At 51.5% G+C, this 230,686-nt stretch carries 214 protein-coding genes, 1 tRNA gene, 1 other RNA gene and 1 riboswitch (2 of these 217 only partly in view); of the genes, 91 read left to right on the top strand and 125 right to left on the bottom strand.

Going from position 1 to position 230,686, the window contains the following annotated elements:
• The 4 genes from BM231_RS03025 to BM231_RS03010 all read right to left on the bottom strand — a co-directional run.
• Positions 1-114: the 5' portion of a F0F1 ATP synthase subunit gamma gene (locus BM231_RS03025; RefSeq protein WP_057462967.1), read on the bottom strand. Its footprint begins 774 nt before the window's first position; 114 of the gene's 888 nt are visible here — the first part of the coding sequence; it begins with the start codon at positions 112-114; its stop codon lies off the left edge, out of view.
• Between the two features lie 33 nt (positions 115-147).
• Positions 148-1,677 (bottom strand): F0F1 ATP synthase subunit alpha, encoded by a 1,530-nt coding sequence (gene atpA / locus BM231_RS03020; protein WP_093516605.1) that lies wholly within the window; start codon positions 1,675-1,677, stop codon positions 148-150.
• The gene (locus BM231_RS03015) at positions 1,677-2,237 is read right to left on the bottom strand and encodes a F0F1 ATP synthase subunit delta (RefSeq protein WP_093516603.1); all 561 of its coding nucleotides are present in this window, start codon (positions 2,235-2,237) and stop codon (positions 1,677-1,679) included. The genes atpA and BM231_RS03015 overlap by 1 nt, the downstream gene beginning before the upstream one ends.
• A 214-nt stretch (positions 2,238-2,451) precedes the next feature.
• Positions 2,452-4,629, bottom strand: a complete 2,178-nt coding sequence (locus BM231_RS03010; RefSeq protein WP_093517066.1) for a primosomal protein N' — start codon at positions 4,627-4,629, stop codon at positions 2,452-2,454.
• A gap of 237 nt (positions 4,630-4,866) precedes the next feature.
• Between BM231_RS03010 and fsa the strand changes: the two genes are divergently transcribed.
• Both fsa and BM231_RS03000 read left to right on the top strand, forming a co-directional pair.
• Positions 4,867-5,520, top strand: a complete 654-nt coding sequence (gene fsa, locus BM231_RS03005) for a fructose-6-phosphate aldolase (protein WP_057462970.1) — start codon at positions 4,867-4,869, stop codon at positions 5,518-5,520.
• 119 nt (positions 5,521-5,639) lie between these two features.
• The gene (locus BM231_RS03000) at positions 5,640-6,128 is read left to right on the top strand and encodes a 2-thiouracil desulfurase family protein (protein ID WP_093516601.1); all 489 of its coding nucleotides are present in this window, start codon (positions 5,640-5,642) and stop codon (positions 6,126-6,128) included.
• Positions 6,129-6,179: 51 nt separating this feature from the next.
• Here the strand turns inward: BM231_RS03000 and BM231_RS02995 are convergent, their stop codons facing one another.
• Entirely contained in the window at positions 6,180-6,734 is a 555-nt protein-coding gene (locus BM231_RS02995; protein WP_093516599.1) for a transglutaminase domain-containing protein, read from the bottom strand.
• A gap of 288 nt (positions 6,735-7,022) precedes the next feature.
• On the opposite strand from BM231_RS02995, the gene BM231_RS02990 reads away from it, so the two are divergent.
• The 6 genes from BM231_RS02990 to BM231_RS02965 all read left to right on the top strand — a co-directional run bounded on the left by BM231_RS02990 (position 7,023) and on the right by BM231_RS02965 (position 12,158).
• Positions 7,023-7,757: an endonuclease gene (locus BM231_RS02990; protein WP_093517064.1), complete on the top strand. Its 735-nt coding sequence runs from the start codon at positions 7,023-7,025 to the stop codon at positions 7,755-7,757.
• A 90-nt stretch (positions 7,758-7,847) separates the two neighbouring features.
• On the top strand, positions 7,848-8,933 hold the full coding sequence (locus BM231_RS02985; protein ID WP_093516597.1) for a phospholipase D-like domain-containing protein: 1,086 nt from the start codon (positions 7,848-7,850) through the stop codon (positions 8,931-8,933).
• 81 nt (positions 8,934-9,014) lie between these two features.
• A complete protein-coding gene (locus BM231_RS02980; RefSeq protein ID WP_093516595.1) occupies positions 9,015-9,974 on the top strand; it encodes a tyrosine recombinase XerC in 960 nt (319 codons plus the stop codon).
• A 73-nt stretch (positions 9,975-10,047) separates the two neighbouring features.
• Positions 10,048-11,022 carry a hydroxyethylthiazole kinase gene (thiM, locus tag BM231_RS02975; protein WP_425287808.1) on the top strand — a complete coding sequence of 325 codons (975 nt, stop codon included), beginning with the start codon at positions 10,048-10,050 and terminating at the stop codon, positions 11,020-11,022.
• Positions 11,006-11,647, top strand: coding sequence for a thiamine phosphate synthase (thiE, locus tag BM231_RS02970; protein WP_093516591.1), 642 nt, complete (start codon positions 11,006-11,008; stop codon positions 11,645-11,647). Before thiM ends, thiE begins: the two co-directional genes overlap by 17 nt.
• Positions 11,648-11,726: 79 nt before the next feature.
• Entirely contained in the window at positions 11,727-12,158 is a 432-nt protein-coding gene (locus BM231_RS02965) for a hypothetical protein (protein WP_093516589.1), read from the top strand.
• 56 nt (positions 12,159-12,214) lie between these two features.
• Here the strand turns inward: BM231_RS02965 and lpdA are convergent, their stop codons facing one another.
• From lpdA to BM231_RS02915, 9 genes are all read right to left on the bottom strand, one after another.
• Complete coding sequence (gene lpdA / locus BM231_RS02960) at positions 12,215-13,618, bottom strand: dihydrolipoyl dehydrogenase (protein ID WP_093516587.1); 1,404 nt, start codon at positions 13,616-13,618, stop codon at positions 12,215-12,217.
• Positions 13,619-13,719: 101 nt separating this feature from the next.
• A complete protein-coding gene (gene odhB, locus BM231_RS02955; protein WP_093516585.1) occupies positions 13,720-15,228 on the bottom strand; it encodes a 2-oxoglutarate dehydrogenase complex dihydrolipoyllysine-residue succinyltransferase in 1,509 nt (502 codons plus the stop codon).
• 66 nt (positions 15,229-15,294) lie between these two features.
• Positions 15,295-18,264: a 2-oxoglutarate dehydrogenase E1 component gene (locus BM231_RS02950; protein ID WP_093516583.1), complete on the bottom strand. Its 2,970-nt coding sequence runs from the start codon at positions 18,262-18,264 to the stop codon at positions 15,295-15,297.
• A 183-nt stretch (positions 18,265-18,447) separates the two neighbouring features.
• On the bottom strand, positions 18,448-19,371 hold the full coding sequence (sucD, locus tag BM231_RS02945) for a succinate--CoA ligase subunit alpha (RefSeq protein ID WP_057462981.1): 924 nt from the start codon (positions 19,369-19,371) through the stop codon (positions 18,448-18,450).
• Entirely contained in the window at positions 19,371-20,570 is a 1,200-nt protein-coding gene (gene sucC / locus BM231_RS02940; protein ID WP_093516581.1) for an ADP-forming succinate--CoA ligase subunit beta, read from the bottom strand. Before sucC ends, sucD begins: the two co-directional genes overlap by 1 nt.
• A 93-nt stretch (positions 20,571-20,663) precedes the next feature.
• On the bottom strand, positions 20,664-21,626 hold the full coding sequence (gene mdh, locus BM231_RS02935; protein WP_057462983.1) for a malate dehydrogenase: 963 nt from the start codon (positions 21,624-21,626) through the stop codon (positions 20,664-20,666).
• A 188-nt stretch (positions 21,627-21,814) separates the two neighbouring features.
• Complete coding sequence (gene zapE, locus BM231_RS02930) at positions 21,815-22,972, bottom strand: cell division protein ZapE (protein ID WP_093516579.1); 1,158 nt, start codon at positions 22,970-22,972, stop codon at positions 21,815-21,817.
• Positions 22,973-23,206: 234 nt separating this feature from the next.
• On the bottom strand, positions 23,207-23,746 hold the full coding sequence (locus BM231_RS02920; RefSeq protein WP_057462985.1) for an AprI/Inh family metalloprotease inhibitor: 540 nt from the start codon (positions 23,744-23,746) through the stop codon (positions 23,207-23,209).
• A gap of 188 nt (positions 23,747-23,934) precedes the next feature.
• Positions 23,935-24,393 (bottom strand): arsenate-mycothiol transferase ArsC, encoded by a 459-nt coding sequence (locus tag BM231_RS02915; protein ID WP_063294247.1) that lies wholly within the window; start codon positions 24,391-24,393, stop codon positions 23,935-23,937.
• Between the two features lie 261 nt (positions 24,394-24,654).
• Between BM231_RS02915 and BM231_RS02910 the strand changes: the two genes are divergently transcribed.
• The gene (locus BM231_RS02910) at positions 24,655-25,032 is read left to right on the top strand and encodes an MAPEG family protein (RefSeq protein WP_093516575.1); all 378 of its coding nucleotides are present in this window, start codon (positions 24,655-24,657) and stop codon (positions 25,030-25,032) included.
• Positions 25,033-25,174: 142 nt separating this feature from the next.
• Here the strand turns inward: BM231_RS02910 and BM231_RS02905 are convergent, their stop codons facing one another.
• Positions 25,175-25,999, bottom strand: a complete 825-nt coding sequence (locus BM231_RS02905) for a DNA polymerase beta superfamily protein (RefSeq protein ID WP_208860013.1) — start codon at positions 25,997-25,999, stop codon at positions 25,175-25,177.
• Between the two features lie 138 nt (positions 26,000-26,137).
• Positions 26,138-26,491, bottom strand: coding sequence for a carboxymuconolactone decarboxylase family protein (locus BM231_RS02900; RefSeq protein WP_063286408.1), 354 nt, complete (start codon positions 26,489-26,491; stop codon positions 26,138-26,140).
• Between the two features lie 209 nt (positions 26,492-26,700).
• On the opposite strand from BM231_RS02900, the gene BM231_RS02895 reads away from it, so the two are divergent.
• Positions 26,701-27,300, top strand: coding sequence for a TetR/AcrR family transcriptional regulator (locus BM231_RS02895; RefSeq protein WP_093516571.1), 600 nt, complete (start codon positions 26,701-26,703; stop codon positions 27,298-27,300).
• Between the two features lie 249 nt (positions 27,301-27,549).
• A complete protein-coding gene (locus tag BM231_RS02890; protein ID WP_093516569.1) occupies positions 27,550-28,236 on the top strand; it encodes an outer membrane protein in 687 nt (228 codons plus the stop codon).
• Positions 28,237-28,316: 80 nt separating this feature from the next.
• On the opposite strand, the gene BM231_RS02885 is transcribed toward BM231_RS02890, so the two are convergent.
• The 9 genes from BM231_RS02885 to nudC form a co-directional block, all read right to left on the bottom strand.
• Positions 28,317-29,099, bottom strand: coding sequence for a succinate dehydrogenase iron-sulfur subunit (locus BM231_RS02885; protein ID WP_057462991.1), 783 nt, complete (start codon positions 29,097-29,099; stop codon positions 28,317-28,319).
• 25 nt (positions 29,100-29,124) lie between these two features.
• Positions 29,125-30,990: a succinate dehydrogenase flavoprotein subunit gene (gene sdhA / locus BM231_RS02880; RefSeq protein ID WP_093516567.1), complete on the bottom strand. Its 1,866-nt coding sequence runs from the start codon at positions 30,988-30,990 to the stop codon at positions 29,125-29,127.
• A 5-nt stretch (positions 30,991-30,995) separates the two neighbouring features.
• A complete protein-coding gene (gene sdhD / locus BM231_RS02875) occupies positions 30,996-31,379 on the bottom strand; it encodes a succinate dehydrogenase, hydrophobic membrane anchor protein (RefSeq protein ID WP_093516565.1) in 384 nt (127 codons plus the stop codon).
• A gap of 10 nt (positions 31,380-31,389) precedes the next feature.
• Complete coding sequence (gene sdhC / locus BM231_RS02870) at positions 31,390-31,788, bottom strand: succinate dehydrogenase, cytochrome b556 subunit (RefSeq protein ID WP_057462994.1); 399 nt, start codon at positions 31,786-31,788, stop codon at positions 31,390-31,392.
• Between the two features lie 511 nt (positions 31,789-32,299).
• Entirely contained in the window at positions 32,300-32,830 is a 531-nt protein-coding gene (locus BM231_RS02865) for a dihydrofolate reductase family protein (RefSeq protein WP_093516563.1), read from the bottom strand.
• A 262-nt stretch (positions 32,831-33,092) separates the two neighbouring features.
• Entirely contained in the window at positions 33,093-33,569 is a 477-nt protein-coding gene (locus BM231_RS02860; protein ID WP_244527134.1) for a GNAT family N-acetyltransferase, read from the bottom strand.
• 46 nt (positions 33,570-33,615) lie between these two features.
• Positions 33,616-34,290, bottom strand: coding sequence for a sulfate transporter family protein (locus BM231_RS02855; RefSeq protein WP_063309377.1), 675 nt, complete (start codon positions 34,288-34,290; stop codon positions 33,616-33,618).
• Positions 34,291-34,434: 144 nt separating this feature from the next.
• Positions 34,435-35,049, bottom strand: coding sequence for a histidine phosphatase family protein (locus BM231_RS02850; RefSeq protein ID WP_093516561.1), 615 nt, complete (start codon positions 35,047-35,049; stop codon positions 34,435-34,437).
• Positions 35,050-35,110: 61 nt separating this feature from the next.
• A complete protein-coding gene (gene nudC / locus BM231_RS02845; protein WP_093516559.1) occupies positions 35,111-36,076 on the bottom strand; it encodes an NAD(+) diphosphatase in 966 nt (321 codons plus the stop codon).
• Positions 36,077-36,268: 192 nt separating this feature from the next.
• Here nudC and ffs point away from each other — a divergent pair.
• The 5 genes from ffs to BM231_RS02820 all read left to right on the top strand — a co-directional run bounded on the left by ffs (position 36,269) and on the right by BM231_RS02820 (position 40,169).
• Positions 36,269-36,367, top strand: an RNA gene (gene ffs / locus BM231_RS02840) — signal recognition particle sRNA small type.
• 49 nt (positions 36,368-36,416) lie between these two features.
• Entirely contained in the window at positions 36,417-38,339 is a 1,923-nt protein-coding gene (locus tag BM231_RS02835) for a DNA polymerase III subunit gamma/tau (RefSeq protein ID WP_093516557.1), read from the top strand.
• An 80-nt stretch (positions 38,340-38,419) separates the two neighbouring features.
• A complete protein-coding gene (locus tag BM231_RS02830; protein WP_057463002.1) occupies positions 38,420-38,746 on the top strand; it encodes a YbaB/EbfC family nucleoid-associated protein in 327 nt (108 codons plus the stop codon).
• A gap of 177 nt (positions 38,747-38,923) precedes the next feature.
• Complete coding sequence (gene recR / locus BM231_RS02825) at positions 38,924-39,535, top strand: recombination mediator RecR (RefSeq protein ID WP_063302662.1); 612 nt, start codon at positions 38,924-38,926, stop codon at positions 39,533-39,535.
• A gap of 115 nt (positions 39,536-39,650) precedes the next feature.
• On the top strand, positions 39,651-40,169 hold the full coding sequence (locus BM231_RS02820) for a GNAT family N-acetyltransferase (RefSeq protein ID WP_093516555.1): 519 nt from the start codon (positions 39,651-39,653) through the stop codon (positions 40,167-40,169).
• 7 nt (positions 40,170-40,176) lie between these two features.
• Here BM231_RS02820 and BM231_RS02815 read toward each other — a convergent pair whose 3' ends face one another.
• The 3 genes from BM231_RS02815 to BM231_RS02800 all read right to left on the bottom strand — a co-directional run bounded on the left by BM231_RS02815 (position 40,177) and on the right by BM231_RS02800 (position 42,671).
• Positions 40,177-40,725, bottom strand: a complete 549-nt coding sequence (locus BM231_RS02815; RefSeq protein ID WP_093516553.1) for a hypothetical protein — start codon at positions 40,723-40,725, stop codon at positions 40,177-40,179.
• Positions 40,726-41,181: 456 nt separating this feature from the next.
• Positions 41,182-41,454 (bottom strand): hypothetical protein, encoded by a 273-nt coding sequence (locus BM231_RS02810; protein ID WP_093516551.1) that lies wholly within the window; start codon positions 41,452-41,454, stop codon positions 41,182-41,184.
• A 701-nt stretch (positions 41,455-42,155) separates the two neighbouring features.
• Positions 42,156-42,671 (bottom strand): hypothetical protein, encoded by a 516-nt coding sequence (locus tag BM231_RS02800; protein WP_093516547.1) that lies wholly within the window; start codon positions 42,669-42,671, stop codon positions 42,156-42,158.
• Positions 42,672-42,896: 225 nt separating this feature from the next.
• Positions 42,897-43,106, top strand: a riboswitch (cobalamin riboswitch).
• A gap of 359 nt (positions 43,107-43,465) precedes the next feature.
• On the opposite strand from BM231_RS02800, the gene BM231_RS02795 reads away from it, so the two are divergent.
• The 4 genes from BM231_RS02795 (at position 43,466) to BM231_RS02780 (ending at position 47,221) form a co-directional block, all read left to right on the top strand.
• Complete coding sequence (locus BM231_RS02795; protein WP_093517060.1) at positions 43,466-44,248, top strand: ABC transporter ATP-binding protein; 783 nt, start codon at positions 43,466-43,468, stop codon at positions 44,246-44,248.
• 11 nt (positions 44,249-44,259) lie between these two features.
• Positions 44,260-45,198, top strand: coding sequence for an ABC transporter substrate-binding protein (locus BM231_RS02790; RefSeq protein ID WP_063309151.1), 939 nt, complete (start codon positions 44,260-44,262; stop codon positions 45,196-45,198).
• 2 nt (positions 45,199-45,200) lie between these two features.
• A complete protein-coding gene (locus tag BM231_RS02785) occupies positions 45,201-46,256 on the top strand; it encodes a FecCD family ABC transporter permease (RefSeq protein ID WP_208860012.1) in 1,056 nt (351 codons plus the stop codon).
• A gap of 257 nt (positions 46,257-46,513) precedes the next feature.
• On the top strand, positions 46,514-47,221 hold the full coding sequence (locus tag BM231_RS02780) for a class I SAM-dependent DNA methyltransferase (protein WP_093516545.1): 708 nt from the start codon (positions 46,514-46,516) through the stop codon (positions 47,219-47,221).
• A 177-nt stretch (positions 47,222-47,398) separates the two neighbouring features.
• Here BM231_RS02780 and BM231_RS02775 read toward each other — a convergent pair whose 3' ends face one another.
• A complete protein-coding gene (locus tag BM231_RS02775; protein ID WP_208860011.1) occupies positions 47,399-47,887 on the bottom strand; it encodes a DUF1499 domain-containing protein in 489 nt (162 codons plus the stop codon).
• Between the two features lie 283 nt (positions 47,888-48,170).
• Positions 48,171-48,506, bottom strand: coding sequence for a hypothetical protein (locus tag BM231_RS02770; protein WP_093516543.1), 336 nt, complete (start codon positions 48,504-48,506; stop codon positions 48,171-48,173).
• A 452-nt stretch (positions 48,507-48,958) separates the two neighbouring features.
• Between BM231_RS02770 and BM231_RS02765 the strand changes: the two genes are divergently transcribed.
• On the top strand, positions 48,959-49,597 hold the full coding sequence (locus tag BM231_RS02765; protein ID WP_063309173.1) for a septation protein A: 639 nt from the start codon (positions 48,959-48,961) through the stop codon (positions 49,595-49,597).
• 83 nt (positions 49,598-49,680) lie between these two features.
• Here the strand turns inward: BM231_RS02765 and BM231_RS02760 are convergent, their stop codons facing one another.
• Both BM231_RS02760 and BM231_RS02755 read right to left on the bottom strand, forming a co-directional pair.
• Positions 49,681-50,226, bottom strand: a complete 546-nt coding sequence (locus BM231_RS02760) for an ActR/PrrA/RegA family redox response regulator transcription factor (protein WP_057463014.1) — start codon at positions 50,224-50,226, stop codon at positions 49,681-49,683.
• Between the two features lie 131 nt (positions 50,227-50,357).
• Positions 50,358-51,713, bottom strand: coding sequence for an ActS/PrrB/RegB family redox-sensitive histidine kinase (locus BM231_RS02755; protein WP_093516541.1), 1,356 nt, complete (start codon positions 51,711-51,713; stop codon positions 50,358-50,360).
• Positions 51,714-51,944: 231 nt separating this feature from the next.
• Between BM231_RS02755 and secB the strand changes: the two genes are divergently transcribed.
• The 6 genes from secB (at position 51,945) to rsgA (ending at position 56,694) form a co-directional block, all read left to right on the top strand.
• Positions 51,945-52,454: a protein-export chaperone SecB gene (gene secB / locus BM231_RS02750; protein ID WP_063294263.1), complete on the top strand. Its 510-nt coding sequence runs from the start codon at positions 51,945-51,947 to the stop codon at positions 52,452-52,454.
• Between the two features lie 164 nt (positions 52,455-52,618).
• Complete coding sequence (locus tag BM231_RS02745) at positions 52,619-53,068, top strand: hypothetical protein (protein ID WP_063309146.1); 450 nt, start codon at positions 52,619-52,621, stop codon at positions 53,066-53,068.
• A gap of 41 nt (positions 53,069-53,109) precedes the next feature.
• A complete protein-coding gene (locus BM231_RS02740) occupies positions 53,110-53,535 on the top strand; it encodes a hypothetical protein (protein WP_093516539.1) in 426 nt (141 codons plus the stop codon).
• Positions 53,536-53,839: 304 nt separating this feature from the next.
• Positions 53,840-54,352 carry a hypothetical protein gene (locus tag BM231_RS02735; protein WP_063309144.1) on the top strand — a complete coding sequence of 171 codons (513 nt, stop codon included), beginning with the start codon at positions 53,840-53,842 and terminating at the stop codon, positions 54,350-54,352.
• A 182-nt stretch (positions 54,353-54,534) separates the two neighbouring features.
• Positions 54,535-55,335 (top strand): protein-L-isoaspartate O-methyltransferase, encoded by an 801-nt coding sequence (locus BM231_RS02730; RefSeq protein WP_093516537.1) that lies wholly within the window; start codon positions 54,535-54,537, stop codon positions 55,333-55,335.
• Positions 55,336-55,653: 318 nt separating this feature from the next.
• Entirely contained in the window at positions 55,654-56,694 is a 1,041-nt protein-coding gene (rsgA, locus tag BM231_RS02725; RefSeq protein WP_093516535.1) for a ribosome small subunit-dependent GTPase A, read from the top strand.
• A 503-nt stretch (positions 56,695-57,197) separates the two neighbouring features.
• On the opposite strand, the gene BM231_RS02720 is transcribed toward rsgA, so the two are convergent.
• The 5 genes from BM231_RS02720 to BM231_RS02700 form a co-directional block, all read right to left on the bottom strand.
• Positions 57,198-58,784: a sensor histidine kinase gene (locus BM231_RS02720; RefSeq protein ID WP_093516533.1), complete on the bottom strand. Its 1,587-nt coding sequence runs from the start codon at positions 58,782-58,784 to the stop codon at positions 57,198-57,200.
• Complete coding sequence (locus BM231_RS02715) at positions 58,781-59,482, bottom strand: response regulator transcription factor (protein WP_093516531.1); 702 nt, start codon at positions 59,480-59,482, stop codon at positions 58,781-58,783. The genes BM231_RS02720 and BM231_RS02715 overlap by 4 nt, the downstream gene beginning before the upstream one ends.
• 2 nt (positions 59,483-59,484) lie before the next feature.
• Positions 59,485-61,122 carry a DUF4153 domain-containing protein gene (locus BM231_RS02710; protein ID WP_208860010.1) on the bottom strand — a complete coding sequence of 546 codons (1,638 nt, stop codon included), beginning with the start codon at positions 61,120-61,122 and terminating at the stop codon, positions 59,485-59,487.
• A 168-nt stretch (positions 61,123-61,290) separates the two neighbouring features.
• Positions 61,291-63,348: a methyl-accepting chemotaxis protein gene (locus BM231_RS02705; protein ID WP_093516529.1), complete on the bottom strand. Its 2,058-nt coding sequence runs from the start codon at positions 63,346-63,348 to the stop codon at positions 61,291-61,293.
• Positions 63,349-63,692: 344 nt separating this feature from the next.
• Positions 63,693-64,193, bottom strand: coding sequence for a DUF2867 domain-containing protein (locus BM231_RS02700; protein ID WP_093516526.1), 501 nt, complete (start codon positions 64,191-64,193; stop codon positions 63,693-63,695).
• Positions 64,194-64,502: 309 nt separating this feature from the next.
• On the opposite strand from BM231_RS02700, the gene BM231_RS02695 reads away from it, so the two are divergent.
• Positions 64,503-65,432, top strand: coding sequence for an alpha/beta hydrolase family protein (locus BM231_RS02695; protein ID WP_093516524.1), 930 nt, complete (start codon positions 64,503-64,505; stop codon positions 65,430-65,432).
• A 72-nt stretch (positions 65,433-65,504) separates the two neighbouring features.
• Here the strand turns inward: BM231_RS02695 and BM231_RS02690 are convergent, their stop codons facing one another.
• The 3 genes from BM231_RS02690 to pyrF all read right to left on the bottom strand — a co-directional run bounded on the left by BM231_RS02690 (position 65,505) and on the right by pyrF (position 67,859).
• The gene (locus BM231_RS02690; RefSeq protein ID WP_139226331.1) at positions 65,505-65,942 is read right to left on the bottom strand and encodes a type III secretion system chaperone; all 438 of its coding nucleotides are present in this window, start codon (positions 65,940-65,942) and stop codon (positions 65,505-65,507) included.
• Between the two features lie 396 nt (positions 65,943-66,338).
• On the bottom strand, positions 66,339-67,007 hold the full coding sequence (pcp, locus tag BM231_RS02685) for a pyroglutamyl-peptidase I (RefSeq protein ID WP_093516520.1): 669 nt from the start codon (positions 67,005-67,007) through the stop codon (positions 66,339-66,341).
• A 135-nt stretch (positions 67,008-67,142) separates the two neighbouring features.
• Positions 67,143-67,859 carry an orotidine-5'-phosphate decarboxylase gene (gene pyrF, locus BM231_RS02680; protein ID WP_093516518.1) on the bottom strand — a complete coding sequence of 239 codons (717 nt, stop codon included), beginning with the start codon at positions 67,857-67,859 and terminating at the stop codon, positions 67,143-67,145.
• A 204-nt stretch (positions 67,860-68,063) separates the two neighbouring features.
• On the opposite strand from pyrF, the gene hisB reads away from it, so the two are divergent.
• The 11 genes from hisB (at position 68,064) to BM231_RS02625 (ending at position 75,838) form a co-directional block, all read left to right on the top strand.
• Entirely contained in the window at positions 68,064-68,657 is a 594-nt protein-coding gene (hisB, locus tag BM231_RS02675; RefSeq protein ID WP_008548769.1) for an imidazoleglycerol-phosphate dehydratase HisB, read from the top strand.
• A 35-nt stretch (positions 68,658-68,692) separates the two neighbouring features.
• Positions 68,693-69,166, top strand: a complete 474-nt coding sequence (locus BM231_RS02670) for a DUF2628 domain-containing protein (protein ID WP_093516516.1) — start codon at positions 68,693-68,695, stop codon at positions 69,164-69,166.
• Between the two features lie 13 nt (positions 69,167-69,179).
• A complete protein-coding gene (hisH, locus tag BM231_RS02665) occupies positions 69,180-69,833 on the top strand; it encodes an imidazole glycerol phosphate synthase subunit HisH (protein WP_093516514.1) in 654 nt (217 codons plus the stop codon).
• Positions 69,834-69,878: 45 nt separating this feature from the next.
• On the top strand, positions 69,879-70,622 hold the full coding sequence (gene hisA, locus BM231_RS02660) for a 1-(5-phosphoribosyl)-5-[(5-phosphoribosylamino)methylideneamino]imidazole-4-carboxamide isomerase (RefSeq protein WP_093516512.1): 744 nt from the start codon (positions 69,879-69,881) through the stop codon (positions 70,620-70,622).
• Positions 70,619-71,398: an imidazole glycerol phosphate synthase subunit HisF gene (hisF, locus tag BM231_RS02655; RefSeq protein ID WP_057463033.1), complete on the top strand. Its 780-nt coding sequence runs from the start codon at positions 70,619-70,621 to the stop codon at positions 71,396-71,398. The genes hisA and hisF overlap by 4 nt, the downstream gene beginning before the upstream one ends.
• A gap of 54 nt (positions 71,399-71,452) precedes the next feature.
• Complete coding sequence (locus BM231_RS02650) at positions 71,453-71,776, top strand: phosphoribosyl-ATP diphosphatase (protein ID WP_057463034.1); 324 nt, start codon at positions 71,453-71,455, stop codon at positions 71,774-71,776.
• 54 nt (positions 71,777-71,830) lie between these two features.
• Positions 71,831-72,796 carry a type I pantothenate kinase gene (coaA, locus tag BM231_RS02645; RefSeq protein WP_093516510.1) on the top strand — a complete coding sequence of 322 codons (966 nt, stop codon included), beginning with the start codon at positions 71,831-71,833 and terminating at the stop codon, positions 72,794-72,796.
• Positions 72,797-73,122: 326 nt separating this feature from the next.
• Positions 73,123-74,085, top strand: a complete 963-nt coding sequence (locus BM231_RS02640; protein WP_093516508.1) for a hypothetical protein — start codon at positions 73,123-73,125, stop codon at positions 74,083-74,085.
• A 92-nt stretch (positions 74,086-74,177) separates the two neighbouring features.
• Positions 74,178-74,957 carry a GNAT family N-acetyltransferase gene (locus BM231_RS02635; RefSeq protein WP_093516506.1) on the top strand — a complete coding sequence of 260 codons (780 nt, stop codon included), beginning with the start codon at positions 74,178-74,180 and terminating at the stop codon, positions 74,955-74,957.
• A 165-nt stretch (positions 74,958-75,122) separates the two neighbouring features.
• Complete coding sequence (locus BM231_RS02630) at positions 75,123-75,380, top strand: SemiSWEET family sugar transporter (protein WP_057463038.1); 258 nt, start codon at positions 75,123-75,125, stop codon at positions 75,378-75,380.
• 152 nt (positions 75,381-75,532) lie between these two features.
• Positions 75,533-75,838 (top strand): hypothetical protein, encoded by a 306-nt coding sequence (locus BM231_RS02625; RefSeq protein WP_063309127.1) that lies wholly within the window; start codon positions 75,533-75,535, stop codon positions 75,836-75,838.
• A 177-nt stretch (positions 75,839-76,015) separates the two neighbouring features.
• Here the strand turns inward: BM231_RS02625 and BM231_RS02620 are convergent, their stop codons facing one another.
• Entirely contained in the window at positions 76,016-80,824 is a 4,809-nt protein-coding gene (locus BM231_RS02620; RefSeq protein ID WP_093516504.1) for an NAD-glutamate dehydrogenase, read from the bottom strand.
• Between the two features lie 357 nt (positions 80,825-81,181).
• Between BM231_RS02620 and argC the strand changes: the two genes are divergently transcribed.
• The 3 genes from argC to BM231_RS02605 all read left to right on the top strand — a co-directional run bounded on the left by argC (position 81,182) and on the right by BM231_RS02605 (position 83,401).
• Positions 81,182-82,129, top strand: coding sequence for an N-acetyl-gamma-glutamyl-phosphate reductase (argC, locus tag BM231_RS02615; RefSeq protein ID WP_167550256.1), 948 nt, complete (start codon positions 81,182-81,184; stop codon positions 82,127-82,129).
• Positions 82,130-82,169: 40 nt separating this feature from the next.
• Positions 82,170-82,775, top strand: coding sequence for a 3-isopropylmalate dehydratase small subunit (gene leuD / locus BM231_RS02610; RefSeq protein WP_093516502.1), 606 nt, complete (start codon positions 82,170-82,172; stop codon positions 82,773-82,775).
• A gap of 89 nt (positions 82,776-82,864) precedes the next feature.
• Positions 82,865-83,401 carry a tetratricopeptide repeat protein gene (locus tag BM231_RS02605; protein ID WP_093516500.1) on the top strand — a complete coding sequence of 179 codons (537 nt, stop codon included), beginning with the start codon at positions 82,865-82,867 and terminating at the stop codon, positions 83,399-83,401.
• Between the two features lie 48 nt (positions 83,402-83,449).
• Here the strand turns inward: BM231_RS02605 and BM231_RS02600 are convergent, their stop codons facing one another.
• Both BM231_RS02600 and BM231_RS02595 read right to left on the bottom strand, forming a co-directional pair.
• Positions 83,450-84,127, bottom strand: coding sequence for an ankyrin repeat domain-containing protein (locus tag BM231_RS02600; protein ID WP_093516498.1), 678 nt, complete (start codon positions 84,125-84,127; stop codon positions 83,450-83,452).
• 142 nt (positions 84,128-84,269) lie between these two features.
• Positions 84,270-84,893 carry a LysE family translocator gene (locus tag BM231_RS02595; protein WP_057463043.1) on the bottom strand — a complete coding sequence of 208 codons (624 nt, stop codon included), beginning with the start codon at positions 84,891-84,893 and terminating at the stop codon, positions 84,270-84,272.
• A 91-nt stretch (positions 84,894-84,984) separates the two neighbouring features.
• Between BM231_RS02595 and BM231_RS02590 the strand changes: the two genes are divergently transcribed.
• Entirely contained in the window at positions 84,985-85,455 is a 471-nt protein-coding gene (locus BM231_RS02590) for an Lrp/AsnC family transcriptional regulator (RefSeq protein WP_084403543.1), read from the top strand.
• Positions 85,456-85,467: 12 nt separating this feature from the next.
• Here the strand turns inward: BM231_RS02590 and BM231_RS02585 are convergent, their stop codons facing one another.
• A complete protein-coding gene (locus tag BM231_RS02585) occupies positions 85,468-85,974 on the bottom strand; it encodes a cyclic nucleotide-binding domain-containing protein (protein WP_093516496.1) in 507 nt (168 codons plus the stop codon).
• A 25-nt stretch (positions 85,975-85,999) separates the two neighbouring features.
• Positions 86,000-86,683, bottom strand: a complete 684-nt coding sequence (locus tag BM231_RS02580; protein ID WP_063309120.1) for a response regulator transcription factor — start codon at positions 86,681-86,683, stop codon at positions 86,000-86,002.
• A 265-nt stretch (positions 86,684-86,948) separates the two neighbouring features.
• Between BM231_RS02580 and BM231_RS02575 the strand changes: the two genes are divergently transcribed.
• The 7 genes from BM231_RS02575 (at position 86,949) to BM231_RS02545 (ending at position 93,099) form a co-directional block, all read left to right on the top strand.
• Positions 86,949-87,455 carry a L,D-transpeptidase family protein gene (locus tag BM231_RS02575; protein WP_244310581.1) on the top strand — a complete coding sequence of 169 codons (507 nt, stop codon included), beginning with the start codon at positions 86,949-86,951 and terminating at the stop codon, positions 87,453-87,455.
• Positions 87,456-87,589: 134 nt separating this feature from the next.
• Positions 87,590-88,513, top strand: coding sequence for a diaminopimelate epimerase (gene dapF, locus BM231_RS02570; RefSeq protein WP_244527133.1), 924 nt, complete (start codon positions 87,590-87,592; stop codon positions 88,511-88,513).
• Entirely contained in the window at positions 88,510-89,778 is a 1,269-nt protein-coding gene (mtaB, locus tag BM231_RS02565) for a tRNA (N(6)-L-threonylcarbamoyladenosine(37)-C(2))-methylthiotransferase MtaB (RefSeq protein ID WP_093516494.1), read from the top strand. Before dapF ends, mtaB begins: the two co-directional genes overlap by 4 nt.
• Positions 89,779-89,808: 30 nt before the next feature.
• Positions 89,809-91,362 (top strand): signal recognition particle-docking protein FtsY, encoded by a 1,554-nt coding sequence (gene ftsY, locus BM231_RS02560; RefSeq protein WP_093516492.1) that lies wholly within the window; start codon positions 89,809-89,811, stop codon positions 91,360-91,362.
• A 145-nt stretch (positions 91,363-91,507) separates the two neighbouring features.
• A complete protein-coding gene (locus tag BM231_RS02555; RefSeq protein ID WP_093516490.1) occupies positions 91,508-92,119 on the top strand; it encodes a LysE family translocator in 612 nt (203 codons plus the stop codon).
• Positions 92,120-92,236: 117 nt separating this feature from the next.
• Positions 92,237-92,623: a methyltransferase family protein gene (locus BM231_RS02550; RefSeq protein ID WP_208860007.1), complete on the top strand. Its 387-nt coding sequence runs from the start codon at positions 92,237-92,239 to the stop codon at positions 92,621-92,623.
• A 143-nt stretch (positions 92,624-92,766) separates the two neighbouring features.
• Positions 92,767-93,099: a hypothetical protein gene (locus BM231_RS02545; RefSeq protein ID WP_093516486.1), complete on the top strand. Its 333-nt coding sequence runs from the start codon at positions 92,767-92,769 to the stop codon at positions 93,097-93,099.
• Positions 93,100-93,192: 93 nt separating this feature from the next.
• On the opposite strand, the gene BM231_RS02540 is transcribed toward BM231_RS02545, so the two are convergent.
• The 6 genes from BM231_RS02540 to BM231_RS02515 form a co-directional block, all read right to left on the bottom strand.
• A complete protein-coding gene (locus BM231_RS02540) occupies positions 93,193-94,824 on the bottom strand; it encodes an ABC transporter ATP-binding protein (RefSeq protein WP_093516484.1) in 1,632 nt (543 codons plus the stop codon).
• A 17-nt stretch (positions 94,825-94,841) separates the two neighbouring features.
• Positions 94,842-96,026, bottom strand: a complete 1,185-nt coding sequence (locus BM231_RS02535; RefSeq protein ID WP_093516482.1) for an ABC transporter permease — start codon at positions 96,024-96,026, stop codon at positions 94,842-94,844.
• Between the two features lie 6 nt (positions 96,027-96,032).
• Entirely contained in the window at positions 96,033-97,142 is a 1,110-nt protein-coding gene (locus BM231_RS02530) for a microcin C ABC transporter permease YejB (protein ID WP_093516480.1), read from the bottom strand.
• Positions 97,143-97,156: 14 nt separating this feature from the next.
• Positions 97,157-99,028, bottom strand: coding sequence for an ABC transporter substrate-binding protein (locus tag BM231_RS02525; RefSeq protein WP_093516478.1), 1,872 nt, complete (start codon positions 99,026-99,028; stop codon positions 97,157-97,159).
• The gene (locus tag BM231_RS02520) at positions 99,028-100,893 is read right to left on the bottom strand and encodes an extracellular solute-binding protein (RefSeq protein ID WP_208860006.1); all 1,866 of its coding nucleotides are present in this window, start codon (positions 100,891-100,893) and stop codon (positions 99,028-99,030) included. The genes BM231_RS02525 and BM231_RS02520 overlap by 1 nt, the downstream gene beginning before the upstream one ends.
• Before the next feature lie 279 nt (positions 100,894-101,172).
• Positions 101,173-101,721 carry a c-type cytochrome gene (locus BM231_RS02515; protein ID WP_093516476.1) on the bottom strand — a complete coding sequence of 183 codons (549 nt, stop codon included), beginning with the start codon at positions 101,719-101,721 and terminating at the stop codon, positions 101,173-101,175.
• A 557-nt stretch (positions 101,722-102,278) separates the two neighbouring features.
• Between BM231_RS02515 and BM231_RS02510 the strand changes: the two genes are divergently transcribed.
• Complete coding sequence (locus tag BM231_RS02510) at positions 102,279-103,169, top strand: prephenate dehydratase (protein WP_057463058.1); 891 nt, start codon at positions 102,279-102,281, stop codon at positions 103,167-103,169.
• A gap of 83 nt (positions 103,170-103,252) precedes the next feature.
• A complete protein-coding gene (locus BM231_RS02505) occupies positions 103,253-104,263 on the top strand; it encodes an adenosine kinase (RefSeq protein ID WP_093516474.1) in 1,011 nt (336 codons plus the stop codon).
• A gap of 50 nt (positions 104,264-104,313) precedes the next feature.
• Here the strand turns inward: BM231_RS02505 and BM231_RS02500 are convergent, their stop codons facing one another.
• From BM231_RS02500 to dapB, 5 genes are all read right to left on the bottom strand, one after another.
• Positions 104,314-104,922 (bottom strand): 2,3-bisphosphoglycerate-dependent phosphoglycerate mutase, encoded by a 609-nt coding sequence (locus BM231_RS02500; RefSeq protein ID WP_093516472.1) that lies wholly within the window; start codon positions 104,920-104,922, stop codon positions 104,314-104,316.
• 95 nt (positions 104,923-105,017) lie between these two features.
• Positions 105,018-105,569, bottom strand: coding sequence for a pyridoxamine 5'-phosphate oxidase family protein (locus BM231_RS02495; RefSeq protein WP_093516470.1), 552 nt, complete (start codon positions 105,567-105,569; stop codon positions 105,018-105,020).
• Between the two features lie 29 nt (positions 105,570-105,598).
• Positions 105,599-106,312 (bottom strand): DUF6065 family protein, encoded by a 714-nt coding sequence (locus tag BM231_RS02490; protein ID WP_093516468.1) that lies wholly within the window; start codon positions 106,310-106,312, stop codon positions 105,599-105,601.
• 489 nt (positions 106,313-106,801) lie between these two features.
• On the bottom strand, positions 106,802-107,425 hold the full coding sequence (locus BM231_RS02485) for a 2,3-bisphosphoglycerate-dependent phosphoglycerate mutase (RefSeq protein WP_057463063.1): 624 nt from the start codon (positions 107,423-107,425) through the stop codon (positions 106,802-106,804).
• 214 nt (positions 107,426-107,639) lie between these two features.
• A complete protein-coding gene (dapB, locus tag BM231_RS02480; protein WP_093516466.1) occupies positions 107,640-108,455 on the bottom strand; it encodes a 4-hydroxy-tetrahydrodipicolinate reductase in 816 nt (271 codons plus the stop codon).
• An 81-nt stretch (positions 108,456-108,536) separates the two neighbouring features.
• On the opposite strand from dapB, the gene BM231_RS02475 reads away from it, so the two are divergent.
• Together BM231_RS02475 and BM231_RS02470 are read left to right on the top strand one after the other, a co-directional pair.
• Positions 108,537-108,854, top strand: coding sequence for a hypothetical protein (locus tag BM231_RS02475; protein WP_093516464.1), 318 nt, complete (start codon positions 108,537-108,539; stop codon positions 108,852-108,854).
• 434 nt (positions 108,855-109,288) lie between these two features.
• On the top strand, positions 109,289-110,179 hold the full coding sequence (locus tag BM231_RS02470; protein ID WP_093516462.1) for a DMT family transporter: 891 nt from the start codon (positions 109,289-109,291) through the stop codon (positions 110,177-110,179).
• Between the two features lie 57 nt (positions 110,180-110,236).
• Here the strand turns inward: BM231_RS02470 and pnp are convergent, their stop codons facing one another.
• The 30 genes from pnp to BM231_RS02320 all read right to left on the bottom strand — a co-directional run bounded on the left by pnp (position 110,237) and on the right by BM231_RS02320 (position 143,994).
• A complete protein-coding gene (gene pnp / locus BM231_RS02465; protein WP_093516460.1) occupies positions 110,237-112,375 on the bottom strand; it encodes a polyribonucleotide nucleotidyltransferase in 2,139 nt (712 codons plus the stop codon).
• A gap of 373 nt (positions 112,376-112,748) precedes the next feature.
• On the bottom strand, positions 112,749-113,018 hold the full coding sequence (gene rpsO / locus BM231_RS02460) for a 30S ribosomal protein S15 (protein ID WP_057463067.1): 270 nt from the start codon (positions 113,016-113,018) through the stop codon (positions 112,749-112,751).
• A 297-nt stretch (positions 113,019-113,315) separates the two neighbouring features.
• A complete protein-coding gene (gene truB, locus BM231_RS02455) occupies positions 113,316-114,293 on the bottom strand; it encodes a tRNA pseudouridine(55) synthase TruB (RefSeq protein WP_093516458.1) in 978 nt (325 codons plus the stop codon).
• 98 nt (positions 114,294-114,391) lie between these two features.
• Positions 114,392-114,829 carry a 30S ribosome-binding factor RbfA gene (gene rbfA, locus BM231_RS02450; protein WP_093516456.1) on the bottom strand — a complete coding sequence of 146 codons (438 nt, stop codon included), beginning with the start codon at positions 114,827-114,829 and terminating at the stop codon, positions 114,392-114,394.
• Positions 114,830-114,936: 107 nt separating this feature from the next.
• On the bottom strand, positions 114,937-117,975 hold the full coding sequence (gene infB, locus BM231_RS02445; RefSeq protein ID WP_093516454.1) for a translation initiation factor IF-2: 3,039 nt from the start codon (positions 117,973-117,975) through the stop codon (positions 114,937-114,939).
• Between the two features lie 7 nt (positions 117,976-117,982).
• Positions 117,983-118,630, bottom strand: coding sequence for an RNA-binding protein (locus tag BM231_RS02440; RefSeq protein ID WP_093516452.1), 648 nt, complete (start codon positions 118,628-118,630; stop codon positions 117,983-117,985).
• Positions 118,631-118,760: 130 nt separating this feature from the next.
• Positions 118,761-120,458: a transcription termination factor NusA gene (gene nusA, locus BM231_RS02435; RefSeq protein WP_063309103.1), complete on the bottom strand. Its 1,698-nt coding sequence runs from the start codon at positions 120,456-120,458 to the stop codon at positions 118,761-118,763.
• 118 nt (positions 120,459-120,576) lie between these two features.
• Positions 120,577-121,167 carry a ribosome maturation factor RimP gene (rimP, locus tag BM231_RS02430; RefSeq protein ID WP_093516450.1) on the bottom strand — a complete coding sequence of 197 codons (591 nt, stop codon included), beginning with the start codon at positions 121,165-121,167 and terminating at the stop codon, positions 120,577-120,579.
• A gap of 243 nt (positions 121,168-121,410) precedes the next feature.
• The gene (trmB, locus tag BM231_RS02425) at positions 121,411-122,112 is read right to left on the bottom strand and encodes a tRNA (guanine(46)-N(7))-methyltransferase TrmB (protein ID WP_093516448.1); all 702 of its coding nucleotides are present in this window, start codon (positions 122,110-122,112) and stop codon (positions 121,411-121,413) included.
• A 66-nt stretch (positions 122,113-122,178) separates the two neighbouring features.
• Positions 122,179-123,363, bottom strand: coding sequence for a methionine adenosyltransferase (gene metK / locus BM231_RS02420; RefSeq protein WP_093516446.1), 1,185 nt, complete (start codon positions 123,361-123,363; stop codon positions 122,179-122,181).
• A 148-nt stretch (positions 123,364-123,511) separates the two neighbouring features.
• The gene (locus BM231_RS02415) at positions 123,512-123,919 is read right to left on the bottom strand and encodes a helix-turn-helix domain-containing protein (RefSeq protein ID WP_082596806.1); all 408 of its coding nucleotides are present in this window, start codon (positions 123,917-123,919) and stop codon (positions 123,512-123,514) included.
• 240 nt (positions 123,920-124,159) lie between these two features.
• Entirely contained in the window at positions 124,160-125,770 is a 1,611-nt protein-coding gene (lnt, locus tag BM231_RS02410; protein ID WP_093516444.1) for an apolipoprotein N-acyltransferase, read from the bottom strand.
• Between the two features lie 45 nt (positions 125,771-125,815).
• Positions 125,816-126,967 (bottom strand): hemolysin family protein, encoded by a 1,152-nt coding sequence (locus tag BM231_RS02405; protein ID WP_208860005.1) that lies wholly within the window; start codon positions 126,965-126,967, stop codon positions 125,816-125,818.
• A 42-nt stretch (positions 126,968-127,009) separates the two neighbouring features.
• Entirely contained in the window at positions 127,010-127,516 is a 507-nt protein-coding gene (ybeY, locus tag BM231_RS02400; RefSeq protein WP_093516440.1) for an rRNA maturation RNase YbeY, read from the bottom strand.
• A complete protein-coding gene (locus BM231_RS02395; protein ID WP_425287807.1) occupies positions 127,513-128,619 on the bottom strand; it encodes a PhoH family protein in 1,107 nt (368 codons plus the stop codon). Before BM231_RS02395 ends, ybeY begins: the two co-directional genes overlap by 4 nt.
• A gap of 48 nt (positions 128,620-128,667) precedes the next feature.
• On the bottom strand, positions 128,668-130,080 hold the full coding sequence (gene miaB, locus BM231_RS02390; RefSeq protein WP_093517042.1) for a tRNA (N6-isopentenyl adenosine(37)-C2)-methylthiotransferase MiaB: 1,413 nt from the start codon (positions 130,078-130,080) through the stop codon (positions 128,668-128,670).
• A gap of 156 nt (positions 130,081-130,236) precedes the next feature.
• The gene (gene olsA / locus BM231_RS02385) at positions 130,237-131,052 is read right to left on the bottom strand and encodes a lyso-ornithine lipid O-acyltransferase (RefSeq protein ID WP_208860004.1); all 816 of its coding nucleotides are present in this window, start codon (positions 131,050-131,052) and stop codon (positions 130,237-130,239) included.
• Between the two features lie 9 nt (positions 131,053-131,061).
• Positions 131,062-131,487 carry a Fur family transcriptional regulator gene (locus BM231_RS02380; RefSeq protein ID WP_057463079.1) on the bottom strand — a complete coding sequence of 142 codons (426 nt, stop codon included), beginning with the start codon at positions 131,485-131,487 and terminating at the stop codon, positions 131,062-131,064.
• A 149-nt stretch (positions 131,488-131,636) separates the two neighbouring features.
• On the bottom strand, positions 131,637-132,122 hold the full coding sequence (gene rimI / locus BM231_RS02375) for a ribosomal protein S18-alanine N-acetyltransferase (RefSeq protein WP_093516436.1): 486 nt from the start codon (positions 132,120-132,122) through the stop codon (positions 131,637-131,639).
• Positions 132,119-132,799 (bottom strand): tRNA (adenosine(37)-N6)-threonylcarbamoyltransferase complex dimerization subunit type 1 TsaB, encoded by a 681-nt coding sequence (gene tsaB, locus BM231_RS02370; RefSeq protein ID WP_093516434.1) that lies wholly within the window; start codon positions 132,797-132,799, stop codon positions 132,119-132,121. The genes rimI and tsaB overlap by 4 nt, the downstream gene beginning before the upstream one ends.
• Positions 132,800-132,930: 131 nt before the next feature.
• Positions 132,931-133,491 carry a NifU family protein gene (locus BM231_RS02365; protein WP_063294769.1) on the bottom strand — a complete coding sequence of 187 codons (561 nt, stop codon included), beginning with the start codon at positions 133,489-133,491 and terminating at the stop codon, positions 132,931-132,933.
• A 116-nt stretch (positions 133,492-133,607) separates the two neighbouring features.
• A complete protein-coding gene (locus tag BM231_RS02360; RefSeq protein ID WP_063294958.1) occupies positions 133,608-134,102 on the bottom strand; it encodes a universal stress protein in 495 nt (164 codons plus the stop codon).
• 93 nt (positions 134,103-134,195) lie between these two features.
• Complete coding sequence (gene hslU / locus BM231_RS02355) at positions 134,196-135,500, bottom strand: ATP-dependent protease ATPase subunit HslU (RefSeq protein WP_063309094.1); 1,305 nt, start codon at positions 135,498-135,500, stop codon at positions 134,196-134,198.
• Between the two features lie 11 nt (positions 135,501-135,511).
• On the bottom strand, positions 135,512-136,573 hold the full coding sequence (locus tag BM231_RS02350; RefSeq protein WP_093516432.1) for a hypothetical protein: 1,062 nt from the start codon (positions 136,571-136,573) through the stop codon (positions 135,512-135,514).
• A 140-nt stretch (positions 136,574-136,713) separates the two neighbouring features.
• On the bottom strand, positions 136,714-137,262 hold the full coding sequence (gene hslV / locus BM231_RS02345) for an ATP-dependent protease subunit HslV (protein WP_057463084.1): 549 nt from the start codon (positions 137,260-137,262) through the stop codon (positions 136,714-136,716).
• A 124-nt stretch (positions 137,263-137,386) separates the two neighbouring features.
• A complete protein-coding gene (locus BM231_RS02340) occupies positions 137,387-137,977 on the bottom strand; it encodes an NADPH-dependent FMN reductase (protein ID WP_093516430.1) in 591 nt (196 codons plus the stop codon).
• 160 nt (positions 137,978-138,137) lie between these two features.
• Positions 138,138-138,743, bottom strand: a complete 606-nt coding sequence (locus BM231_RS02335; protein WP_208860003.1) for a class I SAM-dependent methyltransferase — start codon at positions 138,741-138,743, stop codon at positions 138,138-138,140.
• Positions 138,744-138,809: 66 nt separating this feature from the next.
• Positions 138,810-139,937: a molecular chaperone DnaJ gene (gene dnaJ, locus BM231_RS02330; RefSeq protein WP_093516428.1), complete on the bottom strand. Its 1,128-nt coding sequence runs from the start codon at positions 139,935-139,937 to the stop codon at positions 138,810-138,812.
• A gap of 354 nt (positions 139,938-140,291) precedes the next feature.
• Complete coding sequence (dnaK, locus tag BM231_RS02325) at positions 140,292-142,208, bottom strand: molecular chaperone DnaK (RefSeq protein WP_093517040.1); 1,917 nt, start codon at positions 142,206-142,208, stop codon at positions 140,292-140,294.
• A gap of 292 nt (positions 142,209-142,500) precedes the next feature.
• A complete protein-coding gene (locus BM231_RS02320; protein WP_093516426.1) occupies positions 142,501-143,994 on the bottom strand; it encodes an FMN-binding glutamate synthase family protein in 1,494 nt (497 codons plus the stop codon).
• Positions 143,995-144,130: 136 nt separating this feature from the next.
• On the opposite strand from BM231_RS02320, the gene BM231_RS02315 reads away from it, so the two are divergent.
• Positions 144,131-144,751, top strand: coding sequence for an alpha-ketoglutarate-dependent dioxygenase AlkB family protein (locus tag BM231_RS02315; RefSeq protein WP_093516424.1), 621 nt, complete (start codon positions 144,131-144,133; stop codon positions 144,749-144,751).
• Positions 144,752-144,759: 8 nt separating this feature from the next.
• Here BM231_RS02315 and BM231_RS02310 read toward each other — a convergent pair whose 3' ends face one another.
• The 3 genes from BM231_RS02310 to ubiE form a co-directional block, all read right to left on the bottom strand.
• Positions 144,760-145,422, bottom strand: coding sequence for a TetR/AcrR family transcriptional regulator (locus BM231_RS02310; protein ID WP_057463089.1), 663 nt, complete (start codon positions 145,420-145,422; stop codon positions 144,760-144,762).
• Positions 145,423-145,722: 300 nt separating this feature from the next.
• Positions 145,723-147,306: a 2-polyprenylphenol 6-hydroxylase gene (ubiB, locus tag BM231_RS02305; RefSeq protein WP_093516422.1), complete on the bottom strand. Its 1,584-nt coding sequence runs from the start codon at positions 147,304-147,306 to the stop codon at positions 145,723-145,725.
• A gap of 6 nt (positions 147,307-147,312) precedes the next feature.
• Positions 147,313-148,116 carry a bifunctional demethylmenaquinone methyltransferase/2-methoxy-6-polyprenyl-1,4-benzoquinol methylase UbiE gene (gene ubiE, locus BM231_RS02300; RefSeq protein ID WP_063309091.1) on the bottom strand — a complete coding sequence of 268 codons (804 nt, stop codon included), beginning with the start codon at positions 148,114-148,116 and terminating at the stop codon, positions 147,313-147,315.
• A 108-nt stretch (positions 148,117-148,224) separates the two neighbouring features.
• On the opposite strand from ubiE, the gene mutM reads away from it, so the two are divergent.
• From mutM to BM231_RS27445, 10 genes are all read left to right on the top strand, one after another.
• Positions 148,225-149,127 carry a bifunctional DNA-formamidopyrimidine glycosylase/DNA-(apurinic or apyrimidinic site) lyase gene (gene mutM / locus BM231_RS02295; RefSeq protein ID WP_093516420.1) on the top strand — a complete coding sequence of 301 codons (903 nt, stop codon included), beginning with the start codon at positions 148,225-148,227 and terminating at the stop codon, positions 149,125-149,127.
• 122 nt (positions 149,128-149,249) lie between these two features.
• Positions 149,250-150,194 (top strand): L-lactate dehydrogenase, encoded by a 945-nt coding sequence (locus BM231_RS02290; protein WP_057463093.1) that lies wholly within the window; start codon positions 149,250-149,252, stop codon positions 150,192-150,194.
• Between the two features lie 201 nt (positions 150,195-150,395).
• Complete coding sequence (gene gndA / locus BM231_RS02285; protein WP_063309088.1) at positions 150,396-151,823, top strand: NADP-dependent phosphogluconate dehydrogenase; 1,428 nt, start codon at positions 150,396-150,398, stop codon at positions 151,821-151,823.
• Positions 151,824-151,986: 163 nt separating this feature from the next.
• Positions 151,987-152,631 carry a GntR family transcriptional regulator gene (locus BM231_RS02280; RefSeq protein ID WP_057463095.1) on the top strand — a complete coding sequence of 215 codons (645 nt, stop codon included), beginning with the start codon at positions 151,987-151,989 and terminating at the stop codon, positions 152,629-152,631.
• A 201-nt stretch (positions 152,632-152,832) separates the two neighbouring features.
• Positions 152,833-153,615, top strand: a complete 783-nt coding sequence (locus BM231_RS02275) for a DeoR/GlpR family DNA-binding transcription regulator (RefSeq protein WP_063309087.1) — start codon at positions 152,833-152,835, stop codon at positions 153,613-153,615.
• Positions 153,612-154,703, top strand: a complete 1,092-nt coding sequence (locus tag BM231_RS02270; protein ID WP_093516418.1) for an ABC transporter ATP-binding protein — start codon at positions 153,612-153,614, stop codon at positions 154,701-154,703. The genes BM231_RS02275 and BM231_RS02270 overlap by 4 nt, the downstream gene beginning before the upstream one ends.
• 61 nt (positions 154,704-154,764) lie before the next feature.
• Positions 154,765-156,054 carry an ABC transporter substrate-binding protein gene (locus tag BM231_RS02265; RefSeq protein ID WP_063309085.1) on the top strand — a complete coding sequence of 430 codons (1,290 nt, stop codon included), beginning with the start codon at positions 154,765-154,767 and terminating at the stop codon, positions 156,052-156,054.
• A 77-nt stretch (positions 156,055-156,131) separates the two neighbouring features.
• Complete coding sequence (locus BM231_RS02260) at positions 156,132-157,010, top strand: carbohydrate ABC transporter permease (RefSeq protein ID WP_093516416.1); 879 nt, start codon at positions 156,132-156,134, stop codon at positions 157,008-157,010.
• Entirely contained in the window at positions 157,007-157,864 is an 858-nt protein-coding gene (locus BM231_RS02255) for a carbohydrate ABC transporter permease (RefSeq protein WP_093516414.1), read from the top strand. The genes BM231_RS02260 and BM231_RS02255 overlap by 4 nt, the downstream gene beginning before the upstream one ends.
• Before the next feature lie 146 nt (positions 157,865-158,010).
• A complete protein-coding gene (locus tag BM231_RS27445; RefSeq protein WP_280142317.1) occupies positions 158,011-158,142 on the top strand; it encodes a hypothetical protein in 132 nt (43 codons plus the stop codon).
• 39 nt (positions 158,143-158,181) lie between these two features.
• Here BM231_RS27445 and BM231_RS02245 read toward each other — a convergent pair whose 3' ends face one another.
• The gene (locus tag BM231_RS02245; RefSeq protein WP_093516412.1) at positions 158,182-158,580 is read right to left on the bottom strand and encodes a hypothetical protein; all 399 of its coding nucleotides are present in this window, start codon (positions 158,578-158,580) and stop codon (positions 158,182-158,184) included.
• 25 nt (positions 158,581-158,605) lie between these two features.
• On the bottom strand, positions 158,606-160,456 hold the full coding sequence (locus BM231_RS02240) for a glycerophosphodiester phosphodiesterase (protein WP_093516410.1): 1,851 nt from the start codon (positions 160,454-160,456) through the stop codon (positions 158,606-158,608).
• Positions 160,457-160,890: 434 nt separating this feature from the next.
• Between BM231_RS02240 and BM231_RS02235 the strand changes: the two genes are divergently transcribed.
• The 5 genes from BM231_RS02235 (at position 160,891) to BM231_RS02215 (ending at position 166,273) form a co-directional block, all read left to right on the top strand.
• Positions 160,891-162,159, top strand: coding sequence for an imelysin family protein (locus BM231_RS02235; RefSeq protein ID WP_093516408.1), 1,269 nt, complete (start codon positions 160,891-160,893; stop codon positions 162,157-162,159).
• 129 nt (positions 162,160-162,288) lie between these two features.
• Positions 162,289-163,833 (top strand): di-heme oxidoreductase family protein, encoded by a 1,545-nt coding sequence (locus BM231_RS02230; protein ID WP_093516406.1) that lies wholly within the window; start codon positions 162,289-162,291, stop codon positions 163,831-163,833.
• Entirely contained in the window at positions 163,833-164,930 is a 1,098-nt protein-coding gene (locus tag BM231_RS02225) for an imelysin family protein (protein WP_093516404.1), read from the top strand. Before BM231_RS02230 ends, BM231_RS02225 begins: the two co-directional genes overlap by 1 nt.
• Positions 164,911-166,083 (top strand): DUF1513 domain-containing protein, encoded by a 1,173-nt coding sequence (locus BM231_RS02220; RefSeq protein ID WP_208860001.1) that lies wholly within the window; start codon positions 164,911-164,913, stop codon positions 166,081-166,083. The genes BM231_RS02225 and BM231_RS02220 overlap by 20 nt, the downstream gene beginning before the upstream one ends.
• A gap of 113 nt (positions 166,084-166,196) precedes the next feature.
• Positions 166,197-166,273: transfer RNA gene (locus BM231_RS02215), tRNA-Arg, on the top strand.
• Positions 166,274-166,390: 117 nt separating this feature from the next.
• Here the strand turns inward: BM231_RS02215 and BM231_RS02210 are convergent.
• From BM231_RS02210 to BM231_RS02185, 6 genes are all read right to left on the bottom strand, one after another.
• Entirely contained in the window at positions 166,391-167,260 is an 870-nt protein-coding gene (locus BM231_RS02210) for an N-formylglutamate amidohydrolase (RefSeq protein ID WP_208860000.1), read from the bottom strand.
• 29 nt (positions 167,261-167,289) lie between these two features.
• The gene (locus BM231_RS02205) at positions 167,290-168,294 is read right to left on the bottom strand and encodes an ABC transporter ATP-binding protein (RefSeq protein WP_093516402.1); all 1,005 of its coding nucleotides are present in this window, start codon (positions 168,292-168,294) and stop codon (positions 167,290-167,292) included.
• Positions 168,291-169,277 (bottom strand): ABC transporter ATP-binding protein, encoded by a 987-nt coding sequence (locus BM231_RS02200; RefSeq protein WP_093516400.1) that lies wholly within the window; start codon positions 169,275-169,277, stop codon positions 168,291-168,293. Before BM231_RS02200 ends, BM231_RS02205 begins: the two co-directional genes overlap by 4 nt.
• A gap of 8 nt (positions 169,278-169,285) precedes the next feature.
• Positions 169,286-170,206 carry an ABC transporter permease gene (locus BM231_RS02195; protein ID WP_063300345.1) on the bottom strand — a complete coding sequence of 307 codons (921 nt, stop codon included), beginning with the start codon at positions 170,204-170,206 and terminating at the stop codon, positions 169,286-169,288.
• A gap of 10 nt (positions 170,207-170,216) precedes the next feature.
• A complete protein-coding gene (locus BM231_RS02190) occupies positions 170,217-171,194 on the bottom strand; it encodes an ABC transporter permease (RefSeq protein ID WP_093516398.1) in 978 nt (325 codons plus the stop codon).
• 115 nt (positions 171,195-171,309) lie between these two features.
• Positions 171,310-172,893, bottom strand: a complete 1,584-nt coding sequence (locus BM231_RS02185) for an ABC transporter substrate-binding protein (RefSeq protein WP_093516396.1) — start codon at positions 172,891-172,893, stop codon at positions 171,310-171,312.
• Positions 172,894-173,090: 197 nt separating this feature from the next.
• On the opposite strand from BM231_RS02185, the gene BM231_RS02180 reads away from it, so the two are divergent.
• Together BM231_RS02180 and BM231_RS02175 are read left to right on the top strand one after the other, a co-directional pair.
• Positions 173,091-174,017: a LysR family transcriptional regulator gene (locus BM231_RS02180; RefSeq protein WP_063300348.1), complete on the top strand. Its 927-nt coding sequence runs from the start codon at positions 173,091-173,093 to the stop codon at positions 174,015-174,017.
• A gap of 47 nt (positions 174,018-174,064) precedes the next feature.
• Positions 174,065-175,027 (top strand): M14 family metallopeptidase, encoded by a 963-nt coding sequence (locus BM231_RS02175; RefSeq protein WP_093516394.1) that lies wholly within the window; start codon positions 174,065-174,067, stop codon positions 175,025-175,027.
• A gap of 42 nt (positions 175,028-175,069) precedes the next feature.
• On the opposite strand, the gene BM231_RS02170 is transcribed toward BM231_RS02175, so the two are convergent.
• From BM231_RS02170 to BM231_RS02150, 5 genes are all read right to left on the bottom strand, one after another.
• Entirely contained in the window at positions 175,070-176,188 is a 1,119-nt protein-coding gene (locus tag BM231_RS02170; protein ID WP_093516392.1) for a M48 family metallopeptidase, read from the bottom strand.
• Positions 176,189-176,190: 2 nt separating this feature from the next.
• Positions 176,191-177,351 carry a DUF898 family protein gene (locus BM231_RS02165; RefSeq protein ID WP_093516390.1) on the bottom strand — a complete coding sequence of 387 codons (1,161 nt, stop codon included), beginning with the start codon at positions 177,349-177,351 and terminating at the stop codon, positions 176,191-176,193.
• Between the two features lie 200 nt (positions 177,352-177,551).
• Complete coding sequence (gene choV / locus BM231_RS02160; RefSeq protein WP_093516388.1) at positions 177,552-178,595, bottom strand: choline ABC transporter ATP-binding protein; 1,044 nt, start codon at positions 178,593-178,595, stop codon at positions 177,552-177,554.
• Complete coding sequence (gene choW, locus BM231_RS02155) at positions 178,592-179,440, bottom strand: choline ABC transporter permease subunit (protein WP_063300353.1); 849 nt, start codon at positions 179,438-179,440, stop codon at positions 178,592-178,594. The genes choV and choW overlap by 4 nt, the downstream gene beginning before the upstream one ends.
• Positions 179,441-179,646: 206 nt before the next feature.
• Entirely contained in the window at positions 179,647-180,603 is a 957-nt protein-coding gene (locus BM231_RS02150) for a choline ABC transporter substrate-binding protein (protein ID WP_093516386.1), read from the bottom strand.
• A 272-nt stretch (positions 180,604-180,875) separates the two neighbouring features.
• Between BM231_RS02150 and betI the strand changes: the two genes are divergently transcribed.
• Genes betI through betB form a run of 3 tightly spaced genes read left to right on the top strand, consistent with a single transcriptional unit; the run spans position 180,876 to position 184,675 of the window.
• On the top strand, positions 180,876-181,478 hold the full coding sequence (gene betI / locus BM231_RS02145) for a transcriptional regulator BetI (RefSeq protein WP_208859999.1): 603 nt from the start codon (positions 180,876-180,878) through the stop codon (positions 181,476-181,478).
• A 35-nt stretch (positions 181,479-181,513) separates the two neighbouring features.
• Positions 181,514-183,163 carry a choline dehydrogenase gene (gene betA, locus BM231_RS02140; RefSeq protein WP_093516382.1) on the top strand — a complete coding sequence of 550 codons (1,650 nt, stop codon included), beginning with the start codon at positions 181,514-181,516 and terminating at the stop codon, positions 183,161-183,163.
• 48 nt (positions 183,164-183,211) lie between these two features.
• Positions 183,212-184,675: a betaine-aldehyde dehydrogenase gene (betB, locus tag BM231_RS02135; protein WP_208860068.1), complete on the top strand. Its 1,464-nt coding sequence runs from the start codon at positions 183,212-183,214 to the stop codon at positions 184,673-184,675.
• Positions 184,676-184,774: 99 nt separating this feature from the next.
• On the opposite strand, the gene BM231_RS02130 is transcribed toward betB, so the two are convergent.
• The 3 genes from BM231_RS02130 to BM231_RS02120 all read right to left on the bottom strand — a co-directional run bounded on the left by BM231_RS02130 (position 184,775) and on the right by BM231_RS02120 (position 191,533).
• The gene (locus BM231_RS02130) at positions 184,775-186,088 is read right to left on the bottom strand and encodes an HlyD family type I secretion periplasmic adaptor subunit (protein WP_093516378.1); all 1,314 of its coding nucleotides are present in this window, start codon (positions 186,086-186,088) and stop codon (positions 184,775-184,777) included.
• Positions 186,088-187,842, bottom strand: a complete 1,755-nt coding sequence (locus BM231_RS02125) for a type I secretion system permease/ATPase (protein ID WP_093516376.1) — start codon at positions 187,840-187,842, stop codon at positions 186,088-186,090. The genes BM231_RS02130 and BM231_RS02125 overlap by 1 nt, the downstream gene beginning before the upstream one ends.
• 91 nt (positions 187,843-187,933) lie before the next feature.
• Positions 187,934-191,533: a 1,4-beta-glucanase gene (locus BM231_RS02120; protein WP_093516374.1), complete on the bottom strand. Its 3,600-nt coding sequence runs from the start codon at positions 191,531-191,533 to the stop codon at positions 187,934-187,936.
• A 625-nt stretch (positions 191,534-192,158) separates the two neighbouring features.
• On the opposite strand from BM231_RS02120, the gene BM231_RS02115 reads away from it, so the two are divergent.
• Positions 192,159-192,374, top strand: coding sequence for a hypothetical protein (locus tag BM231_RS02115; RefSeq protein WP_093516372.1), 216 nt, complete (start codon positions 192,159-192,161; stop codon positions 192,372-192,374).
• 91 nt (positions 192,375-192,465) lie between these two features.
• Here the strand turns inward: BM231_RS02115 and BM231_RS02110 are convergent, their stop codons facing one another.
• Genes BM231_RS02110 through BM231_RS02100 form a run of 3 tightly spaced genes read right to left on the bottom strand, consistent with a single transcriptional unit; the run spans position 192,466 to position 195,318 of the window.
• The gene (locus BM231_RS02110) at positions 192,466-193,278 is read right to left on the bottom strand and encodes a heme ABC transporter ATP-binding protein (protein ID WP_093516370.1); all 813 of its coding nucleotides are present in this window, start codon (positions 193,276-193,278) and stop codon (positions 192,466-192,468) included.
• Positions 193,279-193,287: 9 nt separating this feature from the next.
• The gene (locus tag BM231_RS02105) at positions 193,288-194,391 is read right to left on the bottom strand and encodes a FecCD family ABC transporter permease (protein WP_093516368.1); all 1,104 of its coding nucleotides are present in this window, start codon (positions 194,389-194,391) and stop codon (positions 193,288-193,290) included.
• Between the two features lie 12 nt (positions 194,392-194,403).
• The gene (locus BM231_RS02100) at positions 194,404-195,318 is read right to left on the bottom strand and encodes a heme/hemin ABC transporter substrate-binding protein (RefSeq protein WP_208859998.1); all 915 of its coding nucleotides are present in this window, start codon (positions 195,316-195,318) and stop codon (positions 194,404-194,406) included.
• A 410-nt stretch (positions 195,319-195,728) separates the two neighbouring features.
• Here BM231_RS02100 and hmuQ point away from each other — a divergent pair, with 410 nt between their 5' ends.
• From hmuQ to BM231_RS02080, 4 genes are all read left to right on the top strand, one after another.
• Complete coding sequence (gene hmuQ, locus BM231_RS02095) at positions 195,729-196,052, top strand: heme-degrading protein HmuQ (RefSeq protein WP_057463125.1); 324 nt, start codon at positions 195,729-195,731, stop codon at positions 196,050-196,052.
• Between the two features lie 121 nt (positions 196,053-196,173).
• Positions 196,174-196,578 (top strand): MarR family winged helix-turn-helix transcriptional regulator, encoded by a 405-nt coding sequence (locus BM231_RS02090; RefSeq protein WP_093516366.1) that lies wholly within the window; start codon positions 196,174-196,176, stop codon positions 196,576-196,578.
• Positions 196,579-196,696: 118 nt separating this feature from the next.
• Positions 196,697-197,134 (top strand): PaaI family thioesterase, encoded by a 438-nt coding sequence (locus tag BM231_RS02085; RefSeq protein WP_057463127.1) that lies wholly within the window; start codon positions 196,697-196,699, stop codon positions 197,132-197,134.
• A gap of 366 nt (positions 197,135-197,500) precedes the next feature.
• Positions 197,501-198,217 carry a GntR family transcriptional regulator gene (locus BM231_RS02080; RefSeq protein WP_093516364.1) on the top strand — a complete coding sequence of 239 codons (717 nt, stop codon included), beginning with the start codon at positions 197,501-197,503 and terminating at the stop codon, positions 198,215-198,217.
• Between the two features lie 91 nt (positions 198,218-198,308).
• On the opposite strand, the gene gyrB is transcribed toward BM231_RS02080, so the two are convergent.
• The 11 genes from gyrB to mtnA form a co-directional block, all read right to left on the bottom strand.
• A complete protein-coding gene (gene gyrB, locus BM231_RS02075; RefSeq protein WP_093516362.1) occupies positions 198,309-200,762 on the bottom strand; it encodes a DNA topoisomerase (ATP-hydrolyzing) subunit B in 2,454 nt (817 codons plus the stop codon).
• A gap of 244 nt (positions 200,763-201,006) precedes the next feature.
• Positions 201,007-201,630, bottom strand: coding sequence for a LysE family translocator (locus BM231_RS02070; protein WP_093516360.1), 624 nt, complete (start codon positions 201,628-201,630; stop codon positions 201,007-201,009).
• Between the two features lie 89 nt (positions 201,631-201,719).
• Complete coding sequence (locus BM231_RS02065; RefSeq protein ID WP_063309060.1) at positions 201,720-202,340, bottom strand: LysE family translocator; 621 nt, start codon at positions 202,338-202,340, stop codon at positions 201,720-201,722.
• 13 nt (positions 202,341-202,353) lie between these two features.
• The gene (locus BM231_RS02060) at positions 202,354-202,986 is read right to left on the bottom strand and encodes a LysE family translocator (RefSeq protein ID WP_093516358.1); all 633 of its coding nucleotides are present in this window, start codon (positions 202,984-202,986) and stop codon (positions 202,354-202,356) included.
• A 167-nt stretch (positions 202,987-203,153) separates the two neighbouring features.
• Positions 203,154-204,284, bottom strand: a complete 1,131-nt coding sequence (recF, locus tag BM231_RS02055) for a DNA replication/repair protein RecF (protein WP_063309058.1) — start codon at positions 204,282-204,284, stop codon at positions 203,154-203,156.
• A gap of 118 nt (positions 204,285-204,402) precedes the next feature.
• Positions 204,403-205,521 carry a DNA polymerase III subunit beta gene (gene dnaN / locus BM231_RS02050; RefSeq protein WP_093517032.1) on the bottom strand — a complete coding sequence of 373 codons (1,119 nt, stop codon included), beginning with the start codon at positions 205,519-205,521 and terminating at the stop codon, positions 204,403-204,405.
• 347 nt (positions 205,522-205,868) lie between these two features.
• The gene (gene dnaA / locus BM231_RS02045) at positions 205,869-207,335 is read right to left on the bottom strand and encodes a chromosomal replication initiator protein DnaA (RefSeq protein WP_093516356.1); all 1,467 of its coding nucleotides are present in this window, start codon (positions 207,333-207,335) and stop codon (positions 205,869-205,871) included.
• Between the two features lie 176 nt (positions 207,336-207,511).
• A complete protein-coding gene (locus BM231_RS02040) occupies positions 207,512-207,946 on the bottom strand; it encodes a rhodanese-like domain-containing protein (RefSeq protein ID WP_093516354.1) in 435 nt (144 codons plus the stop codon).
• Positions 207,947-208,625: 679 nt separating this feature from the next.
• Entirely contained in the window at positions 208,626-208,892 is a 267-nt protein-coding gene (gene rpsT / locus BM231_RS02035) for a 30S ribosomal protein S20 (RefSeq protein WP_063294711.1), read from the bottom strand.
• Positions 208,893-209,070: 178 nt separating this feature from the next.
• Entirely contained in the window at positions 209,071-209,844 is a 774-nt protein-coding gene (locus BM231_RS02030; RefSeq protein WP_063309056.1) for an enoyl-CoA hydratase, read from the bottom strand.
• An 89-nt stretch (positions 209,845-209,933) separates the two neighbouring features.
• On the bottom strand, positions 209,934-211,040 hold the full coding sequence (mtnA, locus tag BM231_RS02025; RefSeq protein ID WP_093516352.1) for an S-methyl-5-thioribose-1-phosphate isomerase: 1,107 nt from the start codon (positions 211,038-211,040) through the stop codon (positions 209,934-209,936).
• Positions 211,041-211,278: 238 nt separating this feature from the next.
• Between mtnA and BM231_RS02020 the strand changes: the two genes are divergently transcribed.
• On the top strand, positions 211,279-212,133 hold the full coding sequence (locus BM231_RS02020) for a GNAT family N-acetyltransferase (protein WP_093516350.1): 855 nt from the start codon (positions 211,279-211,281) through the stop codon (positions 212,131-212,133).
• Between the two features lie 8 nt (positions 212,134-212,141).
• Here the strand turns inward: BM231_RS02020 and BM231_RS02015 are convergent, their stop codons facing one another.
• Complete coding sequence (locus BM231_RS02015; protein WP_093516348.1) at positions 212,142-212,477, bottom strand: hypothetical protein; 336 nt, start codon at positions 212,475-212,477, stop codon at positions 212,142-212,144.
• A 125-nt stretch (positions 212,478-212,602) separates the two neighbouring features.
• Complete coding sequence (locus BM231_RS02010; protein WP_093516346.1) at positions 212,603-213,241, bottom strand: HAD family hydrolase; 639 nt, start codon at positions 213,239-213,241, stop codon at positions 212,603-212,605.
• Positions 213,242-213,425: 184 nt separating this feature from the next.
• Between BM231_RS02010 and BM231_RS02005 the strand changes: the two genes are divergently transcribed.
• On the top strand, positions 213,426-214,274 hold the full coding sequence (locus tag BM231_RS02005; RefSeq protein ID WP_208859996.1) for a GNAT family N-acetyltransferase: 849 nt from the start codon (positions 213,426-213,428) through the stop codon (positions 214,272-214,274).
• Positions 214,275-214,283: 9 nt separating this feature from the next.
• Here the strand turns inward: BM231_RS02005 and BM231_RS02000 are convergent, their stop codons facing one another.
• On the bottom strand, positions 214,284-215,207 hold the full coding sequence (locus BM231_RS02000; protein WP_093516344.1) for a LysR substrate-binding domain-containing protein: 924 nt from the start codon (positions 215,205-215,207) through the stop codon (positions 214,284-214,286).
• 310 nt (positions 215,208-215,517) lie between these two features.
• Here BM231_RS02000 and amaB point away from each other — a divergent pair, with 310 nt between their 5' ends.
• From amaB to BM231_RS01985, 3 genes are all read left to right on the top strand, one after another.
• Complete coding sequence (amaB, locus tag BM231_RS01995; RefSeq protein WP_063300371.1) at positions 215,518-217,056, top strand: L-piperidine-6-carboxylate dehydrogenase; 1,539 nt, start codon at positions 215,518-215,520, stop codon at positions 217,054-217,056.
• Between the two features lie 12 nt (positions 217,057-217,068).
• Positions 217,069-218,268 (top strand): acyl-CoA dehydrogenase, encoded by a 1,200-nt coding sequence (locus tag BM231_RS01990; protein WP_093516342.1) that lies wholly within the window; start codon positions 217,069-217,071, stop codon positions 218,266-218,268.
• Between the two features lie 174 nt (positions 218,269-218,442).
• The gene (locus BM231_RS01985) at positions 218,443-219,627 is read left to right on the top strand and encodes an NAD(P)/FAD-dependent oxidoreductase (protein WP_093516340.1); all 1,185 of its coding nucleotides are present in this window, start codon (positions 218,443-218,445) and stop codon (positions 219,625-219,627) included.
• Between the two features lie 10 nt (positions 219,628-219,637).
• On the opposite strand, the gene BM231_RS01980 is transcribed toward BM231_RS01985, so the two are convergent.
• Positions 219,638-220,588, bottom strand: a complete 951-nt coding sequence (locus BM231_RS01980; RefSeq protein ID WP_093517028.1) for a LysR family transcriptional regulator — start codon at positions 220,586-220,588, stop codon at positions 219,638-219,640.
• A gap of 46 nt (positions 220,589-220,634) precedes the next feature.
• On the opposite strand from BM231_RS01980, the gene BM231_RS01975 reads away from it, so the two are divergent.
• Both BM231_RS01975 and BM231_RS01970 read left to right on the top strand, forming a co-directional pair.
• The gene (locus tag BM231_RS01975; RefSeq protein WP_093516338.1) at positions 220,635-221,618 is read left to right on the top strand and encodes an aldo/keto reductase; all 984 of its coding nucleotides are present in this window, start codon (positions 220,635-220,637) and stop codon (positions 221,616-221,618) included.
• Positions 221,619-222,281: 663 nt separating this feature from the next.
• A complete protein-coding gene (locus tag BM231_RS01970; protein ID WP_093516336.1) occupies positions 222,282-223,130 on the top strand; it encodes a hypothetical protein in 849 nt (282 codons plus the stop codon).
• Between the two features lie 40 nt (positions 223,131-223,170).
• Here BM231_RS01970 and pap read toward each other — a convergent pair whose 3' ends face one another.
• Positions 223,171-224,664 (bottom strand): polyphosphate:AMP phosphotransferase, encoded by a 1,494-nt coding sequence (gene pap, locus BM231_RS01965; protein WP_093517026.1) that lies wholly within the window; start codon positions 224,662-224,664, stop codon positions 223,171-223,173.
• A gap of 324 nt (positions 224,665-224,988) precedes the next feature.
• Between pap and BM231_RS01960 the strand changes: the two genes are divergently transcribed.
• Complete coding sequence (locus BM231_RS01960; RefSeq protein ID WP_093516334.1) at positions 224,989-226,992, top strand: bifunctional DedA family/phosphatase PAP2 family protein; 2,004 nt, start codon at positions 224,989-224,991, stop codon at positions 226,990-226,992.
• An 11-nt stretch (positions 226,993-227,003) separates the two neighbouring features.
• On the opposite strand, the gene BM231_RS01955 is transcribed toward BM231_RS01960, so the two are convergent.
• Positions 227,004-227,321, bottom strand: a complete 318-nt coding sequence (locus BM231_RS01955; RefSeq protein ID WP_057463148.1) for an ArsR/SmtB family transcription factor — start codon at positions 227,319-227,321, stop codon at positions 227,004-227,006.
• Between the two features lie 439 nt (positions 227,322-227,760).
• Here BM231_RS01955 and BM231_RS01950 point away from each other — a divergent pair, with 439 nt between their 5' ends.
• The 3 genes from BM231_RS01950 to BM231_RS01940 form a co-directional block, all read left to right on the top strand.
• Positions 227,761-229,131: a DEAD/DEAH box helicase gene (locus tag BM231_RS01950; protein WP_093516332.1), complete on the top strand. Its 1,371-nt coding sequence runs from the start codon at positions 227,761-227,763 to the stop codon at positions 229,129-229,131.
• Positions 229,132-229,142: 11 nt separating this feature from the next.
• Positions 229,143-230,216 (top strand): alpha/beta hydrolase, encoded by a 1,074-nt coding sequence (locus BM231_RS01945; protein ID WP_208859995.1) that lies wholly within the window; start codon positions 229,143-229,145, stop codon positions 230,214-230,216.
• A gap of 75 nt (positions 230,217-230,291) precedes the next feature.
• Positions 230,292-230,686: the 5' portion of an MmcB family DNA repair protein gene (locus tag BM231_RS01940; protein WP_093516330.1), read on the top strand. 133 nt of this gene lie beyond the right edge of the window; 395 of the gene's 528 nt are visible here — the first part of the coding sequence; the start codon lies at positions 230,292-230,294; the stop codon falls past the right edge of the window.

The raw sequence follows: 230,686 nt of genomic DNA, 5'->3' as shown, positions 1-230,686 counted from the left end.
AGCATCCTGGGCACGACGCAGTTTCGCCGCGGCCACCATTTTCATGGCCTTGGTGATTTTCTGCGTCGCTTTGACCGAAGCGATGCGGTTTTTTAGGTCCTTGAGGCTCGCCATGGGCGCTCTCGTTCCTTATCCCGTTGCTTCGAATTAACCGAGGGTCTTGACGTAAGCTTCCACTGCAGCTTTCAGCTTGTCAGTCAAATCGGCGTCGAGTGCCTTCTTCTCCCAGATAGCGGAGAGAAGGTCTGCATGTTCTGCACGCAAGAAGCGCAGCAGGCCAGCTTCAAATTCGCGAACCTCACCAACTGGACGGTCGTCCAGGTAGCCGTTCACACCAGCGAAGATCACTGCAACCTGTTCTTCCGTTTTAAGCGGAGAGAACTGAGGCTGTTTCAGCAGTTCGGTCAGGCGTGCACCACGGTTCAGAAGCTTCTGAGTGGTTGCATCCAGATCAGAACCAAACTGCGCGAACGCAGCCATTTCACGGTACTGAGCCAGCTCACCCTTAACCGGGCCAGCAACCTGCTTCATCGCTTTAATCTGAGCGGAAGAGCCCACACGAGAAACTGACAGACCAACGTTAACCGCTGGACGAATGCCCTGGAAGAACAGATCAGTTTCAAGGAAGATCTGACCGTCGGTGATGGAGATCACGTTGGTCGGAATAAACGCAGAAACGTCACCACCCTGAGTTTCGATCACTGGCAGCGCGGTCAGAGAACCGAGGCCGTGGTCTTCGTTCAGCTTCGCAGAACGCTCGAGCAGACGGGAGTGCAGGTAGAACACGTCACCTGGGTACGCTTCACGTCCTGGTGGACGACGGAGCAACAGGGACATCTGGCGATACGCAACAGCCTGCTTGGAAAGGTCATCATAACCGATCACAGCGTGCATGGAGTTGTCGCGGAAATACTCACCCATTGTGGTACCAGCGAACGGCGCCAGATACTGCAATGGAGCAGGATCGGATGCGGTTGCAGCGATAACAATGGAGTATTCCAGAGCACCAGCGTCTTCCAGAGCTTTCACGAACTGAGCAACAGTTGAACGCTTCTGGCCAACCGCAACATAGATGCAGTACAGCTTTTCGTGTTCGTCGTCAGATGCGTGCAAAGGCTTCTGGTTGAGGAAGGTGTCGAGGATGATAGCGGTTTTACCGGTCTGACGGTCACCAATCACCAATTCGCGCTGACCACGTCCGATTGGAATCAAAGCATCAATCGCTTTAAGACCTGTAGACATTGGCTCGTGAACGGACTTACGAGGCAGAATGCCTGGTGCCTTCACGTCAACACGACGACGTTCAGTAGATTCGATCGGACCTTTGCCGTCGATTGGGTTACCGAGTGGATCGACAACGCGACCCAACAGACCCTTACCTACTGGAACTTCCACAATAGCGCCGGTACGTTTTACCGTGTCGCCTTCTTTAATGTCACGGTCGTTACCGAAGATAACAACACCGACATTGTCAGTTTCAAGGTTCAATGCCATTCCCCGGATACCACCTGGGAATTCAACCATTTCACCTGCCTGGACGTTGTCCAGGCCGTAAACGCGGGCAATGCCGTCGCCTACGGAAAGTACTTGACCAACTTCAGTCACTTCAGCTTCTTGGCCGAAGTTCTTGATCTGGTCCTTGAGGATAGCGGAAATTTCCGCAGCCCGAATATCCATCAACCGACCTCTTTCATCGCGAACTTAAGAGAGTTGAGCTTGGTTCGCAGTGACGTATCAATCATCCGGCTGCCGATCTTCACGATCAGACCACCAAGAATGGATGAGTCTACCTTCACTACAATCTTCACATTCTTGCCCGTAGAAGCGTTGAGTGCTTCTTGGAGAGCAGCGACATGTTCAGCGTTTAGATCCGTTGCAGAGGTTACTAGAGCAGTAACTTCTCCACGCTTTGCAGCAAGCTGCTCACGGAAACCCTGAATCATGCCTGGAACGGCAAAGAGGCGCCTGTTTTGGGCAACCAACTTCACAAAATTTGCGGTCAGGCCGGAGATACCGGCCTTTTCCAAAATAGCAGAGATCGCCTTTAATTGAGCGTCTGCACTAAAAACGGGGCTCTTGATAAGACGATCAAGATCAGCACTCTCGTTCAAGAGTGCCTCAAACTGGTCGAGACCCTTTTCCACTTCTGCCGTCGCACCCTGCTCCTCAGCAAGGTCCAACAGCGCAGAAGCATAACGCAAGGCCACGCCTGAAATGAGAGATACGTTGTCAGTCACTGGATCCGTGCTCTCCCGCGCATTCAAGATTCTGGCGGCTGGCTCGCCGGAAATCCAAATCCTTGATAAGTCGCGTCTAATTCAATTTGAATGGCACAATCTGAGATAACTGTGCCGATAAAGCCGCGCTTCGCATAGCACACGCTTGAACGCCTTGCAACATGGCGTAGGTATTCCAACGCATACATTGAGGTGCCAAACTTTCTGCGCAGCACTACATGAAACTTTGGGGGTCAACATCAACCTGCACTCTGATACCACCAGTTGGCTTGGGAGCGGCAGACAACCAGTTTCTCAGAAAGCCTTGTAAATCAACACTCCGGGGTGCGATTGCGAGCAAACGGAAGCGATATCTGCCCCTCACCAGCGCCATTGCAGCCTCTGCCGGACCGAGGATTTGGACGCCTTCCGAACTAGGACTATTTACTGCAAGAGTTTTGGAAAATTTTTCGGTGAGAGATCTGTCGGCTCCAGAAACAATCAATGCCGCGAGTCTCCCAAATGGAGGGAGGCCAGCGTTTTCTCGCGACTCGATTTCCGCAGCGTAAAATTCCTCGGGATTTCCGGAGAGAAGTGCCTTTATAACGGGCTGGTCAGGGTTGTAAGTTTGCAGCAATCCCCTGCCTTTTCCGTGTATGCGGCCTGCACGACCGGTCACCTGTGCCAGAAGCTGGAAAGTGCGCTCTGCTGCCCTTGGATCGCCATTTGCGAGGCCTAAATCAGCATCAACCACCCCTACAAGGGTCATTAGCGGAAAGTTATGCCCTTTTGCGACCAGTTGCGTGCCGATGACAATGTCCACTTCGCCCGTTTCAACGAGCTTCATTTCGCGATTTATGCGCTCTGTTCCGCCCGGCAAATCAGAGGAGAGAACGAGGACGCGCGCCTCGGGGAATAACGCTGAGACATCTTCAGCAATTCGTTCCACGCCAGGACCACATGCAACCAGTGTATCGGGCTTACTGCATTCGGGGCATTTATCCGGTACAGGCTGTGAATAGCCGCAGTGATGACATACCAATTTGCCCTTAAAGCGGTGCTCCACAAGCCAAGCTGAGCAGTTTTCACAATGGAACCGATGGCCGCAGGTTCTACACAGGGTCAGTGGGGCATAACCCCTACGGTTCAAAAAGAGCAGAACCTGGTTACCGTTGGTCAGTGTTTCCTGAATCTCATTGACCAGTGCAGGTGCCAGCCATTTGCCTCGTTCAGGCCCATCACAGCGCATATCAATGCCTTTGATTGTCGGCATTTCCGCGCCGGAAGCACGCACTGGGAGCACGATTTTCGTGTATCGACCCAGCTTCGCATTTACCTGACTTTCCACAGATGGTGTTGCACTGGCGAGCACGACGGGGAAACCAGAGATATGCCCCCGAACAACGGCCATATCCCTAGCGTTGTAGGGAACGCGATCATCTTGCTTGTAGGCTGTATCATGCTCTTCATCCACGACCAGCAAACCTAGCCTGTGAAAAGGAAGGAAAAGTGCGGAGCGCGCGCCCACAACGACCTTCACTTCGCCATTTGCGACTCCCCGCCATGTTCTGGCGCGTCGTTTTGGGGGCACTTGTGAGTGCCATTCGGCTGGTCTGACCCCAAATCGCTGCTCAAACCGATCCAAAAACTGGTTGGTGAGCGCAATTTCAGGGATGAGAACCAGAGCCTGTTCGTTGTTTTTGAGGGCCTCAGCCACAGCTTCGAAATAAACTTCGGTCTTTCCTGAGCCTGTCACCCCATCGATAAGGAAGGCTTTGAAGCCTTTTCCGATGGCCTCACACAACTGATTCGCAGCGCCTTCCTGAAGATCTGTCAGCTTTCGGCCCGGGAGAGTTGGATCAGGATCAGGCAGTGGCGGGGTTGCTGGCAGCATTGCTTCTTCCAGCACGCCTTGCTTTTTAAGACCGTCGATGACCGAGGAACTGACGCCGGCGGCTCCCGCCAAACCGGGGCGTGTCCATGCCATGCCATTTTCAACGAGTTCCATGACTTTTGAGCGCGCAGGCGTCATGCGGTCAGGCTGCATGCCATCAATGTAGCGCACACCGGAGAGCAGCGCCTCTGGTTCCAGAGCCTCTTCGGAACGCAGCACCATGCGCAAAACCATGCCCGGAGCGCCTAGCGTCCATGCAGCAACCCAGTCTATGTATTTCCTAAGATCTTCAGCGATTGGGGGCGTATCGTAGACATGCAGTATGCTTTTCAGCCTTTTGGGATTAACCTTTGTATCCGGTTCTCCATCCCAAACAGCGCCGATCACCTCACGCGGGCCAAGAGGCACACGCACGATGGAACCGGGGCGTACGTCCATGTCAGCTGGTACTTTATAGGAATAAGCACCTGCGACAGCGACAGGAACCAGCACAGGTACAATCACCTCTGGTTCACACATCTGGCCGTTGCCAAAAAACTCAGTTTGCTGACTCACGAAACTCCATTCCTTGTTGAGCACTTGCTGGTTTTGCTGCGCATTCTTATCCTAAAACCGAAATCCAGTTTTCGGGAACACGCTTTAGCGGGTTTTACTCTTGTTGTTTCTATACACTCTGGGCTAAACACATACCGGAATTCCCCCCTAGGCCTCCGGTACCCTACGAGAGGCTACTAAGAAATCAGGAGCCTTTCCGGCATGAAATTCTTCGTTGATACTGCTGACACCAACGACATTAAAGAGCTGGCTGCAACCGGTCTTCTCGATGGTGTTACCACTAACCCATCTCTTATCATGAAATCTGGCCGTCCAATGAAAGAAGTCATCGCAGAGATCTGCGAGCTTGTGGATGGTCCTGTTTCTGCTGAAGTTGTCGCAACCGACGCTGAAGGCATGCTGAAAGAAGCTGAAGAGCTGATCGCAATTGCAGACAACATCTGCATCAAGTTGCCTTTGACTTTGGAAGGCCTGAAAGCTTGCCGCGTTCTGGCGAACAAAGGCGTGCAGACCAACGTGACCCTTTGCTTCTCTGCAAACCAGGCTCTTCTGGCTGCAAAAGCTGGCGCGACCTTCATTTCTCCATTCATTGGCCGTCTGGACGACATCAACATTGAAGGCCTGGACCTGATTGCTGAAATCCGTCAGATCTATGATAACTACGGCTTCACCACCGAAATTCTTGCAGCTTCTATCCGTAGCGCAAACCACGTGAAAGATTGCGCTCTTATCGGCGCTGATGTTGCAACCATCCCACCTTCAACACTGAAGGGCCTCGTGAAGCACCCACTGACCGACAAAGGTCTGGAAGCATTCATGAAGGACTGGGCAGCAACTGGTCAGAGCATCGTTTAAGCTCATTTCGTTTTCGCATATCGCGATGATATTAAGCGCGGGCCATCGGGTCCGCGTTTTTTGTTTTATGGTGCAGTCTCAGCCAGCCCAAGCCTATCTAAAATTCAGGTATCCGCAGTATGACCACGAAAATCCTGATAAGTGCGTGCTTGCTTGGTGAGCCAGTCCGCTACAACGGCAGTGGCCTACCACTTGAAAGCAGTATTCTAACTGGTTGGAAGGAAGCCGGTATTCTGGTGCCCCTTTGCCCGGAAGTCGCAGCAGGATTTCCAACACCGCGCCCACCGGCTGAGATTGAAGAGAACCAATTGGGCACAGATGTTCTCGAAGGCCATGGCGGAATTTTTGAAGACAATGGGCGCGACGTCACCAACCAGTTTCGCCTTGGTGCTAGCATCGCCGTGCAGACTGCACTTGAAACAGGGTGCCGCTTCGCATTGCTCACTGATGGCAGCCCATCCTGCGGGAGCACTTTCATCTACAGCGGCAATCACGATGGGCAGACACGTTCGGGGATGGGTGTCGTCGCTGCTGATCTGCGCAAGAACGGCGTTGAGGTATTTGCTCAGCATCAGATAAAAGATTTGGCCAAGCAGTTGTGCAGCTAAGCATTCAGCAAAGGAACTAAGAGTGCAGTTAACTCACTCTATTTTCACGCCCTACGATGCATATGTTGCAATCCATTCCGTCACAAGCCGGAAGTACTTTGCTCGCAAATCACGCTGGTCTTGAGGCAGGCTAGAGACAAGATCTGCTTTCAGATCAATTATGTTCTCCGTAGCGGGGTATTCACGCTCTGCAACTGATGCTAGCGCAGTGTGATTTGAGCCGCTCCAATCGTGGTTCACTTTAAAATCGTATCTCGCAAGTCCATCATGCCAGGTTGCATCCAGATTGAGCCATGCCCCCTGCTCTAACACCCGCACATAGTGGTGAAAGTCCGGCACGCGTTCACGAGTAGCGATTGTTTTTAGCTCTTCCGGAAAACTTCCATGAACAGGTGTGCTCTCGTTGAAGTACGTGAACATCGTGATGATCTCAGCTTGATATCCAGCTTCACGGAGAAAATCTCTCAGCAGAATGTGTTTCCCCGAGCAAGAACCAACGTTGCTTGTATAAACGGCCTTTGGATCTCGGTTACCAGTTGACCCGTATGGGATGTTGCGCACGTGGTGATAGATCTGCGGAAGAGACCGTAAGCTATTCTCCCGCATAATTTTCTGCAGAAATTCTTTGTATTTCTTCACTTAGCTGTCAATGCTCCCTGTTCAAAATAAGAAACAGCTAGTATTTCCCGAAAAACCTCACAAGCAAAGCCTTAGGCTCTGCATTTTCGCTAAGTACTATTTCTCTCCTCTTCATCACCATCGGCAAGGTTCACACCCATTCATTCGGTCAGAGTGGAACGGCACAAACCAGTATCCACCGCGTCAAACAGTGTTGGCAGGGTTTTCTTAACTCTCCCTCGCCAGTTTCTGATGGTGACCTCGAAAGACTCCTTCATGCGTAAACTCATTGTATTTTCTGCTGCCCTTTTGGCTTGCATTTGGACAACTACAGCCTTTTCTGCACCACCAACCAGCTTTTCTCAGGCCAAGCGCCTGTTGGAGAAGCATATTTATCCGTCAGAAGAGTATCGTGAGACCTTCTATTGTGGTTGTTCCTACGATGGGAAAAAGCAGGTGGATGCTGACAGCTGCGGGTACGAACCACGCAAAAACGCCAAGCGCGGCAAGCGGATTGAGTGGGAGCACATCGTGCCAGCTTCCCGTTTTGGCAAAACACGCGCCTGTTGGAGCGAAGGTGACCCGGCCTGTACCACCAAGAAGGGCAAATCCTATAAGGGCCGTCGATGCTGCTCTAAAGTTGATGCAGATTTCAAGCGTATGGAAGCTGATCTCCATAACCTAGTTCCAGCCGTTGGTGAGTTAAACGGAGACCGCTCCAATTATCGTATGGCTGTTATCACCGGCGAGGACCGGACTTATGGCGCTTGTGATTTTGAAATTGACAGCAGCCGGAAAGTTGCCGAGCCGATGGCTGAGACGCGTGGTGATATTGCGCGGATCTATCTGTACATGCAGACCACCTACGGCATGCCGCTGACAGAGACTGAGGTCGAGATGTTCAACCAGTGGATGGTAGAGGATCCGGTCTCTGAAGAAGAGCAGCTGCGTGATGCGCGCATCCTAGAAATTCAGGGTAACACCAATCCACTCATCTCAGTTGGTTTCTAACCAGGTCCTCTTTTCGCTTCCTACCGTCATAATTGTGTACCGACACATCATCTACCCTAGGGTAAGGTGTTATGACGGTGGGAGGGTACAATGGCAGTTGAAACTGAGAATCTGAAATTCCTTGTTGGTCCGAAGACAGTCCTCGATCATTTAGAGGATAACCCACTGGATGATCTTGAGGGCGAGATTATCGGGTTTATTGATGCTGCAGAGCGCTCGCTCGACATAGCAATTCAAGAAATAGACAATAAACGCATAACCAACGCACTTATCAACGCAAAGCGGCGCGGGGTGCGGGTGCGGGTGGTATCCGAGGCGGATTACTTAAGTGTGGATGAGCCTGCTGAAGACCCGCATTCGAGCGACCCTCGTGTTGAGAACGAGGTGAACCGGCAACTTCATGCGGCGTTGCTGCGCTCTAAGGTGTGGGTTCGGACCGACTTTAACCCACGGATATTCCATCAAAAATTCATTATCCGGGATGGAAATGCTGTTCTGACAGGTTCTACAAACTTCACTGAGACCGGCACGCATCGCAATCTCAATCACCTTCTCATCATCAAAGATGAGAAGGTTGCCGATATCTTTGAACGGGAATTCAGGGAGATTAAACGCGGGCGCTTTGGCCGATATAGCGTTGATGAGAATGAATCCGAGAACACGCCGAAAGAAGTGATTGTCGACGACATCCGCGTGAAAGTTTGCTTTGCACCGGACCACGCGCCAGAGATGGAAGTCACCAAACAGATGACAAAAGCTAAGGAACGGGTAGATTTCGCGATCTTCACCTTCTCCAAAAGTTCCGGTATTGATGATGCCATGTTGCTGTTGATGGAGGCTGGACGCAAGGTACGTGGTGCGCTTGATGCCCGGCAAGGCGGTCAGGACTGGGCAGCGACCCAACCCCTTGCAGAAGCTGGTGCTGATTTGCATTTTGTTCGCGGATCAAGCCGAATTGGTAAGCTTCATCATAAGCTTATGGTGATTGATGATAGCATTATGATTGTCGGCAGCTTCAATTACACAGGCCCGGCGAACCGTTTTAATGATGAGAACATCGTAGTTCTGGGGGACTCACTGGTACCGACCGAGAACCAAAAGCGGTTTGCGATGGCTGCGCGGCAAGAGATTGACCGGATCATCAGCGACCATGGGCAACCAATCGTCGTCGGCTAAATTTGCTCATGCATATCGTAAAAGCGTGAATGTTTATCTTTTGGTAACCATTCAGCCAGATTTGGCGCTTACACTTTTGGAATGGCAAATTCCCTTGATAGCGGCGAAGACTTACTCATCATCTGCAAACCAGATGTTACCGCAGCGATTGAAGACTGGATTGATCATCTGGGCTCTGAACGGCGACTGGCTGAACGGACGCTGGAAGCGTATGAGCGTGATACCCGTCAGTTCCTGCGTTTCATGACCAGTTACGAGGGTGAACCGGTTGCTCTGCGGCATCTGGAGTCTTTGAAACCAAAGGACTTTCGCGCTTTTCTGGCGACACGTCGGAAGGACGGCGCGCAGACGCGGACATTGGCCCGTGGCCTTGCTGGCATCCGCTCTTTCCTCTCGTTTTTGGAGGAGCGCGGTGAGGTGAATGCGGCTGGAGCTGCGGCGGTCCGTACACCGAGACTTCCCCGCAGCCTACCCAAGCCTATCCCCGTTGAGGAAGCCAAAGCGATTGTCAGCAGCGATCTCGCTTTCGAGGACACTCCCTGGGTTGAAGCCCGTAACGCAGCAGTATTTACACTGCTCTACGGTTGCGGCCTCCGCATCTCTGAAGCGCTGTCTCTGACATCGGCCTCAGCGCCGAAGGAGGGAGATAAGTCTTTGAAAATTCGCGGTAAAGGCAACAAAGAACGGCTTGTTCCGGTTCTGCCAGTGGTAATAGAAGCTATTGAGGCCTACAAAGAGCAATGCCCCTATGACCTGTCAGGCAGCTCCCCGCTGTTTCGCGGCGTTCGTGGCGGTCCGTTGAATGCGCGCATGATCCAGCTCGCAATGCAAAAGATCCGCAGCGCTCTCGGACTTCCGGATACCGCAACTCCTCACGCTTTACGCCATTCGTTTGCAACTCACTTACTCTCTGAAGGCGGGGATTTGAGGAGCATTCAAGAGTTGCTGGGACACGCAAGTCTTTCTACCACACAGATTTATACGGAAGTGAACAGTGCACAGCTGTTGGACGCTTATGACAAGGCACACCCGCGTCGTTGATAGGTGATCCCGTTCCCTCAGATCACCTTGATCTCCCCTAGCAGATCCCCTAGGTTCAGCGGTGTGAAACGGGGTGCCCGACACTTGTGTTGTGGCTGAGATCATACTCGAAGAACCTGCTCTGGATAATTCCAGCGAAGGGAGCACTCACACCGTGTTGGGGGATAGTTTCTTCTGGCGGCATGCCAAGGCCCTGACACCAGCTCTCTTTCGCACAACAAGACCGAGGATAAAAATGGGTCGTGTCGAAAGCGCTTGCGCAACTCTTTCCGCAATTCGTGAAAACAGTCCACTCGTCCATAACATGACGAACATCGTGGTAGCGAACACCACTGCTAACGCCCTGCTGGCCATTGGCGCTTCTCCTGCCATGGTGGATGGCCCGGAAGAAGCCCCTGAACTTGCAAGTGTTGCAGGGGCATTAGTGGTCAACGTTGGCACAGTTACCCCTGCTCAGGCAGAGGCGATGAAGCTTGCAACTACTGCAGCTCACAAAGCTGGCCGTCCTTGGGTGCTGGACCCGGTGGCTGTTGGAGCGCTGACCTTCCGCACCAAGCTGGCTGGTGAATTGCTGGAGAACAAGCCGAGCGTTATTCGCGGCAATGCCTCTGAAATCATGGCACTTGCTGGTCTGGGTGCAGGTGGAAAAGGCGTTGATAGCACCGATAGTTCTGAGGCTGCTCTCGCAGGAGCAAAAGAACTGGCGCAGCAGACAGGCGCTGTTGTTGTTGTCTCTGGGCCGGTGGATTTCATCACAGACGGCAAACGTACTGCTGAAGTCGCCAACGGGGATAAGATGATGCCTTATGTGACTGGTCTTGGTTGCACGGCAACGGCTTTGACTGGCGCGACACTGGCTGTTTGCGACGACCCGTTTGATGCCGCTGTTGATGCGATGATCTTCCTCGGGGTTGTTGGTGAGATTGCTGCAAAAAATGCAGCAGGACCAGCAAGCTTGCAGCTGGATATCATTAACGGTCTCTATCAGCTGAACAGCGATATCCTCAACGCAACAACACGGGTTGAAATGCATGAAGCCGTTGCTTGATCTTTCCGTTTATCTGGTGCTGGGGCCGCAAGACTGCCCCGGTCAGGATCCCGTCGACATTGCAGTTGCAGCTGTACAAAACGGCGCAACTTTGGTCCAGCTGAGAGACAAGACCGGCAGCACACGTGAGCAAATTGAGCTTGCAGAGCGGTTGATGCGAGCATTGAAGCCGCTGAATGTGCCGTTGATCATCAATGACCGTGTGGATGTTGCGTTAGCCGTTGATGCGGACGGGGTTCATGTTGGGCAGGATGATATGGATGCCACGAAAGCCCGGGAGTTGATTGGCGCTAATAAGCTGCTTGGCCTATCGGTCAGCACTCAGGATGAACTTGATGCTGCGGATATTTCTGCCTGCGATTACCTTGGCATAGGCGCCTGCTTCCCGACGGGCAGTAAGGATGATGCGGCTGAGGTGGGCATGCGGAGCTTTGCAGGTCTGACAGCTCAGTCTCAGTTGCCTGTGGTTGGAATTGGCGGAATTTCGCTTGCTAATGCGGATCAGGTGATCAAAGCTGGAGCAGATGGAGTTGCAGTTATTTCAGCAATCTGTGGGGCATCCAGTCCATCCGCAGCTACGCGCAAGCTTCAAGACATTGTCAAAAGCGTAAAAGACCTAGGGTGATAGGATAAAACACGCATTTACTCCTCGCAGAGCCCATTTACATTGATATATGAGAGGACTAGGCGGGGAGCTTTTAGTCATGAAACTTAGACAAACAACATTTATGTGCATGTTCTTCAGCACGTTTGCTTTTCTTGTTTCAGCAACTCAAGCTCAAACAGCCTGTGAAGTGCGCAAATCGGAGATGGCGGAGCTGGGGGACTGGGAAAATCCCAAAGCACGTTTGAAAGAGCTTTCTCAGATTGAAGTTGAAGGCCAGTGCCTTGATGGACAACTGGTTGTGCGCGCCCGGGCCTTCACCAGCTGCTCCCCTCGTGACTGCAAATGGGGTTGGGCTCCAGGGCAGCTTAGTTTTTCTGGCGTACTAACGTTCCGGTTTGGTGGCTTCTTCAAAGCGCAACACATTGAGCTTCGGCCAATGGGGGAACGTATTCAGGCCTATGTGCGAACAGAGAACCACGATCCAACGATTCCCAATAAGACACGCAGCTACATCCTTGTTCGCCAATAGCAAAAAAGCCGCCTCAGTTTCCTGAAGCGGCTTTTTCTTAATCTGGAACTTCCAGATTACATATGGATTGGCTTGGCGAATGTCGCCATAGCAGCTTCTTTCACTGCCTCAGACATTGTTGGGTGCGCATGACAGGTGCGACCCAGATCTTCTGAGGAACCGCCGAATTCCATCAGAACACATGCTTCGTGGATCATCTCGCCAGCACCGAAGCCAACGATGTGAACGCCGAGCACGCGATCTGTTTCAGCATCAGCCAGAACTTTCACGAAACCGTCTGTGTGCAGCATTGCTTTTGCACGACCGTTTGCGGAGAACGGGAATTTGCCGGACTTGAACTTGATACCAGCAGCTTTCAGCTCTTCTTCAGTCTTGCCAACGCTGGCAACTTCTGGAGAGGTGTAAACAACGCCAGGAATGACGTCATAGTTTACGTGTCCAGCCTGGCCAGAAAGCATTTCTGCAACAGCAACACCTTCGTCTTCCGCTTTGTGCGCAAGCATTGGGCCTGCGATCACATCACCGATAGCAAAGATACCGTCAACATTGGTCTTGTAGTGGTTGTCTGTCTTCACGCGGCCACGCTCATCCAGTTCAACACCAGCTTCTGCCAGACCAAGACCTTCTGTGTAAGGACGACGACCGATTGCGACGAGAACCACATCTGCATCCAGAGCTGCAGCGGCGGCTTCACCCGCTGCTGGCTCAACGGTCACTTCCAGAGCACGGCCTTTTTTCTGAACCGCAGTCACCTTGGAGGACAGTTTGAACTTGAGGCCCTGCTTTTTCAGCATACGCAAGAACTGCTTCGAAACGTCTGCATCCATTGGGCCAAGGATCTTGTCCATGAACTCAACAACGGTCACTTCAGCACCAAGACGGGCATAGACGGAACCAAGCTCAAGGCCGATAACGCCAGCGCCGACAACAGTCATGCGGTTAGGCACTTTATCCAGAGCCAAAGCGCCGGTTGAGGAGACGATGGTTTTTTCGTCAATCTCGATACCTGGCAGAGGCATCACGTCAGAACCTGTTGCGATCACGATGTTCTTGGTTTCAACGATGGAAGTAGAGCCGTCTTCAGCTTTTACTTCTACGCGACCAGCGCCAAGTACACGGCCAGTACCAGTGTGAACGTCGATCTTGTTCTTTTTGAAGAGGTAATCGATGCCGGTTACATTGCCGTCGATCACTTTGTCTTTGTGCGCCAGCATTGCCTTCCAGTCCACTTTTGGCTTGGAAGTTTTGATGCCCAGGGCTTCAAAGCTGTGGTTTGCTTCCTCAAACATTTCAGAGGCATGCAGCAGAGCTTTGGATGGAATACAACCGATGTTCAGGCAGGTTCCACCATGGGTCTTACGCTTCTCAACTACAGCAACTTTCATGCCGAGCTGAGCTGCCTTGATTGCACAAACATAACCGCCTGGGCCGGTACCGATGACGACGAGATCGTAGGACATTTGCAAATCCCTGTAAGTAGGCGGGAGAAGGCTGCGACGAAGAGAAGTGCGCCAATTTCCCTTAAAACAAATGTGCCCGGCCAGTGCCGGGCACGTTTATATCAGAGGTCCAGAATCAGACGCTGAGGATCTTCAAGGCTCTCTTTAACGCGAACCAGGAAGGTCACTGCCTCTTTGCCGTCAACGATACGGTGATCGTAGGACAGAGCCAGATACATCATCGGACGGATTTCTACCTGACCGTTGATCGCAACCGGGCGTTCCTGAATTTTGTGCATACCGAGGATACCGGACTGCGGTGCGTTCAGGATTGGAGAGGACATCAAGGAGCCGTAGACACCACCATTGGAGACGGTGAAGGTACCACCCTGCATGTCTGCCATGGAGAGTTTGCCATCACGGCCTTTACGACCGAGGTTGCCGATTTCTTTTTCGATTTCAGCAATAGACATCTGGTCTGCATCACGAACAACAGGAACCACAAGACCCTTCGGAGTGCCAACTGCAACACCGATATGCGCGTAGTTTTTGTAGATGATGTCAGTGCCATCGATCTCAGCGTTTACAGCCGGGATTTCTTTAAGAGCATGGGTAATTGCTTTGGTGAAGAAACCCATGAAGCCAAGCTTTACGCCGTGCTTCTTCTCAAAGATATCCTTGTACTGCTTGCGCAGGTCCATGATCGGCTTCATGTCCACTTCGTTGTAAGTGGTCAGCATAGCCGCAGTGTTCTGGGCATCTTTCAGGCGGCGCGCAATAGTCTGGCGCAGCTTGGTCATGCGAACACGTTCTTCACGAACTTCATCGGTTGGAGCTGAAACGGCGCGCACTGCAACAGGAGCTGGAGCGGCTGCCGGAGCAGCGGAAGCACCAGCAGCAATCGCCGCGAGAACATCACCCTTAAGAACCTGACCGCGCTTGCCGGAGCCTGCAACCTGATCAGCAGAGAGGCCTTTTTCAGCCATCATCTTTGCTGCAGAAGGCGCTGCTGGCATGTTTGTGCCAGAAACGGCTGGTGCAGGAGCGGCAGCTGCCGGAGCAGCAGCGGCAACAGCTGCGCCGTCGCCTTTAGCGATTTTGCAGAGCAGGTTACCAGGCTCAACAGTTGCGCCAGTTGCCTGAGCGATTTCAACCACAGTACCAGCAACTGGGCTAGGCACTTCCTGAGCTGCTTTGTCTGTTTCCAGCTCAACGAGGATATCGTCAGCCTTTACAACGTCACCAACTTTAACTGACCATTCGCCAACTTCAGCTTCGGTAACGCTTTCACCAGCATGTGGTACCAGCACTTCAACTGTTTCAGCAGCTGCAGCAGGCGCAGCTTTAGCAGCCGGTGCAGCTTCGGCAGCAGGAGCGGACACAGCACCAGCTGCACCCTCTGCGATGGAACCCAGAAGGGCACCAACTTCAACAGTATCGCCTTCTTTCACATCAATGCTGTCCAGTTTACCGGCTACAGGTGCAGGCACTTCAACAGTTACCTTGTCTGTTTCCAGCTCAACCAGTGGCTCATCTGCATTCACCGCATCGCCCGGTTTTTTGAACCATTGAGCGATTGTTGCCTCGGTTACGGATTCACCCAGAGTGGGTACTCGAATTTCCGTCGCCATTGTCTCTATCTCTTTTCGTTTCAGGGCCCCTGAAAGGCCTGTCGGACTTACCTGATTACGAGGTACTTACTCGGCGAATGCATCGTCGAGGAAAGCTTGTAGCTGAGCCAAGTGCTTTGACATCAAGCCGGTTGCTGTTGCAGCAGCTGGTGGACGGCCAACGTAACGTGGGCGATGCACTTTCGCATTCACATGCTCCAGAACCCATTCAATGTACTGTTGAATGAAGAACCAGGAGCCCATGTTCTTTGGCTCTTCCTGACACCAAACTACGTCTGCATTCTTGAAACGCGCCATCTCTACGCACAGAGACTTGGTCGGGAACGGATAGAGCTGCTCAACACGGAGGATGTAAACATCGTTGATGTTACGCTTCTCACGCTCTTCGAGCAGGTCATAGTAGACCTTACCTGTACACAGGATCACGCGGCGGATGTCTTCATCCTTCTTCAGCTCAACAGTTGAACCCGGGTTCGTCTGAGCATCATCGTGAAGGAGACGGTGGAAGCTTTCGTCTGCGCCGAAGTCTTCCAGTTTGGAAACTGCACGCTTGTGGCGAAGCAGAGACTTTGGCGTCATCAGAACGAGTGGCTTACGAATGTCACGCTTCAGCTGACGGCGAAGGATATGGAAGTAGTTTGCCGGTGTCGTACAGTTCGCCACCTGCATGTTGTCTTCCGCGCACATCTGCAAGAAACGCTCAAGGCGTGCAGAGGAGTGCTCTGGACCCTGACCTTCATAGCCGTGCGGCAGCAAGCAAACCAGACCGGACATACGCAGCCATTTACGCTCACCAGAGGAGATGAACTGGTCGAACAGCACCTGTGCGCCGTTTGCGAAGTCACCGAACTGTGCTTCCCACATGGTCAGCGCATTTGGTTCTGTCAGCGAGTAACCGTATTCAAAGCCCAACACTGCTTCTTCAGAAAGCATGGAGTTGATGACTTCATAACGGCCCTGCTTTTCACCAACGTGGTTCAGCGGGATATAACGGCCTTCGTCTTCCTGATCATAAAGAACAGAGTGACGTTGAGAGAAAGTACCGCGCTCACAATCCTGACCGGACAAGCGAACAGAATGACCTTCTTTCAGCAACGCACCGAATGCCATTGCCTCACCCATTGCCCAATCGATACCTTCACCGGTCTCGATCATTTTGGCACGGTTGTTCATGAAGCGGCGGATCGTGCGGTGTGCATTGAAGTCATCAGGAACATTGGTCAGCTTGCCGCCGAGTTCCTTGAGTTCATCCATTGGAAGACCTGTTGAACCACGACGTGGCTCGTCAACTTCCTTCGCAACCTTCATCTTAGACCAACGGCCATCAAGCCAGTCGGCTTTGTTTGGCTTGTAGGCTTGACCTGTTTCGAATTCACGATCCAGATGCGAACGCCAATCAGCTTTTGCTTTATCAACGTCCTCAGCAGTCATCAGACCTTCTTTGACCAGCTTGTCAGCGTAGATCTGAAGGGTTGTTTCATGCTTGCGGATCTTGCGGTACATGATCGGCTGCGTAAACGCAGGCTCATCACCTTCGTTATGACCAAAGCGGCGATAACAGATGATATCAATCACGACCGGACGGCCGAATTTCTGACGGTATTCAGTCGCGATCTTTGCAGCAAAAGTAACAGCTTCCGGATCATCACCATTTGCATGGAAGATCGGCGCTTCAATCACTTTCGCAACGTCAGACGGATAAGGTGAAGACCGTGAGAAACGTGGGTTGGTTGTAAAACCGATCTGGTTGTTGATGATCACATGGATCGAACCACCAGTGCGGTGACCACGAAGCGCGGACAGACCGAAACATTCAGCAACAACACCCTGACCAGCAAATGCAGCGTCACCGTGCAGAAGCAATGGCAGTACGTTATCACGATCAACTTCCGACGTTTCTTTCCAGCCAGCGAGCTGATCCTGCTTGGCGCGAACCTTACCCAGAACAACCGGGTTTACGATCTCAAGGTGAGACGGGTTTGCAGTCAAAGACAGGTGAACGTTGTTGTTGTCAAAGGAGCGGTCAGAAGAAGCACCGAGGTGGTACTTCACATCACCGGAGCCTTCCACATCGTCAGGAGCGTAGGAACCGCCCTTGAATTCGTGGAAGATCGCACGATGTGGTTTGCCCATCACCTGAGACAGAACGTTCAGGCGGCCACGGTGTGCCATGCCCAGAACGATGTCTTTTACACCAAGAGCACCACCACGTTTGATGATCTGCTCAAGCGCCGGGATCAGTGCTTCACCACCGTCCAGACCGAAACGTTTTGTTCCGGTGTACTTTACATCAAGGAACTTCTCGAAGCCTTCGGCCTCTACAAGTTTATTGAGGATCGCTTTTTTACCTTCTGGCGTGAAGGCAACATGCTTGTCGGGACCTTCAATGCGCTCCTGGATCCATGCTTTTGCAGCAGGATCAGAGATGTGCATGAACTCAACACCAAGGGTGGAGCAATAGGTCCGTTTCAGAATTTCCAGCATCTGACGGATGGTGGCGAATTCCATGCCCAGAACATTGTCCAGGAAGATCTTCCGATCCCAGTCCGCTTCAGAGAAGCCATAGGTCGCGGGATGCAACTCTTCATGGTCACCAGGAACAGCAAGGCGGAGCGGGTCAAGATCAGCATGCAAGTGGCCGCGCATACGGTAAGCACGGATCATCATGATCGCACGAACACTATCGCGAGTTGCCTGCAGCACCTGATCTTCGGTTAGCTCAACACCATTCTTCTTGGCCGAGGACTTGATCTTTTTGCTGACTTCTTTTTCAGCTGGCCAATCGCCATCAAGAGCTGAAACCAGTTCACCATTTGCTGGAACTGGCCAATCAGAACGCTGCCAAGTTGCTCCGCGAGCTTCCTTGATTACGTCCTCTGGATTGTCCTGAAGCGAAGAAAAGAATTCTATCCACTCGGGGTCGAGTGAATTCGGGTTTTCCTGATATTGAGCATAGAGCTCTTCAATATAAGGAGCGTTGGCGCCGTAAAGAAACGACGTCAGCGCGAATACGTTGTTCGCGTCCTGCCGAGCCATCGTTTTTAAGCGGACTGTTGATCCGCCCTACTTTCTTTGGGCGGGTGTCACACACCACATACCCTTGGGTCCCGCGACTGACAGCAAGCCTGGGGACTTACTGCCTTCTCAAGACTGTCGATGAAAGTGATTCACCGACAGTCGATTTAGTATGCCTCCTAAATGGTATAGGAGGTGTAATTTTTAAGCACCCTGCTTCAACTCTTCGAGAAGAGCAACAAGGGTCTTGCCAAGCTTAGCTGGGGATGGAGATACACGGATGCCCGCGTCTTCCATTGCAGCGATCTTGTCGTCCGCTCCGCCTTTACCGCCAGAGATCACAGCACCTGCGTGACCCATGGTGCGGCCTGGAGGCGCTGTACGACCAGCGATGAAGCCAACCATTGGTTTAGAACGGCCTTTTGCAGCCTGTTCTTTGAGCCATTCAGCTGCTTCTTCTTCTGCAGAACCACCGATCTCACCGATCATGATGATGGATTCTGTTTCTGGATCGTCCAGGAACAGGTCCAGCATATCGATGAACTCAGTGCCTTTTACAGGGTCACCACCGATACCGACTGCAGTGGACTGGCCGAGGCCTTCCTGCGAAGTCTGGAAGACTGCTTCATAAGTAAGTGTACCTGAACGGGAAACAATACCTACAGAGCCCTTCTGGAAGATGGAGCCTGGCATAATGCCGATCTTGCACTGTTCAGGTGTCAGAACACCTGGGCAGTTTGGACCGAGAAGACGGCTGTCGGATGCGTCGAGGCGAGCTTTAACCTTCACCATGTCTGCAACCGGGATACCCTCAGTGATACAAACGATGAAAGGAATGCCAGCGTCGATAGCTTCGATGATTGCTGCGCCTGCACCTGCTGGTGGGACGTAAACAACAGAAGCGTTTGCACCAGTTGCGTCTTTCGCTTCTTTAACGGAAGCAAAGATTGGCAGCTCAGCAGCGGATTCGAGTCCGGAAGACCAGGTTTCGCCGCCTTTTTTAGGGTGTACGCCAGCAACCATTTGGGTGCCGAAGTAAGCCAGTGCCTGCTCAGTGTGGAAAGTACCGGTTTTACCGGTCAGACCCTGAACGATGACTTTGGTGTCTTTGTCGACGAGGATAGACATTATGCGACCTCCTTCACAGCAGCCACGATTTTCTGAGCTGCATCGTCGAGATCGTCAGCAGGAATAACATTCATGCCGCTTTCGCTAATGATCTTTTTGCCAAGCTCAACGTTGGTGCCTTCGAGGCGCACAACGAGAGGAACCTGAAGACCAACTTCTTTAACAGCAGCCAGAACGCCTTCTGCAATCACATCACAGCGCATAATGCCGCCGAAGATGTTGACCAGAATGCCCTGAACGTTTGGATCAGAAGTGATGATCTTGAACGCAGAGGTTACTTTCTCTTTGGTCGCACCGCCACCAACATCGAGGAAGTTTGCAGGCTCAGCACCATACAGCTTGATGATGTCCATGGTCGCCATTGCCAGACCAGCACCGTTCACCATGCAGCCGATGTTACCGTCAAGAGCGACGTAAGCGAGGTCGTGCTTGGAAGCTTCGATCTCTTTTTCGTCTTCTTCGGTCTTATCGCGCAGAGCAACAATGTCTTCGTGGCGGAACAGTGCGTTGCCGTCGAAGGATACTTTCGCATCCAGAACGCGCAGACGACCGTTTTCCATGACGATCAATGGGTTGATTTCGAGAAGCGCCATATCTTTTTCTACAAATGCTTTGTAGAGGATTGGGAACAGCTTCATGCCATCCGCACGTGCTTCACCTTCAAGCTTGAGGGTGTCACAAAGAGCAGATGCTTTTTCTTCGGTCACGCCCTGAAGCGGATCGATTGGCAGAGTGAGGATAAGTTCTGGCGTATTGTGCGCAACTTCCTCAATATCCATGCCGCCTTCAGTGGATGCTACGAAAGCAACCTGACCACATGTGCGGTCGACGAGCAGGGAGAGGTACAGTTCGCGGTCAATATCCGCACCGTCTTCGATGTAAAGGCGGTTCACGACTTTACCAGCATCACCGGTCTGCGCAGTCACCAAAGTGTTGCCGAGCATGTCAGCAGCGTGGGACTTTACTTCATCCAAGTTGAATGCAAGACGAACGCCGCCTTTTGCTTCTGGGCCGAGTTCTTTGAACTTGCCCTTACCGCGACCACCTGCGTGGATCTGAGACTTCACAACCCACAACGGGCCTGGAAGGCTTTTTGCAGCAGCTTCAGCTTCATCAGCGGAGAAAATTGCAACACCTTCAGCAACAGGTGCGCCGTATTCCTTCAGGACCTGTTTGGCCTGGTATTCATGTATGTTCATCTGCCCTTCCCATTCTAAGGGGCCCTGCCGAAGCAGGGAGCTAGACTGGCAACGACTAGTGCTGCCAGTCTTTCAGATCATAGCTTGCGTGGCTTATGCCAGAGCAGGCTGGATTTTCTTACAAGCGTCAACAAGACCGTTTACAGAAGAAACAGATTTGTCGAACATCGCTTTTTCATCGCTATTGAGATCAATTTCAATGATACGTTCGATGCCGTTTTCGCCAATAACAGTTGGCACGCCAAGGTACATGTCTTTCTGACCGTACTGGCCATCAAGGTATGCAGCACATGGAAGAACGCGCTTTTTGTCTTTGAGGTAGCTTTCTGCCATTGCGATAGCAGATGCAGCTGGTGCGTAGAATGCGGAACCAGTTTTCAGAAGACCAACGATCTCTGCGCCACCATCACGGGTGCGCTGAACGATTTCTTCGAGACGCTCAGCAGTGAGCCAGCCCATTTTCACCAGATCGGTGAGTGGAACGCCAGCAACAGTGGAGTAGCGTGTCAGTGGAACCATTGTATCGCCGTGACCGCCAAGAACGAATGCGGTTACGTCTTCTACAGATACTTTGAATTCTTCTGCGAGGAAGTAACGGAAGCGAGCGCTATCCAATACGCCAGCCATGCCAACAACTTTGTTTGCTGGGAGACCGGAGAATTTCTGCAGAGCCCAAACCATCGCGTCGAGCGGGTTGGTGATGCAGATTACGAATGCGTCTGGAGCGTACTTCTTAATACCAGCGCCAACCTGCTCCATAACCTTCAGGTTAATTTCAAGCAGATCATCACGGCTCATGCCAGGTTTACGAGGAACACCTGCAGTCACGATGACGACATCAGAACCAGCGATGCCTTCATAGGTGTTTGTGCCAGACAGACCAGAGTCAAAGCCGTCAACTGGAGAAGATTCTGCCAAGTCCAAAGCTTTGCCCTGAGGCATACCTTCAGCGATGTCGAACAGAACGATATCACCCAGTTCTTTCAGACCAGCGAGGTGTGCAAGTGTGCCACCAATCTGACCGGATCCAATCAAAGCAATCTTGTTGCGCGCCATGAGGAGCTCCCCTTTACGTAACATAGAACCATGATATATGGTGCCTATTTGTCGCAGTGGGTAGCGGTTTTGACGGATGTGCGCAACCCAAATGAAACACACATCCGCGTTATTTTCCATAAAATGACGTTTTTTTAGCAGTTTGGATAAGCTCTCAATACGTCATTTCTGAATAAAATTAAATTTTTTCAGTTTTCGATATTATGCTCACGCATCAAGTACTCTTCCGAACGCATTTCGATCAGACGTGAAGCTGTCCGATCAAACTCAAATGCTTCGGTCCCAGATGAGGCAACATACAGCTCTTGTGGCTCTGCGCCTGCCTGAATCACGAGATGAACGTGATTGTCGTAGAGTGTGTCGATCAGGTTGATGAATCGCTTTGCTTCATTCCTGCGTGACTTGTCCAGCACGGGCACACCTTCGAGGAAAACTGTGTTGAAAGCATGTGCAATACGCAGGTAATCAGAGGGCCCTAGCGGGGTGCAGCACAATTCCTGAAATGTGAACCAGGCAATCGCGCTACAGGTGCGGCTCACAGGTATTTTCCGGCCTTTGTTTTCCAACTCAACAAGATGGCACTGAAGCCCATAAGTCATACTGTCCCAAAGCTTCTCCATTTTCTGAAGGCTTTTAGGACCAAGCGGCTCAAGATACGTGTCTGAGCCAGAAAGCTTCTCAAGGCGGTAATCGGTTGGTGCATCCAAGTGAATGACACTCATTCGCTCATTCAAAGAACGGATGAATGGAAGAATGTGATTTCTATTCAGTCCATCTTTATAGAGCTCATCCGGCACAACGTTTGAGGTACACACAACGACAACACCAGCCTCGAACAATTTGCTAAAAAGCCGCCCAAGAAGCATGGCATCGGCGATATCAGTTACAGTGAATTCATCAAAGCATAGGAGCCGCGTTGTGCTGATAATCTCTTCAGCAACCGGGATGATTGGATCGCGGTCCTTGATCGTACCAGCACTGATCTGCTTGCGGACCATGAATATGCGATCGTGGATCTCCTCCATAAACTCATGGAAGTGAGAACGATGCTTTTTAGGTTCGGGGCTTAGATCATAGAACAGATCCATGAGCATGGTTTTGCCACGTCCGACAGAACCCCAAACATACAGGCCTTTGATGTAGTCGGGCTCTTCTTTGCCTTTTCCAAACAGGCGACCTAACAGCCCCTTTTTCTCTTCTGGCTTCCGCTGCGCCATTTCTGCCGTCAAAGCATCCAGAGACTTTGCCACCTGAATTTGCGCCGGATCGGCCTCCAGGTCGCCCCGCGCGACCATCGCTTCGTAGTGGGCAAGGACGGTTGTTAGGTTAGACGTATTCTCAAGCACGGAGCTCACATTCCTTAAGCTGTATTTCAGAGGGCAAATCACGCCGATCCGATGGGCTATATTTGCCCATGGCATAAAGGAGAGCGCTACCCAAACGCAAGTACAATAGGGTTTATTCGTAAAACCAACGTCTCACATCTGATCAAAATCTGCGGCGCACTTAAGCAAACACAAAAAGCGCTGCGCCTGATACCGGCGCAACGCTTTGAAACTTATAAGATCATCAGATGATGATTAGCGGGCGAAGTTGATTGGAGCGCCGTTCGCTGTCTGACCAGAGAAGTTGGTTCCTGCACCAGAGAGTGTCGCAACGTTTCCGCCGCCAGCGTCTTTCAAGACAACCTGACTGCCATTCAGATTCCATGCAGAGATCTGAGAGAGCGTCGCATCGCTACAACCGCGTGTATTCGCGCGGTAGCCGCCGCTCCACTTGGTCAGTGTCATGAAGAGCTTACAGTTGTCGCCACCTGAAGAGACGCTCCATCCGCCAAGCAAATCAGTGCGGCCTACAGAGCCACCTGTTGCATTTACGTTTGGAGCAGGAGGTGCAGAAACAACCTGCGAGTTAGCGTTCGCGTCCTGACCATCAACCAAGATCTGGCCTTCAGAACCTGGCTGACCAGGAGTGATCGGCGACAGTGTCTGACCTTCGATTGGTGAGATCGGAGAAGCAGGCAACGGAGAGACATAGCTACGGGTATACGTCGTCCGTTGGCACGCTATTGTGGAAAGTGCAATTACAGAAACAAATGCAATCGTCAAACTACGATTCATAGTGGTGTCATCCCAGCCTTGTGAATTAAGGCGTATTAACCATAAAGACCTTAAGAAACTGCCCCTAAAACAAGGCAGGTGAAAGGTTTACCACTCAAAAAAATGTGAGTTTCCCACTGAAACCCCTATTTCCTAAGGGAAACATGGGAAAATCTGACAACTCCCATAAAGCATTGGGCCAGCCAACCTTAACAAGCAGCACGCCAATTTAGAGAATCACTAGAAAAAACCTTAGAGGAGGTTGCAAGATCTATAGATTCTTTAATTTTGCGGAATGCATCTGTTGCCTCTTTTATGTTCCGCGGAACATCTTCATCTAGGCAGATATCCCAGTTCAACTTTACCGGATGGCCGGGCCACATCGGTTGCTTGTCAAGAAGCACACTTGTCTGAAGTCTTATTATGTAGTCAGGTTGAGGTGCATGGGGCAGCGAAAAAATCGTCCAGGGCTTCGGATGCAATCCTCCTTCATCCATACCGCTGGCGAAAAGAACCTTCTTAGTAAGCGATACCATTTCTTCTCGTGGCAAGGGGCCACCAGAGAAGGCACGCAACTCTCCCATTGAGGTATGGTTTAAGTAGGCCTCTGCAGCTAGGCTCAGAAATGAGTTATCTACGCAAACAAACAGTACATTTGCCTTAGTCATAGGCACGTCTCCACTGGAGCGCCGGACAGTGTCCAATCGTTCGGGTCACTCGATTCCAGCACTTCATAGTGCCCTTTTTCTTCGGATCGATGACAACCAGACGATGCGCTTAAAATAATTGCGATTAGAATTGGAATGAGCGAAGCCGATGTGCGGAAATAATCGCAGTGGAGGCTTCAAACCTAAGTGAACTCAGTTCACTTTGCTTCTCTATGCCTGTATAAAGGCTCCGATTTTTCTGAGTTTATTTGGAGCTGCACAATGTCTTTCCCTTTATGGACCATACTGATTGCCGGTCTGATGCCATGGCTATCTGTTCTTCCTGCCAAATTTTCCCGCAAGTTCGACAACTCAAATCCAAGGGACCCAGAGTACTGGAAAGAAGGATTTCGCTTGCGTGCTCGCTCCGCTGAGATCAACGGCCTCGAAGCTTTCCCTCTTTTTGCAGTGTCGGTACTCGTTGCCCTCGCCTACGGCGGTGACCCTGACTGGATTGAGAGATTGTGCGGCCTGTTCATCGCAATGCGCGTGTTGTTCGTCGCATGCTATTGGCTTAACCGCGCCACTCTGCGTTCCCTTGTCTGGTTCGTTGGTTTGATTTGCTCTGTTGCGCTGTTCACGTCTCCGGCGTGGTCATAACAGCAAGCGCTGGGGGTCATAATCCCCGCGATTTCAAGGTATTGTGAGAAAGGTAAAGATCTTTCTCACGCAAACCGGCACAGTTCTGCTGTTTCTGCTGAGCTACAGGTGAGAGAAGTAAACAGAAGGCCTTGTGAGACCATTAGTTTTTAGGGACGACTGCCCATTTCAGGAAGAATCGGTCTGCTTGAGCAGCAGTTTCCTGAGTAAATTGGCGACGTCGGCGGGCAAGCAGTGCAGGGCCAGCCTCCAATTCAGCCAGGATCAGATCGTTGATAGCACCAGCAGGGCGAACGACGTCCTTGATCATCCCAGCTTCGCTACGCTCTACCAACTCCTCGATCTCGCCACGCAGAACGGGGCGAATAAAGGTTGCCTCGGCAATATCGGAGAGACGAGAAGGTGGAACACCCTGATAGCGGTTCTGGTTGTACCAACGCAGCACCAGTGATGAGCGGATGAGATCATACAGGCGTTCAGGCACGATCTCGCCGAGAGACACACCGTCAAATCTATGCTTCTGCCGCTCAATCCGATTGTAATGATAAAGCGCGAAACGAACCGGGTCACAGTGTTCAAGAGCAAAGGAGATCAACGACTTTGGAAACTCGTCATGACCCGCATATGGATCCCTCAATTGAACCCAGTCAAGCGGCTCTGGATTGCCTTTCAACAGAGCGATGAGCGTTTTTTTCAAGTCCCAGCCGGACACATTTGCTGGCACATTCACATCAATGTCTACCGTCTCATCTACCGGAAAAAGGGAGAGGTAGTGCTCAATTGATCGAATGTAGATGAACCGACAATTGGCGTAGTGAGCTTCAGATTTTTTATGAAGATACAGGTGCGAAAGATCGCCCGCGTGCAGAACACGCAGATTTCTTTCGTTTTCCAAGTCACGAAAGCTCTTTTCCAGCTCCATAAAAACTGAAGAGCTTTCCGAACCAGCCTGTGAAGGTGCACCCACCAATATTGCCTACCTGAAATCTAAGAGGCTTCCCCTCGTTGCACTTACCCTTGAACGCAATTCAGGGCAAGTGCATGCAAGCAGTTTGCTCTCTAAGTTTTAGGAAAACAGAGGGAGTGGGTGAAGATACACCTTCTCTTACTTGGCTTCGGCAGAAAGGGCGTCAAATGCGCTGAGTGCCTCTGCAGCGTACATAAGGGAAGGTCCACCACCCATGTAAACAGCCACACCGAGGGCTTCCATCAACTCTTCGCGAGTAACACCATACTTAATGCAAGCTTTTGCGTGGTATCCAAGGCAGGCATCACACCGAGCGGCAACGCCGATGGAGATCGCGATGAGCTCTTTTTGCTTCGGTTCAAGAGCGCCGGTTCCAATCGCGCTTTTTGCAATTTCGCCAAATCCCTTCATTACACCAGGAATACCTGGGCGCAGTTCAGCGATGCGACCATCGGTTTGGGTGAGGAATTCTTGCCAATTTTCTACAGCCATGCTTCGACTCCTTTTATATTAGATATCACTAATGCTAATAATTCGGAAAAATCCAACAATGACTAAAATCAAAGAAATTACGCTTAGTGCATTAATATCATTCGTGTTTTTACATAATTTGTCTGTTAATGTGACGTACACGTCATTGCAATCTTTACTCAGCTATGATTACTGAAGGAACTCTCGTTTTTTCATCTTCGGAAATTAATATGTCCATCGCAGAAATCCTGACTGCAAAGGGCCGTGCTGCTGACCTGCTCGCTGCCGCCCGTGATGCATTCCTCACCCAAGGTTATAAGAAGACTTCGGTGAGCGAGATTGCAGATGCCTCAGGTATCTCAATGGCACACATCTATAATTTCTACCCCAGCAAGATTGACCTTGCCTGCGCCGTTGTCGCTGCAGAGGTGGTGAAGCTGGTTGCGCGCCTTGAAACAGCAACAGACCCCAATGCCAGTGCATCAGCCCGTCTGAGTAAGTTTCTCATGATGGAGTTTGAAGAGACTTATCGCCTGCTGGAACTCAACAAGGGCCTGGCAGACTGCTTACTGGTACTGGAACTGAAGCGCCCGGAAGATTTTGAAGAGTTGTTCCGGCTCGTACGCCAACCGATGCATACTATCTTGCATTCCGGCAACCTTGCTGAGGAGTTTGATTTGCGAGAAGTCAGTCAGGTGGCAAGACATATTCATGCTGCGACGATGAAGTTCCGGTTTCCTCAACTGCACAGTCACGAACCCTATGAGATACAGCGTAAAGAGTGCATTGGCGTTATCAAGCTGGTTCTGAGGGGCGTTGAGCGACGCTAGAGAGTTGCTGATTTTTCGTAAACCCACCATGAGCTCATTGACTGTTTCGTAAGGATTGCAGGTACTTCCCCCCTAAAACTGATAAATCCGCGTCTCATCGCCTGTCATTTCCAACTAGCTTTAACGCAAATTTTCCTTTTTAAAATCAAGCATTTATAAAGATCGCAGTTCTAGACTTATTTGTATCAAGTTACCTATCACGTCTGAATTTTTAGCCGTGTCATCCTCTTGCGTATTTTGGGGGAACCAATGAGTCGCTTAAGAGTATTTGCGTTTGCGGTATTGGGATTGCTCGGCTTCAGCAGCCATTCCTTTGCTGTTGAATATCCGCCGGGTGTTGAGGTGGAAGAACCCTATGAGGTTTACGAGGAAGAAGTTGTCGATGGGCTGATCACTCCGCCTGAATATGACTGGGATGGCTTCTATCTCGGTGTTCAGGGCGGCTGGGCACGCCTTCATGGCACAAATCGCTTTAATAACAGTGGCACGCAGTATAACGGCGGGACTGTTGGATTATATGGCGGCTACAACTACACCTACCAGAACATCCTGATCGGCGTAGAAGGCGAAGGGGCTTATTGGTCTTTTGGTGAACGCTCTCGCGGTGAGATGTCCTTACGCTCTGATTACTTCGCTGCTGCAAAGATCAGAGCTGGCCTCACCTACGATTGGTTTATGGCATATGTGACTGGTGGTGCAGCCGTTTCCACCTTCCGTGCCTCAAACCCTAACTTCGGCCCCGGCTCTGACAGCAACACAATGCTTGGTTGGGTAGGTGGCGCAGGTCTAGAGATGTTCGTCACTGAGCGAGTGATTGTACGCCTAGATTACGAGCGCATCGTCTTTCCCGGACGCAGCTTCACCGTTGGCGGAACGCGCTTCAAGGAAGACATTGACAGCGACGCCATCCGGATAGGTATCTCCTATAAGTTCTAGGCCATTAGCCTCAAATGAAAAAAGCCGCCTCATTTCAGTGAGGCGGCTTTTCTTGATTTTATAAGGTGCTTACACGCTGATTATACGCGGCGCTCTACCATCATCTTCTTGATCTCAGCGATTGCCTTCGCAGGGTTCAGACCCTTTGGACATGCCTGAGAGCAGTTCATGATGGTGTGGCAGCGGTACAGGCGGAACGGATCTTCGAGATTATCCAGACGCTCACCAGTTGCCTCATCACGGCTGTCGATCAACCAGCGGTAAGCCTGCAGAAGGACTGCAGGGCCGAGGTAGCGATCACCATTCCACCAATAGCTTGGGCAAGAGGTGGAGCAGCAAGCACACAGAATGCACTCATAAAGACCATCCAGTTTCTGGCGATCTTCGTAGGACTGCAGCCATTCTTTCTCAGGCTCAGGTGTCGTGGTTTTTAACCATGGCTCGATAGAGCGGTGCTGCGCGTAAAACCGCGTCAGATCCGGCACAAGGTCCTTCACAACAGGCATGTGCGGCAGCGGGTAGATTTTGACGATCTCGTGAGAGCATTCGTCAGCACCCTTTGTACACGCCAGCGTGTTGGTTCCGTCGATGTTCATCGCGCAAGACCCGCAGATCCCTTCACGACAAGACCGACGGAAGGTCAATGTAGGATCGACCTTATCCTTGATGTAGATGAGCGCGTCCAGAACCATTGGGCCACAATCATCAGCATCAACATAGTAGGTGTCGATGCGTGGATTGCGTCCATCATCCGGAGACCAGCGGTAGATGCGGTACTCACGGGTGTTAGTGGCGCCTTCCGGCTTTGGCCAGACCTTGCCCTCTCCCATCCGGGAGTTTTGTGGCAGTTTGAATTCAGCCATAACAGTTACTCCAGGTTTCGGCGCCTTAGTAGACGCGGGCTTTCGGTGCGATCTTCTTCATGTCGATGCCACCTTGATCGTAGGTAGTCAGCGGCTCGAGAACAACCGGACGATAGCTCAAGGTCACCTTACCATCCTCGGAGAGGTGGGAGATGGTGTGCTTGCGCCACTCGTCATCGTTACGACCACCGAGAGGACCATCTTTATAGTCTTCACGAGCATGTGCACCACGGCTCTCTTTACGCGCTTCTGCGCCGTAAACAGTTGTGATTGCGTTGGCCATAAGGTTTTCGAGTTCTAGCGTTTCGACCAGATCAGAGTTCCAGATCATGGAGCTGTCAGAAACGTGCAGTTCGCTCATTTCGTCCCAGATTGCGGAGATGCGCTTACATCCCTGCTCCAGGCTTTCCTGAGTACGGAACACAGCTGCATCTTCTTGCATGGTCTTCTGCATCTTTGAGCGCAACTCAGCCGTTGGGATAGACCCTTTTGCAAAGCGCAGCTTGTCGAAACGAGCCATGATCTTCTGGCTGGAAGCTTCGTTAGGCTCTGGAATTGGAGCTTCACGGTCAACAACTTCACCAGCGCGGATTGCAGCCGCACGACCAAACACAACAAGATCGATCAGGGAGTTTGAGCCGAGACGGTTTGCACCATGCACGGATGCACACCCAGCTTCACCAACTGCCATCAGACCCGGCGCAATTGCGTTTGGATCTTCTTTGGTTGGGTTCAGCACTTCACCCCAATAGTTGGTTGGAATACCACCCATATTGTAGTGAACAGTTGGCAGAACCGGGATCGGCTCCTTAGTCACGTCAACACCAGCGAAGATGCGCGCGCTTTCGGAGATACCTGGAAGACGTTCTGCCAGCAGATCAGGATCAAGGTGATCCAGGTGCAAGAAGATGTGGTCTTTGTTTTTGCCAACGCCGCGACCTTCGCGAATTTCCATCGTCATACAACGGGAAACAACATCACGAGAGGCTAGATCTTTCGCGGAAGGAGCATAACGCTCCATGAAACGCTCACCCTCGGAGTTTACGAGGTAACCACCTTCGCCGCGCGCGCCTTCCGTGATCAAACAGCCTGAGCCGTAGATGCCGGTTGGGTGGAACTGAACGAACTCCATATCCTGCAGTGGCAGACCCGCACGAGCGATCATGCCGCCGCCATCACCTGTACAGGTGTGGGCAGATGTTGCAGAGAAGAACGAACGTCCGTAACCGCCAGTTGCCAGAACAACCATCTTCGCAGAGAAGCGGTGGATTGTGCCGTCATCAAGGTTCCAGGCGATCACGCCCTCACATACGCCCTCTTCTGACATAATCAGATCAAGCGCGAAGTACTCGATGAAGAAATCAGCGTTGTGGCGCAGAGACTGGCCATAAAGCGTATGCAGGATCGCGTGGCCGGTCCGGTCAGCAGCAGCACAGGTGCGCTGTACCGGAGGACCTTCACCGTAGTTCTGCATGTGGCCGCCGAATGGGCGCTGGTAGATCTTGCCTTCTTCCGTACGGGAGAAAGGCACACCGTAGTGCTCAAGTTCATAAACTGCCTTCGGCGCTTCACGTGCGAGGTATTCCATCGCATCTGTGTCACCAAGCCAGTCAGAGCCCTTAACAGTGTCATACATATGCCACTGCCAACAGTCTGGCGTCATGTTCTTCAAGCTTGCTGCAATACCACCCTGCGCTGCCACAGTGTGGGAGCGAGTTGGAAACACCTTGGAGATACAAGCTGTTTTCAATCCCTGCTCAGCCATACCGAGCGTTGCCCGAAGGCCAGCACCGCCAGCACCAACAACCACAACGTCAAACTTGTGGTCTACAAACTCATAGGCCTTGCCGCTCTGGCTTGGCGCTGTCGATACACCGGTCTGTTCAACCATCTAGATCAGCCTCCGAAGCTGATTTTAAGCACTGCAACCACGGAAGCGAGTGCGATAAAAGAAGCGAAGAAAATGTTTCCCATAAGGAGAAGAAGCTTGAGCCCTTCTGAATGGAAGTAATCTTCAATGATGACTTGCATGCCCAGCTTCATATGCAGGCAGCCGACCAAGATCACCAAAAGCAGCAAGGTGGAGATGATCGGGTTTTGAAGTGCTTCAATGAAACTCGCATAATCAGCGCCTTGCAGCGCGATGACGAGGATAACAAAGAAGGAAATGAGGAACACATTCGCTACAGCGGTCAAACGCTGACGCCAGAAATGTGACGTTCCGTCCTTAGCAGAGCCAAGGCCGCGAACTTTCCCGAGCGGAGTGCGCATATCGGTCATTGATCTCTCCTTAAGCGACGATGAAACCGATGATCCAGAGGATCACGGTAAGAGCAACAGAGCCTACGATCGTCGCGCGAGCCATCCAGTTCGCTGCAGACAATTCAAAGCCATGCCCCATGTCCCAGATGAAGTGACGCAGACCGCCAATCATGTGGTGCACAAGTGCCCAAGTGAAGCCGAAGAGGACCAGACGGCCCAGGAAGGAACCGAACACGTCCATTGCGAATTGATAGGACTCAGGACCTGCTGCTGCGCAGATGAGCCAGAACGCCATCAAAATCGTTCCAAAATAAAGCGCCGCCCCGGTGATGCGATGTAGAATGGACATCACCATCGTCACGATCGGCTTATAGATCTGAAGATGGGGCGATAATGGCCGGTTGGCCTTGAGGTCAGCGTTCGCCATAAATCTCTCTCCCGTCCCTGGTTACAGTTACGCTTACGTAAACGTAACAAAACAAGGCGTTGTATGAGGTTCTAATACCTTCAGTTTCGGGGTGCGTCAAAGCATCCTATGCGTCTAATTGCTTTTTCTACTAGGTTTGCCCTTAAAATTGGCCGAAATGATTAGATTTTGCGGTGTAAATTTTGTTGGTTTCTACCTGATCAAGTAACAAGAATCTGGCAGTTTATTATCTTGAGTTTTGTAGTCATATTTTAATTTACTGAAATTACGAGAAATTTTTCAGAAAATCACTTAAAGTCAAATTACGTTTACGTAAACTTTATTTAATGTGAACGAGCTGACGCAGCCCTATACTTCAAATCTAGAGCGGCCAATCCTGATTTCCAGTTTATGTCCTTTAAAAGGCTCCGCATGCCTCTGATTTGCTACCCACATAAACACACCTCTCAAACTCTGTTAGCTAGCAAAATGAAGCAGAGCAGGTGTAGTCCTGCTCCGCCTCCGTACCATGCTATTGTAAGTTAAACTCGCAGTACTCCACACCGCTTTCATGCAGCGTTGAAGAGATGCATTTGAGGTCAATCCTTTCAGAGACATTCGCAAACAACGGTGTCCCAACCCCGCAGAGGACAGGTGCAACTTTCAGGCGCAGGACATCAATCAGTTTTGACGTAGCCAGCAAACCAGCAAACATTCCTCCTCCGCAAAGGTAGATGTCGCCGCCCTGCTCTTTCTTCAGCGCGGAAATGTGCGTGGTGAAGTCTGCTCGCACAGCTTCAACCTCTGCATCTGCTGGCAACTGAACTCCCTCTGAGAAAATCAGATGCCGCATATGTGGGTAGGCTTTTGCACCAGCAGGCAGACCATACTGATAGGCGAACTCGTAGGTATGGCGTCCCATGATGACAGTGTCATAGGTTGCTAAACGCTCATTGTAAGCGTCTACATGATCTCCAGTGTGGGGGAAAATTGAAACATCGCCGTTTGAGCCAGCAATAAAACCGTCGCGACTAACGGCGACGTCATAAATAATGCGTCTCATAAAGACTCCATCAAAAACAAATAGACATCAAGCACCGCTCACGTAAATCGCGAGAGTGCCGTTCAACAGAGTTGAGTTGTCTTAGTTGTTCACTGACAGAGTCCTCCTCATTGCTGCATAGCAGGCTGAAACAGATTTCTCATGGGGTCAACCTACGAGAAACCCAGAACAGTCAAATGGAGGGAATAGGGAGTTGATGTGATGTTTGCGTAACAACAGACAGCCAAGCACTGCTCCCTTAAATCTCATAGTTCAGCGTTCTTCAGAGCGCTTTTTCCATGTATCTGACGGTCTTTCCTTTTCCTTCCAGTTCAGCTTCCCCGACGATTTGGAAGCCTAGTGAAGCATGAAATGCGTCTGATCCCGGGTTTGGAGGATCTGAGTTTACCTCACATACGATGCGCTCATATCCCTTTGCTTTCGCGAAGCTGAACAGGTCATCGTAGAGATTGCGTGCAATGCCTTGTCCGCGGGCAGCTTTAGAAATCACAATCCGATCGACATATAGAAAATTATCGTAGGCTACGCAGAACCATTTGAAATTAATCGAAGAATAATCACCGTCCTGATCGTATGAGATAAGAAGGCCGACTTCCTTTTCAGCAACTCTTACATAGGTCGCCTTTTCGATCAGCTCTGCAAAGCCATCACGTGTCAAAGAGGACAGTTCGACAGCATGCTCTTGGTTCAGAGCATGCATCCAGGTTAGATCATCAGCAATAAAGCTTCGAATAAGCAAAGCAGCTACTTCCAGTTATTTCTTAAAATTGTAGTTATTTTCGAGTCTAGACGGATAGATTGCGTTTCGTGCGCAATGTCTTGAAAACGTGCACCATAAAGATCGTCGCGAACAGTGGCGTGATCAGGTTTACGATTGGGATGGCTAGAACAAACGCAACAATCAGCCCGGCAGCGAATACGGTTCCACCTTGCGATTTACGGAACGCCTTTGCTTCTTGCGGCGGCATGAAACGCATTGCTACGAACTCGAAATATTCGCGACCAAGCAGATACCCATTCACGAGCAAGAATGCGATCTGGCCTATACCGGGAATGAAGAACAGCATCAGAGCGAAAATGTTGGCGACAATGATTACACCGACAAAACGAAGAGCCGTTACAATAGACTCGCCAAGCGGCAATGCTTTGCCCCGCCTCTCATTTGGATAGGAGTGCTCTTCAACAAGTTCAGAGATTTGATCTTGATAGAAGGCGACGACCATGGCCGAAACCGGTGCAAGGATATAGCCGAGACCAATTAATGCGCCGATGCCTGTTACGATACTGACCGTCGTATCCTGCCAGTCCTGTGGTAAGTCTATGAAATACCCGACTACGCCCTGAATAGCGATCCAGACGACAAGAAGAAGAAGCAATGTCAGCCCTAAGGCTTTGAAAAATATGCTTCTGAACTGCGGTTCAAAAACCTGCGAGAATGATTTTATAGCTGCCGATAACATCTCTTGTGCCGAATTTATGAAAACAGATGGCACTTAGATAAGCATTTCCCCGCGTAGCAACAAGACCTGACACTCGTAAAGCAGCCTGCCATCCATCAGGATCAACAGGCTGCTTTAGTTCTTTATATCAGAATGCTTTCAAGCTTACTGGGCGAGTGCCATCTCATCGATCAGCTGCCACTTCAGGCTCTCGATACTAGCGGAACACGCCTCGAGGTCAGCTGGGTCAAACCGGAACCAGCACCCGCCTCCAACATTTGGAGGCTGATCAAATGCACGGTCGATGGCATTGTTTGCCAGGTGGCATTTAAGCAATGTGCCTACACCGCCATGGCCTGAGAAGAGAGCGGGCTCACCTCTTGGGACTGTGGTAAACGCCTGTTTAATCGCTGCTACGACACGACTTTGCGCATCCAACGCCCGTTCCCAGCCGCGAACGCTCACTGCGGGGCGGCTGAAGAACTCATCAGCGACATGCTCAAATTCATCTGGCTCAAGAAAACCGGTTGAGCTGCGATCGTTTTCGTGGAGGCCCGGGGCTGTAATCAGTTCCATACCCAAGTGGCTTGCGATAATCTGGCCCGTTTCGATAGCCTTTTTTTCGCGGCTGGAAATGACGTGATCAATTTCCAAAAGCCATGGCTGACGCAGGCCTTGTTCTAAACGTTCGCGACCTTTATCCGACAAATCCCAATGCGGAACTGGGGTTGCCGGATCGATGTCAACATTTGGGTGGGTCAAATATATACAGTAAGTCATGGCACCTCCCCGGTGCCATCAGGCACCTGTTAAATAACCACTGGCTCTACTCGTCCATGGGTCATTTTTCCTCGATATATTTCTTGATCAAATGATGCGCGATAGAGATGTCAGGGGGACAAATTAATCCTGACTCAGCTTCGCCTTGGAGCATCTTCAGTGTCTCCTCTTTGGAAAACCACTGACAATCCTCCATTTCTTCATAGTCGATATTCAAGTCAGTCGTCAGCGCCTCGCCGTGGAACCCGATCATAATGTTTGACGGGAACGGCCATGGCTGACTGGCAACGTATTCCACTTTGCCGACTTTTACGCCTGCTTCTTCAAAAACTTCACGGCGGACAGCGTCTTCGAAGGTCTCGCCCGGCTCCACAAAACCAGCAAGCGTTGTGTAGACATTTTCCATCAGATGGTAAGGACGACCCATCAGGCATTTGTCCCCGTGGGTGATCAACATTATCACCGCGGGATCCGTTCTTGGGAAATGCTGCGCTGAGCAGGATGGACAATCCCGGCGATAACCAGATTCGGCGAGTTTCGTTGGCTGACCGCATTGAGAACACATCTTATGGGTGGAATGCCACCGGCCTAACGATGCAGCCTGTGCCATCATTCCAAGCACTCTCTGGCTAGCTGCTCGTTTTATCGCTATTCCACGTAGTCCATAGGCTGCAAAAGTCCCGAGTTTTTCCAGCTCCTCATCAAGAGTTTCAGCATCTGCAGTGTAACGAACGCCAAAGTATGGGCGGTTTCCATCAGTCTCGTCAATGCCAAGAAAGATGGTCGTCGCATCAGTGACATTCAGAGATTTAAGCGTCTCTACGGGATGGATCAGAGGCTCATGCGTGACCTCTTTGTTGAAGATGAAAGCGTCGTTTGCCTGAATTAGAAAGCGGGCATCCGGGCTCGCTTCTAACGAGTTAACCCATTCAGTATCCTTACGTTTTTCACCACAGCGATTAAGCGAGTTGGCAGAATAACAAAGAGCTGCAGAGGCGTCATACACCTCAGCTGTATCGGCCAGCATTTCGAATTCCTTAAATTATAAACTTATGTAAAGTGAACCCGAGATAGCATTGAAATGCAATGTTGTGGCGACATTTTCTGATTTCGGATTTGCCAGAACTCTTTGAAGATTCACAGTCTCGTCCACAGTAGCAAGCGGTAAACATCAATGAACGCTTGCAAAATACAGGTAAAACGACCATATACACGTTCGGGAGGTTGGTGGTGGACGAGCCACTCGCCAACCGGGTCAGATCCGGAAGGAAGCAGCCCTAACGAGTCCATGGCACGGGTCATCGTGCCAGCCTCCCACCTAATTTTCCCCGCGCCCATACTCGACAAGCGGCCGGTCTTCGTCTTGAATGGCCGGGAGTAAGTTTTACCTTGCCTTTGAAGTGGCTGAGGATTTGGGCGATATGGACGGAATAGACCTTCAAGAAGAGCACCAGACAACAACAGGCGCGGAAGATAAATCTTCCAGCAGCGATGGTGCATATCGCGTTCTCGCCCGTAAGTACCGACCTAGTACGTTCGATGATCTTTATGGTCAGGAGCCGATGGTTCAGACTCTGCAGAATGCATTTGAGACTGGCCGTATCGCGCAAGCCTGGATGCTAACCGGGGTTCGCGGTGTTGGTAAAACAACGACGGCCCGTATCCTAGCTCGCGGCTTGAACTACGACATTCCGGGTGAAATCGATAAACCAACCATACACTTAGACAAAATCGGCACTCATTGCCAGGCCATCATGGAAGGGCGACATGTCGATGTGATCGAGATGGATGCGGCTTCTCATACTGGTATCGATGACATTCGCGAAATTACCGAAGCAGCACGGTACCGTCCGGCGAGTGCACGCTACAAAGTGTACATCATCGATGAGGTGCACATGCTCTCCAAGTCGGCGTTCAACGGGTTGTTGAAGACGCTGGAAGAGCCGCCGGAGCATGTGAAATTCATTTTTGCGACCACAGAAATCCGCAAGGTTCCTGTGACTGTCCTCTCTCGTTGTCAACGGTTTGACCTACGCCGGATTGAGAGCTCTACGCTTGTGTCCCTGCTGCGCGAGATCTCCGGCAAAGAGGGCATAGAAATTTCTGATGAAGCGTTGGCTCTCATTGCGCGCGCTGGAGAAGGGTCTGCCCGAGACAGTTTATCCCTTCTGGATCAAGCCATTGCGCATGGTGCGGGCCGCATTGAAGCCAATGAAGTGCGCCAGATGCTAGGCCTTGCTGACCGCAGCCGGGTGATAGATTTGTTTGAGCACGTGATGCGCGGTGACATTGCCAGCGCTCTGGATGAGCTCAAAGCCCAGTATGATGTGGGCGCCGATCCGGCAGTTGTCCTCTCTGACCTTGCAGACTTTACCCATTTGGTGACGCGCTTGAAAGCAGTGCCGAAGGCGGGTGAAGAGAACTCTGTGACTGAGAGCGAACGGCAGCGTGGGCGGGACTTTGCTGAAAAGTTATCGATGCGCGTTCTTTCCCGGACATGGCAGATATTGCTGAAGGGAATTAATGAAGTGCAGAACGCCCCTAAACCATTGGCTGCGGCTGACATGGTTCTGGTGCGCTTGTGCTATGCTTCAGATCTTCCTGATCCGGAAGAGGCGCTGAAGCTGCTGAAGTCTGGCAAGTTCTCCCCGGCTGGTGGTAATGCGCCTGCGGGCAACGCACCTCAGGGCGGCGGCGGGTCAAGTGCCAGCGCTGTTCCATCCGGTGGCGGCGCTGCACCGCAATTGCGAGCCGTGGCTGGCGGCCAGCCGATGACGCAAGCTATTGGCGCAGCACCGCAATCTGCCCCTCAGATGAGGCAGGCTGAGGAAGCGAAAGAGAAGATCGCGATCCGCTCATGGGCCGAGGTTGCGGGGCTTGCAGCCCGCATGAAGGACATTCCGGTCAAGGTTTCTGTCGAGCGTGCACTGCGTCTTGTCAACTTCCAGCCGGGACGCATCGAAGTGCAGCCGACTGAGATTGCGACAGCTGATGCGGCTGGAGAGCTGGGCCGAAAACTGACGGAATGGACGGGTCGTCGCTGGATTGTTGCGGTTAGTCGTGACCAAGGCCGACCGACTTTGCATGAGGAAAAAGAAGCTAACCAAAGACAGTTGGTTTCGGATGCACATTCTGATCCGGAAGTGGTGAAACTTATTTCTGCCTTTCCCGGGGCTAAGGTTGTTGACGTGCGCATTTTGAAGCAGGAGGAAGATCTCCCCCTTGAAGCGGCGTCCGAGCCTGTCGACATAGAAGACATGGACTCTATGGATTTCACCCAAGATTTCTAAGGTTTCGGTGCTATGAAACCTTATGAACCGAATTGATAGAGCGCTGATGTGCGCTCAATAGACGTTTAAGGAGCGAGTCGATGGACTTTCTTAAAATGATGAAGCAAGCCAAGCAGATGCAGGAAAAGATGGGCGAGCTTCAGGAGACTGTAAACGACCTTTCTGTTGAGGGAACCTCAGGCGCAGGCATGGTCACCGTTACGTTGAATGGTAAAGGTGAGATGACTGGTTTGAAGATTGATCCTTCTCTCATCAATGCGGATGAAGTTGAGATCCTGGAAGATCTTATCCTCGCTGCGCATAACGATGCGAAGGGAAAAGGCGAGGCTTTGGTGCAGGAGCGTACGCAGGACATGATGTCCGGTATGGGTCTGCCAGCTGGCATGAAACTCCCGTTCGGCTCTTAAGTTCTTCTAGGCTACGTGTTGCCAAATCACCGCGACCCTGCGCAGATTTGGCCGTAGACCTGAAACGGATTTATTCCCTCTTGCCCGCCTCTTCAGGCGGGCATAGTTTATCTGGCATTGTCTCGCAAAACTGCTTTGCGGGTGCCTTTTCTTTCTCGCAGAAAGCATAGATTTTAGATGAGTACACGCAGGGTTGCTGGTCCCGAAATTGAACGCCTGATACAGCTGCTGTCCAAGCTGCCCGGCCTCGGCCCGCGCTCGGCCAGACGTGCTGCTTTACATCTGGTTCAGAAGAAAGATCAACTGCTTATCCCATTGGCGGAAGCCATGGGCGTGGCGGTTGATCAGGTTGGCATCTGCTCAGAATGCGGTACCGTGGACACCAGTGATCCTTGCACCATTTGCTCTGATCCGCGCCGGGATGGAGCCACCATTGTGGTGGTTGAGGACGTCTCTGACCTTTGGGCGCTGGAGCGGGCATCCGCTGTGAGTGCACATTATCATGTCCTCGGTGGCACCCTGTCTCCGCTGGACGGTATTGGCCCGGATGACCTCAACATTTCCAAGTTGGTTGAGCGTATTGAGGGCGGTGCGGTGAGCGAAGTTATCCTCGCGGTTAACGCGACCGTTGAAGGGCAGACCACAGCGCATTTCATTACGGACCAGCTTGCGCGATTTGAGAATGTGAAAGTGACCCGCCTTGCGCATGGTGTGCCGGTTGGTGGGGAATTGGACTACCTTGACGAGGGCACTCTGGCGCAGGCTTTGCGAGCAAGAACAAAGTTTTAGCAAGTTTCTTGCTCGGCACTTATGCGGGCATTTCCGCCGCTTAAGTCGTTTGCGTTGCTATGTGCGTTGAATTGAAAGATTTGCGTATTTATTGCGTTGAACAGGATTTTTGAAAATGGACACATCTTCCGCCAAACCAACCCAGTTTTTCATCCGCAAAACCCAACGCAACGATGTGGACGAACTGCTCGCTCTGCTCAACCGGATTATTGAGGCCGGGGGGACAACCGCGCTGGAGAAGCCGTTGAACAAAGGTGAGTTCATCGAGTGGTTTCTTGAGGCTGACATTTTAGAGAGCACTGTTTGCGCGATTGACCGTGACAGCGGCGAGCCACTCGGCTTTCAGATCGCCAGCCATTACGGAGATATCCCCGCTGACTGGGTTGATATCGGCACCTTCGTAAAGCCGGGCCTGCACAAGAGCGGCATCGGCAGTGCATTGTTCAAAGCAACACTTGCCAATCTGGAAGGTAAAGGCCTCACCACCATCAACGCCACCATCCGCGCCGACAACACCGGCGGCCGCGCCTACTACACCTCCCGCGGCTTCAAAGACTACAAACTGCTGGAAGCCGTGCCGCTGACTGATGGGACATTGGTAGACCGGATTTGTAAGCGGTTTGATTTGGGGTGAGTGTGAGTTACGCCCCTCTGAAAGAACTGCGTAATTTGGCATACTCCAGATTTAATTGCTTGATTTCTTTTTCCAGCCTTGCCATTCGACCTTGGAGCTTTCCAAGTTGAGAGCTTTTTAATTGCACTTCTCGTCCGATGTTAGACAGTCGCCGTTCTTTTCTCGCTCTTCGAAGTTCGGCTTTTCCAACAAGAGGATCTTGATAAGATACATGCTCTTGCGACTTTAGCTTACCAGTCTCTAACAACTGCTGCCTTTTGTATAATCTATAATTTTGCTGAGCAGATGCCCATTTCAAAAGGCTGGGAAATTGTCTAACGTCATCTTTCAAAGCTTGAGAGCAAGAGCTTGGCATGCCTGCCTGAACCCCAGAAAGCTCAGCCGAAATTACATTTTTCAGAAGACGATCTCTCGCTTTTTCAATAGCTTCACTAGATTGCGCTGGCTTTTTTCTTTTCTTTTTCTTTCGCTTTGCAGGTGAGGATGTCTTTTCCGGATTCCAATTAATCCCCGCATGTAAAATTGTACTTCCCCCTAGATAGCTTCCTCGACCCATCCCAACTCTCCCCAGCTTTAGCGCATGGTAACATCACAGCATCCGATCCAATCGGTGATTTGGTCAAGACTCAGCATCCGATACCCCTAATTTTTAAGGGGGTGGACGTGATGTGGGTGGCACTGGTATTTTTAAGGAGGCGCTGGCCTGCGGCGGGGTGGTATTGCCGCAGACCAGCAGGGCACCGTTTGGCGAGGATGCGGGGTGGATTTGCGTCTCGCCATTGGTACCGGAGGCAAGTGGCACGGGTTCGTGCCATTTACCCATCACAGTGCTGTTGAACGAGCTCTGCGTGGTCAGGGGTACCGATCACGTGGAGCGCGCTGCACGATCAAGCCATTTTGTGAGCCAGTCCTTTTTTACGAGGCTGGCTTTTTTCTTTGCTCCTGTGCATCTCCCTGATCGAAAACCGATGGGGTTTTCGGGAGGGTGCCAGCGAGCAAAGCGTCATACGGCTTAATCAGGAAGCGGAGTTTTTGTGTTTATTGGCTGCGGATGAGCGACTCGCTCTAACATTCCGCAGCTTTTTCCCAGCGCTTCGAGGCGATCGCGGAAGGCGTGATGCAAAGTGAACAGGGCATCGCGCTCACTGGAGTGCTGCATTCTCTCTGTCAGCACAAGGTGCTGAATATACGAGAGGTTCTGCAAATCCGAGACAGCGACGATGACTTCGTCAATTTCATTTTGGAAAGTATTTGTGGCGCCACAGGCGCATGCGGAGTCGGTCATTCTCAATCCCTCTGTAAGTAGGGTGTTGAAGAACCGCGCGACAGCAAGACTTTCTAGGGTCCGCTGGCGAGCGGGAGGCTAGAAACCTGCAAACAGACAGGCGAGTTTATTCCCCTCCGAAGAAGGTATTGTATTCACCGCCCTCCCGCTCATAGCAATAGGTTTGCGCGCTACCTATAAAGCAGGCACAAAAAATCCGCTAGTCGACGGGAGCGGTTACCGCTGTTTGGAGGAGGTTTCTAGGCCTCATGTATGAATGTGGAATGAAAACCGCAGGTTGTCAAATTGACAATTTTTACAGGGATGTGGATGGCGGGGTTTGCTCGTGTTTGGCGGTGCGACTTATGCCTGAGCATGTCGCTCTGGATCCCGGATCTGCGCTGCGCTTGTCCGGGATGGCGACGGGTGGCGTGAGACCTCTTTGGCGGGCGGGACGTTCGAAACCTGCAGACAGTCAAGCGGGTTTATTCCCCCCGAAAGGGTATTTTATTCACCACCCTCCCGCCCATAACAAAGGGCTTGTGCGCTTCATGCATGAGGATGGGATGAGGCAATTGCTCTGTCAAACTGGTAGTTTTGACAGGGACGTGGATGACGGGGGTTAGCAACTTGTTTGTGTCGTGGCTTATGCCTAAGCGTATCGCTCTGGATCCCGGATCTGCACTGCGTTTGTCCGGGAAGACGGTGGGGGGAGCTGGTCGTTATTGCAAGTTTTCTTTGATAATCCGCGCAAATTTTTGAGCGATTTTTTTGTTTGGGAGCTTCATGTAGTAGGGACCTTGTCCTTTTACCGTAACCTCCAACTCGTTGTTGCTAAGTCTTCGAAATCTCGCTGATTGCCCTGCTACATTGTTATTGTACTCAGGGAAGTCTCCAATAACGATTGTGGATTTATCGGCATTCACTTTTGGTTGCTCTGGCTGATGATAAGCTTCCCAAATGCAACCATTCAGCGATCTATAGTAAGCTGAGTAATTGACCGCGTCATAGAACTCGGGACTTAGCCTTGACCATGCACACGGTGCGATACCGTGATTTCTAAAGATAGCAAGCAAATTGCGAGAAAGCTCCTGGTTCGTCAATGATGAGTCGATTTTCACAATCTCAGTATACCCAGGGGCTGGAAGAATAGCTCCAGTCAATAAACATCCCGAAACTGCAAAACAGGCAGCAAAGACACACGCGATTAGCGAAGTCTTTTTAATGACTGTTTTCATCTCTTTTCACTTATTGCTATCCGGATGGTCAAAGTTGGTGAATTGAAGCAATCTCTGTTTGATCATTGCCAAGAGCCTAGCAAGCCAATGTCACAAGTGAAATTCATGGAAAGCTTGGGCTGATTTTGCCAAAGTATGTGCGCATCTCAAGTATAGTGCTGGCAGTTGCTATCAACAGCGTTTCAGGTTCGTTTGCGAAACCTCTTGCAATTGGGGGGCTCAATACTCAGTATGCGCACCTATGGTTCCTGGGGAGCGAAAGGCCTCGGGATTAAAAGGGAACACGGTGAAGTGTAGCCAACAGGCGCTAATTCCGTGACTGCCCCCGCAACTGTAAGCGGAGAGCGAGGCCAAGCATGCCACTGGAGAGATCCGGGAAGGCTGGCTGAGCACAGACCCGCGAGTCAGGAGACCTGCCATTATGTTTCACTTCAACCCGGGCGGGGCGTCCCGGAAGGAGCCATAATGGTTGCATTGGCGAAAGCCTGTCACATATCCGGTTTCTGTTTGCCCCTGCCTTTGCGCGGAGGGCGTTATGAGATCTTCTTCCACTCTTTCTCTTAGTTTGTTTTGGGCCGTTTGTTCGGGCCGGCGGTTTTCTGTCTGCGATTGCGCTTGACTTTTTGATCAGAACTCGACAATTGATGTAACGTTATAACGTTACAATATTATCAATGCGGATATGGTACTGGTTGGATTGGCTGAATGCGTGACCCTGTTTCTAAATTTTTCAATGACTTAGGTTGGCAGAGCTGTTTGCTGTGGCGCAGCGCCCTACGGAAAGGCGCATGCTCATGAGCGCGACTTCTGTTTCGGTCCGCGATATTTCGTGGGCACCTGATCGTAGGAGTGCGCTTGTTTTAAAGCCGCTAAGCTTTGAGCTGGCTGCGGGTCAGACGCTTGGTGTGGTGGGCGCGAACGGGGCTGGCAAATCTACGCTGCTGCGATTGCTCTATCGGTTCAACAAGCCCATGACCGGGCAAGTTTGCGTTGGTGGTGATGACATCTGGTCCCTCTCCGCCAAGAGCACGGCACAGCGGGTGGCGGCGGTGTTGCAAGAACAGCCGACGGATTTTGCGCTAAGGGTGCGTGAGATTGTGGAGCTGGGACGCACGCCGTATCGCAGTGGGTTGGCAGCTTCCGGAGAGCGAGACCGGCAAGTGGTGGACCGTGCGATCCGCGCTTTGCAGCTGGATGCATTGGCCGGACGGTTGTTTGGCACGCTTTCTGGCGGAGAGCGGCAGCGGGTTATGGTGGCGCGGGCGTTGGCGCAGGAGCCAGAGCTGCTCATTTTGGATGAGCCGACCAACCATCTCGACATTCGCCATCAGCTGGAAATCCTCAAGCTTATTGAGGAGCTGGATCTAACGATCATCACCAGTTTGCATGACCTGAACATGGCGGCGCAGGTGTGTGACCAGATTCTGCTGCTCGATCACGGGCAGATGCTTGGCTTTGGGGCGCCGGAGCAGATCCTCTCTCCCGCATTGGTTTCTCAGGCCTTTCAGGTGCGCACGACACGCGATCAGCTGATGGACCGACAACAATCTCTTTTAACTTTCGATCTTCACTCATAAGGACACTTTTCATGAAAAAGCTTGGTTTAGCGCTGGCTGTGGCGCTGCTTTCTTCCTCCGCTGCGCTGGCAGAGGTTTCCGTACAGAGCTGCAACCGCACCGTCACATTTGATGGTGTTCCGCAGCGGGCCATTTCCAACGACTCCAATCTCACCGAGATGATGCTGGCTTTGGAATTGCAGGACAACATGGCGGGTTACACTGGCATTTCTGGCTGGAAAACGCTGGATGAAGAATTGACTGATCAGGTGGCTGTATTGCCGGAGCTTGCTCCCAAATACCCAAGCAAAGAAGTGTTGATTGGGGCTGATGCGGACTTCTTTTTTGCCGGATGGAATTACGGCATGAAGGTTGGCGGCCCGGTTACGCCGGAAACTCTGGCACCGTTTGGGATCAAGGTTTATGAGCTGACCGAGAGCTGCATCCATATTGGCGAGAAGCCAAAGGTTTCCATGGATGACATGTACAATGACCTTTTGAACCTTGGCCGCATCTTTGATGTTGAAGAGCGGGCGGAAGCGTTGGTACAGGCTTATCGCGAAGACCTTGCGCAGTTCAAAGCTGGCCTGAAGGCCGCTGATACACCTCTGCGTGTGTTTGTTTATGACGGAGGTGAAGATTCTCCGTTCACTGCTGGTCGTTATGGGATGCCAACCGCGCTGATTGAGGCTGCTGGCGGTACCAACGTGACGGATACCTTGGATAAGAGCTGGGTGCGCGTGAACTGGGAGGCTGTGGTTGAGACCAACCCGGAAGTGATCGTGATTATCAACTACGGCGAAGTGACTGCTGCACAGAAGCGTGAGTTCATGCTCAACAACCCCGCCTTTGCGGATATGGATGCGGTGAAGAATGACCGGTTCGTGACGCTGGAATATGCTGAAGCAACTCCGGGCCCGCGGAACATCAAGGCGATCAAGAAACTCGCAACCGCATTCTGGGGTAACTAACAATGAGCGAAGGAACCGGTGTTGTTGTAGCCCCCAAAGAGGGCTCTTCTCATCATTTGCTGCAGATTTGCTGCGTGGGATTGGCTGCGCTGGTTCTTTCTGTCTGCCTTGCGGTCTCCGTTGGGGCGGTTTCCATTTCCATGGAGACTGTGTGGGGTGTTCTTGCCAACAAACTGGTGCCGGGCACGGTTGAGCCGAGCTGGTCGCTGGGGCGGGAGAGCATTCTCTGGGAGATCCGCCTGCCTCGTGCACTGCTGGCGATCATGGTGGGGGCCGGGCTTTCCATCGTGGGAGCCTGCCTTCAATCCGTCACCCGCAACCCACTGGCGGACCCGCACCTAATCGGCATTTCAGCTGGTGGTGCGTTTGGGGCCGTATTGGCTCTGCTGCATACGGGGCTGTTTTTGGGGATGCTCACCGTGCCTTTGCTGGCGTTTCTGGGTGCTCTTGGGGCAACACTGCTGGTGATTGGCGTGGCGAAGTTTACAAGCGCGACCAGTGCCGACCGTCTGGTGCTAACCGGTGTGGCGGTGAGTTTTGTGCTGATGGCTGGCGCCAATATTCTCATCTTTCTGGCAGACCCACGGGCGACGCATACTGTGGTTTACTGGATGCTGGGCGGATTGGGGCTGGCACAGTGGGGGCATCTCGCCTACCCGCTGGTGGTGCTTGCTTTATGCGGGCTCTGGCTGTGGTTTCGGGCTGGACACTTCAACGCAATGACAATTGGCGATGAGACGGCGACAACGCTTGGTATATCCGTTGGTGCATTCCGGCTGGAAACCTTTGTGATTGGTGCGCTGATTACGGGTGTTATGGTCGCGTTTTCCGGCATGATCGGGTTTGTGGGACTTATGGTGCCTCATATTGTGCGGTTGTTTGTTGGCGGCGATTATCGACGCCTGATCCCTGTTTCAGCGCTGTTTGGGGCGATCTTTCTATTGCTTGCAGATGCTGCTGCACGGACGCTGATGAAGCCGGAAGACATGCCGATTGGCATCATTACCGGGCTTATTGGCGGGATTTTCTTTATCTGGCTCTTACGGGAAAAGCGGTAGCTCTGCCGTTTTTCAGGGGTTCTGGCACCTCGTTGTCGCTGCGATATGAGCTTGAGCTTGCCGCCATCGTGACACAGATTTTTCGGGTTAGACTCATACAAGGCTGTTCTGGCAGCATGGCAGAAACACGGATTTTAAAGGGTATTTACCTTTATTCCGGTTGGTTCCGGCTGCTTTTAATTATGGTTTTGTCGCATATTCCTAGGTGATGATCAGAGGTCTGTTTCGGGAACATGTGTTTGATGCGGAGTGCGTGAATGACATCTCGGTTGTATAGCGAATTTGCCGAGCAATATGATGAGGCCATTCAGGAGAACATCTACAATGCTCTTTTAGAGCGACCAACGCTGCTTGGCATGCTGCCTCCGTTGCAGGGTCTGAAGGTTCTTGACCTAGGATGTGGGCCAGGTGTCTACGCGCAATTTCTCTATGATCACGGAGCCGATGTAACCTGCATTGATGAATCTGAGCAGATGCTGAAGCTGGTGAAAGAGAAGCTGGACGACAACGTGAAGTGCTACACCTCCGACTTGTCTGATGGGTTACCGGACAAGCTGGAAGGCAAGTTCGATCTGGTGATCTGTCCGTTGATGATCCATTACGTCGAGGATCTGGACAAGCTTTTTAACGATATCGGACAGGTACTGAAGCCGGGTGGATACTTCGTGTTTTCAACGCACCATCCGCTGGTGGATGCGCAGTGTTCTCCAAGCGGCAGCTACTTGCGTCAGGAGCATGTGACTGAGGAATGGAACACTATTGGCATGCCGGTGAAGGTGAGTTTTTATCGCCGCCCGCTCTCTATGCTTTTTGGCTGGCTCTCCGGTGCCGGAATGTGTGTTGTAGACCTGCGTGAAGGGATGCCAGCTGCGGAGATGAAGGAGAAATCTCCGATCCACTATGAGAAGCTGCAGAAGAACCCGAGCTTCATCTTTTTCAAATGCCAAAGCCACTGCAGCAAGTAAGCTCCCTTACTGACCCGCTTCAGACTCACCGGCTACTTACAGATTTGTGAGTCTCAAGGTTTCTGCGGTTTATCTCCCGCAGAGTCAGGTATATTGCATGTCTTCAGGTAGATTCATGAGTCATTTCAAGGAGATATTGACTCTGCGAAACTCACAGGTGTGTTAGTTGCCTCTGAGTCAATTCTCGGTGTCAGTGAAGGTGGAATAAATGCTTCTGAAGCGCTCGTAGCGAGCCTTATTCGCGCCCATGTCGCTATAGCCAACCCGAGACTGAGAGCGATAGTGCACGATACCTGCTTCTTCATCAATCCAGAGCTCCACATCGTCGTTGTAGCCCATGCTTGAGCTTGTGAAGACGGCATGAAGGTAAGGTCCATCAACCTTGCTGATCTTGTTCTTGCCCATCTCCTGCAATGTGTTGGTGAGAGCTGCCTGCGTGATCTCAAAGGAGGCAAGCATGGGCAGAGGCTCAACACGGCGGGTCGCATCTTCTGTTTGAGAGGAGACGGCATTGGGGGAATTGGGCAGGGCTGCAAACTGACCGTCATGCACACCTACATAATCTGGCAGTTTAGAGTTTTGCCAGATAAGCTTTACAGTGACGCCAACCACAAGCGCGACCAGAAGAATTGCAAGAACAGCCATTTTAGAAAGACCTTTAAACATCATCGTTTCCGGAAATCCCACCTGCACAAAGCATAGCTCACTCAGGGGTTGCGGGTGAAATGAAATTCTAGTGTTTAGAGTGCGACACAATCTGTTTATGGACCTTGCAGGTTTGCATCTGAGATTACCGGGGTGCTCAGTGTTTTGAGAGTGCCACCAGAAACAACAAAGGCGGAGCTGAGGTTTAATCCAAGCGCCGCCTTAAAATGCTCAATCACGAATGACTTTCAGAAGCTCCCAACCTCAAACATAAGATCTAGCGAGCAAGTGCATAAATGCTGACTTAGTCAATCACACCCTGCTCGCGCGCTTCGGCGATGAGCTCAGAGCAATATTTTTCACGAGCGGCAGGATCCTCGATTTTCTGAACAACTTGCTCATGCACCATGGACATCATGACTACGCTCATGACATACCCTTCATCTTCGCTCTTGATTTCGTCGAGCAGGGCTTTGCCCCTTTCATCAGGAATAGTGAGTCCGCAGCTTTTTTCTGCTCCAATGAAGCTCGCGATGGTGGCGTGCTTGATCATCGCATCTTTAATAGGGCCAGCAAAGGTAGTCTGTGTAGAAGCGCTAAGCAGAAGTGCGGCCGCGAGGCATTTAAGAGTGGTTTTCATAATATGTAGTTCCAGATGAATTTGGATATATCGCCACTACACATCAATATGTGCAGTATTTTAATAAATATGAGATTCAATGCACCCTGTCGACGTAAACTCACCGCGAACTAATTGATAATTTTTACTTTTTACAATTTGGAATTCATGAGTAAAATCAAATAGACCTATCAAACACGATCACAAAACACCCATAGATTGCTTAATATTTCTAATGCAATCCAAACTTAAGCACTAACGAGCAAACGAAACTGACACTTCCTGGTTGGCTGCAACACCTCTCGCATTGCAAGATGAACGCATAATTAAGGCTTTGGTCCCTCAAAACGGCTATATTGGTGCCATAAAACTTGACGATTTTGCAATTTCGCTCTTAATTGCCCTTTTAATAGCAAAATTGCTGCTTAAATCTCTCAGGTCGGGAGAAAAGCAACAAAAGGAAGCCTTTGCAGATGAATTCAGAACGCTCTACGCAGACAACTGAGCGCCAAGACGTTTCGCCACTTTTGAAACTGGCCCTTGAGCTCGGTCCATTGGGCGTTTTCTTCATCGCCAACTCCAGAGGCGCACAGCTTGCCGAGATGTTTCCTGCACTGGGTGCTCTTGGTCAGCCGATCTTTATTGCGACGGCTGCCTTTATGGTGGCAATCTCCATCTCCCTCACCGTGTCCTACATCCTGACCCGCCATTTACCTGTGATGCCGATGGTGTCTGGTGTTGTGGTGCTCGTGTTTGGCGCACTGACGCTGTATTTGCAGGATGATCTGTTCATCAAGCTCAAGCCCACCATCGTGAACACCTTGTTCGGCTCCATTTTGCTGGGCGGGCTGTTCTTCGGCAAATCTCTGCTGGGCTATGTGTTTGACAGCGCCTTCAAGTTGGATGCTGAAGGTTGGCGCAAGCTGACGATGCGCTGGGGCGTGTTCTTCTTTGTACTGGCGCTGATCAATGAGTTTGTCTGGCGCAATTTCTCAACGGACTTCTGGGTGGACTTCAAAGTTTTCGGTTTCATGCCGATCACCATGGTCTTCACCATGATGCAGCTGCCGCTGATCCAGAAGCACAGCCTTGAGAGCGAAGAGAAGAGCTAAAGCTCCCCCTCTTTCTTACATGCAGACAAAATTAAAGCGCGGTTTGAGCCGCGCTTTTGTATTTCTGTAGCCTAGGCTCTGGATTAGCGCGGTGCGCGCTTTGCCAGGATGCGCTGAAGCGTTCTGCGGTGCATGTTCAGGCGACGGGCTGTCTCTGAAACGTTGCGGTCACACAGTTCGTAAACGCGCTGGATATGCTCCCAACGAACCCGGTCAGCAGACATTGGATTGTCTGGTGGTGGGGCTTTATCGTTTGGACGACGGGTCAACGCTGCCAGAATATCATCGGCATCAGCTGGTTTTGCGAGATAGTCAATGGCACCAAGCTTTACAGCTGTTACAGCGGTTGCGATGTTGCCATAGCCGGTCAGGATGATTGCGCGCGCGTCCGGCTTTTTCATGCGGATGGCTTCAACCACGTCCAGACCACTGCCATCTTCGAGGCGCATGTCTACGACAGCATAATCAGGTGCCTGTGCTGCAACTTTACTCAGCGCTTCTCTCACGCCATCAGCGGTTTCCGTGTGAAACCCTCGTTTCTGCATCGCACGTTCCAAGCGCTGCTGGAAAGCACGATCATCATCGACGATTAGAAGGCGTCCAAGAGGTGCAACTTCTGGTTCTGTCATTTTGCAGGTCCGATTAATCTACGGTATTCACAGGACACTTTAGTATATTTTTCAGTTAAGGGAAGTTCCCATGGGCTTTTATAGCCAGATTTCGCTAAAGTATTTTTACTAGGATACGTAGAGATTTACTCTCAGGTTTCTGGAGTTTGCGCTCCCTGATCCATAGTTTCACGTAGCCAGCGAATATGAACCAAAGCACCGCGGTCGGGATCTTTTCGATTATGAAAATTCACTCTTCCGCCAGAACGCTCCAGCAATGTTTTGGCAATGAAGAAGCCAAGGCCCAGGCCACCACCTGACTGGTGCTCAACTTCTCCATCAAATTCTTCCACGCCGTCCTCTGGGATTGCAGGTGCGGAGCGCTTGGACACATAGGGTTCGCCCATTCTGGCAAGCACGTCCGGCGCAAAGCCTGGTCCGTCATCCAGGATGAAAATCTCGACGTGCTTTTCATCCCACTTCGCTTCGAAAAGAACGGTGGTTTCTGCGAAGTCTACGGCATTTTCGAGCAGGTTGCCGAGGCCATAGCTGATGGCAGCATCACGGACGCCGACTGGCTCTGGTCCAACACCTTCTGCCTTGATCTTAATTTCGATGCCAAGGCCACGGTGCGGCTCTGAGACATCTGCCAGCAGTAGCGAGATTGGCATGCGCTGGAACACCTGATCGGCGTCACTGGACAGGCTTGTGAGCTTCTTCAGGATTTCACGGCAGCGTGCGGCTTGAGAATAAACCAGCTCAGCATCTTCACGCAGCGGGTTGCCCTCTTCAAACTCAGTGGAGAGCTCTTTGGCTGTGAGATAGATCGTGCCCAATGGTGTGCCGAGTTCGTGCGCCGCAGCCGTTGCAAGGCCGTCCAACGCGGACAGGTGCTTTTGGTGAGCCAAGACCATGTCACTGGCGGCCAGCGCGTTGGAGAGCTGGCGAGCTTCCTCAGCAACCCGAAGAGAGTATGTGGCCATGAAGAACATGGAGCACATGAGCGAGAACCAGACGCCGACAAGGTAGAGCGGTGGCAGATCGATCTGCGTACCATCATACCATGGCAGCGGCATGTGAAACGCGGTGAGCAGCGTGACGACTGCTCCGGCCAGCGCGCCGAGAATGATGGTGTTGCGGGAGGAGAGCGCAGTTGCAGACACCACAACAGGCGCAAGAATGAGGAAACAGAACGGATTGCCCAGACCACCGGTGAGGTAGAACAGGCCGCCGAGCTGAATGATATCATAGGCCAGCTGAGCTGCTGCTGCATTTTTGGAGATGCGCGTGCTTGATGGCCAACGGATTTTCAGGATGACATTGAGCCAGGCGGATGCAGCCACCAGAACGTAGCTGTAACCAATGGGCAGTGGGAAGTTGAGCAGATAGTGCACCACAAGCAGAGAGACAGTTTGTCCTGCTACTGCCAACCAGCGCAGACGCACAAGCGTATCCAGCTTGATCTGCGGGTCTAACAGTCGCGACTGCCCTTCCGGTGTGCTTAACATTTAATCTTGCTCCAATATGTCACAGAGGCCCTTCATAAATCACAGGTGATCCACTTGCCAATGGGTTATGTGGCAGAACTATCTTGTTTTGCCGCTGAAATGTTAGCATAGCCTTGTATCCGCCTCTGGGGCATGCTAGCCACCATCTAGTTGCGCAGGTACGGCAAACAAACACTTAAGAGTGACAGTGTGTTGTACCAGTGATTGTTATTGCGACACGGGAAAAACGATATGAGTGAAGCTAATACTGCTGGTGAACAGGGTGAAGCAGCTGCACCAGGCATGAACATCCTGGCTCAGTACATTAAAGACCTTTCTTTTGAAAACCCTAATTCTCCAAAGTCTCTTCAGCCAGGTGAACAGCCTAAGCTGGACATCAACGTAAACGTTGGTGCGAACCCAATTGGCGAAGACCAGTTCGAAGTTATTATTACTCTGAACGCAAAAGCGAACACTCCTGAGCAGGTTCTGTTTGCTGTTGAACTCGTTTACGGTGGCGTATTCCAGATCACCGGTGTTCCTCAGGAGCATATGCACCCGTTCATCCTGATCGAGTGCCCACGCATGCTGTTCCCGTTTGCTCGCAACATCCTTGCAGACACTACACGCAATGGCGGCTTCCCACCACTGCTGCTCGATCCAATCGACTTTGCAGCTCTGTACCGTCAAAACCTCGCTCAGGCTGCTGCTGCTCAGCAGGCACCTGCTGCAGGCGAGAACGGCGAAGCAAAGCCAAACTAAGAATTTTAAGTTTCCGGCACACCGTCGGTACTTTGACAAAGCCACGTTGGATCCCAGCGTGGCTTTTGTTTTGCCTGCAATTCGATATTTCGATCTAGTAAGATATTTATGTTCGCCGCCTAGGATCTCCGCGTTAAACGGATAGAGGCCTCAAGAGACTTAAGATGCGGCATCCAAAACTTCGAAGTATCGCTGGTGCTCTGGGCATTGTTGCCCTCATGATGACACCTGTTGGTTCCCTTGCTCAGGACGAGCCAGAAATTGCCGGTCCAGAAGACTGGCACGCCTACAGCTTTTCTGCTGAGCAGATCACCGGAGACATTATTCTGGCTCCGGGGACGATCGAGATGGGCAAATCTGGAATTCTGACAATTACGGGCGTTGAAGGGTATACCCCCAACCTCTTCTCCTTCACTGGTGCAACGTCACTCGACCTGCCAGAGGGCAAAGTATTCTGCGAAAAAGACGTCGATAAAGGTTTCATGATCATCGATCGATCGCAGCCAGATTTTCTCGTGATTGATGTCTTTGGAGGTGATGTGCCGCCTGAAGCTGGCAAGAGCGTTGATCAGCAAGCCGGGTTCTGCGGTTCGTTTACCTACAACAAGTCGTAGGGCAACCTACGCCCTGACTGTTTCAATCAAGGTAGTTCCAAATGAAAATCAAGATTACTGCTGTCTTTCTGGGCCTGTCTCTCGCGTCTATTCCGCTTGCTTATGCTGGCGAGGCGCCTGATAAAAAATGGGGCGCCTCCAGCACCACCGCGACAAGCATTACCGGTGATATCGTCTTGGGGATGACCTCCATCACTATGGCGACAGGAAGTGTGCTGCATATTAAGCCTGTAACCAGCGACGTTCCCAATCTCTACCGCTTTACGGGCGCTGATATGCTCATGCTGATCCGTGACAACAATCTCTGTTTGCCCGACACGACAGATGGCTACCTCGTTCTCAGCTACCCAAGCAAAAATATGCTGGCAATCGATGTTTTTGACGGAGACATGCCGCCTATGACGGTAGAAGGCATGGAGAGCCAGTCCAATTTCTGCGCTTCATACAGCTATGAAATGCCTAGCTAAAAGCTTCAGATTGTACCTGAGTTAGCGCTGTGCAAAATACGGAGCATTCTGTCGGTTGCACGAGCCTGATATCCGAACCAAAGGCACTAACTTCTATTGGAAATACTGTAAGAGGTATCATGCCGCGCGAGATTTTCTCGTGACTGACCTCTTTGGCGATGATGTGCCACCTAAGGCTGGCAAGAGCGTTTGATCAGGCGAGCACCTTCAGCAAAGAATAAGATGAAAGATTCTGCGGCACGATCTCTGTGGAAGCTTGGTTGCGTTGGCTTTATCTATATGCGAAAAAACGAGAAATCGTTTTATGCGCGGCGCACTTATGCAAAACAAAGCCATCAGCTTTTACAAGAGATATAGTGGTCAATATTCTGAGCAGGAGCTCTTTGATCCGAATTCAATGCCGCTGACGCGCTTTGGTCTCATACGCAAGTATCTGAGCTTTGTGGTTTTCTATGCCTCTTATCCGTATGTAAGTAAATTGGTTGATGCCACAGCTCAAGATAGCTTGTTCATCAACTCAATCTATCTTGGCGGGTACCTTGTTTTAGCTGCCGTTTTATGGCCGAGACGCCTTAATATTTTAGGCTTCCTAACCCGGTATCTCTGCACCTGGGTTGTTGTCGTTTTATATTGGATGCTGATCATTTATCTGGTCTCACCAGACAAGCTCAGATTGTTGGTTGCAGCTTATCCTTGGCTTACCAAGGCGGCCTATTTACCTTTTGCACTTTATGCCTTTCTTATGATCTGGCTGGCTCCTCCTTCCGAGAAACGCACATCAATCCGCAGCCAGCTCCGCGCAATAGGGCTCCGTTAAAGTTTGGCCCCTTATTTCAACTGGTCTTCAATTGCTCTTGAGAAAAGCTAGTCTGTGCTGGAGTTTGTGGCATTCACGTGCTGCGCTCTAACATTTGATTTGAGTAGACTGATGCGATTTGATTGAATCCGGTCACATGGGTCATGCTTTATCTCTTCTCTTGAGGCGGCGGTTTTTCTGCGATGTCTGAAAACGCATACGCACAAGAAGTTTGTTACAATTTGCGCGGTGGGAACCGGGCATTGCTGATGGATGCGTTTGCCACTGTTCGCAAAGAGAATTTCCTTTTCCCTCCTCCCTGGCGTGTAGCCATCACAACGCAGGGATATGGCCGCAGGGCGGTTCTGGAGGATCCTGAGGACCTTTATCAGGACATGCTGGTAGAGCTTGTGCACGAGGCCAATATCAATACTGGTCAGCCGTCTTTATGGGCGCAGATCTTCAACTGGTCAGATCTCAAACCGGGTATGGCAGTTTTTGAATCAGGCTCTGGTCTTGGTTATTTCACTGCCATCATTGCTCATGTGGTTGGTGCAGAGGGGTCTGTCTATTTCGATGAGCCGCATGACAAACTGTATGACGCGTGTCGTGAGAATCTGGCATCCATTGCGAACGTTCATGCAGACTACAGAGGCGCGCCGTTAGATCGGGTCTACCTTTGCTATGGTACAACAACAATCCCAGCCCAGCTTTATCGCAACACCAAGCTGCGGGGGCAAATCGTGTTTCCCTTTACCAATGACTGGGGGCATGGCTTCTTTATCAGCTTGAAGAAGAAAAAGAAGGCGTGTGAGCTGAAGGTCAGCTCCCCGTGTGCCTTTGTCGTCAGCCACACATACAAGAACAGTCCGTTTACAGACGATTTTGGCGAGCTCCATGACATGACGGTGGACATCAGCGTGGTTGAGCAAGCGCTGAATGATGACGTGCTGGATGTGGCGAAAATGATCCATCTGGCACTTGAAGCCAAGTCGAATTCATAGAGCACATCGCCCTCCAAAATCTTTAGTGGAGCGAATTCTTATGGTTTGATTGAAGCCAATCAGACACAAGGTACTTCAGCCATTATGCCGCATGGGAATCCTGCTTGCCAAACACCCGGCAGCTCTATAAGCTCAATGATGTTGCACAAGAGTGTGATGCCCGAAACGTAACCAAAGGAGGTGTTTGATGATTGTAATAAAGGTGCCTCAGGCAGGTTCGTTTAAATAGGCAACACGCCTTACCTGCCTGACCCACTTTGGGGTCCGTATGCGATGGCTACGGGGACCCCTTGGTGCTGTTCTATTTCAGGCAGATAAATGTCCCATAAATTGATTGAGCTGGGTTGGTCCGCTCATTTTATGATGCAGCTTCGCGATGACGAGCTGCAAACCCTTTCTGTTGCGCGCGTTACTCAGGTTCATAGAAACCAGATGGTCGCCATCAGCAGCGAGGGAGAGTTTTCTTTGAGCGTCCCAGGCCATGGGTCTACCGGCTCTTATGCAGTTGGTGACTGGGTCATCTATGATTCTCAGTTTCAGGTTACACGTGTTCTTGATCGCCTCACTGTCGTGGAACGACGGGCAGCAGGCGAAGACGCACGGACGCAGCTGATTGCGGCTAATCTGGATGTGCTGTTCATTACCACCTCCTGCAACAAAGACTTCAACATTGCACGCCTTGAGCGGTATCTGGCCGTTGCCCAGCAAGCGGGTATTCAACCTGTTGTATTGTTGACCAAAGCCGATTTAGTGGAAGACACGCGGGACTTCGAAGTCCAGGTGCAGAAGATTGACCCTTTATTGCCCGTCGTCGCGCTGGATACCCGTGATCCCTCTCAAATCACGCCGCTCTTTGACTGGTGGAAAGCCGGGCAAACAGCTGCTTTGGTTGGGTCTTCTGGTGTTGGTAAGTCGACCATTCTCAACAGTTTGAGCGGTTCTTCGGCCAAAACCTCTGGCATTCGTGAAGATGATGCCAAGGGTCGGCACACAACGACGGCACGATGCCTTTACCCCATTGGTGAAGGACGTTGGCTTATGGACACCCCGGGCATGCGTGCTTTGAGGCTCTATGAGGTTTCTGAAGGTGTTTCGGCTGTGTTTCAGGATCTTGTTGATCTTGCTGAAGAATGCCGGTTTGGTGATTGCAGCCATGAAGCAGAGCCGGGTTGTGCCATCCAAACCGCGATTGAGGCGGGTGAGCTGGATGCAGCACGATTGAAACGCTGGCAGAAGCTGGTGCGGGAAGAGCAATACAACAGTGAGACTGTTGCTCAGTCCCGGTCCCGATCAAAGAATTTCTCGAAAATGGTCAAACGCGTGCAAAGCGGGAGCCGGCATATGAAAGGCGACGCCTGACACTCATCGTATGTGCTCCCGTAGATGCTCGTTTGCGGGAGCGCATTCTTACAGTTTACTTCCGTTTTCAGGGGGAGCCGACCCACGAATTTGGCAGTTTCCGTAGGTCGGCCAGATGTCCTTGAAGTGTTGTGTTGAGGCAACTTCAAGGACCTCGGGAGGTTTGTCCACTCGGTGGATATGCTGTCTGACCGAAGTGGTGACGCTCACCTTTTTTTCAACCGAATGCAGTGCTGCAATACCGTATTCGGCGTGGCAGCCTTGTTTGTGCGGCTGCTATAGATTGAGTGTTGCGCGGATCCATGAAACAAGCTGTCCTATAAAGAACAGCGCGAGATTTTTTTTTGGGCTAGGCGCTCACCGCGAAGCAGTGGAAGCTGGACACAGATTCGGGATTATCCGTCGTACAGCAGGGCTTTAGAGCACCCTGTGTTTATTTGCGTTCACGCATCACGCTCTGACATCTTTGTTGGGACAAACTCTTATTGTTTGACTAAATCCAATCAAACAGAAGACGCTTTAGGCAACTCAACAAGGAAGGTTGTTTCTACACGGTCCGATAAAAATGTGAGAGAACCGTAGTGGGATTTCACCATGGATTGTACGATGCCGAGGCCCATCCCGGTACCGCCTTCTGAGCGGCGGGTTGTGAAGAACAGGTCAAAAATTTTCCCTGCATTCCCCTCAGAAATCCCGCTTCCATTGTCGCAAATGTAGAATCGCAGGGATGTCGGCGTTTCTTCGATTTGGATAGTAACTTTCGTCGCGCCGTGGTTGATCGCATTTTCCACCAGGTTGAAGAAGATGATTTCTGCATTTTCAACCGTGATTGGCAATTGGACCGAAGACTGGCTCTCACGTTTTACTTCAAGGCTAGCATATTGATTTTGCAGGTGGTTGAGCAGGTTTTCCAGATCCAACTGACCCGTTGATTTCGGGTTATCTGCACGCGCCAGATGACGCAAGCGATCCAGCAGAGCTGTCACCCTGTCAGAATCCTTGAGGATGTTGTTCAGGAAGCGGTCTCGCTGTTCCTTTGACATGTCCTCTCCAGACTCCAAGAGCAGCTCTACTGCGCCCTTGGTTGCCGTGATCGGAGATTTCAGTTCATGTGCTGCGTGTGAGGCAAACGTGGAGATGTAGTCTGCCCTCTCGGATATCTTGCGTGCCATGGACAGGAAGCTATCGGCTAGCGAGGCAAACTCACGTGTACCGTTGTGCTTGAGCGGTGCGATTGCATTTGCATCACCTGTACTGATCCGCTGTGTGCGTTCTATGAGGTCGTGGATTGGTTTTGTAATCACCCGCAGGAACACAAAGCCAATCAGCGCTGTCACCAGCAATGTGAACGCGCTTGCTATGGCAACAATTTCCCATTGCTTGAAGAGCTGGCGCATGGTGTTGCTTGGGGTTCTGGACGCGTAAATCACGCCGACAACCTTGTTCTGCAACATGACTGGCATTGCGGAGAAAATACGCGTTGCGGTTCCACGGCTTAAGGATGAGAACGCCGGAGCCGGTTCGTCTGAAATTCGTTCTCGCAATACGCTTTTGTATTCACCTGAAAGGGCAGCGCGGACTTCTTCAATATGGTTCAGTGAGAGCCCCAGTTCACTGCGCCCAGCGATAACATTTCCTTTGTGGTCTAATACCCGGAAACCAGCCAGAGTGACCTTTTGAGTTTCAACCAGCAACGGAGACAGGCGGCTCCCGATCTCTTGCATAATTTCGCTTGATGGATTGGCAGCAGGACGCGCTCTTGCACGACGTGGGTATGTTTTTGCAGAAAACAGATAGTTACGGGGTGCAATAGGTTTGTAGGGGCCATTTTCAATGGAGATGGCCGGTTCAACCTCAGCAAACTCACCGAGTTCTACCTCCTCTTGCTCGGCCACCATACGAGACATGACGGCAGACAGGACAGCACTTTGGGCAATCAGCGCATTTTCCGTTTGCTGGAAAATCTGATGCTCGAAGATGCGAAAGAACAGAATGATTGCGAATGGCAGCAGGAGCACGCTCAGCAACACGGCAACAACAACCATGCTTAGGGTCGGGCGCCACTTTTTACGTGTTATGGCAGCCTTCATGATGCTGCAGACATAGCTGCCAATCGAAACCCGACGGCATGAACGGTTTCGATTAAATTGGGAGCGCCAGCATTCGTCAGTTTCGAGCGCAAATTGCGGATGTGGCTGTCGATGGTGCGATCGGAGACATGGATGTTTGGCGGGTATGCCAGATCTATGATCTTGTCGCGTGAGAACGTCATTCTTGGACGCTCGAGAAACAGTTTCAGGATCTCAAACTCGATTGATGTCAGCTCCACAGGGTACCCGCGATACGTCACGGATCGATACGCAGCATCCAGCAGCACGCCTCCGGCCTCTCGTTGCGCAGGGCTTGTTGGCTCTGCGATCTTGGGGCCTTTCGTTCTCTTCAGGATCGCACCAATCCGCGCGACCAGTTCTCTTGGGCTGAATGGCTTGGTGACGTAGTCATCACCGCCCATCTCCAAACCGAGGATCCTGTCAATTTCTTCATCACGCGCTGACAGGAACAGGATCGGCACTTCTGAGTGCTTGCGGATTTCCCGGCAGACCTCAAAGCCATCCATCTCTGGCATACCAATATCAAGGATAATGAGGTCTACCGGCTCGCTCCTGAAACGGGCAACGGCCTCAAACCCATCTTGAGCAACACTTGCTTTGTAATTGGCTTTTTCAATTGCGAAGGTGATGACATCGCGAATATGAGCGTCATCATCAACTACCAGAATATTTTGCATTATCAGAGGCCCGGATCATCACGATATCGAGTTTTACTGTCGCTCGGTTCGGTTTGCAACTTGGTTGGGGCTTGTGGTTCGACCGGGACTTGCTTCTTGGCAATGGGTTTCGATTTGGTGGGCATCGGGTTGCTTCGGAGATAGTTGACAAGAAGCTGATTTCTCAGGCTCCAAAGGCGCCAGTTTTCTATCTCTCGGAGTGAACGGTTTGCCAGGGAAAAACGCGCTTTTGATAACTCTAAAATTTCCTGAGTTGTGCGGAGGCTATCATTTTCTAGATCCTTGCGGATTTCAGCATCAATTGCCGGGATTGCCTGTGGCCCCAAATTGATCAGATACCATGTATCGAACCGTTTATTTTGGGCGTGGTTTACATTGTAGTGTGCGATGAAACCTGCGGTATTTGAAAGGCTGATGATGTAAAGCACGCCGACGGCAGTGAGGATATTTACCTTCAGCAACCAACTGTTGTCACGGTTCTGAGCAAGCTTCACGATAATGGTGAGAACACCAACTAATACCAAAGCCACCCCAATTATCGCAAGGAGGCGTAAGTAGGTCATTGCGTAGACGTCGACATAATTGGTGAGGCGAGCAATACACGAGACGACAAGCAGAGCTGTTTGAACTGTCCATGTGAGCAAGAGCACTTTGATTAACTTGGATTTTGCGGTTGGCGCACCAGATCGACTGGCAATCAAGACAAAGAGAGCAGCAAGAAGGGCTGCGATAATAAGAGTGTACACGCCCTTATGTGCATAGTTTGCATAGGTCGTGCCAACAGGTAATTCCTGAGAGCCCCACAGATAGAATGCGTCAAGCACGGATTGTACTGCAAAGAGGCCATTGAAAAGCACCAAGGACCGCACAACAGCTTTGTAACCAAAAATATCGTCCGTCAGTGTCCGGTAAGATTGGTTCGCTTCCAGCTCAGTTGCTTGTTTGACCTGTAGCTTTGCTTTCTCGGTTTTCAGTTTTCGTTTGAATTTCACTCGCAGAAACGGCCAGATGAGTGCGAAGGCAATGCTCCAGAATACAATGCGGGCGAAATCAAGTTTTTCAAAAAACTTGCCCAACTGGATATTGAGCAACCATTGCTCGATGACCGGGTTGGAAGAGCTGAACAGGTAGAGGAAGACTGGGAACAGCGTTAGGGGCAGAAACCACGCAAACGCCAGTTTTGCATAGTTGGGCATGACTCGCTTACGCCGTTTCACACGTCCCAGCGTGATCATGTCCTTCACAAAGCCCAGCGGCCAACGGCGCAGGAAAATAAGCAGAGCTTTCACCATCTTCAAATTGAAGGCATTTACGCGCAAGTTCATAATCAATGCGCACATGGCGAGTGCTAAGACTGCGATCAGCCCGCTGAGGAAGTCCCAGTGAAGCACACTTGGCGCAACACCAACAATCACCGTCAGGACTGCGATCCATGCACGGTGGGCGCTCGCCCTGCCCGCGCCTGCCAGCATGATTGCAAAGGCAACCGCCACGATGAAGATGCTGAAGCCGATTTCTGCACGGTGGCCAAAGAACAGGAAATCTGCGAGCAGGCAGAGCCCCAGACCGAGGATTAGACGCGCTTGAATGCCGAGAACAGGCATCCATGATGGCATCTGCATACGAGAGGTCGATAACATTGATTTTGCCCCAAAATCACTTGAAAGAATGAAGTTGAGGGAGATCTACAGAGCCTGATTGCAGGGAGTTGGGCAAAACACATGAGATCGCGTGCAGATTTGTGCAGTTTTTGTGCAGGCAGCCTGCACTGATGCGCAGACTGCCTTGGGGTTGCTGTGTAAGCCTGTCTAAGCCGCTTTGATGTCACCCAGGAACTGATCAATTTCCGTACGGAGGTGGTCTGCTTCGGTGCGGAGTTCTTCGGAAGCAATCAGGACTTGCTTGGAGGTTACGCCGGTCTGGATGGCGGCTTCGTTCACTTTGGAGATGTTTTCCGTAACCTCCGCCGTTCCGCCTGCGACTTCGCTGACGTTGGTTGCAATCTCCTGCGTGGCGAACTTTTGCTCGCTAATGGCGCTGGAGACGGCACTGGCACGTTCATCGATCTCGCGGATAATCTTATCGATGTCTTCCATTGCAGTGAGAGAGCCCTCTGTTGCGCGTTGGATATCTGCAATCTCATTGCGGATCTGCTCAGTGGCATGTGAGGTTTGTTCTGCCAGCGACTTCACCTCACTTGCCACCACAGCAAAGCCCTTGCCTGCAACCCCTGCCCGTGCAGCCTCAATTGTGGCGTTAAGTGCGAGCAGATTGGTTTGTTCAGCAATGTCTGTGATGATGCTGACCACATCCCCCACGCTTTGCGCAGCCTTGCGCAGTTCTGCGGCATCAGAGTTGGCACTATGCACTTGCTCCACGGCTTCTGACGCCGCTTTTCGGCAATGGTGCATTTGATTGCCGATTTCGGCGACGGAACTGTCTAGTTCCTCTGTTGCCGAGGCGACGGACTGGACACTGCGGGACGCTTCTTCAGCCGCTGAAGCAACAGCTTTGGACTGGGAGCTTGTGAGCTCGGAGATATTCGACATTTCCTGCGAGGAGAACTGCATGGTCTGCGAGTTACGGCCCATGGTTTCCAGCACGTATGAGACAGCTTGCTCAAAGTCAGCGATACGCCCCTCCAGAAACTCGGCACGCTCGAGCTGAACCGCGTGCTGAGTGTCTTGCTCCTGCTTGAGATCACGCGCCAGGATCATGTTTTCCTGAAACACGGATACCGCCTTGATCATCTGGCCGACTTCGTTTTTGGCAGGCTTTGGCAGTTTGATGTTGAGGTCACCGCTCGCCAGTTGTTCCATGGCTTCAATGATACCAGCGAAAGAACGTTGGATGGATTTGATAAGGATGAGGGACATCAAGAGCACCAAAAGGAAGGCAACCGCAGCGATGCTCATGTGCAGGGTCAAGCGTCCGTTCGCATTTGCCTGAAGTTGCTTAGTGTCAGCAATCAGGCTTGACGCTATGATATTTTCCAATGTCTTGAGCTGGTTGATCTTCTGGGACGCCGTCTCAAACCATTCCGGACCGCTGATCATTTCCAAGGCGGTCGTGGAGTTCGCCTCGCCCAGCGCGATATTGCGATAGGTGTTTAACTTCGTATTGGCAGCCCCTTTTTGCACCTTTGTGAAGTCTGCAAAAATCTCTGATGTGGCGTAGGTCTGGAAGATATGGGTAAAGGCCTCTTGTTCCACGATCAGCTTTTGGAATTTCTTTAAAGCGGCAGGCGGGAACGCGTTGCTGGCAAAACCTGCTGCACCAACTGCCCGTTCCAGTCCAGCCCGTTCCTTTGCCAGCAGGAAAGCGTGATAGCTCACGATGCGGTCTACGATCTGCGCATTGGGGCTGAGCTCGCTCATGGAGCCGATGATATCCAGCTTATCGGAGTTGAGCTGGGTGTAGAAACTGACGGCCTCTCCCAACTGAACATTAAGAGAATCTACCTCAGCACGCATGGCAGGTGTCTTTTGCAGTTCCGTGTTGATGCCTTCCAGATCCGCTGCAAATTCTGGCTGATAGATGGTCAGGTCGAAACCTTTTAGGAACTGCAAGTAGTCGATGCGCGCTGTATCGGTTGCCCGGCGCTGGTCTTTCAGATCACCAGCAAACTGCTGGCCCTTGCTGGCGAGGAACAAGGCAGTGGCCCCACGCTCCTTTTGCTGTTCATGCACAAGACTGCCGATTTTGACAGAAAGGCGGGTGAGCTGAGAAAGCGCTGCCAGCTTCTGCTCATCCTCGGTGTCTACCTTGATGAGCTGATAGAGAAAAACGAGAGCTGCAATACTTGGAATAACTGAGAGCAGTGTAATGGTATGAACAATTCTGAGCTTAGCTAAATATGCAAACATGATAATATGGGTCCGCTGAAATCTAGCTAAGCATTTTCCCTTGTTTATTTACGGCTAGTTAACGATACAGGGGCGATTTCATGCATGTGGGCAGCATTTGAAATCGTATGAAAGCTACATTCCCGATAGAGCCTTGTTCAGAAGTTCCTTTTCTGGAAATTAGTTCCTTTTGTTAATCAGATAAAAAATTTTAGTTATTTCGTATATTCTTAAAAAAGAAATATTAGTAAATTGATTAATCAGATCAGCAATTAGTCATAAAAAATCTACCAACCAAGTGAAGATTCGAAATTTAATATCAAAACAAGACCGCCTATACATTCTGATTAAGCGTTTTACTTAGATTAAGAGAATGCTCGACTTACGTTGCGTAGCATTCGCCAGGAAATGAACTTGTGGGCTGGGCCAACAGGCAGCATGTAGAGGTTTCCGAACCAGTTGTGAGTGATGACTGAGGACGTGATGCGCACCAGCGTCCCTTCATCTGCAGCATCGACACTGAGAGTGGTCATGACTGAGAGGTGCCTGTCTCTTGAGGTGAGCACCAATTCACGATCCTCGATATGCTCCACCAAGAAGAAGTCGAGATGTTCTCCCACAACCGGTGGTGTGATCGTGCGTTTGTCTCCAAACCCCTTGATCTTTGTTACGCCCGCGAGCGCAGAGATTTGGTCCCGCACCCAAAATGCTGCACCTAGCCAAGCAGAGCGTTTGCTGAACAGGGCACGGTAGACCTCAAATGCGGTTGGCTGTGCATTTATGTTCAGAGAGTTGACGTGATAGAAGCTAAGCTCTTCGCGTGGAGCGACCAATTGAGGGGTCGGGAGAGATGAGGCCTCCAGCATATCTGAAGCTCCTTATAATACTGCTATTCCTAATGGGACATGTTCTTTAGGGTAATCTAAAGTGCTTTTACGGGCAACGGACTAGGTCCTGTTATGCGACTGGTCTTAAACTGTTATAAAATATTTCCCAGGCCATACTCTCGCCTTATGATTGCAGCACACTTTTTCATGCACCAGTTCGGTGTTTCTATTTTCATATTACTGGCAGACCACGTTGGGTCCTGAGATCACTTTGGGGAGTGAAGCTCAGCAAGACAGGCCTTTTTGTGTAACACCGTACGCTTGGTGTGTCTGCTATCGGGGGATTTTATGAAGTCTGGTTTGCTTCGTGTTGCTATTGGATGTTCCGTTCTTTTCACTGCTCAGGCCGCTTTTGCATCAGGCCTTTATCTTGTGCGTGAAGACGGCAGTGAAATCACGGTTTATCTGAAATCACAAAGCCCGAAAGATGCAACGGACCTTCTGGTTCTCATTCAGGGCTCTGACTGCAACAGCGTTGCACATAATACCCTGATCAACGAGCAGTTCTCGCAGGTTCTGCCTGATGCAGATGTTCTGACCGTTGAAAAGTATGGCATCACCCCGGATCTCACATGGGATCGCAATGATGAGCGTGCGGACTGCCCAGCGGATTACATCGAGAATGATTCACCGGAACGCCGGACAGCAGATTACATCAAGACTATCAATCAGCTGAAAGAAGGCGGGACTTACGAACGCGTGTTTCTGCTGGGTGGCAGTGAAGGTGCTGTCGTGGCCAATTTGATTGCTGCAAAAACTAATTTTGTGACGGCCAGTGTTGCTCTGAATGGTGGGGGGCGTCACTTTATTGACGATATCCTGCACAACATGAAGTCCAGCGGCATGCCTGATGAGGCTTTCAAAGAAGCGTCAGAAGGGTTCCAAGGCTTTGCGCAGCAGGTTACCGCAAGCAAGCCGTTTGAAGTCAACATGAGTGGGCACGGCTATAACTGGTGGAACACCATGCTGAAGCTAGATCAGCTGGAGATTCTGGCTCAGGTTGAGAACCCTGTTTTGATTGTGCAAGGTGGACAAGACCAGAGCGTTTCTCCTAAGGCAGTTGAGGAGCAGATTGCGAAACTCGCGGAGTTGAGCAAAACCAATATCACCTACAAATCCTATCCGGATATGACCCACTCCTTTAAAGGGGCTGAAGGGGAGAGCGCGGTCGGCCAAGTCATCACGGATGTTAAAGGGTGGTTGTCGCAACTGGACTGATCCACCGAAGGGCAGTTTTCTGCCCTTTTCTTTTGTGGAGGGGGATGGATTGCCAGCTAGCAGGGTTGCTGCTTAATGCAGTTCCAGTTTCGCCTTGGCGCTATCCTGCGAGTGACACACACCATCGCGTTTCATTTTACGCTCGCACTGACGCTGGGAGGCAGGGGTAAACTTTGGCTTCCACGCGCGGACAACTTCTTTAAATTCTGCGAGGAACAGTTTGAGTTCTGTGGCATCAAGCTCTTCAAGAGCGACGCAGGAAACAACGGCAGGCTGGCCAAGGGCAACACGAATGAAGGTAAAGCGGTTCTTTGCGGTGTGGTTCTCGTGCAGCATCTGAACCATGACATGCTGCGGTACGTCGGCATCCTCTGAGAGGTAGGCCATCATCTTCAGGCGCTTGTCGCAGGCCCGCATGTGGATCTCAATATCATCGGCATTCAGCGTACACTCACCGTCTGTATTAAAGACAGGTGCTTCCATGCCGCCATCCGATGCAACCTTATTCATAAGTGTTTGCGGTGTCATATTCTGCAAGACAGACCATCCAATCCATTTGTTTCTATAGTGGCAGAAAATATCGAATTTTCTCCTAAGAGCTCCCCGTTTTTGAGGCAGGAAGTTCTCGTCACCACTATGAATTGGAATAAGGGCAGAAACTGTCTTCTATGAGACACAAAGCCGTGATGGGCGTGCGGAAATCGTCAATCTTACCACCTAAATAACGCCGCTGTGATCTGGGCTGACCCGCAAAACTGCGAGGGCAGTCGTATAAGTTGTGAGATTTGAAAAGCACAACCCAACCTGATCACATCTGCTAAACTCGGCGTCAGAGGGTATGGATAAGTGTTGAAAGGCGCTTTTGTGCCCGATGCATCACTTTATTCGTGCCCGGGCATGCTCTTTTCAGATCAACATCTTGGAGATGATATTGATGTTCTGGTCCTGATGATTTGCCTGTAACGCTTCAATTCCGGCTCGCATGCCTTTGACCAGAGTGTCGACGGACATGCTTGGAGCACCGAGGTTTTGGATCATAGCAGCAACCTCTGGCAAATGAGGCAGGTGCACCCAACCAGCCCGAACCGGGAGATTGTGTTTCACGATGTGGTGCAAGACACCGTACATGAGATGATTGCAACAGAACGTGGCAGCTGAGTCCGAGATATCCGTTGGTACCCCAGCATCCCGCATGGCTTGTGTCATGGCGCGCAGAGGAACAGTTGCGTAGTAGCCAACCGGCCCATCTGGCACGGTCAACTCGCCCTGAAGTGTGACACCTGCGGTGTCGGTTACGCCGTAACGGGCACAGTCGTTGAGGTTTTGTGCGAGGCGCTCCAGAGTGATCATGGAGCGACCACCATATTCGCCCAGCATTAGGACAGAGCTGGGTTTCAGCTCTTCCATGGCGGCCACGGTTTCTTCTATGCAGTGAAAATAGCTGCCGGAGACGATGCGAGAGACAATCTTAGCACCAGCGATCTCTTCACCATCCAGCGCCAGCGCAAGCTTTTCTGCCGGATTGGTAGGCGTATTGGCATACGCGCCAAAGCCTGTGATGAGAATAGTTTCCATAAAATGCGCTCCCTCTCGTGCAGATCGCGCAAATGGTACCCAGAGCAGCTTAAGCCTTTGTTCAAGAGACAAAGACAGATGAAGCAAAAAGAGCCTCTGCATGACAGAGGCTCACGAGTTTGTGCAGTTTGGGCCTTACAGAGCGCTCTCGATCTCAGCGACCACAGCTTCAGCTGCTGCGCGGGGGTCTTCAGCGCGGTAGATTGGCCGGCCGATGACGAGGTAGTCGGACCCTGCTTTGATGGCATCGTATGGGGTCATGACGCGACGCTGATCACCAGCATCTGCACCTTTAGGGCGTACGCCTGGGGTCACGATGCAGAGCTTATCGCCAACTTTGGCGCGCATGGCAGCGGATTCCATTGGCGAGCAGACGATGCCGCCGACACCTGCGGTAACCGCATCAAGAGCGCGCTGTTCCACCAAGGTTGCTGTTGGGCCGACATAACCTGCGTCTTTGAGGTCTTGCTCATCCATTGAGGTGAGCACGGTAACGCCTAGCAGGCAGAGGTCTTTGTTGCCGACTTCTTCCAATGCCCTTACGGCTGCGCGCATATTTTTCGGGTAAGCGTGCACGGTCATGAACTTCATGCCCATTTTTGCGACGTTTTTCACTGCGCTGGTGATGGTGTTGTCAATATCCAGGAGCTTCACATCCAGAAAGATGGAGTGCCCTTCCTTCGCCATTTCTTCAGCGAACTGAAGACCTCCTGCGAACTGGAGTTGCATGCCGATTTTGTAAGTGCCTACAAGCCCTTGTGTTTGCTTGACGAGCTGGCGGGCCTCATCAACTGTTGGAACATCCAGAGGGAGGATCAGGCGATCAACTGCATTTGCTGGGCGATAAGACATGCGAGGCTCCAAATATCTGCTAGATAAACGGCTCAGTTCCTAACAGTTTGTGCCGAGAAATACCAGAGGGAGTAGCAGATCCTAGCTTTTTCATCTTTGGGTATTTTCAGCGATCCCTTAGCCTGTTAAAACGGCGCGTCTTTAAATGCTTGTGCAGGGGTTTTGCACGAGTATAAGGACTATAAACTTATCAAGGGACATCCCATGCGTCAGGCCACTATTGCCCGCGGCACAAAAGAAACGACGATCTCTGTTTCCATCAATCTGGATGGCACAGGCAAGTACGACATCAAAACCGGTGTTGGTTTCTTTGATCATATGTTGGAACAGCTTTCCCGACATTCGCTCGTGGACATGACGATCCGCGCAGATGGTGACACCCATATTGACGACCACCACACCACCGAGGATGTGGGCATTGCTCTGGGGCAAGCGTTTAAAGAAGCGCTTGGCGACATGAGCGGCATCACCCGCTATGCAGACACGCACCTTGCGATGGATGAAGCCCTGACCCGCGTGGCTCTGGATGTCTCCGGTCGTCCTTTCCTTGTCTGGCAGGTAGACTTCCCAAGGGACAAGGTTGGCACGTTTGATGTTGAGCTTTTTGAGGAGTTCTTCCGTGCGTTTGCCATGAATGCAGGTTTTACACTGCACATTGCAAACCTATATGGCACCAATTGCCATCATATTGCGGAAACATGCTTTAAAGCAGTTGCGCGTACTGTACGCACAGCTATCGAACCAGATCCACGCCAGAGTGGACGCGTGCCAACTACAAAAGGTCAGCTTGGCGGCTAACCTTTTCGGCCCGCAGCTCTGTTTGTTCAGGGAGAATGCAATTGGCTGTCTATTATGTCATGACCGAACCAGGGGTTTCACTTGACCACCTGAGGGACGAGGACGCACGAAACATCAAGTTCGTGAAAGACGGTTTCTCGTGGTGGGCGATGCTCTTCCCTCTCCTCTGGTCTTTGTACAACCGGATGTGGCTGGTCTTCCTCGGTTATCTGGCAGCAATCATTGCGCTGGTGTTTATTGCTGAAGCCTTTGGGTCGACCACTGGCGGCTTTATCACCGTGCTGGCCACTTTGTTTTTTGCGATGGAAGCCGGGTTCTTGAAAAGCTGGAGCCTGCGCCGCAAAAACTGGCAGACTGTCGGGTTTATCACTGCCGCCAATCTGGATGAGGCAGAAATTCGTTTCTTTGACCGCGTTTCCAAAGCCAAAAGTGAAGTGCGGCTTCCACAGGGGCCAATGGCTCCACAAACCAGCGACACTGACGTCGTTGGAATGACACTCAAGCGATAACAGGAGTTTCTTCATGAGTGTGGCAATTATTGATTATGGTTCTGGCAACTTGCGCTCCGCAGCAAAAGCGTTTGAGCATGCAGCCCATAACCATCATCATACTCATGAGGTGACGGTAACTTCTGATCCTTCAGTTGTTGCCAAGGCTGACCGCATTGTGCTGCCAGGCGTGGGCGCTTTTGCCGATTGTCGTCGTGGCCTGCAGGCTGTTGGCGGTATGGAAGAGGCGTTGGCGGAAGCTGTGCTGACCAAAGGCAAACCTTTCATGGGGATTTGCGTGGGTATGCAACTGTTGGCGACTCGCGGGCTTGAATTTGAGAAAGCCGAGGGGCTGGACTGGATCAGTGGTGACGTCACTGCGATGAAACCAGCTAATCCTGAGCTGAAAATTCCTCACATGGGCTGGAACACCATCAACGTTACCGGTGATGAGCATCCGGTGCTTGAAGGCATCAATACCGGCGGTGATGGCCTGCACGCTTACTTCGTGCACTCCTATCACTTTGCGACCGCGAACCCTGAACACCGTTTGGCAAGCTTTGACTATGCGGGTGAGTTCACTGCGATGGTTGGACGAGACAACATGGTCGGCACGCAGTTTCACCCGGAAAAGAGCCAGAAGCTCGGCCTCTCTTTGATTTCCAATTTCCTGAGCTGGGCGCCGTAACGGCTGCCCGCTTTCAGTGACACAGACAAGTCCAAGGACAGAACTATGATTATTTTTCCAGCGATTGACCTTAAAGGCGGCCAGTGCGTTCGTTTGAAACTGGGCGACATGGATCAGGCAACCGTGTTTAACGATGACCCAGGTGCGCAGGCAAAGGCGTTTCAGGATCAAGGCTTTGAATGGCTGCACGTTGTTGACCTTGATGGCGCGTTTGCGGGTGAAACCAAAAACGGCGCAGCTGTTGATGCGATCCTTGCCAGTACCACCAACCCTGTTCAACTGGGCGGCGGTATCCGCACCATGGAGCACATCGACAACTGGCTGGCCAAAGGTGTTGCACGTGTCATTCTCGGCACCGTAGCTCTGCGTGACCCTGAGCTGGTGAAGGAAGCTTGCAAGAAGTACCCTGATCGCATTGCTGTTGGTATCGACGCAAAAGGCGGCAAGGTTGCCGTTGAAGGCTGGGCAGAGACCTCTGAACTGACCGTGATTGAACTGGCAAAGCAGTTTGAAGATGCTGGCGTTGCTGCAATCATCTACACCGACATTGACCGCGATGGCGTGCTGAAAGGCCTGAACATCGAGAGTACTTTGGAGCTTGCCAATGCAGTGAGCATTCCGATTATTGCGTCCGGTGGTCTGGCAGATATCAAGGACATTGAGCGTCTGGTGCAAACGGATTGCGATATTCTTGAGGGCGCGATTTCTGGTCGTGCCTTGTACGACGGTCGTCTTGACCCTGCTGAAGCACTTAATCTGATCAAGAAAAGCCGTGAGGGCCTCGCATGACCCTGAAGGCACGCATTATTCCATGCCTTGATGTGAAGGATGGCCGTGTTGTGAAAGGCGTCAACTTTGTTGACCTGATCGATGCTGGCGACCCTGTTGAGGCAGCTAAAGCTTATGACGCAGCTGGTGCAGATGAGCTGACGTTCCTTGACATTACAGCCTCCAGCGACAACCGCGACACCATCTATGATGTTGTGCAACGCACTGCGGAAGCCTGCTTTATGCCAGTGACCGTAGGCGGCGGTGTGCGCACTGTTGAAGACATCCGCAAACTACTGATCGCCGGGGCTGACAAAGTTTCAATCAACACTGCAGCGGTGAAAAATCCTGAGTTTATTCGGGAAGCAGCTCAGAAATTTGGCAGCCAGTGTATTGTTGTCAGCATTGATGCCAAGCGCGTTTCGGCTGAAGGCGAAGAAGAGCGCTTTGAGATATTCACACATGGTGGCCGTACGCCAACCGGCATTGATGCTGTTGAGTTCGCTCGTAAGGCAGTGGATCTGGGCGCTGGTGAGTTGCTTGTTACATCTATGGACCGTGATGGCACGCAAGAGGGCTACAATTTGCCGCTTACCCGTGCAATTGCGGATGCTGTACATGTACCTGTGATCGCCTCCGGTGGGGTTGGAACTCTGGATCATCTGGTTGAGGGTGTTCGTGACGGACACGCGACTGCTGTGCTTGCTGCTTCAATCTTCCATTTTGGGACTTACAGCATTGAAGAAGCCAAGCAACACATGGCAGATGCTGGAATTCCTATGCGTCTGGATAAGTAAATTTCGCTCAGGTATTCAGAGTAAACCTGAAGCGGCCTCAACAAGGCTAGCCAAATGACCAATTTTACCCTTTCGGACCTAGAGGCTATTGTTGCTGCACGTGCGAACAGTGACGATGAAATGTCATATACCCGCAAACTCATTTCAAAGGGCGTTTCCAAGTGTGCACAAAAGCTTGGAGAGGAAGCCGTTGAAACTGCGATTGCAGCCGTAGAAGGTGATAGGGACGGCGTTGCTTCTGAAGCAGCTGACCTGCTGTATCATCTACTTGTTGTTATGAAGGTTTCCGATGTGTCGCTGGATGAAGTTCTAGCTAAGCTTGCAGCACGCACCGGACAAACTGGACTGGAAGAAAAAGCGTCCCGTACGGACGACTAGTTTTCTTCCTGTCACGCGAAGTGGGAGGCACGAGGGGCCTTGAGCGCTAACGCTATGCATAAAGAACTCGCTCCAGTGCAAGAGCTGGACCTGTCCCCCTACTCTGTCTTTACAGAGACTGAATGGGCGTCTTTACGCGCAGACACACCAATGACGTTGAGCATGCAGGAAATTGAAGACCTGCAATCGCTCAATGACTTTGTGTCTCAAGAGCAGGTGAAGAATATTTACCTGCCTCTGTCTCGTCTGCTTGCCTATTACGTGGAAGCTTCCCAAAGCCTTCAGTTTGCGACGAAGCGCTTTTTGGGCATGCAGTTGACCCGAACACCGTTCATCATTGGTATTGCGGGTTCGGTCTCTGTCGGCAAGTCAACGACAGCCCGCCTGTTGCAGGCACTACTTTCACGCTGGCCCGCCAGCCCGAAAGTGGACCTGATTACCACCGATGGATTTTTGTATCCTAACTCTGTTCTGGAAACAGAAGGTTTGATGCGTCGGAAGGGCTTTCCTGAGAGTTATGACCGCTCTGCACTGCTCAAATTTCTGACAGACATTAAGGGTGGGGAGCGCAAAGTTCGCGCCCCGATTTACTCTCATTTCTTCTATGATGTGATGCCGGGACAGCATGTCACAGTCGAACAGCCAGATATTTTGATCGTCGAAGGGCTGAACGTTTTGCAGACTTCGCATCAACCTAAAGCGGCCAAGGCAGTGCCCTTTGTCTCTGATTTCTTTGACTTTTCCATCTACATTGATGCGGAAGAGCAAGTGCTGCAACGCTGGTATCTGGAGCGTTTCATGCGTCTGCGTGAGACGGCATTCCGAGATCCCGGTTCATATTTCCATAAATTTTCCACAATTTCGAATGATAAGGCGCAAGAGATCGCGAAGGACCTTTGGCAGAACATCAATCTGGAGAACCTTCGCCAGAACATCTTGCCGACGCGACCACGCGCTGATCTGATCCTGACAAAGGGAACAGACCACAGCATCGAAACCGTGGCGCTGCGCAAGATCTAAACGAGCAAATGCGCTCTTACATTGCTGACTAACAGACTGGCACCGAGAGGCAGGCGCCAGCCTGTATTGCATGTGTTTGAGCACTGAGTGCCCGCAGGCTTTCTCTGGAAGGCTTGCTGGAAAGTTTTGCCTGCCGGCGTGCAAAATGCCCCCGAGCAGGAGCTTGCGTCAGTAAAACGACAGCTGCGCACCATCATTAGACTGGCATGAACCACGAAGCGTGTGAGCGCCTCGACCGTTTTTTATTGCCAAGTTCTAGCAATCTCGCGATGCAACGCGCGCGGGAACCGGTGCTGCTGTGCCTAAAAAGGGCTTTCGGAGGAATTATGCTACAGCTTGCAAAAGTATCCGCGTATGCAGGGTTTAGTTTTCTGGTTCTCACTACAGCAGTTGCTGCAGGGCCAAACGCTTCTTTTGGTGACCTTTCTTCACCAGAGGAGCCAGTTTCTCTGCTTTCCGGCAAAGATACTCTTCCGCAAAACAAGATGACCACTTCCGGCAACTATAATGTTGCCAAGCCAATTCTTGCTAAGGGCTGGGCGACAGCTGAAGACGGTAAGGCAGGCTCCTCTCTTCAACAAATTCTACCTGTTGGTGCACAGCTGAGCGTTCTGGACTGGGCGATAGACCCAACCAAAGGCGAACTAGTTCGTCTGGGTGTTGACCAGCCGGACGAAGAGGGCAGCGTCACCTCTGACATTTACGTTTCTAAAGCAGATTTTTCGACCTACACGCTGACTGAGGTTGCCAAACTCAGCCGTGAGGAAGCAGACAAGATCGCCGGTAGCGAAGAAGATAGCTATGTCGGCTATGCAGGAGCAGTATTGGCAGCACGCTCTGGCGGTGCTCGCTCAACACGCCGCCGTCGCGGCATGACATACTGCTATCGCTATGTGAAAAAACATCTGATCTCTGAAGGTCTGGTAGACACCTATATTCCGGGTGGCTCGGCTTACATGGCAATCAAAGCTCTCCCAAAATATGGCTTTAAACGCCTGCGCGTAAGCAGTCCTGACCGTGCGCCGGATGGCTCGATCTGCGTTTATAACCGTGACAAACGCAATCGTCATGGCCATATCGAGGTGAAGAAAAGCGATACCTGCTACTGGTACGGCTATGGCTGTAGCAAGAATTCCATGTATGGACGGCGTGACTTTTACGACTGCTTTGCCAAAGGCGACATCAAACGGAGTTTTTGGGCGTTTACGTCTTCGAGGAAAGACAAAGACGACGATGAACGCGGAAGTGCTGCTCTTGTAAGAAAGAACGATCCTTCCGAACGCCTTTAACATCTGTTGATGATACCCTGACTGAGAGGTCGGGGTTTTGTCATTTTGGTGCTTTAAACTTTCCAGATCGGGACATTCCGAGGAGGCCTAAAATGCTTGCATATCTAGCTGCACTGAAATCCGCAGAGAAATCCGAAAAGGATCCCTCTCAGAACCAGAACGAACTGGGGCAGGTCGTGGGCGAAGATATGTTGGATTGGGCTCCAGCTCAGCTGCCGACAGACGAGACGATGGTCGGTCACTTTTGCAGACTGGAGCGATTGGATCCTGAAAAGCATGCGGAAGACCTGTATGAGGCGTTCAGCGTCGATGCTGAAGGCCGTAACTGGACTTATCTGGATGAAGGCCCCTTTCCAGACTTTGAAAGCTTTGAGCAATACATCAAGGAGTTGGCTGCCGGGAACGACCCGTTTTCATTTGCTATCATTGAACAAGAAGGCGGGAAAGCTCTTGGTGTTGCAAGTTACATGAACATTGTGCCTGAAACTGGCAGCATTGAAGTTGGGCACATCCACTTCTCCCCCCTGCTACAACGCAAGTGCGGTGGCACGGAAGCGATGTTCCTGATGATGCAGCGGGTGTTCGATAAATGGGGCTACCGTCGTTATGAGTGGCGGTGTAATGCCTTGAACAAAGTGTCTCGTAAAGCAGCTGTGCGCCTAGGCTTCAGCTACGAGGGAACATTGCGTCAGGCATCCGTTGTCAAAGGCAAGAACCTGGATACGGCCTGGTTCTCGGTGCTTGACAGCGAATGGCCCGTTTTGCGTGCTTCCTTTGAGAAGTGGCTTTCGCCTGCGAACTTCAAGGAAAACGGCGCGCGCATCAAAACGCTGTCCGAACTGGTTGCGCGAGAAGAGGTCCGAGTCTTTTAACGACCTCTTAGCCGACCTAATGATGATGAAGCCTCGGTGCGCCGAGGCTTTTTTTGTGCGAAGACCTGCCGCACATGCACCTATTACGCTAGATTTCATGTTGTGCTACTCTGTTTTCACCTACCCAAGCTTTTCTTATCTCACATTACAAATGCGATTATCACTATGCTCGTTTATGCAGATTACATCGGCTATCTCGCTGCCATTATTGGCACCTTGTGCTGGCTTCCGCAGACCGTGAAAACGTGGCGGTCTCGCGAGACAAAAGACCTCTCCCTTGCTGCAAACCTTCTTGTGCTGAGCACTGTAGTGCTCTGGTTTGTCTATGGCATCATGATGGAGGCATGGCCGCTTGTTGTTGGCAATATCATCTCCATTATCGCGGTTGGTGCGATTGTGACCGCCAAGCTGATCTATAAATAAGATCGCGCACAGAATGGTCGGATTTGAATAGATAGAGGCCCACAGCATTAAGCTCAGGTTCAGCACACCTTTCGGGACGTAATAGACAGAGACGCTGGTTTAAATTCATATCTATGGGGAGGATATGTTTTGACACGTGAGAAGGAACCAGCATGTTCGACCTCAATAAGAACAACAAGAACGCCGCCGCCCAACAGGAACTCAAAGCGCAGTTGGAAGCGCTCCGTTCAAAGTCAGGAACCAAGGTCGAAGAAGAGCGCGTCGAAGGTGTAGACAAGAGTGTGCTTGATCGTGCAGCTGCCCCACGCGAAGTGCAGCTAACCCACGACATTGCGGCCGCGCGTGAGAAGTATCGCGCCGCCTCCAGTGATGAGGACAAGAAGGCCGCGATGAAGCATATCTCCGACCTTGAGATGCGGCTGGCGATGGAAAAAGAGAAGAACGCCAAGAACAGATAAATGTGGTCTCAGGCAACGAAAAACCCCGATGCAGGGTGCTGCACCGGGGTTTTGTTTTGTCTTATTCAAATCGCTTAGAGCATGTTGCGTTCAAATACATTCACGCACCAAGCTCTAACTCTTTATTTTTGCGCGTATTCTCATAGGAAAACCGGAACCACGTTTCGGGAATACGCTTTAGTTTGCAAGCTCTGCCAGCATTCCAGCTGCCACAGAGAACTTGGAAACCGACAGGTTCTTCTCCAAAATCTCGTTGGTTGCCTGCTGCGTTCTTTCAGCTTTACCGCCATTGCGTTCCAGCCAGCCGTCAAAGCCGTTTGCATCTGCCAGGGCTTGAGCAGCCAGATCACGCAGAGCATTGGCCAGAATGGAGCGGGAACGGTCGAGCGCCAGCCCGTCGTAGTAATCACGAATGACAAACTCACGAGCCAACTCTTCAATCGCACCGAACTTGAAGTGCTCGGCTACGCGGAAGTAGGAGGCTGCAACTTCGTCCACATCACGGTTGGCTTTTTCGGAGACCAAAACGATATCCGGGATCACCATTTCGCCAATGAGACGGGCAATGCGAGCCGCGATCATGATTGGAACGCCAGCTTCTACCAGACGATCTGTTTCCGCTTTGAGCGTTGCTGCCCGTTCTTCGGAAAGGAACGTTTCCAAACGTGGAGACAGACGCTTGACGGTATCGCGGAAGCGGTTGATCGCTGCTTCCAGGCCATCTTCGAAGGAGACGTTGCGCAGGAACCAGATTACCATACCCAGCACCAGATCCTGAACCAGAGTATAAAGCTCTAGCTGCAGATCACCGGAGATGGTGTTGTCAAGACGATCAATCTCTTCGTTCAGCTGGGTCAATCCAAACGCATCGCGCACTACGGCGAAGGCACGTGCTACATCAGCAACAGACGCACCGGTCTGATCGATGATGCGGGTCAGGAATGCAGGGCCACCCCGGTTGATGATGGAGTTCGCCAGCATGGTTGCGATGATTTCGCGACGCAGACGGTGTCCTTCGATTTCCTGAGTATAGGTTTCTGCCATTTGTTTCGGGAAGTAGCGGTAAAGCTCCTTCGCGAGGTAGGCATCATCAGGAACGGAGCTGTTCAGCAGCTCATCATGAAGCGTGAGTTTTGCGTATGCCAGCAGCACGCCCAGTTCTGGACGAGACAGGTGCTGGCCTGCTTTTTCACGTTCCTCAATAGTCACATCATCCGGCAGATCTTCAACAACACGATCCAGCAGATCCTGAGATTCAAGCTGACGCATCATGCGGACCTGATAGCCCAGATCTTCAAGACCACGACGATCACAGAGCGAGATTGCCAGAGTTTGCAGGTAGTTGTTACGCAGCACCAGCTGAGCAACTTCATCTGTCATATCTGCAAGGAGAACGTTGCGGTCCGGAGTGGTCAGGGTACCCTTCTTCACTGCTGCGCCCAGCGCGATCTTGATGTTCACTTCCATATCGGAAGAGTTCACACCAGCGGAGTTGTCGATCGCATCAGAGTTACAGCGGCCACCGGCACGAGAGAACTCAATACGAGCTTTCTGTGTGATGCCGAGGTTTGCACCTTCGCCGATGACTTTCGAACCGACTTCAGCCGCTGTGATGCGGATTGCGTCGTTGCCACGGTCACCTACGTCGCTGTTGTTTTCGTCAGAAGCGCGGATGTATGTACCGATACCACCGAACCACAGCAGGTCTGCCTGCATCTTCAGGATAGCGGTCATGACCTCCTGAGGAGATGCTTTCGACTTGTTGAGGCCGAGCATCTTCTGAACCTGAATGGTCAAAGGAATAGACTTGGAAGAACGTGGGTAGATACCGCCGCCTTCTGAGAGTAGTTCCTTGTTGTAATCCTGCCAGGACGAGCGTCCCAGATCGAACATGCGCTTGCGTTCATCCCAGGTCACAGCAGGATCCGGGTTCGGATCAAGGAAGATATCGCGGTGATCGAAAGCAGCAACCAGTTTGGTTGCCTTTGAAAGCAGCATACCGTTGCCGAACACGTCTCCAGACATGTCACCAACACCACATGCGGTGAATGGCTCTTTCTGGATGTCACGATCCATTTCACGGAAATGACGTTTCACAGCTTCCCAACCGCCGCGTGCGGTAATGCCCATCTTCTTATGGTCATATCCAGCAGAACCACCGGAAGCGAATGCATCGCCCAGCCAGAAGCCTTTGCTTTCTGAGATTGCGTTGGCGGTGTCTGAGAAGGTCGCGGTGCCTTTATCAGCTGCCACAACGAGGTATGGATCGTCCTGATCATGACGAACAACCAGCTCTGGAGGCAGGATGAGATCAGCGTCCAGATTATCTGTCAGATCCAGCAGGGAGGAGATGAAGATCTTGTAGGCTTCTGTTCCCTCTGCGATCCACTCATCACGGCTGCCAGTTTTTGGAAGCTGTTTCGGCAGGAAGCCACCTTTAGACCCCACAGGAACGATCACAGCGTTTTTGACCTGCTGCGCCTTTACAAGGCCAAGCACTTCTGTGCGGTAATCCTGAGCGCGGTCGGACCAACGCAGGCCACCACGAGCAGCTGGACCAAAGCGCATGTGCACGCCTTCAACGCGCGGGCTGTACACGAAGATTTCGCGATATGGCAGCGGCTTTGGCAGGCCTTCCACTTTATGCGGGTCAAGCTTGAACGCGAAGGTCGGTTTTGGCTGACCAGCGTCATCCAACTGGAAGAAGTTGGTGCGCAGTGTCGCCAGGATCAAATTCTGGAAACGACGGAGAATACGGTCGTCATCCAAGCTCGTTACTTCATCAAGGCTTGCGGAAATCTCATCAATCAGACGCCCCTCCTTACCCGAACGTTCAAACGTTCCGAGTGTAGGATCGAAGCGTGTATGGAACAGGTGCACCAGCTGCTGAGCGATCTGTGGATAGCGGTTAAGAGTTCCCCACATATAATCTTCAGAATAGAGGATTCCAGCCTGACGCAAGTAGCGGGAGAGCGCCCGGATCATGGCAATGTCACGCCATGCCAATCCTGCTGTCAGTGCAAGGGCGTTATAACCATCGTTTTCAGCCTGTTTGTTCCAGACTGCGAGGAACAATGCACCGAGGCGCTCGATGTCTGCTTCTGTGAAGTTGCGGAAGCGGTTTTCATCCAGATGCAGCGTGGTGTCGTGCAGGTAGCTGAGTTCGCGATCTGACGGAGTAATCCGGTAGGTTCTCTCATTGATGACGCGGAACCCGAGATTTTCGAGCATCGGCACACGAGCAGACAGCGGAATCGGTTTGTTGAGGTGGTAGGCGCGCAGAGAAATCTGGCCCTTACCCTCACGCTCGCGCTTATAGAAGCTGATGACAAGCGGACGCTTCTCGCCCAGCTGTTCAACGCGGCGAATATCCTTGGTCGCGGTCACTGCTGGTGTCGCGGAGGTGTATTCACCATCAAACGCAGAGCCATACCGCTTCAGCAGTGCACCAGAGATGGCGTTGCCATAGACTGAGCGGAGCGCTTCCCGCAGGCTGTCTGTCCAGGTGCGGACGATGACCTGAATAGAGGCTTCCAGCTCGGCCTGAGACGGCTGAGGCGTGTCACCGAGATAACGACCAACGATGTAGTGAACGCGGACGAGAGGGCCTTCAGGGAAGGTTGCGTACCAGGCAGACAGACGTCCTTCGTAAACGTTTGCCAGATACTTACCAACTCGCTCACGAATGCTCGTGGTGAAATGATCACGCGGGATGTAGGTGATGATCGATACGAAACGGTCGAACTTATCGGTTCTGGACAGAACACGGACGCGCGGACGCTCGTTAAGCTGAAGAATCGCATCTGCAAAGTTGGATAGCGTTTCAACGTCGATCTGGAACAGGTCATCACGCGGATAACCTTCCAAGATATTGCGAAGTGCACGACCGCTGTGGCTTTCCGGATCAAAGCCGTGCTTTTTCATTACCTTCGCAGTCTTGTGGCGAATGTATGGAATGGAGCTGGTTGAGCGGGTGTACGCTGTTGCGGTGAAGAGGCCGACAACGCGCAGTTCACCGCGAAGCTTGCCTTCATCATCAAACAGCTTCACCCCAACATAGTCCATGTGCACATGACGATGAACGCGGCTGCGGATGTTGGCTTTACCGATGATCAATGGTTCCGGCTTCAGCAGGAACTCTCTGATTTCCGGTGTCATAACAACGAATTCAGAGCCCTTGCGGAGCACACGAACCTTCGGATCGGTCAGAATGCCAAGGCCAGAGCCTTCGATCAGAGAGAGTTCGCTGTTTTCGCTGGTGTCATCGAAAATGAACTCGCGAATACCCAGAAGGGTGAAGTTATCAGCCGCCATCCACTCAAGGAAGGCGATTGCTTCGTCAAACTGCTTGTTGTCTGCTTTTGCGCGGACCTGCTGGTATTCTTCAACCGCCAGCTGGATTCTGTCGCGCATTGGGCGCCAGTCCTGCACGGCCTGACGGACATCGTTGAGAACAAGATCAAGAGTCTCTTCGAGTTTCTTGATGTCCTCATCAGAATTCAAGCGTGTAAGGTGGATATGGATGAGACTTTCGCGGCGAACGGATGGTCCTCCCAGACCAACAGTGCCGTGGAATTTTTGCAGGCCGCCATCATCATCACGCTCTACGATGAAGAGTGGGTGCAGCACGAGGCGTACTTCGTAGCCTGCTGTCTGGATTGCCCCCATCGCGGAGGAAACGAGGAAAGCCATGTTATCGTTGACGATTTCAACGATGGTAATGTCTTCGAGCTGCTTGCCGTCAGCGTTTGGCTGCGGGTTGAAAACACGAATACGATGGGTCCCCAGCGGGTGATTTGCGAAATCAGCCCAGGCTTCCTGCGATACGACCGCAAGCTCCGATGGGGTATAGTTCAGGAGATCTTCTGCATCGGCGTGAGAGAAGAGGTCTTCGGCAAACCTTGCTTCGTCTTCGTTATCGTCAATTAGCAGTGCACAGGTATCGGCAATAAGCCCAGCTTTAGCCTCGGCTGTCGTTACAGACATTCAGGCGTTCCTCATCCAACATTATAGTCGGCACAGGCTGCGCGAACATGCCACATGGACGCGGCCTATGCCTTTGAAACCTATTAAGGTGCATTTACTCAATATTTCAATGCGAAACGCGACAAGAATCCCGCAAAAACATCGTTTTCAGCAGAATGTGTTCGGATGTGAGCGACATACGGGAATTCTGGTAATATTCGAAAAGCCCTTCCTGTGAACCTGAAGTTGCTTGAGCCCCCCTCAACTGCCAATTGAGGACAGAGGCCTAAAAAAACGCGCCCTATTCTGTGACAATGGGTGATGGACGTTGTACAACCCATGAACCTAATTCCAACTACAAGCTCCAAGGAGTCAAAAATGTCAGTGCGCGTGTTCATTGATGGAGAAGCCGGAACGACGGGTCTACAGATCCGCGAGCGTCTGGCCGGGCGCCGTGACATCGAGATCCTCAGCATCGCTCCGGAGCGCCGCAAGGAGCTGGCAGCTCGTGCAGAGCTTTTGAACTCAGCTGATGTTGCGATCCTATGTTTGCCAGATGCAGCTGCACTGGAAAGTGTGTCGCTCATCAAGAACGACAGCACTCGCGTGATTGATGCATCTTCTGCGCACCGCGTTAATCCAGATTGGGCCTATGGCTTCCCTGAGATGACGAAGGATCAGGCGGAGATCATTTCCAACGCGCGTTTTGTTTCCAATCCGGGTTGTTACCCGCAAGGTGTGATCGCGACAGTCCGTCCGCTGTTGGAAGCTGGGCTTATCCCGTCCACTCACGCACTCACTGTGAACGCAGTTTCCGGTTATACTGGCGGTGGCCGTCAGATGATTGAAAAGTATGAAGCCAGCGACAAGCCATCTTCTTACTGGCCTTATGGTTTGCAGTTTGGACACAAGCATCTACCGGAAATGCAGCTATATGCTGACCTTGCTCATGCGCCTTTGTTCCAGCCTGCGGTTGGCAACTACGCACAGGGCATGATGACATTTGTGCCGTTGCAGTTGGGTCAGCTTCGCAATGCACCAAAGGGCAAAGACCTGCATGCTGTGCTTGATGACCATTTCTCCAGCATTGCTGGTGATGTAGAGGTCGCAGGATTTGAAAGCGTCAACGCAATTGAGGACCTGAGCCCGGAAATCTTCAACGGCACCAACAAAATGCAGTTGCACGTTTTTGCCAATGATGACCGACACCAAGCTCTGCTGGTCGCAATCTATGACAACCTTGGCAAGGGCGCTTCCGGCGCTGCCGTCCAAAACCTGAATATTATGATGGGCCTGAACGAGAGCATTGATCTCGCTGTAGCCTAATAAAAATTAGAGAATTCCAGAGATCCGAGGAGAGTATTCCATGGAAAAGTTTACAGCACTGACAGGCGTTGCTGCGCCGCTGCCACTGGTCAACATCGACACCGATATGATCATACCGAAGCAGTTTCTGAAAACCATCAAGCGTTCAGGCCTTGGAACTGCACTTTTCCATGAGATGCGTACCAACGACGACGGTTCCAAGAACGAAGAGTTTGTGCTGAACAAGCCAAGCTACGAGAATGCTCAGATCCTTGTTGCTGGCGACAACTTCGGCTGCGGCTCTTCCCGTGAGCACGCACCTTGGGCTCTGCTGGATTACGGCATTCGTTGTGTGATCTCCACCAGCTTTGCTGACATCTTCTACAACAACTGCTTTAAAAACGGCATTCTGCCGATCGTGGTGTGTCAGGAAGATCTCGACAAGCTTATGGACGATGCATCCCGCGGTGCGAATGCGACTCTGACAGTTGATCTGGAAGAACAGGAAGTTCGCGGCCCGGATGGCGGCTCAATCAAGTTTGATCTGGACCCACACCGCAAGCATTGCCTGCTGAACGGCCTTGACGACATTGGCCAGACTTTTGAAAAAACCGACCACATCGACAGCTACGAAGACAAGCTCGGACTGAGCCATCCCTGGCACTGAGCAAGTCGGTGTGAAGCAAAGTTTTTCAGGGCGCCCTTGTGGCGTCCTTGCTATATGGACTCTATACGGTGCTATCCATGGAGATCTGAATGAAGCAAGGCGCTGACAAAAGTTTCTCATTCAAAGCAGCATTTAACTGGTGTTTCGTAGCTCTATTCCTTCCAATCTTGATTTTAGGTTTCACTTCCAGCATTTTTGCTGGAACCTGTCAGAGGCCTGAAATTGATGCAGAAAGAAAGGCTCGCGCTTGCAGCATTTCCATCACAACAGGTTTCTTAAACACCCTCATCGCATCTGAAGAAAAGAAGCTTGCGATGTTGTACTTAGAACGTGGCATTGCACTTAGTCACCTTGATCGCTCCCAAGAAGCAATCAAGGACTTTAGACTCGCGATAGAAAAGGCAACCGGTATTACATTGGCCGAGCTCGCCCAGCGCATTGAAGCTAATGAAGATTTTCTGGAATTCTTTCAAACACGAACAGGCAAAGAGCTCACCCGATCCCCTCTTTCAGGTCTTGAGCCCTCTAGCCGGAAGCGATTTGAAGGGCTGATCTTGCGGTTGATTAGTGAGGAACCAACCTCCAAAGCTTGGTCTAACTGGGAAAAGCTACTTAAAGAGGCTTGAGGCTAAAGCGCTTTGCTTTCTCACCAACTTCCATCCCCTTAAGCAACCTTAGTCTTCCAAGAGCTGCACAATTGCTGTGTGGCCTTTGTTGCGGGCGTGGCTGATTGGGAGGGCGCCGTTGCGGTCGGCGATGGTTTTGTCAGCTCCGGCATCAACGAGTTTCTTGACGATTATCTGATAAGGTTCGCTGCCATCTCCAAGAATGGTTGCCTCAAGAAGGGCGGTCCAGCCCAGATTGTTGACATGGTCAAGCGGTGCACCAGCATCAATCAACATGGAAACAATCTCGACAGCTCCCTGATGGCTGCCGTAGATGAGTGCAGAGCCTTCATAGACAGATGTGACCATGGAAGGGTCGATCCCTAAGTCCAGAGCCAATCGTGCCAGTTCAGGGTTGTTCGTGGAGATCGCTATGTTCAGCACATCACGTTTTTTGGCATCCATCAGATTGATGTTAGCGCCGAGATTGACCAGGTGCTCGAATAGCTCAAGATCTCCGCGTCTGGCTGCAATGATAACCGCTGTATCACCAGAACTGTCACGGGCATCCAGCGACGCTCCGCCTTTTGCAATTTGGTCTAATGCCTTCATGTCATTCGCCTCTACTGCAGCAAATACATCTTGCTCTGTATAATTTTGAGCGAGCGCAGAAGAGTTTAGCCCGCCCAGAGTGAGCAGTGTCGCCACAACGGCTCCTGCAAATACTTTACTGACTGTGTTTGGCATGGGAGCAACTTCCTCTTTGAGTGAGACGTTGGATAACTCAGTCAAAGAGGCAAACTATGACTGCATGAGGGCGGCACGCAGTCATATCACAAGCAGACGGATTAATTGGCAATGCACTATTCAAAAGATCGTGCGGATACGTTTACGCTATATCAGCAACAACCATAGAGATGCCGACCGCAAAGACGCAAAGGCTGGCCAGCATGGAGACACGTTTGCCGTTATTGCTGTTTGCAAGCCACACGCGTGCGGGACCAGAGACGAGGCTGCCAACGCCGTAGTAGACAATCAGACAAAGCAAGCTCGCCACCATGCCGAAAACCAGCGCATAGAGCCAGAAAGGCATTACTTCCGGCACGTAGAACTGCGGCAGCAGGGAGAAATAGAAGAGCATTCCCTTTGGGTTCAGCAAACTGGTGAGGAAGCCGAACTTCAGATCATTGGTGTCTGCAGGTGCTTGTTGTTCGTCTTCTGAAGTCCACATGCCGCTTGCGAAGAAGAGGCGATAAGCCAAGTACATAAGATAGGCCAGTCCCACCCAGCGGATTGCCTGAAACAGTCTCGGTTCTGCCAGAAAGAGGGACTGAAAACCCGCAGCAACCAAAACGGTGAACACGAGATAACCAGCTGAAATGCCGAGAGATGCTTTGAGGGCAGCGGGTTTTCCGCTCGCAAGTGCCCTGCTGGTGACGTACAGCATATCCGGACCGGGCACGATAATCAGACTTAGGATGGTGATCAAAAAGAGAAGGGTATTTGCTGCCATTGAGAGTATTTTCTTATGAGAGGTTTTATTCCAAATTTTCTCCGAATATACTGCGGCGCACACCCTCCGAATATCGAATTGATTCCGAAGAATGACCTCATCTCACAACCTCGACCGAACAGACTTCGCTATATTGGAAATTTTGCAGAATAATGCACTGCTGCCCAACAAGCAGGTGGCGGCAGAGGTTAACCTAAGCCCATCGGCTTGCCATGAGCGTATTAAGCGCTTGAAAGACTGTGGTATTTTACAGAGTAGCCATGCGGTTGTGGACCCTAAAGCCTATGGAGTGGGCTTTGAGGCAATGTTCTTCATTCAGCTGGACAGACACGAGGCGCTTCTGGTTGAGGAATTCATGCAGGAGGTCGTTGGGCTACCAGAAGTAAAATCCGTCACGCTCATCAGTGGGGCATACGATATCGTCGCCCATCTGCGTGTCCGCGATATCGAGCACCTGAAAAGCCTCGCCTTTGAAAAGTTCACAAAGCGGGCCTACATCACCAAGATTGAGAGCTCGATTATCTATGATTTTAAAGAGAGCCGCGTGCAAAAGCCGCTTTAAAGAGCCACTAACTTAATTACGCTTAGCAGCAACTTCTTTTTTATGGCGTTCGTTGAGAGCGTCCACTTCGTCCAACTTGCGACCAACGCGTGCCAAGGCGGCAGCGGCTGTTGTAAACTGGTTTGCCTTATCGACGTAAAGCTTTTGCGCGGTTTCCGGAAATTCCTGCAGCATGCGGGAGAAGAGTGCGCGGCGGACACGGATCAATTCGCAATTTTCAAGTGCGACAGCGCGGGCCGGACGTTTGCCCTCAGCCATCAGCGCGTTTTCGCCGAACAGAGTACCGGGGCCGTAGGTGCCTCTGGGACGCGCGTCGCGTCCCATGCCGGTTTCCAGCTGCACCTTGCCGATTGTCAGCACGATGCCACCATCTGCCCGCTCACCCTCATTAAAAATTGTTCCACCTTTAGACACCTGCATGGTTTCCGCACTGAATGCGAGCAGGCGTAACTGGTCCTCTGAAAATTGCGAGAGGAGAGGAACACGTCTTAAGATTTCGATGTCGCGGGCTAGACTCATAGTTCTTGGATTAGCTGCTTATGCCTCAAGGCACAAGCTTATATCCACCAGCTTCTGTCACGAGCAGCTCCGCATTGGACGGATCACGCTCAATTTTCTGACGCAGACGGTAAATATGGGTTTCCAGCGTGTGTGTGGTGACGCCGGAGTTATAGCCCCAAACCTCATGCAGCAGCACATCGCGTGTCACTGGCTTTTCACCTGCACGGTAGAGGAACTTCAGGATAGAAGTTTCTTTTTCGGTCAGACGAACCTTCCCGCCATTGTCGTCCTGCATGGACTTTGCAGCAGGCTGGAAGGAATAACGGCCAATGGTGAACACAGCATCTTCGCTCTGCTCATGCTGACGCAGATGCGCACGAATACGAGCAAGCAGAACAGCAAACTTGAACGGCTTGGTGACGTAGTCATTTGCGCCAGCTTCCAAACCGAGGATCGTGTCACTGTCTGTATCGTGACCGGTGAGCATGATGACTGGAGCACCGAAACCTGCTTTACGCAGCAGCTTCACAGCTTCACGGCCATCAATGTCCGGCAGACCAACGTCCATCAGAACCAGGTCGAAGTGATCTTCTTTTGCTTTTTTGATGCCAGCCGCAGCACTGTCAGCTTGAGTGGTTTCAAATTCATCATAAAGCGACAGCTGCTCAACGAGCGCTTCGCGCAGATCGTTATCGTCATCTACAAGCAGAATTTTACGTGCAGTCATATTCTCACCCAATCACCAATCTTTGGTGCTAGCCCTAAAACTTATCTCACATAAATACATGAAGGGTTGCCGAAAAAAAGGCGAGCAAAAACGTGGTAAATCTCAAAGTTTTTCGTAAAATCTACTTCACGCGTAAGTGACCCCCGCTTTATTTGGGAGTGTTTCTCCCGGTGTTTTCCGCAGGACAACAGGTTCATAGATGCTTCCTCTCGCAGTACCCACTCCCCCCGCAAAGCTACTTAAAAAGACCCAAAAGACCCTATTTGTGCGGCATACAGGTGATGAGCCTCACTCAGGAACGCTAACACTGGGTGCAGTAACATTTGCGTGTGCACTTGGGCGGTCCGGTTTGACGCACACAAAGCACGAAGGCGACGGTGCGACACCGATTGGGCAATTTGAACTGCTGAATGTGTATTACCGCTCGGATCGCAGCTCCTGTCCAGTCACGTATTTGCCAGTTTCACCACTGTCCCAGAGCGATGGATGGTGTGATTCTCCGCAGGATGCTCTCTATAACCGGCCAGTAGATCTGCCGTTTGAGCCCAGCCATGAGAAAATGTGGCGGGATGACCGGCTCTATGACATCGTCGTTGTGCTGGATTGCAACATGTATCCGGCGGTTAAAGGAGAAGGCAGCGCGATCTTCTTCCATGTGGCGCGAGAAGGCTTTCTACCAACAGAGGGATGTGTTGCGGTTTACCCCGAAGTGATGCGTGAAATTCTGAAGGAAATGGCACCTGGGGATATAATGGAAGTCTGTGCGGATTAGTGCAAAACCAGAGAATTCGATTAGGGAGGCTTTAAAGCTGGCCTCACAATCGTCTCAGGTGAGGCTTTTGCCTGCATTTTCCCTAGTAATCTAAAGTAATTTACTCCATATAGTGCCTTCTTGACGGATTACGCATGAATGGAAGCAAGCTCATGGCGGATACGCTGGTTCCCTTTTTGAAAATGAACGGTTTAGGCAATGACTTCGTGGTGTTTGATGGCCGCGCAAAGAAGGTTGTCTTAACTCCGGAGCAAATCTCGGCTATCGGAGACCGCGAAAAGGGTATTGGTTTTGATCAGATGATAACGGTCGAGCCTGCAAGTTCCGATGCTTATGCCTTTATGCGCATTCATAATCGCGATGGTAGCGAAGTAGATGCTTGCGGTAACGCAACACGTTGCATTGGCCGTCTGCTAATGGGTGAGGCAGGCACTCCAAGCGTTCCTATTCAGACCAACGCTGGTTTGCTGATTGCACACGCATCTGACACTGAAACGCTGGTGAGCGTTGATATGGGTACACCTCGCCTTGAGTGGGATCAGATTCCACTGGCCGAAGAGTTTGCCGATACGCGCGCAATTGAGCTACAGATCGGGCCGATTGATGCTCCGGTTTTGCACTCGCCAAGCGTTGTGAATGTTGGTAATCCGCATGCGATTTTCTGGGTGGATGATATTGAAGCCCACGACCTTGAGCGATTTGGACCTTTGCTTGAGTGTCATCCGATGTTCCCTGAAAAGGCGAATATCTCTCTTGCTCAGGTCATTGGCGAAAACGAAATCCGCCTGAAGGTCTGGGAACGTGGTGTTGGCTTGACGCGAGCCTGTGGCACCGCAGCCTGCGCAACAGGTGTTGCAGCAGCACGGACAGGCCGGACCGCACGCAAGTGCACCGTCCATCTGCCGGGAGGACCGCTGGGGATTGAGTGGCGTGAGGACAACGACCACATCATGATGACCGGTGAAACCGCAATTGAATTCGAGGGCGAGCTCAATCTCGACACCCTCACCTACACAAAGACCGCTTCGGGGGACGCGGCAATGGAGCCTACGCAGTGAGCATTGATGTTGTGACATTTGGCTGCCGACTGAACGCTTATGAGTCGGAAGTGATGAAGCGCGAAGCTGAGGCCGCGGGCCTTAAGGATGCCGTGCTTATCAACACATGTGCCGTGACCAACGAAGCTGTCCGCCAAGCACGACAGACCATTCGCAAAACCCGTCGCGAAAATCCGGATGCACGTATTATTGTGACCGGTTGTGCGGCCCAGACGGAATCTGAAACCTTCGCCGAGATGGGTGAAGTGGATCTGGTTCTTGGTAACTCCGAAAAGCTGGAGCGCGCCTCTTATGGCCGTGTCGCTCAGTTTGGCATTGAAGAAACCGAGAAGGTGCGCGTCAACGACATTATGAGCGTGCGCGAGACCGCTGGTCACCTGATCGATGGACTGGAGGGACGCTCCCGTGCGTTCGTGCAGGTCCAAAACGGGTGTGACCATCGCTGCACCTTCTGCATCATCCCTTATGGCCGCGGTAACTCACGTTCTGTGCCGATGGGCGTGGTGATTGACCAGATTAAACGCCTTGTCGACAACGGCTATGGCGAGATTGTTCTGACTGGCGTTGATATTACCTCCTACGGTGCTGATTTGCCGGGAACGCCGAAGCTTGGCACGCTCTGTTCCAAGATTTTGAAGATGGTGCCTGATCTCAAGCGCCTGCGTCTGTCCTCCATCGACAGCATTGAAGCTGATGATGAGTTGATGGAAGTGATTGCGCATGATCATCGTCTGATGTCGCATCTGCACCTTTCCTTGCAAGCCGGCGACAACATGATCCTCAAGCGCATGAAGCGTCGTCATTCTCGTGAAGATACGATCCAGTTCTGCGAAGACGTACGCAAGATGCGCCCGGATGTTGTTTTCGGCGCTGACATTATTGCCGGTTTCCCGACCGAGACTGATGAGATGTTTGAGAACACTCTGCGCATCGTTGATGAGTGTGGGCTGACACATCTGCATGTGTTCCCATTCTCTCCACGCCCTGGCACTCCAGCGGCCCGTATGCCACAGCTTGATCGCAAGATTATTAAAGAGCGCGCTGCGCGCCTTCGCGAAAAAGGGCAGGAAGCTTTGCTTGCTCACCTTCGGGCTGAAGTGGGCAAAAAGCGCGAGATCCTGATTGAGCGTGAGGGACTTGGTCGCACCGAGCAATTTACTCAGGTTGAACTGGATGCGGATATTGCCGGAAGCCTTGTCTCCGCACGCATTACAGGGCATACCGAAAGACATCTAATTGCAGAGCCACTTGGCAAAGCAGCTTAAGCTTTTACATTTCAAAGGTATCTTTCCAGCATGAGCGAAAAGAAGCGCGGTTTTTTCAGTCGCCTGTTTGGCGGTTCCTCAGAAGAAACACAGAGCCTGCAGGAGGAGAAAGCTCCTGATAGTGCAGAGCTGCGTGAGTCTTTAGAAAGCGTTCAGTCCGTTCCGCTTGACCCTGTTAAAGGCCTTGAAGAAACAGCTGAAGCAGTCGCAGATGAAACTCTCGATCTGGAAAATCCAGAGCTCGTATCTGAGTCGGAGTCTTCGCCTGAAGAGAAAGCTTCTGATAAGCCTCATGATTTGGATGAGGCCGAAACCAAAGCCCTCGAAGAGACTGCTTACCTGGATAATGACGATCTGCATGAGGAAAATTCAGCAGACGTTGAGCCTGAGCAAGATATACTTTCCCCTAAGGTCAGCGATGATGCTGCGCCCGTTGCTGAGGATACTGCCGATGGACAACCCGTTCTCACAGATGAGATCTCTAAAGCATCAGGAACAGCGCAAGGATCTGAAGAAGCAGGAAGCTCTGAAAGTGTTCGGGAAAGCGGAGGACAAGGAGCAGACGAGGAAACTGGAGCGGTCGAAGAGGGCCGAGAGGCTGAAGAAGCTGGAGACACTCCGGGAACTGAGGAAACTGGAGAAGATGTTCCAGTAAAGAAGAGCTGGTTCCAGCGTCTTAAAGCTGGGCTCTCCCGCTCTTCCAATGCCCTATCTGAGGGCATCAGCTCAATCTTCACTAAGCGCAAGCTGGATGCAGATACTCTTGAAGAGCTGGAAGATATCCTGATTCAAGCAGACCTTGGTATTGATACGGCGATTGCGATTACTGATCGTGTTTCTGACGGTCGCTATGATAAGGAAATTTCAGGTGAGGAAGTCCGCAGTATCCTTGCCGAGGAAATTGAAAGCGTCCTTGAACCTGTCGCCAAACCGCTGGACCTTGATAGCGGTCATAAACCACACATCGTACTGATGGTTGGTGTGAATGGTACAGGCAAAACCACCACAATCGGTAAGCTTTCTTCTCTACTTCATGAGCAGGGCAAGAAGGTTATGCTTGCAGCGGGCGATACCTTCCGCGCAGCAGCTGTTGAGCAGCTGAAAGTTTGGGGTGAACGTACTGGCGCTGAAGTTGTGGCGCGCGATACCGGCGCTGATGCTGCTGGCCTTGCATACGATGCCGTTGATGCCGCTCTCAGCAACGGCACAGATGTGCTGCTGATTGATACTGCTGGCCGCTTGCAGAACAAAGCTGAACTGATGGATGAGCTTGAGAAGATCATTCGAGTGATCCGCAAGCGTGTTCCTGATGCACCGCATACCACTTTGCTGACCCTTGATGCGACCACTGGCCAGAATGCTCTGTCTCAGGTGGAGATCTTCGGCAAGGTTGCTGGTGTGACTGGTCTTGTGATGACCAAGCTGGACGGTACAGCCCGCGGCGGAATTCTGGTGGCGATTGCTCGTAAGTATGGTCTGCCAGTTCACTTCATTGGCGTTGGTGAAGGTGTCGACGACCTTGAACCATTTTCCGCCAAGGACTTTGCAGCAGCTATTGCCGGCAAAGACCACGAGCTGGACTAATTCAGTCATGCTATTTGGGAAGGCGTCTTTCGCCTTTCCACTCCCACCTACTTTTAGCTAGTTTTCTTCAAGTTCATTGGACACGCCTGAGTGATCAGATAGACTAAGGCTTCTATTGCCCTGCCATCGATTTGTGAGCTTCTCCATGACACTTGAGTATCTTCTGACATCCTTCATTGTTGTCCTGCTGCCTGGCACTGGTGTGCTTTACACAATTGCTATTGGGCTTGGGAAAGGGCTTAAGCCAAGTGTTGCTGCTGCATTTGGTTGCACGCTTGGAATTGTGCCTGCGGCTTTGGCAAGCATTGTTGGTGTGGCGGCGATCTTTCACAGTAGTGCTCTTGCCTTTCAGATTCTGAAGTATCTTGGTGTCGTCTATCTGATTTACATGTCATGGAGCATCCTGCGCAGCGGAGGCGTGTTGGAAGTGAACGGTGAGAAGCGTGAGAGAACTCTATATCGCACTGCACTTGACGGCATTCTGCTCAATGTGTTGAACCCTAAGCTATCTCTATTTTTCCTCGCTTTCCTCCCTCAGTTCGTTTCTCCCGGCAGTGAGAATGCAACGTCGGCTCTGCTGTTCCATGCCTTTGTTTTTATGGCACTTACATTTGTTGTTTTCATTGGATATGGCGCAATGGCGTCGCTGGCACGCGATTATGTGATCAACCGCCCAAAAGTTATGGCTTGGCTCAAACGGGGTTTTGCAGCTACGTTTGGCGCGCTTGGTGTTAAGCTGGCGCTCTCTGAGAACTGATAGGCTTCCTGCATTTTTGGAACAACAAACTACTGGACCACAATGGATAATTTAAAACTCAGGTTCCCGCCTGTGGCCGTTTTCTTTAGCTTTGCAGTTATCATATGGATGGTTGCAATGTTGCTTCCCGGAGATATCAATCTGCATGGTGCAGAGACAGCCTTTCTTGTGATTGGCATCGGAGCTGGTGGCTATTTTGGAGCGACCGGGCTTTCTGAGTTTCGCAGAGCACGGACAACGACGAGTCCGTCCCATCCTGAAAATGCGAGTGCGATTGTTTCTGACGGAATTTACTCCAAGACGCGCAATCCGATGTATTTAGGCTTGCAGTTCATTCTGCTTGGGTGGGCTGTCTTTCAAGGGAACCTGCTCGCCATTCCGGTTGCTCTGGGTTTTGCCGCCTACATCACCCTGTTCCAGATCAAGCCTGAAGAAGAGCTTCTGGAAGAGAACTTTGGTCAAGAATACCTTACCTACAAAGCACGTGTCCGGCGGTGGATGTAAGTCCTCCGCTCAGTGAGCAAGCGCTTTGCCTCAAATGCTTCAACCTCCACTTCCTTTTGTTACCCTATGGTAAGAATGCGCAAGTAGTGTCCCTAGCGTGATACTGGCCGTTGATCCAAGAAAACAACAAGAGGGAGATCCTGATGGCCGTGCTTATGAAGTTCGATGATGTCGATCAAGTCTACAAAGAGACCTCTAAGATTAAGGCTGCTTTCAAAAAAGCTAAGGTGGATGAAAAAACCGAAGACGCCTTCCTCAAAGAGCTAAAGCAAAAAAAGAAACGCGCTGAAGAGAAGTTTCTTGATGAAGTGAGCAAAGATTCCAAACTGAAGAATTTCAAGCCTGCTTCACTGAAAGGTGATGGCGGATACGCGAAGGCAATGGCCGAAGTCGTTAAGCGTACGCCAATTCAGCTGATGGAAGCGAGTGGCAAGGTCTCGCTAAAAGTTGGCAATATTGTTGTTGTCGGATCCTAATTTTCGCTGAGACAACAAGCTTGCTTTGCCCATGGCCGAGTAATCGGCCATGGATTAATTGTTTATTGGTCACTGAGCAGAGGCAGCAGCACATCACGAGTTGATGACGCCCTCGATGGCTTCCATGCGGAACGCAGCAGCCATCAGAGCCTTGGTATACTCAGTCTGAGGGTCGTCGAAGACTTCGTCTGAGGTCCCCGCCTCCATCACCTTGCCATGCTGCATAACCACTACATCATTAGCAAGTGCACGGACGACCTTGAGGTCGTGCGAGATGAACAAATACGCCAATCCATGAGCCTTTTGCAGATCACGGAGCAAGTCGACGACCTGTGCCTGAACGCTCATATCCAGCGCCGAAGTTGGCTCATCCAGCATCACGAACTTTGGCTCCAGCACCATTGCCCGCGCAATCGAGATACGTTGACGCTGCCCGCCAGAGAACTCGTGCGGATAACGGAACCTTGTGGCAGCATCCAGCCCCACCTCTTCCAGAGCAGCTGCCACTTTGGCTTCCCGCTCCTTCGCCGTGAGGTTTGGCATATGGATCTTGAGGCCTTCACCAACAATCTCAGAGACTGACATACGCGGTGACAGGGAGCCAAATGGATCCTGAAACACGATCTGCATATCCCGGCGCAGCGGACGCATCTGCTTCCAGGAGTGTTCCTGAATATCAGAGCCATTGAAGCTGATCTGACCGTTTGAGGAAATCATACGCAGGATAGCGAGACCCAGCGTGGTTTTGCCTGATCCACTTTCGCCCACAATGCCGAGTGTCTGCCCAGCACGAACGGTAACGTCGATGCCATCGACCGCCTTGATGTGACTAACCGTTTTACGCAGAAAGCCGCGCTTGACAGGGAACCAGACCTTGAGGTCTTTGGCTTCCACGACAATTGGCTGGCTGCTGTCACCTGCAGGCGGATGCCCTTTAGGTTCGGCTGCCAGCAGATGCTGTGTGTACTCGTGTTGAGGGCTTTCGAAAATGTCTTCGGTATCGCCCTGCTCCACAATTTTGCCCTGTGTCATCACACAAACCCGATCAGAGATCCGGCGCACAATGCCGAGGTCATGGGTGATAAAGAGCATGGCCATGCCTGTGCTCTTTTGCAGGTCTTTCAACAATTGTAGGATTTGCGCCTGAACCGTGACGTCTAGTGCCGTTGTTGGCTCATCTGCGATCAGCAGGTCTGGCTCATTTGCCAATGCCATGGCGATCATGACACGTTGGCGCTGACCACCAGAGAGCTGGTGCGGATAAGATTTCAGGCGTTCTTCCGGATTCGGAATACCGACCTGGTCCAAGAGTTCCAGCACGCGCTTTCTGGCATTGGTTTCACCAAGACCGCGGTGGATCTTCAGGATCTCCGCAATCTGCTGTTCGATGGTGTGTAGTGGGTTCAGTGAGCTCATAGGCTCCTGAAAGATCATGGAGATCTTGTTGCCACGCACACGGCGCATTTCGCTTTCAGTCGCTGCTATCAGGTCTTCACCCTGATAGACGATCTTGCCAGTTGGATGGCTGGCAGCCGGATAGGGCAGCAGCTTGAGCACGGATAGAGCTGAAACAGATTTGCCTGAGCCGCTTTCGCCCACAAGTGCGACAGTCTCACCTTCTTTGATCTCGAAGGAGATTTGGTCGACGGCGAGATTTTCCTTTTCACCTTGTCGAAAGGCGATGGAAAGGTCCTCAACAGAGAGGAGCGTTTGATTATCAGTCATGTGCGATCCTCCCTTCTTCAGTTCATGGTTTTGCGTGGATCAAAGGCGTCGCGGACCGCTTCACCAATGAAGATCAGCAGGCTGAGCATGATCGACAGGACGAAGAAGCCGGTCATACCAAGCCACGGCGCCTGAAGGTTGTTCTTGCCTTGCTTGAGCAGCTCACCCAGCGAGGCGGAGCCTGGAGGCAGACCGAAGCCGAGGAAATCCAACGCTGTCAGCGTGGAGATGGAGCCATTCAGAATGAACGGCATGAAGGTCAGTGTTGCGACCATTGCGTTTGGCAGCAGATGGCGGCGCATAATCGTACCGTTGGAAACACCAAGCGCTCGCGCTGCGGAGATGTATTCGAAGTTCCTGCCTCTCAGGAACTCCGCCCGGACTACGCCGACCAAGGCCACCCAGGAGAAGGCGAGCAAGATTGAGAACAGGATCCAGAACCCCGGCGTTAGCACCGACGAGATGATCAAGATGAGATAGAGCGTCGGCATTGCCGTCCAGATTTCAATGAAGCGCTGGAAGCCAAGGTCAACCCAACCACCATAGAAGCCCTGCACTGCACCGGCGCCAATGCCGATGACGGACGACGCCAATGTGAGAGCCAGACCGAAGAGCACGGAGATGCGGAATCCGTAGACAAGACGGGCAAGAACATCGCGGCCCTGATCGTCCGTGCCGAGCCAGTTCCAGTTGCCTATTGTACAGTTTGGATCGTTCACACCCTCTGCATAACGCTCACAGCGCAGTTCCTTGTCCATCATCCAGCTTGGCGGAGCAGGTGCTGGGACAGGGATTTCATTGTTGACCGTCTGGTAGGAATAGCGGATCGGAGGCCAGAGGATCCAGCCGTTGGCGTCGATCTCTTCCTGAATGAATGGATCACGATAGTCCGTTGTTGCAAGGAAGCCGCCGAACTTTTCCTCCGGGTAATCTGTAAAGACCGGCATGAGCAGCTCGCCCTTATAGGAAACCAGAATTGGGCGGTCATTGGTGATGAACTCTGCGCCCAGAGCGAGCACAAACAGGACGAGGAATATCCAGAGGGACCAGTATCCACGCTTGTTGGCTTTGAAATTCTGCAGGCGGCGTTGGTTGAGCGGTGACAGCTTTTGCTGCTTTTCAGGCGGTTGTGTCTGCTCTGGCAGCGGATTGATTGTTTCGTAGCCCTGATCCCGAAGGCGTTTTTCGAGTTGTGTGTCCATTGTTCGTTACACCTCCCGGCTTTCAAAATCGATCCGGGGATCAATCCAGGTGTAGGTGAGGTCCGAAACCAGATTCACAATCAAACCCATCAACGAGAAGATATAGAGCGTGGCGAACATAACTGCATAATCGCGGTTGAGCGCGGACTCGAAGCCCAGCAGGCCAAGGCCGTCCAGTGAGAAGATGGTCTCGATGAGGAGAGAGCCAGCAAAGAACGCCGAGATGAACGCACCGGGGAAGCCAGCAACTACAATAAGCATAGCATTGCGGAAGACGTGGCCGTAAAGTACCTGACGCTCTGTCAGGCCCTTGGCGCGGGCAGTCTGAACGTACTGCTTTCGGATTTCATCGAGGAAGGAGTTCTTCGTCAAAAGCGTTGTTGTTGCAAAGGCGGACAGTGCCATTGCAGTCAGCGGCAAAACCAGATGCCAGAAGTAGTCGAGGATCCGTTGTGGCCATGACATGTCGCTCCAGCCCTCTGAGGTGAGGCCTCGGAGCGGGAAGAAGTCCCAGAAAGAACCGCCGGCAAAGAGAACAATCAGCATGATTGCAAACAGGAAGCCCGGGATTGCATAGCCCACAATGATGATGCTGGATGTCCAGACATCAAACGAGGTGCCGTCTTTTACTGCTTTGCGAATGCCAAGGGGGATTGAGATGCCATAGGAGATGAGCGTCATCCATAAGCCCAGCGAGATAGACACCGGTAGCTTTTCGATGATCAGATCAACAACAGCAATGTCTCGGAAGTAGCTGTCACCGAAATTGAAGGTCGCGTAGTCCAAGATCAAACGCCCGAAACGCTCCAGAGGGGGCTTGTCGAAGCCAAACTGGACCTCGAGTTCCTTGATAAATTCCGGATCAAGGCCTTGTGCCCCTCGATACTTCGATCCTGCACTGTCTCCGCCGCCCTGATTGGCTGCAGCAGAACTTCCAAAATCACTTCCACCACCCGAAATGCGGCTGGTTGCGGATACACTATCCCCTTGCAATTGAGCGATAACTTGCTCAATTGGTCCGCCTGGTGCGAACTGAATAATGACAAAGTTGATTGCCATGATGCCGATAAGGGTCGGGATCATCAAAAGCAATCTACGCAGAATATAGGCGCCCATGGGCTTCTTTGTCCCTAACTTTCCTTGCCGATGCGAGCGGCTTTTTCTGAATCCACCCACCACGTCGCTTCTACGGGGAAGGCATATGCCGGCATATCATTCGGAATGCCGAACATGTCCCAGACAGCTACTGTGTGGAAGGCTTTGAACCACTGCGGCACCCAGTAATAGCCTGCACGCAGAACTCTATCCAATGCTCTGGCAGCGGTTATCATTTCCTCACGCGAGGATGCATTCAGCGCCTTATCCACCAAATCGTCGACAGCAGGCACCTTGATGCCGGAGAGATTGTAAGATCCGAAGGTTTCAGCAGAGGCCGATGTCCAGAAGTTGCGGATGCTCGGCCCAAGTGTTGGTGTCAGAGAAAAACGGTGCCCGACAATGTCATAGGTAAAATCATCTACACGCTTCTGGAACTGTGCCGGATCAACGACGCGGAAGCTTGCTTCAATGCCTAACAGTCTGAGATTCTTGACGTATGGCAACACAATTCGTTCAAAGGCAGGCGAGTTGGAAAGAAACTCCATTTCCAGCTGCTTTCCATCAGGCCCGATCAGTTGCTCACCGCGCCTGTAGTAACCGGCCTCCTTGAGCAGAAGCGAGGCTTCTCTGAGGAGTTTGCGATCCTGACCTGAGCCATTGGAGACAGGTTGCGTGATCGCCTCACCAAAGACCCCTTCAGGCAGGTCTTTCTTGTAAGGCTCCAGCAAGGCCAGTTCGGCATCGCTTGGCAAGCCAACAGCCTTCATCTCTGAGTTTTCGAAGAATGACTGGGTTCTGGTGTAAAGATCATAAAACAGCGCTGCATTCGACCATTCAAAGTCGAAGGCGTAGCCAAGCGCTTCACGGACCTTGGGATTGGAGAACTTCTCTTTACGCGTGTTGAGGAACCAACCTTGCGCCCCTGATGGGAGGCGGATGGCAAATTCCTTCTTGGCAACACGTCCCTCTGTCAATGCAGGGAAGTTGTATTCCGTCGCCCAGGTCTTTGACGAGAACTCTTCGTGGAACGTCAAACGACCTTTCTTGAAGGCTTCGAATGTTGCCTGACGATCTCGGAAAAAGTCCAGACGGATGATTTCGAAGTTGTGATGGCCTTTGGTTACTGGCAGGTCTTTCGCCCAGTAATTCTCTACCTTTTTGTACTCAATGTACCGGCCAATCTCATAGCGTCCGACCATGTATGGTCCCGAGGACAACGGCGGTGTCAGCGTTGACGCTTCGAAGTTGTAGCGAGTGTAATATGTTTTTGAGACAATAGGGAGAGTTGCTATCAATAAAGGAAGTTGCCTGCTGTGATAGCCAGAAAAAGCAACCGTGACAGTGTGCTCATCAGGTGCAGTTACAGAAACCATTTCCTTGATGGACTGGCTGATAATCGGGTGCCCTTTTTCCTTCAGAAGGTTCAGACTGAAAGCAACATCTTCTGCATTGAGAGTTGATCCGTCATGGAACCGGGCTTCTGGTCGGATTTTGAAGGTTACGAAGTTGCCGTCTTCCGAGACCAGAGCGCTTTCGGCCACCAGACCATACACGGCATCCGGTTCGTCATAGGCACGCACCATCAGGCTATCAAAACAGAGCTCCATACGCGGTGGGGCGTCTCCTTTGAGGATGAAGGTGTTGAACGTGTTGAAGGTCTGCGGGTTCTGATTGTAGCCCCAGCTCGGCGCAGTCATGGCGATTTTGCCACCAACCGGAGCATCCGGATTAACGTAATCAAACGCCGTGAAATCCTTTGGGTACTTCAGATCACCAAAGACAGAGAGGCCGTGGCTTAAAGTTCCCGCCTGAACCGGCAGGGCTCCGCCGGGCACCAGAAAGGCTGCCGCGGTGGCCGCGCTGAAGTGCAGGAAGCTACGTCTACTGATTTGGCTTAGCGTCATCAATTGGCCTCCTCTATCTTCTTGGCTTTTTCTTCATCCCACCACCAGACGGTTGGGAAACCGATGGAGAATTCAGGAAGCTGTTTTGGGTGTGCGAAACGATCCCAGCGCGCAACGCGGCTGAATGGAGATGTCCAACCTGGAACAACGTATTGCTCCCACATCAGGATACGGTCCAAAGCCTTAGTTGCTGCAACCAATTCGTCACGATCATCAGAGTTGATGATGATATCAATCAGCTCGTCGATGGCAGGGTTCTTGATACCCGCATAGTTTTGAGATGCTTCGCTGTCCGCAGCATTTGAGCCCCAATACTCTCTCTGCTCGTTGCCAGGAGAAAGAGACTGCGCCCAACCGGTGTAGATCATACCGAAATCGCGGCTGCGGACGCGGTTGACATATTGTGAGCTGTCGACGACGCGCAGCTGCAGGTCAATGCCAAGCTTCTTCAGCGAGGCTTGATAACGAAGAGCAACGCGCTCAAAGCGGCCACCATTCATCAGGTATTCGATTGTGAATGGTTCGCCAGTCTCTTTGTTGACGAGCTTGCCTTGCTTTTGCACGTAGCCAGCGTCTCTAAGAAGACCTATTGCCTTTCTCAGATTGGAGCGCTCCTGACGAGAATCTTCCGATACCGGGTTCTCGTAGGGCTCAGTAAAGACCGCTTCAGGCACTGGTGATTTCAAAGATTTCAGAATTTCCAGCTCACGCCCTTCTGGCAGGCCTGCAGATGCGAGTTTTGTTCCGTCGAAGTAGCTGGTGAAACGGCTGTATTGGTCAAAGAAGATCGTGCGGTTCATTTCCTGGAAATTCAAGGCATAGTTCAATGCCCGGCGCACGCGGCGATCCTGAAACTTCTCTTTGCGGGTGTTGAGAATAAAGCCCACCATCAAGCCACTTCCACGATACGTCTGCGGGAACTTTTCCAGCACGACATGGTTGGCTTTTACAGCAGGAATATCATAGGCCGTTGCCCAGTTTTTAGCCGTGGTTTCCGTGCGCCAGTCAAAACGGTCAGCCTTAAAGGCTTCAAGCTGCACGGTTTCGTCGCGGTAGTAATCGTAGGCGATTGTATCGAAGTTGTTGGAGCCGACATTCACATTCAGATCTTGCGCCCAGTAGTCGTCAACGCGTTCAAAAGAGATTGAACGCCCTGGTACGACGTCACCAATACGGTACGGACCAGAGCCGAGAGGCACTTCCAAGGTGCTTCTGGAAATGTCACGCGCATTTCCCTGAGCATCTTTCTCATTCCACCAATGCTTTGGCATGATGTAGAGCGAGCCAAGGATTTGCGGGGCTTCTCTGTTACCCGGTTTGTCGAAGTTGAAGCGGATCTCTGTCGGGCTCAAAATGTCATAGCCGGTCACATGACGGTAATAGTATTTCCGGGAAGGATCTTGCGTGGTCCACTGATCGAATGACCATCCCACATCTTCTGTGGTGATTGGCTTGCCATCGTGCCAGCGTGCATCAGGGCGCAAGCGATAGATCACCCATGCAAAGTCTTCAGGGTACTTCATCGCATCAGCGATCAGACCATACTCCGTCGAGGACTCGCTCATGGATGGGGTCATCAGAGTATCGTAGATAAGGCCTAGTCCGCCTGCACGGATGCCTTTTGAAGCCACAAGGTTCAAACTGTCAAAGGTGCCAGTCGCCGAGAGCCGCACCCTGCCCCCTTTGGGAGCATCCGGGTTTACATAGGGGAAGTGCGCGAAACCTTCCGGCATCTGAGGAGCGCTGATGAGAGAGTCTGCATACCGCCATTCAGGCTCACTGGTTTCAGCAATTGCTGCAGAGGATGTAAGGCTTGCAATGGCGAACGCCAAACCTGTCAGTGAGCTATATAGTCTGGTACGCACAGCATTCCTCCATAAATACAATCAGTAGTTCTAGCGTAGAAAAAACACCACGCGCTGAAAATTGAACTTTTCTTGCAGCTTTCAGCCAAACTTAAACTAAGATTACGGCTGAAAACACTTCCGCTACAACGTCTTTTGCCAAGATGACAAAAATTTAACTGGAAGAAACGAGGAAAAGGTTAGCATTCACGCAAATTCAGACAATAAAAAAGCCGGGATCAAATCCCGGCTCTTTAACAATTCTACCCTCACATATGTGGGAGGGATATCAATTCAATATTAATTGATTGGTACTGGGTTGTCTGAAAGTGAACGCAGGTAAGCGATCAGGTCAGCGCGCGGCTTGTCTTTCTTCAGACCAGCGTAGCCCATGGATGTACCAGAAACATGTTTCTTAGGTGCTTTGATGAACTCGTTGAGCTGCTCAAATGTCCACTCAGGATTGCTTGCAGCAAACTCCTGCATCGCTGAGGAATAAGAGAAGCCATCATGAGATGCAGGTGCGCGACCTACAACACCCCAGAGGCCCGGGCCAACTTTGTTTTTTCCGCCCTGATCGAAGGTGTGACAAGCTGCACATTTTTTAGCTTGTTTCGCGCCAGCATCCGCAGAAGCAGTGGTGAGCAGCTCTTCAATTGAGACGACCTTGACTTCTTCCGCAGCTTCATCACCTGCGCCGTTGTCGGCACCAGCGACTTCAATCTCAAAACCGCGTTTTTCGTTTCCATGAGGCGCAAAGATGACTTCCGTCAAAACATTCAGGCCCATGAATACAACCAAGGCGAACAGAATTGCGCCGGCAATTTTGTTCAGTTCAAACGAATTCATAGCTCACACGCTCCGAATATTTGGTTAGGCTAGCCTTCATGCAGCAGGCATGGCACCTAACTCGATATGTGTATTTTGCTGGGAAACTACAGTTATTTTCGGGCACTTGTCCATAATTTAATTAGTGTTTTTCCTAGGACTTTTGCAGTGATGTGGACCACAGGTTGATGTTTGAGAGCTCAAAAAACCAAGGAACACAACAACTCTCGCCAGTCAGCAGTTTAAAACGGCTATAAACTACTGATTTATTCGAGGATATCCCGTTCAAGCCAATTCAGATTGCAACAAGTGCCTGATGCAACCAATTTACCTGAACTCAAGAGAATGCGACAAAATATCACACCTGATTAATTTTAGATCTGGGGATTTTATTGCAGAGCGCTCATTAGGCCTATAAACGCGCTCATTCTTGAGGTCTTTTCACCTTAAGTTTCTCATCTGAGTATTATTAAGGTTTGCAATCCCTCACATCTAGGGCAATTTGTGCGAGGGGCTTTTTCGCGACTGTTGGCGAAGCCTCAAATGTATCAGGTTTCTAATTTGCCGTGAGTATAGTGATGTCAGATCAGCGCAAAGTCGTGTTTCAAGGAGAAGTGGGAGCTAACTCCCATATGGCGTGCAACGCCGTTTACCCAGAGTACCAAGCTATCCCTTGCGCGACTTTTGAAGACTGCTTCCACGCGATTGAGACTGGAGAAGCAGAACTTGGCATGATCCCGATCGAAAATTCGGTTGCGGGACGCGTTGCGGACATTCACCACCTGCTTCCTCGCAGCAATCTGCACATCATTGGCGAATACTTCATGCCGATTCGGTTTCAGCTGATGGGCATCAAAGGCACCAAGCTGGAAGAGCTGAAGAGCGTTCAAAGCCATATCATGGGGCTTGGACAATGTCGAAACTTCATTCGCGATCATAACCTTAAGCCAATTATTGGCGCTGACACGGCAGGTTCTGCGCGTCAGGTTGTTGAAGGCGGCGACAAAACAATTGGCGCCTTTGCTCCAGAGCTTGCGGCAGATGTTTATGGTCTGGATATCCTCGCACGTGATTGTGAAGATGCTGCCCATAACACGACCCGTTTTGTGATCCTCTCTCGCGAGAAAAAGCAGACTGCGAACACTGGCCAGCCAATCATCACGACTTTCATTTTCCGCGTTCGAAACGTTTCTGCTGCTCTTTACAAAGGGTTAGGCGGTTTTGCGACCAACAACGTCAACATGACGAAGCTGGAATCCTATCAGCTTGAAGGTCAATTCTTCGCGTCCATGTTTTACGCAGATATTGAAGGACACCCAGAAGAACCCAACGTAGCCCTTGCACTTGAGGAGCTGGCGTTTTATTCGACTGAACTGAATATTCTTGGGGTGTACAACGCTAGCCCGTTCCGCGAAAAAATTCGGGAACCCGAGGCTAACCGTGCTTTGCGTCCTACACCAGGGAAATAACAGTTGTAGGCCTTGCTCCAACGGTGAGTCACCTATGTATCGTTCCGGGCACTTATGATCCGGGCTAGTTACAAGGACTTTACATGTCTGAATTCAAGTTTGATGCATTGTGCATCGGCAATGCAATCACTGACGTCTTCTCTCATGTAGAAGATAGCTTTCTCGTTGAGCAGTCTTTGGTAAAGGGCTCCATGCGCCTGGTCGATACAGACGAAGCGCTGCGCCTGTATGACCTGATGGGTCAAACAACCCGCATCTCCGGCGGCAGTGCAGGTAATACTGCTGCTGGTATCGCTTCTCTTGGTGGCGCACCTGCCTTTATCGGTAAGGTCGCAGCTGATGAAGTTGGTGAAGTTTATCGCCATGACATGAACAGCATTGGCGCCCACTTCAACACAGGCCCATTGCGTGATGATCTCGCGTCTGGTCGTTCCATGATCCTGATCACTCCGGACGGTGAGCGGACCATGAACACCTATCTGGGTGCCGCGACCAAGCTGACTGCATTTGATATTGACCGTGAAGTGGTTGCCAATTCTGCAATCACTTACATGGAGGGTTACCTCTGGGACGAAGACGCGGCGAAGAATGCGTTTCTTGAAGCTTCCCGGATTGCGCACGAAGCAGGGCAGCTGGTGTCGCTTTCCTTGTCAGACAGCTTCTGCGTTGATCGTTTCCGGGATGAGTTCCTTGAGCTGATCCGTGAAGACAAAGTGGACATTCTGTTTGCGAATGAGCATGAGCTCAAAGCGCTCTACCAGACCTCCGACATTGAAACTGCAATTGCGCTGGTGCGCGAGGATTGCACGCTGACCGCTCTGACATTGGGCTCAGAAGGCGCTATGGCGATCTCTCGCGAGGAAACCGTACATGTGCCTGCAACTGCCATTATTGGCGGCGTGCGTGACCTGACAGGCGCGGGTGACCTGTTTGCGTCTGGCTTCCTGTTTGGTCTGGCGCGTGACTTCAGCCTGAGCGATTGTGCTGAGCTGGGTTGCCTTTGTGCTGGTGAGGTTATCAGCCACGTTGGTGCGCGGCCTGAAAAGCCGCTTAATCAGATTGCAGAGCAGACTGGCTTCACACTCAAAGCCTAGCATTTGGCGAACTGGCGATAGAAATTCAGGCGGCTTGCGGGCCGCCTTTTTTATTTGCTGACCTGCTGAATATCTTCTGCGCTGTTGACCTGAAAAAAGAGCGGCTGTGCGGTGCCGATATGCATTTGCTCGGTCTCTTTTTGCTTGAGCTTGCAGATCTTCGAGATCAGTCCTCGGATTGTATTTCGGTGCGAAGAGATGATGACATTTTTTCCATTCATCAGCTGGGGCAAGACACGGTGTTTGAACACACCATGCGCTCTGTTGGCAGTCATCTCCACACTTTCACCGCCGGGCGGCACGGCATGCAATGAGTGGCGCCATTGGTGGACTTGATCCACTCCGTGTTTCTGAACAGCTTCTTCTATAGGTGTGCCTGTGAGATCTCCGTAGGCCCTTTCATTGAAGAGATTGTCTTCAATGACATGCAAATGAGATTGCTCTGTTTCTTCAAGGATGAGATCCAGCGTTTTGCGCGCGCGTTTGAGGCCTGATGAATAGGCCAGATCGAACTGGATTGCCTGAGAGTTGAGAGTACGGCCTGCGTTTCGGGCTTCTTCAATGCCCTTGGCGCTCAGTTCAGGATTGGCCTGCCCTGAGAAAACCTTCAGCGCATTCCATTCGCTTTGCCCGTGGCGTACTAACACCAACAATCCCATAAGACACGCCTCGCAGATCTTCTTTGTGTGCGTGTCTTATATAGGTTCAATTGCAGCTCTAAACCCGACTTTCGTTAAAACATCCAATGATGATTTCAGGCAGGCTCCAGAATGTTGGTGGGCAAACCGTCCAGACTTGTGGCGTTGTGCTTGCGCCAGTAGTTCTCCAACTCTTCACGATCCATCGTCTCGTAGTAGGGCAAGAACTCCTTTTCGACGCGCGTATCGATCAGATCCATGCGCGGGACTGTTGAGCCGCAAGACGTCTGAATGAGTTCGATATCGAGGTCGAAGATTTGTCTACACCCCGGCAGATCAGGGAACTGAGCGACCAGTTTAGCCCAGTCTTCATCTCTGGGATGGATGACCTTTGCCGTTCCAAACACCCGAAGTGTGAGGCGTTGTTCGCCGAAGGAACAGAACATGAGGGTCATGCGACCGTCTTCCTGCACGTGGGTGGCTGTTTCATTGCCAATACCGGTCAGGTTCAGCCAGATGATGCGCTCATCGCTTAAAACCCGCAGCGTATCCATGCCTTTGGGGGACAGGTTGATGTGCCCTTCGGCAGCAGCTGTTGCGACGAAGAACACTGACTGCTCCTCGATGTGCTGGCGAAATCTGCGGTTCAGTTTTTTGGCTTTGATCATCGGGTTTCTGGTGCCATTTTCAGGAGCGACTAGTCGGCGACTGCATATTGGGTGTTGATGCGGCGCTGTTCACTGGCATAGCTGCCAGAACGTCCGCCATTGCGTTTGTCGTAACTTCTTGCCCAAGCCTGCCAGAACTCTTGGGAGCTGCTGTCCATCTCAGTGATTTCCGGTTGGACAATCGGTGTTTTCGGCAGGATCGTGTTGGGCAACTGCACGACCTGCAGCAAAGGCCGGTGGCGTGGGAAGCTGATTGGAACATCCTGTTTGCGGAGCTTGATATTGATGAAGAGCGGTGAGCAGAACCAGCTGGAGTCAATCATCGCTTCAAAGCAATCATAGCCTGCATTGGACGGCAGGTTGATTGGGCCGCGGACCCAATGGCACTGACCTTCATCGCCGATCAGGCTGTAACCAGCGCCGATCTGAACGATGTCGCCTTCAGGAAACACATCCAGGAATGGGGGGTAGTAATCCTCCAGTCCTTCCGGGCAGGAGCTTTGGTAGTCTTCCACGAAGTCTGTAAGGTACAACCGATCCAGCAGGGTCCACTCACCGTCGGCGCCAAGCCGATAGAGGACCTCAGATCCGGTCCACATAAGATAAAAATCTACAGGCGGGTAAACATAGTAGCCCTGACGAGAAGCAGTAAGGAGGGGTTCACAATACTTCATTGCCCGGGCTGGCATCATGCCAAGGTTCGTTCCATCTGCCTTAACAACGTCTGGGGCAGACTTGACCATTCTTACAAACTTCACAGGAATTCCCTCGCAGACAAAACACTCTGCAAAAATGAAGCGAGGCAGCCTAAACTGCCTCACACATTAAATTATTTTGGTTTTTTCTCTTCATCTTTTGGAGCAAGTCCACCATTCAATTTAGCTGGCTTTGCTTGAGCAGATGCTGGGCGACCGTCGTTTGCTACTGAAAACTTCATAGGTTGTCCTCTCAATTAATATATTAATGCGGTCATACAATTTCTGTATGCATGGAGAGGCTTGCATCGAATCTTACGTAGCGCAAGGCAAATAATAATGACGCATGCATTATCTATTATTGATAATTTTAAGTGTATTTAATTTCACATACTTAGTATTTTAACAAAGACTATTTGTGTGAATAATATTTATATTTTTACAATTCTAATTCAGCCATTACAGGCGGTGTAACTCCGCCAAATAAAAAAGCGGCCCGAAGAGCCGCTTTTTATGATTCTGAATTTTGAGGGTGGCTTAAACTTCTGCCAGGTCCTCAACAGAAAGAACCTTACCTTCTTCATCAAGGCGATAAACAACAGGCTTGCCTGTGCCGAGTTCGCGCTTGAGGATCTCTTCAGGTGAAAGTCCTTCAAGTTCCATGATGAGGGAACGCAGGGAGTTGCCGTGTGCAGCAACAATTACGCGATTTCCTTCGAGAACTTTTGGAAGAATGTCAGAGCGGTAGTAAGGCAAGGTGCGCTCTGCAGTCATCTTCAGGCTTTCGCCGCCTGGAGGAGGAACGTCGAAAGAACGACGCCAGATGTGAACCTGCTCTTCACCAAATTTCTGACGAGCTTCGTCTTTGTTCATGCCGGTGATGTCACCGTAGTCACGCTCATTCAGAGCCTGATCTTTTGACGTTGGCAGGTCTTCCTGACCAAGTTCACCAAGGATCAGCTTAAGAGTGTGTTGAGCGCGCAGCAGGTCAGAAGTGAACGCCAGATCAAATGTCAGGTTCATTTCTTTGAGTTTTTTACCAGCAGTTGTTGCTTCTTCAACACCCTGTTCTGTCAGGTCTGGGTTTTTCCAGCCGGTGAACAGGTTTTTCAAGTTCCATTCGCTTTGTCCGTGACGGACGAGAACCAAAAGGCGTTCCATTAAGCTCTCCTAAGGAGGTTATGTTTGCTTAAAACAGTTGTCTTGGAAGGACTGTTTCAAGTCTCATTTCACATGTCTTGCTCATCGCTCGTTAGAGCATGTTGCGTTCATGTACGTTTACGCATCGCGCTCTAACAGCTTTGTTGGAGCGTATTCTTGTCGTTTGATTGAACCCAATCAAGCGGAACACGCTCTAGCAAGCATGCATTGTGTGTCACTCATCGTTCAGGCCGAGAACATCAGCCATTGAGTATAGGCCCGGTTGCTGATTGTGCGCCCAGAGGGCTGCTTTCACGGCACCGCGAGCAAACAGTTGTCTATCCGTTGCGATATGTGAGAGATCTATACGCTCTCCTTCACTCGCAAACATCACCGTATGTTCACCTACGACAGATCCGCCCCGCAATGTTGCAAAGCCGATGTCGCCTCTTTTCCGTTCACCCGTAATGCCGTCTCGTGTGCGAACACTATGGGTTTCAAGATCAATCCCTCGGCCTTCAGCAGCCGCCTCACCCAACAGCAATGCTGTTCCTGATGGGGCATCGACTTTATGCCGGTGATGCATTTCCAGGACTTCGATATCGAAATCTTCGTCCAGAGCAGCAGCAGCCTTTTTAATGAGACATGCAAGCAGGTTAACACCTAGGCTCATATTGCCTGATTTTACAATGCGGGCTGATGTCGCGGCGTGAGCAAGTTCGGTAGATTGGGCAGACGTCATTCCGGTTGTGCCGATAATGTGCGCAATAGAATGACGCGCTGCTACTTCTGCAAAGCCAATAGTTGCCTCTGGTACGGTGAAGTCCAGCACGCCATCTGCGTTTGCAAATGCAGCTTCCAGATCATCCGTAATTGCAACGCCGAGTTTACCGCATTCTGCGAGTTCGCCAGCATCTGCGCCCAAAAACTGGGAGTGCTTGCGCTCGATCGCGGCTGACACCACAACCCCGTCCATTTCGGTCACTGTGCGTATCAGTGCACGCCCCATTCGGCCTGCTGCGCCTACAACAACCAGTCGCATGTCACTCATCACGTCCCCCAAGCCTACGAAAGCCCCTCAAATTATAGTGTGGAGGGGTATAGCAGGCACACTAAAGAGTTTCAAACTCATATGACGGTCGGTGTCCTAGAGTTTGCTCTGTCTCGCGCAGCTGGTGTTCGTTTTATGCTTAGTCAGGTACGGCCTGTTCTGCGCAAAAATCTGATAAAACTTATCCCCCTACCCTCAACCACGCTTATTCTCAGTTTTGTGCTCACGTATTCGGGCAGCTGGTGGACCGTCCATCAGTGCGGCGTGGGCTGGGCGGGGCTACCGGGTGAAGTAACGCATCACCTGGCGGGTTCGTTGAAACACCCCTTGAAAGTCTTTAGTGCAGGGACCAAGCGGAAGCTGGTCACCCGATGGGCGTCTACACTGGCAGGCGTTTAGCTTTCACCGACAATCACATTTGCCTTTGGCAAGTGTGTGCATCGTTGACAGTGCCTGCTCCCAATGCCTTTCGGAGGAGATCTTGTTTCATACAAAAACGCCCGGGCAAGGCGAGCAGCCAATGCCGAAGAAACTAATTTACTCACAATGCGCAGGCATCGCCTGCTCGCCTTGCTCACCCCGTACTCGGGGCCATCAACTCAACACCGCCGGCAATGCCGTGCGGTGCTAAAACTGCTCCAGCTATGAGGAATTCTCAAGTCCACCTGAATAGAAACCCTCATGAAGTGCATATTCTTGCGCTAAGATAGCCGATAGCTTACTCAGAGAACTATGCGTTCACGCCGATCACGCATTAGACTCTAAATCTTTATTCTAACGCGTGTTACGCATTTCCAAAACTCAGGCAGCTGCTCCCGCAAGGGGATACTATTATGGATAATATACGCGGCAGCATCTGGATGGTGCTTGCAATGCTGGGGTTTGCCATTGAGGATACGTTGCTTAAGACGGCGACGATTTCAGTGCCCGTTGGGCAAACACTGATGTTGTTTGGTATCGGCGGTACATTCGGCTTTTTGCTGCTGACCTGGAGACGCGGTGAACGGGCTTTTACGCCGGAAGCGTTGAAGGCAACACTTTACACACGTGCGATTTTTGAGATTACCGGGCGGCTGTTTTTCCTGCTGTCATTGGCACTGAACACACTTTCCAGCACCTCTGCCATTCTTCAAGCCACCCCAATTACAGTCACTTTGGGCGCAGCTGTGTTGTTTGGCGAGCGCGTGAACTGGCAGCGGTGGCTTGCGATCCTGATCGGCTTCATCGGCGTACTGATGATTATCCAGCCAAGTTCGGAAAGCTTTCAGGTGACCTCAATCCTCGCCATCATCGGTATGATTGGCTTTGCTGGTCGTGATCTGGCAACACGGGCAGCTCCTCCTGCTCTTTCCAACATGCAGCTTGGTGTTTACGGCTTTGCGGTGCTTATCCCAACTGGCGCAGCTTACTCATTCTGGTCTGGCGGGTTTGTCTGGCCGGATCTCTTCAGCGGATTGGTCATCGCTGCGGGCACTCTTGTGGGCATTGGCGCCTATTACTCGCTCACTGTCGCCATGCGCACCGGGTTGGTGTCAGTTGTCACTCCCTTCCGGTACTCCCGATTGCTTTTCGGCCTCCTGCTTGGGTTCCTGATTTTTGACGAGACCGCAGACGCCATGACACTGGCAGGCTCCGCGATTATCGTATTGAGCGGGCTGTATATTCTGGCAGGCCACTCACGACTTAAAGCACAAGCCTCTAAAGGGCTGAGGGAGCGAGCTTAAAACGAAAAAAGGCCGATCCATTTCTGGACCGGCCTTTTTGAACTTAGCTAGAAAAGCTTAGTCTTTTGCAGGAGCTGGTGCAGCTTCTTCGCGAGGAATTTCCTTGCCAGTTTCCTGATCGACAACTTTCATGGAAAGGCGAACTTTACCGCGCTCATCAAAGCCCATCAGCTTAACGAAGACTTTGTCGCCTTCTTTGATCACGTCAGTTACTTTCGCAACTTTGCGTGGAGCCAGCTGGGAGATGTGAACCAGACCGTCGCGTGCGCCGAAGAAGTTTACGAATGCACCGAAGTCTACAGTCTTAACAACTGTGCCTTCGTAGATTACGCCAACTTCTGGCTCAGCAGCGATGGAGTTGATCCAGTTAAGAGCAGCTTTAATCGCTTTACCGTCAGAAGAAGCCACCTTAACGGTGCCGTCGTCTTCGATGTTCACTTTCGCGCCGGTCTTTTCAACGATCTCGCGGATAACTTTACCGCCAGAACCGATTACTTCACGGATCTTGTCTACTGGGATCTTGATCACTTCGATGCGTGGAGCATGCTCACCCAGCTCAGAACGAGCTTCGGTGATTGCATTTGCCATCTCGTCAAGAATGTGAACGCGACCGCCTTTAGCCTGCTCCAGAGCGACTTTCATGATCTCTTCGGTGATACCGTCGATCTTGATGTCCATCTGCAGTGCAGTGACGCCGTTTGCAGAACCTGCAACTTTAAAGTCCATATCGCCGAGGTGATCTTCGTCGCCAAGGATATCGGAGAGAACTGCGAAGCGCTCGCCTTCCTTGATGAGACCCATCGCGATACCAGCCACAGGAGCCTTCAGAGGAACACCAGCGTCCATCAGGGACAGGGATGCACCACAAACGGAAGCCATGGAGGAAGAACCATTGGACTCAGTGATTTCAGAAACAACACGCAGAGTGTATGGGAAATCATGGTGTGCAGGCAGCATTGGGTTAACAGCGCGCCATGCCAGTTTACCGTGACCGATTTCACGACGTCCTGGGGAACCCATGCGACCAGCTTCACCTACAGAGTATGGAGGGAAGTTGTAGTGCAGCATGAATGCAGATTTGGTGGTGCCTTCGAGCTTGTCAACGAACTGCTCGTCTTCACCTGTACCCAGTGTTGCAACAACCATTGCCTGAGTTTCACCGCGTGTGAACAGGGCAGAACCGTGTGCACGTGGCAGCATGCCAACTTCAGAAACGATAGAGCGAACGGTGGAAAGGTCACGACCATCGATACGGGAACCAGTATCCAGGATACGGCCACGAACGATTGCAGCTTCAGCTTTCTTGAACAGGTCAGAGATGACAGTCGCTTCAGGAGCGCCTTCTTCACCGGTTACAAGAGCTTCAACAACTTTCGCCTTCACAGCATCAACAGCGTTTTTACGCTCTGTTTTCACAGTGATGGAGTAAGCAGCGCCGAGTTCTTCAGCAGCCAGTTCCTGAACTTTTCCGAACAGCTCAGAATGATCTGGCAGGTTCAGTTCACGTGGCTCTTTAGCAGCTTTTTCAGCAAGCTGGATGATCGCATCGATCACAGGCTGGAAGCCTTTGTGACCAAACATCACAGCGCCGAGCATTACTTCTTCGGTCAGTTCCTGAGCTTCGGATTCAACCATCAGAACAGCGTCGTTGGTACCTGCAACAATCAGGTCCAGATCGGTTTCTTCCATCTGGTCAACTGTTGGGTTCAGAACGTATTCACCGTTGATGTAACCAACACGAGCGCCACCGATTGGGCCCATGAATGGAACGCCGGAGATGGTGAGTGCTGCGGATGCACCAACCATTGCCAGAATGTCTGGAGCGTTCTCAAGATCGTGAGACAGAACAGTAAGAACAACCTGAGTTTCATTCTTGTAACCATCTACGAACAACGGACGGATCGGACGGTCAATCAGACGGGATGTCAGGGTCTCGTGCTCGGAAGGACGGCCTTCGCGCTTGAAGAAGCCACCTGGAATGCGGCCAGCAGCGTATGCCTTTTCCTGATAATTTACGGTAAGTGGGAAGAAATCCTGACCTGGCTTTGCGGTCTTCGCGGACACTACAGTCGCGAGAACTTTGGTCTCGCCGTATGTTGCGATGACTGCGCCGTCTGCCTGACGGGCAACCTTGCCGGTTTCAAGGATGAGCGGACGTCCGCCCCAATCTACTTCCACGCGATGTATATCAAACATATCTTTATCCTAACGTTCGCCTCAGTGCCTGATGGTCGTCATCAAACTTGAGGCTGTCATTTGCCGGCAATGCGCGCACCAACTCCTTGAGTATCAAGGGCGCGATGCCTTTTCAGGTCGAACGATTGCAGGCAAGACAGCGAGAAGCTCTGTTAGATTGTGCGTACCTTTGACCAAAAACCGGCCTCCACTTTTGGGAGATACGCTGTAAGCTTCTGGCAATCCTGCCAGGTCTTCATCCGCCTGCTTTCATTCTGGAAGAGAACGATCTGATCCAGAATATACCTCTCGCAATTTCCCGAAATACCTTGGAAATAAGAGAGGGTAAGGAAAACGCGGCGAGCTTTCGCTGCCGCGCTTTGAATTCTTCGTCTTAGCGACGAATGCCCAGACGCTCGATCAGGGACTGGTAACGAGCAACGTCTTTGCCCTTAACGTAGTCAAGGAGCTTACGACGAAGTGCAACCATTTTAAGAAGACCACGACGTGAGTGGTTGTCTTTCTTGTGACCCTTGAAGTGGTCAGTCAGAACTGTAATGCGGTGCGTAAGGATAGCAACCTGTACTTCCGGAGAGCCAGTGTCGCCTTCTTTGATCGCAAATTCTTTGATCAGTTCAGCTTTTTTTTCAGGCGTAATCGACATCGATTTTTCCTTATCTAATGGCAGTCGAAACTGCGTTTTTTTTAATGTGCTCATTTGCGGAGCGATGCGCTGAACTCGGGCCATGCCAAGATGTCGTCTAGCAGGGTCAGGCCAACACATGATAACCGGGTAAGCAGTAGCTTCCCAGCGGCGGGACTATGACTGAAAAACTCTCAAAAAACCAGAAGAATCTTGAGAGGCTTGCAGCCATAAATCCCAGTAGAACAGTTTGCCTTTCAACGATTGCGCCCCGCGATGATTTACATTCATGTGTGGGGCCTCACTTTCAGAAAGGCTTCAGAGATTGAAAACCCGTTTGGGCTTGAACTGGCCTTTTGAGACTTCACCAAAAGCAATCAGCTTGCCTCCAGAAACCACATAGATTTCTTCCGGGCCAATCGGTGCATTTGCGCCACGCAGTAAAACAGGATTACCGCGCTTTACCTTTGCAGCAGCATCAGAGGTGATCGCCACCTCTGCAAACTGGTGGAGCGCGACTTCAACTGGTTTGATGTGTCCGATCAGTTCTGAATTTTCGTGGGGGTCGAGAACAGGTGGCTCTTCCCCTTCTTCAACTTCTACCGCCATAGTTTCTTTAGCGGCACGAAGTTCATCCAGAGTAACCATCTGCTCTTCACCGAATGGTCCTACCAGCAACCGGCGCAAGTCAGTGACATAGCCACATGTACCAAGCCGTTCACCAAGATCCCGAGCCAGTGAGCGAACATAGGTTCCCTTGCCGCATTCAGCTTCAAATACCGCACGGTTTTCATCTGGACACTCGACCAAGTCCAAACGGTGCACCACAATCGTGCGTGCGTCCAGCTTTACGTCTTCGCCATCTCGGGCAAGATCGTATGCGCGGTTTCCATCAACTTTGATTGCTGAGAAAATTGGCGGAACCTGCTCAATGGCACCACGGAATTCAGGCAAAACCTCGAGGATCTCATCTTGCGTCGGACGTACATCGGAGGTCTTGACCGGCTCGCCTTCAGCATCATCAGAGGTGGTTTGCGTACCCCAGGTCACCTCAAAGCGGTAAACCTTTCGTCCATCCATGATGTATGGGACCGTTTTGGTGGCTTCCCCAAAAGCGATAGGCAAGCAGCCGGTCGCGAGCGGGTCAAGCGTTCCTGCGTGTCCGACTTTTTCAGGATGAAAAATCCTCTTTAACTGCCCCAACGCATCATTGGAGGTCAGGTTTAGAGGCTTATCCAACACAAGCCATCCGTTTACAGGGAAACGGGGTCTACGTCGCTGCTGTTTGCGCGCCATACTTCTCAGCTCTTAATTCTTTGCATGCTTAGCGCTTCTAAGCGCGTACTTTGGTCAGGAACTCACGACTTCTTCTTCAGCAATATGCTCTGTAAAGCTTAGTCGCGGTCACCACCTTGATCATCATCGTCATCAATGCCGCCATCAGCAAAATCCTTACGGATGCTAGGCTCATGCAGTAGTCGAGTGATCAGATCATCATCGTCAAAACGCGTATCGGCTACAAAACGTAGATCACAAGTGTATTTCATTGTGACGCGTCGAGCGACTTGTCCACGAAGGTATTTCGCGTTGCGTTTAAGTGCAGCGAGGACAACGTCAATATCACGACCACCCATAGGCATAACCAGGACGTCTGCCCATCTTAGATCAGGCGACATGCGCACTTCCGGGACCGTGATAATAACACCATCTAGATCAGGATCTGTGATCCGACCACGTGTCAGAATGTCTGACAGTTCTTTGCGGACAATCTCACCTACACGCAACTGGCGCTGAGACGGCTGACCTGCAAATTCATCGCGTGCTTTTGCCATTTTTATCTCTCAATTTGCTTTGAGTTTGGAACAACAGAGCGCCGACGGGGATAAATCCGCGCCGGCGCTGCTGAATGTTCATTTCGCTCGTTTAGCTCTTCACTCTGTTAGAGGGAGCGAGCGATCTCTTCTACCTGGAAGCACTCGATGACATCACCGACGCGCATATCCTTGTAGTTTGTGAAGTTCATGCCGCATTCAACACCGGATTCAACTTCTTTGACTTCGTCTTTGAAGCGCTTAAGTGTACCCAGCTCACCTTCGTGGATGACGACGTTGTCACGCAGCAAGCGAACCTGTGCGCCACGCTGAACGACACCTTCGGTGACCAGACAACCTGCAACACGACCGATTTTGGTGATGTTGAAGATTTCTTTGATGTCTGCGTAACCGAGGAAGGTTTCGCGACGTTCTGGAGCAAGCATGCCAGACATGGTGGACTTCACATCGTCGATGAGGTCGTAAATCACGCTGTAGTAGCGGATTTCGACGCCTTCGCGACGTGCAGCTTCCTGCGCCTGTTTGTTTGCACGAACGTTGAACGCCATGATCGGTGCTTTGGATGCAATCGCCAGAGTGATGTCGCTCTCGGTGATACCACCAACGGAAGCTGCCACAACACGTGCGCCGACTTCGTCGTTGCCAAGTTCTTCGAGCGCACCCTGGATTGCTTCGGCAGAACCCTGCACATCGGATTTGATGATGAGCGGGAATTCTTTTTTGCCTTCTTCCTGCAAGCCCTTCATCATCGCTTCCAGAGAACCACGGGACCCAGCAATACGTGCTGCGATCTGATCGCGTTTCTGGCGCTGACGATATTCGGAAATCTCGCGTGCACGGCCTTCGTTTTCTACAGCGGCAACCATGTCACCTGCAGATGGCGTGGACTGGAAACCAAGAACTTCAACCGGCTTGGAAGGACCAGCTTCCTTAACCTGCTTGCCGTTCTCGTCGATCATTGCACGAACACGACCCCACTCAGAACCAGCGATAACAATATCACCGACCTTGAGAGTACCCTTCTGAACCAGAACGGTAGCAACTGGACCGCGACCTTTATCAAGCTTCGCTTCGATAACGGTACCTTCGGCAGCGCGGTTCGGGTTGGCTTTCAGCTCAAGAACTTCAGCCTGCAACAGGATCATTTCGATCAGCTTGTCGAGGTTGGTGCCTTCTTTCGCAGAAACTTCAACGTCGATCACGTCACCACCCATGGTTTCCACCACGAGGTCTTCACGGAGAAGATCGTTGCGAACACGGGAAGGATCAGCACCTGGCTTATCCATCTTGTTGATCGCGATGATGAGCGGAACGCCAGCAGCCTTAGCGTGCTGAATTGCTTCCTTGGTCTGTGGCATCACACCATCATCAGCAGCAACCACGAGGATCACGACATCAGTGGATTTTGCACCACGAGCACGCATCTGAGTAAACGCTGCGTGACCAGGAGTATCGATGAAGGTGACCTTCTGGCCATCCTGTTCAACCTGGTATGCACCGATGTGCTGAGTAATGCCGCCAGCTTCGCCGGAAGCAACGTTTGCCTTACGCAGAGCATCAAGAAGTGACGTCTTACCATGATCAACGTGACCCATGATCGTCACAACCGGTGGACGGTTGGAAAGATCGGTGTCGTTGTCTTCTACGGTGAAGAGACCTTCTTCAACATCCGCTTCAGATACGCGTTTAACGGTGTGACCCATTTCAACAGCGATCAATTCGGCAGTGTCAGCATCGATGATGTCGTTGATCTTCATCATCTGGCCCTGCTTCATCAGCAGTTTGATAACGTCAACGGCACGTTCAGACATACGCTGAGCAAGATCCTGAATGGAAATTGCTTCTGGGAGTGTTACCTCACGAGCTACTTTCTCGCGAACAACTTTCTGACCCTGACGCTTTTCTTTCTCACGACGACGACGCATGGATGCCAGCGAACGGCTACGGCCTTCGTCGCCACCGGTTGCGCGCGTAATTGTCAGTTTTGACTTACGACGATCATCGTTGCCTTTTGGAGACGGCTTAGGAGCCACTACTGGCTTCTTAGGACGAGCAGCTGGCTTCAACGCCTTTTTGCTGACCTCCTTACCGGTTTCCATGCTCTCAGCTGGTGCTGCAGACACGCCACCTGGACGACCGCCTGGACGCGGGCCATTCAAGTTTGGCGGCTTGCCATCACGCATTGGTGGACGACCACCACGATCACCGCCTGGACGAGGACCACGATCACCACCTGGGCGAGGACCACGATCGCCACCTGGACGAGGACCACGATCACCTGCTGGGCGAGGACCACGATCACCTGCTGGACGAGGACCACGATCACCTGCTGGACGAGGACCACGATCACCTGCTGGGCGAGGACCACGGTCACCACTTGGACGAGGGCCACGGTCACCACTGCGCTGAGGACGATCACCAGAACGTGCAGGACGTTCTTCGCGCTGCGCTGGTTTTGGAGCTTCAGCAGCTTTTGCAGCCGCTTCAGCTTCACGCTTTGCTTTCGCTTCAGCTTCGGCCTTTGCACGTACAGCAGCTTCTTCAGCTTCACGCTTTGCGCGAGCTTCGTCTTCTACACGTTGTTTTTCTGCTTCTACAGCGCGCTGTGCAGCCAAGATTTCCTGACGCTTCGCTTCTTCAGCGCGGCGTTTGGCATCTTCGACTTCGCGAACCTTAGCCATTTTAAGCGCTGCGAGACGTGCGTCTGCTTCGCCCTTGGTCAAGGTTTTCAGAACGGCACCACCGCCCTGACCGCCGCCACCGCGACGCTGACCGCCACGCTGGTTGTTATTGTTATTGCGGTTGCCACCGCGACCGCCGCCTTCACCGCGCTTCTGAGCATCACCCGCACCACGGCGAGCTTGCTGAGGACCGCGCTCTTGCTGCTGTCCCTGACGCTTTTCCGGGCGTGACTGGGAGGCTGCAGGAGTTGAAGAGGAAGCTGCTGCAGGTGCAGGTGCCGCGGAGCCTTCCTGGCCCGGCACAACTACACGGCGCTTCTTCTTTTCCACGACGACTGCCTTGGAGCGGCCGTGGGAGAAGCTCTGCTTAACAGTGCCCTTCTCAACACTGCCTCCGCGTTTGAGGCCCAGCGTTTTCTTTTCCCCGCCGGTGGGATTGTCGTGGTTGTCTTTGGTATCGCTCATATTGCCTTCAGTCCTGCGCCACTGCACCCTTTGTACCGTCGTCGTCAGCTACGACAGAAACTTCCCGGAATTGCGCAAGGCGTTGCGCGTGCTTCACGAAGTTTCTGCCTGCCTCGCCGGCCAGCAGTACAGCATGTATAACGTTATCCCGATCCAGATGCGTACTCATCTGTTCCGAGGTAAACAGGCGGATCACGCTGAGACGATCCACCTTGCCAAATCTAGAAGCGGCTAGGGCCGCCAACTTACGCACACCATCTTCAGAGGCTTCAGTGGCGTGCACCAGAGCAAGAACACTCTCCTTTTTGAGAGCTGCCTCGACTTTCGAAAAGCCAACATGTAGGTTGCCAGCTTTTCGGCTCATGGACAGTGCGCCCAGAGCTGCCTGCTCCAGCAGTTTGTCGGTGTGGTCGGCCAAACCGTCTTCAGCGTTTACCTGCTCCTTAAAGCCTCTCGAGAAAGCGCGCCTTTTTATCGCTTCCTGCAAAACAGACTTCTTTGCCGACACCCAAACCCCACGTCCCGGGAGGGTGCCTTTCACATCAACTACAACAGTTTTGTCAGGAGCCATAACGAATCTGAGAAGGTCTGTCACCGGTAGAACTTCACGCGTGACCGCGCAGGTACGTTCTGTCGGCTCATTTTTTCTCGGCACTTCGTATTCCCAACCCTACTATTGTTGTTATTTTTCATTCAGTTACGGGGATGTAGAAACCAGCAGCCTTATGCTGCAACTTCAACACACCCCCGTATAAAACTTTTTTCTGCAGTCAAGCGGCTACAGATTATTCAGAGGACTGCTCGCCTTTTGCGTCTTCTGCACCGCTCTCTTGCGCCAATTCCTCGTCGGCGTCAACCACAGTCTCTTCAAATGTTTCGCCTTCGAAGTCTTCTTCTTCGACTTCCAGCTCTTCTTCAGAGACTTCCACAAGGTCTTCCGCAGAGATCCATCCAGCTGCAACACGTGCTGACATCACGACAGCTTCCGCATCAGCACGAGACAGATCGAAACTGCTCAGAGTACCTTCCACGCGAATGGTTTCTTTATCCTTGCGTTCCGTCCAGCCAACAAGGTCGTCAGCTGCACAGCCTGCGAGGTCTTCCATGGTTTTGATTTCGTCTTTACCCAATGCAACAAGCATTGCGGATGTAAGACCTGGGACCTGAACCAGCTCATCGGAAACACCAAGCTGACGACGCTCTTCTGCGAGTTTTGCTTCCTGCTCTTCCAGGTACTCACGTGCACGAGCTTGGATTTCGTCGGCTGTTTCTTCGTCGAAGCCTTCAATGGACGAGATTTCGTCGAGGTCAACGTACGCGACTTCTTCTACAGAAGTAAAGCCTTCTGATGCGAGAAGCTGAGAAACCATCTCGTCAACATTCAAGGTATTCTGGAAGAGATCGGAACGAACCTGGAATTCTTTCTGGCGACGCTCGGACTCTTCCGCTTCCGTCATGATGTCGATGCCCCAGCCTGTGAGCTGAGAAGCAAGGCGTACGTTCTGACCACGGCGACCAATTGCCAGAGACAGCTGATCGTTAGGAACAACAACTTCGATACGCTCGGAATCTTCGTCGAGAACAACCTTAGCAACTTCAGCAGGCTGAAGCGCGTTTACGATGAAGGTTGCTGCATCATCATTCCAAGGAATGATGTCGATTTTCTCACCCTGAAGCTCACCAACAACAGCCTGAACGCGGGAACCACGCATACCAACACACGCACCAACCGGGTCGATAGAACTGTCGTTAGACAGGACTGCGATCTTAGCGCGGGAGCCTGGGTCACGAGCAACAGCTTTGATCTCGATAACGCCGTCATAGATTTCTGGCACTTCCTGCGCGAACAGTTTTGCCATGAACTGAGGGTGTGTACGAGACAGGAAGACCTGTGGACCACGCTGTTCGCGGCGCACATCAAAGATCAGCGCACGAATACGATCACCATTGCGGAAGATTTCGCGCGGGATCAATTCATCACGACGAACGATTGCTTCACCCTTACCGGTGTCGACAACAACGTTGCCATATTCAACGCGCTTCACAACAGCATTGAGCACTTCACCAATACGGTCTTTAAACTCATCGTACTGCTGATCACGCTCAGCTTCGCGTACTTTCTGAACGATGACCTGCTTAGCGGACTGAGCAGCGATACGTCCGAAGTCAAGCGGTGGCAATGGATCTGCCATGAAATCGCCGACTGTTGCATCCGGGTTGCGCTCCTGCGCATCAACCAGAGCAATTTCAGTCGAAATGTTCTCGACAACCTCAACAACCTGCAGCAAACGCTGAAGGCGGATTTCACCGGTTTTCGGATTAATCTCGGCACGAACTTCAGTCTCGGTGCCATAACGGGAGCGAGCGGCTTTTTGGATTGCATCCTCAAGAGCAGCAATCACAATGCTACGGTCGATCGACTTTTCGCGGGCGACCGCTTCAGCGATCTGCAGCAGCTCCAAACGGTTTGCGCTGATAGCCATTCCTCGTCAACTCCTTCCACGCCCTGCCTTCCTTCACACCAGCAGGAACATCAAAACAAAAGGGTGGCTCTTTAAAACCGGAACCGCCCATAACCCATTGCGCAACAAGAACAGCTAATCAGTGATTGAGGTAACTGTCGTCGTCCGTAGGCTCCCCACGGGCTGCTTTTGCGGCTTTATCGGCTTTCAATGCCGCATCGACCAGTTCATCAGTCAAAACCAATACGGCTGACCCAATCTCATCCAAAGGAAGACGTGCTGCCTCATCCTGACCTTCCTGAACATCGGTCATTCTGATAAGCGCGCATCCATCTTCCACACCGATGATGTGTCCACGATATCTCTTACGCCCAGCTTGCGGCACAGACATTTCGATTTTCGCAACATGTCCGGCCCAGCGCTCGAAGTCGCCTGCGCGAACGAGCGGGCGGTCAATACCTGGAGATGAAATTTCGAGATGATAGGCACCAGAGATTGGATCATCCACATCCAGCGCCGGGGAAACTGCGTGGCTGATTTCTTCACAATCTTCAACAGCCATCGTCCCATCCAGACGCTCTGCCATGATTTGAAGGGTGCAGCCATTGTTTCCGTTTACACGGATGCGCACCAGCCGATAGCCCAGATCAGCAACGACCGGCTCGACAATTTCAGCTACGCGAGCCTCTAGGCCCTTTTCCTTTATAATCCGGGGATCGGTTTCGTCCACTTGGTACCTATCGTCTTAATGCAAAGACATGCTTAGTGCCTTTGGCAGTTATTTCGGATACCTGAATTTCGACAGTCAGGCATCACTACCGACTTAGCTAATAAAAAAGAGCGGGTCCTTTCGGGGCCCACTCCTCAATGCTCTTAACTGAGCCGATAGAGAACTCTTGCTCTGCAATATAGTCATTTGACCACTGTATGCAACAGAAAATCAAAGATGAGCGCAGACAAAAGCGAGTCCCCTTTAGGTTTTCGTCTCTTCAACCCGTAAAAATGTCAGGTAACGGCCAATTCTACCTTCACGGTGTGCCTTGCGTTCGTACCGCGTACCTGGCCAGTTGTGCCATGGCGTGCGCCAGTCAGAAGCGCATTCTGCACTCCATTCAAAGGCTGGATGCCTGCGACAATGGGACAGCGTCCAATCCACATAGGTGTCGATATCGCTCGCAAATCGGTATTCGCATCCTGATTTCAGAGCACGTGCAATACGTGTCAGATTGATCTGGTTTACAAAGCGACGCTTCCAGTGCTTCTTCTTTGGCCATGGATCTGGGTATAGCTGATAAGCCATATCCAATGATGCAGCCGGAAGCCAGTCGAGCAACTTTCCTGCATCGTCATCATACAAGCGAATATTTTTGAGACCATGTTCTTCAATGCTGGAGACAGCCTTGATAATGCCGGAACTAAACGGCTCACACCCGATAAATCCGATTTCAGGATTTTCTCTCGCGCGATGAATAAGGTGCTCAGATCCCCCGAAGCCAATTTCAAGACAAACGCTCTTTACTGGGACGGGGAATAACTCTGCCAGATTTTCTGGAGGTGTTTGTGTCAGGTCCAATGCCACTTGTGGCATAACATCCTGAAGTAACTGCGATTGTCGCGGACTTGCGGGCTTTCCGACACGGCGGCCGAAAAAAGAGCCTTTGTAGTGATCTACCATCGTTCTCATAAACACAAACTGGCCAGAGGTCGCTCCGGCCAGTTGTTCATTCTCTAGCGTTAGAGGTTAAGCGTAGGCTTTCTCTACAGCATCACGCAGGTTATGGACAAGGTCGATTTTCTCCCAAGAGAAACCGCCATCACCTTCAGCTTCGCGGCCAAAGTGACCGTAAGCCGCTGTACGTGCGTAGATTGGCTTGTTCAAGTTGAGGTGCTCGCGAATGCCGCGCGGGGTCAAACTCATGACTTCACGAATTGCAGCTTCAACGCGCTCGCCTTCAACACGGCCAGTACCGTGCAGATTGACGAAGACAGACTGCGGCTCGGCGATACCAATCGCATAAGCCAGCTGAATGGTGCACTTGTCTGCCAAGTCAGCAGCCACAACGTTTTTCGCGAGATAGCGAGCGGCGTATGCAGCAGAGCGGTCAACCTTGGTCGGATCTTTACCCGAGAATGCACCACCACCATGTGGAGCTGCGCCACCGTAGGTGTCTACGATGATCTTACGGCCAGTGAGACCACAGTCGCCATCAGGACCGCCAATCACAAACTTGCCGGTTGGATTGATGTGCCAGATGGTGTTGCTGGTCACCCAATCACCTGGCAGAGCTGCACGGATGTAGGGCTCGACAACAGCACGCACATCGTCAGATGTCATGGTTTCATCCAGATGCTGAGTGGACAGCACGATGGACGTTGCCTCTACCGGCTTACCATTCTCATAGCGAATGGAAACCTGACTTTTCGCATCAGGACCAAGCATAGGCTCATTGCCGGATTTGCGAGCATCAGCCAGCAAACGCAAGATCTTATGGGAATATAGGATTGGAGCTGGCATCAACTCTTCGGTTTCGCGACATGCGTAACCAAACATAATACCCTGATCGCCGGCACCTTCATCCTTATTGTCAGCAGCATCTACGCCCTGAGCAATATCAGCGGACTGGCCATGCAAAAGAACCTGGACATCCAAGTCTTTCCAACTAAAGCCGGCTTGCTCATACCCGATATCCTTTACAGCAAGGCGGGCAATGTGAGCCAAATATTCTTTTGTAAGAGAGGCCGGGCCGCGAGTTTCACCTGCAATAACAAGTTTGTTCGTTGTTGCAAGCGTCTCACACGCTACACGGGCTTCTGGCATTTCCTTGAGAAATGCGTCTACAATCGTGTCTGAAACGCGATCGCAGACTTTGTCGGGATGGCCTTCTGAAACCGATTCCGACGTGAACACGTAGTTCTGACGAGCCATTGGCAAACGTCCTTCTGGGAAGAAAAATATAATTGAAGCGACGGCATATCCGTCGCTTCTGGTGTTACATCAAACAAGGAATGTCGATTACGTCAAGAGATTTAGATCAAAATTGCCGGAGAATTGCGAAATTTTACGGATCACAAACTTAATCTTCATCCCCAGCAAGACTCTTGACGAGCTCTACAACCTTTTTGCGAACTTTCGGGTTTTCTATGCGAACGAAAGCCTTATTGAGAGCTAAACCATCAGAAGATGACAAAAAGTCGACGACGTACGTGGTTTGTGGGTTATCACCAACGCCAGGCGTCTCATCCGGGGTTCCTGGAGCATCTTCGAAGAAAAAGGCGACAGGCACTTTCAGAATGGTAGCAATGTGCTGCAAGCGGCTTGCACCAATCCGGTTGGTCCCTTTTTCATACTTCTGAATTTGCTGAAATGTAATACCAAGGCTTTCGCCAAGTTTTTCCTGACTCATGCCAAGCATCATGCGGCGCAAACGTACACGGCTGCCGACATGAATATCGATAGGGTTTGGTGCTTTTTTGCTGGGCATTATCAAAGGCCCTCTTCTTTGGTTTTTTACGGTGCCTTACCGTGGGTTTTTATTTAAACGAGAGCGCATTTCAGCAACTCTCGCAAGAACGCAATTCATCAAACCTGCATTTCGACAATTGCCAAAACAACCTCTGACAGAGGCATCGGTGGCAGGCCCATAAGGTTTTTTTGAGGCCAAATCTGACGATCCAGACGAAAACCTTTACGTGTATTAGATGACGACATTTGCGTGCATTCGTCAATCTCTACGGGTAGGTAATAATTTCTCCATCACCAATAGGAGACTAACAACTACTAGAATAATTCCCCAAAAAATTGAATCACCCACCCTCACGTAAGGCGTGGGTCTTAGTATTTTAGGCAATTCACTACTGAAACTACCTTTTTTATTTAGAACAACTTCTGCGAGTATTCTACCATTGGAATCTACTAGACTGGAAATACCAGTATTTGCAGCACGCACCAACGGCACGCCTTGTTCAACTGCTCTAATTCTTGCCTGAGCCAAATGTTGATATGGACCTGCTGTTTCGCCAAACCATCCGTCATTCGTTAGATTTACGAGCAAGTTAGGTCGCTCAGATTCTGGAAGAACAGTTTGCGGGAAGATTGCCTCATAACAAATCAGGGGCTGGAAACTAAGTGAATTTTTTAAATCTATTTTTTTGTGTCGTGTCCCTGCAGTAAAATCTGCTGGAGCCGGAACGAGGCGCTCCACACCAATGGATTGTAGAAGCCAGCGCTTTGGCAAATATTCCCCGAACGGAACCAGACGCACTTTGTCATAGATATCTATGAGTGCACCTTCGTCTGACACAACAAAAGTACTGTTAAAAAAGAGATTCCCGTTCTCGGACAGTTCGCGGCGAATACCACCTGTAATCAACATAGTATTTTGGGGAAGCGTGGCTCCGATGGCATCCAGAGCCCCAGGTTCCTCATCCAACAGGAATGGAAAAGCTGATTCAGGCCAGAAAATGAGGGTCTCGGTATCCAGTTTCAGTTCAGAAAGTGCCTGCTGTGTTTGCTGCAGATAGAGCGGTAGGAGCCTTTGCCTGTTCTCGGGCTTCCACTTGTCCGCTTGAGGTACATTGGGTTGTATTACCAACACCTGAAGCCCCTCAACCGCCTGTTGAGGGGCCTGCAACCTATTCGTTCCGTATGCAACCACGCTGGCCCATACCAGCACACACGCGGAGATATAGGCAGCAGCGGCCTTACGCCTTCGGTCAATCAGCACAACAGGCATCGAAAACAGGAACAATACAAGAAAACCGACACCGTAAATTCCCAAGGCAGAGAAGCTTTGCATCAGCGTCAGGTTTTCGGCAAAGGCATAGCCCCACACATTCCAAGGGAAGCCTGTGAGCATGTGCCCACGCAGCCAGTTGGAAAGAGCCAAAGCAACCACAAAAAGCAGAATACGCGAGACCCCACGCGTCCAAAATAAGGAGGCTCCACCCAGCACCAATGACGGGATCAAAGCAAGACCACCGGGCAGTATGACCAGCGCGAAAGGGATCATCCAAGCGTAGCTCTTGGCATCAACCAGAAACGCTTCTGCAATCCAGAACAATCCGATCAGGAAGAACCCGAAGAAAAACGCCCAGGAAACACGAAAGAACGCAAAAAAACGGGCTTTACGTTGACCTACGGTTTGATCAGTAACTCCATCGAGAAGAATGATCAGTAATGGCAGTGCCACCCAAAGGATGGGAAAGGCGCCGTACGGAGGAAACGCAAAGGCAGATGCTATTCCTCCTGTAAAAGCAAGAAGTCCGCGTCTCCACCCTGATAATTCCCGAAGACTGCTTATCAGAGTTCGAGACTTATCAATGGCAGAGACCATTCCCCACTCCCGAATATCATAGGTAAAAATTCAAATTTGCGCTGCTTATTCTGCAGCTTCCGGCCTGCGTGGGCGTATTCTCTGAACTGCCACGCGCTGATCAACTCGGCGCTTGGAGATACGAAGGCGTTTAATGCGGCGTAAGTCAGCATCAATTACTTCGAACTCGAAGGCTGGCAAGGTTTTATCTATGATCAGCTCTCCGCGGACCGGGACCCTGTCCAGAATAGAGAACAAGAGACCACCAAGGGTATCCACTTCTTCCGTCTGCTCTTCGACGAGCTTGAAATCCGCTCCGAGCTCTTCCTGAAGGTCTTCCAGATCAATTCGAGGATCAACGACCCAAACACCTGGACTGACATTCATGATAAGTTCTTCTTCGTCCTTATCATGCTCATCTTCAATGTCGCCGACTACGGTCTCAACGATATCCTCAAGGGATACCAAGCCGTCGGTTCCACCGTATTCATCGATCACAAGCGCCATCTGCACACGGGTTACCTGCATCTTCTTCATCAGGTCAGAGGAAGACATGGATGGAGGTACAAAGTGCAGAGGCCGGATCAGGCCTGTCGCGTTCAATGGCGTTGAGAGATCAACACAAGACAGATCTAGCAGAGACTTTTCTTCTGTCAACTTCTCGGAAGAGTTCTTTTCTGGTTTCACCAAGGTCAAAGGCACATCCGTCTTCTTGGCTTTTACAGCCAGCTCGACGAAATAAGACATCAAATCCTTGATGTGGACCATGCCTCGCGGATCATCCAGATTGTCGTGATAAACAGGCATACGAGAGTGACCAGATGCCCTGAACAAGGCCATCACCTGACCGATTGTCGTTGTATCTTCCACAGCCTCAATATCGGCCCGTGGAATCATGACATCTTCAACTCGAGATTCGCGCATTTGGAGGATATTTGTCAGCAGCTCGCGCTCTTCTTTAGTAAAGGCAGCATCAGCACCTTCACTATCGCGGGCGAGTTCATCTTCCAAATCTTCGCGCAATGAAACAGCCGCGCTTCTTCGGAAACCTCTAAACGGGTTCAGTTTTGATTTCAGCCTGGTCAGGACACCAGGCTTCATCGCTTGTGGCTCAGAGGTATCTTCGGCAACAGCTGTGCCGGTACTACTTGCAGGCTCTACAGTTTCAGCCTGAACGGAGGTGCTTGCACCTTCTGTACTTCGAGGTTCCGGGCTCATCTCTCTCTCGTTGTTCCCTGTATTCACCGTGAATACCGGGGTTTACTTATCTGCCGATAATGGCGCATCTTTGTATGGATCGGGGATTTGTAGGCTCGCCAAAATCAGGCGTTCTTCCGCTTCCATTTCTTCCGCTTCCTCATCTATTTGGTGATCATATCCAAAAAGATGAAGGGTTCCATGAACAATAAGATGAATCAAATGGTGTTCAAATGGAATTTCAAGCTCTACAGCTTCGCGCTTTACCGTCTCTTTTGCAATAATAATATCACCTAATAGCGGGCCAAATGGCGGTTCCTCGCTATCGTCTCCCGGAAAAGACAAGACATTTGTTGGCTTGTCTTTCTCACGCCACGTCTTATTCAATTCCTGAATATGGGCATCATCTGTGAAGACAAGAGAAACTTCTGTGTTTTCTATTACACTCAGCTCACTTGTTGCAAAAGCGGCAGCGATTGCCTTTTCAGCAATCGCTTCCAATAGTTCTTCACTCTCCCAATCGCCTGCTTCAATCAACAGGTCGATGTGTACCGGGCAAGCTGTATTCATTCCTGGGAGCCTTGCTCTTCTTTTTCTTTGGCAGCCTCTTCAGCTTGCCTACGTTCTTTAGCTTCCAGTCGACGTCGGCTCTCGCTGTCGTACGCACCTACAATGCGTGCCACCAGCTCATGACGAACAACATCACTTTCTGTGAAGTCCACGCGAGAAATACCTTCGACACCGTCAAGGATCTTCAATGCTTCACGCAAGCCAGACATCTGGCCGGGAGGCAAATCAACCTGACTTGGATCACCTGTCACGATCATCTTGGAGTTCTCGCCCAAGCGTGTCAGGAACATCTTCATCTGCATCGTTGTCGTATTCTGGGCTTCATCGAGAATAACGATCGCATTTGAGAGTGTGCGGCCACGCATAAAAGCGAGGGGCGCTACTTCGATCATGCCGCTTTCCAAGCCACGTTCCAGCTTTTCCGGTGCCATCATCTCATTGAGACCATCATAGAGCGGGCGCAGATACGGATCGACCTTATCCTTCATATCGCCCGGCAAAAAGCCAAGACGTTCGCCAGCTTCAACAGCTGGACGGGACAAGATCATGCGATCAATTTCACCACGCTCCAGCAATGCAGCAGCATAAGCGACCGCAAGGAAGGTTTTACCCGTCCCAGCAGGACCAACGCCAAAAGTCAGGTCAGAACGATCCATTGCCCGGATGTAAGCATCCTGAGCAGCTGTTCTGGCAACCAGAGTTTTGCGGCGCGTTGCTATCTGCGCAAACGCCATACGGGACTTGGGCTCCATCGTTGGCAAGGAGAGCTGAGCTTCAGCGACCTCTGCCAGACGGATAGCGCCATCAACATCGCCAGGCGTGATGTCATGACCACCCTGAAGACGCGTATAAAGCGACTCCAAAGCAAGCTTAGCCTGCTCTGTTGACGTTTTATTGCCGCGAATGGTGACCTGATTGCCGTGCGCGACTGCCTCAACACCTAACCGCTGTTCAATCAGCGCAAGGTTCTGGTCGAACTGACCGAACAGATCGCTCACAAGCCTGTTGTCTTCGAATGCCAATACCACATGCATCATATCTGATGCCGCAATGGGGCGCATGGCCGTCCTTGAAGCGGACGTTGTCTGGGCTCTGCCCTTCAAATAATGCCTCCGTTCGCTTTTACGCGAGAATCTGGGAGCATCATGCACCTAAACAAGGCGGCCTTCCAGACTATTTGCGCTGGCAGCGACAATTTCTACTGATCTGATTTCACCATACAGGTCCAACGGCGCATTTACATGAACTGGCTGGAGCCAAGGTGAACGACCTGCAAGTTGACCTTCTCTGCGGCCTTCCTTCTCAAACAGTACATTAATTGTTTTGCCAATCAATGACGCATTGAAGTCTTTTTGCTGGGTGCTGAGCAGATCTTGCAATTCAGCCAAGCGCTCGGATTTCACCTGCTCGTCGATCTGCTCTTCCAATGTTGCTCCCGGAGTACCCGGACGCGGGCTGTATTTGAAGGAGAATGCGGAGCCATAAGTGACCCTGCGGATCAGATCCAGAGTGTCTTTGTGGTCTTGATCAGTTTCACCCGGGAAACCAACGATAAAGTCACCGGAGAGCGCGATATCATCACGCGCTTCACGAATACGGTCGATCAGACGGAAATAGTCATCACGGGTGTGTTTGCGGTTCATTGCCTTCAGGATCGCATCGGACCCAGACTGAACTGGCAAATGCAGATAAGGCATCAAAATATCAAGATCGCGATGAGCTGCAATCAGGCTGTCTTCCATATCCCGTGGGTGGGACGTGGTGTAGCGCAGGCGCTCAATGCCATCGATCTTTGCCAAGCGGAACAGAAGCTCACCAAGGCCCCATTCACGGCCATCAGGACCTTCACCGTGCCATGCGTTGACGTTCTGGCCGAGCAAGGTCACTTCACGGACACCAGCAGCTGCCAAGCGCTCGGTTTCCATAACAATCTGCTCAACCTTACGGGAGACTTCAGCACCGCGGGTGTAAGGCACCACACAGAAGGTACAAAACTTATCACAACCTTCCTGAACGGTCACAAATGCAGTTACTCCGCGCTTACGGACTGCTTCCTTGGAAGGTGTTGCAAGGTGCTTGAATTTCTCCTGAATATCAAACTCGGTCTCGACGACCTTTGATCCGTTGGATGCACGGTTCAGCAACTCTGGAAGGCGGTGGTAAGACTGAGGACCAACAACAAGGTCAACGATAGGCGCTCGACGGGAGATCTCCGCACCTTCAGCCTGAGCGACACAGCCAGCGACAGACACCATCATCTGCTTGCCGTCTTTGGCTTTCGCTTCCTTTAACTTACGGATACGGCCAAGTTCGGAATATACCTTTTCTGCCGCCTTTTCGCGAATGTGGCAAGTATTCAGGATAACCAGATCCGCATCATCCGGACTTTCTGTTTTGACGTAACCATCGTTGGTCAGCGCATCGTTCATACGATCGGAGTCGTAGACGTTCATCTGACAGCCATAAGTCTTGATGAAAACCTTACGGGTCGCTTCGTTCTTTTCGAGCGCCTCCGCAGTGTTTTCGGATTGGCTCAGGTTTTCGTTCTCTACTAGATTATCCATTAAATCCTCAAGTGGATCTGCTGCCGGAGTATCTTCTTCTTTTAATGCCCAGCAATTCGAGCGCATCTGCCTGAATCATCAGCAACGTCAGCTCGTCATTTTCAGAATTTGGAGAGCTTTACTCTGTTTTACGCAGAAAGAGAAGCCTTGTCTTGATCAGGCCCGAGCCTGCTCATCTTGTTTGGGACCATTTCCCTGCAATGCTTCAATGGTCATCCCTCTGACTTGCTCTTCCAAGTCCCGTGTTAAGCGTTTGCGATTGGTTGCTTTTTCGATAGGAACAGGAGTTCCCCATGTTAAATCGACGTCCAGCCCGCCTTCTTTGACGACAGACCAGAGATGACCGGCCAGTTCCATGTCTCCATACCAAGCAACATGAGCGCGCCAGAAACGCCCCATTGGCATGCCTTGCAGGCGCGTATAGGCAATTGAGAGAGGCTGCACATAAGCAACGTCTTTCTCGCCTACATTCATTGCGTGATGAACGGCTCCAACAAGTGCAGACCGGAATGGCAATACTTCGTTGCCATTGCTGGATGTACCTTCGGCGAACAACACCATCGCATCGCCTTGAGCCATACGCTGAGCGACTTCCTTGGCGACACGCCCAGTGTCAGTTCTGCGTTGTCGATTAACAAAGACCGTCCGCTGGAGCTTGGCAAACTGGCCAAAGACTGGCCAACCAGCAACTTCAGACTTAGCAATAAAACTCAGCGGCTTGGTGCATCCGATAACGACAATATCCAACCAGGAGCAATGATTGGACGTGACGAGAAGAGGGCGCTCCAACGCCATTTCTCCATGCTGCCGGATGCGCAGTCCAATTAAACGAGACGCTGCCTTGTGCCAGAGCAGAGGGATTTGCCGCTGTATCGGCCAACCTAGCTTCATTGCTACCCACTGAGGGGGAACGAGGGTCAGCGTTAAGAGTGTTAGTGCGGCAAGTATGCAAACTGCTCTGACAGTTGCCATGCACGGCCCCTATTTTTCGTCTAGCGGAATACCGTAGAGCTCCAAGCGATGATCAACCAGTTTGAAGCCCAGCTTACGTGCGACTTCTTCCTGCATTTTTTCAATTTCTTCGCTACGGAACTCGATCACATCACCCGTACGCAGGTCGATCAGGTGATCGTGGTGCTCGTCAGAAACGGTTTCGTATCTGGAGCGACCATCGCGAAAATCATGACGTTCGATGATACCGGAATCTTCGAAAAGCTTCACTGTGCGGTAAACAGTTGAGATAGAGATCTTCGGATCGATCTTGGAAGCTCTTCTGTAAAGCTCTTCCACATCTGGGTGGTCTTCAGCAGACTGAATTACATCAGCAATCACGCGGCGCTGTTCTGTCATCCGCATACCCTTATGAGCACACATTTCAATCAGCGTCATTTTTTCTTCTGCCGTCATTTGCCCCAATTCCTCAAAATCACACAGGCACCACAGTTCCAGTCTGCGTTGGTATCCTAGCCCTCAAAACTGTGAGAGAAAAGAACCTGTTTCACTGTAACGCGGTTTGAGCGTGAGCTAAAAGCCTCATCTCACATGCGTAGTGTCGCTTAAACGAGATCGCAACGCATAACAAGCGCTGTTCCACTGCCTTCGCTAGCCGCATAATACGCTTTTCTTTCTCCAACCTGCTTGAAGCCCAAATTTTTATAGAGCTTCAGTGCGGAGCTGTTCGTGTCATCCACTTCCAAGAACAGCGCTTCGGTACGATCAGAGTAAAGCTGGAAGATGGCGGCTTCCATAAGTTTTCGCCCTATCCCCTTATTCTGTTGTCTGGGGGAGACCGCTATGGTCAAAACTTCGGCCTCTCCAGCGATAGAGCGGATCACGACAAAACCGAGATCGGTTTTGCCAGCCACACCAGAGGTGCGGGCAGACAGGAAGAAAACGCCTTTTTGTTCAAAGATTGCGGCGAGTTCTGCTGTACCCCAATTTTGCTTGAAGCACTCGGCGTGAAGTTTCGCCAGTTTAGGCAGGTCGTCTTTCTCAGCACGCTCGATAACCGGCGGCTTTTCTGATGTCCACCAGGACTTCATTGACGACGAACCTTTCCTTTCTCACCCGGAATAGCATCAGGAGCCCGAAGGTAGAGCGGCATCGGAGCTTTATCCTGACGCTTTGCACCTTTACCGAGCTTTGCGATGTAGTCAATCGATGCAGCAGCGGCATCATTGCAAACGCGAGACTTATCTACGCCTGCAGCATTGGCGACAGCCTGTGCAGCAGAGCCTGCCAGAAGGGTCTCTGCATCGAGATTGTGTGAGAGGTCCTTGACGGTTGAAACACGAGCCTCTCCAATCGGAGCACCAGTTTCATCAAAATTTTGACAGTAGACTTCATTGCGACGCGCATCGAGAACCACCAGAATTGGTTTTCTGACGGGAGCAGCGTCCAAAGACTCGTGTGCAATTGCAGCCAATGTTGTGACCGAAACAACAGGCTTTTCGAGAACGAGACCAAACCCACGCGCAATGGAAAGGCCGACACGTAGACCTGTAAAACTGCCCGGACCAACATTCACAACAATGCGGTCCAGTGAGTTAAACGTTGTCGAGGAGTCCGTCATGACACTCGCAACCATGCCCATAATGCGTTCAGCATGACCTCGTCCGAGGTCTTCGCATTGGGAGACGATATCCGGCGCTCCGCCTTCATCAGTTAAAACGGCGGCAGCACAGGTACTTAGTGCGGTATCAATAGCAAGCAACTTCATAAGTTCGGCTTATCGTTAGGGCAGCTGGTTGTCGAGCAACCAATTCGTTTAACACCCGGAGTATTTTTGGGCCTTGCAGCAAAAAGGGCAGCTGGTGCTGCCCTGTTTCAGAAGATTTACATTAGCAAAAACTACATTTGTCTAACTTCTTGAACTTCTGGGATGAAATGCCGCATCAGGTTCTGAATCCCATGGCTCAGTGTTGCCGTTGAGGATGGGCAACCTGCACAGGCGCCGCGCATGCTCAAATAAACGATACCCTCACGATATCCCCTGAATGTTATGTCACCACCATCTTGAGCAACTGCAGGGCGTACGCGGGTTTCGAGCAGCTCCTTGATCATGTTTACAGTCTCTTCGTCTTCTGCGTCGAAGAACTCTTCTCCTGTATCGCCATCACCAGCTTCCTCACCTTTCAGGATCGGGGTGTTGGCCATAAAGTTTTCCATGATCGCACCAAGAATGGCCGGGCGCATATGCTGCCAGTCAGTCTCATCCTTGGTTACTGTGATAAAGTCATGACCAAAGAAGATGCCAACCACGCCTGGAATAGTAAAAAGCTTCTCCGCCAGCGGTGATATTGTGGCTTCTCCTGCCGAGCGAAAATCGCGTGTGCCTTCCGACAATACTACGCGGCCAGGCAAAAACTTGAGTGTTGCCGGATTTGGTGTCGCTTCGGTCTGAATGAACATGGTTTTGTTTCCGATTTTTATGCCAAAGAGCTTTCGCAAGCAGTCGCAGCACAGTTTACACTACTTCACGCTTCAGCAATGACTGTTTTCAAGTTCTATATGATAGGTAAACCTGATCAGGCAAGAGCATCTAGTGCATCATCGTCCAAATTACCTGGTACGATGGTTGTCGGAATAGGGAATGTTCCAGCTGATTTGCCCGCAATAGATGAAACAAGAGGCCCAGGGCCTTCTTTGCTGGTTCCTGCCGCCAATACAAGAATCGCAATGTCTGCATCTTCTTCAATCAGGTCAATGATCTCATCTGACTGGTGACCTTCACGCACAACCAACTCTGGCTCTGTCCGTGCAGCCGCTCTCACTCTTTCGGCAGCTTTAGCCAAAATGGTGTCTGCATTATCGCGCGCTTCCTGGCGCATGATGTCCTCAACCCCTAGCCAATGCTGGAAGTTTCCGGGTGCAATGACAAAGAGCAAGAGAACGACACCGCCGGTGCGGGCCGCACGCTTTGAGGCATAAACGATGGCTCGACCACATTCTGGAGTGTCATCGACTACAACCAGAAACTTTCGGTCGTGACCTTCTTCATTACTTTTGCGAATAGCTACCATGTCGGCATGCTGCCACTTGAGGTGGTATGCGGCAAGTATTTTTCCTTGCCACATTCCGTTAGGTTTTCTTTTTCCGACTGATTTTTTCGTCAGTTAGAGGATGAACTGAGACAAATCGACATTCTTGGCCAGTTCGCTCACATTCGATTTCACGTAGGCTGCATCAATTGTGACCTGCTCACCAGACTTGTCTGGTGCGGCGAAGGAAATCTCATCCAGCACACGCTCCATCACAGTCTGCAAACGGCGAGCCCCAATGTTTTCGACCGTCGCATTCAAATCAACAGCGATTGTCGCAATCTCATCGATTGCATCCTCGGTAAATTCGATGCTCACGCTTTCCGTCGCCATCAATGCAACATACTGCTTGATCAGGCTGGCTTCGGTTTCTGTCAGGATCTTGACAAAATCTTCTTTCGTCAGCGCTTTCAGCTCAACACGGATCGGAAGACGGCCCTGAAGTTCAGGCAGAAGGTCTGATGGCTTTGAGACGTGGAATGCGCCAGAAGCGATGAACAGAATATGATCTGTTTTCACCGGGCCATGCTTTGTTGATACAACAGTGCCCTCGATCAGCGGCAGCAAATCACGTTGAACGCCTTCGCGGGAGACATCACCACCGTTACGGCCATCTTTCCCGCAGATTTTGTCGATCTCATCAAGGAAAACAATACCGGAGTTTTCAACCAGCTCGATTGCCTCTTGAACAACCTTCTCTTCATCAAGAAGCTTGTCGGACTCCTCCGCCAGAAGCAGCTTGTGGCTATCTTTGACGTTTGTGCGCTTCGGCTTGGTCTGACCACCAAATGCTTTGCCCAACATATCGGAGATGTTCATGACACCGACACTGCCCCCTGGCATGCCAGGAATATCAAAGCTTGGCATCTGTGGATTGGCACGCACCTCAACTTCAATTTCTTTGTCGTCGAGATCGCCTTCACGCAATTTCTTACGGAAGGTATCGCGAGTGGATGGGCTTGCATTGTTGCCGACCAGCGCATCCAGAACACGCTCTTCAGCAAGAACATGTGCTTTCGCCTCGACTTCTTTACGGCTTTGCTCGCGTACGAGAGCAATGCTGGATTCGACCAGATCACGAACGATCTGCTCTACATCACGGCCAACGTACCCTACCTCGGTAAACTTGGTTGCTTCAACTTTTGTGAAAGGAGCATTCGCAAGCTTAGCAAGACGACGAGAGATCTCAGTTTTACCAACACCAGTTGGGCCAATCATGAGAATGTTCTTTGGCTGAACTTCTTCGCGCAGCTCTTCATCCAACTGCTGACGCCGCCATCTGTTGCGCAGTGCAATCGCAACTGCACGTTTTGCGTCATGCTGGCCGATGATGTAGCGATCGAGTTCACTAACGATTTCCCGAGGAGAGAAATTTGTCATTTTCTTACTTTCTAGTTCCGGATAGGTGGCAGATATGTAGTGAGTGAGGTTCCTGCAAGAGGGCGCATGACGATCCGTCGCGCCACGTTCCAGCCTGAACCGAGTAGCAAAACAAAACTCCCAAGCAATACAAGGGAGATAGCAGTTAGCTGCGATGCAGAAAAGTCAGCAGACTCCAGCAAATAGGCTAATGCGAAGCCTAGATAACTCAGCGCCGCAACCAGCATTGCACGACGGTCAATGATGAGAGCAACCGCACCAAATGCCAGGACAACAGCAATGGAGACCAAGGCATAAGCTTCTGTTTGCTGTTCAAGATACATTCCACTCAAGATGGAATGAACGATAAGGGGGGCAGCAAGCAGGTGAAGCCAAAAAGCCTTGTCTGTGTTGAGTGTTTCCCGCTTGGTGTCTTTGGTATCAAAATACATCGCGCAAGCGAATGCAAACAGACCGCAGACCAACGAAACCCAGGACAGATAATCAAGAATCTTAGTGTCAGTTACCAATGTCAACGCGCCTACGATCAAGCCCATGATCCCTGCAACAATGACAGTCAGTGTGATCGGGACTTTAAAACGCCAGTAAAACAAAGAAGCGCCCACTAAAGCGAAGATGGAACTCAGGATGACCTGAATGGATTCGGAGTCATTGTTCAAAACGTCAGGTGTGAACAGGCCAAATCCAACAAGCGCAATTGAACCTCCAAACAATCCTGTCAGCAGAATTGAAGGAAGCGCGAGCTTCTTAATCTTGGTGAACCATTCAGCCAACACCCATGTGATGATGGCAGCAGCGCCAGCAACAGCAGCTGTAGGAAGACCGCCTTGAGTGAGCGGCTCACCGAGCCCAATACTATAGCCAGCAAAAAGAATTAGGATACCGAGGCTAATGAAAATATCATGAAAGCCGCGTGTAAACCGGACCTCTTCTGGGTCGTGAAGGCTCTCAGATGTTTGTTGGTTCTGAATGTTTTCTGCTTGAAGAGATAAATAGGAGACGAGCTTATCAGCTTGATCAGCGCTGATAATTCCTGCGGAGATGGCTCCGGTAAGAGATGCTCTTGATATCATCAGTTCCTCGTCAAATCCAAATGGAACAATAAAAGCTTCAAGTATCCTTGGCTTAGCAAATTAAGCTGATCTAAAAGTGTCTTGAACGCAGAACTGGAGATCGAAAATTATTGATCTCCAGTCGTATCTTGTAGCCAAAGTTACTCTTCGTCGAGTACTTCAACCGTAACGTTGCTGTTTGTGTAGACGCAGATATCTGCTGCAATTGTCATGGACTTGCGACAAACCTCTTCTGCGGTCAGGTCCATATCAACCAGCGCACGTGCTGCGGACAGCGCGAAGTTGCCACCGGAACCGATACCCATGACGCCATTCTCCGGCTCAAGCACGTCGCCGGTTCCTGTCAGCACCAAAGAGTGCTTTTTGTCGGCAACCAGCATCATGGCTTCCAGACGGCGAAGGTAACGGTCTGTACGCCAATCTTTCGCCATCTCAACGCATGCACGCATCAACTGATCAGGATATTGTTCGAGCTTGGCTTCAAGGCGCTCAAACAAGGTGAACGCATCAGCAGTCGCACCTGCAAAGCCAGCAATAACCTTACCGCCTGCCAGTGGACGGACCTTGCGTGCAGTGCCTTTGATGACCGTTGATCCAAGAGACACCTGACCATCTCCAGCAATTACGACTTTGCCGCCTTTGCGCACGGTCAAGATGGTTGTGCCGTGCCACTGTTCAGGTTCACTCATTCATTTTTCTCCAGAGTTCTATCGGCAACGGAGCAAACTCCCGCGCAACTCAATTTCAAATTTGTGTCTGCGGTATTATGTATGTAGTCCTTTCCGCATTGCCAATGCGGCAAGCTAAAAAAACTCAGTTATCCTGTAGCTTTACGTGACTTGCCTCACTGACGAAGCGGTCAACAAGCTTATGCAATCGCTTGATCTGGTGATCTTTTGTGAGGTCGCCATTTTCATCAAAGGACTTGCCCGCGAAGTTAATAGAGACCATTTCCGGCAGGACAAGGCATCCTAAAGACACTTCCATGATGGTCCTCAGGTGCATGAGGCCTCTCAAAGAGCCATGCGCACCTGGAGAAGCCCCACCGACGGCATAGATCGACTTGTGGAAGAGCTGAAGCGGTTCTTCCTCTGGCAATTGGATGCGACTGATCCAGTCCAGTGTATTCTTCAGCAATGGCGTGATGGATGAGTTGTATTCCGGGCTAGCGATGAAGATGCCATGGTGGGTCTCAATGAGCTTTCTGAGCTTGAATGCATTTTCTGGAATGCCTGTATCATCTTCCAGATCACCATCGTAAATAGGCAAAGGATAGTCAGCAAGGCTGATTGTGGTTACTTCTGCATTGGCGATCGTCAGGTGTTTCGCCATCAGCTCTGCCAGCATTTTATTGTAGGACCCTCGACGGGTTGAACCTGAAAAAACGAGTATCTTTGGCTTCATAGGGCTATCCTCACCACATGGCTCTGCATTCTCTAGTCCAAGAGCTGCACGATCTCAGATTGAAGTCGGCACGAAGAGTACCTCATACTACCCAAGCGTAAGGTTTATGGAAGATACGCGTTTTTAGGTGATTGGCTGCTAAACGCCTGCCTTTGAGAAATCAAAAGGGCTTTCGGAAAATCCAGACACGAGCCGGAGGAATGTTCTTCACGATCCATCCAGTTTTCGACCAGCTGAACATTTTGGATTTCAGTGATACCGGAGACGCGAGAGAATATGAGAACTGAATGAAGGGAGCACCGGGTCTCATAAGGGCAAAGGCATCACGAATGCACTTCAAGCGAAATTCCATCGGCCTGGACACAAGCGGCAAGCTCGAAACCACAGCGCACAGCGAGTTCGGGGCAATATGCTCAAGGCTGGGACGCATGTTGTAAGCATCACCTTGAACCACATTCAGTCCCTCAAATTTGTCACTGAGATGCTCGCAGAAGTCTGTGCTGTACTCCAAGCAGGTAAGGCGATCTTTTGAGATACCTGCTTCCAGAATAGCTTTTGTAACCGGGCCTGTGCCAGGTCCTAACTCTAAAACCGGATTATTTGACTGAACGGGAACGAACTCTGCCATTCTCTGGGCGAGAACAGGGCCTGATGGCGCAACTGCTCCGGTCGTGAGTGGTGCTTCCACCCACGCCCGAAGAAATTTGGAAGGCTCACGAAATTTGTTCAAGGCATTTTCTGCCCGTGACCTCGTTTCGTGAAACATTCAACTCTCCGTAGCATCAACAAAGGGTACTACTGAGATATTACTGATTGGTGGCAATTTAAAGAGCTATGCCTTGAAATTCTCCAAAAAATCTTTTGCCTTTGCAAAAAAGCCCGTAGATTCAGGATGATTTTCACCAGAAGACTCACCTTCAAATTCTGAAAGAAGCTCTTTCTGCCTCTTCGTAAGATTTGCTGGTGTCTCCACGGCAACTTGGATATACATGTCACCCTTCTGGCTAGACCGCATAATCGGCATGCCTTTACCGCGCAGCCTGAATTGCTTTCCGGTCTGAGTGCTTTCAGGAACCTTCACACGCGCAGTGTTGCCATCCAAAGCAGGAACTTCGAATTGACCACCCAGAGCGGCAGTTGTCATTGAAATCGGCACGCGGCAGAAGATGTCAGCACCGTCACGCTGGAAAAACTCATGCGGGCGAATGGACAGGAAGATGTAAAGATCGCCTGCGGGACCACCGCGAGCACCGGCTTCACCTTCGCCTGACAAGCGAATACGCGTGCCATCTTCGATGCCTGACGGAATATTCACGGAGAGCGTGCGCTCTTTTGTTGTCCGGCCAGTACCGCCACAGCTGTCACATGGGTCTGTAATGATCTCACCACGGCCCTGACAGGTTGGACAGGTGCGTTCCATGGTGAAGAAGCCCTGAGCCGCTCTAACGCGCCCAGCACCACCACAGGTTGGACAAGTGGACGGACGAGTTCCGGACTTTGCGCCGGAGCCACTGCACGGCTCACATGTTACTGAGGTTGGAACCTCGATCTCGACGGACTTACCTTCGTAAGCTTCTTCAAGAGAGATTTCCAGATTGTAACGTAGATCCGCGCCACGTTCGCGGCCAGAACCACGACGGCCACCACCGCCGCCAAAGAACTCATCGAAGATGTCTGCCATGGAGGAAGCAAAGTCGCCTGGACCTGCTCCACCGCCACCACCAAAGCCACCGTTTTCAAAGGCTGCATGGCCAAATCGATCGTAGGCAGCGCGCTTTTGCGGGTCTTTCAGGGTTTCGTAAGCTTCGCTTACTTCCTTAAAGTTTGCTTCCGCTTCATCATTACCAGGGTTTCGGTCTGGATGGAATTTCATCGCGAGTTTGCGATAAGCGCTCTTAAGTGCCTTCTCGTCGACCTCCCGTGCTACCCCCAGCACCTCATAGTAGTCGCGTTTAGACATTATGAAATAAGCTCCAAAGACGTGATGTCTATCTGCGTTCTGAAGCCTCAGGAGAACATCAGCTCAGTCCGAGGTCACTGTGGGCAGTCGAGATCAATTCTTGCTTTCGCAACGAACTCACTCGTGAACTGCACTCATCTTCAAAACAAAACTGTTTACTGTTCAGTCGGTGATTGAGGTGCAGCTTTAAGCGCAGCGCACACATTACCAACTACCCATATGTAGGAAGCAGCTCTCTCAAATGCAATTGCACCCAAAAGGTTCTCTTCGACTAAAATCTTCCATACAGTCGGGAAATACTTGAATAAAGTTTACCTCGCAAGCCCATAGGAGCTTGCGAGGTAAAAGTATTAGTTAGCTGGACTTTTTGTCGTCGTCGCGAACTTCTTCGAAGTCTGCGTCAACCACATCGTCAACTGGCTTTGGCTCACCATCGTCTTCAGCACCCTCTCCGGCTTCCTCTGCCTGAGCGTCCTTGTACATAGCTTCGCCAAGTTTCATGGAAACTTCTGCAAGAGACTGGGTTTTCGCAGTGATATCTTCCAGATCTTCACCGTCCAGAGACACCTTCAATGCAGCCAAAGCGCCTTCGATTGCAGACTTGTCTTCGTCTGAAACCTTATCGCCATACTCTTTGACGGATTTCTCTGTTGAATGGTGAAGTGCTTCACCCTGGTTTTTGGCTTCAACCAGATCCTTACGCTTCTTATCGTCTTCAGCGTGAGATTCTGCGTCTTTCACCATCTGCTCGATATCAGCATCGGACAGACCACCAGATGCCTGAATACGGATCTGCTGTTCTTTGCCAGTGCCTTTATCAGTTGCAGACACATTCACAATACCGTTTGCATCAATGTCGAAGGCGACTTCAACCTGAGGAACACCGCGAGGTGCTGGTGGGATGCCAACCAGATCAAACTGACCAAGGATCTTGTTGTCCGAAGCCATTTCACGCTCGCCTTGGAAGACGCGGATGGTCACTGCAGTCTGATTGTCTTCAGCTGTAGAGAATACCTGGCCCTTCTTAGTAGGGATGGTGGTGTTACGGTCGATCAAACGAGTGAATACGCCACCCAGTGTTTCGATGCCGAGGGACAGAGGTGTAACGTCCAGAAGCAGAACGTCTTTAACGTCGCCCTGAAGAACGCCTGCCTGAATTGCAGCACCCATCGCAACAACTTCATCAGGATTTACACCCTTATGAGGTTCTTTGCCGAAGAATTGCTTAACGATTTCCTGAACCTTTGGCATGCGAGTCATACCACCGACGAGAACAACCTCATCGAGTTCACCAGCTGCAAGGCCTGCGTCTTTAAGAGCCGCTTTCATTGGAGCAACAGTACGCTGAACCAGATCGTCAACGAGTTGCTCAAACTTTGCGCGAGTCAGTTTAAGGGTAAGGTGCTTAGGACCGGAAGCATCTGCTGTGATGAACGGCAGGTTGATTTCAGTCTGGGATGCGGAGGACAGCTCGATTTTTGCTTTTTCAGCTGCTTCTTTCAAGCGCTGCAATGCGAGCTTGTCGTTCTTAAGGTCGATGCCCTGCTCTTTTTTGAATTCATTCGCAAGGTAGTCAACCAGACGCATGTCAAAGTCTTCACCACCGAGGAAGGTGTCACCGTTGGTGGACTTCACTTCAAATACGCCATCGCCGATTTCCAGTACGGAAACGTCGAAGGTACCGCCGCCAAGATCGTAAACCGCAATGGTTTTACCGTCGTTCTTGTCCATGCCGTATGCAAGAGCAGCGGCGGTTGGTTCGTTGATGATACGCAGAACTTCAAGACCAGCGATCTTACCGGCATCTTTAGTTGCCTGACGCTGTGCATCGTTGAAGTATGCAGGTACTGTAATAACAGCCTGAGTAACAGTCTCACCCAAGAAGCTCTCAGCGGTTTCTTTCATCTTTTGCAGAATGAAAGCGGAAACCTGAGATGGGGAGTACTTTTCACCTTCAGCCTCTACCCATGCGTCGCCGTTGTCAGCTTTAACAATTTCGTATGGAACCAGCTTTTTGTCTTTTGCGACTGTTGGATCATCAAAACGACGACCAATGAGACGCTTAACAGCAAACAGGGTGTCTGTTGGGTTGGTAACAGCCTGGCGTTTCGCTGGCTGGCCTACAAGCTTCTCACCATCATCAGAAAACGCAACCATAGAAGGGGTAGTACGCGCACCTTCTGCGTTCTCGATTACTTTGGCGTCCTTGCCGTCCATTACAGATACGCACGAATTTGTCGTGCCGAGGTCGATACCGATGACCTTTGCCATGTTTTCATTCTCCTTTCGGCAGACCGCCCGAACCCCAAAGGCCTTCGGATAATGTCGGATCAGCATCCGACCGGTCCCCAATACATTGCACTTGCGTGAGTTGTCGCAAACACGCAAGAAAACTTCAATTGGCTATATAAGAGGGGTCCCTTGCCCCTGCAAGGGACAGGACCCGATATATTGACACAAGATCTATCCGAAGCCATTTTCTGAGTTAAGAAAATGAACTTTTCTTTGGAAAACCACAGAAAACACCTCTATTGCATCCCCGTTTTCTGCGTTACCCCCATTTCTAAGAGGGTGTTTGTGGATAGAGCTCTTCAAGAGAGACAGAGTGCCCACTTTCCTGGACGATACGCACATGCTCTCGTGAAAGCTGCCTTGCAGCATCAACGCCGCATGCGTGGGCAATCATATCGACTTCCATCCGCACGCTATGGCAATAGGCAGCAACGCGGTGGCTCTTCTCTGTCGGGTCCAGGCCAGCCTGAAGCGCTTCGTTGTGTGTGGTGATACCCGTTGGGCATGTGTTCTTGTTGCATCGCATTGCCTGAATACAGCCCAACGCAAACATGAAGCCCCTGGCAGTTACTGCAAAATCAGCTCCTGAGCACAACACTAAAGCAACGGCGGATGGGGTAATTCGCTTTCCAGATACAATGATGCGGATACGGTCACGCAGATCATGCTTTCGCAATACATGATCGACAATTGGAAGTGCCTCAGAGATCCTTAGTCCCACGTTGTCCATAAGAGGCATCGGAGCCGCACCCGTACCACCATCTGCTGAATCTATGGTGATAAAGTCCGGTGCATGTTCGATCCCACGGTGGTTAATTTCACGACAAAGCTCTTCCACCCAAGCGCTTGAGCCTATCACTGTCTTGAAACCAACAGGCTTCTTGGCAATGGCGCGGACGCGGCTGATGAAGTCTAAAAGCTCACCCGTATTGCTGATTTCAGGGTGACGATTTGGAGCGTGAGATGGTTGCCCGACTTTGAGCCCACGAATTTCTGCTATCTCAGGTGTCACCTTTCCACCAGGCAAGAGACCACCTTTTCCGGGTTTGGCGCCTTGAGCGAGCTTGATCTCGACCATTTTGACCTGAGCGTTGTCCGTAATTTTCTTCAGCTTGTCTTCATTGAGAGTGGAGTCATCATTCCGGCAACCATTTTTTGCTGTCCCCATTTGAAAGACAATGTCGGCGCCACCTTCTAAATGGTAAGGAGATAAGCCACCTTCTCCGGTGTTCATCCAGCACTTTGCCATTTTTGCACCTCGCGAAAGGGCGAGAACCGCAGGACGGGAAATAGCCCCGTAACTCATGCCAGAGATATTAAAGTAACTGGGTGGCACATATGGATTTTCGACATAAGGACCAATGAGAAGCGGTTCAGGTTCGTCAATCTCCTTCTCCAGTTTTGCAAAAGGAGCATTCACAAACAGGGCTGTGCCCGGCAAGTTGAGGTTTTTTGTAGACCCAAATGCCATTGTGTTGCCTTCAGCCTTGGATGCGCGATCTATCCAGGTGCGTTCGGCACGGTTGAACGGCATTTCCTCTCTATCCATCGCAAAGAAGTACTGGCGAAAGAATTCACCTAAATACGCGAAGAGTGATCGGAAGCGGCCTACAACGGGGTAATTATGCCGAATCGCGTCTTTGTGTTGGCGTCGATCAACAACATAAAGAACGATGGCCACAATGACCGCGAGCAGAATTAGGAGTGAAACAAATGCTGCAAAAATATTTAGTACAGCCGAAAGCAGTGGAGGTAGAAGGTGCATTTGTGGTTCTCCTTAACCGGGAAACCACTATTTTGGAGAATATGGGTTAAATTCACTTTCGGCTAATCCCTCCAAGTTTTCCGGTTTTGTAAGCGGTCTTTTTAGTAGCTATGCTCGGTGTAAAAGAGATATCCAGATGCGATTGAGCGATGACTTTCCTAAAGGTTTCAAATACCTGCCCGGATATTTCTCTCCGGAGGAGCAAAAGGGACTTGTCGATACGCTCAGATATCTCGTCAAAGAAGCTCCGTTGTTCACGCCAGTTATGCCGCGAACAGGAAAGCCATTTTCTGTTCGGATGACCAATCTTGGTACATTGGGATGGGTGTCTGACAGGAGTGGTTATCGCTACCAAACTCAACATCCTGAGACCGGTCAGCCCTGGCCAGTTATCCCTAAGGTCCTGCAGGATCTTTGGAATAAGGTTGGCGACAGCCCGACAGCGCCAGAAGCCTGCCTCGTGAATTATTATGCAGCAACGGCAAAAATGGGCATGCATCAAGACAGGGATGAAAAGACGTTTGAAGCCCCGGTTGTGTCAGTCAGCCTTGGAGATACAGCAATTTTTCGGCTCGGCGGTGTGAAACGCGGAGGCCCGACGCAGTCACTCAAGCTTAATTCAGGAGACGTTGTTGTACTCGGAGGGGAGGCGCGGCTTTGCTACCACGGTATTGACCGCATCCTTGGCGGAAGCTCAAGCCTGCTCAAAGACGGAGGCAGACTAAACCTGACTCTCCGCCGCATCTCACCATTTTAGTCAGAATGTCAGGCTTCTTCGAGCGCGCCAGCCATAAAGAAGGCACGGATACCGCTAGATACAAAACGAATAGTGCCTTCGACTATCTCATCCTGATCCATTTCTTCATCGTAAGGACCTTTGGAAGCTCCGGTCACCACGTATAACGCTTCCAGCGTTGCGCTGTGCATGAGCATCATCAGCAACTGTGCGCGAGGGCCTGTTGGGATGTCGCTCTTTGTGGCTTTCGCCAGCGCTTTTGTGATGCGAAGAATAATCCTCGGCGGCTCCCATGAGTGCATGATCTTCTGGCCGGATTCCGGGTCAGAGAAGACCTGACGAATAAGAACAACAAACGGAACCAGCTTTCCGGTATCTCGTGAAATCCCTTGTACAATCAAGGGTTCCATGAATGCGCGGGTTATCTCTTCGAGGTCGGGCTCGCGCCCGCCAACTTCAAGCGCATCCAGACGTTGCATGCGCATATCATCAATTTCGCGAAGGCGGCGCATAAAGACCGCCCTGACGAGATCATCTTTGCTGCCAAAGTGATAGTTGACTGCAGCAACGTTGGCATCAGCTTTTTCGGTGATCATTCTTACAGAAGTTTCCGCAAGACCATGTTCAGCGAGCAAGCGTTCTGCGGCATCAAGTAACCGTTCACGGGTCCCCAGTTCAGAACTGTCTGGCACAGCGGCACCTCCAGGAAGATAGTTTACAATTGCTTTGAGCATTATCTGCGGGCTTTCGAGTAGACCCTTAGAAATCTCAAATACTTCTCTTAAGCTATCTTGCTTTTAGCACGTTTTATTGAGCAACAACCCGCCTACAATTCATATCATCAATTGCAATGACTATATAAATCTTAGATAAATTTATGCAGTAACTTAATATGATCCAATTATTTCTAGATTCTCCAGATATAGCCGGCTAACCAATAAAAAACGGGAGCGTAACAACTCCCGTTTTTCATAGTTTCAACTCAGAATGTCTTAGAGATGGATGCCGTAGGCAATTGCTGAAAGAGCGATTGCTATGACCCAAAGTGCGATACGTCCAGACCGGCTATGCTTGGCTTCCGACTTGCCAATCGCATCTGCCGTTGCCTCATCGAATCTCAAACCGTTGTTTGCCATCGACTCCAGCTGATTAGAAAACTTGCTCGCACGATCAGCAATAATCGGTAAATCACTTGCCAGACGCCCCAAAACGGTCACACCCGTTGCAAGGTCTGTGATGCGCCCCATTGGGCCAAGGTTTCTTTGGATCCAACCGGTTACAACAGGGTCAGCCGTGTTCCACATATCCAGATGGGGGTTCAGCGAGCGGGCGACACCTTCTGCCAGAACCATATTTTTCTGTAGCAAAATCAACTGAGGCTGAGTGTGCATATTGAACATCTCAGTCACTTCAAACAGCTGTGTCAGCAAACGCGCCATTGAGATTTCACTGGCATCATGCCCATGGATCGGCTCACCAATCGCCCGAATTGCTTGCGCGAATATATTCACGTCCTGATCTGCAGGCACATACCCAGCTTCAAAATGAACTTCGGCAACTCGCAGGTAATTGCGAGTTATGAAGCCATAGAGAATTTCTGCCAGGAAGCGGCGTTCAGAAAGCCCCAAACGCCCTGTAATCCCTAGATCGACCGCCACCAGAGTTCCGTCCGGTTCAATGAAGAGATTGCCCTGATGCATGTCCGCATGGAAAAAACCGTCTCGTACCGCATGGCGCAAGAAAGTCTGGATTACTTTGTTGCCCAGCTCGGCCAAATCATGACCTGCTTCCTCGATACCTTCAAGATTAGAAAGCTTTACACCGTCAACCCATTCCATAGTGAGCACGGAACGGGAAGTGCGTGGCCAATCTACGCTAGGTACGCGAAAGTCTTTGTCATCCTTGCTGTTTTCACCCATTTCAGAAAGAGCTGCGGCTTCCATGCGCAGGTCCATTTCTAAAATGACAGCGTGCTCATAGGTCTCAACCATCATGATTGGACGAAGGCGACGGCTTGCCGGACTAAAGCGCTCTGCAAGACGTGCTGCGAGGTAAAAGCTCTTCAGATCGCGCTTAAACCCGCGCTCAACACCGGGGCGCAGGACTTTAACGGCTACTTTTTCCAATTCGCCGTCGCGGTTTCGGAAGTAGGCAGGGTGCACCTGTGCAATCGAGGCTGCCGCAACTGGCTCACCAAACTCTTCGAAGTGATCCTCGACTGTTTTACCCAGCTGTTCTTCGACTGTTTTGCGTGCATACTGCGTCAGAAATGGCGGAACATTGTCCTGAAGTGCGGACAGCTCCTTTGCGGCTTCCTTGCCAACCACATCCGGACGTGTCGCAAGAAACTGTCCTAATTTGATGTAGGAGGGTCCAAGGCGGTTCAGAGCGTCTGTCAGGCGTGCTGCTGCATCTTTCTTTTCGATGCCGCGACGCTCAACCATACGTGCGGCACCGATAGCCAAACGTGGTCCGGGAGGAAGATCTGGCAGAGAGACAAGTCCGAACACACCTTCGCGGGCCATAACATAACCCGCGAAAACCAGACGCATAAATGGCACAATATTTGCGATCATAACTGGTTAGATTTTCCAGCCGGAGTGAAGTGCAGCGATACCGCCGGTGTAATTTCGATAAGTGACACGCTCAAAACCTGCATCACGTATCATCTGCGCAAAACGTTCCTGATTTGGAAACTTGCGGATAGATTCTACGAGATAGCTGTATGGGTCTCCGTCACCTGTCACCGCCTGTCCGATTTTTGGAATAGCGTGGAAAGAGAACAGGTCATAGACCTTATCAAGTGCTGGCACGTCTACCTGTGAGAATTCAAGGCACATGAAGCGGCCACCGCGTTTGAGCACACGGTGAGCTTCTTTCAGTGCTTTGTCGATCTGCGGGACGTTACGGATACCGAATGCAATGGTGTAGGCATCGAAGTGCTTATCCGGGAAAGGCAGCTCTTCTGCATTGCCCTGAATGAACTCGATGTTCTCAGAAAGCCCAGCTGCGCTTGCGCGATCTTTACCGACACCCAGCATTGATCCGTTGATGTCACAGACGGTGGATTTGATTGTGCGATTGGAGCGCTCAACAACGCGGGTTGCAATGTCTCCAGTACCGCCAGCCACATCCAGATGTCGCCATTCACGGGCGCCATTCTTTGGTGGGTTCATGCTGGAAACCATCGCATCTTTCCAGAGACGATGCATTCCGCCAGACATAAGATCGTTCATCAGATCATAGCGGGATGCCACTTTGTGGAAAACATCATCCACCAGATCCTGCTTTTCACCTTCGCGAACTGTGCGAAACCCGAAGCTAGTTGCCATTTCAGTCGGGTCTGTTACGGATGCCTGCTCAGGGGTTGAGAACTCACGCGCCATAATCAAATCACTCCATTTCGCGGGCGAACATAGTACAGCTTGTTACAAAGCGCTATTCTAGAACGCAATCTTTGCCCAGCAGCAAACCACTGTACCAACGGATATCTTATGCCTGAATTACCGGAGGTTGAAACAGTCCGTCGCGGACTAGCTCCTTTTTTTGACAATGCAACAATTTGCAGAGTTGAACAACGCCGACCTGATCTTCGTTTTCCTTTTGGTGATGATTTCGTAGATCGCCTGGAAAATCGCAGAGTTGTTTCCTTCAGTCGCCGCGCAAAATATCTGCTACTTGATCTGGACAGCGGTGATGTTCTGGTGATGCACCTCGGCATGTCGGGCTCCTTCCGCTGGATCGAGACTGATGATCAGGAGCCAACGCAAACCGTTGAAATGTATCATGCAAAAGGTAAGCACCCTCAGCATGATCATGTCATCTTCCATGTTCGGCCAGCTGATCAGGAAACGATCGTAAAGATCATTTACAATGATCCGCGACGCTTTGGATTTATGGTGCTCATTCCACGCAGTGAGCTGGCAACACATCCGATGTTTGTCGATATGGGGATCGAACCACTCGGCAATGAACTGGATGGAGCCTACCTCGCCAAGCTGTTTGAGAACCGAAAGACCTCTCTCAAGGCAGCTTTGCTCAATCAGAAGTTCATTGCAGGATTGGGTAACATTTATGTGTGTGAAGCACTCTGGAGAACGGGGTTAAGTCCCTTCAACAGTGCATCCACGCTTGCAGGCAAATCTGGTAAGCCACTCAAAAAGGCCGATGAGCTTTCCAATCACATTCGTGAAGTCTTGCAGGAAGCGATAAAATCTGGCGGATCTTCCTTGAAAGATCACCGACAAGCGGATGGCTCACTCGGATATTTCCAGCACAATTTTTCTGTCTATGATCGCGAGGGAGAAGCTTGCCGGACACTGAAGTGTGATGGCGTCATTGAACGGAAGGTTCAGAATGGGCGTTCAACGTTCTTTTGCCCTAAATGCCAGAAGTAAGAATGAGAGCTGATATGTCACGCTTGAGGGAATTGCATTCCCCAGAGCAACTGTCTAGGAAACAGGCATAATATTAAAAAGCCGGCGGGATGCCCTGCAGACGGCGAGAAAAGGATAGCCCTATGAAAATCGGTGTAGTTGGTGTTGGCGCTGTTGGAAGTACTGCAGCCTACGCCATGGCCATGAACGGTGTGGGCAACGAAATTGTACTCGTCGATTACAATCCGAAACTCGCTATTGCTCAAGCAGAAGATATTCTTCACGCAACCCCATTTGCACGCCCGATGAGTGTTATTGGCGGCGATTACAGTGACTTGAAAGACGCTGCCGTTGTCGTGATTGCGGCTGGTGTTAACCAGCAACCTGGTGAAACCCGCATTGAGCTGTTGGCGCGCAATGCTGGCGTGTTTGCAAAAGTCATTCCTGAGGTGCTGAAATATGCGCCGAATGCGATCCTGATCATCGCAACCAATCCGGTTGATATCATGACCCAGGTTGCGACGGAGATTTCTGGCCTGCCTCGTAATCGTGTTATCGGCTCCGGTACAATTCTGGACACTGCGCGTTTTCGTACCTTATTGGGTAAACATCTGGGCATTACGCCAACGTCGGTACATGCAGACGTGCTTGGTGAGCACGGCGACAGTGAAGTGCTTGTCTGGTCTGGCGCCAAAGCTGGTAATACGCCGTTGTTTACCTTTGCAGAGCAGATCAACAAGCCAATCACCCAAGATGTTCGTGATCGTATCGACCATGGTGTTCGTTACGCTGCCTATTCGATCATTGAAGGCAAGGGGGCAACCAACTACGGCATTGGCGCAGGGCTCTCCCGTATCGTGAAGGCTATCGTGACAAATGAACACGCCGTCATCAGCCTTTCCATCGTCAATGAAGAGATCGTCGGCGTGAGAGACACAGCCCTTTCAGTGCCGCGAGTGCTGGGTGCTGACGGTATTGAAGCTACGCTCCTCCCAAGTCTGGATGAGTTGGAACGTAGCCAGCTGCAAGCGTCCGCGGTGGCGTTGGAAACGGCGGCAAAAGAAGTGCTTTCCAAGCACCTGAAATAGTGAAGATCCTGCAAAAGCTTTATTTCGGCAGTTTTATTAGGCTTTTGCGGAATTTTCTTATTCTCACCTTGGCAAAAACCTGTTTTTCACCTATGCCACAGACCTAGTTTCTGATGCACAAGCGCATACAATCGCCAAGTTAGCTATTGGATTAGGTTTGTTGCGCGCGTCTGTGCACCACTTGCAGCGCGGAGAGTATTGATGACACAGGCGGATATCGGCCTTGTTGGACTAGGCGTCATGGGAGCCAATCTGGCTCTTAATATCGCAGACAATGGCTATAAAGTAGCGGTATTCAACCGTACTGCAGAGGGAACCCAAGCTTTCATGGAGAAGGCTGGACACCTCAAAGACATGTTTATTCCGTGCTACAGCACAGAAGAGCTGGTAGCGAACATCAAAGCCCCTCGTCCTATCATTTTGATGGTTCCGGCAGGCGAGCCAGTTGATCAGCAGATTTCTGTTCTGAAAGACCACCTGAAAGACGGTGACATTCTGATTGACGCAGGCAATAGCGACTTCCACGACAGTAATCGCCGCTACAAAGAACTGGCTGACACGCCATTCACCTTTGTTGGCATGGGCGTTTCTGGTGGTGCGGAAGGCGCTCGCTTCGGTCCATCCATCATGGTTGGTGCTTCTGAAGCCGCTTATGCGCGTATCGAGCCTATCCTGAAAGCAATCTCAGCAAAGCACAATGACGAACCTTGCGTTGCTTTGATGGGTCCTGAAGGTGCTGGCCACTTTGTGAAGACCTTGCACAACGGCATTGAGTATGCCGACATGCAGATGATCGCTGAAGTTCACGAGGTGCTAACCGAGACACTTCGCATTAGCATTCAGGAACAAGCGGAGATCTTCTCCAAGTGGAATGAAGGCCCGCTGGCGTCTTACCTCATTGAGATCACCGCAAACGTCATGGGTGTGATTGATGAAGAGAGCGGCAAGCCAATTCTGGATGTTATTCTGGATACTGCTGGCCAAAAAGGCACAGGTCGCTGGTCCGCTGTTGAAGCCCATATGCTAGGCGTTCCGGCAACTGGTATTGATGCAGCTGTTGCAGCTCGCTGTATGTCTGCAAGTCGTGCACTCCGTCAGGAAGTTGCGGAGCTTTACCCGCAGTCTGATGCAGTTCTAACTTGGGAAATCAAGCAGGAAGGCATCGACGCCTGTGAGCGCGCACTGATTGCCGGTAAAATTGCGGCTTATGCTGAAGGCTTTGCTGTGCTGGCTGCTGGCGGCAAGGAAAACGGCTGGGATCTGCCAATGGGTGACATTGCCCGCATCTGGCGTCAGGGCTGTATTATCCGCTCACGCTTCCTCGATGAGATTGCGCAGGCATATGACCAAAATCCTGACCTGAAATCTCTCTACCTGGCTCCTGCTATTGCTGAACGTATGAAAGATGCTGTTCCTGGTCTGCGCGATATGCTGAGCCTGAGCATCACCAATGGCGTACCAACACCTGCTCTTTCAGCAGCACTTGGTTCGTTTGACATGATCCGTCAGAAGCGAACTGCTGCCTACGTGATTCAAGGTCAGCGTGACTTCTTCGGTCAGCACGGCTTTGAACGTACGGACAAAGAAGGCTCTGGCTTCCACGGCCCTTGGCCTGCTGGTGGCGCGTAAGCTAGATACAACTTAGGCATGCTAGTTATTAACTAGGCTGTGCTATGCCTGATTGAAATTTGATGCAGAAACTGGCAGGACCCCTATGTGGCCCTGCCCGTCCTTAAGAAGGCTGGCATGTAGAAGCTACAAACTGAGCCTTTACTAATCCCGGGAATAAGATGTGACTGCCAATTCACCCAACGGAGCTGAGATTTACCGCCGTCTCATTAAAGCGATTGAGAGCCGTGAACTGAAACCCGGCAGTCGCTTGCGTGAAGCAGAACTGGCAGAGAAATTCGGCGTCAGTCGTACACCTATCCGGGAAGGCCTGAAGCGCCTTGAAGCGCAAGGACTTGCCGTTCATGAACCAAACCGCGGCATGGTCATTCCTAGTCTGGACCACAACCAGATCAGCGAACTGTACTACCTACGTGAAGTGCTGGAAGGGACTGCGGGTCGACTGGCTGCGCAGCATGCCTCAAGTGCTGAAATCGAGATTCTGCAGGAAATGGTCGAATCCGACATGCAGAACCTTGCGGATGCAGAGCGCTTGATCAAGACCAACCGCGAGTTCCATCGCCGCTTCTATCTCGCATCCCACAACCGCTATCTGGTTGAGCAAATTGACCATATGCGTCTATCTTTGCTGCTGCTGGCAGGCACAACCCTGACCGATGATGATCGTCGTCGTCTGGCGATTGAAGAGCATGCAGAGATTGTGGATGCAATTTCCAAGCGGGATTGTGACCGTGCTGATAAAGCTGCACGCCACCACATCGCAGAAGCCCATAAGGCTCGCTTAAAATTCTTCACTCAGCTCACCTGAGTCTTGTCTAAATTTGGGTGATTTGGAGCGCGTTCTGCTAATAGGACGCGCTTTTTTGCATATATGAGTCGGTATAAGTACCTAGAAAACCAATCAAAACAAGCTTCGCTTTTATTAGTCTGAGATATCACATAAGTTTCATATGAACATAGTAGACGTTCATATGAACAGCATATTTGCAGATTGAAGCAGACTTTTGTGATGGAAACAGCGCTCAGTACAAGACAATCAGAGATTATCTCTCTCGTGCGTTCCAATGGTTTCGCGAGCGTGGACTCGTTGTCGGAGCAGTTTGCGGTTACCACCCAAACGATCCGCCGAGACATAAATCGCTTGAGCGAACTGGGGCTTTTGAGGCGGGTTCATGGTGGTGTGGAGGTTCCGGCGAACCGGGGCAACATCACCTACAAGGCCCGAAAGATCCTTAATCTTGAGGCAAAGAACGCAATTGGGTACTCCGTCGCTGAGTACATCGACGATGGCGCAACACTTGCTTTTTCCATCGGTACAACGCCTGAAATTGTTGCAGAAGCTCTTGATACCCACGAGGGATTGAAGATCTTCACCAACAACATGAACGTAGCTATTGCAGCGCTGCGGAACACTTCCAGCGAAGTTACGATTGCCGGAGGTCGATTGCGCCATGGCGATCTGGACGTTCTTGGTTCAAGCGCGGAAGGTTTCTTCAGAAACTATAAGTTCGACGTCGGCATCTTTGGCGTTGCTGGCGTGGACAGTGATGGCACCCTTCTAGACTTCAACGAGGACGAAGCTGCAGCTCGTCAGGCGATCTTGGCAAACTGCCGTCAATCCTTTCTTGTTCTAGACCATTCTAAGTTTGGCCGCCTCGCCCATGTGCGTGCTGGCTTCCTGACTGACGTCACAAAGATTTTTTGCGAAGAAACCCCGCCAGCTTCAATCCTTTCAATAATTGAGAAGTCATCTGCAGAGCTCGTGATCTGCAAACAGGAGCCTACTCTATGAGCAACCTGAACCATCCAGCTCGCCTAGAACTTTCAAATCTGACCAAGTCCTGGGGAGATTCAACGGCAGTCAACAATGTCAACCTGTCCGTGGATGGTGGAAGTTTTACGGTTTTGCTGGGGCCCAGTGGATGCGGCAAATCCACGACGTTGCGCTTGATTGCCGGGTTGGAAGAGGCAACTTCCGGGCAAATCACAATAGGCGGGCGGGATGTAACTTATCATTCCCCCGCCCAGCGCGACATCTCCATGGTGTTCCAGAACTACGCACTCTTTCCGCATATCTCTGTAGCGGAGAACATTTTATTTGGCCTGAAGGTGCGCAAAGTAGGAAGAGCGGAGCGGGATGAGCGGTTGAAGACTGCAGCCGATCTTCTCGGTATTTCTCAGTTGCTGGACCGAAAGCCGTCGCAGCTTTCTGGCGGACAACAGCAACGGGTTGCTCTTGGACGTGCCATCGTTTCTCAAAAGCCTGTTTGCCTGATGGATGAACCGCTCTCCAACCTTGATGCAAAGCTTCGGCAAGAAATGCGCGTTGAGCTGAGAGCACTGCAGCAGCAACTTGGCCTGACGATGGTTTATGTCACTCACGACCAGACAGAAGCGATCACAATGGCCGATCAGGTGGTGTTGATGAACAAAGGTGAGGTTGAGCAGGTTGCGACGCCGAAAGTCATCTATGAGCGCCCTGCCAGTGTGTTTACAGCGCGTTTCATTGGCGTGCCTCCGATGAACATCGTGGAGCTGGACAGAGTTCGTGCTGTTACCCCAACCACTGCTCAGCCTTTGCTGCCTGATGCGCCTGAGGGATGCCTATTAGGCCTGCGTCCAGAGGACATCAGATTAACTGGTGAAAACGGTGTCCCCGCCCAAGTATTGAGCCTTGAATACATGGGTGCAGATACGTTGGCTAACTGCTCTGTCGGTGGTGAAAAGTTGCTCGTTCGCGTGAAAGGCAGCACTGACTTAAGCCCGGGGCAAAACATTGGCCTGACCTGGGATGAAGAAATTCCTGCAAGTTTTCAGCGAGATACCGGCAAACGCCGGGAAGAATTCAAGCCGGTCGAGGTGCAATTCGAGCCGGCTTGAAAAACGCGCATCAGCGCATTGGAGTGCCCCAATTACTAGGGCAATTTGAGGATATAAACCTATGAAATCCATTTTCAAGTCTTTAGGTCTGGCAGCTTCTGCCGCTGCTCTATCCCTTGGTACTGCGATCAGCGCTCATGCGGTTGATCTGCAATTCTATTTTCCTGTGGCTGTTGGCGGTACAGCCGCAACAACAATTGAAGAGCTGACAGCAGAGTATGCGGCTGCTCATCCTGATGTGAATATCAATGCTGTTTATGCGGGTTCTTATCAGGATACTGTTTCTAAAGCTCTGACCGCCGCTCGTGGCGGCAATCCTCCACAGCTCTCCGTGATCCTGTCAGTCGACATGTTCACTCTCATTGATGAAGACGTGATCATTGCGTTTGATGATGTTGCTAACTCAGATGAAGACAAGAAGTGGCTGAATAGCTTCTACCCTGCCTTCATGGAGAACTCGCAGACTGGCGGAAAGACTTACGGTATTCCATTCCAACGCTCTACTCCGGTTCTCTACTGGAACAAGGAAGCCTTTAAAGCGGCGGGTCTGGATCCGGAAAAAGCGCCTGCAACATGGGAAGAGATGGTTTCCATGGGCCAGAAGCTGATCAAGAAAGACGCTTCCGGCAACGTGACCCAGTGGGGTGTGCGTATTCCTTCCTCTGGTTTCCCTTACTGGCTGTTCCAGGGACTGACCACCGAAAACGACGCTATTCTGGCAAACGCTGATGGCAACAAGACCAACTTTGACGACCCAAAGGTTGTTGAAGCTCTGCAGTACCTTGTCGACCTTTCTGGCAAGCATGGCGTTATGGCTCCTGGTATCATCGAATGGGGTGCAACTCCGAAGGCATTCTTCGAAGGCAACACCGCTATGATGTGGACCTCAACTGGCAACCTAACCAACGTACGCAATAACGCACCGTTCGATTTCGGCGTTGCTATGTTGCCAGCAAACAAACGTCGCGGCGCACCTACTGGTGGCGGTAACTTCTACATCTTTAAAGATTCCAGTGATGAGCAGAAGAAAGCTTCCGTTGACTTCGTGAAGTGGATCACCGCTCCAAAGCAGGCTGCTAAATGGTCGATGGCAACAGGTTATGTTGCGCCGTCTCCAGCCGCTTGGGAAACTGATGAGATGAAGGCTTATGCAGCTGACTTCCCACCTGCTTTGGTTGCTCGTGAGCAGCTGAACCACGCGGTTGCAGAACTCTCCACATACCAGAACCAGCGTGTCACCCGTATCTTCAACGATGCACTGCATGCTGCAATCACCGGCAAGAAAACACCGGAAGAAGCCCTAAAAAGTGCTCAGGCAGAAGCAGACCGTATTCTCTCTGAATACCGCTAAGTCACTCTGATTTCACGTGATTCAGCGAGGCGCAGTTCTGCTGCGCTTCGCTCCAGCATTTTCCAAGAGGTTACCAGATGACCAAACGTATGCAGTGGATTTATGCGTGGCTGTTGCTGACACCAGCAATGGTGATGTTGTTCGCGTTCACCCACTTCCCGGCCATCACCACCATCATCAGTAGTTTCTTCTCCACGCCTCGTGGGCGCAGACCTGCCAAGTTCGTTGGGCTGCGGAACTACGAAGAGCTAATGGCGGACCCAACCTTCTGGAAAGTGCTGGTCAATAACCTTTGGTATGCGATGGCAACCATTCCAGCTTCCATCGGCATCTCTCTGCTGATGGCAATCTGGGTGAATGACAAGCTGAAAGGGCGCAGCCTTGTGCGCATGTCGTTCTTTGCGCCTACTGTGTTGCCTTTGATCGCGGTCGCAAATATCTGGCTGTTCTTTTATACGCCGGGCTTTGGTTTGATCGACCAGATACGCATGGGTGTTTTTGGCCTCCCCGAGAACTCATGGCTTGGCCAGCAGGAAACTGTACTGATCTGCATGATGGTTGTGACTATCTGGAAAGAAGCCGGGTTCTTCATGATCTTCTACTTGGCTGCCTTACAAGCTATCCCTCCCTCTTACAAAGAAGCCGCCGATATTGAAGGGGCGAGCCGCTGGACCTTCTTCTGGAAAATCACCTGGCCGCTGCTCATGCCAACAACTTTGTTCGTATCTATCAACGCTGTTATCAATTCTTTCCGCCTGGTGGATCACATCTTCACCATGACAGGTGGAGGGCCAGATAACGCTTCATCTTTGCTGCTCTTTTATATTTACGAGGTTGCCTTCAAGTACTGGCAAACCTCTTACGCTGCCACGCTGACTGTCGTGATGCTGGCTATTCTCTCTATCATCGCGATCGGCCAATTCTTCTTCATGGATCGTCGGGTGCATTACAGATGAGCGACTTATCTCTTTCCAACACTGTTGAAACAGCCCGTCCACGTCAGTTCGATTTTGATCGTGCTCTCAACACCTTCGGGGCATGGACACTCGCTATTCTCTGGGCATTGCCGTTGCTTTACGCGATCTGGACGGCGTTTCATCCTGCAGCTTACGAGGCAAACTTTGAACTGCTTGCCCCGCTTACACTGGAGAACTTCACTAAAGCATGGTCAGCAGCTCCGTTTGCTCAATACTTCCTGAACACGACCATGCTGGTGACGATCATTCTGATTGCACAGTTCGTCTTGGGCACACTGGCGGCTTATGCCTTTGCACGCTTTGAGTTCCCCGGCTCGAGCATCCTGTTCACTCTGGTACTTTTACAGCTGCTTGTGATGCCGGATATTCTGATTGTCGAGAACTACAAGATGATCCGAAATCTTGGCTTGATAGACACAATCGTAGCGATTGGCCTCCCCTATATGGCGTCTGGATTTGGGATCTTCTTGCTACGCCAGACATTTAAGACCATTCCACGTGAGCTGGACGAGGCTGCGCGGGTAGAAGGTGCTGGTCCGCTACTCGTGCTCTGGAAGGTTTACGTGCCGCTGGCAATTCCGACCTACCTCGCTTACGGGCTTGTTTCGGTCAGCCACCACTGGAACAATTTCCTCTGGCCTTTGATCATCACCAACTCGGTAGAGACGCGCCCTGTTACGGTTGGGCTCTCTATCTTTGCTGCGGTTGATGGTGGTGTGGAATGGAGCGTTATCAACGCAGCAACACTTATGACATCAGGTCCATTGCTGATCGCTTTCCTACTGTTTCAGAGACAATTTGTGCAGAGCTTCATGCGCGCAGGGATTAAGTAGGGAAATCGTAATTCTTACCCCTCAAATTTAAATGAAATAGGTGATCATCGAAGAGGTTCACGACAGTCTTTTGAGGGGAATGAATGAAACTTACCGCGATAACAGCCAGTATCTTTGCAGTATTACTCGGAATTTCGGGGTGTGCCGTGGTTTCAGTCGGGGGGGCTGCGGTCTCTGTTGCTACCACTGCAGTAACAACAACTGCAAAGGTTGGAACAAGTGTCGTAGGAGGAGCGGTGGATCTTGCTATTCCCGACGATAACGAAGACGATGGGTAATAGACCTGTTACTTCAGGTAGATAGCGTAGTATTTCAGATTAATCTACGCTAACGGTTTCAGTACTCGCCAAAACCACTTCTATTGCGCGATGTAACTCGGACATTTGATCTTCATCGAGAACTTCAACGAGCTCACTGCGCGTTTCGACATCCAGTTGCTCAAGTGTAAACTTGTCAGCAGGAAGCTCTACGAGAGGTTCAGCACTGGCAGAAATCGGCAGAATTGGGCTATCTAGGCGCTCTGCTTTGACGCGAGCATCTTCCAAAATGACATGCACGAGGCCGCGGCGGTCGTCGGGGAGATTAACCTCGGCAACGATCGCATTGACAGTGTCGCGGTCTCCCAGCAGCAATACTGGCGGCTTGGAAGTCGCAGAATTGGTCATCGAGAGGGCAGTCAGCAACGCGCCCATAAACACTACTAGAAGATACGGCATATACTAGATTCTTACGGTCTAAGTGTCAGTTCAAGCTCAGATTATACAGGACAGAAGTATGAAGTAATAACCGCTCGAACTGGTTCATTTCTTTATATTCTTCCAGGGTGTTACGCGCCAGTGCAGGATCATCCGTGATAATTCCATCTACGCCCATGGAGATGTAGCGCAACATGGTAGACGGATTGTTAACCGTCCAGACGAAAACCTGCTTACCGGTCTCTTGTGTTCTTCTTATGAAGTTCAAAGAGGCGGAGGCGGAGGAGACTGCTACGAAGTTTCCTTTGAGTTCGGAGAAATTACCGATAGATGTGGCGGTAAGAAGGCCGATGTTCCAATTTGGCTCTAACTTTCGCATTCTTGTGAGGGCTGATCGCTCTAACGACATGATTGCTATGTCGTTTTCCATTTCAGCCTGCGTGATGATGCGGGCGACCTCGTTTTCGAGGTGCTCATTCCGGCTGCGGGGATAATATTTAAGCTCGATGAGGAGAACTGCTTTTCCCTTCACAATCTCAAGCGCCTCACGAAGCGTTGGGACGCGCTCACCCTGGAACTCCATCCCAAACCAACCGCCCACATCGAGAGACTGGATTTCCTCCAGTGTCAGGTCCCAAACGTTGGCTGGCTTGCTGATCAGCCGCATGAAGTCGCTGTCGTGGGCGATGACCACGGAGCCGTCTGCAGCTTCCTGAACATCAACCTCAATCCAGTCGGCTTTGTCCTCAATCGCGCGCTCCAGCGCTGCGATGGTGTTTTCCGGCGCGTGTGAGGAGGCACCACGGTGGGCGATGATCAGGACATCTTTCTGAGGCAAATCGGCTGAGACCCAGTATGTCCCTGTCAGCACCACGATGGTGCCTACCACCCCTATCAGGGCAGCGAGCCTCAGAGGCGTCAGAGGATTGGTCCATTTGCTTTCCAGCTTTGGTGTATGTGGCACCTCGGAAAAGGTGTGTCCTTTGCCATCGGCCATGAACAAAGCTGCCTTGAAAAGCAACGCCATAGTGCCAGACATCACGCCGCTGATCAGCGTATTGCCCACCAACAGAAGCACAACGAGGCTGCCGAGGATCGCCGCCAATGTCTCTGGGGAACTCTCGCCAAAAGAAATGGCGTAGGAGCCGATCAACTCCAGCGAGATCAGGAAGAAAGCATGGATAAGGATATCCAGAAGCAACCAAAGCGAGACTGCACCTGCAAAGACAGGACGGAGGCCACGAGAGAGGAACCGGGCTCGCGAAAAGGCGGAGCCAACAGGATGATCTCTCAGCACCACAAGCGGCAAAGACAGGCCCCAGACGAGGATTGCATAGAGGGGCATAACGATTACCAGCGCCACCCCAATTCCAATGAAGAAGGCAGCCATCCAGAACTCAACGGGTTGAAACTGGAGGTAGTAACTGAAGTCATGCTCTTGCAAAAAGATCAGTATACTCAGTGCGATAATGACAAGACCCGGGATCATTGCCATCACTAACCGCTGTGTCAACCGCCATGTAAACATACTAAGGCGGGGAAACATGCTGAGCGTTGAGAACAGGGCATTCCGTGCGGCAGGGAAGGCATTCTCTTGCCTGTCCAGCACCGCGAGCAGAGCAACCTGCTCAAGCAGTGCCATAGCGATGAAGACGACGACAAAGAAGAAGGCGCCCAGTAACCCGATTGGCGACAGGAAGAAGGACGCGATCTCATAATCGGCCAGCACCGCATTGCCGGAAAGGCCAATAACGAAGTTGCCAATACCGGCGACAATAGGTGTGATTGCAACTGCACCGAGAAAAACAAAGGCGTAGTGAACCAGCAGCAAACGAAACGCGTTTGCTTTCCAGCCACGAATTATCAGTTGAGCAAGCGTGTTTAATCGAGCTGCCATACCCTGTTCTTATCTTTGTTGGCGCAGACAGACTGGCGGATTGATGCCAATTTCTTGCAATGTACCTGAAGAAGGTTCCGTAAGAGCGCATAGGTGCTGTGAAGTCAAGATATGCCAAACAAACGGTAACAGCTGAGCAGGGGATTCGTGCATTTTCCCGATATTATCCCATTTATTTATGCGAATGATTTGCAACTGCAAAAGTACGGAAAAGCTTTTAATGACAATAAGTTGCAACTGAAACTCATATTTAGAAAAACTCTAAACTACTGAAAGTGTTCGTTTTTAAACTTGACAACAATAGTCAGGAATATGAAATAGCCGCAGTTTTCTCATGCTTTAGGGCGTGACAACATTTGCAAACTGAATTCGTGCAGCCTGGATTTTCCACTCGCAGCGCGAGGCGAATTCACTGCACATTTAAGGGGATTACAATGAGCTTTATCCGTGGCGCTTTGCTCGGCACTGTAGCACTCGGCAGCCTTTCTACTGTTGCTGTCGCTGCAACTCCTTCTGACGTTCTTGCAACCTACGGCGATATTGCCCAGGCAGCGTTCGAAGACTCTCTGACAACTGCGAAGACCCTTCAGGGTGCAGTGGACACGCTTGTCGCAGAGCCAACTGAAGACAACCTGAAGGCCGCACGCCGCGCATGGATTGCAGCTCGTAACCCATACCAGCAGACAGAAGTTTACCGCTTTGGTAACGCGATCGTTGATGACTGGGAAGGCAAGGTCAACGCTTGGCCGCTTGACGAAGGTCTGATCGACTACGTTGATGGTGCTTACGGCAATGAGTCCGAAGAGAACCCATTTTACGCAGCGAACATCATTGCAAACACTAAATTGACCGTTGCTGGCGAAGAAATCGACGCAACCGAAATTACACCTGCGCTGCTTGCTGAACAGCTTCAGGAAGCTGGTGAAGTGGAAGCAAACGTTGCGACCGGTTACCACGCAATTGAATTCCTGCTGTGGGGACAAGATTTGAACGGAACGGGGAAAGGTGCTGGCAACCGTCCTGCTTCTGACTTCGACGCTGCAAATTGCACCGGTGGCAATTGTGAGCGCCGTGCAGAGTACCTTCAGGCTGCAACAAAGCTACTTATCACCGATCTGGAAGAGATGGTCGCAGCATGGAAAGCCGACGGCGCAGCACGTAAAGAGCTGGCTGACAAAGGCGAAGCTGCAGGCATTGCAACCATCCTGACCGGCATGGGTTCCCTGTCTTACGGTGAGCTGGCTGGTGAGCGCATGAAGCTCGGCCTGATGCTGAACGATCCTGAAGAAGAGCATGACTGCTTCTCTGACAACACCCACATGTCCCACTACAACGACGTGGTTGGCATCAACAACGTATTCCAGGGTAAATACACCCGCGTTGATGGTTCTGTTGTTGAAGGCGCTTCTCTTAAAGACCTGCTCGCAAAGGCAGATTCCGCTGTTTCAACTGAGTTGGAAGGCAAGCTGAACGCTTCCCTCGGCACTTTCACAGCCATGAAAACCCGCGCTGAAACCACTGAATCCTACGACCAGATGATTGGCGAAGGAAACACAGAGGGTAATGCAGTGGTACAGGCTGCTATCGATAGCCTGGTTGACCAGACATCTTCCATTCAGCGTGCTGTTCAGGTGTTGAAGCTGGAAAATATTGCATTCGAAGGCTCCGACAGCCTCGATAACCCTTCTGCAGTATTCGAATAAGATATCCAGTCCCGCATGAGACGCCTCATGCGGGACTTATCCCCCTCGCCTTTTGTTTGCGTTGTTATGTGCGTTCATTTGCGTGTTTTAGCGTTTTTGCGAAGGCCTATGTAAATACAGGCACCCGTTATGCCAGGAATGGTTCCAGCCACACTTCGCCGTCGTGCAGGAGTGATAGCCACTACCGCCGCCTTTACCAGCTTCCTCATTCCCGCCGCTTCTGCTGTTGATGTGAACCAGCGAACCGACCTCAGTGACGGGGATAAAGCGAAAGTCAGCCGGGTTTTGAAGGCGCCGACTGATTTTTCCAAAGCTGAAAATTTTGAGTTGATGCAAGCGGGGAAAACAACGACCCGGAAGCCTCTCAACCGCGCTGTCTTTACCTACCCAAGTGCCAACCTCCCTTTCGAGCAGCATCAGGACTTCCGTCTGGGTGAGAGCCTGTTCCAAAAGTTCTGGGTGTCGACCCCGAGTTCTACGCGCGCCTCCGACGGTCTTGGTCCGTTGTTTAATGCCCGCGCCTGCGAAAGCTGTCACCCGAAAGCTGGGCGTGGTCGCCCGCCGGTTGATGACGAACGCCCAGTCTCCATCTTCATGCGCCTCTCAGTTGCCCCTTCCACACCGGAAGAGCGGGCTCTGATTGAGAGCGGTGAAGTTCCTCTTCTTCCCGAGCCGACCTATGGCGGCCAGTTGCAGAACTTTGGCGTGCCGGGTGTACCTGGCGAAGGCGAGATGAAGATCACTTATGAAGAGATCAAGATTGATCTTTCTGAAGGTGAGACCGCCTCTTTACGCAAACCTTCCTACACGATTGAAAATCTAGCTTACGGACCGATGTCTGAGCATGCGCTGATTTCTGCTCGTGTTGCGCCGCCAATGATTGGCCTTGGCCTGCTGGAAGCAATTGCAGCAACTGACATCACCTCGCAGGCAGACCCGGATGACGCTGACAGTGATGGCATCTCTGGCCGTGTGAGCTGGATAAACCCTGCTGACCCTGACACTAAGCAGGTTGGCCGCTTTGGCTGGAAAGCTCTGAACGCGACCGTGCAATCTCAATCTGCCGGCGCATTTGCAGGCGATATCGGCATTTCGACACCATATGACCTGCGCAATTATGGCGACTGCACCGAAGCCCAGACTGCGTGCTTTGAACAGGCGCATGGTGAGCAGGAGCATCTTGGTGTTTCAGAGGCTCCAGATCCGGTTCTGGACCTTGTGGTGTTCTATTCTCAAAACCTTGCCGTGCCGGCGCGCCGCAATGCGAATGATGCCCAAGTGCTTGCTGGGAAAAAGGTATTTTACGAGACAGGTTGCGCAAGCTGCCATACGCCTAAATATGTCACCAGCCGCACAGCTGAAAATCCTGAGCATCAGTTCCAGCTGATCTGGCCTTATACAGACCTGCTGTTGCACGATATGGGCGAAGGCTTGTCTGATGGTCGCCCGACAGGTTCTGCCAGCGGAAATGAATGGAAAACGCCTCCGCTTTGGGGTATTGGATTGACTGAAACTGTCAATAATCACAGGTTCTTCCTGCACGATGGGCGTGCACGCGGTTTGCTGGAAGCAGTGCTTTGGCACGGTGGAGAAGCGGAAGCTGCCAAAGCCCGTGTAGTTGAAATGCCTGCTAAGGATCGCGCTAATCTGATCCGGTTCCTGGAGTCTCTTTGATGCCGTTTAAGCGTGCTGTCACTTTCAGTCTGGCCGTTGCTTCGACTATGGCTTTCTCCGCGCCCTCCTTTGCGGCAGATACCACTGACTATGCTCAGTTCCCGCGCTCCAGCGTAGAGCAGTATATTCGCCCGGCGACCAAACAGCTTGTCAGCGCGCTGACCGATCTTGAGAAGCGAACTGGTGATTTGTGCACCAGTTCCACGACTGAAAGCACCACTGCCTTTAACGAGGCTTTCAGCAAATCCGTTGCCGCAATCGCTGGCGTTGACTTTTTACGTTATGGGCCGATGGCGCAGGACAACCTTGCTCAGCGCCTTGCCTTTTTGCCGGACAGTCGTGGTGTGGTGCGTCGCCAGATCACCAAGGTGGTTGCCAAGCAGGATCCCACTGTTCGCGATCCAGCTTCCCTTTCTGTCAAAAGCGTTGCCTTGCAGGGGCTGACTGCTCTTGAGCGCATCTCTTACGCCAGTGATGGCACTTTGACGCTTGGTTCCGGCAAAGACGCTGTTTACCTCTGCGATTATGCCGAGAGCATCAGCATCAATCTGGTTGGTGCCGGATTGGAGCTTGAAGCCGAATGGGCTGATCCTGATGGCTTTTCCAAGGTGCTTCTGGAGCCAACCAAAGATGTCGGTGTGGTGCACACCCACAAAGAAGCTGCGGAGATGGTGTTCAATGCCATCACTACGGGTCTGATTGTCGACAAAGACCAATATCTGCTTGTTGTGCTTGGTAAGACCGAGAAGAAGGCCAACCCTAAGAAGGCTCCATTTGCCCGCAGCGGCAATGCTGTTACCTACCTTTCAGCCAGCCTTGCAGGTTTGCAGGGTGCTTTGAATGCGGGGGGCTATGCAAAGGTGCTGGAAGACGAACAGGACTGGGTGGAAAGCTCGCTGAACTTTGAGTTCTCAAATGCACAGCGTGTGCTCACTAACTTGCCAAAACCACTTCAGGACACTGGCAAAGAGCCAGAGGTTCGTGAGCAGCTGCGTTATCTCATCACCATTATCGATGGCATCAAAGTTGTGATGGCTGAAGACCTTGCTGGCTATGTTGGCCTTGCAGGAGGCTTTAATGCGCTTGATGGCGACTAAGCCGCTTGCTCTCAGCAGACGGCAGTTTCTGACGGGTCTTGCAGCCTCTGGTGTTGCCTTAAGTGCCAGCAGTTCTCTGGCTTTTGCCAATGGCCTGCCTTTTGCTGAGGCGGAAGACCTGCAGCTGTTTGCCAGTGCTTTGCGCACACCAACGGGCAGTTATGCTCTTGCGGTGTTTAGCGAAGATGGCGAAGTGCTGTATCAGGCACCGTTGCCGGATCGCGGGCATGCAATTTCCTTTGATCGCAACTCAATGCGCCTGCTTTCGTTTGCACGGCGGCCCGAGACCTTTGCGGTGCTTGCAGACCTGACAGGTGCACGAGAGTCGCTTGTTTTCACATCTCCAGAAGATCGCCACTTCTATGGCCATGGTGTTTTCTCACCTGATGGCCGCCTCGCCTATGCGCCGGAAAATGACTTTGCAAATGTGCGCGGTGTTATCGGCGTTTATGATGTTTCCGGTGACCAGCCAAAACGGATTGGCGAGTTCGAGAGCTATGGCGTTGGTCCGCATGATTTGCTGATGTCTCCCGATGGCTCGCAGCTTGTTGTCGCCAATGGTGGGATTGAAACCCATCCTGACATGGGACGCGAGAAGCTGAATCTGGACACAATGAAGCCCAATGTGGCTTTCATTGACACAGCAACGGGTGATCTGATTGCCAAACAGGCACTTGGCTCTGATTTGCATCAGCTTTCCCTGCGCCACATGAGCTTTGACGGCAATGGCGATGTGTGGGTTGGCGGGCAGTTTCAGGGCGCGAAGGATGCAACGCCTCCCCTGATGGTACATCTGGGGCTTGATAAGGCCGCCACTGCGCTGGAGATGCCTCTGGAGCTCACAAAGGGCCTGCAGAACTATGTTGGCAGCGTGGAGATGAACCGATCCGGCGACGTGATTGCAGCCTCCTGTCCGCGTGGCGGCAAAATCCTGTACTGGGATGTGGCGCAGCGGTCCTTCATCGGGTTCCACCAGGTTGCAGATGGCTGCGGTGTGGCTCCGCTGGACGAGGAAAGCTTTGCGATTACTGACGGAAACGGCGCAATCAGCTTTGGCGGAACCGAGGATGGTGTGGCTCAAATTATCAGCCAGAGCGCTGGCGTCAGCTGGGATAACCACCTGACGCCACTGGGTATCTTGCGGGAGGGCTAGGCTCTTCCTGTGCCTTTCCACATTTTCGAGGGTTGTTGTAATTGGCGCATTGCAGCGCGGCCTAGGATCGGGTAAAGACTACAACACCTCAAGGGCACCTACGCCCGACACAGGCACCCGTAGCTCAGTTGGATAGAGCGCTGCCCTCCGAAGGCAGAGGCCATAGGTTCGAATCCTATCGGGTGCACCATTTATTTCCTCCTTCGATTTCATGCAACTGAGTTCTAAGTAAGCCGTTGTCGGACGGCCTCTATTCTCCTGACCACCCAAGTCTTTTTCAGTTCATTCGAGAGGTGTGGTCCAGGGCCTATGCGGGCTGCTGGATTTTTTGTTTTGTGAACTCGGAGAGGCGATTCAGGAAGGTTCCCAGGTCTTGTTGGAGAGTGATGAAATTTGGGTATTTTTCGAGTGTCACTTCACTCATGTAGAGGCCGCGGCTGACTTCGATCTGGATTGAGTGCCAGTTCTGGGCGGGACGGCCTGTGTGGATGACCAGTTCCGCGCCTTTGTAGGGATCATTGATCTTCACCTCATAGCCAAGGCTCGTGAGGATCTCCCAAGCGGTGTAGATGTAGTCGCGGTCGCATGTGGTGCCATCCCGATCGCTCAGGGTGATATCTGGCCGCTTCTCGCCAGCTCCAGTTTCGTGCATGACGGTGGAGACCGCCTGCATGCTGTGGCAATCCAGGTGATAGGCCACACCGAAACGCGCGTAGGCTTGTTCCATCAAGCCCGTGAGTGCGTCGTAGTAGGGTGTGTAATAAGCATCTATGCGGTTTTCGATCTCCGCAGCGCTCAGTTCACGATCATAAAGCGGACCGCTGGTGGGTGGGGCTTCTGTCCAGATGAGGCCTTTGCCGAGGTCACTGCGGAAATCGGGCTTCGCTGCTCGTATCCAGCCTTTGATAGTGGCCGGGTCAATGTTGTCTGCGCGGCGGTTTGGGTCGATGTAGATGCGAGGAAAGAGCGCCTCGAGGTAGACACCGCCAGTTTCAGCTGCCTTTTCAAAGAGTTCGTGGACGTATCTGTCCTCTGCACATTTGTAGCGGCTGGCGGGTACACAAGGGTGGAAGTCCGCCGGGTAGATCTCTCCTGAATGAGGAGAGTCCACCACCAACGGGTTGGTCAGCTCTGCGGGTCGATGGATGTTCAGCACGTTTTCGATGGATTGGGGCAATGTGTTTCTCTCAAATGTTTTTGGTTTAACTAGGCATCATTGAGGTGACAGGCAGAGACATGACCGGGAGCAATTTCCCTCAGGGTTGGCTGCTGCTCTGCGCACCGTTTGGTGGCAAATGGACAGCGCGGATGAAAATGACATCCGCTTGGCGGGGCCAGTGGTGATGGGATCTCACCTTTGATCGGCTCATACACCTGCTTGCGGGCATCAATACGCGGGACTTCACGCAGCAGGGCTTGTGTGTAGGGGTGGTTTGGTCTGGCAAATAGCTCATCAGTTTTCGCAACCTCAACCACGCGGCCCAGATACATGATCACCACACGGTCCGAGAGGTGCTCCACCACGCCAAGGTCATGACTGATGAACAGATAGGTGAGGCCGAGTTGTGCCCGCAAGTCCATGAAAAGGTTGATGACTTGCGCCTGAATGGACACATCAAGCGCTGCAATGGACTCATCGCAGACAAGGAATTCCGGGTTAACTGCCAAAGCGCGGGCGATGCCGATACGTTGGCGCTGTCCGCCGGAGAATTGGTGCGGATAACGGGTTTTGAAATCCGGATCCAAGCCGACGCGGAGAAGCATCTGGTCCACGTAGTCTGAGAGGTCTGCCTTTGAAACTAGGCCATGGACATGGGGCGCTTCGCCGATGATATCACTCACCCGTTTGCGTGGATTGAGGGAGGACATAGGGTCCTGAAAGATCATCTGCACCTTCAGTTGGGCATTTTTGGCATCCGCACCGGAGAGCTGTTTGACGTTGTCTCCATGGAACTGAACGGTGCCGTTGCTGGCCTCATGGATGCCTGCCACGACGCGGCCCAGCGTAGATTTTCCGCAGCCGCTTTCGCCAACAAGACCAACCACTTCGCCCGGTGCAATGCTGAGCGAGACATCATCGACCGCGTGAACCACCTGCTCCTTAAGACTGGAACCGAAGAAACGAAGTGTTTTCTCAGCAAGGTCCAGCTTTTTGGTGAAGCGCTTGGAGACGCCTTGCAGCTCGATGACCGGAGTTTCCAGAAGCGTCATGCCATTTCCTCCTGCTTTACAGGATGGAAGCAACGGACTTGCCTTTCCTCTCCTAACTGCGTGATCTCTGGCGTGGCGACCAGACAATCACTCTGTTTTGCCGAGCAACGACTGGAAAAGGCGCAACCAGCGGGCAGGTTGAGCAAAGAGGGTGTCATGCCGGGGATCTGGTAGAGTTTAGCGCCGCGTTTGTTTCGGCTTGGGACAGATTCAATGAGGCCCTTGGTGTAGGGGTGCAGCGGTGCGTCCAGCACCTCATCAATGCTGCCTTGCTCTACAATCCGCCCAGCGTACATAACGGCGATCCTATCTGCCAAACCGCTGATGACGGCCAGATCATGCGTGACCCAGATGAGGGACATGCCGGTCTCGGAACACAGCTTGCGGACCTCGTAGAGGATCTGTGCCTGAATGGTGACGTCGAGCGCTGTTGTTGGTTCATCAGCGATGATGAGGTCCGGCTCATGCAGCAATGCGATGGCGATGGCCACGCGTTGGCGCATTCCGCCGGAAAACTGGTGTGGGTAGGATGTTAGGCGTTCATCCGGTGAAGCGATGCCGACGCGCACCAGCGCTTCGCGGCAGCGTTCTCTGGCTGCTTGTTTGGAGATTTTCTCGTGGGCCTGAATGGCTTCAATCATTTGCGTGTCGATGCGCAGGACGGGATTGAGGGTCATCATGGGGTCCTGAAAGATCATTGCGATCTTCTTGCCCCGCAGCTCGCGCCACTGTTTTTCGTTTTTTCTGGCAAGATCATCCCCATTGAGGAGGATTGAGCCGCCGACTACCCTGCCCGGCTCATCCACCAGACCGATGAGCGAGAAACCCGTCACGGTTTTGCCAGAGCCACTTTCGCCAACGAGACCAAGTATTTCGCCGGGTTTGACGGAGAAGCTGACATCATCAACGGCTTTGACAACACCTGCCTTGGTGAAGAAGTGGGTTTTGAGGTTTTTGACTGTGAGTGTGTTTGGCGTGTTCATTTTTGTCCTCACTTCCTCAGGCGCGGGTTGAGGACATCACGCAGCTGATCGCCCACCAGATTGATGGCAACCACGGTGACAAGCAGGGCTATGCCGGGGAAGATTGAGATCCAGTATTTGCCGCTGATCACGTACTCAAAGCCATTGGCAATGAGCAGGCCGAGAGATGGTTCTGTCTGTGGCAGACCAACACCGAGGAACGACAGGGTTGCTTCCAGCGCAATGGCATGGGCGGTCTGAACCGTTCCAACCACAATGAGTGGCGGCAGGCAATTTGGCATGATGTGCAGGAAGAGCACGCGGGCATGACTGAGGCCAAGGCAAGTGACGGCTTCCACGTACTCCTTCCCACGTTCAACAAGGGCTGTTCCCCTCACAGTTCGGGCGTAATAGGCCCATTGCGCGACAACGAGAGCGAGGATGATTTTGTCGACGCCTTTGCCCATCAATGCCAGCAACATCAAAGCGACCAGAGAGGCTGGGAAGGAAAGCTGCAGGTCTACGATACGCATGATGAAGGTTTCTGTACGGCCTCCCACATAAGCTGCGATCAGACCGACGGACATGCCGATGATGAGTGCGATGATGCCGCTGGTGACACCAACAGAGAGCGAAATGCGCAAGCCGTAGAGGATTGCAGAGAAGAGGTCACGCCCTGCCCCATCTGTGCCGAGCCAGAAGGTGTACCCGTCAAAGCTTTGCTCTCCCGGCTCCATGCGTGCATCCAGCACGCTGACTTGGGCTAGGTCATAAGGGTTTTGCGGGGTGATCCATGGGGCGAACAGTGCTGCCATAATGATCGTAAACAGCAGGAGCGCAGCGACGACGGCAACTTTGCTCTCAACAAACTCCGAGAGGAAGCGGCTCATGGGAGTATCGCCAGAAAAGAGCTGCTTTCGTGGTGGTTTGAGGCTTGTTTCTATGGTCATGAGATGCCCCTTAGTTCGCCGCATCCTGAAGCCGCACTCGCGGGTCCAAAATGGAGTAGAGGATGTCAACAATGAGGTTGATGACGACGAAGAGCACCACGATGATCATCAGATAGGCCACGATGATCGGGCGATCTAGCTGCTGAATGGCATCGATGAGCAGCTTGCCCATGCCGGGCCAAGCAAAGATGGTTTCTGTAACTACCGAAAAAGCAATGAGAGAGCCAAATTCCAAGCCGAGGACTGTAACCACGGGGATCATGATGTTCTTGAACAGGTGCACCATAACAATACGGTTGGCAGAGAGACCTTTGGCGCGGGCGAATTTGATGAAATCCATATGCATCACTTCCCGCACCCCTGCCCGTGTCAGGCGGATCACCAGCGAGATTTTCAGGAGTGCAAGATTAAGTGCCGGGAGAACGATGTGAGAGAAACCATCTGCGGTGAGGAATGAGACCTGCATGCCAAGTACCGAGATGGTATCTCCACGCCCTGTGGCGGGCACCCAATCGAGCATTACAGCGAAAAGCATGATCATCATGATGCCAACCCAGAATGTGGGCAGCGAAAAGCCCAGAATTGAGCCGCTCATGATGAGGCGTGAGGAAATGGCGTTGGGACGCAGCCCTGCATAGAGGCCGAGCGGAATTCCGATGATTATGGCCATGAGGAGCGCCATGAAGGCGAGCTCCAGCGTGGCAGGCATACGCTCTACAATGAGCTTGAGCGCTGACTCACCAAAGATAAAGGAGGTGCCCAAATCTCCTTTAAAGGCGTTGCTGACAAAGACCGTGTATTGCTGCCACACAGGCTTATCGAGGCCGAAGTCGCGGATGACGCGCTCAATCTCGGCCTGATCCGCATCCGGTGCGACCAGCATATCGATGGGGTCCCCCACCACATTCACGCCAAAGAACACAATGACGGACATAGCAATCATGACTATGCCACTTTGCATCAGGCGCCTGAGAACGAAGACAGACATGTCTTTAAATCTTTCGCAGGTAAAGCCAACCCATTGAAATAATTGAGGTGAGTGTTGGCTTTAGAAAAGAAAAAGACCGGCATAAGCGTTATGCCGGTCTTTTGTTTGCATGCGATTACTCAGCGGATACGCCCCAAGACAGGGTGTATTCATCCGTGCGAGGCAGGTACTCAAGGCCCTTCCGGGTTGCCCAAGTATTCACCTGATAGTGCAGCGGAATGATCGCCTGATCGTTGATCGCGATCTCGGTTGCTTTAGCCAGCAAGTCCTGACGCTTTTCATCATCGACAGTTGCCAGAGCTTCTTCAATCATGGCGTCTACTTCAGCATTGGAGTAGCGGCCACGGTTGGAAGAGCCGAAGCCCTGGCTCTTGTCGTAGGTATGGATGAGAGAACGCAGTGGCGACGATGCTTCGCCAGAACCAGCGCCCCACCCTACGAGAACCATTGAGAACTCTGGCGTGTTGTTTGGTCCACCACGAGATGCGCGCTTGAAGTAGACAGACCGCGGCATGGTCTCCACATCAGTTTTGATGCCAACGCGGTTGAGCATCTGTGCGATGGCTTCCACGATCTTGGCATCGTTGATGTAACGGTCATTGGGGCCGTGGATGCGCAACTCAAAGCCATCACCAACACCAGCAGCTGCCAGCAGCTCTTTCGCGCCCTTTGCGTCGTATTCGACCGGCTTCAGGTTTTCGCTGACACCAAAGAACCCATCTGGCAGAAGTTGGCCTGCTTTGACGGCTACGCCTTCCATCACGCGTTCAACGATCAGATCACGACTGATGGCCTTGGAGATCGCCTCACGAACACGCTGGTCTTTCAGCGGGTTTTTGATCGCGCCGCCACCCATGGCTTTCACGAATGGGCTGTCATCGCGGTCATGATCCAGATGCAGGTAGATAACGCGGTTAGATGGCCCCTGCCACAAGGAGACTTTGTCGTTGCTGCTTAGCACTTCAATGTCTGTTGTTGGGACGCCATTGATCAGATCAACATCACCAGCCAGCAAAGCGGCCACACGGGATGGGCCGGATTTGATGGGCTTGAAGGTTACCTTGTCCCACTTCGGCTTCACGCCCCAATAGTCTGGGTTCGCTTCCAAAACGATGCGGTCACCTGGCACGTACTCAGCATATTTGTATGGGCCAGAACCAACGGTTGCCTTGCCAGAGTTGTACATCTCGGTTGTTGCATCAGTTCCAGCTTCTACAGAGATGATGCTGACCGTTGAGATGTCATTAGGAACAAGCGGATAAGGCTTTTCAGTTGTGATATGGACTGTGTAGTCATCAATCTTTTTGACGGTTTTACCTTTGGTGTATGTGGCAAAACTAGATGGTGAGTTTGGCACATTTGGTGCGCGCTCAAACGAAAACACCACGTCATCCGCATTAAACGGATTGCCATCATGGAACACCACGCCTTCACGCAGTTTCAGTTCCCACGTGGTGGCATTAATTGGCTTCCAGCTGGTTGCGAGGCCAGGCTGCAGCTGTTGTTTTTCGTTTTGGTGAATAAGGCGGTCGAACATATGATAGGCGATCATATTGTTCGGGCCCAGATTGTGGTAGTGCGGGTCAATCGCGCTTGGTTCTGACGACAAGCCGATCGTCAGATCTTCAGCAGACGCTATTCCGCCCATAAGCAACATGGCACTTGCTGTTCCAGCAAGCCATTTGTGCAGCTTAATCATTGCTGCTCCCCCTCAAAATTTTCGTTCCCTCTGGCGATTAAAATTCATTCGCCCAGTAACAATGCCGCTGCTTCTTTATATGAGTGTGCTTCTGCCAAAACGGGCAAATCACTGGTAGAGCTTCGCGGTTGACTTAAACCGTAGTATGTGTTTTCAACATTGTCATTCAAAATTTTATAATCAAAACGCATAGAACTATGTCAGATACCCCTACACGCCCCCGTCTCAGCCTTCGAGAGTTTGAAGTTTTACGCGCTGTCATCAGCGTTCGGAAAACAACTGCCGCCGCTGCACGCCTTGGTATTTCGCAGCCTGCGGTGAGCCGCGCGATTAAGCACCTTGAGGAACGCCTTGGTAAAACGCTGTTCAATCGGGAAAGTGGTCGACTTGTGCCAACCTCTGATGCTTTGGCACTAAACGAGAAGCTTGAGCCGGTTTTTGAGATGCTGGCGGGGATTGAGAACGAGACGTTCGTTTCTCAGCACAGCAGCAAGCCGCTGCGTCTTGCAGCGCCGCCAACAATCTCACACCGCTTTTTGCTGGGCGTGATGGCGGCGTTCATCAAGGCTTATCCGGGGCAAAAGGTTGAACTGGAGATTGGAACATCCTCTGACGTTCGCAATCATGTGGCCGAAGGGCATGCCGATCTGGGGATCACTGACGGGCTTTCCAAGCACGCTGGATTGACCCTGGAACCGCTGCGCTCTGCCATTGCGCATGCGGTTTTGCATCGGGACCATCCCCTTGCCAGCAAAGCGTTTATTGAACCCGAGGACTTTGACGGGCAAGACTTCGTCGCCCTCACCCGCCGGTTTCCCGTGCGGGCAATTTTGGAGCGCATGTTTGCGGAACGGGGAATTCGGCCTAATATTGTTGCCGAATCTTCTACCGCCGTCTCCGTGAGTGAGCTGGTGCATGCAGGTGTTGGTGTTAGCGTCCTCAACCCGTTTCCTGTGGCGCGAAACCATCCAGAAACGCTGGTTTTTCTGCCGTTTAAGCCGCGTATCTCCTACCTCAACGCCTTCATATTGCCTGCAACGACACCAAGCACTCCAATCGCCAGAAAATTCATTGAGTTCACGCGCGCCTTTGAGATTGAGGACCCATATTCAACACCGGCCTAGATGCGTTTTGAGGCTGGTGTGACCTTTGCTTTTCAAGGACCATTGCCATGATTATTGAAAGTACAGCTTACCCTATCGAAATCGATTTCCCTGATATCCTGCCCTATAAAGTCGGCAATACCGGAGTGGACTGGATCACCACGTTTGATTCCGGCACTGCTGGCCCTCATGTGATGATATCTGCGCTTGTGCATGGCAATGAGCCGTGTGGTGCGGTTGCTCTGGATTGGTTGTTCAAGCAGGAAGTTCGCCCTGTTCAAGGCAAGCTGAGCTTCGCTTTTATGAACGTGGCGGCTTACAACTCATTTGATCGGAATGACCCAACTGCTTCGCGGTATCTGGATCAGGATTTCAATCGTGTCTGGCAAAACTGTTCGCTGAATGGCCCTGAAGTCACGCGTGAACTTGAGCGCGCGCGCGAGGTTCGCCCTGTTGTTGAAACCGTTGATTACCTGCTCGACCTGCACAGCATGCAGCACAAAAATGCGCCGCTGATGCTGGCTGGAGACCAAGAAAAAGGCCGAGCTTTAGCCAAGCAAGTGGCTGATCCTGAATGGATTATTTGCGACTCTGGCCATGCGGAAGGTAAACGACTGCGTGATTATGATGGGTTTGGCGAGCCGACCAGTCCAAAGGCCGCTCTTTTGCTGGAAGCCGGACAACATTGGGAAGCTGCAGCTGGGCCGCGGGCAATTGCAGCGTCTATCCGGTTCCTGCGCGCAACAGAATGCGTGTCAGCTGATTTTGGCGAGGCATTTCTTGCTGAGCAGCCACCGCTGGTTCCGCAAAAGACGATAGAAATCGTGGCCCCTGTTACGGTTCAGAATGAGAGCTTCCGTTTCAGTGAAGATTACCTCGGGATGGAGGTGATTGCCGAGAAAGGAACAGTGATCGCGATGGATGGGGACACGCCAGTTACAACACCACACGACAACTGCGTGCTCATTATGCCAAGTCGTCGCCTGCTGGTTGGCAAGACTGCCGTGAGGTTGGGCAAGTTGTTGGATTAATGTCGCTTTATGGCTGGGGGTTTGGTTCCCAGCCACTTAATCTTATGCGCTCAACTCTGCTGTTTCAGAGCAGATGTTTTTCAAGCTTTCCCACTGCCACTTGTTGAGGACCGGATTTTTTGGTGCTTCCGGATCAGCAATCTCATTCAGCGTATCCACGCGCTCTTTCGTCGGTGGGTGGCTGGAGAGGAAGCCCAAAGCCTGTGAGATGGCATTCTCGTCGTGGTGCTCCTTCGAGATTTTCTCGAGGAAGCTGGCCAATCCGGTTGGGTCTACGCCTGCATTTTCCAGCATCTGGACCGCAAACAAGTCAGCTTCGCGCTCCATATCTCTGGAATAAGAACTGTCGAGCATAGCTTCACCCACACTGGCGATGATGCTGCCGCCGGTGAAGTCTCCGATAAACATGGAAAAGACGATACCTGTGCCTGCTACATTGATGAGCTGCTGCATGGAGTGACGGTGTTTGACATGGCCAAGCTCATGCGCCAGAACGGCGGCCAGTTCATCAGGACTGTCAACCACTTCCAACGTTTTGGAGAGAATGGTGATCCTGCCACCGGGAAGGGCGAAAGCATTGGGTATTTTACTTTCAACTACCGTCATCACCGGATCAAACGGCAGATCCATGCCTTTTGTGAGGCGTTTTGCCATTTGCTCCAAAGCGGCCTGACCCGTTGATGCCTTACAGATCTTCTCTTCACTCAAAGCCGGGATCAGTGTTTCTTCAACGTTCTTGCCAAGCTCTGCTTCCCAGGACTTTGGCACGTTGTGAACCGCGTATTTTGAGAAGGCAGGCAGGAAAAAGATCAGAGCGACTGCGATTAGGGCAATGGATGCCAAGCTGCCGAACACAATTTTCTTTGTGTTTTCACGCTTAGGAAGCCCTGCTACCAAACGAATTTTGCGTTCAACGGATTTTGCAGTCTCTACATCCGTGATTTTGACGTAGGCGGTGCTGGTGGGCTTATTCACCTCCACGACCATAACAGATGGAGATGTCCAGTCGCAGAGCAGCTTCGCTGCAGACCATCGCGTATACTCCTGATCGCTCGCCAGATCTGTCAGGATCATCTCATCGTAGTCAAACCAGATCTGACAGTTGCGTACAGCGGCAGAAGTGCCGTCAAAAAACTCAGCGTTTCCAAGCAGTAGCTTCATGGTCAGATCACTTCAAATCCTGCATCAAGTGTATCAGCGAGCCCCATGCCGACTGCATTTTCCAAATCACCAGCAGCAATTGCATCCTTTACGCTGTGCGCGTTGATGACCACCATGCTGCTCATCTTCCACTCAAACAGCATAACTTGCAAAACCATCATATTCGCGAATAGCAAAACGCCATAATAAAGGGCAAAAACTGGCAGGAAAGCCAGGCTGAAAAAGCCATTCTGCGGCTCTAGTTGAACTCCAACGGTTAGCGCTAACACAGTACCAATCGCACCTACAATTGAGACACCCACGCCGACGAGCACGCCATGAATAATGTAGGCTCCATAGAACTTGGAAGCACCAATATAGCTCTCAAAGCCGACATCGCCGATCTTAGTTGAGTTGGTTTGAAGGCGAAAGATTCTCGCCATGGCAAGAGGCCAGAGAAGCATAGATAACAAAATTACGAGCGGCAGGAAGGCGAGGGCTTTACCTTGAGTATATACCGCTGCAATCAAGATAAATGCAGTGGGTAGTAGTGTGATTGCATAAACAGGTATCAGAGCATCAAAATAGTCCTTTGCGGTTGCTGAATAACTGAACCGCTGGTTCCCAAAGTAACTGACTTCAGTCAACATTCTGTCCAGCTTGGCCATGCGCCATGGTAAAGCGATACCCAGAGTAATGACTGATAAGATAGTCCAGAAAAGCCATGCGCCTACATAACGCCATGCAGAGCCTTGCATGTGGAAGCGAATCCCGCGCCAGCTCGTGCGGGTCAACAGATATCGGCGGCGGCGGAACAGTGCGTAGGGTGTCAGCAGAAAACCAACAACAAACATGATACCGAAACCAACGATTGTTGCAATCGGCCCCATAAACTGAAGGCCGAAACCAAGCGCATAGAATGGTATCAGGATCGCCAGAGCAATTAGGAAACCAATGAAAAGCTCTTTGCCCGTGCCATGGTAGCGAAGATGATCACCTTCCAGATGGGTCGCGGACCAAAGAGATCTGCGCAGGCCCGTCATCGCCCAGAAGCGGTAAATACCCAGCGTGGCAACCGTCAGAGTGACCCATGCTATAATACGTCCGAAGAACGAACCGCCAGAAAAGAGGATATAACTCCGCTTTGGTGAACCCGGATTTCCCTGAGCAACTTCAATAGTCATGGCACGATCCAAAATTTTTAAATAAAAACGTCTTTCTCTGTAATTCCACTCGTCAAAATATGCAAACACTCGAAAGCTGAGTGAGCACTATTCTTCTAAAGCAACTCTTAGGCCGCGAATGCCTGAAGATTTCTTAGGTTAACGAAAACAGGCGCATCTTTGCAGATGCGCCTGTTTAGAATCGATGAATGTTCTTCGTCCTAAACGAAGCAGTCCATGATTTCCTGTTCGCGAATGATGCCGACCGGGCGGTCTCCGCGATAAACCGCGATTGGACCTGCGCTGTGGCGTTTCATTTCAATCACTTCGCGGATCATCTGCTTTGCTGTGCACTTTGGCATCTCTTCAACGCTCACGATCACATCAGCACTCATCTGCGAGAGGTCAGTCATGATGTCTTCAGCGTGCAGAACATTGAGCGGGTTCATGTGCGCAACGAAGGACTCAACGTACTCATCCGCTGGTTTCTTCACGATTTCCTGCGGAGTACCGATCTGCACCACATGACCGCCTTCCATGATGGCAATCCGGTTGCCGATTTTGGCGGCTTCGTCGAGATCATGGCTCACGAACACGATGGTTCTGTGCAATCTTTCCTGCAGTTCCAGCAGCTCATCCTGCAGACGGCTGCGAATGAGAGGATCGAGTGCAGAGAACGGCTCATCCATCAGCAGGATTGGCGCGTCTGTTGCGAATGCACGCGCCAGACCAACACGCTGCTGCATACCGCCAGAAAGCTCATGCACGTATTTATCACCCCAGCCGCCAAGACCGACAAGTTCCAGCTGCTCTTCGACACGTTCCAGACGCTGGATCTTAGGAATACCGGAGAGTTCCAAACCGAAGCCAACGTTGTCTCGGACTGTACGCCAAGGCAGCAAGCCGAACTGCTGGAACACCATGGCAACACGTTCGCGGCGCAGTTTGCGCAGGCGTGCGGTAGAGCAGGTGGTTGGGTTTACTTGTTCACCGTCGTCAGCAACGAGCACTTCACCACGGCAGACCTTGTTAAGGCCATTGATGGCGCGGAGCAGGGTGGATTTGCCCGAGCCGGACAGGCCCATGAGAACGAGAAGCTCGCCTTGCTGGATGTCGAAGGTCGCATTGGCAACACCAACCAGCTGGCCGGTTTGCTCCTGAATCTCAGCGCGGTCTTTGCCTGCATCAATCAGGGGCAGGGCAGCATCGGGCTGATCACCAAAGACGATGGACAGGTTTTTGAAGGAAACAACAGGATTGGTCATTTTTTGCTGCCCTTTTCTTCTGAGCTCTTGAAGAAACGGTCAAGCACAATAGCAATCAGCACGATTGCAATACCAACCTCAAATCCTTTTGCGATGTTCACTGTGTTCAACGCACGAAGTGTTGGAACACCAAGGCCGTCCGCGCCAACAAGGGCAGCGATCACAACCATGGACAGTGACAACATGATGGTTTGCGTCAAGCCAGCCATGATGTTTGGCAGGGCGTATGGCAGCTCAATTTTAAAGAGCTTCTGCCAGTAAGTGGCGCCAAAGGCTTCACCAGCTTCGAGCAGGTGCAGCGGCGTCGAGGCAACACCAATCTGTGTCAGGCGGATTGAAGCGGGCAGAGCGAAAACGACTGTTGAGATCAGGCCCGGAACTACGCCAAGACCAAAAAGGATCAACGCAGGGATCAGATAAACAAACGTAGGAATTGTCTGCATCAAGTCCAGCACAGGGCGTACCCATGAGAAGAACTTAGGGTGATGTGCTGAGTAAACGCCGACCGGAATACCAATCAACATACAGATGAAGGTGGAGCTGAGGATCAGCGCCAGCGTTTCTGTGGTTTCATCCCAATAGCCCTGGTTGATGATGAGCAGCAGGCTCACCGCAACGAATGCTGAAAAGACGAAGGATCTTCTGACCACAAAGGCCAAAGCTGTGGCAATGACCACAATGCCGAGCGGGTGAGGGGCTTGTAGAACCCATAGTACACTGTCGATGAGCCATTCGATTGCAACGGAAATCGCATCGAAAAAGCCACTTGCATTGTCGGTGAGCCAGTCAACTCCCCACTTGGCCCATTTGCCGATGGGTAGTTTGTGCTCTGTTAGCCACTCCACGGGAAACCTCAGATTTTGTTATTGTGTGTCAACGCGTTAACGTCATTTCATTTGTAGGGCAGGATACAAAATTATTGGTACCGACAAGCAGCTTGCCCCCGTGCGCAATGGTTATTCCAGCTGTCGGAGTGTTCTGGAATAATGCGCTAAGAGGCGGACTGCGAGTGTATCGCATCCGCCTCTCAATTCATGCTCGGTAATGACCCTTAGAGGCCGAATGCAGCCTTTGCAGCAGCAAGGCCGTCTTTACCGTCAAAAGTCGTTACGCCAGCCAGCCATTTATCAAGAACCTCAGGGTTCTTCTTGATCCATGCTGTTGCTGCGTCTGTTGGCTCTTCACCATCGTTCAGGATGCCGTTCATGATCTCGTTCTCCATCTGCAGGGAGAAGGTGAGGTTCTGAAGGAATTTGCCCATGTTCGCACACTCAGCAGAGTAACCTGCGCGGGTGTTGGTCAGAACGTCAGCGCCACCGAAGTTTGGACCGAAGAACTCGTCACCACCGGTGAGGTACTCCAGCTCAAAATTGGAATTCATTGGGTGCGGAGCCCAACCGAGGAAGACGATGTCCTGTTTCTTGCGGGTTTTACGCGCGACCTGGGACAGCATGCCAGCTTCGGATGATTCGACGAGGTCGATTTTGTTGAGACCGAACGCGTTTTTCTCGATCATATCAAGGATCAGACGGTTACCGTCGTTACCTGCTTCAATGCCGTAGATCTCGCCATCAAGGTCTCCAGAGAATTTTGCGATGTCCGCAAAGTCCTTCAAACCCTTGTCATAGGTATACTTAGGAACAGCCAAAGTATACTTGGCGCCAGTCAGGTTGGTTTGAACAGTATCAACGGTGCCAGCTTCACGATATTTCGCGATATCAGCTTCCATTGTTGGCATCCAGTTGCCAAGGAATACATCAATATCATTGTTGGCGAGAGACGCATAAGTGACTGGAACGGAAAGTACTTTTACGTCTGTTTCGTAACCAAGCGCATCCAGCACAGAAGTCGCTGTGGCGGTGGTTGCGGTGATGTCTGTCCAGCCCACGTCGGAGAAGCGTACGGTTTTACAGGCTTCCGCTTCTGCGGCGAGAGCTGACCCAGTGATTAGTAATAGTACTGAAGCAGAAGTAGAAAGTTTCTTTATCAGGCCACTAGCAACACTCATGTAAATCTCCCCAATTTCGATATTTATTTAATAGAGCCGTAGAATTGTGCAGAAAACATGTCCTAAACACTACCTAGGCGATAATTAAATTTTCAAATTCCTTCGTTCACTAAAGCTAATAAACACCCGATGGACTAAAGGCAACCTCTCCGTCAGATATTAATTACGATAAATCTGAGTGCAATACTTTTCAAAAGCTCCGAAATGTTCTAAGAACTATTTTTATTGATTGAACGTTCAATAAAAATAATCTTGGAGTGAGTTCGGCGCAAATGCCTAAAGTCGGAATGGAAGAGGAACGCAAAACCTCGATAATTATGGCGACGATCAAAGCGATCCATGAAAAGGGGTACGCAGCAACGACTATGGCAGATATTGCCAAGAATGCCGGCGTTTCGACGGGCCTGCCACATCACTACTTTGGCTCGAAGGCAGCTGTCTTCAACGCGACCATGAGCTTTTTGCTGACGGACTTGAGCAAGCAATCCCGCAAACGCTTGCTGAAGACGAAAACCCCTATGGAGCGGATCGATGCGATCATCCATACCAACTTCAGCGATGAGCAGTTTCAGCCCTCCGTTATCTCGGCGTGGTTTGCGTTTTATGTGGTGGCACGGACTGAACCCGGAACACGCCGGTTGCTTCAGATCTATCATCGACGGCTGATTTCGAACCTGACTGCGGAGTACCATCGCGTCACGGACCGTGAGACAGCAATCACAGCTGCGGAAGGCACTGCAGCGATGATTGACGGGTTGTGGCTGCAATGCGTGCTGACGACAAACCGACCTGACGGATCACCGGCAACAATGCTGGTTCAGGACTACGTGAAGAAGTGTTTCGACAGCTTTGAAACGACAGAAACCGCACAATAATAACTGGAATACGGCTTCAAGCCCAAGAGAATACAATGACTGCAGATTTCATTATTGTAGGCGCCGGCTCTGCCGGTTGCGCCCTGGCAAACCGTCTTTCTGAAAATCCCCAAAACAAGGTGGTTTTGCTGGAGTTTGGTGGTTCGGATATTGGTCCGTTTATCCAGATGCCTGCTGCCTTGTCCTATCCCATGAACATGTCCCGTTATGACTGGGGTTATGAGAGCGCACCTGAGCCGCATCTGGACGGGCGCAAGCTTGCTTTGCCACGCGGTAAGGTGATTGGCGGCTCTTCCTCCATCAACGGCATGGTCTACGTGCGTGGTAATGCCTGCGACTTTGACAGCTGGGAGGAAATGGGTGCGAAAGGCTGGGGCTACCAAGACGTTCTGCCTTACTTCCAGCGCCTTGAGAATACTGAAGTAGACGGAGACTGGCGCGGGAAATCCGGCCCACTCTACGTCTCTCGCGGTACACGCTGGAGCCCGCTTTACGATGCCTTTGTACAGGCTGGTGAAGAGGCCGGTTACGCCAAAACTGACGACTACAACGGTTATCGTCAGGAAGGCTTTGGCGATATGGAGATGACGGTTCACAATGGCCGTCGCTGGTCCGCTTCCAACGCTTATCTCTGGCCAATCAAAGGCCGTGAAAATCTGGAGATCATCTCCGGCGCACACGTCAATCGCATTCTTACGGAAGGCAAACGTGCTGTTGGCGTTGAGTATATGCGCGGCGGGCAGGTGCATCAGGTCAAATGCTCCCGTGAAGTTGTCGTTTCTGCGTCTTCCATCAACTCACCAAAGCTGCTGATGCATTCCGGCATCGGTGATGCGGCGGCTCTGTCTGCTCTGGGCATTGATGTGATTGCAGATCGCAAGGGCGTTGGCGCGAACCTTCAGGATCATCTGGAGCTCTATATTCAGCAGGCCTGTACTCAGCCAATTACGCTCTACAAGCACTGGAATCTGATTTCCAAAGGCGTGATTGGAGCTCAGTGGCAGCTGGCAAAATCTGGCCTAGGCACCACAAACCACTTTGAGACCTGCGGCTTTATTCGCTCCAAAGCAGGCGTGATGTACCCAGACATTCAGTTCCACTTCCTGCCGTTTGCGGTTCGTTATGACGGGCAGGCGGCAGCTGAAGGCCACGGTTATCAGGTTCATGTTGGCCCGATGCGCTCCAAGTCTCGCGGTGCGGTGACGCTGCAATCTGCAGACCCGATGGACAAGCCGAATGTGCTGTTCAACTACATGAGCCATGAAGACGATTGGGAAGATTTCCGCCAGTGCATTCGCCTGACACGTGAGCTTTTCGCTCAGCAGGCGTTTGATCCATTCCGCGGTAAGGAAATTCAACCAGGCAAAGACGTTGAAAGCGACGATCAATTGAATGCTTTCATCAAAGAACACGTTGAGAGCGCGTTCCACCCATGTGGCACCTGTAAGATGGGTGATTCGAATGATGAAACTGCTGTGGTTGACAGCGAATGCCGTGTGATTGGTGTTGACGGTTTGCGTGTTGCGGATAGCTCCATCTTCCCGCAGATTACAAACGGAAACCTCAATGCACCTTCCATCATGGTTGGTGAGAAGGCTGCAGACCATATTCTCGGAAAAGGTATGCTTCCTGCCAGTGATAAGCAGGCGTGGGTACACCCTAACTGGCAGAACGAACAACGGTAAGTGTTGGATTAAGAAATGACGAAAACAGATACTCTGACAAATGCATCCCTGCGTGCGCAGCCTAGTGGATCTCACTTCATCGGCGGCACTTACGTTGAAGATACGATGGGTGAGGAGATCCTGAGCCTTTATCCTGCGACGCAGGAGGTGATTGCACGGGTTCATTCCGCGACACCGGCGATCATCACCAAAGCTGTTGCATCCGCACGGACGGGCTTTGCGATCTGGCGTTCCATGGCACCTGCTGAGCGCTCCCGCGTTCTGCGTAAGGCTGCTGACCTGATGCGTGAGCGTAACCGTGAGCTTTCCGAGTTGGAAACGCTTGATACCGGTAAGCCGCTGCAGGAAACTTTGGTAGCTGACGCTGCTTCTGGTGCTGAAGCGCTGGAATACTTCGCAAGCGTTGCTGCAACGTCTAACGGTGAGCACATCGATCTGGGTGGCTCTTACGCCATGACCAAGCGCGAGCCACTGGGTATTTGCCTTGGCATTGGCGCTTGGAACTACCCAATCCAGATTGCGGCATGGAAAGCTGCTCCGGCTCTGGCTGCTGGTAATGCGATGATCTTCAAACCATCTGAAGTGACTTGCCTGTCTGCGCTGAAGCTTGCTGAGATCTTCCGTGAAGCTGGCTTGCCGGATGGTGTATTCAACGTGGTGCAGGCAAACCGTGAAGCGGCTGCTTCTCTGGTTTCCCATCCTGAAATTGCGAAGGTTTCCCTGACGGGTTCCGTGCCAACCGGTATGAAGGTTGCTGAAAAAGCAGCTTCTCAGCTGAAGCACATGAGCCTTGAGTTGGGCGGCAAATCTCCGATTGTGATCTTTGAAGACAGTGACATCGACAATGCTGTTGCTGCGGCGATGAATGCTAACTTCTATTCCACCGGTCAGATTTGCTCTAACGGCACACGCGTGTTCGTGCACTCTTCCATCAAGGACGAGTTCCTGAAGCGTCTGAAAGAGCGGACTGAAAAGATCTTTATTGGTGACCCGCTGAATGAAGACACGCAGCTTGGACCGCTTGTTTCTAAAGCTCAGCTCGAAAAAGTGATGGACTACATCGCGATTGGCCAGAGCGAGGGTGCTGTTCTTTATGCTGGTGGCGGTCGTCCGCAGGTGGCTGGCCTTGGTCGTGGACTGTTTGTTGAGCCAACCATCTTCACTGAAGTCAAAGACGACATGCGCATTGCTTGCGAAGAGATCTTTGGTCCTGTGATGTGTGTGCTGGACTTTGATGATGAAGCTGACGTGATCCGCCGCGCCAATAACACCGAGTTTGGTTTGGCTGCTGCAGTGTTCACCAAGGACATTCAGCGTGCTTATCGTGTGATTGATCAGTTGGAAGCTGGCACTTGCTGGATCAACAACTACAACCTGACCCCGGTCGAGATGCCATTTGGCGGCTTCAAGAACTCCGGCATTGGTCGTGAGAATGGTCAGTGGGCGCTGGATCAGTACTCTCAGGTCAAGAGCATCTATGTAGAGATGGGTGATGTTGAGGCTGGCTGGTAAGCTGCCTCAAGCATCTTTTTGAATGAGCAGAGTAGGGGCTTTTATTCGCGTATCTCTATCCGAAAACCAATTTCCAGTTTTCGGCGATACAAGGTGCCCCTATTCTCGCATTGCGTGGGCGATCTGATCCACCATTGGCTTCATGATGTAAGAGATCACTGTGCGGTTTCCTGTCTGAATGAACGCCTCGACCGGCATGCCTGGTACAAGATTCTTGCCACCCAGTTTATCAAGCTCATCCTCAGAGATCGTCAGCTCAGCCATGTAGAAGCTCAGGCCGGTTTTGGGATCTTCCAAAAGGTCAGGAGAAATCGTCTTCACCGCTGCTGTCAGCTCTGGCGTTGTGCGTTGGTCAAAGCTTGGCAGACGGATCGTTGCTTCCTGATTGGGGGTCAGCTGATCCACATCGATCGGCTGCACCTGAGCTTCAATCACCAGCACATCCTCGCGTGGCACAACCTGCATTACAATTTCACCGGGCGCGATAACACCGCCGATGGTGTGAATGGTCAGGTCGTGTATTGTGCCAGATTGAGGTGACTTGATTTCCATACGCATCAGCTGATCCTGAGCAGCGATCTTCTTTTCTTCAAGCTGGGCGATTTCGGCCCGGACCTGTTGAAGTTGTTCCAGCGTCTTTGTCAGAACGTCTTCTTCGATCTGCATAATCTGGATATTGCGTTCTGCGATGGCTTCTTCTGTTTTGGCAATCTGGGCTATGAAGTCGCCATACTCACCCTGAAGCTTGGTTTTCTCGCGCTTGAGGGCTGTGACACGGGACTCAGTGACCAGCTTCTTTGCAAGCAGCTTATTGAGATCTTCCAGTTCTCCGTCGATCAAGCTGATTTCGATTTCTTTGGCATCTCTTTGCTGAGACAGCCCATCAATCTGCTTTTTATACTGCTGAATCTGAGCACGCATCTGATCCTGTCGGCCACGCAGGTTTTTGGTCTTTGCGACCATCATCCGGCGTTGCCCTTCCTGAATGGTGTTCAGGACCTGAGAGTGTGCATCGTCTGCGGCTCGTGTTGGGAAGAGAATTTCTTCTTCTCCGTCACGCTCCGCAATCAAGCGGGCTTCCTGAGAATACAGATTGTCGAGCTGCTTGGTCACCACCGCCAGATTGGCACGGGTCACCGTATCATCAAGACGGAGCAGGGTTTCTCCAGCATCAACAGAATCCCCATCCGTCACCATGATGGAGCGGACGATGCCGCCTTCCATGTGCTGGACGTTCTTGGTGTTGGTCTCAACAACAATGGTGCCAGGTGCGATGATTGCACCTCGGATTTCCATTAGGCCGCCCCAAAGGCCCACGCCTCCAACGAGGATAACAACCAGAAGACCAGCGCAGATCAGATGGAACCTGATGCTGCCCTTGATCTGCTTGTCACTTTCAGAATGGTTATACATTATGCTGCTCCTCGTTTGTCCGGAGCTTTAATTGCTGCTTTTTGCGGAACCTGTTGGGTTTGAACGGGGGTCACGAGTTGCTTCATAACTTCATCGCGCGGACCAAAGGCGGCTTGTCGGCCATCATTGAGCACCAGCACCTTATCAACTGCCGCAATCGCACTTGGGCGGTGGGCAATCACGATGACGATCTTGCCTCTGCCTCGCATCAACTTAATTGCATGGGTCAGGCAGGCCTCGCCTTCGGAGTCTAGGTTAGAATTAGGCTCATCCAGGACGATGAGGAAAGGCTCACCGTACATGGCACGGGCGAGGGCGATCCGCTGGCGCTGACCACCGGATAGAGCATAGCCGCCACTGCCGATAATGGTATTGTAACCATCTGGCAGGCCCGTGATAAAATCATGAACGCTGGCTATTTTTGATGCCTCGATGACGTCATCAGGATTTACGTCTTCCTTGAAGCGGGAAATGTTTTCCGCAACCGTGCCATCAAACAACTGAATGTCCTGAGGCAAGAAGCCAACAAACTCACCGATACGTTCTGAAGTCCATTGATCGAGCTCAGACCCATCAAACCGGATTGATCCGTTCAACGCATTGGTGATGCCGACAATCGAACGGGACAGGGTGGATTTGCCCGAACCGGACTTGCCAATCACACCGAGGCCCTCACCTGCTGCGAGGCTGAACGAGATGCCTTGCACGATTGGTTTACGGATGCCAACCGGCCCACAAGCTACTCCATCCAGATCAATTTTTTGATGCGGAAGGGGCAGTTCCATCACTTGACTGGTGTCATCTTTGTTTTCAATCACCTTGCGCAAACGTGCAAGGCCTTGTCGTGCTGCCAAGAAGCCCTTCCATTGGGATACTGCCTGCTCAACAGGGGCCAGAGCACGGGAGGACATGATTGAAGACGCAATCATCACACCTGAGGTTACTTCTTGCTGGATAACCAGCCATGCACCCATGCCAAGCATGGCCGATTGCAAGACAAACCGGAAGGTTTTGACAGCCGTTGCAAAGAAGGCTGCTCTGTCACCTGCTTTACGTTGCTTGACTAAATACGCATCGTTGCCCTTGTGCCATCTGTTCTTCATCGTCTCCATCATGCCCATTGCCTGAATGACTTCAGCATTGGAACGACTGGCTTCAACGATGGCGGAGCGACGGTTTGTTTCGACTGCAGCCTCACTCGAAGGTCTGCGGGAGGTAAGTTCATTCACTCCAACGAGCGCACAAATGACCAGTGCACCACCGATTGCCATCATGCCAAGATAAGGATGGAAGAGGTACACGATACCGAAATAAAGTGGCATCCACGGCAAGTCGAAGATGGCAGCTGGGCCAGGGCCTGAAAGGAAACTGCGCACCTGATCCAGATCCTGAACCGGTCGCATCTTTGCACCTTTGGGGCCGAGAATAAGCGGTAGGCTTGTTGAGATTTCGTAGGAAACACCAGAGAGCTGGGCATCTACACGTTGCCCAAGACGGGACAAAACACGACTGCGGAGTGTTTCCAGAATACCATAGAAAAGGAAAAGGACACCAACAAGGGTTGCCAGAACGACAAGTGTTGGGACCGAGCCACTCGCCAGCACACGGTCATAGACCTGCAGCATAAAGAGTGGTCCTGTCAGCATCAAAATATTCAACAGCATGCTGACGCCACCAATTCCAACCAGTGCAGACCTTAGAGATCTGAATGCACTGGTGATTACAGATTCTTTCTGTCGTTGGCTGCCGGGCATAAGCTTTCTCTCAATTGCTTCGGGAATTAAAGCAAGAAACCCCCTCCCGGTATTGACCGGGAGGGAGCAGTTCTTTTCGTTAGCTCATTGATCAGATCAAGTTATCGTCCTGATTAATCGAGTGCATCTGATCTACAACACCGCCTTCTTCAGTTACGATGGTGTTGAAGTCGTCAGCTTCGAAGTTCTCCGCAGAGAGGTCTTCTACGCTGATGCCGTTCAAGGTGTAGGTGTGGCCACCGTTGTCCAGAACCTCGATCACAACACTGTTGTTCTCTTCCGTGATCTGAACCTGTGATGCATTCAGGTTACCAAAATCAATGGTGTCGGTAGCAGGGTCGAAGTTTGTGATGACTTCTTCTGATGCCCAATCCCAATTGATCTCGACGGTATCGCCTCCGATTGCTCCATTGCCATTGGCCGCAGCTGCAAGAGCTGGTTCAGGAGCATTCTGAGCCTCACGTGGGCCGGTTTCCTGTTCAGCTTCCTGAGCAGCAGAAGCGGCAACTGCATCATCATCTCTGTCATTGGAAGCAGCTGCTTCCTGTGCAGTGGTTGATGCTTCAGGAGCCTCTGGAATGTAGGTTGAATCTACACTTTCCGCTTCGGACTGTGTTCCCACATCTGCCAGATTTTCTGCATTTGACAGGAAGTCATCAATCTTAGCCTGAGCAGCTGCATCATTTGCGATGATGCTGTTTGCTGTCAGATCGGCTACGACAATGCCAACCAGCAGAAGTGACCGGCCACCGTTACCCGGCAGAGTGAACAACACACCATTGTCGGTCTGTTCCACTTCGAACTGGCCGCCGCCAATCCAACCGATGTTCACGGTATCCTGTTCCGGATTGAAGTTTGCGACTTCTTCCTGCTTGCCCCACTGCCAATCCAGTGTGAACTCACGAGGTGAACCATCACCCGGATCAACTGGGTCAACCGGATCCACTGGATCTACAGGATCGACCGGGTCAGGATCTGGGGTTGGGTCTGGGTCCGGAGTTGGATCTGGATCCGGAGTTGGGTCGACAGGAGGTTGTGTACCTTCACCGCTGAGCAGATCAAGGATTTCCTGCAATGTAGAAGGATCTTTAATGTCGAAGTTATCTGCATTCAGATCTTCAAGGAACACACCTTCCAGCAGGAGGGTCTGTCCACCATTTGATGGTAGGGAGATCACGAGACCGTCTTCAGATTCTGTGAAGCTGATCTGATCTGAACTGATCCAACCAATACTGATCTTGTGTTCCGCTGGGTTGAAGTCGGTGATAACGCTGTTTTCACCCCAAGCCCATGTGAACACGACCACACCATCACCAGGAACCTGACCTGGAGTGCCTGTACCCGGATCAACTGGGTCAACCGGATCGACTGGATCAACTGGGTCCGGATCTGGATCAGTTGGGTCGACTGGATCAACCGGATCGGTTGGACCGAAGTCACCCGGTCTGGTCTGGTGACCGTCCGTGGTGTCGCCAGCGGGCGCTTCCGGAGTCAGCAGGCCTTCACGGCTGACGAGGGTCACGTCATCCTGATCAAAGCCGAATGGCACTTCAAGGTTATCTTCCATGACCTGATCGAAGTGGAACTCCAGCTGACCTGGAACCAGATCATCAAGGGAGATGCCTTCAAACAGGAAGCTCTGACCACTTGGCAGAGTAGAGATCAGCAGGCCGTCGTCGGTTTCTTCAACGCTCAGACGCTCACGTGTACCGTAGTACAGGAAGCTGATCTTCATGGATGATGGGTCAAAGTCAGAGATAACTTCGTGTACGCCGTACTCGTGGGACCGGATGTAGACTGTGTCGTCTTCGCGAGGGCCCACGCCTTGTTCCCAAGAGACCACGCCACCAAGATCTTGACGGAGGTGTTCATTACCGACCACTCCGAAGTCTGAGATATCGACATCCTGGTAGGTGACGCCCTGCACGATCTGTGCAGAAGAGCTCCATGGGCTGTCGAGAACAATTTCACCGGCAGGTGACTTTGTCACGATGAGACCGTGCACAGAAGTTCCGCCGAAGTCCAGCTCATCCCGATCAGGGTCAAAGCCAACAATATCGTCTGCGTTTACGTCAGCGCGGAACTTGGAACCACCTTCATCGGTCGTGCCGGTGACTGTTGGTGGGTTTGAACCGTCATTGTCGTAAACAAGCTCGTATCCACCGCCCTGGCTTGGGTCCGGCACTTCAACGGTCTCACCAATGGCAGAGACGACTTCGTTGAATGCAGACTGTTCTGCGACAGAGAAGTTTGCCAGAGACAGATCGGAGAGTGTCACACCCTGGAAGATGGTGGTGGACATGATGTTACCGAACTGATCAGTGATCACGATGCGGACTGTTTGTCCGAGTGCATCACCGCTTTCTTCGAAGATTTCGAACTGTTCGCCAGTCACACCTTCCAGAATATGGATCATGTCAGAGGATGGATCGAAGTCTGCGATGACCTGAGACTCACTGTCCAGACCGAGCATATACATGTCGCCAGTATGGCCGCCATGCCCATCATCGCCATCACCTGGGTGACCATGACCGTCATCACCATCGCCTGGGTGACCGTGACCATCGTCACCGTCACCCGGATCTACAGGGTCTACCGGGTCAACGGGATCCACAGGGTCTACCGGATCAACAGGATCGGTTGGTTCTTCTGGCTGAGTGTTTCCGCCAACAAGGTCTCTGATCAACTCAGCTGCTGACGCATCCTGAATGGAGAAGTTAGCCAATGTCAGGTCAGCAAGGGCAACTCCGGCCAGGAGTAGCGTCTGCCCACCATTGGATGGAATGGAGAAGAGCACACCGTCTGGTGTCTCAGTCACTTCAAGCTGGTCAGCACTGATCCAGTCAACGAAGATCACACCGTCTTCAGTGTCAAAATCGCTAACGACTTCCTGTTCACCATAGGACCATGTAACAACCACATCGGCATCTTCTTTTGGAACACCAACGCCTGGCAGAGGACCATTCAGGCCTTCTTCTCCAGTCAGACGATCCTGGAAGTAGTCGATTGCTTCATCAACAGTTGGGCTTTCAAAGCCGCCGAACTGCTCAACATACTGCAGAATAGAAGTACCGTACTCATCCTGAGAGACATTGCCGCCCTGTAGGAGAGCAAGTGTACCGTAAGCACCGCGCAAGTGGGCTGCAGCCAAGATACCCGTCAGTGTGAGGGTTACGCTGACATCCTGACCGTTCTGCTCGTAGGTAAATTCCTGTCCAATGAAGTCATCCAATGACTGACCACTGTTGGACAATCCATTTTCAATAATCTGGAGGTTGAAGCCAAACGCTTCCTGGATAGCGACTTCCTGAGCTTCAGGAGTCATGAATTCTTCTAGAGAATCGACGCCATTCTTACCGGTCCAGGTGCCATCCCAAGTGTTGGTGGCTGCGCCGTTGCCGTAGAAGACATCATCATCATAATAACCCAGATCGATAAGCAGGGCTTCACCAAACTGGTAGCCGACGAACCCAAGTGAGTTGGTGGAGCGATAAGACATCGCACTCCATTGGTCGTCGTTCAGATCCCCCCAACTGTCATACTCTGGAAAGAAGTCTTGCACCGGACCGCCTGCCCATTCGTTGAGCTGCCAATCCTGAATTCTGCCGTCGTTGTATCTTTCGCGATCCCAACCGGATTCGAAAGCCCGCAATGCGTCACGGAATTCGTCATATGTGCCACGATAGTCCATTGTATTCCCTCAGTTTTTATTGAGAGGTTCCAGACAACTCCGAAATTAATGGAGCAAGCCGAATTGCTAAGGTCCGGAAGGCTCACCGAGCCGCTCTCGTTAAAAACGAACGCTGATGCGATCTGACTGCAATTTTGTTCTTTGCGTTTCCAACAGCGCATTGTTTGCAGTGCATCTGATCGCTTCCGCGTTCGACGGGGCTGATTTTTCTGGAAATTGGGGCCAAATTTCGAAAGAAAAATGGAGTATTTATTACAGACGAATTTAAAAAAATCTCTGCGAATCAATGTTTTACATCACAGAATACCGTTTTTAGAATCTGAAGATTCTGTTTTCTCTCAGTATTTCCGCAGCTTAACGATTCTATAGATTTAGAAAGACCTTTGGTATTTTATTGGCGTTTAAGCTGCCTTATTTGCCTTATTTGGCTCGTATTACTTTAGGATATGTACCTACACATTCTTGTGAATTATGCGGATATCACATGTGCTGCACACACCATTAGGCTTCCGACTCAGACTGCCTAAACAATCCCTAAAATTCTACCCGCATACATTGCTGATTTTAGTGATCCGCATTTGCCCTCAGAATGAGAATGGTGACTAGCTTATTCTGGGAGGAAGCTATGGCCACAATCGCTATGAGCATGGCTTTGGCTCTGTGCTTTACATCCATTGCACTCTTGTTTCTTGCCGTGAAAAACAGGTGGGCGGCTCGCTCCAGAGTGCTCAAGCGCAAAGCACCGATCAAAGGCGAGTTTTCGCTTCATCCGCTTAATCTCATCAATGAGGAAGAAGAGAGGATCGAGAAAAGGCGCCTTAAGCGACGTGATGATCTTTAAGGGTTGTTGTGCTGCTTCTGGTTCGACCGAGTGACAAACAGCCTACGCTGCCCATCTGTGAGCGCAGGCTGTGGAGCATAATGCACTTAACTCAAGAGGGACGTAGCTCTGACCAAGACTTTCCGAGGTTCTGGCCTTTCGCCAGATGGCCCCACTTGGTTTCCAACATTCGGTCATCAAGGTGGTAGACCGAGCGGAGCAGGTCGGTTGTCACAACATCCTGCGGCGTGCCGTGGGCAACCAGATTGCCGTGGTTCAGCACGAAGATCTTGTCGGCATAGACGCAAGCCAGATCAATATCATGAAGGACTGCGATAACACCGCCACCTTCATTGGCGTACTTACGTCCTGTCTCCAGTACGTCGATCTGATGCTTTAGATCCAAACTCGCGGTCGGTTCATCCAGAAACAGATAATTGGCACGACCATTTTGTCTTGGTTCCCAAACCTGACAGAGCACACGAGCCAAATGAACACGTTGTTTTTCGCCGCCGGACAGCTCCTGATAGTATCTGTTCAGGTAGGACATGAGACCGACACGATCCAGAGCTTCCAGAACGCGTGGGCGTAGTTGCTTTGCGCTAAGGCCGTGTCTGCCGGAGACCAGACCCAGCATAACAACTTCCTCGACTGAGAATGGAAAGGATAGCTGTGAGCTTTGAGGCAACACCGCACGGCGGCCTGCAAGCTCAATTGCCGGAACTGACCAGATAGACGTGCCATCCAGCATTACGTCGCCTTCAGATGGTGACAGATCGCCCGTCAGGCATTTGAGAAGCGTCGACTTGCCTGCACCGTTGGGACCGATGATTACCGTCAACTCTCCCGGACAACTGCGGAAGTAGACGTCTCGGAGCAGTTTTTTTGTGCCAACGCATACTGTGATGTTTATTGCCTCAAGCATCTGAGATCCTCACAATTGGACTTGGTTTTTGCGGCCAAGCAGGATGGAAAGGAACACAGGCGCACCAATGATTGCTGTGATGATGCCGATTGGCAGCTCGGCGGGCGCGACCACCGTTCTAGCGACAACATCCGCAGCAACCAATAAGGATGCTCCGAGCAATGCGCAGGAGGGAAGGAGGAAGCGGTGGTCTGGTCCAATCACCAGTCTCAAGACGTGGGGCACGACAATCCCAACAAAACCAATTGCACCAGCTGCTGCAACTGAAGCTCCGGCTGCACCTGCAACCAGAACAATGATCAAACGCTTGAGATGCTGTGTGTTGAAGCCAAGATGAAAGGCTTCAGCCTCACCCAGCAAAAATGCATTCAGGCCCTTGGCGATGAATGGGAGAGAGACGAGCACAGCCAGAGCAAAGGGAAGCGTGGACCAGACTCTTGGCCATGTGGAACTTCCCAGTCCACCCATGCCCCAGAATGTCAGGTCTCTGAGTTCTGCATCTGTGCTGCCAAAAACGAGAAACCCGGTTATGGCACCAGACAATGCGCCAAGTGCAATACCTGCCAGCAGCATGGTCGCGATGGAGGTTTGACCTCGACGGGTTGCGACTTTGTAGAGCAGGGTGGTTGTTGCGGCACCACCGACAAAGGCTCCCCATGGGAGAAGGTAGACCGAATAGTCATCTAAAATCCATGCAGGCAAGCTGGAGGACAGAGTGATCACGCAGACTGCTGCGAGGGCTGCACCAGATGAAACCCCCACTAATCCCGGATCGGCGAGAGGGTTTCGGAACAGACCCTGCATCATTGCACCGGAGGCAGCAAGAGAGGCGCCAACCAGACATCCGAGTACCGTTCTTGGCATCCGAATGTCCATCAGGACGACTTTGTCTCGGAGAGTGAGCGCTGTTTCATCACCAAAGAGCCAGTAATTAACTGCACCGAATATGTGTGAGACAGATACCTCAGTTGGCCCAACAGCCAGAGATACGAAGCAGATAATCAGGAGCAGCACCGTTAGTGCCTTAACAGCGTACTGCTGGCAGACTTCTCTGCTTGTTCGTGCTGGGGTTACTGGTGACTTGAACGCTTCGGACAGTGTCATCTCACTCATTGCCACCTCACCTCACGACTTTGCGTCAGATATAGCTGCGATTTTCACAAAGCGATCACTCAGGTCGCGAAGTGCTTGCGCTGTGCGAGGGCCAAAGCCAAGGAGGTAGACGCCGTCCATGACAATGAGATTGCCATTTAGGCCTGCTGGGGTGAGGTTGAAGCCTGGCTCTTTGAGAATTGCTGACTGACCGCTTGAACCCGGACGAGACATCATCATCACAACATCAGGAGCCGCTGCAATCAGCGCTTCTTTGGAGACTGGTTTGTATCCGCGCAGGTTTGCAAACACGTTGGTTGCGCCAGCCAGTCCGATCACGGCATGAGCACCTGTCTCGCGGCCTGCGACCAGCGGCTTTCCACCGCCCTCAGAGATGACAAAGACAACTTTGAGCGGTTTTGCCTGCTGATGTGCATAGGCAATAGCCTCATCAAGGTCCGCTTTGACTTTCGCTTTCAGTGTTTTCGTTTCGTCTGGAAGCTGTAATGCGTTTCCGACAATATCAATTTTCTCAAGAATGCCTTCCGGGGAATAAACTTCTTTCACTTCCGTCAGTTTGATGGAGGCTGCTTTGAGGACATCCACCGCTGTTGGTGGGCCAGAACCTTCCATCATGAGGATATGATCTGGATTGGCTGCGAGCACCCCTTCTGCGCTGAGAGCTCTCATGTAACCCACATTGGGAAGCTTTTTTGCCTCCTCCGGATAGAGACTTGTTGTGTCGACAGCAGCCAGCCGATCCTGAGCTTCCAGAGCGTAGACGATTTCTGTCAGCGAGGACCCGATCGAGATAATGCGCTGATCTTTTTGCAGATCTTCAGCTTGGACCTGACCAATGAACATTCCAAAGAACAAGCTCAGGAGCGCAGCAGCTGCATAAGGAAGCATGAGAGAAAATGAATCGAGGGCTCTGGTTAGAACACGCATGGTAGCACCCATTTGAGAGGAGGTATTTCATTCCTTCGGGCATGAGTGGCTTCTGGCTTCCCAAATTCGCCCAGTTCGTAAAACGCTATCTTTCAAAATAACATGAGTGAAATACTCATATTTATTTATCGGGTCAATCTCTAAATTGAACTAGGAGGAAGACAGGCAAATATAAGAAATAATACTTGACTATTAAATTCATATTTTTCTACATACGCAGGTCGAGAGCCTTTTAAGGCGCATCGTTAAGACCATTTTGCCAGCCAAGCGGTTTAAATCGCTAGCCAGCCTCCGCATACCCCTCCCATTCCTATTGTGGTATGTGTTTTGAGAGTGGCTCTGAAGACCTGAAACTTTGCTGAGCTTTTGATTGGAAAGGCTCATGTACTAATTGGCTAAGGAGTTCCGGCGTGTACATCGCAATGAACCGTTTCCGCGTGGTGCGGGGCAAAGAAGAAGAGTTTGAAACCGTTTGGAAAAATCGTGAGCGTCACCTGAGCTCCGTTCCCGGCTACATCGAATTTCGTATGCTCAAAGGCGAGACAGCTGAAGACCATACCCTTTATGCATCCCATACCACTTGGGATACCTATGAGAATTTTGTCGGCTGGACGAAGTCTGAAGCGTTTGCATCTGCCCATAAAGGCGCTGGCACCCGCATGAACTTCTATCTGGGCGGCCCACACTTTGAAGGCTTTGAAGTCATCCTGACCGAGACCCGCGAAGTCGCTTAAAGCCTTCCTGACTGGAAGCTGCAAACTGCTGTAGCTTCCTTTCTCCCCGTCCAAAGTATCAATTGCGCTTATATATTTTGCATGCAAATTATTTGTATGCAAAATTAATGGAGTGCCCGTGATGCGCTTAGATAATTGCATTTTTTATCTGCTCTCCCGCAGCGCCAGAAGCGGTGCGCGGTTTTATAAGAAGCAACTGGAAGAACTGGGCCTCACACCGGTCCAATCCATTGTGTTGCAAGCCCTTGCTGTGCAGGACGGATGCACAACATCTCAATTGGGCAAGGCCGCTGAGCTGGACAATGCAACGCTTACCGGTGTGCTGGACCGACTTTGCCCTGCCGGATATCTGGAGCGTAAGGCAAGTCCGGAAGATCGACGAACCCAGCATATTTTCCTCACCGAACAGGGTCAGGAAGTTTCCGAAATTCTTGACAGTTTAACCGAAGACGCGAACGCCAAATTTCTTGCGGAGCTGAGTGATCGTGAGAGGGGCGATCTCAAAGCACTTCTCGCCCGCCTTTAGGCCGGGTGCTCAAACTCATTTGAGCACTGTTTTCATCGCGTAATCTGATTGAACACCAGCAATCATTTGCAGGATTACGCCTTTATCTCAAAGATTTTCAATAGGACGGATTGGAAAGATGGACGTAAAAGTGATGTCAGGACTGGAGTTCCTGAAAGCCATGCAGAAAGCGGGCAATCGTCCGCCAATGGCAGAAACCATGAATGTAGACCTAGATTGCATTGAGGATGGTCTGGTTCGTTTTAAATGTATGCCAACGAATGATCATCTCAACCCAGGCGGGACGGTGCATGGCGGCTACGCGGCGACAGCACTGGATTCGGTGCTTTCTCTTGCGGTTCAGACCAAGCTCAAAGATGCCTTCAATTTCCGCGGCACCTCAGAACTCAACGTCAAGTACATACGTCCCATTAAGGTAGGGCAGGTTCTATACGCTGAAGGCCGCGTGGTCAGCATGACGCGTCAGACCGGGATCTCTGCCGGAGAAATCGTCGACGAAGAAGGCAAAATTTACGCCTACGCTTCTGGAACTGTGATGATCAAACCAGAATCCTGATCGCATAGTTTTGGATAGGAGCACATAATCGCCTCTATGTGCTCCTTCTTTTGTGGACAAATTAGCTGGCTAAATTAATTTATTTTTGTCTGCTATTTTTTCTGTTCCATTGGTTGAAACTCTTCAAAACTGCCGATTAATTAGAATTTATAGCCTTGAAATTATGTCTTTTTATTCGATTAAATAACACTTACAATAAAGAGCGCAACAATACGCCCTCCCCCTAAGGAACTATATTTTACAATTGCACGTAACATAGTTTACACGCTATACGTGCTTATGGTGTTCCTGTGATGAGAAATCCGAAGCTATTTGGTGTAATGTGCTCTCGGATTCGTCTCTATCCAAAAAAAAGCGCTTTCTGTCATGCTGCACTCGATCTCGGACCGCTCCCTCGTTTCTCGCTTTGGAATTTCTCCCTGGTCATCCACCAGCAATCGTAAAAGTGACGCTGTCTATCTTTACCTGGAAGAGCAAATCATCGTTGGTGCTCTCAAGCCTGGTGAAGCAATTGCAGAACAGACGGTAGCTGATGCGTGTGATTGCGCGCAAGGAACTGTACGTGAGGCCTTGCTTAAACTTCAGCAATCGGGCTTGGTGGTTCGACACGATTACAAAGGCACTCGCGTTGCAGGTATCAGCCGCGCTGAAGCTGTCGAGATCGTCAAAATTCGCATGCAGCTGGAAGAGCAAGCCGGCCGAATGATTGCCTCTAACATTTCAGGTGAGACGCGCGATCGGCTCTTTGAAATTCTGGATGCGATGTGCCAGGCAGCCGATGACAACGAGGTGTTTCTCTGCAGCGCTTATGACCGTCTCTTCCATGCGACTCTGTTTCGTCAGGCAAACTTACGTGGACTAGAGCCTATTCTGGAACGTTGTGCGCTCCATATGCATCGTGTGACGCTGTCTCACAGAGACATTCCACTCAATGGTGAAGACATCCATGAAAAGCATATTGCGATCATCGAAACGCACTGCAATGGCACCCCTGAAGAAGCTGCAAACGCTGCGCGTGGGCATGTGAGCTTCCTGTTTGACCGCTGGATGTCAGAGCACACCTTCCTCAGCCTTTCCATTTAGACCGTCGCCAGCCTTAAGCTGGAGCTGGGCATGAAAAAAGCCGGAGTGCAGAAGCATCCGGCTTTTGTTGTTTCTTATGCTTACGCGTTGCTTAGACGTCGAGGTTGGCAACGGATAGAGCGTTGGTTTGAATAAAGTCGCGGCGTGGCTCAACTTCATCGCCCATCAGCTTGGTAAAGATGTCATCAGCTGCGTCAGCTTCCTTGATCTTCACCTGCAGCAAAGAGCGTACATTCGGGTCCAGCGTGGTTTCCCAGAGCTGTTCTGGGTTCATCTCGCCCAGCCCCTTATAGCGCTGCATGGAAATGCCACGACGCCCTTGCGCGTAAACAGCTTCCAGAAGGGCTTGTGGGCCGCGAATTTCGACAGACTTGTCTTTGCGCACCAAGGATGCAGCCTTATGATAGACCTCATCCAGATGCTTGAAGTAGCTGTCGAGACGACGAGCGTCTGCTGAACCGAGCAGGGCAGCATCAATCGTGGTGACTTCTTTCACGCCGCGAACAACACGGCTGAAGATGAGATCACCCTCTTCAGTTGCTTCACCTTCCCAACCACGCTCAAACTCGTCAGCCAGAATATCCAGGCGACGCGCGATGTAAGCAGCAGCTTCCTGTGCTTTTTCGTGGTTGTGCAGATTGTCGGAGTTCAGTGCACCGGCGATTGCAGCCTGCTCGACAACAGCTTTGTCGTAGCGGGAATGCAGGCCGTTGAGAACGTCGGAGATTTCACGAGCCTCGTTCACGACGCTGCGCAGGTCTTCACCCATGCGCACTTCGCCACTTGCAAGGCTGAGGGACGTCTCATCCAGACCACTGCCGATCAGGTATTCTTCAAAGGCCGCCTCATCTTTCAGGTACTGCTCGGACTTGCCGCGCGTGACCTTGTAAAGCGGAGGCTGCGCGATGTAGACGTAGCCATTCTCGATCAGATCAGGCATCTGACGGAAGAGGAAGGTCAATAGAAGCGTACGAATGTGCGCACCATCGACGTCCGCATCGGTCATGATGATGATCTTATGGTAGCGGAGTTTTTCGAGGTTGAATTCCTCGTTGCCGATACCTGTGCCCAATGCAGTGATCAGCGTGCCGATTTCCTGCGAGGAGATCATTTTATCAAAACGTGCGCGTTCGACGTTCAGGATCTTACCCTTCAGCGGGAGCACGGCCTGATTTGATCTGTCACGGCCCTGTTTGGCAGAGCCACCCGCGGAATCACCCTCCACTATGAAGAGTTCAGCTTTAGAAGCGTCGCGCTCCTGACAATCGGCCAGCTTACCGGGTAGGGATGCGATATCCAGCGCGCCTTTGCGGCGCGTGAGCTCGCGAGCTTTACGAGCAGCTTCGCGCGCGCTCGCTGCTTCCACCACTTTGGAAACAATGGACTTTGCCGGAGCTGGGTTTTCTTCCAGCCAAGTAGAAAGCGCTTCACCAACGAGGTTCTCAACCACCGGGCGGACTTCTGAAGAAACCAGCTTGTCTTTGGTCTGGGAGGAGAACTTTGGATCCGGAACTTTCACAGAAAGCACGCAGGACAGGCCTTCACGGCAATCTTCGCCAGTTGGGTTTACTTTCTCACGCTTCAGGATCCCTGAAGAATCTGCGTAGCCGGTCAACTGACGTGTCAGAGCGGCGCGGAAACCAGCAAGGTGCGTACCACCATCACGCTGTGGGATGTTGTTTGTGAAGCACAGAACGTTTTCATGGTAACTGGAGTTCCACCACATGGCCACTTCTACAGTGATGCCGTCTTTTTCGGCCATCATTGTAACAGGCTCTTCAATGAGCGGATGCTTTGCACGGTCCAGATAACGGACGAATGCTTCCAGACCACCTTCGTAGTAGAGCTCTTCAACGCGAGGCTCAACACCACGATTGTCTGTCAGGATGATACGGGCACCGGAGTTGAGGAAGGCCAGCTCGCGCAGGCGGTGCTCAAGGGTGTCGTAATCAAATTCAATTTTGGTGAAGGTTTCAGGAGACGGGGTGAAGGTCACCTCAGTGCCGGACTTGCCCGGAGCGTCGCCGACAACTTTCAAAGGAGCTTCAGCTTCACCGTGATGGAAGCGAAGGAAGTGCTCTTTGTCATTGCGGAAAATGCGCAGATCCAGCGTCGTGGATAGTGCGTTCACCACAGAAACACCCACACCGTGCAGACCGCCGGATACCTTGTAGGAGTTGCTGTCAAACTTACCACCAGCGTGGAGCTGGGTCATAATAACTTCGGCTGCAGAAATTCCCTCTTCCGAGTGAATATCTACCGGGATACCGCGTCCGTTATCGGTCACCGTGACAGAGCCATCAGCATTCAGCGTAACAGTCACATAATCAGCATGACCGGCCAGCGCTTCATCGATGGAGTTGTCGACAACCTCATAGACCATATGGTGCAGGCCGGATCCATCATCAGTGTCACCGATATACATGCCAGGACGCTTACGTACAGCATCCAGGCCCTTCAGCACTTTGATGGAATCTGCACCGTATTCACCTGCGCCATTTTCCTGCTCAGGTCCGCCATTTTCAGGGGTCGACGTTTCGCTCATTCGAATCACTTCACACAACGGTTTTCATTAGGGTTCATGTTATAATTGGTTGGGCAAATGGTTCAAGCAATCTGGGAGTTTAACCGCTCGTAAACCAAGGGAAATATTGCATAAACACTATTTTTAAGGGGGGATAATTTCCTTAGCGTGCATCCCGTGGATTTGCTTGCACGATTAGCACCCCAAGTTTTCATTTTTGTGCCTGGCATTTTCCGAAAATTGGAACGACTTATTGGTGTTCTTGCTACCGTGTAATCATCAGCACTGCGATGCCTAGAAGTCCCAGAGAGGCCAGTCGATTAATCAAGGACATCGTCTTTTCTGACCTCAAGAACTGGCAAAATTTGACTGCCAGCAATGAATAGGCACCGTTGATGATCAGCAAGATAGCTGACAGCACAGCGGCGAGTTCAACAAAGCCCAGCAGGTTCATTTCCTCAACACTGACCAAATTGGGCATCAGCGCGAGGTAGAACATGATTGCCTTGGGGTTTGACAGGTTGAACAGTAGCCCAGCAAACAAAGATGTCTTCGCAGAAGATTGTGGTGGGATTGAGTTGCTGTACTCCTCAGAAGGAGCTGCATTTGCGCTCTTCCAGATGCCCCATGCAATGTAGGTGAGATACGCAGCACCAAGCCACTGCAACACCACGAATGCCTCGGAGAAACTACTGGCAATTGCTGCTAGTCCCAGTGCAGCCATCGAAAACCAGAGCAGATCACCGCTCAATAAGCCCAAACAGAACAGCACTGCACCGCTGCTGCCAAAGCTCATCGCACGGGCAATGATCGCAAAAACGGCAGGGCCGGGAATGATTGCTAGTGTGAAAAGCGTGCCGCCAAACAGGGCAAGACTGGTTACATCCATAAAACTGCAGCAGTTCTTTCGTGGTGACGAGCGCCTTCAGTATACGGCGCCACATTCTTCTGCAAGCGCCGTATTTAAGAGCTGATTGCTCAGCGGGTCACCATAGTTGCTGCCACGCCGACCATCACCACACTGGAACCTCTGTTCAGGCGCTGGAATGCTTTTTGCGACGAAATCAGCTTCTTTGCAGAGACTGCCAGATAGGCATAGATGCCGAAAACGATGAACAACACACTGGCCATGGTTGCAGCCAGTTCCCAATAAGCCAGCAGATTGATCTTATCCATGGGCACGATGTTCGGCATCAGCGCCATGTAGAAGATCACGACCTTTGGGTTGGACAGGTTCATGGAGAGGCCAGCAAGCAAGGCTGTGAAACGTGAGGACGCCTCCACAGCTGCATCACCATCTTGCGTTGGCGTTACGCCTTTTGAGTTCCACATACCCCAGGCGACGTAAAGCAGATAGGCAGCTCCAACCCATTTAAGCGCCATGAAAATGATCGCGTAGTTGGTCGCAATAGCTGCCAGCCCCATGATTGCAAGCGTGAACCAGAACAGATCACCACAGATCATACCGACAACGAACATAGGTGTGCCACGCATGCCTTGTCCGAAAATACGGGCGAGCAAAGCGGCAATGCCGGGGCCCGGTGTGATGGCTGCAGCGAACAAGGTTCCTGCAAAAAACAAAAGAACTGCTAGTTCCATTTTATTGCTCTTTTTATCGCGCCACGATTGCAGCAGCGGTGCCAAACATTGCGACACTCGCGCTCTTATTCAATCGTTTTACGGCTTTTTCTGAGGTCAGGAGGCTTCGTGCCCGTACGGTCACACCAATATAGATTGCAAAGACCAGTGACAACACAGCAAGCGTAACAAACATCAATTCAACCAAACCAATGGTCGTGATGGTTTCCATAGGCACCACGCTTGGCATCAATGCCGCGTAGAACAGCAAGCCTTTAGGGTTGGAAAGCGTGATCAACATGCCAGAGACCAGCGTTTTGGCACTGCCTTTGCTGCTTTGCTGCACATGGACGGTATCTTCATTTGCCTGAGTTGTCTGGAGGCCGCTGGCTCGCCAGAGCTTCCAGGCTAGAAACAGCAGGTAAGCAGCGCCCGCGTATTTGACGATGGTGAAGGCCAGCACGTAGGTGCTTGCTAGTTTCGCCAGACCCAGGATTGCCAGAATAAACAAACACATGCTGCCAATCAGCATGCCAGAGACAAAAGTGAGCGTGCCTTGCAGCCCAAAACCAAGTGTACGTGAAACCAGAGCCGTAATCGCAGGGCCTGGTGTAATGGCGACAACAAACAGAGTTGCCCCGAAAACGAGGAGAATTTGCAAGTCCATAGGGATCACTTAGGTCAGAGATAGGGCGTTGAACGCAGTTTGCGTATTCGCATCGGAAAGCTTGTCTCTGCTTTTCCTGAATACCTTCTAAGAATAATCACAAGGATTTTTCTCTGACAAGCGAGATAAAAACGGTTTGTCTTCAAGCCAGCTCAATCATAACGCTTTTAGCTTAGCGCAATGCCGCCGTTCGTAACCTCGAAGATCTGTGCAGCCGTTGGCAGATCTTTAAAGAGGTTTTCGTCAGTCCCAGTCATGAAGACCTGACCACCCAGAGCTTCCAACCGTGTAAAGAGCGCTTCGCGGCGGCCCGGATCCAGATGGGCGGCGACTTCATCCAGCAGCAGGATTGGGGTCATACCGGAGATCGATGAGGTGAGGTCGGCATGTGCCAGAACCAAGCCGATCAGCAAGGCTTTTTGCTCTCCGGTTGAAGCTTGAGCCGCAGGCATTTGCTTTTCGCTATGGACTACATAGAGGTCTGAGCGGTGCGGGCCATCCAGAGTACGCCCTGCGGCGCGGTCCCGGAAACGTCCTTCCACCAGCAAATCCCGATAGCAGTCTTCCCGGTCTGACGCGCTCATGCCGATAGTTGCGGTTTCAAACGCGCCTTGCAGGTGGATTTCTGCGGACGGGAAGGGGAGGCCAAGCTGTTTTTGCACTTCCAGCGTTTTGGCCAGAAGGCTGACAGTTTCACTGCGAGCCAGAGCGACAGCGGTTCCCAGTTCAGCAACTTGCGCTTCGATGGCATCAAGGTACTCGGGCGTTCCGCCTTCAGACAGCAGGCGGTTTCGCTGGCGCAGTGCTTTTTCAAAGCTTGCGACCATTCTGCCATGAGATGGATTGAGGGAAAGGACCAGTCGATCAAGAAATTTACGTCGATCAGAGGCTGAGCCCGTGAACAAACCGTCCATGGAGGGGACCAGCCACAACACGCGAAGGTATTCCAAGAGAGCTTCTGATGAGCGGGCTTCTTCGCCATCAATGCGGACGCGGCGTCCGGGTTCTCCGGCAGTTAAACCTGTGCCGATGCGGGTCTCGCCAAATTCGCCATCTAAAATCGCGCTAACGGCCCAACCACCTGTTCCATCAGCACGGGCGATATCACCCAGTGTTGCGCGGCGGAGACCACGACCAGCGGAGAGAAAGGAGATTGCTTCCAGAATATTGGTTTTGCCTGCACCGTTGTCACCGACAAAAGCGACCATCCGGCTGTTCAACTCAACGCTTGTTGCGCTGTAGTTTCGAAAATCCGTTAGCGCGAGGCGAGTGAGCGCCACAGGCACTGGATCCGACATTCAGGCTCTTTCTGGTTACATGAAGTTTGAGCATATTCCTATCGAAAATCAGTTGCCATTTTTCGGGAATATGCATCAGAAGAAAAATGCCCCCGGCTTAGGACCGAGGGCAAAACATTTAAACGCGCATTGGCATCAGAACGTAGAGCGCTTCATCACTGCCTTCATCGCGAACGAGGGTTGGAGAACCGGAGTCCGCAAGTGTGAAGAGCGCGGAATCTGCTTCCAACTGAGCTGCGATATCCAGCAGGTACTTAGAGTTAAAGCCGATCTCGAATTCTTCGTTGTCGTACTCAACTGCAACTTCTTCAGTTGCAGAACCAGAATCCGGATTGGTGACTGTCAGAACGATCTTACCTTCGCTCAGGGACATTTTGACTGCACGGCCACGATCAGATGCGATGGTAGAAACGCGATCAACTGCTTCCTTGAAAGCATCACGGTCAACGCGCAGTTCCTTGTCGTTTCCTTTTGGAATGACGCGCTCGTAATCCGGGAAAGTGCCGTCGATGAGCTTAGATGTCAGGATGATATCGCCAATGGTGAAGCGGATCTTGGTTTCAGAGATTTCAACCTTGATCTCAACTTCCGGATCATCCAGCAACTTCTGAATTTCGCCAACGGTTTTACGCGGTACGATGATACCCGGCATACCTTCTGAGCCTTCCGGCGCCTCAAGCTCAGCTTGAGCGAGGCGGTGTCCGTCAGTTGCGACAGCGCGGAAACGCAGGCCTTCTCCGATATCCAGAGAGTGCATGTAGATACCATTGAGGTAGTAGCGGGTTTCTTCCGTAGAGATCGCAAACTGAGTGCTGTTGATCAACTTGCGGATGCCGCCGGCGGTCATGGTGAAGCTGTGAGTGAACTCACCCGCAGTCAGATCAGGGAAGTCAGTGACTGGCAGGATCTGCAGCGCGAAGCGGGACCGCCCGGCGCGAATTTCCATGGTGCTGTCATCACCAGAGGTTTCCAAAACAACCTGGGAGCCATCAGGCAACTTGCGCACGATCTCATAGATCATGTGAGCTGGCACTGTTGTTCCGCCTGGTGTTTCAACCATTGCCGCGATGCTTTCCACGACCTCAAGATCCAAGTCTGTTGCCTTAAGCTTCAGGTTGCCACCTTCAGCCTGCAGCAAAACGTTGGAGAGGATCGGAATGGTGTTCCGCCGTTCCACCACACGGTGTACGTGGGTCAGAGACTTCAAAAGCTCGGTCCGCTCAAGTGTCACTTTCATGCGAAACGTCCATTCTTCTGGGCGGAGCATCGCGCTGGTGCAGCGAACTCCGCGAATTACTAATACAAATTGCCCAGTTTTAGTGCAGAGGCCCACCTGGTCTGCACTTGCCCACTATGCCGAGTTTAACCTCGTGCAGGGTCGTTCAAACTGCACGTTTAGCGCTCAAAATGCAAGAGGGGCGCTGCAAGCAGCGCCCCAATAATCACCAAATTCCTGCAAGGAGTCCATATGGCCCCGTGTAGAAGACGCTTATTAGAGCACGTTACGTTCACGCACCGTGCTCTAAGTGCTTTCCTTGAGCGAATGCTGGTCATTTGATTGAAGCCAATCAAATGGAATGCGCCCTAGGCGTCCAGCATACGCTTCAGCAGCTCCAGCTCCTGCGCAAGACCGTTATCTGCCTTGGAGAGCTCTTCGATTTTACGAACTGCATGGAGTACTGTTGTGTGGTCACGATTGCCGAAGCGACGACCGATCTCTGGCAGAGAACGCGGGGTCATCATCTTAGCGAGATACATAGCGATTTGACGCGGACGCACGATGGTTCGTGTGCGGCGTGCAGAAAGCAGATCTGCTTTTGTGACGTTATAATGCTTGGACACGACGCGCTGAATGTCTTCGATTTTAACGCGGCGTGGTTCAGCTGCACGGATGAGATCACGCAGAGTGATTTCAGCCATTTCCAGAGTTACCGGAGAGTTTGTCAGCTGATTATGTGCAACGAGACGGTTCAGAGCACCTTCAAGGTCACGACCTGAAGAGGTTACGTTGCGAGCAACATAGTCCAGAACGGCGTCCGGCACAGTGAAGTTCGGGTATGAGCGCTGCTGAGCACGCATACGATCTTCAATGATAGCACGGCGAAGCTGGAAATCTGGTTCGGAGATATTTACGACCAGACCACCTGCCAGGCGGGAGCGAACGCGATCATCCAGGCTTTCTAACTCAGCCGGAGCGCGGTCAGCTGCAACAACAACCTGACGAGCACCATCAATCAATGCATTAAGAGTGTGGCAGAACTCCTGCTGCACCTGCTTGCCATGAAGGAACTGCATGTCGTCGATCAGAAGAAGATCGATAGAACGCAGGGTTTCCTTGAAGGACATTGCAGACTGCGCCTGAAGCGCGGCAACGAAGCGATACATGAAATGCTCTGCTGTGAGGTACAGAACGCGGCGACCAGCCATACGGGCCTGATTTGCAATCGCCTGCATCAAGTGGGTCTTACCAAGACCAACAGAAGCATGAAGGTAGAGTGGGTTAAAGGTTACAACACCGCCGCCTGCAACTTGCTTTGCAGCTGCAAGAGCCAGAACGTTGGATTCACCTTCAACAAAACTTTCGAAAACGTATTTCGGATCGAGGGAAGCCCCTTCGAGTACGTCTTTAGAGGAAAGGTCAGCACGACCACCTCGACCGCCCATCATAGATGGCATTGGGGACGCTGCGCGCAGACCAACAGGATCATTTACCTGAATTGGGCGCATATCAGTCTTGCCACCCAATGCTGGGCGTGCAGCTGGCTTTGCCGCTGCTGGACGGGGACGAACGGCACCGCGAACGGTGAGCTCGATCTTATGAATGTCATCACATTCATTTTTCCAAAGTCCCATCAGACGCTCTGAATAATGAGACTGAATCCATTGCTTCAAAAACCGCGTAGGAACAGACAAACGAACGGTGCCGTTGGTGTGCCCTTCCATGTCTACGCGTGCAAACCAGCTGGAGAATACATCTTCACCCAGTTCAGCACGTAGACGTTTCTTAACGCGATCCCATTGCTCCGGCCCTGGAGCTTCCTGAACGTGCATGCTCGCCTCCTTGCAGCCGTTGAGTATTCCGCCACAGATACTCAACCATCAAATCTATTGCGCTCATTTCGAGCTTTGTTGAACCAGACGCTTTTTTATTTCGTTGTCATTAGACAAAAACATCACATCGGTGTGGCGCCCACACACCGTTGCTAAATTCTAATATTTCTTGGGAGCTATCCTTGGCTCCACGGAAGACCTTGAGCCTTCCACCCAGAAACTGAGCCTCGATGACCTTTAGCATCATGACCGCCTTCAAAGCCGCCTGCCACGTTGTAGCAGTTTTTGTAGCCAAGGGCTGTCATCGCGATCGCTGCTGCCTTACTCCGAACTCCAGAGCGGCACAAAAAGAAGATTGCAGCGTTTTGGTCAAGTCCTTTTTGCGTCAACGCGTCAGAAAGTTGACTCGCAAAGCCCTCATGAGGGCCATTGGATGGGAAACCCTGCCATTCAGCAAGGATGACTTCCTTCTCCAATTTGGAAAGATCCGGAATGCCTACGAAAGTCCATTCAGCGTTGGTTCTTACATCTACAAGAACTGCAGAACCATCAGCTTTAAGGCTCTCGAAAACTTCCGTTACGCTTCGATCGCCTGCATAGGACTCATGCATAGATACTTCCATTTACTAACCTAGACGCATTACGTTTGCTCACCCAAATGAGTGAGCCACTATAAAAAGACTCAAAATCGAAATTCAAGAAAAATCAGAAGGAAAAGCAACAATAGCAGCAAAATGACGCAACAACTCTAGTAGTCTAAATTGCAATTACTATAAAATGCAACGCCTAGACTTTACGCCATCTGACCAGCTTTGCCCGACCCTGGTTCGATTCTTCTAACTTGTATGCTGGGATCGGGTAGCAACCCGACTTCTTCTTGACCATACACAGCCGATTTTGGTCCCGCAATAGCGGAAAGTTTACAAAACGCAAATGCCCTTTCTGTGACGCAAGGTCAAGCTCATATGTCGTCAACGGCTAAGTTCGGCAAAAAGCAGTGAACTCAACAACTTTCTCGATATGCGCTTGGTTAATGGTGGGCCCGGGAAGCGAATAAAAAAAATTTATCCGGCCATCTCTTGACTCACCAAGAATCTGCTCATTTCAACTGTGACAATTTTAACCTAGAGCCAAGTCATTGTTTTTTAGGAATTTTCCTTGACAGGCTCCGAGACTAGTCCACAGGCTATCCGCCGTGAAAATGCCCCAGTTTTATCCTAGGGTAAGCTTATCCAGCTAACAAAAAAGCCCGGCCATACGACCGGGCTCTTTTAGTCCAAAAAAATTGGATTAGGCGCCGAGTGCCTTAATGCGGGCATTCATGCGGGATACTTTGCGAGACGCAGTGTTCGCATGCATAACGCCTTTAGCAGATGCACGCATGATCTCAGGCTGTGCAACTTTGAATGCTTCGTTAGCAGCTGTCTGGTCACCCGCGACAATTGCTTCTTCCACTTTACGAACGTATGTACGTACGCGGCTACGGCGAGCCTTATTAGTGGCCGTCTGGCGAGCAATTTTACGTGCCGCCTTCTTGGCCGAAGGAGTGTTGGCCATGGGCTCTGTCCTGATCTGTCAGTAAGAACTGTTTTCAAATCGCGAACGAGACCGCCCAAAGCCGCCCCGATCAAACGAATTCAGTGGCGAACAAAATCCGCCTCTGGTTGTGGAGCGCTTATAATTGGGAGTCTTAGCCTCGTCAACGAAAAAAGGTGTAGACCTGCCTAAAAACGGCTTATCCGTCTTCGAATTCAGGTTTTCTCTTTTCAATGAACGCCTTCATACCTTCTTTTTGATCGCTGGTTGCAAACATAGAATGGAACAAGCGACGCTCAAAACGAATGCCTTCAGCAAGTGTTACTTCGTAAGAACGGTTTACACTTTCCTTCGTCATCATAACAATTGGAGTCGAGAAACTTGCAATCTTTTCAGCAGCTTTGATTGCTTCAGCAACCAGGTCTTCATTTGCAATAACGCGGGAAACCAGACCGGCGCGTTCTGCCTCTGCTGCATCCATCATACGGCCTGTCAAGCACATTTCCATTGCTTTTGACTTGCCAACAAGCCTTGTTAATCTCTGTGTACCACCTGCACCTGGCATAACGCCAAGTTTGATCTCTGGCTGACCGAATTGCGCAGATTCTGCTGCCAGAATGAAATCACACATCATGGCAAGCTCACATCCACCGCCCAGCGCGAAGCCTGCGACGGCTGCGATGATCGGCTTACGCTTTTGTGCGATCTGATCCCAGCTGGTGATGAAGTCCATCAGATAGGTCTGCGGGTAGTCATATTCTGCCATCACTTTAATGTCAGCGCCCGCCGCGAAGGCTTTCTCGGAGCCGGTGATGACTGTCGCGCCAATTTCAGGATCGCGATCAAATACGTTCAGTGCTTCATCAAGCTCAGCGATCAGATCGCTGTTCAGTGCATTCAATACTTTCGGGCGATTTAGCGTAATAAGGCCGATCTTACCGCGTGTCTCAACCAGAATATTCTCGTAGGACATATGTCCCTCCCAATAAATCAACTTGGATTTCTGCCCTAACATTGAAGAGTGATGGCTTAGCGGCAAGGTATCCGTTTGTCTTAGTTCTATCAGGCGTCGGTGTTTACCCACTCTGGAAACAGTGCTGCGAGCCCTTCTTTGCTTGCTGCACAGACGCCGCGCTCGGTGATCAGGGCGGTGACGTATTTTGATGGCGTCACATCAAACGCGAAGTTGGACAAGGGGGTCTCTGGCGGGCAAATGCGCACCTTCTCGACCTTACCGTCCGCGTTTTCGCCTGAGATCCACGCAACCTCTTCACCGCCACGCTCTTCAATCGGAATTTCCTTCAGGCCATCCGCGACAGTCCAGTCGATGGTTGACGAAGGCAAAGCCACAAAGAATGGGACGCTGTTGTCATGAGCTGCGAGCGCTTTGAGGTAGGTGCCGATCTTGTTGCAGACATCGCCGTGTGCGGTGGTTCTATCCGTTCCCACAATGCAAAGATCCACCATGCCGTGCTGCATGAGATGACCGCCTGCGTTATCGACCAGCAGTGTATGAGGCACGCCGTGCTCGCCCAGCTCCCATGCGGTCAGGCCTGCACCCTGATTGCGCGGGCGGGTTTCATCAACCCAGACATGGACCTTGATGCCTTTGTTGTGGGCCTGATAGATCGGAGAGGTGGCTGTCCCCCAGTCTACGGTTGCCAGCCAGCCGGCATTGCAGTGGGTCAAGATGTTAATGGTCTCGCCCGGTTTCTTTTGCGCGGCGATCTCTTCAATCAGCTTGAGGCCATGCTTGCCGATGGACTCGTTACAGGCCACGTCCTCATCAGAAATCTCGACGGCCCGCTTCCACGCAGCTTCCGCTCTCTGCTCCAATGGTAGATCTGAGAGCAGGTTTTGCATGTCATTCAGCGCCCAGCGCAGGTTGATCGCGGTAGGGCGGGTTGCGTGGAGTACCTGCCACGCATTGCTTAGTGCTGCATCGCTTGGGTCCCGCGCCATTTCCAGTGCAACACCGAAGGCGGCTGTTGCGCCGATCAATGGAGCGCCTCGAACCCACATATCCTTGATGGAAACGGCTGCATCTTCCAGATTGCGCAGTTCAACCTCGACAAAACGATGGGGGAGGCACGTCTGGTCGATGATCCCGACAGACTTTCCAGCTTCCAGCGGCCAAATGGAACGGTATGCTTTACCATGAACCTTCATCGCGACGTCTCCTACCCATGTATGCGGTTTGTGCGCCAGATTATCGGATTTTTCGGTGGCTCCATCTGCATTTTACCACGTCCGGATTCTTTTCCTCATAAAGTTCTACAGTGCGCAGTTTCTGCATGGTCCAATTAGATGAAAGCCTTTCATCTCCTCTTTAACCATACTGCGCTACGCTGAGTCCCTTACGTCTGTTTACACCTCAACTTTGCCGGGTTGATGAAAGAGGCTTCCGATGGCTCCGCTGGACACTGAAATTCGCGTTATGGATGAGGATGGCATTTTGACCATGCTGGATTGGGCTGCCCAAGAAGGGTGGAATCCAGGTGAAGATGATGCACCATCCTACTATGCGGCGGATCCCGGCGGTTTTCTTGGCTGCTATCTAAACAATCAGCTGGTTTCAATGGTGTCTGCCGTTCAATACAGTGAGGCCTTTGGTTTTCTCGGCTTTTACATCTGCCATCCAGAGTTTCGCAGGCAGGGCCTTGGGGCTGTCATATGGAATGCCGCCATGAAACGGCTGGAAGGGCGGACGATTGGCCTTGATGGCGTGGTGGCAGAGCAAGACAATTACGCCAAATCAGGCTTCAAGCTCGTTCATCAGAATATGCGTTACAGCGGCCTGTCTGATGTCACCATGCCTATGGATCAGCGTATTTCCATCATTGGCAAGGGCATTTTGCCGAGCATCATAGAATATGACCGCAACTACTTTCCTGCAGAGCGCTCAGCTTTTCTGGAACGATGGATGGAGCCAATGAACCCAATGCGCCGGGGCCTTTATCTGGTTGAAGAGGGGATTGTGCGCGGTTACGGCGTCATTCGCGCAGCCCGTGATGGATACCGCATTGGCCCAATGGTTGCAGAGACACCTGAGGGCGCCGACCTTCTATTCCGCGCTCTTGCCGGTAGTGCAAAGGGGCAGATGATCAACATTGACCTGCCTTTGCCTAATGAGCAAGCCGTGGAGCTGGCAGAGCGCTATGACCTATCGCCCGTGTTCGCTACCGCCAGAATGTATAAGGGCCAAGACCCCAACCTGCCGCTGGACAAAATCTATAGCTTTGCGAGTTATGAGCTGGGGTAGAGCATAAGTTACCAGACACAGATTTTTGTGTTTGTTTCATCATTCACCCAGCATGCTTTGTCTGCATCATCACGCAGATATTTACCTGGCAAAAAAACGTTACGACCAGTGCCAAAGTTAGCCCAACCATAGGCAACGCCGGGAGGATCAATCACTAAAATCATAGTGGGTTTACCCGCTGCAGATACCTCAAAGCTACCTTTGTTATCAGTGATTTTGAACTCACAATCATACTCGCCATCATCAGATGTAAAGCAACGAGCTTGCTTCGCTGAGGCAGGTTGGGCCGCAACAAACCAAGCGATAAAAAATAAGGATATTCCTGATCTCATAATGATGCTCATGTTTCTTCCCAACTCTTGAGAAAATGGACAGCAACTTTTATGATGTGACATTATCCTATTGAAATAAAAGTATAATTTATGGGTATCTGCGGCTATTATTAAAATGTCTCACGAACTTAGGCCTTTCAGATGCACTCAAGCAAATCTGGTAGGTGTTCAATTTCATGGTCTGCGTTCATCGATCGCAAATAGTCGAAGTTGTGGAAGAGGTTGTTCGATACTGGTGCAAATAGGCATGTGCGACATCCAAGAGCTTTGCCTGCCATAATATCTACATGAGAGTCGCCAATTACCAATGTGCTACTGGCATTTGCTCCCATGCGATCTAACACTTCTTCAAAAGGACGGGTACCAGGCTTGTGCCCGTAGCCATCATCTCCTGCAACAGTCGTCTGGAAGAAGTCAGATAAGCCATGCACTTGTGTTCCACTTGTGAGAAGACTGCGTGAGCTTGAACTGACAAGGCTTGTTGGAACCCTTTCATCCTTCAGTGTTGAAAGCGTCTTGATTGCTCCCTCATAAAGCTCAACTTTTTGTAATGCTTGCAGAACATAGTGCCGTGTTTCCTCTGCAATCTCAGGAAACCCTATATGAGGATGCTTGTCTGGCACTTTGTGGTGATCATGAAAGAATTCTGCGACGATTTCTTTAGGTTGGAAGGTGAAGTTACGTAGCTCTAAAGCGCGTTGATATCCGTCGAGCCACACATCCAAAGTTCTGGCTAAGGTGCCATCCCAATCAAAAATAACATTTTGAATATTCAATATTGCAGCTTTCTAAAAATAGGTACGATCAAATTATGCCTCATGCTTTGATCTATCAATGATGGGCGGAGCGGCTCACGAATAAGTCAAAGCTCGGTCAATCCACCAAGGGGCATAGATTTAAACCATCACTTAATACGCCGACCCTAGGGTATAATTTGTGTTCCGAAAAGTGAGGTTGATTTTGCAGAATCTCAGAATAAAACAACTTGATAAACGCGATCTTGGCACCATCCTGAAGTGGGCAGCCAATGAAGGATGGAACCCTGGCTCTGATGATGCTGAGGCTTTTTACTCAGCAGATACTTCCGGCTTCTTCGGGTACTTTGATGGAGATCGTCCAATCTCATTCATTTCCGGGGTCAAGTATGGCAAGGATTTCGGTTTTGTAGGACTTTACATTTGCGATCCGGAACTGCGGGGCAAGGGATACGGAAAGTTGGTGTGGGACCACTGCATCAAGTCCTTACATGGGCGTACAATGGGGCTGGACGGGGTTATTGAGCAGCAGGACAATTATGCGCGCTCCGGCTTTGAAACTGCCTACAGACATATCCGATATGCTGGCATTTCTGCTGTGACATCAACCGATGACAAACGCATCAAGCGCATCGATGAAAGCACGTTACCCAGTCTCATCGAGTATGATCATAAGTTTTTCCCGCCTCAGCGTACCTCTTTCCTTACTAAGTGGCTGGATCCTGCCTCTCAGCATCGCTCTACCTTCTGTTACACAGAGGATGGTGCGGTCAAAGGATATGGTACAATTCGGACTGGGCATGATGCTTACAGAGTTGGGCCTCTGTTTGCAGATGATGAGCGTATCGCGGATTCATTATTTCAAGCACTTATCGGAACAGTGCATGGAAAGGAAGTTCACTTGGATCTACCTGAGCCCAATGCCCATGCGCTTTCCCTCGCAGAGCAATACCAGATGGAACCTGTATTTGAGACTGCGCGAATGTACAAAGGGACTGCGCCCACTTTCCCACTCGGCAACATCTATGGAGTGACAACACTGGAACTCGGCTAAATCGAGAGCTTACTGCGGCAACAAAGTCTCCCGGTCCAACTGCTGTTCGTGGGCTTCTTCCTGGAGCCATGCTTTGAAGGACTTTACGACTGGGCGCAGGGTTCGGTTTTCTGGGTAGACGAAGTGGTAGGCGGAGGAGAGTTTCAGGCTGATGTCGAACAGGCGGACTAGTGTTCCTGCGGCAAGTTCTTCTTCGATAAAGAACTTCGGTACCAGTGCCACGCCCAAGCCGGAGGCGGCAGCCTGTGAGATCATGGTGAACTGATCGAAACGTGGGCCCTGGAAGGCGCCATCTGTTTCTACACCTGCCAGCGAGAACCATTTTTGCCATGCATCTGGCCGTGTTGATTGGTGCAGGCGCATAACATCAATCAGATCTTCCGGAGTACACAGGCTGTGTCTGTCGCGAAATGCTCTGGAGGCAACTGGAATGACCTCTTCCTGAAACAGCGGCTCCGCAATGGCGCCTGCCCAGACGGGCTCTCCGTAATGGATGGCGCCGTCGAATGGTTCTACTGAGAAATCAAAGGGACGCAGGCGGACGGAGAGGTTGAAGCTGGCTTCCGGGTAGCGCTCGTGGAAGCGCGGGAGGCGGCGAGCGAGCCAGCGGGTACCGAAGGTTGGGAGGACGGCGACGTTGAGCACATCTTCACTGCCTGCAAAGGACATCACCTGACGGGTGGCGCTGGTCATCTTTTCGAGCGTGCCGCGGATGTCATGCAGGTAGATACGCCCGGCATCTGTCAGAACAATGCGCTGGCGAATCCGTTTGAACAGCTCAACACCCAAGCGACCTTCCAAAAGGCGCACCTGTTTGCTGACTGCGCCTTGTGTCAGGAACAATTCTTCAGCTGCACGCGTGAAACTGCCGTGCCGCGCTGCGCTTTCGAATGCGATCAAACAGTCAATCGGAGGGATAAAACCACGCTTCATCCTGACCTCTCATGATGCCGTGGACAGCTCGAAACATCTGAAATCGCGAGGTTAGGCACAACCCGCACGAACAAATTTCGTTCTATCTGGCATCATCTCCTTCTTAAAACAGGACCTTAAACAGGTCGCCACCCATAATTATCTTACTGATTTTAAGCAGTTTTCTTCGAGACGCAAGATCAAGACGAAATTATCAGTCATTCCATATGCGAATGAATAATGGAAAAGACGTAGCTTTTACCCGTGAACAGGACAAGAGAAACTCTGCTCAAATTTCGAACTGACTGTTTCTCACTCTTTGGGGGCTTCAATGACCGTAGGTCTGGATACCGCGCAATTCGCAAAAGAAACAATTGAACTCATGGAGCGTATGGGTGTTGCCCGCGCTGCTTTGGAAGGTGGCACACTTGCTGCGACTTCTCCAAACTCCGGTGAAACACTGGCGATGATCAAAGAAGACAGCGCCGCGGAAACCACCGCTGCAATTGGTCGTGCTCACGATGCTTTCAAAGAGTGGCGCAAGCTGCCTGCACCTCGTCGTGGTGAGCTGGTTCGCCTGCTGGGTGAAGAGCTTCGCACATACAAAGACGACCTTGGCAAGCTGGTGAGCCTGGAAGCAGGCAAAATCACCTCTGAAGGTCTGGGCGAAGTTCAGGAAATGATCGACATCTGCGATTTCGCAGTTGGGCTTTCCCGTCAGCTGTACGGTTTGACCATCGCGACTGAGCGTCCGGGTCACCGTATGATGGAAACCTGGCACTCATCCGGTGTTGTTGGTGTGATCTCCGCGTTCAACTTCCCAGTCGCGGTTTGGTCCTGGAACGCGGCGCTTGCATTCGTTTGTGGTGACTCCGTTGTTTGGAAGCCATCTGAGAAATCTCCTCTGACAGCCATGGCATGTGCTGCACTGTTTGAGCGGGCGGTTGCCAAGTTTGGTGATGATGCACCGAAGGGCTTGCTGGAAGTTATCGTAGGTGGCCGTGAAATCGGTGAGACACTGGTCGATGACAAGCGCGTGCCTGTTATCTCTGCGACTGGTTCCACTCGCATGGGTCGTCAGGTTGGTCCACGTGTTGCAGAGCGTTTCGGTAAGTCCATCCTTGAGCTGGGCGGCAACAACGCAGCAATCGTGACCCCGTCTGCTGATCTGGATCTGACCCTGCGCGGCGTAGCCTTCTCCGCAATGGGTACTTGCGGTCAGCGTTGCACCACTCTGCGCCGTCTGATCACGCATGACAGTGTTTATGATGCGCTGATCCCACGTCTGATCAAGGCGTACGCTTCTGTGAAGATCGGTATCCCAACCGAAGAAGGCACGCTGATCGGTCCGCTCATCGACAAAGACGCATTCGACAACATGCAGAAGTCTCTGGAAGCTGCGAAAGCTGCTGGCGGCACCGTGCATGGCGGTCAGCGCGTGATGGCAGATGAGTATCCGGATGCTTATTACGTTCAGCCTGCAATCGTTGAAATGCCTGGTCAGGTTGGCCCTGTACTGGAAGAGACTTTTGCTCCGATCCTCTACGTCGTTCGCTACAGCGACTTTGATGAAGCGATTGAGATCCAGAACGGTGTTGGTGCTGGTCTGTCTTCTTCCGTCTTCACCAAAGACGTGGGGGAAGCTGAAACCTTCGTTTCTGTTGTTGGCTCTGATTGCGGCATTGCAAACGTCAATATCGGCCCGTCCGGCGCTGAAATCGGCGGCGCATTTGGCGGTGAGAAGGAAACTGGTGGTGGCCGTGAAGCTGGCTCTGATGCCTGGAAGGCGTACATGCGCCGCGCGACCAATACCATCAACTACTCTGGCGCCCTTCCATTGGCGCAGGGTGTGAAGTTTGACGTTGAATAAGGAATTTTGAGCATGAGTAGTGATCCAACCGGCGGAGGTGTCTTCAATTGGGAAGACCCGTTCCTCATGCGCGACCAGTTGAATGAAGACGAAGTTCTCATCATGGAAAGCGCGCGTGCCTACGCTCAGGAAAAGCTTCTGCCACGTGTGATGGAAGCTTACCGCGAAGAGAAGACTGATCGCTCCATCTTTAACGAGATGGGCGAGCAGGGCCTGCTTGGCGTGACCCTTCCAGAGCAATACGGTGGTTCAGGCGCCTCTTACGTGGCTTATGGCCTTGTTGCCCGTGAAGTTGAGCGCGTGGACAGTGGTTACCGCTCCATGATGAGTGTGCAGTCCTCTCTGGTGATGTACCCAATCTACGCTTACGGCTCTGAAGAGCAGCGCATGAAGTATCTGCCGAAGCTTGCTTCCGGTGAATACGTTGGCTGTTTTGGTCTGACCGAGCCGGATGCAGGCTCTGACCCGGCTGGCATGCGCACCCGCGCTGTGAAGACCGAGAGCGGATACCGCATCACGGGTTCCAAGATGTGGATCTCCAATTCCCCAATCGCAGACGTGTTTGTGGTTTGGGCGAAGTCTGAAGCGCATGACAACCAGATCCGTGGTTTCGTTCTTGAAAAGGGTATGGAAGGTCTTTCAGCCCCTAAGATCGAGGGCAAGCTGTCTCTACGTGCTTCCATCACTGGTGAAATCGTGATGGACAACGTGGAAGTGGGTGAAGATGCGCTGCTGCCTAACGTTTCTGGCCTGAAAGGTCCGTTTGGCTGTCTGAACCGCGCTCGTTACGGCATCTCCTGGGGATCGCTGGGCGCTGCGGAAGATTGCTGGATGCGTGCCCGCCAGTACGGCATGGATCGCAAGCAGTTCAACCGTCCTCTGGCACAGACACAGCTGTTCCAGAAGAAGCTGGCAGACATGCAGACCGAGATCACCCTCGGCCTTCAGGCTTCCCTGCGTGTTGGTCGCCTGTTTGACGAAGGCCGCGTTGCTCCTGAGATGATTTCCATCGTGAAGCGCAACAACTGCGGTAAGGCGCTGGATATCGCACGTCAGGCACGTGACATGCACGGCGGTAACGGTATCTCTGAGGAATTCATGGTCATGCGCCATGCTCAAAACCTTGAGACCGTCAACACTTATGAAGGTACGCATGACGTTCACGCCCTTATTCTGGGTCGTGCACAGACTGGCCTTCAGGCTTTCTTTTAAGCCCTGATCAGCATCGTAGTCTCATGAAAGTGCTGGGAGGCCTTTTTTGAGATTACGCTTGATGCTCTTGGGAGGCGTTTCGTCTCCCTTTTAGACCGGCGCTCGCAAATACCCGCCTAATTGTTTCGGGCGTCGGTTCTTACCTTTTTCATTTCTCAGTATTCAGGTGTGACTATGGCGATAGCTTCAGTGGATGTTGCTATTATTGGGGGGGCTGTCATCGGGTCATCGGTGGCGTACCATCTTGCACAACGCGACGACTTTAAGGGTAGCATTGCGGTCTTTGAGAAAGACCCGTCTTACCAACATTGCGCTTCGGCACTTTCTGCCGCTTCTATTCGCCAACAGTTCTCCTCTGCCGTGAACATCGACATTTCGCTCTTTGGCATCGATTTCCTGCGCAATATTGGCAATCTTCTGGAAGTTGACGGCGAGCAGCCACGCATTGATCTGGTTGAGGGCGGCTATCTGTTTCTCGCAACGCCAGACAAGCGCAGCATTTTGGAAGAGAACCACGCGCTGCAGCAGAAGATGGGTGCGGATATCGGTTTTCTGGAGGCTGATGCGCTGAAAGCTAAATTTCCGTGGCTCAATGTCTCTGATCTTTCTGCTGGTTGTCACGGTCTTTCTGGCGAAGGCTGGTTTGATGGCTATGGCCTGATGCAGGCTTTCCGCCGCAAAGCGCGCTCCCTGAATGTGCCTTATGAGCCGTATCAGGTGGTTCACCTTGAAAAGATCATGGGCGGCAGCTGGATTTTGACACTCTCCAACGGAGAGCAGGTGGAAGCTGGCGTTGTGGTGAATGCTGCAGGCGCATCGGGTGGTGCTCAGATTTGCATGGAAGCTGGTTTTGAAGCCCCTGTGCACTCCAAAAAGCGGATGATTTTTACCTTTGAATGCCGCGATGAGGTTCCGGGTCTGCCGTTGCTGATTGATCCTAATGGCACCTATGTGCGCCCTGAAGGGACGGGCTTTATCTGCGGCAGCTCACCGGATGAAGAGCAAGACCCGGATTCCTTTGACTACGATGTCGATTATTCCTTCTTTGAGGAACACCTTTGGCCAACACTCGCCAATCGGGTTCCTGCATTTGAGGCCATCAAACCCGGTGCGGCATGGGCAGGGCATTATGATGTGAACCTGTTCGACCACAACGCGTTTACGGGCCCAGTGCCCGGCATTGAGGACTTTTACATCGCGCTGGGTTTCTCAGGCCACGGTCTGCAGCAGAGCCCTGCAGTTGGGCGCGGTCTTGCCGAACATATCGTGACTGGCCGTTACGAGACGCTGGACCTGTCTGAGCTTGGTGTCGAGCGTCTGGCTGCAAACAAGCCATTGATTGAGCGGAACGTGGTTTAAGAAGAGCGGCCTACTGAAGTGGGCCGCTTAATCTGGCTCGGTTTTTGATGATCAGTTCTGCGAGGAAGTCTGCCATGACGCGCATTCGGGGAGAGTGGGCGAGGTCAGAGTGCATGACCAGATAGATTTGCTGATCAACACCGATGTTGGCTTCCACGCACACGAGCCCAGCTTCAGCTGCAAGGAAATGTGGGAGGACTGCCAAGCCAAGTCCGGCTTTGGCGGCAACCACTTGCGTTGCGAGTGATGAGGTTAAAACTGCGGGTTGGCGGCCTTTTAAAGCACGTCGAATCCATTGTGCTGCGGCAAGGTGAGCCTGCGCTTCGCTCCAGGATATGCAGTGGTCGTCCTCATAGCTCTCAGGATTTGCGAGTTCCTGTCGTTTGAGCATGTATTCTTTGCTCGCATACAGACCAAAGCCGAGCGTTCCCAGGCGGCGGAGCGTGACGTTGCCACTTTCTGGTTTCACCATGCGTATTGCCAAGTCTGCATCTCGCCGGTGCAGGTTGACTGAGCTTACGTCGGTCAGGATTTCGATATGAAGGTCCGGATAGCTTGTGCGCAGCTCAGGCAGTGCTGGCAAAATCAGGTGAGTAGCGAGATTTTCTGCTGTGGCGAGGCGGAGTTTTCCGGAAATGCCAGCTTGAGCCGTCGCTTCTGAAGCAAATGCCGAGGCAGCAGCTTCCAATGCCTCAGCCTTCGCCAGCAAGTCGCGACCGTCCTCCGTGAGCTGATAACCGGATTGATGCCTTACGAACAAAGGTATTTTCAGCGTTTCTTCGAGGCGATCAACCTTTCTCGACAGGGTTGCGACACCGATGCTCAGGCGCTGGGCAGCGGCGCTGAGCGTTCCTGTTCTCGCGACAGCGAGGAAGGCTTTCGTATCGTCCCAGACGAGATCATGCAGCAGTTTATTTCCATTATTGGAAATCAGCTTTCCATTTTTGCTCGTATTTTCCATTTTTGAAACATGGCAAGTATTCAGCAGCAACACAAGGAAGCTTCTGATGAAAACTCGCCAACTTGGATCTAAACTTAACGTCTCAGCGCTTGGTCTGGGCTGCATGGGGATGAGTGAGTTTTATGGCTCACACGATGATAGTGTGTCCTTGCGTGTGATGGCACGAGCCGTTGAGCTGGGCATAGATTTCTTTGACACGGCAGACATGTATGGACCTCACCACAATGAGGAGCTGATTGGCCGTTTTTTGAAGGAAGCAAAAGCGCCTCTCAAAATCGCAACGAAGTTTGGCATCAATCGGAAACCCGGCGAATACAAGCGAACGATCGAGAATAGTCGGCAATATGCACGGCAGGCTTGTGAGGCCTCTCTGAAGCGCTTGGGGCTTGATTACATTGATCTTTACTATGTCCATCGCGTTAATCCAGAGCAACCCGTTGAGGATGTCATGGGCGAGCTTTCCCGCCTGGTTGAGGAGGGTAAGATTGGCAATATCGGGCTTTGTGAGATCAACGAGAGCACGCTGCGCCGGGCGCATGCGGTTCATCCAATTGCAGCTGTACAGACAGAATACTCGCTGTGGTCTCGTGATGTTGAAAACGCGATCTTGCCTGCATGCCGTGAGCTTGGCATCGGATTTGTTCCTTATTCCCCTCTGGGACGAGGATTTTTGACTGGCAGTTTTAATTCGGAAACGGAGTTTGAAGAGGGTGATTTTCGCGCCAATCTGCCAAGATTTTCGAAAGAGGCCCTGCTCATCAATGAGGGTATCGCGAAAGTGATAACAAAGGCCGCACACCAGAAGAAATGTACACCTGCGCAGCTCTCCCTCGCTTGGTTATTGGCAAAGGGAAACGATATCGTGCCAATTCCGGGCACGAAGAGACTGAAGTATCTGGAAGAGAACGCTGCTGCCACTGAGATTGAGCTGACTTCAGATGAGGTGCAAGCACTGGAAGCCGAAATTGCTCGCATTCCTGTTGTGGGCGAGCGGTATACTCCTGAGGGCATGAAAGGCCTTAATGCCTAAGCAGGCACTCTGAGCAAAACCGAGTGATCCTTAAAACTTATTCCCCTCCCAGTTTTCTCCCATATTCTGAAAGACATGCCCACGCAACGGGCTGCTGGCGGACCGTCCGTCAGTGAGGCGTGGGTTGGGCGGGGCTATCAGAAGAGGTAACGCATCTTTCTGGTGGTCCGGTGAACCGAACTTCAAACGTGACCGCATGGTTTGAGGGGAAGGGCCCAGGACTATAGGGTATCACGCGGCGACAGATGCAGATGTACCGGCAGTAAAACCTGCTTTTGCAGATGCGTTTGTCAAAGACGGAGGAACTGTTTGGTTAGGGAAACCTGACTGGATAAGCCACGGTCTTTCCGGGAAACCGGCTATCGTGCCTTATAGGCAAAAGAGGCGACGTAGTTCATTACAAGAAAGCCCGGGCGAGGCGAGCAGCCACTGCCGAAGACTCATATTCTAACAAGTAGCGCAGGCATTGCCTGCTCGCCTTGCTCATCCCACTTTCGGGAACTCTAGCTTCAACACTGCATGGGCTGCCATGCGGTGCCTTTGGTGCATTTTTTGTTGTTCCAGTGCCATTCAGAACAGCGCAACTCTCCAACTTCCTGCAATCTTGGTATCAGGGTTACAAGCCCCAGCATGACCAATTGACCGCGTTCAGGAGGGTGGAACATGTCATCTTCAGTTGCTTTGAGCACACCGCAAATTAATCCGCATATCTCAGCGGGAGATCTTGAGAGCATCAAGGGAGCCTCGGACAGAGACCATGTTGGGAATCCGGCAACGCGGCTCTGGGACAAGATTGTTGACTGGTTTTGCGGCACAGATCGTGTGACAGCGAAGAAACTGGCGTTTGACCTGTTCTCACCGGGTGTGACGGACCACAACAAGGTCAAAGCCTTTGAGCAACTGCGCGAACTGGCTGGCGCGAACTATCAGGACAATTTCAAAGTCTATGACAGCTCCCATTATCGCAGCTACAGCGTGTTGGACTTCAAGTTGGAATTTGACGTGCGCAGTCCTGATGAAGACCGCGTGGAAGCTAACCTGAAAAACGACATCATGATGGAGGGGGTCAAGATCCCCGAGCAGCAGGGCATACAGTTTCAAAAGGACTTTAACCGCAGGCAGGAGCGCACTTTTACGTTCGATTCAAAACCGATTGAAGGCATGAACTTCTTTGATCAGTTCTCACCACAAGAACGCGCAACCATCTTTTCAGTTTGCCATCAAGGGCTGTTTCCGCTGCTCTCTGACGCGGTGATGTGTATGTCCAACAATCAGGACATGCGGTTTGATATCAGCAAGCCGGGTCAGGATGATTTGCGCATTCATGCGTACATGGAGAAGGACATCGCCACGGACATTGAGCGCCCGGACTACGAACAGCTGCAACAGCAGGTTACGGAGTATGACGGCGTAAAGAAGTCGCTGAAGATTGAAGCCGTGATTGACGTTTGGCGGGGTGGACGTGAGGTCGATTTGGTTTCGGCTGAAGTCCTGTCACAAAATAACGTGTGACAGGAGCTGTTACGGAGTTTTGTAGACGAAGGGAGCTGAGTTAGCTCTCCTTGTCCTTCTTCTTCATTGCCTTTTCGAGGGCATTGACCGTGGTTCGAAGCACCTGAATGCGAGCGTAACGCTTGTCTTCGGAAGAAATTAGTGTCCATGGGGCGTAACGGGTGGAGGTGCGGTCCACCATGTCACCCGCTGCGATGGCGTACTCATTCCATTTGAGGCGATTGCGCCAATCTTCCTCGGTGATTTTGTAGTTTTTGTAGGCGGTTTCTTCACGGGCTTTAAAGCGACGCAGTTGCTCTTCTTCTGAGATCGCGAGCCAGAACTTGCAGAGGACGAAACCGGAATCCGTCAACTCTTTCTCGAAAGCGTTGATCTCATTGTAAGCGCGCATCCAGTCCGCTTCGGAGCAGAAGCCTTCGACACGCTCTACGAGAACCCGCTCATACCAGGAGCGGTCAAAAATGGCGCTGTGACCCTTTTTCGGCAGGCGGCGCCAAAAACGCCAGAGGTACGGGTGCAGCTTTTCTTCCACGGAAGGGGCTGCGATTGGGTGCACCTTGTAGTTTCGCGGGTCCATGGAGCGGGTGAGGCGGCGGATTGAACCACCTTTGCCGGCTGCATCATTGCCCTGGAAGACGGAGATTAAGCCAAACTTTTTGAAGCGCTTACGGTCTGTCAGGTACGCCATCTTGTCCTGAAGCTCTTCAAGCTCTTCCTTGTAGTCTTCTTTGGAGATTGTCGCCGTCAGGTCAATCGCATCCACCGCATTGGCCTGCGACAGGGTCGTGACCACAGCCGGAGCTGAAACCGGATTGCCGTTTCCGCTTTCCAGCTTCTTCTTCATGGACTGTGCGATGGTTTCGGCCAGCGCAAGATCACGGACATCCGGGTCCTGAGACGGGATCACAAACCAAGGGGCATAACCGGTGCTGGTTTGCAGAGATGCTTTTTCGCCGGCGGTCTGGGCAGCGCGATAATGTTCTGAGCCGGACCATTCCTCAATGAAGTTACGGCCTTTTTTGCCTTTGACTTCGATATCATGCAGGCGTTCCTGCTGGTCTTCCTTTGGAAGGGTGAACCAGAATTTCAGAAGGAGAATGTTTTCATAGGCCAGCATTTTTTCAAAGCGGTTGATGGCAGACAGCTGGCGCTCCAGCTCTGCGTCATCAATCTTGCCCATAACCGCATCACGCAATGGTTCCTGATACCAGGAGCCAAACACAATGGAAGTTTCGCCCCGCGCAGGAAGATCACGCCAGTAGCGCCAGTAGTTTGGCCGGGCGCTTTCAGACTCGCTGCGTTCTTCATGGTAGGCGTTGCAGAACAGATAACGGGTATCCATCCATTCATACAAACGGGAGATCGCCGCACCTTTACCCGAGCCGTCTACGCCAGCGAGCAAAATGATCGTTGCAAAAGCTTTGTTCTCTCTCAGCTTATGCTGAACTTCCAACAATTCCTCACGGAGTTCAGGCAGTCTTTTTTGAAGCAGCTCTTTGCTGACTGTCTGAGGAATGTTTGCAGACTGAAACATGCAAGTGACCTTCGCATCTGGGGCATGGCGTAAAATGTTATTTTTGCTCATTCGGCTTTGCAGCCAAGAATAGCCATTCTGTATTATTGCTTAAAGAGCTAAACGATGTTTTTCGTCACCAGAATTAACGTATGGGTCTGATTAGTGGGACTATTATGCTTTTTGCAGGGATTAGGGCTTGTTATTTCCCTTTCAAAGCGCCAGATGCCTGCATATAAATGTAACAGAATGCAGACCTTATTTTGGTCACCTTGGCGCTATGTATACATTTCAAGCAGTCACCCAGCGATCTAAGTCATTTAAGAAAGAGCTAGAGACTTTTCAGTGAACGTCGATTTCGTCACCACATTCCTCAACCACATTGTTGATTTCATTGCAGCGAACCCAGCTTTTGCTGGCCTTATCTGTTTTATCGTCGCAATGGGCGAAGCTCTCTTCCTGATTGGGCTGGTGTTTCCAAGCACGGTTGTACTTGTGGGTGCCGGAACGCTCATTGGCCTTGGTGAGCTTCCCTTCCTAAGTATCTTTTTATGGACGACAGCAGGCGCCGTAACCGGCGACGCGTTTTCCTACTGGTTTGGCTACTTTTACAAAGACAAAGTGCGCACCATCTGGCCATTAAGCCGATATCCGGACTGGCTGCAGCGCGGTGAAGATTATTTTGCCAAACACGGCGGCAAGAGCATTTTTATTGGCCGGTTTGTGCCGGGTGTGAAGTCTGTCGTGCCCGGAATTGCCGGTATGGCGGACATGAGTTTTGGTCGATTTACGTTTTTCAACGTGACATCTGCTTTTGCCTGGGCCGCAATTCATCTGATCCCGGGTGTGATGGCTGGCTCTGCTTTGTTTGCAATTGGCGAGTTCAATACGCGTCTGGCGATTATTCTCGGTGGCTTGCTGCTGGTTCTTTTGATTGCCGTGGCCCTGATCCGCTGGCTGATCATGTTTATTCTGCCAATCGTTGGTGGGTCCCATCAGGCAACGGTCAATTGGCTTGCCCGCCGTCCAGATCGCTTCAGCCAATGGGTTGCGCGAACGTATGACCCTGAAAACCCACGCAGTGTGGGAATGCTGGTGTCTGCGTTCTTCCTGCTTGTGACGCTGCCCGGATTCATCTGGTTTACAGGCGCTGTGGCGCCCGGAATGCCGATGGCGCGGGCAGATCTTGCGATCAGCAATTTCTTCCAGATCGCCCGGACGCCGATCATCGATAAAGTCATGGTTATGATCACCATGATGGGCGACGGTACGGTTACTGCAACTGTGACGCTGGCTGTTGGGCTGTATCTGTTTGGACGGAAGGCTTGGCGCAGAGCGACGGGCTTTGTTATTGCGATTGTCAGCTCCTCAATCTTTGTGGTGATCACCAAAGCATTGATTGGCCGCGATCGTCCGATTGAGCTGTATACCGGCGCGGATTCATTTTCGTTCCCATCCGGGCACGCAACGATCAATACGGTTCTGATTGGTGTGATTGCAGTTCTGGTGGCTCATGAGCGCTCTCGTCTGAGCAAGACAGTCATCTATTCTGTAGCGGCAACCTTTGCAATTTTGATCGGGTTCTCGCGGGTTTATCTCGGCGCGCACTGGCTTTCGGACGTGCTGGCAGGCCTCTTATTCGGCTCCGGTACGGTCTTCTTCTTCTCGTTTGTGTTTGGGCATATTCACAACGAAAAAGTTGGCAGGACTGCGCTGACGATCATTTCACTGAGCGCTTTGGCAATTGCTTCTGTCTGGCACATCAGCACCAATTATCCGACCGCTGCTGAGGCATATGAGCCGCGCAGTGAATCCGTTGTGATCCAGAAATCCAGCTGGCGCTTGCAGGACTGGCGTTTGCTGCCTGCCAAGCGTGTATCCATTACGGGTGAGTTGGAAGAGCCGATTACGCTGCAATGGTCCGGCACGCCGGAACAGTTGGAGCAGCAGTTGACAGAGCTTGGCTGGCGCAAGGCCCCAGAATGGTCTGTTCCAACGGCGACTGGCTACCTGAAGGGCGAAACACCTGCTGGCGAACTGCCTCCGGTACCACACACCAATGCAGGTTTTCTGCCTGCGCTGACGATGGTTTACGAAAGCGATCAGGACCACAGACAGGTGTTCTGGCTCTGGGAAACCCGATTCAAACTCTCCGATGTGAACGGAGAGATCTCCAATCTGTATATCGGTGGTGCGCTGGACGAAGAAACCGTCCGTCTGTTTGGTGAGTTTTCAGGTCTGAAATCTGAAGATGAAATTCCAGTGGATCTTCACATGTTCAACCAGCTACCGAATGCAGAAGAGAAGCGCAGGTGGGATGGTAGCTCTGTGGTAATCGCGGGGCCTTAAAGCAGGCCCTGCTATGCTTTTTCCTGAGGAGCGCAATAAAGGCCGTAGAGAGTTTGCAACACGGATTCCACTTCGGCACTTGCCAGAGAATAGTAAATTGTCTGGGCGCTACGGCGGGTGGAAACCAGATTGCTGGCACGCATCTTGGCAAGGTGTTGTGACAGCGCAGACTGACTAAGATTAACAGCTTCTGCAAGTTCACCTACAGTACATTCGCTCTGTACCAGTCGACACAACACCATCAAGCGCTTGGGGTGCGCCATGTTAGCAAGAAGCCGCGAAGCTTCCTCAGCGTTTTCTTCTAAGTCTTCAAAATTTGCATCAATCAAAGCTCGAACCCTAATCTTTAATGTTATTAGCAGCAGGCCATTTATAGGATGTGGGCCATAAAAGCAGCGTCATTATTCTTGGTCCCCATACATAAAGAAGAACATGAAACATGCAAGTAGCTGGACTGCTCTAACCAAATTTGTCGTCCTTTTCTTGTCGGGACAACCAGAATATTATGCTCTCCTGCAATAATTCTAGCATAATGTGGCGGGTCTATGTTAATAGCCCGATCAAACCGAGCCTCAGAGACTATTCCAGTAGAATTAATTGAAGCTGCCTGCTTTTGTGCTGGATTTCTCGAAGGCAAACTTCTTCAAGCTTGTTTTGCGCGTATCCTAAATCGAAAAACGGTTTCTGATTTTCTGGGACACGCAAAAAACACATGATGAAATCAGCAGAACCGGCTTCGGACACTCTGCTCATTCGAAAGATCACTTTTTGACCGACTTCGACAAACTTGGTGTTGCAAAACCATTTCAGATCGCCCTGAAATCTAAAGGTTATGACGAGCCAACACCTATTCAGGAAAACGCTATTCCATACATTCTGGATGGCAAGGACCTGCTTGGTCTTGCGCAGACCGGAACGGGTAAAACCGCAGCTTTCGCAGTGCCGCTTCTTCAGCGCTTGCTTGAGAGCCGGTATCGCGCAGCGCCAAAGAGCGTGCGCAGCCTTATTCTGACGCCAACCCGCGAGCTGGCGGATCAGATTTCAAAGAACATCAAGGCCTATTCAGGTCGCACCAAAATGTACTCCAGCTGCGTTGTTGGCGGTGTACCGTTTCCTCCGCAGTTTCGTGCTTTGCAGCGTGGGTTGGATGTGCTGGTGGCGACACCGGGCCGTCTGCTCGACTTGCACCGCAAGAACGGCGTCAGCTTTGATGAACTAGAGATTTTCGTTCTCGATGAAGCGGACCAGATGCTGGATCTCGGCTTTATTGCAGAGCTGGAAGAGATTGCTTACCTGCTGCCGAAAAAACGGCAGACACTGCTGTTCTCAGCAACTATGCCTGCTGAAATTCGTGAGTTTGCTGGCCGCTTTTTGAGTGATCCTGTTGAGGTGAGCACTGCGCCGCCAGCAACAACGGTTGAGGCCGTTATTCAGAAGATCGCGCATCTGGAAGATAACGCCAAGTATCCGCTGCTGAAAACACTGCTGGAAACTGAAGAGTGCGAACGCGCGCTTGTGTTCACACTCACCAAAAAGGGCAGCGCGCGGCTTGCTGCACGGCTAAATTCTGACGGTGTGCCAGCGGAAGCTATTCATGGTGACATGTCTCAGGCGGAACGCCAGAAGACGCTGGACAAGTTCAAGGGCGGCAAACTGAAAACCCTTGTTGCGACTGATGTTGCAGCTCGCGGGATCGATGTTTCAGACATTTCGCATGTGATCAACTTTGACATGCCGAATGCGACTGAGAACTACGTGCACCGCATTGGCCGTACAGCGCGTGCGGGTAAGAGCGGAAACGCAATTACGTTCTGTCTGCCTGAAGATCGAGGAATGCTACGTGCAGTTCAAAAACTGATCGGCAAGAAGATCCCCGAAATGGATGGATATACCTTCTTTCCATCAGACCGTGAGCCGAAAAGCGCGCGCAGCAATGCACAATTGGCTGGAAAGAAACAGAAGCTGGGTGGGCAGCGCAAAGGCCCGGGCGGCGGTAAGTTCGCTCAAAAGCCAAAGAGCAAATCTTCTGCCAAGCCGGGTAAAAAGGCACCACCACGTCGTTCGCCGAGCAAGTCATCTGACGCGTCCTTAGCACCAGCTTCCGGTGGTGGCGTTTATCTCAAGCGTAAGAAGCCTTAAGTCTTCGCTTAATGCCAAGTCTTAAGACAGCGCCGAGTGTGGCCTCTCACGGATTGGAAGTGAAACTCCAATCCGGTGGTCGCAGCGGTGTGTTAATGATTGTTTTCTCTCAGGTCCGGATACCCTCTGGTAAATTCGGACTGGAGCGTTTGTTTGCCAAGACACAGCATTCCTGCGTCTTTCTGAATGATATCCAATCACAATGGTATCTGAGAGCAGAGCAGGACATTGACCGTGCAATTGACGACGCGATTGCGCAGGAGAACCCAGAGCGCGTTGTTTATTACGGCGCATCCATGGGGGCTTATGGCGCGCTGATGACTGGCCTGCGGCGCCAGGACGGTGAGATTTTTGCATTTTCGCCAGAGTTGAGCTTGGGCATGGCAGGTTCGCAGAGTGCTGCATACCTGGAGTGTCCTGCTCCTGAAAAGGCGGATTTGCTGGCGCTTCTATCAGGGAGTATGAAGTATCCGGTTCACATCCTCTTCGGGCTGTTCGATTGGATTGACATGACCGGATACCTTGCCATGCAGCGATTGCCGCATTGTGAGAAGCGTTTCTGTTATGGGGTTGCAGGGCCGCATGCTTTGCATGACCAGCTCTACTCTCTCAACATCGTGCGCCAGCTGATCAAGACGTTTCAGCGCGATATTTCTGAGCTGCTATCTGCACGAGGGCTCCTTATTACGCCAAGCCTTGCTGACTGCACAAAGTTTGTTGGTTTGGGGCAGGCGCTTGCAGAGAACGCTCCGATGTATCTGCCAGATGTATCGAGATCGCTCTCTGATAATCCGGGCTACGGGCTGCTAAGGGCGGAACATTTTGCGTTGCAAGGAAAGCCCCAAAGGGGTGCTGAACTGCTTCAGGAATGGGATATTGCCTTGAAAGATGATGCCGTACTGAAGACGACACCAAAGCGTTGGCGCAAGAGCTTCTTGATCCGTGCAGCAGAGTTGTATTTGAGCTGCGCTGAGCGAGCGAAAGCTCAGGAAGCGCTTACTGACTGCGTAGCACAGTTTCCGATTGATGAGCGGATGCTGCAGTTGGCGGCCGAGTTGGAATTCGTATTACCTGAAACCCAATGAGGCCCTGATCTAATCTTGGATTGAAATTGTTTGGCAACTTGATAAGATCACTAAGAACAAAGTGGGAACGACTTCATGGAATTTGTGAAAGGCTCAAATCGCGTTCAACTGGATGATCCACTGGTCGATGGTCGTCAGTCCGAGCGTGCTTTGAAAATCCAGCGTGGGGTACAGCGCTATTTGCGAGTGTTGGGTTACACGAGCTTGCCAGAGATCACATTGGCCTCGGGCCGAAGAGCGGATCTGGTGGTTCTTGGCAAGAAGTCCGAGATTTGGATTATCGAGATCAAGTCATCCATTGAGGACTTCAAAGCAGACAACAAATGGCATGAATATCGCGATTATTGCGACCGACTGTTTTTCGCCACCAGCCCGGATGTTCCGCAAGAGATCTTTCCGGAAGAAACCGGCTTTATTCTGGCTGATGACTACATGGCAGAAATCATTCGCGAAGCACCGGAACACAAGCT

The organism is Pseudovibrio ascidiaceicola, from assembly GCF_900114245.1.
GTDB classification, from domain to species: Bacteria; Pseudomonadota; Alphaproteobacteria; order Rhizobiales; family Stappiaceae; genus Pseudovibrio; species Pseudovibrio ascidiaceicola.
Note: the sequence above shows the minus strand (reverse complement) of the source record. Positions and strands in the feature narration are given on the sequence as shown.

Coding starts and splice junctions, on each gene's coding strand:
- pcp (WP_093516520.1), bottom strand. CDS start 67,007: ATGGAAACTATTCTCATCACAGGCTTTGGCGCGTATGCCAATACGCCT.
- sucC (WP_093516581.1), bottom strand. CDS start 20,570: ATGAACATACATGAATACCAGGCCAAACAGGTCCTGAAGGAATACGGC.
- BM231_RS02415 (WP_082596806.1), bottom strand. CDS start 123,919: ATGCCCAGCAAAAAAGCACCAAACCCTATCGATATTCATGTCGGCAGC.
- rbfA (WP_093516456.1), bottom strand. CDS start 114,829: ATGGCAAAAGCACGCGATGAATTTGCAGGTCAGCCGTCTCAGCGCCAG.
- rpsO (WP_057463067.1), bottom strand. CDS start 113,018: ATGTCGATTACGCCTGAAAAAAAAGCTGAACTGATCAAAGAATTTGCG.
- BM231_RS02190 (WP_093516398.1), bottom strand. CDS start 171,194: ATGTCTGTCTTCGTTCTCAGGCGCCTGATGCAAAGTGGCATAGTCATG.
- amaB (WP_063300371.1), top strand. CDS start 215,518: ATGACCGTAGGTCTGGATACCGCGCAATTCGCAAAAGAAACAATTGAA.
- fsa (WP_057462970.1), top strand. CDS start 4,867: ATGAAATTCTTCGTTGATACTGCTGACACCAACGACATTAAAGAGCTG.
- BM231_RS02200 (WP_093516400.1), bottom strand. CDS start 169,277: ATGAACACGCCAAACACACTCACAGTCAAAAACCTCAAAACCCACTTC.
- BM231_RS01970 (WP_093516336.1), top strand. CDS start 222,282: ATGTCATCTTCAGTTGCTTTGAGCACACCGCAAATTAATCCGCATATC.
- BM231_RS02180 (WP_063300348.1), top strand. CDS start 173,091: ATGTCAGATACCCCTACACGCCCCCGTCTCAGCCTTCGAGAGTTTGAA.
- BM231_RS02780 (WP_093516545.1), top strand. CDS start 46,514: ATGACATCTCGGTTGTATAGCGAATTTGCCGAGCAATATGATGAGGCC.
- BM231_RS02000 (WP_093516344.1), bottom strand. CDS start 215,207: ATGAAGCGTGGTTTTATCCCTCCGATTGACTGTTTGATCGCATTCGAA.
- gyrB (WP_093516362.1), bottom strand. CDS start 200,762: ATGAGCGAAACGTCGACCCCTGAAAATGGCGGACCTGAGCAGGAAAAT.
- BM231_RS02885 (WP_057462991.1), bottom strand. CDS start 29,099: ATGGCTGAATTCAAACTGCCACAAAACTCCCGGATGGGAGAGGGCAAG.
- BM231_RS02620 (WP_093516504.1), bottom strand. CDS start 80,824: ATGTCTGTAACGACAGCCGAGGCTAAAGCTGGGCTTATTGCCGATACC.
- BM231_RS02230 (WP_093516406.1), top strand. CDS start 162,289: ATGCCAGGAATGGTTCCAGCCACACTTCGCCGTCGTGCAGGAGTGATA.
- BM231_RS02525 (WP_093516478.1), bottom strand. CDS start 99,028: ATGACGCTAAGCCAAATCAGTAGACGTAGCTTCCTGCACTTCAGCGCG.
- BM231_RS02360 (WP_063294958.1), bottom strand. CDS start 134,102: ATGGTAGCTATTCGCAAAAGTAATGAAGAAGGTCACGACCGAAAGTTT.
- hisA (WP_093516512.1), top strand. CDS start 69,879: ATGATTATTTTTCCAGCGATTGACCTTAAAGGCGGCCAGTGCGTTCGT.
- BM231_RS02100 (WP_208859998.1), bottom strand. CDS start 195,318: ATGCGTGTTCTAACCAGAGCCCTCGATTCATTTTCTCTCATGCTTCCT.
- ftsY (WP_093516492.1), top strand. CDS start 89,809: ATGAGCGAAAAGAAGCGCGGTTTTTTCAGTCGCCTGTTTGGCGGTTCC.
- BM231_RS01990 (WP_093516342.1), top strand. CDS start 217,069: ATGAGTAGTGATCCAACCGGCGGAGGTGTCTTCAATTGGGAAGACCCG.
- sdhC (WP_057462994.1), bottom strand. CDS start 31,788: ATGGCGAACGCTGACCTCAAGGCCAACCGGCCATTATCGCCCCATCTT.
- pyrF (WP_093516518.1), bottom strand. CDS start 67,859: ATGTCTTATCGCCCAGCAAATGCAGTTGATCGCCTGATCCTCCCTCTG.
- BM231_RS02640 (WP_093516508.1), top strand. CDS start 73,123: ATGCTACAGCTTGCAAAAGTATCCGCGTATGCAGGGTTTAGTTTTCTG.
- BM231_RS02980 (WP_093516595.1), top strand. CDS start 9,015: ATGGCAAATTCCCTTGATAGCGGCGAAGACTTACTCATCATCTGCAAA.
- pap (WP_093517026.1), bottom strand. CDS start 224,664: ATGTTTCAGTCTGCAAACATTCCTCAGACAGTCAGCAAAGAGCTGCTT.
- hisB (WP_008548769.1), top strand. CDS start 68,064: ATGCGTCAGGCCACTATTGCCCGCGGCACAAAAGAAACGACGATCTCT.
- BM231_RS02900 (WP_063286408.1), bottom strand. CDS start 26,491: ATGGCTGTAGAAAATTGGCAAGAATTCCTCACCCAAACCGATGGTCGC.
- BM231_RS02915 (WP_063294247.1), bottom strand. CDS start 24,393: ATGACTAAGGCAAATGTACTGTTTGTTTGCGTAGATAACTCATTTCTG.
- BM231_RS02515 (WP_093516476.1), bottom strand. CDS start 101,721: ATGAATTCGTTTGAACTGAACAAAATTGCCGGCGCAATTCTGTTCGCC.
- BM231_RS02365 (WP_063294769.1), bottom strand. CDS start 133,491: ATGTTCATTCAGACCGAAGCGACACCAAATCCGGCAACACTCAAGTTT.
- BM231_RS02505 (WP_093516474.1), top strand. CDS start 103,253: ATGTCTGAATTCAAGTTTGATGCATTGTGCATCGGCAATGCAATCACT.
- dnaK (WP_093517040.1), bottom strand. CDS start 142,208: ATGGCAAAGGTCATCGGTATCGACCTCGGCACGACAAATTCGTGCGTA.
- BM231_RS02165 (WP_093516390.1), bottom strand. CDS start 177,351: ATGACTATTGAAGTTGCTCAGGGAAATCCGGGTTCACCAAAGCGGAGT.
- BM231_RS02775 (WP_208860011.1), bottom strand. CDS start 47,887: ATGTTTAAAGGTCTTTCTAAAATGGCTGTTCTTGCAATTCTTCTGGTC.
- BM231_RS02320 (WP_093516426.1), bottom strand. CDS start 143,994: ATGCACCTTCTACCTCCACTGCTTTCGGCTGTACTAAATATTTTTGCA.
- BM231_RS02600 (WP_093516498.1), bottom strand. CDS start 84,127: ATGCCAAACACAGTCAGTAAAGTATTTGCAGGAGCCGTTGTGGCGACA.
- BM231_RS02715 (WP_093516531.1), bottom strand. CDS start 59,482: ATGCAAAATATTCTGGTAGTTGATGATGACGCTCATATTCGCGATGTC.
- BM231_RS02380 (WP_057463079.1), bottom strand. CDS start 131,487: ATGACGGCAGAAGAAAAAATGACGCTGATTGAAATGTGTGCTCATAAG.
- mdh (WP_057462983.1), bottom strand. CDS start 21,626: ATGGCGCGCAACAAGATTGCTTTGATTGGATCCGGTCAGATTGGTGGC.
- BM231_RS02540 (WP_093516484.1), bottom strand. CDS start 94,824: ATGACTGATAATCAAACGCTCCTCTCTGTTGAGGACCTTTCCATCGCC.
- BM231_RS02225 (WP_093516404.1), top strand. CDS start 163,833: ATGCCGTTTAAGCGTGCTGTCACTTTCAGTCTGGCCGTTGCTTCGACT.
- BM231_RS02730 (WP_093516537.1), top strand. CDS start 54,535: ATGTCTGAAAACGCATACGCACAAGAAGTTTGTTACAATTTGCGCGGT.
- BM231_RS02635 (WP_093516506.1), top strand. CDS start 74,178: ATGCTTGCATATCTAGCTGCACTGAAATCCGCAGAGAAATCCGAAAAG.
- BM231_RS02495 (WP_093516470.1), bottom strand. CDS start 105,569: ATGATCAAAGCCAAAAAACTGAACCGCAGATTTCGCCAGCACATCGAG.
- BM231_RS02990 (WP_093517064.1), top strand. CDS start 7,023: ATGCGTAAACTCATTGTATTTTCTGCTGCCCTTTTGGCTTGCATTTGG.
- lnt (WP_093516444.1), bottom strand. CDS start 125,770: ATGGTCTCTGCCATTGATAAGTCTCGAACTCTGATAAGCAGTCTTCGG.
- BM231_RS02080 (WP_093516364.1), top strand. CDS start 197,501: ATGCTGCACTCGATCTCGGACCGCTCCCTCGTTTCTCGCTTTGGAATT.
- metK (WP_093516446.1), bottom strand. CDS start 123,363: ATGGCTCGTCAGAACTACGTGTTCACGTCGGAATCGGTTTCAGAAGGC.
- BM231_RS02510 (WP_057463058.1), top strand. CDS start 102,279: ATGTCAGATCAGCGCAAAGTCGTGTTTCAAGGAGAAGTGGGAGCTAAC.
- choV (WP_093516388.1), bottom strand. CDS start 178,595: ATGACCAATCCTGTTGTTTCCTTCAAAAACCTGTCCATCGTCTTTGGT.
- nudC (WP_093516559.1), bottom strand. CDS start 36,076: ATGCTGGCCGATACAGCTGAGGTGTATGACGCCTCTGCAGCTCTTTGT.
- BM231_RS02815 (WP_093516553.1), bottom strand. CDS start 40,725: ATGGGTCGAGGAAGCTATCTAGGGGGAAGTACAATTTTACATGCGGGG.
- BM231_RS02820 (WP_093516555.1), top strand. CDS start 39,651: ATGGACACATCTTCCGCCAAACCAACCCAGTTTTTCATCCGCAAAACC.
- dapF (WP_244527133.1), top strand. CDS start 87,590: ATGAATGGAAGCAAGCTCATGGCGGATACGCTGGTTCCCTTTTTGAAA.
- BM231_RS02245 (WP_093516412.1), bottom strand. CDS start 158,580: ATGCCGTATCTTCTAGTAGTGTTTATGGGCGCGTTGCTGACTGCCCTC.
- BM231_RS02630 (WP_057463038.1), top strand. CDS start 75,123: ATGCTCGTTTATGCAGATTACATCGGCTATCTCGCTGCCATTATTGGC.
- BM231_RS02110 (WP_093516370.1), bottom strand. CDS start 193,278: ATGCTTGAGGCAATAAACATCACAGTATGCGTTGGCACAAAAAAACTG.
- BM231_RS02985 (WP_093516597.1), top strand. CDS start 7,848: ATGGCAGTTGAAACTGAGAATCTGAAATTCCTTGTTGGTCCGAAGACA.
- BM231_RS02765 (WP_063309173.1), top strand. CDS start 48,959: ATGAATTCAGAACGCTCTACGCAGACAACTGAGCGCCAAGACGTTTCG.
- BM231_RS02205 (WP_093516402.1), bottom strand. CDS start 168,294: ATGACGCTTCTGGAAACTCCGGTCATCGAGCTGCAAGGCGTCTCCAAG.
- rpsT (WP_063294711.1), bottom strand. CDS start 208,892: ATGGCCAACACTCCTTCGGCCAAGAAGGCGGCACGTAAAATTGCTCGC.
- recR (WP_063302662.1), top strand. CDS start 38,924: ATGAGTACACGCAGGGTTGCTGGTCCCGAAATTGAACGCCTGATACAG.
- truB (WP_093516458.1), bottom strand. CDS start 114,293: ATGGCGCGCAAACAGCAGCGACGTAGACCCCGTTTCCCTGTAAACGGA.
- BM231_RS01945 (WP_208859995.1), top strand. CDS start 229,143: ATGCCAAGTCTTAAGACAGCGCCGAGTGTGGCCTCTCACGGATTGGAA.
- BM231_RS02170 (WP_093516392.1), bottom strand. CDS start 176,188: ATGAAGCTACTGCTTGGAAACGCTGAGTTTTTTGACGGCACTTCTGCC.
- gndA (WP_063309088.1), top strand. CDS start 150,396: ATGACACAGGCGGATATCGGCCTTGTTGGACTAGGCGTCATGGGAGCC.
- BM231_RS02070 (WP_093516360.1), bottom strand. CDS start 201,630: ATGGATGTAACCAGTCTTGCCCTGTTTGGCGGCACGCTTTTCACACTA.
- sucD (WP_057462981.1), bottom strand. CDS start 19,371: ATGTCTATCCTCGTCGACAAAGACACCAAAGTCATCGTTCAGGGTCTG.
- dnaA (WP_093516356.1), bottom strand. CDS start 207,335: ATGCACGTTCAGGAAGCTCCAGGGCCGGAGCAATGGGATCGCGTTAAG.
- dnaN (WP_093517032.1), bottom strand. CDS start 205,521: ATGAAAGTGACACTTGAGCGGACCGAGCTTTTGAAGTCTCTGACCCAC.
- BM231_RS03010 (WP_093517066.1), bottom strand. CDS start 4,629: ATGTGTGAACCAGAGGTGATTGTACCTGTGCTGGTTCCTGTCGCTGTC.
- BM231_RS02595 (WP_057463043.1), bottom strand. CDS start 84,893: ATGGCAGCAAATACCCTTCTCTTTTTGATCACCATCCTAAGTCTGATT.
- BM231_RS02175 (WP_093516394.1), top strand. CDS start 174,065: ATGATTATTGAAAGTACAGCTTACCCTATCGAAATCGATTTCCCTGAT.
- BM231_RS02235 (WP_093516408.1), top strand. CDS start 160,891: ATGAGCTTTATCCGTGGCGCTTTGCTCGGCACTGTAGCACTCGGCAGC.
- tsaB (WP_093516434.1), bottom strand. CDS start 132,799: ATGAAGTTGCTTGCTATTGATACCGCACTAAGTACCTGTGCTGCCGCC.
- BM231_RS02085 (WP_057463127.1), top strand. CDS start 196,697: ATGGACGTAAAAGTGATGTCAGGACTGGAGTTCCTGAAAGCCATGCAG.
- BM231_RS02835 (WP_093516557.1), top strand. CDS start 36,417: ATGGCCGGGAGTAAGTTTTACCTTGCCTTTGAAGTGGCTGAGGATTTG.
- BM231_RS02695 (WP_093516524.1), top strand. CDS start 64,503: ATGAAGTCTGGTTTGCTTCGTGTTGCTATTGGATGTTCCGTTCTTTTC.
- betA (WP_093516382.1), top strand. CDS start 181,514: ATGACTGCAGATTTCATTATTGTAGGCGCCGGCTCTGCCGGTTGCGCC.
- BM231_RS02535 (WP_093516482.1), bottom strand. CDS start 96,026: ATGGACACACAACTCGAAAAACGCCTTCGGGATCAGGGCTACGAAACA.
- BM231_RS02260 (WP_093516416.1), top strand. CDS start 156,132: ATGACCAAACGTATGCAGTGGATTTATGCGTGGCTGTTGCTGACACCA.
- BM231_RS02735 (WP_063309144.1), top strand. CDS start 53,840: ATGCGCGGCGCACTTATGCAAAACAAAGCCATCAGCTTTTACAAGAGA.
- hslV (WP_057463084.1), bottom strand. CDS start 137,262: ATGAGTGAACCTGAACAGTGGCACGGCACAACCATCTTGACCGTGCGC.
- BM231_RS02580 (WP_063309120.1), bottom strand. CDS start 86,683: ATGACTGCACGTAAAATTCTGCTTGTAGATGACGATAACGATCTGCGC.
- BM231_RS02060 (WP_093516358.1), bottom strand. CDS start 202,986: ATGGACTTGCAAATTCTCCTCGTTTTCGGGGCAACTCTGTTTGTTGTC.
- BM231_RS02550 (WP_208860007.1), top strand. CDS start 92,237: ATGTTGCTTCCCGGAGATATCAATCTGCATGGTGCAGAGACAGCCTTT.
- BM231_RS02585 (WP_093516496.1), bottom strand. CDS start 85,974: ATGAGTCTAGCCCGCGACATCGAAATCTTAAGACGTGTTCCTCTCCTC.
- BM231_RS02795 (WP_093517060.1), top strand. CDS start 43,466: ATGAGCGCGACTTCTGTTTCGGTCCGCGATATTTCGTGGGCACCTGAT.
- BM231_RS02255 (WP_093516414.1), top strand. CDS start 157,007: ATGAGCGACTTATCTCTTTCCAACACTGTTGAAACAGCCCGTCCACGT.
- BM231_RS02625 (WP_063309127.1), top strand. CDS start 75,533: ATGTTCGACCTCAATAAGAACAACAAGAACGCCGCCGCCCAACAGGAA.
- lpdA (WP_093516587.1), bottom strand. CDS start 13,618: ATGTCCTACGATCTCGTCGTCATCGGTACCGGCCCAGGCGGTTATGTT.
- BM231_RS02115 (WP_093516372.1), top strand. CDS start 192,159: ATGGCCACAATCGCTATGAGCATGGCTTTGGCTCTGTGCTTTACATCC.
- BM231_RS02265 (WP_063309085.1), top strand. CDS start 154,765: ATGAAATCCATTTTCAAGTCTTTAGGTCTGGCAGCTTCTGCCGCTGCT.
- BM231_RS02470 (WP_093516462.1), top strand. CDS start 109,289: ATGGATAATATACGCGGCAGCATCTGGATGGTGCTTGCAATGCTGGGG.
- BM231_RS01985 (WP_093516340.1), top strand. CDS start 218,443: ATGGCGATAGCTTCAGTGGATGTTGCTATTATTGGGGGGGCTGTCATC.
- BM231_RS02745 (WP_063309146.1), top strand. CDS start 52,619: ATGCGGCATCCAAAACTTCGAAGTATCGCTGGTGCTCTGGGCATTGTT.
- BM231_RS02405 (WP_208860005.1), bottom strand. CDS start 126,967: ATGAGCCCGGAACCTCGAAGTACAGAAGGTGCAAGCACCTCCGTTCAG.
- betI (WP_208859999.1), top strand. CDS start 180,876: ATGCCTAAAGTCGGAATGGAAGAGGAACGCAAAACCTCGATAATTATG.
- BM231_RS01980 (WP_093517028.1), bottom strand. CDS start 220,588: ATGGAAAATACGAGCAAAAATGGAAAGCTGATTTCCAATAATGGAAAT.
- hslU (WP_063309094.1), bottom strand. CDS start 135,500: ATGACAAATTTCTCTCCTCGGGAAATCGTTAGTGAACTCGATCGCTAC.
- BM231_RS02810 (WP_093516551.1), bottom strand. CDS start 41,454: ATGACCGACTCCGCATGCGCCTGTGGCGCCACAAATACTTTCCAAAAT.
- BM231_RS02920 (WP_057462985.1), bottom strand. CDS start 23,746: ATGAATCGTAGTTTGACGATTGCATTTGTTTCTGTAATTGCACTTTCC.
- coaA (WP_093516510.1), top strand. CDS start 71,831: ATGCATAAAGAACTCGCTCCAGTGCAAGAGCTGGACCTGTCCCCCTAC.
- BM231_RS02760 (WP_057463014.1), bottom strand. CDS start 50,226: ATGACAGAACCAGAAGTTGCACCTCTTGGACGCCTTCTAATCGTCGAT.
- secB (WP_063294263.1), top strand. CDS start 51,945: ATGAGTGAAGCTAATACTGCTGGTGAACAGGGTGAAGCAGCTGCACCA.
- BM231_RS02065 (WP_063309060.1), bottom strand. CDS start 202,340: ATGGAACTAGCAGTTCTTTTGTTTTTTGCAGGAACCTTGTTCGCTGCA.
- BM231_RS02965 (WP_093516589.1), top strand. CDS start 11,727: ATGAAACTTAGACAAACAACATTTATGTGCATGTTCTTCAGCACGTTT.
- BM231_RS02350 (WP_093516432.1), bottom strand. CDS start 136,573: ATGATATCAAGAGCATCTCTTACCGGAGCCATCTCCGCAGGAATTATC.
- BM231_RS02770 (WP_093516543.1), bottom strand. CDS start 48,506: ATGAAAACCACTCTTAAATGCCTCGCGGCCGCACTTCTGCTTAGCGCT.
- BM231_RS02710 (WP_208860010.1), bottom strand. CDS start 61,122: ATGTTATCGACCTCTCGTATGCAGATGCCATCATGGATGCCTGTTCTC.
- hisH (WP_093516514.1), top strand. CDS start 69,180: ATGAGTGTGGCAATTATTGATTATGGTTCTGGCAACTTGCGCTCCGCA.
- ubiE (WP_063309091.1), bottom strand. CDS start 148,116: ATGGCGCGTGAGTTCTCAACCCCTGAGCAGGCATCCGTAACAGACCCG.
- ybeY (WP_093516440.1), bottom strand. CDS start 127,516: ATGAATACAGCTTGCCCGGTACACATCGACCTGTTGATTGAAGCAGGC.
- BM231_RS02485 (WP_057463063.1), bottom strand. CDS start 107,425: ATGGAACGCCTTTTGGTTCTCGTCCGTCACGGACAAAGCGAATGGAAC.
- BM231_RS02185 (WP_093516396.1), bottom strand. CDS start 172,893: ATGATTAAGCTGCACAAATGGCTTGCTGGAACAGCAAGTGCCATGTTG.
- BM231_RS02690 (WP_139226331.1), bottom strand. CDS start 65,942: ATGAATAAGGTTGCATCGGATGGCGGCATGGAAGCACCTGTCTTTAAT.
- BM231_RS02500 (WP_093516472.1), bottom strand. CDS start 104,922: ATGGGATTGTTGGTGTTAGTACGCCACGGGCAAAGCGAATGGAATGCG.
- BM231_RS02890 (WP_093516569.1), top strand. CDS start 27,550: ATGAGTCGCTTAAGAGTATTTGCGTTTGCGGTATTGGGATTGCTCGGC.
- trmB (WP_093516448.1), bottom strand. CDS start 122,112: ATGGTAGATCACTACAAAGGCTCTTTTTTCGGCCGCCGTGTCGGAAAG.
- BM231_RS02800 (WP_093516547.1), bottom strand. CDS start 42,671: ATGAAAACAGTCATTAAAAAGACTTCGCTAATCGCGTGTGTCTTTGCT.
- BM231_RS02950 (WP_093516583.1), bottom strand. CDS start 18,264: ATGGCTCGGCAGGACGCGAACAACGTATTCGCGCTGACGTCGTTTCTT.
- BM231_RS02755 (WP_093516541.1), bottom strand. CDS start 51,713: ATGTTAAGCACACCGGAAGGGCAGTCGCGACTGTTAGACCCGCAGATC.
- BM231_RS02315 (WP_093516424.1), top strand. CDS start 144,131: ATGCGATTGAGCGATGACTTTCCTAAAGGTTTCAAATACCTGCCCGGA.
- recF (WP_063309058.1), bottom strand. CDS start 204,284: ATGTCGGATCCAGTGCCTGTGGCGCTCACTCGCCTCGCGCTAACGGAT.
- BM231_RS02790 (WP_063309151.1), top strand. CDS start 44,260: ATGAAAAAGCTTGGTTTAGCGCTGGCTGTGGCGCTGCTTTCTTCCTCC.
- BM231_RS02335 (WP_208860003.1), bottom strand. CDS start 138,743: ATGTTTCACGAAACGAGGTCACGGGCAGAAAATGCCTTGAACAAATTT.
- leuD (WP_093516502.1), top strand. CDS start 82,170: ATGGAAAAGTTTACAGCACTGACAGGCGTTGCTGCGCCGCTGCCACTG.
- ubiB (WP_093516422.1), bottom strand. CDS start 147,306: ATGATCGCAAATATTGTGCCATTTATGCGTCTGGTTTTCGCGGGTTAT.
- BM231_RS02120 (WP_093516374.1), bottom strand. CDS start 191,533: ATGGACTATCGTGGCACATATGACGAATTCCGTGACGCATTGCGGGCT.
- BM231_RS02290 (WP_057463093.1), top strand. CDS start 149,250: ATGAAAATCGGTGTAGTTGGTGTTGGCGCTGTTGGAAGTACTGCAGCC.
- sdhD (WP_093516565.1), bottom strand. CDS start 31,379: ATGACCGATATGCGCACTCCGCTCGGGAAAGTTCGCGGCCTTGGCTCT.
- BM231_RS02705 (WP_093516529.1), bottom strand. CDS start 63,348: ATGTTTGCATATTTAGCTAAGCTCAGAATTGTTCATACCATTACACTG.
- BM231_RS02240 (WP_093516410.1), bottom strand. CDS start 160,456: ATGGCAGCTCGATTAAACACGCTTGCTCAACTGATAATTCGTGGCTGG.
- BM231_RS02150 (WP_093516386.1), bottom strand. CDS start 180,603: ATGAGTGTTGCTAGTGGCCTGATAAAGAAACTTTCTACTTCTGCTTCA.
- BM231_RS02090 (WP_093516366.1), top strand. CDS start 196,174: ATGCGCTTAGATAATTGCATTTTTTATCTGCTCTCCCGCAGCGCCAGA.
- BM231_RS02475 (WP_093516464.1), top strand. CDS start 108,537: ATGACGGTCGGTGTCCTAGAGTTTGCTCTGTCTCGCGCAGCTGGTGTT.
- odhB (WP_093516585.1), bottom strand. CDS start 15,228: ATGGCGACGGAAATTCGAGTACCCACTCTGGGTGAATCCGTAACCGAG.
- mutM (WP_093516420.1), top strand. CDS start 148,225: ATGCCTGAATTACCGGAGGTTGAAACAGTCCGTCGCGGACTAGCTCCT.
- BM231_RS02030 (WP_063309056.1), bottom strand. CDS start 209,844: ATGTCCTACGAGAATATTCTGGTTGAGACACGCGGTAAGATCGGCCTT.
- BM231_RS02530 (WP_093516480.1), bottom strand. CDS start 97,142: ATGGGCGCCTATATTCTGCGTAGATTGCTTTTGATGATCCCGACCCTT.
- olsA (WP_208860004.1), bottom strand. CDS start 131,052: ATGGCAACTGTCAGAGCAGTTTGCATACTTGCCGCACTAACACTCTTA.
- BM231_RS02130 (WP_093516378.1), bottom strand. CDS start 186,088: ATGTATAACCATTCTGAAAGTGACAAGCAGATCAAGGGCAGCATCAGG.
- BM231_RS02105 (WP_093516368.1), bottom strand. CDS start 194,391: ATGAGTGAGATGACACTGTCCGAAGCGTTCAAGTCACCAGTAACCCCA.
- BM231_RS02895 (WP_093516571.1), top strand. CDS start 26,701: ATGTCCATCGCAGAAATCCTGACTGCAAAGGGCCGTGCTGCTGACCTG.
- BM231_RS02490 (WP_093516468.1), bottom strand. CDS start 106,312: ATGGTCAAGTCTGCCCCAGACGTTGTTAAGGCAGATGGAACGAACCTT.
- BM231_RS03000 (WP_093516601.1), top strand. CDS start 5,640: ATGACCACGAAAATCCTGATAAGTGCGTGCTTGCTTGGTGAGCCAGTC.
- BM231_RS02830 (WP_057463002.1), top strand. CDS start 38,420: ATGGACTTTCTTAAAATGATGAAGCAAGCCAAGCAGATGCAGGAAAAG.
- BM231_RS02720 (WP_093516533.1), bottom strand. CDS start 58,784: ATGAAGGCTGCCATAACACGTAAAAAGTGGCGCCCGACCCTAAGCATG.
- BM231_RS02545 (WP_093516486.1), top strand. CDS start 92,767: ATGGCCGTGCTTATGAAGTTCGATGATGTCGATCAAGTCTACAAAGAG.
- mtnA (WP_093516352.1), bottom strand. CDS start 211,040: ATGAAGGTTCATGGTAAAGCATACCGTTCCATTTGGCCGCTGGAAGCT.
- BM231_RS02670 (WP_093516516.1), top strand. CDS start 68,693: ATGCAATTGGCTGTCTATTATGTCATGACCGAACCAGGGGTTTCACTT.
- dnaJ (WP_093516428.1), bottom strand. CDS start 139,937: ATGTCTAAACGCGACTACTATGAGGTGCTGGGGGTAGCACGGGAGGTC.
- BM231_RS02590 (WP_084403543.1), top strand. CDS start 84,985: ATGACCTCATCTCACAACCTCGACCGAACAGACTTCGCTATATTGGAA.
- BM231_RS02125 (WP_093516376.1), bottom strand. CDS start 187,842: ATGCCCGGCAGCCAACGACAGAAAGAATCTGTAATCACCAGTGCATTC.
- BM231_RS02555 (WP_093516490.1), top strand. CDS start 91,508: ATGACACTTGAGTATCTTCTGACATCCTTCATTGTTGTCCTGCTGCCT.
- infB (WP_093516454.1), bottom strand. CDS start 117,975: ATGAGCGATACCAAAGACAACCACGACAATCCCACCGGCGGGGAAAAG.
- rimI (WP_093516436.1), bottom strand. CDS start 132,122: ATGAAGTCCTGGTGGACATCAGAAAAGCCGCCGGTTATCGAGCGTGCT.
- miaB (WP_093517042.1), bottom strand. CDS start 130,080: ATGGATAATCTAGTAGAGAACGAAAACCTGAGCCAATCCGAAAACACT.
- BM231_RS02340 (WP_093516430.1), bottom strand. CDS start 137,977: ATGAAGCCAAAGATACTCGTTTTTTCAGGTTCAACCCGTCGAGGGTCC.
- BM231_RS02220 (WP_208860001.1), top strand. CDS start 164,911: ATGCGCTTGATGGCGACTAAGCCGCTTGCTCTCAGCAGACGGCAGTTT.
- BM231_RS02270 (WP_093516418.1), top strand. CDS start 153,612: ATGAGCAACCTGAACCATCCAGCTCGCCTAGAACTTTCAAATCTGACC.
- BM231_RS02700 (WP_093516526.1), bottom strand. CDS start 64,193: ATGCTGGAGGCCTCATCTCTCCCGACCCCTCAATTGGTCGCTCCACGC.
- BM231_RS02195 (WP_063300345.1), bottom strand. CDS start 170,206: ATGACCATAGAAACAAGCCTCAAACCACCACGAAAGCAGCTCTTTTCT.
- BM231_RS02650 (WP_057463034.1), top strand. CDS start 71,453: ATGACCAATTTTACCCTTTCGGACCTAGAGGCTATTGTTGCTGCACGT.
- BM231_RS02020 (WP_093516350.1), top strand. CDS start 211,279: ATGGCTCCGCTGGACACTGAAATTCGCGTTATGGATGAGGATGGCATT.
- thiE (WP_093516591.1), top strand. CDS start 11,006: ATGAAGCCGTTGCTTGATCTTTCCGTTTATCTGGTGCTGGGGCCGCAA.
- BM231_RS01975 (WP_093516338.1), top strand. CDS start 220,635: ATGAAAACTCGCCAACTTGGATCTAAACTTAACGTCTCAGCGCTTGGT.
- BM231_RS02785 (WP_208860012.1), top strand. CDS start 45,201: ATGAGCGAAGGAACCGGTGTTGTTGTAGCCCCCAAAGAGGGCTCTTCT.
- sdhA (WP_093516567.1), bottom strand. CDS start 30,990: ATGGTTGAACAGACCGGTGTATCGACAGCGCCAAGCCAGAGCGGCAAG.
- BM231_RS02740 (WP_093516539.1), top strand. CDS start 53,110: ATGAAAATCAAGATTACTGCTGTCTTTCTGGGCCTGTCTCTCGCGTCT.
- BM231_RS02275 (WP_063309087.1), top strand. CDS start 152,833: ATGGAAACAGCGCTCAGTACAAGACAATCAGAGATTATCTCTCTCGTG.
- BM231_RS02015 (WP_093516348.1), bottom strand. CDS start 212,477: ATGAGCATCATTATGAGATCAGGAATATCCTTATTTTTTATCGCTTGG.
- dapB (WP_093516466.1), bottom strand. CDS start 108,455: ATGAGTGACATGCGACTGGTTGTTGTAGGCGCAGCAGGCCGAATGGGG.
- hisF (WP_057463033.1), top strand. CDS start 70,619: ATGACCCTGAAGGCACGCATTATTCCATGCCTTGATGTGAAGGATGGC.
- atpA (WP_093516605.1), bottom strand. CDS start 1,677: ATGGATATTCGGGCTGCGGAAATTTCCGCTATCCTCAAGGACCAGATC.
- nusA (WP_063309103.1), bottom strand. CDS start 120,458: ATGGCTATCAGCGCAAACCGTTTGGAGCTGCTGCAGATCGCTGAAGCG.
- BM231_RS02850 (WP_093516561.1), bottom strand. CDS start 35,049: ATGACTTACTGTATATATTTGACCCACCCAAATGTTGACATCGATCCG.
- BM231_RS02910 (WP_093516575.1), top strand. CDS start 24,655: ATGTCTTTCCCTTTATGGACCATACTGATTGCCGGTCTGATGCCATGG.
- BM231_RS02040 (WP_093516354.1), bottom strand. CDS start 207,946: ATGCATGAGTCCTATGCAGGCGATCGAAGCGTAACGGAAGTTTTCGAG.
- argC (WP_167550256.1), top strand. CDS start 81,182: ATGTCAGTGCGCGTGTTCATTGATGGAGAAGCCGGAACGACGGGTCTA.
- pnp (WP_093516460.1), bottom strand. CDS start 112,375: ATGTTTGATATACATCGCGTGGAAGTAGATTGGGGCGGACGTCCGCTC.
- BM231_RS02855 (WP_063309377.1), bottom strand. CDS start 34,290: ATGTTATCGGCAGCTATAAAATCATTCTCGCAGGTTTTTGAACCGCAG.
- BM231_RS02865 (WP_093516563.1), bottom strand. CDS start 32,830: ATGAGACGCATTATTTATGACGTCGCCGTTAGTCGCGACGGTTTTATT.
- rsgA (WP_093516535.1), top strand. CDS start 55,654: ATGTCCCATAAATTGATTGAGCTGGGTTGGTCCGCTCATTTTATGATG.
- BM231_RS02995 (WP_093516599.1), bottom strand. CDS start 6,734: ATGCGGGAGAATAGCTTACGGTCTCTTCCGCAGATCTATCACCACGTG.
- BM231_RS02605 (WP_093516500.1), top strand. CDS start 82,865: ATGAAGCAAGGCGCTGACAAAAGTTTCTCATTCAAAGCAGCATTTAAC.